The sequence below is a fragment of the Methylosinus sp. PW1 genome (genome assembly GCF_000745215.1).
Lineage (GTDB): Bacteria > Pseudomonadota > Alphaproteobacteria > Rhizobiales > Beijerinckiaceae > Methylosinus.
Genome location: NZ_JQNK01000009.1, coordinates 2253875 through 2481240, shown reverse-complemented (window position 1 = coordinate 2481240; position 227366 = coordinate 2253875). Strand labels below are relative to the sequence as shown.

The 227366-nt window shown below is 66.0% G+C and carries 214 protein-coding genes, 1 tRNA gene, 1 other RNA gene and 1 pseudogene (2 of these 217 running past the window's edge); 117 read left to right on the top strand and 100 right to left on the bottom strand.

The genetic code is table 11. From position 1 onward, the window contains the following. From K369_RS21350 to K369_RS21340, 3 genes are all read right to left on the bottom strand, one after another. On the bottom strand, positions 1–435 hold the beginning of the coding sequence (locus K369_RS21350; protein ID WP_036289774.1) for an IS4 family transposase. 741 nt of this gene lie to the left of the window's left edge; only the first 435 of its 1176 coding nucleotides appear in the window; the start codon lies at positions 433–435; its stop codon lies off the left edge, out of view. Positions 436–565: 130 nt separating this feature from the next. After that, entirely contained in the window at positions 566–1138 is a 573-nt protein-coding gene (locus tag K369_RS21345) for an NUDIX hydrolase (RefSeq protein WP_036294015.1), read from the bottom strand. A 10-nt stretch (positions 1139–1148) separates the two neighbouring features. Then, on the bottom strand, positions 1149–1823 hold the full coding sequence (locus tag K369_RS21340; protein ID WP_036294013.1) for a TlpA disulfide reductase family protein: 675 nt from the start codon (positions 1821–1823) through the stop codon (positions 1149–1151). 23 nt (positions 1824–1846) lie between these two features. Between K369_RS21340 and argH the strand changes: the two genes are divergently transcribed. The 3 genes from argH to lysA all read left to right on the top strand — a co-directional run bounded on the left by argH (position 1847) and on the right by lysA (position 4990). Beyond that, the gene (argH, locus tag K369_RS21335; RefSeq protein WP_036294012.1) at positions 1847–3232 is read left to right on the top strand and encodes an argininosuccinate lyase; all 1386 of its coding nucleotides are present in this window, start codon (positions 1847–1849) and stop codon (positions 3230–3232) included. Between the two features lie 202 nt (positions 3233–3434). Beyond that, complete coding sequence (locus K369_RS21330; protein ID WP_036294010.1) at positions 3435–3704, top strand: lipoprotein; 270 nt, start codon at positions 3435–3437, stop codon at positions 3702–3704. 11 nt (positions 3705–3715) lie between these two features. Then, positions 3716–4990 carry a diaminopimelate decarboxylase gene (gene lysA / locus K369_RS21325; protein WP_036294008.1) on the top strand — a complete coding sequence of 425 codons (1275 nt, stop codon included), beginning with the start codon at positions 3716–3718 and terminating at the stop codon, positions 4988–4990. A 12-nt stretch (positions 4991–5002) separates the two neighbouring features. On the opposite strand, the gene K369_RS21320 is transcribed toward lysA, so the two are convergent. Beyond that, positions 5003–5266 carry a hypothetical protein gene (locus tag K369_RS21320; protein WP_036294006.1) on the bottom strand — a complete coding sequence of 88 codons (264 nt, stop codon included), beginning with the start codon at positions 5264–5266 and terminating at the stop codon, positions 5003–5005. Between the two features lie 67 nt (positions 5267–5333). Between K369_RS21320 and K369_RS25755 the strand changes: the two genes are divergently transcribed. Continuing rightward, a complete protein-coding gene (locus K369_RS25755) occupies positions 5334–5900 on the top strand; it encodes a GNAT family N-acetyltransferase (RefSeq protein ID WP_084570770.1) in 567 nt (188 codons plus the stop codon). 143 nt (positions 5901–6043) lie between these two features. Here the strand turns inward: K369_RS25755 and K369_RS21315 are convergent, their stop codons facing one another. From K369_RS21315 to K369_RS21305, 3 genes are all read right to left on the bottom strand, one after another. Further along, a complete protein-coding gene (locus tag K369_RS21315; RefSeq protein ID WP_036294004.1) occupies positions 6044–8026 on the bottom strand; it encodes a protein meaA in 1983 nt (660 codons plus the stop codon). 67 nt (positions 8027–8093) lie between these two features. Then, the gene (locus tag K369_RS21310; RefSeq protein WP_036294002.1) at positions 8094–8387 is read right to left on the bottom strand and encodes a ribbon-helix-helix domain-containing protein; all 294 of its coding nucleotides are present in this window, start codon (positions 8385–8387) and stop codon (positions 8094–8096) included. A 4-nt stretch (positions 8388–8391) separates the two neighbouring features. Next, positions 8392–10350, bottom strand: a complete 1959-nt coding sequence (locus K369_RS21305; RefSeq protein WP_051949455.1) for a glycosyltransferase family 2 protein — start codon at positions 10348–10350, stop codon at positions 8392–8394. 141 nt (positions 10351–10491) lie between these two features. Between K369_RS21305 and K369_RS21300 the strand changes: the two genes are divergently transcribed. Further along, complete coding sequence (locus K369_RS21300; protein ID WP_245278263.1) at positions 10492–11298, top strand: transporter substrate-binding domain-containing protein; 807 nt, start codon at positions 10492–10494, stop codon at positions 11296–11298. A gap of 12 nt (positions 11299–11310) precedes the next feature. Here K369_RS21300 and K369_RS21295 read toward each other — a convergent pair whose 3' ends face one another. The 3 genes from K369_RS21295 to K369_RS21285 all read right to left on the bottom strand — a co-directional run bounded on the left by K369_RS21295 (position 11311) and on the right by K369_RS21285 (position 16406). Next, positions 11311–13788: a TonB-dependent receptor gene (locus K369_RS21295; RefSeq protein ID WP_036293998.1), complete on the bottom strand. Its 2478-nt coding sequence runs from the start codon at positions 13786–13788 to the stop codon at positions 11311–11313. Positions 13789–13922: 134 nt separating this feature from the next. Then, complete coding sequence (locus K369_RS21290) at positions 13923–14387, bottom strand: host attachment protein (protein WP_036296145.1); 465 nt, start codon at positions 14385–14387, stop codon at positions 13923–13925. 354 nt (positions 14388–14741) lie between these two features. Then, positions 14742–16406 (bottom strand): acyl-CoA dehydrogenase family protein, encoded by a 1665-nt coding sequence (locus tag K369_RS21285; protein WP_036293996.1) that lies wholly within the window; start codon positions 16404–16406, stop codon positions 14742–14744. A gap of 221 nt (positions 16407–16627) precedes the next feature. On the opposite strand from K369_RS21285, the gene K369_RS21280 reads away from it, so the two are divergent. After that, positions 16628–18037, top strand: a complete 1410-nt coding sequence (locus tag K369_RS21280) for a cytochrome P450 (RefSeq protein WP_051949454.1) — start codon at positions 16628–16630, stop codon at positions 18035–18037. A gap of 1 nt (position 18038) precedes the next feature. Here the strand turns inward: K369_RS21280 and K369_RS21275 are convergent, their stop codons facing one another. Further along, entirely contained in the window at positions 18039–19334 is a 1296-nt protein-coding gene (locus tag K369_RS21275) for an O-acetylhomoserine aminocarboxypropyltransferase/cysteine synthase family protein (RefSeq protein WP_036293994.1), read from the bottom strand. Positions 19335–19571: 237 nt separating this feature from the next. On the opposite strand from K369_RS21275, the gene K369_RS21270 reads away from it, so the two are divergent. After that, the gene (locus tag K369_RS21270) at positions 19572–19760 is read left to right on the top strand and encodes a 4Fe-4S dicluster domain-containing protein (protein ID WP_018267040.1); all 189 of its coding nucleotides are present in this window, start codon (positions 19572–19574) and stop codon (positions 19758–19760) included. 250 nt (positions 19761–20010) lie between these two features. Here the strand turns inward: K369_RS21270 and K369_RS25750 are convergent, their stop codons facing one another. Next, positions 20011–20751 (bottom strand): class I SAM-dependent methyltransferase, encoded by a 741-nt coding sequence (locus K369_RS25750; RefSeq protein WP_084570769.1) that lies wholly within the window; start codon positions 20749–20751, stop codon positions 20011–20013. A 650-nt stretch (positions 20752–21401) separates the two neighbouring features. On the opposite strand from K369_RS25750, the gene K369_RS21265 reads away from it, so the two are divergent. From K369_RS21265 to phoB, 10 genes are all read left to right on the top strand, one after another. Further along, a complete protein-coding gene (locus tag K369_RS21265) occupies positions 21402–22190 on the top strand; it encodes a hypothetical protein (RefSeq protein WP_245278262.1) in 789 nt (262 codons plus the stop codon). Continuing rightward, the gene (locus K369_RS21260; RefSeq protein WP_051949560.1) at positions 22117–23706 is read left to right on the top strand and encodes a DNA polymerase Y family protein; all 1590 of its coding nucleotides are present in this window, start codon (positions 22117–22119) and stop codon (positions 23704–23706) included. The genes K369_RS21265 and K369_RS21260 overlap by 74 nt, the downstream gene beginning before the upstream one ends. 183 nt (positions 23707–23889) lie before the next feature. Further along, on the top strand, positions 23890–25083 hold the full coding sequence (locus K369_RS21255) for a lysylphosphatidylglycerol synthase domain-containing protein (protein WP_036293990.1): 1194 nt from the start codon (positions 23890–23892) through the stop codon (positions 25081–25083). Between the two features lie 77 nt (positions 25084–25160). Further along, complete coding sequence (locus tag K369_RS21250) at positions 25161–26219, top strand: ATP-binding protein (RefSeq protein WP_018267044.1); 1059 nt, start codon at positions 25161–25163, stop codon at positions 26217–26219. Between the two features lie 158 nt (positions 26220–26377). Next, positions 26378–27427: a phosphate ABC transporter substrate-binding protein PstS gene (gene pstS, locus K369_RS21245; protein WP_036293988.1), complete on the top strand. Its 1050-nt coding sequence runs from the start codon at positions 26378–26380 to the stop codon at positions 27425–27427. A 228-nt stretch (positions 27428–27655) separates the two neighbouring features. Beyond that, positions 27656–28687, top strand: a complete 1032-nt coding sequence (pstC, locus tag K369_RS21235) for a phosphate ABC transporter permease subunit PstC (protein ID WP_051949453.1) — start codon at positions 27656–27658, stop codon at positions 28685–28687. Positions 28688–28690: 3 nt separating this feature from the next. Further along, positions 28691–29530: a phosphate ABC transporter permease PstA gene (gene pstA / locus K369_RS21230; protein WP_036293984.1), complete on the top strand. Its 840-nt coding sequence runs from the start codon at positions 28691–28693 to the stop codon at positions 29528–29530. Next, the gene (gene pstB, locus K369_RS21225; RefSeq protein WP_018267049.1) at positions 29527–30312 is read left to right on the top strand and encodes a phosphate ABC transporter ATP-binding protein PstB; all 786 of its coding nucleotides are present in this window, start codon (positions 29527–29529) and stop codon (positions 30310–30312) included. The genes pstA and pstB overlap by 4 nt, the downstream gene beginning before the upstream one ends. A 30-nt stretch (positions 30313–30342) precedes the next feature. Beyond that, positions 30343–31068, top strand: a complete 726-nt coding sequence (gene phoU, locus K369_RS21220) for a phosphate signaling complex protein PhoU (RefSeq protein ID WP_036293981.1) — start codon at positions 30343–30345, stop codon at positions 31066–31068. Next, positions 31065–31808: a phosphate regulon transcriptional regulator PhoB gene (phoB, locus tag K369_RS21215; protein WP_036293979.1), complete on the top strand. Its 744-nt coding sequence runs from the start codon at positions 31065–31067 to the stop codon at positions 31806–31808. Before phoU ends, phoB begins: the two co-directional genes overlap by 4 nt. Positions 31809–31969: 161 nt before the next feature. Here the strand turns inward: phoB and hpnE are convergent, their stop codons facing one another. The 4 genes from hpnE to K369_RS21195 are packed head-to-tail and all read right to left on the bottom strand — an operon-like array spanning position 31970 to position 36118. After that, the gene (hpnE, locus tag K369_RS21210; RefSeq protein WP_036293977.1) at positions 31970–33214 is read right to left on the bottom strand and encodes a hydroxysqualene dehydroxylase HpnE; all 1245 of its coding nucleotides are present in this window, start codon (positions 33212–33214) and stop codon (positions 31970–31972) included. Next, positions 33211–34074, bottom strand: coding sequence for a presqualene diphosphate synthase HpnD (hpnD, locus tag K369_RS21205; protein ID WP_051949452.1), 864 nt, complete (start codon positions 34072–34074; stop codon positions 33211–33213). Before hpnD ends, hpnE begins: the two co-directional genes overlap by 4 nt. Then, positions 34071–34949: a squalene synthase HpnC gene (hpnC, locus tag K369_RS21200; RefSeq protein ID WP_036296141.1), complete on the bottom strand. Its 879-nt coding sequence runs from the start codon at positions 34947–34949 to the stop codon at positions 34071–34073. The genes hpnD and hpnC overlap by 4 nt, the downstream gene beginning before the upstream one ends. A 17-nt stretch (positions 34950–34966) precedes the next feature. Beyond that, positions 34967–36118: a glycosyltransferase gene (locus K369_RS21195; protein WP_036296139.1), complete on the bottom strand. Its 1152-nt coding sequence runs from the start codon at positions 36116–36118 to the stop codon at positions 34967–34969. Positions 36119–36395: 277 nt separating this feature from the next. Between K369_RS21195 and K369_RS21190 the strand changes: the two genes are divergently transcribed. The 6 genes from K369_RS21190 (at position 36396) to recR (ending at position 41946) form a co-directional block, all read left to right on the top strand. Continuing rightward, complete coding sequence (locus K369_RS21190) at positions 36396–38348, top strand: potassium transporter Kup (RefSeq protein ID WP_245278261.1); 1953 nt, start codon at positions 36396–36398, stop codon at positions 38346–38348. 144 nt (positions 38349–38492) lie between these two features. Next, entirely contained in the window at positions 38493–38924 is a 432-nt protein-coding gene (locus K369_RS21185) for a phasin family protein (RefSeq protein WP_036293971.1), read from the top strand. Positions 38925–38970: 46 nt separating this feature from the next. Beyond that, an RNA gene (gene ffs / locus K369_RS25745) (signal recognition particle sRNA small type) lies at positions 38971–39068 on the top strand. Positions 39069–39124: 56 nt separating this feature from the next. Next, on the top strand, positions 39125–40972 hold the full coding sequence (locus tag K369_RS21180; protein ID WP_036293969.1) for a DNA polymerase III subunit gamma/tau: 1848 nt from the start codon (positions 39125–39127) through the stop codon (positions 40970–40972). A 25-nt stretch (positions 40973–40997) separates the two neighbouring features. Beyond that, positions 40998–41321: a YbaB/EbfC family nucleoid-associated protein gene (locus K369_RS21175; protein WP_018267059.1), complete on the top strand. Its 324-nt coding sequence runs from the start codon at positions 40998–41000 to the stop codon at positions 41319–41321. Between the two features lie 19 nt (positions 41322–41340). Further along, entirely contained in the window at positions 41341–41946 is a 606-nt protein-coding gene (gene recR / locus K369_RS21170; RefSeq protein ID WP_018267060.1) for a recombination mediator RecR, read from the top strand. A gap of 312 nt (positions 41947–42258) precedes the next feature. Here recR and K369_RS21165 read toward each other — a convergent pair whose 3' ends face one another. The 4 genes from K369_RS21165 to K369_RS21150 form a co-directional block, all read right to left on the bottom strand. Continuing rightward, entirely contained in the window at positions 42259–42708 is a 450-nt protein-coding gene (locus K369_RS21165) for a biopolymer transporter ExbD (RefSeq protein WP_036293967.1), read from the bottom strand. Then, a complete protein-coding gene (locus tag K369_RS21160; protein WP_036293965.1) occupies positions 42689–43432 on the bottom strand; it encodes a MotA/TolQ/ExbB proton channel family protein in 744 nt (247 codons plus the stop codon). Before K369_RS21160 ends, K369_RS21165 begins: the two co-directional genes overlap by 20 nt. 74 nt (positions 43433–43506) lie before the next feature. Beyond that, on the bottom strand, positions 43507–44232 hold the full coding sequence (locus K369_RS21155) for an energy transducer TonB (RefSeq protein ID WP_051949451.1): 726 nt from the start codon (positions 44230–44232) through the stop codon (positions 43507–43509). A 160-nt stretch (positions 44233–44392) separates the two neighbouring features. Then, positions 44393–45625 carry a TIGR03862 family flavoprotein gene (locus K369_RS21150; RefSeq protein ID WP_036293962.1) on the bottom strand — a complete coding sequence of 411 codons (1233 nt, stop codon included), beginning with the start codon at positions 45623–45625 and terminating at the stop codon, positions 44393–44395. A gap of 70 nt (positions 45626–45695) precedes the next feature. On the opposite strand from K369_RS21150, the gene K369_RS21145 reads away from it, so the two are divergent. Then, positions 45696–46727 (top strand): RluA family pseudouridine synthase, encoded by a 1032-nt coding sequence (locus K369_RS21145; RefSeq protein ID WP_051949450.1) that lies wholly within the window; start codon positions 45696–45698, stop codon positions 46725–46727. Between the two features lie 21 nt (positions 46728–46748). Continuing rightward, a complete protein-coding gene (locus K369_RS21140; RefSeq protein WP_036293960.1) occupies positions 46749–47192 on the top strand; it encodes a DUF2267 domain-containing protein in 444 nt (147 codons plus the stop codon). A 7-nt stretch (positions 47193–47199) separates the two neighbouring features. On the opposite strand, the gene K369_RS21135 is transcribed toward K369_RS21140, so the two are convergent. Both K369_RS21135 and K369_RS21130 read right to left on the bottom strand, forming a co-directional pair. After that, positions 47200–47520 carry a type II toxin-antitoxin system PemK/MazF family toxin gene (locus tag K369_RS21135; protein WP_036293957.1) on the bottom strand — a complete coding sequence of 107 codons (321 nt, stop codon included), beginning with the start codon at positions 47518–47520 and terminating at the stop codon, positions 47200–47202. After that, positions 47507–47737: a hypothetical protein gene (locus K369_RS21130; RefSeq protein ID WP_036293955.1), complete on the bottom strand. Its 231-nt coding sequence runs from the start codon at positions 47735–47737 to the stop codon at positions 47507–47509. The genes K369_RS21135 and K369_RS21130 overlap by 14 nt, the downstream gene beginning before the upstream one ends. A 331-nt stretch (positions 47738–48068) precedes the next feature. On the opposite strand from K369_RS21130, the gene rpoH reads away from it, so the two are divergent. The 3 genes from rpoH to msrQ all read left to right on the top strand — a co-directional run bounded on the left by rpoH (position 48069) and on the right by msrQ (position 50601). After that, the gene (rpoH, locus tag K369_RS21125; RefSeq protein WP_036293953.1) at positions 48069–48959 is read left to right on the top strand and encodes an RNA polymerase sigma factor RpoH; all 891 of its coding nucleotides are present in this window, start codon (positions 48069–48071) and stop codon (positions 48957–48959) included. A gap of 101 nt (positions 48960–49060) precedes the next feature. Then, on the top strand, positions 49061–49996 hold the full coding sequence (msrP, locus tag K369_RS21120; RefSeq protein ID WP_036293951.1) for a protein-methionine-sulfoxide reductase catalytic subunit MsrP: 936 nt from the start codon (positions 49061–49063) through the stop codon (positions 49994–49996). Beyond that, positions 49996–50601 carry a protein-methionine-sulfoxide reductase heme-binding subunit MsrQ gene (msrQ, locus tag K369_RS21115; protein ID WP_036293949.1) on the top strand — a complete coding sequence of 202 codons (606 nt, stop codon included), beginning with the start codon at positions 49996–49998 and terminating at the stop codon, positions 50599–50601. Before msrP ends, msrQ begins: the two co-directional genes overlap by 1 nt. Positions 50602–50713: 112 nt before the next feature. Here msrQ and K369_RS21110 read toward each other — a convergent pair whose 3' ends face one another. From K369_RS21110 to ileS, 7 genes are all read right to left on the bottom strand, one after another. Then, a complete protein-coding gene (locus tag K369_RS21110; protein WP_036293947.1) occupies positions 50714–51595 on the bottom strand; it encodes a 3-hydroxybutyryl-CoA dehydrogenase in 882 nt (293 codons plus the stop codon). 249 nt (positions 51596–51844) lie between these two features. Beyond that, complete coding sequence (locus K369_RS21105; protein WP_036293945.1) at positions 51845–52789, bottom strand: electron transfer flavoprotein subunit alpha/FixB family protein; 945 nt, start codon at positions 52787–52789, stop codon at positions 51845–51847. Continuing rightward, positions 52790–53536, bottom strand: coding sequence for an electron transfer flavoprotein subunit beta/FixA family protein (locus K369_RS21100; protein ID WP_036293943.1), 747 nt, complete (start codon positions 53534–53536; stop codon positions 52790–52792). It lies immediately after the preceding gene. 270 nt (positions 53537–53806) lie between these two features. Continuing rightward, a complete protein-coding gene (locus tag K369_RS26710) occupies positions 53807–54577 on the bottom strand; it encodes a hypothetical protein (RefSeq protein WP_210165058.1) in 771 nt (256 codons plus the stop codon). Positions 54578–54591: 14 nt separating this feature from the next. Further along, positions 54592–55296 carry a rhomboid family intramembrane serine protease gene (locus K369_RS21090; RefSeq protein ID WP_036293939.1) on the bottom strand — a complete coding sequence of 235 codons (705 nt, stop codon included), beginning with the start codon at positions 55294–55296 and terminating at the stop codon, positions 54592–54594. A gap of 68 nt (positions 55297–55364) precedes the next feature. Continuing rightward, positions 55365–56804: a lipopolysaccharide biosynthesis protein gene (locus tag K369_RS21085; protein ID WP_036293937.1), complete on the bottom strand. Its 1440-nt coding sequence runs from the start codon at positions 56802–56804 to the stop codon at positions 55365–55367. Between the two features lie 226 nt (positions 56805–57030). Then, the gene (ileS, locus tag K369_RS21080; RefSeq protein WP_036296130.1) at positions 57031–60165 is read right to left on the bottom strand and encodes an isoleucine--tRNA ligase; all 3135 of its coding nucleotides are present in this window, start codon (positions 60163–60165) and stop codon (positions 57031–57033) included. A gap of 276 nt (positions 60166–60441) precedes the next feature. Here ileS and K369_RS21075 point away from each other — a divergent pair, with 276 nt between their 5' ends. Then, positions 60442–60894 carry an antitoxin Xre/MbcA/ParS toxin-binding domain-containing protein gene (locus tag K369_RS21075; RefSeq protein WP_084570830.1) on the top strand — a complete coding sequence of 151 codons (453 nt, stop codon included), beginning with the start codon at positions 60442–60444 and terminating at the stop codon, positions 60892–60894. Positions 60895–60900: 6 nt separating this feature from the next. After that, entirely contained in the window at positions 60901–61341 is a 441-nt protein-coding gene (locus tag K369_RS21070) for an RES family NAD+ phosphorylase (protein WP_036293935.1), read from the top strand. 3 nt (positions 61342–61344) lie between these two features. Here K369_RS21070 and K369_RS21065 read toward each other — a convergent pair whose 3' ends face one another. Both K369_RS21065 and K369_RS21060 read right to left on the bottom strand, forming a co-directional pair. After that, a complete protein-coding gene (locus K369_RS21065) occupies positions 61345–61647 on the bottom strand; it encodes a hypothetical protein (protein ID WP_036293933.1) in 303 nt (100 codons plus the stop codon). Between the two features lie 184 nt (positions 61648–61831). Beyond that, complete coding sequence (locus K369_RS21060) at positions 61832–64099, bottom strand: lytic transglycosylase domain-containing protein (RefSeq protein WP_036293931.1); 2268 nt, start codon at positions 64097–64099, stop codon at positions 61832–61834. 312 nt (positions 64100–64411) lie between these two features. On the opposite strand from K369_RS21060, the gene dapA reads away from it, so the two are divergent. Together dapA and smpB are read left to right on the top strand one after the other, a co-directional pair. Further along, a complete protein-coding gene (gene dapA / locus K369_RS21055) occupies positions 64412–65305 on the top strand; it encodes a 4-hydroxy-tetrahydrodipicolinate synthase (RefSeq protein ID WP_036293929.1) in 894 nt (297 codons plus the stop codon). 25 nt (positions 65306–65330) lie between these two features. Then, the gene (smpB, locus tag K369_RS21050; RefSeq protein WP_024878353.1) at positions 65331–65807 is read left to right on the top strand and encodes an SsrA-binding protein SmpB; all 477 of its coding nucleotides are present in this window, start codon (positions 65331–65333) and stop codon (positions 65805–65807) included. 15 nt (positions 65808–65822) lie between these two features. Here smpB and K369_RS21045 read toward each other — a convergent pair whose 3' ends face one another. Both K369_RS21045 and K369_RS21040 read right to left on the bottom strand, forming a co-directional pair. Then, entirely contained in the window at positions 65823–66431 is a 609-nt protein-coding gene (locus tag K369_RS21045) for a uracil-DNA glycosylase (protein ID WP_156968004.1), read from the bottom strand. 61 nt (positions 66432–66492) lie between these two features. Then, a complete protein-coding gene (locus K369_RS21040; protein WP_036293925.1) occupies positions 66493–67107 on the bottom strand; it encodes an NYN domain-containing protein in 615 nt (204 codons plus the stop codon). 387 nt (positions 67108–67494) lie between these two features. Here K369_RS21040 and rpoZ point away from each other — a divergent pair, with 387 nt between their 5' ends. From rpoZ to era, 7 genes are all read left to right on the top strand, one after another. After that, entirely contained in the window at positions 67495–67878 is a 384-nt protein-coding gene (gene rpoZ, locus K369_RS21035) for a DNA-directed RNA polymerase subunit omega (RefSeq protein ID WP_018267087.1), read from the top strand. Positions 67879–68122: 244 nt separating this feature from the next. Further along, positions 68123–70333 (top strand): bifunctional (p)ppGpp synthetase/guanosine-3',5'-bis(diphosphate) 3'-pyrophosphohydrolase, encoded by a 2211-nt coding sequence (locus K369_RS21030; RefSeq protein WP_036293922.1) that lies wholly within the window; start codon positions 68123–68125, stop codon positions 70331–70333. Between the two features lie 6 nt (positions 70334–70339). After that, positions 70340–71092 carry a pyridoxine 5'-phosphate synthase gene (locus tag K369_RS21025; RefSeq protein ID WP_036293919.1) on the top strand — a complete coding sequence of 251 codons (753 nt, stop codon included), beginning with the start codon at positions 70340–70342 and terminating at the stop codon, positions 71090–71092. Continuing rightward, positions 71089–71484 carry a holo-ACP synthase gene (gene acpS, locus K369_RS21020; protein ID WP_036293917.1) on the top strand — a complete coding sequence of 132 codons (396 nt, stop codon included), beginning with the start codon at positions 71089–71091 and terminating at the stop codon, positions 71482–71484. Before K369_RS21025 ends, acpS begins: the two co-directional genes overlap by 4 nt. A gap of 123 nt (positions 71485–71607) precedes the next feature. Further along, on the top strand, positions 71608–72399 hold the full coding sequence (gene lepB, locus K369_RS21015; RefSeq protein WP_036293915.1) for a signal peptidase I: 792 nt from the start codon (positions 71608–71610) through the stop codon (positions 72397–72399). A 26-nt stretch (positions 72400–72425) separates the two neighbouring features. Further along, positions 72426–73127, top strand: a complete 702-nt coding sequence (gene rnc / locus K369_RS21010) for a ribonuclease III (protein WP_036293913.1) — start codon at positions 72426–72428, stop codon at positions 73125–73127. A 194-nt stretch (positions 73128–73321) separates the two neighbouring features. Continuing rightward, on the top strand, positions 73322–74221 hold the full coding sequence (gene era, locus K369_RS21005; RefSeq protein ID WP_156968003.1) for a GTPase Era: 900 nt from the start codon (positions 73322–73324) through the stop codon (positions 74219–74221). Between the two features lie 24 nt (positions 74222–74245). Here the strand turns inward: era and K369_RS21000 are convergent, their stop codons facing one another. Both K369_RS21000 and K369_RS20995 read right to left on the bottom strand, forming a co-directional pair. Then, complete coding sequence (locus K369_RS21000) at positions 74246–75739, bottom strand: glycine betaine ABC transporter substrate-binding protein (protein ID WP_036293909.1); 1494 nt, start codon at positions 75737–75739, stop codon at positions 74246–74248. Next, positions 75736–76497, bottom strand: coding sequence for an ATP-binding cassette domain-containing protein (locus tag K369_RS20995; RefSeq protein WP_036293907.1), 762 nt, complete (start codon positions 76495–76497; stop codon positions 75736–75738). The genes K369_RS21000 and K369_RS20995 overlap by 4 nt, the downstream gene beginning before the upstream one ends. 173 nt (positions 76498–76670) lie before the next feature. Between K369_RS20995 and dinB the strand changes: the two genes are divergently transcribed. Then, positions 76671–77744, top strand: a complete 1074-nt coding sequence (gene dinB, locus K369_RS20990) for a DNA polymerase IV (RefSeq protein ID WP_036296124.1) — start codon at positions 76671–76673, stop codon at positions 77742–77744. A gap of 12 nt (positions 77745–77756) precedes the next feature. On the opposite strand, the gene K369_RS20985 is transcribed toward dinB, so the two are convergent. Next, a complete protein-coding gene (locus K369_RS20985; protein WP_036293905.1) occupies positions 77757–79319 on the bottom strand; it encodes a glucan biosynthesis protein in 1563 nt (520 codons plus the stop codon). A gap of 784 nt (positions 79320–80103) precedes the next feature. Between K369_RS20985 and K369_RS20980 the strand changes: the two genes are divergently transcribed. Continuing rightward, positions 80104–81246 carry a type III PLP-dependent enzyme gene (locus K369_RS20980; RefSeq protein ID WP_036296120.1) on the top strand — a complete coding sequence of 381 codons (1143 nt, stop codon included), beginning with the start codon at positions 80104–80106 and terminating at the stop codon, positions 81244–81246. Between the two features lie 118 nt (positions 81247–81364). Further along, positions 81365–82006 carry a GNAT family N-acetyltransferase gene (locus K369_RS20975; RefSeq protein WP_084570765.1) on the top strand — a complete coding sequence of 214 codons (642 nt, stop codon included), beginning with the start codon at positions 81365–81367 and terminating at the stop codon, positions 82004–82006. 175 nt (positions 82007–82181) lie between these two features. On the opposite strand, the gene K369_RS20970 is transcribed toward K369_RS20975, so the two are convergent. The 5 genes from K369_RS20970 to K369_RS20950 form a co-directional block, all read right to left on the bottom strand. Further along, positions 82182–82658: an ATP F0F1 synthase subunit B gene (locus K369_RS20970; protein WP_036293903.1), complete on the bottom strand. Its 477-nt coding sequence runs from the start codon at positions 82656–82658 to the stop codon at positions 82182–82184. Positions 82659–82669: 11 nt separating this feature from the next. Next, the gene (locus tag K369_RS20965) at positions 82670–83254 is read right to left on the bottom strand and encodes an ATPase (RefSeq protein ID WP_036293894.1); all 585 of its coding nucleotides are present in this window, start codon (positions 83252–83254) and stop codon (positions 82670–82672) included. Positions 83255–83332: 78 nt separating this feature from the next. Beyond that, positions 83333–83563: a F0F1 ATP synthase subunit C gene (locus K369_RS20960; protein ID WP_018267102.1), complete on the bottom strand. Its 231-nt coding sequence runs from the start codon at positions 83561–83563 to the stop codon at positions 83333–83335. 53 nt (positions 83564–83616) lie between these two features. Then, positions 83617–84357 carry a F0F1 ATP synthase subunit A gene (locus K369_RS20955; RefSeq protein ID WP_018267103.1) on the bottom strand — a complete coding sequence of 247 codons (741 nt, stop codon included), beginning with the start codon at positions 84355–84357 and terminating at the stop codon, positions 83617–83619. Positions 84358–84421: 64 nt separating this feature from the next. Continuing rightward, on the bottom strand, positions 84422–84757 hold the full coding sequence (locus K369_RS20950; protein WP_036293891.1) for an AtpZ/AtpI family protein: 336 nt from the start codon (positions 84755–84757) through the stop codon (positions 84422–84424). A 533-nt stretch (positions 84758–85290) separates the two neighbouring features. Between K369_RS20950 and K369_RS20935 the strand changes: the two genes are divergently transcribed. Continuing rightward, positions 85291–86262 (top strand): LysR family transcriptional regulator, encoded by a 972-nt coding sequence (locus K369_RS20935; RefSeq protein WP_036293885.1) that lies wholly within the window; start codon positions 85291–85293, stop codon positions 86260–86262. 127 nt (positions 86263–86389) lie between these two features. On the opposite strand, the gene ettA is transcribed toward K369_RS20935, so the two are convergent. Beyond that, entirely contained in the window at positions 86390–88042 is a 1653-nt protein-coding gene (gene ettA / locus K369_RS20930; protein WP_036293883.1) for an energy-dependent translational throttle protein EttA, read from the bottom strand. A gap of 180 nt (positions 88043–88222) precedes the next feature. On the opposite strand from ettA, the gene K369_RS20925 reads away from it, so the two are divergent. The 4 genes from K369_RS20925 to ppa all read left to right on the top strand — a co-directional run bounded on the left by K369_RS20925 (position 88223) and on the right by ppa (position 91400). After that, complete coding sequence (locus K369_RS20925; protein ID WP_036293880.1) at positions 88223–89215, top strand: NAD-dependent epimerase/dehydratase family protein; 993 nt, start codon at positions 88223–88225, stop codon at positions 89213–89215. A gap of 113 nt (positions 89216–89328) precedes the next feature. After that, positions 89329–90201 carry an undecaprenyl-diphosphate phosphatase gene (locus K369_RS20920; RefSeq protein WP_036293878.1) on the top strand — a complete coding sequence of 291 codons (873 nt, stop codon included), beginning with the start codon at positions 89329–89331 and terminating at the stop codon, positions 90199–90201. 117 nt (positions 90202–90318) lie between these two features. Further along, positions 90319–90840 carry a GNAT family N-acetyltransferase gene (locus K369_RS20915; RefSeq protein WP_036293876.1) on the top strand — a complete coding sequence of 174 codons (522 nt, stop codon included), beginning with the start codon at positions 90319–90321 and terminating at the stop codon, positions 90838–90840. 26 nt (positions 90841–90866) lie between these two features. Further along, complete coding sequence (gene ppa / locus K369_RS20910; protein WP_018267111.1) at positions 90867–91400, top strand: inorganic diphosphatase; 534 nt, start codon at positions 90867–90869, stop codon at positions 91398–91400. A 68-nt stretch (positions 91401–91468) separates the two neighbouring features. On the opposite strand, the gene K369_RS20905 is transcribed toward ppa, so the two are convergent. From K369_RS20905 to K369_RS20850, 12 genes are all read right to left on the bottom strand, one after another. After that, positions 91469–91855: a DUF1636 domain-containing protein gene (locus K369_RS20905; protein ID WP_036296113.1), complete on the bottom strand. Its 387-nt coding sequence runs from the start codon at positions 91853–91855 to the stop codon at positions 91469–91471. A 17-nt stretch (positions 91856–91872) separates the two neighbouring features. Then, positions 91873–92352 carry a hypothetical protein gene (locus K369_RS20900; protein WP_036293874.1) on the bottom strand — a complete coding sequence of 160 codons (480 nt, stop codon included), beginning with the start codon at positions 92350–92352 and terminating at the stop codon, positions 91873–91875. A gap of 90 nt (positions 92353–92442) precedes the next feature. Then, complete coding sequence (locus tag K369_RS20895) at positions 92443–93144, bottom strand: Crp/Fnr family transcriptional regulator (protein WP_036296110.1); 702 nt, start codon at positions 93142–93144, stop codon at positions 92443–92445. 332 nt (positions 93145–93476) lie between these two features. Continuing rightward, positions 93477–94136: a methionine biosynthesis protein MetW gene (metW, locus tag K369_RS20890; RefSeq protein WP_051949447.1), complete on the bottom strand. Its 660-nt coding sequence runs from the start codon at positions 94134–94136 to the stop codon at positions 93477–93479. A 3-nt stretch (positions 94137–94139) separates the two neighbouring features. Beyond that, positions 94140–95303 carry a homoserine O-acetyltransferase gene (locus K369_RS20885; protein ID WP_245278298.1) on the bottom strand — a complete coding sequence of 388 codons (1164 nt, stop codon included), beginning with the start codon at positions 95301–95303 and terminating at the stop codon, positions 94140–94142. Between the two features lie 126 nt (positions 95304–95429). Next, positions 95430–96413 carry a cellulose biosynthesis protein BcsN gene (gene bcsN, locus K369_RS20880; RefSeq protein WP_036293871.1) on the bottom strand — a complete coding sequence of 328 codons (984 nt, stop codon included), beginning with the start codon at positions 96411–96413 and terminating at the stop codon, positions 95430–95432. Positions 96414–96435: 22 nt separating this feature from the next. Then, the gene (locus K369_RS20875) at positions 96436–98523 is read right to left on the bottom strand and encodes a hypothetical protein (RefSeq protein ID WP_051949446.1); all 2088 of its coding nucleotides are present in this window, start codon (positions 98521–98523) and stop codon (positions 96436–96438) included. Further along, entirely contained in the window at positions 98520–99662 is a 1143-nt protein-coding gene (locus tag K369_RS20870; protein WP_036296101.1) for a glycosyl hydrolase family 8, read from the bottom strand. Before K369_RS20870 ends, K369_RS20875 begins: the two co-directional genes overlap by 4 nt. Next, positions 99659–102325 carry a cellulose biosynthesis cyclic di-GMP-binding regulatory protein BcsB gene (locus K369_RS20865; RefSeq protein WP_036293869.1) on the bottom strand — a complete coding sequence of 889 codons (2667 nt, stop codon included), beginning with the start codon at positions 102323–102325 and terminating at the stop codon, positions 99659–99661. Before K369_RS20865 ends, K369_RS20870 begins: the two co-directional genes overlap by 4 nt. A gap of 43 nt (positions 102326–102368) precedes the next feature. Continuing rightward, positions 102369–104657, bottom strand: coding sequence for a UDP-forming cellulose synthase catalytic subunit (bcsA, locus tag K369_RS20860; RefSeq protein ID WP_245278259.1), 2289 nt, complete (start codon positions 104655–104657; stop codon positions 102369–102371). Positions 104658–104722: 65 nt separating this feature from the next. Further along, positions 104723–105538, bottom strand: a complete 816-nt coding sequence (gene bcsS / locus K369_RS24950; RefSeq protein ID WP_051949445.1) for a cellulose biosynthesis protein BcsS — start codon at positions 105536–105538, stop codon at positions 104723–104725. Between the two features lie 199 nt (positions 105539–105737). After that, complete coding sequence (locus tag K369_RS20850) at positions 105738–106532, bottom strand: carboxylesterase (protein WP_036293861.1); 795 nt, start codon at positions 106530–106532, stop codon at positions 105738–105740. A gap of 177 nt (positions 106533–106709) precedes the next feature. Between K369_RS20850 and K369_RS20845 the strand changes: the two genes are divergently transcribed. Together K369_RS20845 and lpdA are read left to right on the top strand one after the other, a co-directional pair. After that, entirely contained in the window at positions 106710–107927 is a 1218-nt protein-coding gene (locus K369_RS20845) for a glycosyltransferase family 4 protein (protein ID WP_036293859.1), read from the top strand. A 105-nt stretch (positions 107928–108032) separates the two neighbouring features. After that, positions 108033–109445 (top strand): dihydrolipoyl dehydrogenase, encoded by a 1413-nt coding sequence (lpdA, locus tag K369_RS20840; RefSeq protein WP_036293857.1) that lies wholly within the window; start codon positions 108033–108035, stop codon positions 109443–109445. Positions 109446–109549: 104 nt separating this feature from the next. On the opposite strand, the gene K369_RS20835 is transcribed toward lpdA, so the two are convergent. Together K369_RS20835 and K369_RS20830 are read right to left on the bottom strand one after the other, a co-directional pair. Then, the gene (locus K369_RS20835) at positions 109550–109819 is read right to left on the bottom strand and encodes an usg protein (RefSeq protein ID WP_036293855.1); all 270 of its coding nucleotides are present in this window, start codon (positions 109817–109819) and stop codon (positions 109550–109552) included. Between the two features lie 176 nt (positions 109820–109995). Beyond that, positions 109996–110487 carry a heme-binding protein gene (locus K369_RS20830; protein ID WP_084570762.1) on the bottom strand — a complete coding sequence of 164 codons (492 nt, stop codon included), beginning with the start codon at positions 110485–110487 and terminating at the stop codon, positions 109996–109998. 214 nt (positions 110488–110701) lie between these two features. Between K369_RS20830 and K369_RS20825 the strand changes: the two genes are divergently transcribed. Further along, positions 110702–111271 (top strand): hypothetical protein, encoded by a 570-nt coding sequence (locus K369_RS20825; RefSeq protein WP_036293853.1) that lies wholly within the window; start codon positions 110702–110704, stop codon positions 111269–111271. Between the two features lie 21 nt (positions 111272–111292). On the opposite strand, the gene K369_RS28005 is transcribed toward K369_RS20825, so the two are convergent. The 3 genes from K369_RS28005 to K369_RS20815 form a co-directional block, all read right to left on the bottom strand. Next, positions 111293–111427 carry a hypothetical protein gene (locus tag K369_RS28005; RefSeq protein WP_018267130.1) on the bottom strand — a complete coding sequence of 45 codons (135 nt, stop codon included), beginning with the start codon at positions 111425–111427 and terminating at the stop codon, positions 111293–111295. Between the two features lie 213 nt (positions 111428–111640). After that, positions 111641–112633, bottom strand: a complete 993-nt coding sequence (locus K369_RS20820; protein ID WP_036293851.1) for a tyrosine recombinase XerC — start codon at positions 112631–112633, stop codon at positions 111641–111643. A gap of 56 nt (positions 112634–112689) precedes the next feature. Further along, the gene (locus K369_RS20815) at positions 112690–113010 is read right to left on the bottom strand and encodes a DUF1476 domain-containing protein (protein ID WP_036293848.1); all 321 of its coding nucleotides are present in this window, start codon (positions 113008–113010) and stop codon (positions 112690–112692) included. Between the two features lie 302 nt (positions 113011–113312). Here K369_RS20815 and purC point away from each other — a divergent pair, with 302 nt between their 5' ends. Next, positions 113313–114107, top strand: coding sequence for a phosphoribosylaminoimidazolesuccinocarboxamide synthase (gene purC, locus K369_RS20810; protein ID WP_018267133.1), 795 nt, complete (start codon positions 113313–113315; stop codon positions 114105–114107). Positions 114108–114365: 258 nt separating this feature from the next. Here the strand turns inward: purC and hemA are convergent, their stop codons facing one another. Beyond that, a complete protein-coding gene (gene hemA / locus K369_RS20805) occupies positions 114366–115652 on the bottom strand; it encodes a 5-aminolevulinate synthase (RefSeq protein ID WP_018267134.1) in 1287 nt (428 codons plus the stop codon). 266 nt (positions 115653–115918) lie between these two features. Next, positions 115919–117229 carry a histidine kinase gene (locus tag K369_RS20795; protein WP_036293844.1) on the bottom strand — a complete coding sequence of 437 codons (1311 nt, stop codon included), beginning with the start codon at positions 117227–117229 and terminating at the stop codon, positions 115919–115921. Positions 117230–117338: 109 nt separating this feature from the next. On the opposite strand from K369_RS20795, the gene K369_RS20790 reads away from it, so the two are divergent. After that, positions 117339–117959, top strand: a complete 621-nt coding sequence (locus K369_RS20790) for a response regulator transcription factor (protein WP_036293842.1) — start codon at positions 117339–117341, stop codon at positions 117957–117959. A gap of 221 nt (positions 117960–118180) precedes the next feature. On the opposite strand, the gene K369_RS20785 is transcribed toward K369_RS20790, so the two are convergent. Then, positions 118181–118813 (bottom strand): response regulator transcription factor, encoded by a 633-nt coding sequence (locus K369_RS20785; protein ID WP_036293840.1) that lies wholly within the window; start codon positions 118811–118813, stop codon positions 118181–118183. A gap of 103 nt (positions 118814–118916) precedes the next feature. Between K369_RS20785 and K369_RS20780 the strand changes: the two genes are divergently transcribed. The 6 genes from K369_RS20780 to K369_RS20755 all read left to right on the top strand — a co-directional run bounded on the left by K369_RS20780 (position 118917) and on the right by K369_RS20755 (position 124814). Continuing rightward, positions 118917–120311: a histidine kinase gene (locus tag K369_RS20780; RefSeq protein WP_036296092.1), complete on the top strand. Its 1395-nt coding sequence runs from the start codon at positions 118917–118919 to the stop codon at positions 120309–120311. A gap of 93 nt (positions 120312–120404) precedes the next feature. Then, positions 120405–120809 carry a calcium-binding protein gene (locus K369_RS20775; protein WP_036293838.1) on the top strand — a complete coding sequence of 135 codons (405 nt, stop codon included), beginning with the start codon at positions 120405–120407 and terminating at the stop codon, positions 120807–120809. 28 nt (positions 120810–120837) lie between these two features. Next, a complete protein-coding gene (locus K369_RS20770) occupies positions 120838–122022 on the top strand; it encodes an ABC transporter substrate-binding protein (protein WP_036293836.1) in 1185 nt (394 codons plus the stop codon). Positions 122023–122096: 74 nt separating this feature from the next. Continuing rightward, positions 122097–123149, top strand: coding sequence for a YVTN family beta-propeller repeat protein (locus K369_RS20765; RefSeq protein WP_084570829.1), 1053 nt, complete (start codon positions 122097–122099; stop codon positions 123147–123149). Further along, positions 123146–123898: an ABC transporter ATP-binding protein gene (locus K369_RS20760; RefSeq protein ID WP_036293834.1), complete on the top strand. Its 753-nt coding sequence runs from the start codon at positions 123146–123148 to the stop codon at positions 123896–123898. Before K369_RS20765 ends, K369_RS20760 begins: the two co-directional genes overlap by 4 nt. 91 nt (positions 123899–123989) lie before the next feature. Next, complete coding sequence (locus tag K369_RS20755; protein WP_036293832.1) at positions 123990–124814, top strand: ABC transporter permease; 825 nt, start codon at positions 123990–123992, stop codon at positions 124812–124814. An 11-nt stretch (positions 124815–124825) separates the two neighbouring features. Here the strand turns inward: K369_RS20755 and K369_RS20750 are convergent, their stop codons facing one another. From K369_RS20750 to fdhF, 7 genes are all read right to left on the bottom strand, one after another. Further along, positions 124826–125662: a nitroreductase family protein gene (locus K369_RS20750; protein ID WP_036293830.1), complete on the bottom strand. Its 837-nt coding sequence runs from the start codon at positions 125660–125662 to the stop codon at positions 124826–124828. A 50-nt stretch (positions 125663–125712) separates the two neighbouring features. Next, entirely contained in the window at positions 125713–126732 is a 1020-nt protein-coding gene (locus K369_RS20745; RefSeq protein WP_198033172.1) for an enoyl-CoA hydratase/isomerase family protein, read from the bottom strand. Positions 126733–126823: 91 nt separating this feature from the next. After that, positions 126824–127468, bottom strand: a complete 645-nt coding sequence (locus K369_RS20740) for a hypothetical protein (protein WP_156968002.1) — start codon at positions 127466–127468, stop codon at positions 126824–126826. Between the two features lies 1 nt (position 127469). Beyond that, positions 127470–129800 (bottom strand): polysaccharide biosynthesis tyrosine autokinase, encoded by a 2331-nt coding sequence (locus K369_RS20735; protein ID WP_036293825.1) that lies wholly within the window; start codon positions 129798–129800, stop codon positions 127470–127472. 36 nt (positions 129801–129836) lie between these two features. Further along, positions 129837–130544: a polysaccharide biosynthesis/export family protein gene (locus K369_RS20730; RefSeq protein ID WP_036296086.1), complete on the bottom strand. Its 708-nt coding sequence runs from the start codon at positions 130542–130544 to the stop codon at positions 129837–129839. Positions 130545–130647: 103 nt separating this feature from the next. After that, entirely contained in the window at positions 130648–131292 is a 645-nt protein-coding gene (locus K369_RS27790; protein ID WP_245278258.1) for a sugar transferase, read from the bottom strand. A gap of 1321 nt (positions 131293–132613) precedes the next feature. Then, on the bottom strand, positions 132614–135484 hold the full coding sequence (gene fdhF, locus K369_RS20720; protein WP_036293823.1) for a formate dehydrogenase subunit alpha: 2871 nt from the start codon (positions 135482–135484) through the stop codon (positions 132614–132616). 443 nt (positions 135485–135927) lie between these two features. On the opposite strand from fdhF, the gene K369_RS20715 reads away from it, so the two are divergent. From K369_RS20715 to K369_RS24935, 12 genes are all read left to right on the top strand, one after another. Further along, complete coding sequence (locus tag K369_RS20715; protein ID WP_036293821.1) at positions 135928–136974, top strand: ABC transporter substrate-binding protein; 1047 nt, start codon at positions 135928–135930, stop codon at positions 136972–136974. A gap of 12 nt (positions 136975–136986) precedes the next feature. Continuing rightward, positions 136987–137985, top strand: a complete 999-nt coding sequence (locus K369_RS20710; RefSeq protein ID WP_036293819.1) for an iron ABC transporter permease — start codon at positions 136987–136989, stop codon at positions 137983–137985. Positions 137986–138121: 136 nt separating this feature from the next. Continuing rightward, positions 138122–138934, top strand: a complete 813-nt coding sequence (locus K369_RS20705; RefSeq protein ID WP_036293817.1) for an ABC transporter ATP-binding protein — start codon at positions 138122–138124, stop codon at positions 138932–138934. Further along, on the top strand, positions 138931–139662 hold the full coding sequence (locus K369_RS20700) for a hypothetical protein (RefSeq protein ID WP_036293815.1): 732 nt from the start codon (positions 138931–138933) through the stop codon (positions 139660–139662). The genes K369_RS20705 and K369_RS20700 overlap by 4 nt, the downstream gene beginning before the upstream one ends. Continuing rightward, entirely contained in the window at positions 139662–140369 is a 708-nt protein-coding gene (locus K369_RS20695; protein WP_036293813.1) for a hypothetical protein, read from the top strand. The genes K369_RS20700 and K369_RS20695 overlap by 1 nt, the downstream gene beginning before the upstream one ends. Positions 140370–140540: 171 nt before the next feature. After that, the gene (locus tag K369_RS20690) at positions 140541–142862 is read left to right on the top strand and encodes a TonB-dependent receptor (RefSeq protein ID WP_036293811.1); all 2322 of its coding nucleotides are present in this window, start codon (positions 140541–140543) and stop codon (positions 142860–142862) included. 407 nt (positions 142863–143269) lie between these two features. Then, a complete protein-coding gene (locus K369_RS20685) occupies positions 143270–145225 on the top strand; it encodes an autotransporter assembly complex family protein (protein ID WP_245278257.1) in 1956 nt (651 codons plus the stop codon). After that, positions 145225–148983 (top strand): translocation/assembly module TamB domain-containing protein, encoded by a 3759-nt coding sequence (locus tag K369_RS20680; protein WP_036293809.1) that lies wholly within the window; start codon positions 145225–145227, stop codon positions 148981–148983. The genes K369_RS20685 and K369_RS20680 overlap by 1 nt, the downstream gene beginning before the upstream one ends. 119 nt (positions 148984–149102) lie before the next feature. Further along, complete coding sequence (locus tag K369_RS20675) at positions 149103–150479, top strand: TldD/PmbA family protein (protein WP_036296078.1); 1377 nt, start codon at positions 149103–149105, stop codon at positions 150477–150479. Beyond that, complete coding sequence (locus K369_RS20670; RefSeq protein ID WP_036293807.1) at positions 150476–151771, top strand: TldD/PmbA family protein; 1296 nt, start codon at positions 150476–150478, stop codon at positions 151769–151771. The genes K369_RS20675 and K369_RS20670 overlap by 4 nt, the downstream gene beginning before the upstream one ends. Before the next feature lie 11 nt (positions 151772–151782). Next, on the top strand, positions 151783–152307 hold the full coding sequence (lspA, locus tag K369_RS20665; RefSeq protein WP_036293805.1) for a signal peptidase II: 525 nt from the start codon (positions 151783–151785) through the stop codon (positions 152305–152307). 136 nt (positions 152308–152443) lie between these two features. Continuing rightward, positions 152444–153061: a hypothetical protein gene (locus K369_RS24935; RefSeq protein WP_051949438.1), complete on the top strand. Its 618-nt coding sequence runs from the start codon at positions 152444–152446 to the stop codon at positions 153059–153061. Positions 153062–153085: 24 nt separating this feature from the next. On the opposite strand, the gene K369_RS20655 is transcribed toward K369_RS24935, so the two are convergent. Continuing rightward, complete coding sequence (locus tag K369_RS20655) at positions 153086–153349, bottom strand: carbonic anhydrase family protein (RefSeq protein WP_245278256.1); 264 nt, start codon at positions 153347–153349, stop codon at positions 153086–153088. Positions 153350–153641: 292 nt separating this feature from the next. On the opposite strand from K369_RS20655, the gene K369_RS20645 reads away from it, so the two are divergent. Then, positions 153642–155060, top strand: a complete 1419-nt coding sequence (locus K369_RS20645) for a pitrilysin family protein (RefSeq protein WP_036293801.1) — start codon at positions 153642–153644, stop codon at positions 155058–155060. A gap of 17 nt (positions 155061–155077) precedes the next feature. Next, the gene (locus K369_RS20640) at positions 155078–156358 is read left to right on the top strand and encodes a pitrilysin family protein (RefSeq protein ID WP_036293799.1); all 1281 of its coding nucleotides are present in this window, start codon (positions 155078–155080) and stop codon (positions 156356–156358) included. A 706-nt stretch (positions 156359–157064) separates the two neighbouring features. On the opposite strand, the gene K369_RS20635 is transcribed toward K369_RS20640, so the two are convergent. After that, on the bottom strand, positions 157065–158177 hold the full coding sequence (locus K369_RS20635; protein WP_198033171.1) for a PAS domain-containing protein: 1113 nt from the start codon (positions 158175–158177) through the stop codon (positions 157065–157067). Positions 158178–158668: 491 nt separating this feature from the next. Beyond that, positions 158669–159346, bottom strand: coding sequence for a response regulator transcription factor (locus K369_RS20630; RefSeq protein ID WP_036293795.1), 678 nt, complete (start codon positions 159344–159346; stop codon positions 158669–158671). A gap of 651 nt (positions 159347–159997) precedes the next feature. Between K369_RS20630 and K369_RS20625 the strand changes: the two genes are divergently transcribed. Continuing rightward, on the top strand, positions 159998–160288 hold the full coding sequence (locus K369_RS20625; RefSeq protein ID WP_036293793.1) for a hypothetical protein: 291 nt from the start codon (positions 159998–160000) through the stop codon (positions 160286–160288). A gap of 7 nt (positions 160289–160295) precedes the next feature. Here K369_RS20625 and K369_RS20620 read toward each other — a convergent pair whose 3' ends face one another. Further along, positions 160296–161555, bottom strand: a complete 1260-nt coding sequence (locus K369_RS20620) for a NupC/NupG family nucleoside CNT transporter (RefSeq protein ID WP_036296069.1) — start codon at positions 161553–161555, stop codon at positions 160296–160298. A 211-nt stretch (positions 161556–161766) separates the two neighbouring features. Here K369_RS20620 and K369_RS26705 point away from each other — a divergent pair, with 211 nt between their 5' ends. After that, a complete protein-coding gene (locus K369_RS26705; RefSeq protein ID WP_156968000.1) occupies positions 161767–161931 on the top strand; it encodes a hypothetical protein in 165 nt (54 codons plus the stop codon). A gap of 37 nt (positions 161932–161968) precedes the next feature. On the opposite strand, the gene K369_RS20615 is transcribed toward K369_RS26705, so the two are convergent. Continuing rightward, a complete protein-coding gene (locus tag K369_RS20615) occupies positions 161969–163684 on the bottom strand; it encodes an adenylate/guanylate cyclase domain-containing protein (protein ID WP_051949437.1) in 1716 nt (571 codons plus the stop codon). A 50-nt stretch (positions 163685–163734) separates the two neighbouring features. Between K369_RS20615 and K369_RS20610 the strand changes: the two genes are divergently transcribed. The 4 genes from K369_RS20610 to K369_RS20595 all read left to right on the top strand — a co-directional run bounded on the left by K369_RS20610 (position 163735) and on the right by K369_RS20595 (position 168468). Beyond that, on the top strand, positions 163735–164424 hold the full coding sequence (locus tag K369_RS20610) for a Crp/Fnr family transcriptional regulator (protein ID WP_036293791.1): 690 nt from the start codon (positions 163735–163737) through the stop codon (positions 164422–164424). Positions 164425–164482: 58 nt separating this feature from the next. Beyond that, the gene (locus K369_RS20605; RefSeq protein WP_036293789.1) at positions 164483–165634 is read left to right on the top strand and encodes an FIST N-terminal domain-containing protein; all 1152 of its coding nucleotides are present in this window, start codon (positions 164483–164485) and stop codon (positions 165632–165634) included. A 19-nt stretch (positions 165635–165653) separates the two neighbouring features. Next, positions 165654–166532 carry an aldo/keto reductase gene (locus K369_RS20600; protein ID WP_051949436.1) on the top strand — a complete coding sequence of 293 codons (879 nt, stop codon included), beginning with the start codon at positions 165654–165656 and terminating at the stop codon, positions 166530–166532. A 112-nt stretch (positions 166533–166644) separates the two neighbouring features. After that, on the top strand, positions 166645–168468 hold the full coding sequence (locus K369_RS20595; protein ID WP_036296058.1) for a patatin-like phospholipase family protein: 1824 nt from the start codon (positions 166645–166647) through the stop codon (positions 168466–168468). Positions 168469–168661: 193 nt separating this feature from the next. On the opposite strand, the gene K369_RS20590 is transcribed toward K369_RS20595, so the two are convergent. After that, positions 168662–169588: an alpha/beta fold hydrolase gene (locus K369_RS20590; protein WP_084570760.1), complete on the bottom strand. Its 927-nt coding sequence runs from the start codon at positions 169586–169588 to the stop codon at positions 168662–168664. 402 nt (positions 169589–169990) lie between these two features. Here K369_RS20590 and K369_RS20580 point away from each other — a divergent pair, with 402 nt between their 5' ends. From K369_RS20580 to K369_RS20570, 3 genes are read left to right on the top strand one after another with little or no spacing between them, the layout of a single operon-like run. Then, entirely contained in the window at positions 169991–171268 is a 1278-nt protein-coding gene (locus tag K369_RS20580; RefSeq protein WP_198033170.1) for a class I SAM-dependent methyltransferase, read from the top strand. A gap of 30 nt (positions 171269–171298) precedes the next feature. Further along, the gene (locus K369_RS20575) at positions 171299–172459 is read left to right on the top strand and encodes an acyl-CoA desaturase (protein ID WP_036293783.1); all 1161 of its coding nucleotides are present in this window, start codon (positions 171299–171301) and stop codon (positions 172457–172459) included. After that, positions 172456–173310 (top strand): alpha/beta fold hydrolase, encoded by an 855-nt coding sequence (locus K369_RS20570; protein WP_036293781.1) that lies wholly within the window; start codon positions 172456–172458, stop codon positions 173308–173310. Before K369_RS20575 ends, K369_RS20570 begins: the two co-directional genes overlap by 4 nt. A gap of 16 nt (positions 173311–173326) precedes the next feature. Here K369_RS20570 and K369_RS20565 read toward each other — a convergent pair whose 3' ends face one another. Together K369_RS20565 and K369_RS20560 are read right to left on the bottom strand one after the other, a co-directional pair. Continuing rightward, complete coding sequence (locus K369_RS20565; protein WP_036296052.1) at positions 173327–173596, bottom strand: hypothetical protein; 270 nt, start codon at positions 173594–173596, stop codon at positions 173327–173329. A gap of 93 nt (positions 173597–173689) precedes the next feature. Continuing rightward, positions 173690–173766: transfer RNA gene (locus K369_RS20560), tRNA-Asp, on the bottom strand. A 293-nt stretch (positions 173767–174059) separates the two neighbouring features. Between K369_RS20560 and cydP the strand changes: the two genes are divergently transcribed. The 14 genes from cydP (at position 174060) to K369_RS20495 (ending at position 184265) form a co-directional block, all read left to right on the top strand. Next, a complete protein-coding gene (cydP, locus tag K369_RS26700; protein WP_156967998.1) occupies positions 174060–174230 on the top strand; it encodes a cytochrome oxidase putative small subunit CydP in 171 nt (56 codons plus the stop codon). Between the two features lie 22 nt (positions 174231–174252). After that, the gene (locus K369_RS20555) at positions 174253–175815 is read left to right on the top strand and encodes a cytochrome ubiquinol oxidase subunit I (protein ID WP_051949558.1); all 1563 of its coding nucleotides are present in this window, start codon (positions 174253–174255) and stop codon (positions 175813–175815) included. 198 nt (positions 175816–176013) lie between these two features. Continuing rightward, complete coding sequence (gene cydB, locus K369_RS20550) at positions 176014–177153, top strand: cytochrome d ubiquinol oxidase subunit II (RefSeq protein WP_036293776.1); 1140 nt, start codon at positions 176014–176016, stop codon at positions 177151–177153. A gap of 34 nt (positions 177154–177187) precedes the next feature. Continuing rightward, positions 177188–177289: a cytochrome bd-I oxidase subunit CydX gene (cydX, locus tag K369_RS25740; protein ID WP_024878255.1), complete on the top strand. Its 102-nt coding sequence runs from the start codon at positions 177188–177190 to the stop codon at positions 177287–177289. 195 nt (positions 177290–177484) lie between these two features. Further along, positions 177485–177853, top strand: coding sequence for a 30S ribosomal protein S13 (gene rpsM / locus K369_RS20540; protein WP_018267193.1), 369 nt, complete (start codon positions 177485–177487; stop codon positions 177851–177853). Positions 177854–177976: 123 nt separating this feature from the next. Then, positions 177977–178366 (top strand): 30S ribosomal protein S11, encoded by a 390-nt coding sequence (gene rpsK, locus K369_RS20535; protein WP_018267194.1) that lies wholly within the window; start codon positions 177977–177979, stop codon positions 178364–178366. An 89-nt stretch (positions 178367–178455) separates the two neighbouring features. Further along, entirely contained in the window at positions 178456–179475 is a 1020-nt protein-coding gene (locus K369_RS20530) for a DNA-directed RNA polymerase subunit alpha (protein ID WP_024878254.1), read from the top strand. Positions 179476–179649: 174 nt separating this feature from the next. Further along, the gene (gene rplQ, locus K369_RS20525; RefSeq protein WP_036293774.1) at positions 179650–180066 is read left to right on the top strand and encodes a 50S ribosomal protein L17; all 417 of its coding nucleotides are present in this window, start codon (positions 179650–179652) and stop codon (positions 180064–180066) included. A gap of 5 nt (positions 180067–180071) precedes the next feature. Beyond that, positions 180072–180479: a DUF4260 domain-containing protein gene (locus tag K369_RS20520; RefSeq protein ID WP_036293773.1), complete on the top strand. Its 408-nt coding sequence runs from the start codon at positions 180072–180074 to the stop codon at positions 180477–180479. Next, positions 180476–181153: a hypothetical protein gene (locus tag K369_RS20515; protein WP_036293772.1), complete on the top strand. Its 678-nt coding sequence runs from the start codon at positions 180476–180478 to the stop codon at positions 181151–181153. Before K369_RS20520 ends, K369_RS20515 begins: the two co-directional genes overlap by 4 nt. Positions 181154–181258: 105 nt before the next feature. Continuing rightward, the gene (locus K369_RS20510) at positions 181259–182692 is read left to right on the top strand and encodes a Do family serine endopeptidase (protein WP_036293771.1); all 1434 of its coding nucleotides are present in this window, start codon (positions 181259–181261) and stop codon (positions 182690–182692) included. Continuing rightward, entirely contained in the window at positions 182689–183183 is a 495-nt protein-coding gene (locus K369_RS20505; protein WP_036293770.1) for a PDZ domain-containing protein, read from the top strand. Before K369_RS20510 ends, K369_RS20505 begins: the two co-directional genes overlap by 4 nt. A 407-nt stretch (positions 183184–183590) precedes the next feature. Beyond that, positions 183591–183887 carry a hypothetical protein gene (locus K369_RS20500; RefSeq protein WP_036293769.1) on the top strand — a complete coding sequence of 99 codons (297 nt, stop codon included), beginning with the start codon at positions 183591–183593 and terminating at the stop codon, positions 183885–183887. Between the two features lie 114 nt (positions 183888–184001). Further along, positions 184002–184265 carry a hypothetical protein gene (locus tag K369_RS20495; RefSeq protein ID WP_036293768.1) on the top strand — a complete coding sequence of 88 codons (264 nt, stop codon included), beginning with the start codon at positions 184002–184004 and terminating at the stop codon, positions 184263–184265. 4 nt (positions 184266–184269) lie between these two features. Here the strand turns inward: K369_RS20495 and K369_RS20490 are convergent, their stop codons facing one another. After that, a complete protein-coding gene (locus tag K369_RS20490) occupies positions 184270–184956 on the bottom strand; it encodes a response regulator (protein WP_036296049.1) in 687 nt (228 codons plus the stop codon). 280 nt (positions 184957–185236) lie between these two features. Here K369_RS20490 and K369_RS20485 point away from each other — a divergent pair, with 280 nt between their 5' ends. From K369_RS20485 to K369_RS20475, 3 genes are read left to right on the top strand one after another with little or no spacing between them, the layout of a single operon-like run. Next, complete coding sequence (locus K369_RS20485) at positions 185237–185881, top strand: thiamine phosphate synthase (protein WP_036293766.1); 645 nt, start codon at positions 185237–185239, stop codon at positions 185879–185881. Continuing rightward, complete coding sequence (locus K369_RS20480; RefSeq protein ID WP_036293764.1) at positions 185878–186780, top strand: tetratricopeptide repeat protein; 903 nt, start codon at positions 185878–185880, stop codon at positions 186778–186780. The genes K369_RS20485 and K369_RS20480 overlap by 4 nt, the downstream gene beginning before the upstream one ends. 6 nt (positions 186781–186786) lie before the next feature. Next, positions 186787–187656: an alpha/beta hydrolase gene (locus tag K369_RS20475; protein ID WP_036293762.1), complete on the top strand. Its 870-nt coding sequence runs from the start codon at positions 186787–186789 to the stop codon at positions 187654–187656. A 181-nt stretch (positions 187657–187837) separates the two neighbouring features. Here the strand turns inward: K369_RS20475 and K369_RS20470 are convergent, their stop codons facing one another. Further along, positions 187838–188953, bottom strand: coding sequence for a M48 family metallopeptidase (locus K369_RS20470; RefSeq protein ID WP_036293759.1), 1116 nt, complete (start codon positions 188951–188953; stop codon positions 187838–187840). 174 nt (positions 188954–189127) lie between these two features. Here K369_RS20470 and mutS point away from each other — a divergent pair, with 174 nt between their 5' ends. Then, the gene (gene mutS / locus K369_RS20465) at positions 189128–191800 is read left to right on the top strand and encodes a DNA mismatch repair protein MutS (protein ID WP_036293757.1); all 2673 of its coding nucleotides are present in this window, start codon (positions 189128–189130) and stop codon (positions 191798–191800) included. Positions 191801–191809: 9 nt separating this feature from the next. On the opposite strand, the gene K369_RS20460 is transcribed toward mutS, so the two are convergent. Together K369_RS20460 and K369_RS20455 are read right to left on the bottom strand one after the other, a co-directional pair. Then, positions 191810–192103, bottom strand: a complete 294-nt coding sequence (locus K369_RS20460) for a hypothetical protein (protein ID WP_036293755.1) — start codon at positions 192101–192103, stop codon at positions 191810–191812. Between the two features lie 120 nt (positions 192104–192223). Next, the gene (locus K369_RS20455; RefSeq protein WP_036293753.1) at positions 192224–192484 is read right to left on the bottom strand and encodes a TonB-dependent receptor plug domain-containing protein; all 261 of its coding nucleotides are present in this window, start codon (positions 192482–192484) and stop codon (positions 192224–192226) included. A gap of 138 nt (positions 192485–192622) precedes the next feature. Here K369_RS20455 and K369_RS20450 point away from each other — a divergent pair, with 138 nt between their 5' ends. Together K369_RS20450 and K369_RS20445 are read left to right on the top strand one after the other, a co-directional pair. After that, positions 192623–194395 carry an acyl-CoA dehydrogenase gene (locus K369_RS20450; protein WP_036293751.1) on the top strand — a complete coding sequence of 591 codons (1773 nt, stop codon included), beginning with the start codon at positions 192623–192625 and terminating at the stop codon, positions 194393–194395. Positions 194396–194423: 28 nt separating this feature from the next. Continuing rightward, positions 194424–195224 (top strand): enoyl-CoA hydratase-related protein, encoded by an 801-nt coding sequence (locus K369_RS20445; RefSeq protein ID WP_036293749.1) that lies wholly within the window; start codon positions 194424–194426, stop codon positions 195222–195224. Here K369_RS20445 and K369_RS20440 read toward each other — a convergent pair. Continuing rightward, positions 195200–195694, bottom strand: coding sequence for a hypothetical protein (locus K369_RS20440; protein WP_036293747.1), 495 nt, complete (start codon positions 195692–195694; stop codon positions 195200–195202). The two genes, K369_RS20445 and K369_RS20440, sit on opposite strands and share 25 nt — an antisense overlap. A gap of 139 nt (positions 195695–195833) precedes the next feature. Here K369_RS20440 and K369_RS20435 point away from each other — a divergent pair, with 139 nt between their 5' ends. After that, positions 195834–196541: an SOS response-associated peptidase gene (locus tag K369_RS20435; protein ID WP_036293745.1), complete on the top strand. Its 708-nt coding sequence runs from the start codon at positions 195834–195836 to the stop codon at positions 196539–196541. Between the two features lie 114 nt (positions 196542–196655). Next, positions 196656–197600 (top strand): peptidoglycan-binding domain-containing protein, encoded by a 945-nt coding sequence (locus K369_RS20430; protein ID WP_036293743.1) that lies wholly within the window; start codon positions 196656–196658, stop codon positions 197598–197600. 58 nt (positions 197601–197658) lie between these two features. Here K369_RS20430 and K369_RS25735 read toward each other — a convergent pair. Next, positions 197659–198127: pseudogene (locus tag K369_RS25735) on the bottom strand (inorganic phosphate transporter); the annotation flags it as partial. A gap of 144 nt (positions 198128–198271) precedes the next feature. Here K369_RS25735 and K369_RS20425 point away from each other — a divergent pair. Continuing rightward, on the top strand, positions 198272–198505 hold the full coding sequence (locus K369_RS20425) for a hypothetical protein (protein WP_036296046.1): 234 nt from the start codon (positions 198272–198274) through the stop codon (positions 198503–198505). 86 nt (positions 198506–198591) lie between these two features. On the opposite strand, the gene K369_RS20420 is transcribed toward K369_RS20425, so the two are convergent. The 5 genes from K369_RS20420 to K369_RS20400 all read right to left on the bottom strand — a co-directional run bounded on the left by K369_RS20420 (position 198592) and on the right by K369_RS20400 (position 204229). Further along, entirely contained in the window at positions 198592–199896 is a 1305-nt protein-coding gene (locus K369_RS20420; RefSeq protein WP_036293742.1) for a UDP-glucose/GDP-mannose dehydrogenase family protein, read from the bottom strand. A gap of 114 nt (positions 199897–200010) precedes the next feature. After that, complete coding sequence (locus K369_RS20415; RefSeq protein WP_036293740.1) at positions 200011–202290, bottom strand: NADP-dependent malic enzyme; 2280 nt, start codon at positions 202288–202290, stop codon at positions 200011–200013. Positions 202291–202430: 140 nt separating this feature from the next. Next, the gene (locus K369_RS20410; protein ID WP_036293738.1) at positions 202431–202991 is read right to left on the bottom strand and encodes a LemA family protein; all 561 of its coding nucleotides are present in this window, start codon (positions 202989–202991) and stop codon (positions 202431–202433) included. A gap of 129 nt (positions 202992–203120) precedes the next feature. Further along, positions 203121–203540: a hypothetical protein gene (locus K369_RS20405; protein WP_036293736.1), complete on the bottom strand. Its 420-nt coding sequence runs from the start codon at positions 203538–203540 to the stop codon at positions 203121–203123. Then, positions 203537–204229, bottom strand: coding sequence for a hypothetical protein (locus K369_RS20400; RefSeq protein ID WP_245278255.1), 693 nt, complete (start codon positions 204227–204229; stop codon positions 203537–203539). The genes K369_RS20405 and K369_RS20400 overlap by 4 nt, the downstream gene beginning before the upstream one ends. A gap of 210 nt (positions 204230–204439) precedes the next feature. On the opposite strand from K369_RS20400, the gene def reads away from it, so the two are divergent. The 4 genes from def to K369_RS20380 all read left to right on the top strand — a co-directional run bounded on the left by def (position 204440) and on the right by K369_RS20380 (position 208240). Next, entirely contained in the window at positions 204440–204985 is a 546-nt protein-coding gene (def, locus tag K369_RS20395; RefSeq protein WP_018267226.1) for a peptide deformylase, read from the top strand. 7 nt (positions 204986–204992) lie between these two features. Further along, positions 204993–205922, top strand: coding sequence for a methionyl-tRNA formyltransferase (fmt, locus tag K369_RS20390; protein ID WP_036293732.1), 930 nt, complete (start codon positions 204993–204995; stop codon positions 205920–205922). A gap of 206 nt (positions 205923–206128) precedes the next feature. Further along, the gene (truA, locus tag K369_RS20385) at positions 206129–206848 is read left to right on the top strand and encodes a tRNA pseudouridine(38-40) synthase TruA (RefSeq protein WP_036296040.1); all 720 of its coding nucleotides are present in this window, start codon (positions 206129–206131) and stop codon (positions 206846–206848) included. A gap of 216 nt (positions 206849–207064) precedes the next feature. Next, complete coding sequence (locus K369_RS20380; RefSeq protein WP_036289774.1) at positions 207065–208240, top strand: IS4 family transposase; 1176 nt, start codon at positions 207065–207067, stop codon at positions 208238–208240. Positions 208241–208301: 61 nt separating this feature from the next. On the opposite strand, the gene K369_RS20375 is transcribed toward K369_RS20380, so the two are convergent. Beyond that, positions 208302–208616: a hypothetical protein gene (locus K369_RS20375; RefSeq protein WP_018267229.1), complete on the bottom strand. Its 315-nt coding sequence runs from the start codon at positions 208614–208616 to the stop codon at positions 208302–208304. A gap of 282 nt (positions 208617–208898) precedes the next feature. On the opposite strand from K369_RS20375, the gene K369_RS27290 reads away from it, so the two are divergent. Next, the gene (locus K369_RS27290; protein ID WP_198033169.1) at positions 208899–209066 is read left to right on the top strand and encodes a hypothetical protein; all 168 of its coding nucleotides are present in this window, start codon (positions 208899–208901) and stop codon (positions 209064–209066) included. Positions 209067–209076: 10 nt separating this feature from the next. Here K369_RS27290 and K369_RS20370 read toward each other — a convergent pair whose 3' ends face one another. Continuing rightward, positions 209077–210300, bottom strand: a complete 1224-nt coding sequence (locus K369_RS20370; RefSeq protein ID WP_036296038.1) for a GNAT family N-acetyltransferase — start codon at positions 210298–210300, stop codon at positions 209077–209079. Positions 210301–210446: 146 nt separating this feature from the next. Between K369_RS20370 and K369_RS20365 the strand changes: the two genes are divergently transcribed. Then, positions 210447–210686 (top strand): zinc ribbon domain-containing protein, encoded by a 240-nt coding sequence (locus K369_RS20365; protein WP_018267233.1) that lies wholly within the window; start codon positions 210447–210449, stop codon positions 210684–210686. Between the two features lie 28 nt (positions 210687–210714). Here the strand turns inward: K369_RS20365 and K369_RS20360 are convergent, their stop codons facing one another. After that, positions 210715–211059 (bottom strand): glyoxalase/bleomycin resistance/extradiol dioxygenase family protein, encoded by a 345-nt coding sequence (locus tag K369_RS20360; protein WP_036293730.1) that lies wholly within the window; start codon positions 211057–211059, stop codon positions 210715–210717. Next, positions 211040–211237: a ribbon-helix-helix protein, CopG family gene (locus K369_RS20355; protein WP_036296036.1), complete on the bottom strand. Its 198-nt coding sequence runs from the start codon at positions 211235–211237 to the stop codon at positions 211040–211042. The genes K369_RS20360 and K369_RS20355 overlap by 20 nt, the downstream gene beginning before the upstream one ends. 130 nt (positions 211238–211367) lie before the next feature. Between K369_RS20355 and K369_RS20350 the strand changes: the two genes are divergently transcribed. After that, positions 211368–212318, top strand: coding sequence for a 50S ribosomal protein L11 methyltransferase (locus K369_RS20350; protein ID WP_036293728.1), 951 nt, complete (start codon positions 211368–211370; stop codon positions 212316–212318). Positions 212319–212328: 10 nt separating this feature from the next. Here the strand turns inward: K369_RS20350 and K369_RS20345 are convergent, their stop codons facing one another. Next, positions 212329–212616, bottom strand: coding sequence for a type II toxin-antitoxin system RelE/ParE family toxin (locus K369_RS20345; RefSeq protein ID WP_036293726.1), 288 nt, complete (start codon positions 212614–212616; stop codon positions 212329–212331). Further along, the gene (locus tag K369_RS20340) at positions 212613–212840 is read right to left on the bottom strand and encodes a hypothetical protein (protein ID WP_036293724.1); all 228 of its coding nucleotides are present in this window, start codon (positions 212838–212840) and stop codon (positions 212613–212615) included. The genes K369_RS20345 and K369_RS20340 overlap by 4 nt, the downstream gene beginning before the upstream one ends. Positions 212841–212947: 107 nt before the next feature. Between K369_RS20340 and K369_RS20335 the strand changes: the two genes are divergently transcribed. From K369_RS20335 to K369_RS20325, 3 genes are all read left to right on the top strand, one after another. Further along, on the top strand, positions 212948–213445 hold the full coding sequence (locus K369_RS20335; protein WP_036293722.1) for a GNAT family N-acetyltransferase: 498 nt from the start codon (positions 212948–212950) through the stop codon (positions 213443–213445). Between the two features lie 44 nt (positions 213446–213489). Beyond that, positions 213490–215304 carry an aminopeptidase P family protein gene (locus K369_RS20330; RefSeq protein ID WP_036293720.1) on the top strand — a complete coding sequence of 605 codons (1815 nt, stop codon included), beginning with the start codon at positions 213490–213492 and terminating at the stop codon, positions 215302–215304. Between the two features lie 132 nt (positions 215305–215436). Beyond that, positions 215437–216228 carry an NAD kinase gene (locus tag K369_RS20325; RefSeq protein WP_018267239.1) on the top strand — a complete coding sequence of 264 codons (792 nt, stop codon included), beginning with the start codon at positions 215437–215439 and terminating at the stop codon, positions 216226–216228. A gap of 42 nt (positions 216229–216270) precedes the next feature. Here K369_RS20325 and K369_RS20320 read toward each other — a convergent pair whose 3' ends face one another. After that, positions 216271–217467: a DUF2336 domain-containing protein gene (locus K369_RS20320; protein WP_036293718.1), complete on the bottom strand. Its 1197-nt coding sequence runs from the start codon at positions 217465–217467 to the stop codon at positions 216271–216273. Between the two features lie 118 nt (positions 217468–217585). Here K369_RS20320 and K369_RS20315 point away from each other — a divergent pair, with 118 nt between their 5' ends. Continuing rightward, entirely contained in the window at positions 217586–218299 is a 714-nt protein-coding gene (locus K369_RS20315) for an aldolase/citrate lyase family protein (protein ID WP_036296034.1), read from the top strand. A 21-nt stretch (positions 218300–218320) separates the two neighbouring features. On the opposite strand, the gene K369_RS26695 is transcribed toward K369_RS20315, so the two are convergent. Next, positions 218321–218479 (bottom strand): hypothetical protein, encoded by a 159-nt coding sequence (locus K369_RS26695; RefSeq protein WP_156967996.1) that lies wholly within the window; start codon positions 218477–218479, stop codon positions 218321–218323. A gap of 60 nt (positions 218480–218539) precedes the next feature. On the opposite strand from K369_RS26695, the gene K369_RS20310 reads away from it, so the two are divergent. Together K369_RS20310 and K369_RS20305 are read left to right on the top strand one after the other, a co-directional pair. Then, complete coding sequence (locus tag K369_RS20310; RefSeq protein WP_198033168.1) at positions 218540–221005, top strand: YfhO family protein; 2466 nt, start codon at positions 218540–218542, stop codon at positions 221003–221005. A gap of 70 nt (positions 221006–221075) precedes the next feature. Continuing rightward, positions 221076–222044, top strand: coding sequence for a hypothetical protein (locus K369_RS20305; protein ID WP_036293716.1), 969 nt, complete (start codon positions 221076–221078; stop codon positions 222042–222044). A 61-nt stretch (positions 222045–222105) separates the two neighbouring features. Here K369_RS20305 and K369_RS24930 read toward each other — a convergent pair whose 3' ends face one another. The 4 genes from K369_RS24930 to K369_RS20285 form a co-directional block, all read right to left on the bottom strand. Continuing rightward, positions 222106–222297, bottom strand: coding sequence for a hypothetical protein (locus K369_RS24930; RefSeq protein ID WP_198033167.1), 192 nt, complete (start codon positions 222295–222297; stop codon positions 222106–222108). Positions 222298–222751: 454 nt separating this feature from the next. Next, a complete protein-coding gene (locus K369_RS20295) occupies positions 222752–223714 on the bottom strand; it encodes an IS5 family transposase (protein WP_051948759.1) in 963 nt (320 codons plus the stop codon). A gap of 33 nt (positions 223715–223747) precedes the next feature. Further along, positions 223748–224320, bottom strand: a complete 573-nt coding sequence (locus K369_RS20290) for a TorF family putative porin (protein WP_036293714.1) — start codon at positions 224318–224320, stop codon at positions 223748–223750. Positions 224321–224647: 327 nt separating this feature from the next. Continuing rightward, a protein-coding gene (locus tag K369_RS20285; protein WP_036293712.1) for an Apolipoprotein A1/A4/E crosses the window boundary here: on the bottom strand, positions 224648–227366 show its 3' end. 5156 nt of this gene lie beyond the right edge of the window; 2719 of the gene's 7875 nt are visible here — the last part of the coding sequence; the start codon falls outside the window, past its right edge; it ends in the stop codon at positions 224648–224650.

Here is a 227366-nt window from a genome sequence, read left to right as displayed (position 1 = left end):
TTTGAGCCCGTGGATGCGGCCGTTGGAGCGGGCGAACGCATGGAACTTGCTCAAAGGGATGGGGGTCGAGTCGATGAGGCGGAGCATCTCGGCTCCCTCGCGCCGCGTCTTGCGGTCGAGCGTCGCGGCGAGCAGAGCGAAGAGATCGGCGAAGACGGCGACGGGCCGGCGGGCGCTGGCTTCGGCGAGCGTCGAGCGCGCGAAACGCCCGACGCCCAGGTGATAATGCCCATTGGCCTCGGCGTTGAAGGCGGCGACGAGGGCGCGCAGGCTGACGACCGCGCCCAGCTGCGCGAAGATCAGCGCCACCAGATGGCTCCAGCTCCTGAAGGATTTGTCGTAGGCGTCGCCGCCGTGACGATCCACGATCTTCTGGAAGCTGCGACGATCGATCGGTTTGAGAAGCTCGACGAAGACGCTATTCTCGAGGCGCATGTCCGGCTCTTTCTTTCTGAGTCTCGACAACCAGAAAGTACCCCGAAACTCTCGGGAAAGCCGGGCATGCGCCCGCGACCTATCGACTCATTCCCCGGACAGCCGTGCACAAGTGGGAGAAGGGAGAGCCCTAACCGCCGATCTTGACGCCTTTCGTCTGCGCCAAGGCGATGGCCAGCAGCGCGACATGCTGGCTGTTGATGATTTCCCCGCCGAGCGCCAGCGCCAGCGCCTCGCGCCAGGGGACGCGCTCGACGCGAATATCCTCGCCGCTGTCGAGATTCAGAGGCGCCACCTCTTTCGCGCCCTCGCCATAAAGGACGTGAATCCAATTGGCGTGGCTCGCCGGATTGGGCGAAAGACGCGCCAAATGTCGCAATGATGGCGCGGCGTGTCCGGTTTCTTCCAGCAACTCCCGCGCGCCGGTGGCGACGGGATCGCTCTCATGCGCGTCCATTCTGCCGCCCGGCAGCTCCAGCGACGCCACGCCGGCGCCATGGCGATATTGCCGGACCAGCAGCAGACGGTCCTCCTCGTCCAGCGCGACGACATGGACCCAGTCGGAATATTCCAGCACGTAATAGGGATCGAGCGAGACGCCGCGCTGCGTCACGCAATGATCCGCCCGCAGCGTGAGCCATGAATCCTGCACGAGCGTCTGCGAGGAGCGGACCTCCCAGGGCCGCAATATGTCGTCGCTCAAAGCCTCATCCTCAGGGCGTCGGCCGCGAGGAGAGCTCCGCCGTGCGCGTCACCAGAGAGCGGCCCTCTTCCGAATCCCAATTGGCCGGACCCTGCATCAGGCCGATCTGGCAGCCGGAGCCGTCGATCAAAAAGGTCGTCGGCAGGCCCAGCGCCTGCCCGGTCTGGCGCAGCTGGAAGAAAATCTCGGCCTTGGGATCGGCGTAATAGGCGAGATTCTTCGCGCCGATCTCGCCGAGGAAGGCCTTGGGCCGCTCGAGCCTGGACGTGTCGACATTGATCGTCACCACCTCGAACTTGTCCGAGCCGGCCGCCGCCTGCAGCCGATCGAGCGCGGCCATCTCGCCGCGGCAGGGCACGCACCATGTGGCCCAGAGGTTGAGCAGCACGGTCTTGCCCTTGAAGTCCTCGAGCTTGCGCGGCTTTCCGTCCGGCCCGGTGAAGGTCACTTCCGGCATGGGCTCGGGCGCGCTCGCTATGGCCATGGCCGCGACCTCGCCCTTGGCGAGCGCCGACACGCGCTGCGAGGTGTCGCGGGAGGCGGCGCAGGCCTGGCTCACCACGCTCGTCTTGCCGCTAGAGCCGCCGTTCACGTATAGAACGCCGGCGATGGCGGCGACGGCGAGAGTCGCGCCCGCGATTTTCGGCAGATTGCCTCGGCTGGAGCTTTCTATCTGGTCGGTCATCGATCCCTGTTCCGCGAGGAGTTATGACGAGCAAAATATGGGGGGGCCGCTTTCAGAGCGCAACCGACGCAATCCTGGAGGCGATCAACGTCTCCATCGATTTCGACAAGCGCCTCGGCCCACAGGATGTGCGGGGCTCCCTCGCTCATGTCGCCATGCTGGCCGAAACCGGCATAGTTTCGGCCGAGGACGCCGCCGCCATCACGCGTGGTCTAGAACAAATCCGCGGCGAAATCGAGGAGGGGCGCTTCACCTTCTCGCGCGCGCTCGAGGACATTCATATGAATGTCGAGTCCCGCCTCGCCGAGCTCATCGGCCCGGCGGCCGGGCGGCTGCATACGGCGCGCTCGCGCAACGATCAGGTGGCGACCGATTTCCGCCTCTATGTGCGCGACGCGATCGACGACATAGAGGCGCAATTGGCCGATCTCCAGCTCGCCCTCGCCGAAAAGGCGCTGGAGGAGGCCGGCAGCGTTATGCCCGGCTTCACCCATCTGCAATCGGCCCAGCCCGTCACTTTCGGCCATCATCTGCTCGCCTATGTCGAAATGCTGGCGCGCGACCGCGGCCGCTTCGCCGACGCCCGCGCGCGGCTGAACGAATCGCCGCTCGGCGCGGCGGCGCTGGCCGGCACCTCCTTCCCTATCGATCGCGAGAAGACGGCCAAGGCGCTCGGCTTCGCGCGGCCGACGGCCAATTCCTTGGACAGCGTCTCCGATCGCGATTTCGTGCTGGAGACGCTTTCGGCGATGGCGATCTCGGCGACGCATCTCTCGCGTTTCGCGGAGGAGATCGTGCTGTGGACGACCTCGCAATTCGCCTTTGTCGCGCTCTCCGACAAATTCACCACCGGCTCCTCCATCATGCCGCAGAAGCGCAATCCCGACGCCGCCGAGCTGGTGCGCGGCAAGACGGGACGCATCATCGGCGCGCTGCAGGCGATGCTCATCGTGATGAAGGGCCTGCCGCTCGCTTACTCCAAGGATATGCAGGAGGATAAGGAAGGCACATTCGACGCGCTCGACAATTTCGCGCTCTGCGTGGCGGCGATGGCCGGCATGATTCGCGACATGAGCGTCGATCGTCCGCGCATGCGCAAGGCGGCGGGCGCCGGCTACGCCACCGCCACCGACCTCGCCGATTGGCTGGTGCGCGCGCTGAATCTGCCCTTCCGCGAGGCGCATCATGTGACCGGCCGCATCGTCGGCATCGCCGCCGAGCGCAATCTCGGCCTCGAGAAGCTGCCGCTGGCGACGATGCAGGAGGTCGAGCCGCGCATCACCGAGGATGTGTTCAGCGTGCTCGGCGTCGAGAAATCGGTGAAGAGCCGCACGAGCTACGGCGGCACGGCGCCGGAGAATGTGCGCAAGCAGGCGCGCCGCTGGCTGAAGCAATTGGCGAAGAAGTAGAGGCGGTCGCCCCCTCCCTCACCCTCCCCCGCTTTGCGGGAGAGGGAGGCGGCCGGCGCTTCGCGAAATCTCGATGACGCGCGTAACCTGCTCCCTCTCCCGCGAAGCGGGGGAGGGCCGGGGAGGGGGCGAGCAACGAACTCGTCATCCGCGCGCTTTCGTCTATAGTGCCGGCCCGATCCGGCTCCGATGGATGAGACCTATGGCTGATCTGCTCCGGCCGCGTTCGGCGGCGACGCTACTGATTCTCGCGCTCGCGCTTTCCGGCTGCGGGCGGCGCGGCCCGCTCGACTATCCGCCGGAGGTCGCGGCGCGGCCCAAGGCCGTCGTCGTGCAGAAGACGACGCTCACCCCCGTCGGCGGCAAGACGCCGGTCGCCGAGGATGTGCAGGCGGTGGAATATATCCCCGGCACGCCGGGCTACCGGCCGCCCGAGCAATATCCCTTCATCCTCGATCCGCTTCTCGACTAGATAAGAGCGACATGCATCACTTCGACTATCGCGCCGGCGCGCTCTACGCCGACGATGTTCCATTGGCCAAAATCGCCGAGCAGGTCGGAACGCCCTTCTACTGCTATTCGGCGACGACGATCCGCCGGCATTTCCAGGTCTTCTCGGCGGCCTTCGCCGGGCTCGACGCGCTGGTCTGCTATGCGCTGAAGGCCAATTCCAATCAGGCCGTGCTGACGCTGCTGGCCGGCCTCGGCGCGGGAATGGACGTCGTCTCCGGCGGCGAGCTGAAGCGCGCCCGCGCCGCCGGCGTTCCCGCGAGCAAGATCACTTTTTCTGGCGTCGGCAAGACGCAGGCCGAGATCGCGCTCGCGATCGACGAGGGCATTTTCTGCTTCAATGTGGAGTCGGAGCCCGAGCTCGCCGAGATTTCCCGCATCGCCTCCGCTAAGGCCAAGCGCGCGCATATCTCGCTGCGCGTCAATCCCGACGTCGACGCCAAGACCCACGCCAAAATTTCGACCGGCCTCGCCGAGAATAAATTCGGCGTGCCTTTGTCGCGCGCGCGCGAAATCTACGCCCATGCGGCGAAGCTGCCCGGCATAGAGGTCACGGGCGTCGATATGCATATCGGCTCGCAGATCACCGATCTGGCGCCTTTCGACGAGGCTTTCTCGCTGCTCGCCGAGCTGGTCGCGGGGCTGCGCGCCGATGGGCACAACATTTCCCATGTCGATCTCGGCGGCGGGCTCGGCATTCCCTATCACGAGGGCGAGGACCCGGCCTCCTATCACCCGGATCGCTACGCCGAGATCGTGCGCCGCCATATGGCCGAGCTCGGGTGCAAATTGCTGTTCGAGCCGGGGCGGCTCATCGTCGGCAATTCGGGAATATTGGTCACGCGCGTGCTCTATGTGAAGCAGGGCGAGGCCAAGTCTTTCGTCATCGTCGACGCCGGCATGAACGATCTCGTCCGCCCGACGCTCTATGACGCCTGGCACGAGCTGATCCCGGTCGCCGAGGCGGCGCCGTCGCATCCGCGCATTATCGCCGACGTCGTCGGACCGGTGTGCGAGACGGGCGATTATATCGCGCTCGGCCGCTCCATCCCGGAGCCGGCGCAGGGCGATCTATTGGCCATTCTGACGGCCGGCGCCTATGGCGCGGTGCAGGCGGGAACCTACAACAGCCGCCCGCTCGCGCCAGAGGTTCTCGTCGATGGCGACAAATGGGCCGTGGTGCGCGAGCGCCCGAGCGTGGAACAGCTGATCGCGCTGGATTCTGTGCCGGAGTGGCTGCGGAAATAGGCGCGCCGCGGATTAGTGAAGGAGCTTCTGCGCCGCGATCAGGAAGCCGCCGAGCGCAAGCTGCGTGACGACGAGCCAGCGGAGAATGTCCACCTTGAGGTTCGCGGCGGAGGTTTCGATCTTGGCCTCGACCTCGCGAATATCCGATTTGGTCGCGAGAAGACCCGCGTCGATCTCGCGAAACGCCTCGACCACGCCGATGGCCTGCTCTTCCGAGAAGCCTCTCTTGCGTAGAATTTGCGCGATAGCGAGCGTGTCGATCGTCAGAGCCGTCATGGTACACAAGATAGCATGTTCGCAGCCGCATTCAACACGGGCCGAATGCCGCCCTATAGTGTGACGCATGACCGGATCAGTTCACATTAGACAGGCGTTGCCGACGGATGCCGGCGAAATAGCCCGCGTTCACGTAGAATCGGTCCGCGCAGCCTACAAAGGCATTTACTCTGACGAGCACCTTAAGAAGCTGTCCGCTGATCGGATGGCCCTGAATTGGCTTCATGAGGAAAAAGGTCATTTAATAATTTCTGAATATGCCGTCTTTATAGCTGTAATAAATAACAAAATCATTGGATTTTCTGACCTGGGACCCACGACGAGCAAGTCGGTTGCAGAGTTATATGCAATTTATCTCGACCCCGCCTATATTGGAAAAGGCATCGGCAGCTCTCTGTTTCGGAAATGCGTTGCGAATGCGAAGCAGCGTGGCTTTCAAACGATGAAGCTGACTGTTTTGAGCGCGAATTCTCCTGCGCGCATATTTTATGAACACATGCGAGGTCGGGCGCTGCCTGAAACGGAAATCGAGATCAATACGGGCGGAACGCGAGCCAAAGTCATCACCTATGAGTGGCCTGACTTATCCGCCGTCCGCACCGAAGGACGAACGCCGGATTCTCGATTTTCGTAGTCCCTGGAAAAGCCGGCGACGCGGGAGAACAGTCTGCAGCTCTGTCGCCGCCGCAAGGAGCGACGCGCCGAAGCCATCCGTCAGCGGGACGCCCTCGGCTCTGATCGCTCCGCCTCGCTCGCGACGATGACGCGGGAAGCGCCTTACGCGCGCCCCTCCACGCTCTTCTCGATGATCTGCGCGAGATCGGTCATGATCGCGTTGAGATCGTAGTTCTTCGGCGTGTAGACCGCCGCCACGCCATTGTCGCGCAGCAGCTTCTCGTCGGCTGGCGGGATGATGCCGCCGACGACGAGCGGCACTTCGCTCAGGCCCTTCTCCTTCATCAGCCGCAGCACCTCATGCGCCAGCGTCACATGCGAGCCGGAGAGGATCGAAAGGCCGACGCAATGCGCGCCTTCCTTCTGCGCGGTCTCGACCAGCTCGGCCGGGGTCGAGCGAATGCCGGCGTAGATCACGTCGAAGCCGGCGTCGCGGGCGCGCACGGCGATCTGCTCGGCGCCGTTGGAATGGCCGTCGAGGCCCGGCTTGCCGACCAAAAATTTGGCGCGCTGGCCGATCTTGGTGGAGACGCGCTGCACCTCCTCGCGCACCGCGTCGAGCTGGCCGCCGACCTGCCGCGCCGTGGCGGAGACGCCCGTCGGCGCGCGATATTCGCCGAACACGCCGCGCAGCACGGTTCCCCATTCGCCCGTCGTCACGCCGGCCTTGGCGGCGGCGATCGAGGGCTCGACCATATTGCGGCCTTCCTTCGCGGCGCGCACCAGTGCGTCCAGCGCCGCCTGCGCGGCCTTGGCGTCGCGCTGCTCGCGCCAGGCGTTCAAACGCGCGATCTGCTCGGCCTCGACATGCTCCGGCACGACCATGATCTGATTGTCGCCCGCGGTGAGCGGCGAGGGCTCGCCCTCGGTGAATTTATTGACGCCGACGACGATCTGCTCGCCGGCCTCGATCGCCTCGAGCCGCGCGGTGTTGCTCTCGACGAGCTTGGATTTCATATAGCCGGCCTCGACCGCCGCGGCGGCGCCGCCCAGCTCGTCGATCTTCTTCAGCTCGGCGACGGCCTCTTCCTTCAGCGCCGCGACCTTTTTGGCGATCGCCGGATTGCCGTCGAATATGTCGCCATATTCCAGAAGATCGGTCTCATAAGCCATGATCTGCTGCATGCGCAGCGACCATTGCTGATCGAAGGGCCGCGGCAGGCCGAGCGCCTCGTTCCACGCCGGCAGCTGCACGGCGCGGGCGCGCGCGTTCTTCGACAGCACGACGGCCAGCGATTCGATCAATATGCGATAGACGTTGTTCTCCGGCTGCTGCTCGGTGAGGCCGAGAGAATTCACCTGCACGCCATAGCGGAAGCGGCGGGACTTCTCGTCCTGCACGCCATAGCGGTCGCGCGTGATCTCGTCCCACAGCTCGACGAAAGCGCGCATCTTGCACAGCTCGGTGACGAAGCGCATCCCGGCGTTGACGAAGAAGGAGATGCGGCCGACCACCTCGGCGAAATCCTTTTCCGAGAGGCCCGCGCGCTTCACCCCGTCGAGAATGGCGCAAGCCGTGGCGAGCGCATAGGCCAGCTCCTGCGCCGGCGTCGCGCCGGCCTCCTGCAGATGGTAGGAGCAGACATTCATCGGGTTGAACTTCGGACACTCTTTCGTCGTGAAGAGAATGAGGTCCTGCGTCAGCCGCAGCGATTGCGCCGGCGGAAACACATAAGAGCCGCGCGACAGATATTCCTTGATGATGTCGTTCTGCGTCGTGCCTTGCAGCTTTGCGCGCGGCGCGCCCTGCTCGTCGGCCGCCGCAATGTAGAGCGCGAACAGCCAGACGGCGGTGGCGTTGATGGTCATCGACGTGTTCATATCCGCGATCGGAATGCCGTCGAACAAAGTGCGCATGTCGCCGAGATGCGACACCGGAACGCCGACTTTGCCGACCTCTCCGCGCGAGAGAATGTGATCGCTGTCATAGCCGGTCTGGGTCGGCAGATCGAAAGCGATGGAGAGACCCGTCTGGCCCTTGGCGAGGTTGGAGCGATAGAGAAGATTCGACTCCTTGGCCGTGGAATGGCCGGCATAGGTGCGGAACAGCCAGGGCTTGTCGCGACGGGGTGCGGATTCGGTCATGTGTTCGGTCCCTCCGGGACTTGCGATAACATAAGACGCAGGCGGGACGGAAGCGGGCGGACGCCGGTCAGCCGCTCTTGCGGCCGAGCGCGCGCTCCATGGCGAAGACGCGCAAAGCGGAGGAGAGATTGGCGCGGCCGCGGCCGGCGTCTATGCGCGCGACGAGGCCGGCGAGCGAGCAGCCCTCCTCCTCGGACGCCGCCTTCAGCGCCTCCCAGAAAATGCGCTCCAGCGACACGCTGGTGCTGTGGCCGGCGATGACCAGCGAATGCTTGGCGACGGTCGAGGCTTTGTCGTCCTCGGCCGCCGGCTCGGGGGGCGCGGCCCTGCTCGAGGGCGCGCGGGCGCGTCTGCGGGTCATGGTCTCATCGGTTCCGCGCTCCGGCGATCGGAAAATGCTCTGTCTTGTCCCAATAGAATGGCCTGACGCACAGCTCGCGCAAGGCGCGCCAGGAGGCGAGGGAGAGCATCAGGCTCCACAGCGGCCAGCGCAGCAGCGCCGGCCAGAGCCAGACAATATCCGCCTCGCCCATGGCGACCGCGCGCGGCCAGGCGCTGGCCGCGAGGCCGCCGGCGGCGATGAGGCAGAAGAGGAAGCTGGCGAGGCCGTCGCCCAGCGTCCTCGGCGCCAGCAACGCGCCGAAACCCGCGTCATGGACGAGGCAGAAGAGAAAGATCGGCCCATGCAGCGGCGCGATGAAGCCGCCCGCCAATAGGGCCAGCGTCGTGACGCCGCGCAGGGCGCCGAGATCGGCGAAATAGGCGGAAGGATCGCGGCAATGGACCAGCGCCGTCTGCATCCAGCCTTTCATCCAGCGGCTGCGCTGCGCCACCAGCGCGGCGAAGCGCGTCGGCGCCTGCTCCTGCGTGCGCGAGGCGAAGGTGCGGGCCGTATAGCCGCGCCGCGCCAGCCGCAGGCCGAGATCGGCGTCCTCCGTCACATTGAACGCGTCCCAGGCGCCGACGGCGCGCAGCGCGGACACGCGAAAATGATTGGAGGAGCCGCCGAGGAAAAAGGGCAGGCCGGCCGCGGAGGCGCCTTTGTCGATCACATCGAACAGGACGGCGTAATCGATGCAGAACATGGCCGTCATCCAGCTGCGCCGGTGATTGTGGATGAACAGGCTGGCCTGCAGGCAGGCGAGATTTTCATCCGCGGCGGCGAACAGCGCCGCCGCGTCGCGCAGCTGGCCGCGGTCGGGCAGATCTTCCGCGTCGAAGACGGCGACGAGCGAGCCGCGCAGAAAAGGCGTCGCCATATTGAGCGCGCGCGGCTTGGTCCGCGGCGCGCCGGGCGGCGCGACGATGATCTCCCACCCCGGCCGCAGATGCGCGGCGCGCAGCGCGGCTGTGGTCGCAGCGTCGTCGCATTCCACCACGAATTTGACGTCCAGCTTGGCGCGCGGATAATCGATCGCGTCCAGCGCCTCGGTCAATTGCGGAACCACGCCGGCTTCGTCGTAGAGCGCCACGATAATGGAATAGAACGGAAGGTCGCGCTCCTCCAGCGCCGGCGCGGCGCCGCTCGCCGCTTTGCGGATCGCGCAGAAATAGAGGCGCAGGCCGATATTGGCGAGAAACAGCAGAGCGAGCAGCGCCGCGGCGGCGCGCGAGGGCGCCCCGGCCGGCGAGAGCCAGGCCGCGAGCAGAAGGAGATTGCCGAGCGCGAAAGCGATGGGCGCGCGGCCGGCGAGCGCCCGCCGCGCCGCCAGCTCCGGCGCGACGCGCTCCACCGAATAGGCGGCGGCCTCCGCCAGCCGGCGCGACGAGGAGCGGCGCAGCGCCTCCTCGAAATGGGAGGGACGCGTGATGGCGAAGAGCGGCCGCCCGGCGGAAGAGCGCGTCACGCCGACGAGACGGGCGATGTCGTCGCCGCGCGGCGCGAACAGCCAGCGCATCCCCCGCGGCTCCTCGGCGAGGCGGGCGTAGCCGCGCGCGGCGTCCTGCTCCAGGCTCTCGGACGGCTCCAGCGCGGGCGGCGCGTCGAGATAAGGGACGCGCAGCTCGGCCGCCAGAATGCGATAGAAGCGCTCCTCCGGGATCAGCCCTTCGGCGATCAGCGCGGCGTCGGCCTTCACGCCCTGCCGCCGGGCGATGGTCGCGCCATATTGCAGCATGACCAGCGGCGCGCCATGGGCGGCGAGAAAGGCGATCTCGGGGGGAAGCGGCCGGCCGGCGCCGGGCGCGGGCGTCTCCGGCGCCGGGCGGGCGCGCTGGCGGGCGAGCGTAGACTCGGGCTCGCGGCGGCGCGGGAAAACGGCCCCGTCGTCACGATGGGGCGCCGGCGGATACGGCGAAACCCTATCGACCGGATTCACGCTCATACGCTAATCTCCGCGACGCGCGGGCTCCTGCCGCGCCGGGCGGCTGCGAGGCCTCGAATGATGTGCGAGAAAAGAACTGTGGCTGAAGCTTGGCGTAGATGCGGAACTTTGACAAGCTTACGCTGCGCTCTCGTCGCGGGGATGGTTTCCGTCGTGGCGCCGGCCTCCGCCGCGGACAGCGTCGTCGCGGCGGCGCCCTCCTTCTGGGACCCGGCCCGCAAGCTGGAAAAGCCCGACCTCTCGACGATCAAGCAGATTCGCTTTCTCACCGAGGATGATTTTCCGCCCTTCGACTTCGCTCTGCCGGACGGAACCATCGCCGGCTTCAACGTCGATCTGGCGCGCGCCATTTGCGAGGAGCTGGAGATCTCCTGCACCATTCAGCGCCGGCGCTGGGACACGCTGGTCGCCGCTCTGGACGAGAACGCCGGCGACGCCGCCATCGCCTCTTTCGCCATCACGCCCGAGACGCGCAAGAAGGTGGATTTCACCCAGCCCTATTACACGACGCCGGGACGCTTCGTGGCGCGCAAGGATTCGGTGCTGCCCGGCGCGACGCCCGAGGCGCTCGCCGATCGCACCATAGCGGTCGCCGCCGACAGCGCGCATGAGGCCTATCTTCGCAAATTCTTCCCCGCCTCCACGCTCGCGACCTATCCCAGCGCGCAGCAGGCGCGCACGGCGCTGAAGGAGGGCCGCGCCCATGCGATGTTCGGCGACGCCATCTCGCTGGCCTTCTGGCTGAACGGCGCCGACGCCGCCGATTGCTGCATGTTCAAGGACGGGCCTTACGCCGATCCCGCCTTTTTCGGCGATGGCGTCGGCGTGGCGGTGAGAAAGAACAATATCGTGCTGCGCCGCGCGCTGGATTACGCGCTGGCGCGCGTTGCGCAGAAGGGCGTCTACGCCGAGCTCTATCTGAAATATTTTCCCGTGGGGCCTTATTGAATTGCGCGCGCGTCACAAGAGCCTGACGCGCAGCGTGCCGCCGAAGACGCGCGGCTGGCTGGGCAGGCCGATCGTGGTGGGATTGCTGGCGTCGCCCGGCGACCATGAATAGAGCGGCCGCTCGTCGAAGACATTCTTCGCCCAGATCGACAGGCTGTATTGCTCGTCATCGGTCCGCAATCCGAGGCCGGCGTTCACTATGGCGAATGGCGGCTGCCAGTATTGGAGCACAGAGTGCGGATCGGTGAGCTGCGTCTTGTCCTGCCAGGCCAGATTGACATAGCCGAAGCCGGTGACGGGATGGTCCCATTCCGGTCCGAGGCCGCGGAACAGCGGGCCGAGCGGATGGTCGTAGGTCGCGCCGACATTGAACGACCACAGCGGCAGATTCTCCCATCGCGTGTTGGAGCGTGACAGAGTGAGAGGCGCCGAGGGCGAGCCTGCGGTCGCCGGCCAGATCCAATCGGTCGGCGGCGTGGCGTTGGCGTAGTCGATCCAGCGCGCCTCGGTATAGGCGCCGTTGAAGGAGAGCCACAGCCGCTCCGCAGGGCTCCATCGGCCGACGAACTCGAAGCCGCGCAGCCGCAGATGGCCGACATTGCCGAGATAGGAGGTGCGGATCGGCTGCCCCGTGCTGTCCGTGTAGGAGGCGTCGGTGAGGCTCGTCTGGAAATTGTAGATGTCGTTCCAGTAGACATTGAAATTGGCGATGAGGCGGTCGTCCAGCCAGCTGGTGTTGACGCCGAGCTCATAGTCCCAGGAGGTTTCCGGCTTGGTGACGAGCGGCTGCCAGCCTTTGAAATTGAGCGCGCTGTCGAGGATGGGCTGGGCCGAATTGTTGATCGCGCCCGATTTCTCGCCGCGCGCGACGAGCACGTGGAAGAGGAGATGGTCGTCGAATTTATATTGCGGATTGAAGATCCCGGTGACGGAGTTGAAGGTCTTGCTTTGGCCGCCCGTGTCGAACAAGGCCTGGCCGCCGCCGGCGCGAATGGCCGATTCCTGCTGCGCGAAAGAATATTGATTGGCGTAGAGCTGATCCCAGCTGAAGACGGAGCCTTCCTTGATCTCATAGCTGTCGCGCAGGCCGAAGGTGAGCGCCCATGCGTCGTCTATGTGATAGGTTCCCTGCCCATAGCCGGCGATGCTGAAAGTCCGCGATTTGCTGTCGCGATTGTTCTGCAGGCCGCGCAGCAGCGCCGGCCGGCTGTACCAGGCGGCGGCGTCGGCGCCGAAGCGCGTGTAGGTGCGGCTCCAGGCGTTCTCATAGAGCGAGAAGAGTCCGGCGGTCCATTCGAGACGGTCCTCCTTGGGCGAGGAGAGCCGGATCTCCTGGGAGAACTGATCGACATAGGGCGCGAAGACGCCGACGCTGTTCTCGAGCTCCTGATTGCCGAAGGGATTATTGCCGATCACCCGCGAATTGCCGAAGGCGGTGAGCGACGTCAGAGTGTGGCGGCCCAAGGTCCAGCTCAGCTCGTTCGAGACCATGAGGTGGCGCTCGCCGAAACCTCCGGCGTTCGTGGCATAGGGGCGATAGGGATCGAAAGTGAGAATGGGCTTGCCGAGCCGCGCGGCGACATTCCGGGCGTAGCTGCGCGCCGGCAATGTCCCATTGGCGTAGATGAGCGACGTGTCGCCGACGGGTCCCGTCGTATAGGCGCCGATCGCCGTATATTCGTGCTGCGCGCCGGTGCTGAAGATCAAGCGGTCGGTCACGTCGTCGCCGACATAGAGGAGCTGCCCGCGCACGCCCCAGCGATCATTGTTCAGATAGCTCGCGCCGGTGACCTGGTCCCGGATCCAGCCGTCGCCCTTGTCGAAATAGGCGGTCACGCGATAGGCCAGCTTGTCGTCGATGATCGGCCCCGTGACGTTCAGCTTCTCGATGACGCGGCTGTAGCTGGCGAAGCTGGTCTCGATCGTCGCCCGGCGCTCGAAGGAAGGCCGCTGCGTCGAGACGACGACATTGCCGACCGTCGTGTTCTTGCCGCCGGCCGTTCCCTGGGGGCCGAGCGCCAGCTCGAACGACGAGATGTCGACGAGGTCGCCAGCCTGGAAGCCGGCGTATTTCCAGAAAATATTGTCGACGATGTAGCCGGTGTCGAATTCGGCTCCGACAGGGTTGATATTGCCGCGGCCGAGCTGGCCGACAGTGCTGCTGACGCCGCGGATCGCCGGTCGCGAGGCGATAGGGTTGGATTCGTTGGGCCGATAATTCGGCACGAGCTGGGAGAAGTCGGAGAGGCGCTCGAGGTGCTGTTCTTCCGCCTTCTTGGAATCGACGAAGCCGACCGAGCGGGGCGTTTCGCGCAGCGTCGTGTCCTCTCGCCGCGCCGGGCTTTCGGCTCCGACCCGAACGTCCTCGATGCGCGCCTCCTGGGCGCGCGTCGCGATCGTCGAGTCGGCGGCGAAGGCGACGAGAACATATGCGATGAGCGCGCCGCTTGAGGATGACGGGCGATGAGCGAGTTGGTGGAGAAGCCGCATCTGACGCTCCTTTAATATATATAGTCTATCAAATTAGTATTATTAAAGCCGAGGCTGCGTCCAGCTTTTTTTTGCAGCGAATCAAAAGCCCGGCGCAGAGCCGCCCCTGCGCCGGGGTCCGAAAATGCCGCGGCTCACCCTTCCGCGCGGAACTCGCGCGCGAGAGCCTTCTCGATCTCGGGCAGAGGATGGCGGGTCAGATCCTTGTCCAGCTCGCCCTTCACCTTGCTCTTGGCTTTGGGCGACAGCTCCTGGCGCAGCTCGCCGAGCACGCGCGGCGGGGCGATGATGACGACCTCGCTCAATTCGCCGGATTCCGCGGCGGTGTTGATGCGCTCGGCGATCGTTCTCGCGAAATGCTCCTTTTCCAGCTCGTGCCAATCGGCGTTCTCCACGGCGCTGCGCGGCGCTCCCGCCGTGCCATAGGCGCGGCCCGGCGCGTCGCTGCCCTGCTCGCGCGTCGGCGGATTGACGTCGACGCGCGCCTCCACGACGCGCAGATCGAGCAGGTCGGGATCGCCGTGATTTTGCAGAAACAGGGCTCTGCGGCCGTCGCCGACGAGAACCCAGGCCCCATTGTGAACGGCAATATTGGTCATGTTTTTCGTCTTTCGTTGAACGCCCACATGACTCCATTTGGGAAGGGGAAGGGGCGACGGCAACCGTGGTGGATTGCCGCGTTTCAGCCGGGGGAGGGCGCGGGCTCGCGCTCGCGAGGGCGGAAAAAGGCCTCGGCGCGCCAAATGCGGACGGAAAATCGATTATGAGAAATGAGCGGGGCGCATCACGTCCCGACCGCGATCCGTTCGCGCGGCCTTCGCCGCCTTCCTTCTCCCCGCGAGTGGGGAGAAGGTGAGGATGAGGGGCTCGGGGCGTTTTCCGTTTGTGTCTAACGCCCACGCCCCTCACCCCGGCCCTCTCCCCGCTCGCGCGGGGAGAGGGAGAGAAAGCGATCAGCCTTCCAGCAGGCGCCTCGCGATGACCTGCGCCTGAATCTCCGCCGCGCCCTCGAAGATGTTGAGGATGCGCGCGTCGCAAAGGACGCGGGAGACGGGATATTCCAGCGCGAAACCATTGCCGCCGTGAATCTGCAGCGCATTGTCCGCCGCGGCCCAGGCGACGCGCGCGCCCAGCAGCTTGGCCATGCCGGCCTCGAGATCGCAGCGCTTGCCCTCGTCCTTCTCGCGGGCCGCGAAATAGGTGATCTGGCGGGCGACGTGAATCTCGATCGCCATTGTGACGATCTTGTCGAAGACGCGCGGGAAGGCGAACAGCGGCTTGCCGAATTGCACGCGCTCCTTGGCGTAGCGCAGGCCGAGGTCGAGCGCCGCCTGGGCGACGCCGAGCGCGCGCGCCGCCGTCTGAATGCGGGCGGATTCGAAGGTCTCCATCAGCTGCTTGAAGCCCTTGCCCTCCTCGCCGCCGAGAAGATTTTCGGCCGGCACCTCGAAATTGTCGAAGCCGATCTCGAACTCCTTCATGCCGCGATAGCCGAGCACCTCGATCTCGCCGCCGGTCATGCCCTTGGCGGGGAAGGGATTCTCATCGGTGCCGCGCGGCTTTTCGGCGAGCAGCATGGAGAGGCCCTTATAGCCCTTCTCATTCGGATTGGTGCGCACAAGCAGCGTCATCACATCGGCGCGCACCGGATGGGTGATCCAGGTCTTGTTGCCGACCACCTTGTAGACGTCGCCCTCGCGCGTCGCGCGGGTGCGCAGATTCGCGAGGTCGGAGCCATTGTTCGGCTCGGTGAAGACGGCGGTGGGCAGGATTTCGCCGGTGGCGATCTTGGGCAGATATTTCTGCTTCTGCTCCTCCGTGCCGCCGACGAGGATCAGCTCGCCCGCGATCTCCGAGCGCGTGCCGAGCGAGCCGACGCCGATATAGGCGCGCGACAGCTCCTCCGAGACGACGCACATGGCGATCTTGCCGAGGCCGGAGCCGCCATATTCTTCCGGGATGGTGAGGCCGAAGACGCCCAGCTCCGCGAGGCCGGAAATGACCTCGAGCGGAATGTAGTCGTTCTTCAAATGCCATTCATGGGCGTGCGGCGTCACATTGTCGCCGGCGAATTTGCGCATCTCGCTGCGGATGGCCTCCAGCGTCTCGTCGAGGCCGGTGGCGCCGATCGTCTCAGCGGCGCCATTGTGGTCGATCAGCTCGGCGAGGCGGGCGCGATTGGCGCTGGTGAGGCCGGAGGCGATGAGGCTGTCCACCTGCGGAATATGGGCGGCGGCGATATCGGCGGGCGAGAGGCCGAAATCGGAGAGGCGGACGATCTCGCCCTGGCTCATCGGAATGCCGCCGAAGACCTGCGCCAGATATTCGGCGAAGGCGATGCGGGTGAGCAGATTCTCCACCTCGCCATAGGCGCCCTCGCCGGAGAGGCGGTCGGCGTAGGCGAGCAGCTCGCGCAGGCCCTGCACATAGGTGGCGAACCAGGAGAGGCCGTGCGCGGCGTGCTGCTCCACCTCGATCAGCTCATTGGAGAGCTTGCCGTCCTTGGTGACGCGGGCGCGGACGGCGGCGAGCGCGCGGCCGTAAAGCGCCTCCACGGAGGCGAAAGCCGCCTTGGCGTCGGGCAGCCAGGTCGTGGAGGTGGTCTCGGTAGCGCTCATTCTCTCTCGCTCTTTCTGGGACAGGCCCGGCGGGGCCGGGGGTGGTGACAGGATTTTTTCTAAATGCCGCCAATTGCGGGAGGACGCAACCGTTCCGCGTCCGAGCCGGCTCCCGGGGCTGGATCGGGCGGGGCGGAGGGCGCCGCCCTCGAGATCACAGAAAAAGCGAATTTCGCTCCGATAGCATCGGGCTGCCGAACTCGATCATTGCGGAGGCCCTCATGTTTCACGATCCCGATTTCAGCCCCTTCACGCCGCGCGAGAAGCCGTCCTATCTGGCGGTGACGCGCAATTACCTCGAGAATTACGCGCCGGAGGCCTATCGGACCGATTTCTTCACCGCCAAAGGCCTGTGGCCCTTTTTCCCGCGCATGCACTATGTCGTGAAACCGGAGCTGATCGAGGAGCTGCTGGTCACGCGCGCCGAGGCCTTTCGCCGCGACGACATCGCCGCCAAGGCCCTGCGCGGACCTGTCGAGGGCGACACGCTATTCTTCTCGGAAGGCGCCGAATGGAAATGGCAGCGGCGCGCCATCTCGCCCGCCTTTCGTTACGAAAATATTCTGGCGCTCGTGCCCTATTTCGTGCGTTGCGCGCAGGCGCAGGCCGAGGAGTGGCGGCGCCTCGGCGACGGCGCCACGGTGGAGATCACCGAGGCCATGTCGCGCACGACCTTCGCCGTCATCGAAAAGGCCGTGTTCGGCGCCTCGGAGAATTTCGACGGCGAGCGCTTCATCGCGGCGCTGCGGCCGGTGCTCGGCAGCTTCGCCTGGCGCATGCTGGCGGTGATGTTCCGCCTGCCGCCGGATTGGACGCCCTATCCGGGCCTGCTCTCGGCCCGCGCCGGCTCGCGCTTCGTGCATGAGGAGACGGTGAAGCTGCTCGCCGAGCGTCGCGCCCGGCCCGAGCCGACGCGCGATATTCTCGGCCTTCTGCTCTCGGCCAAGGACCCGGAGAGCGGCCGTGTGATGACCGACGCGGAGCTCGTCGCCAATCTGCACGGTTTTCTGCTCGCGGGCCACGAGACCTCCGCCGTCGCGCTGGCCTGGACCTTCTGGCTGCTGGCCAAGGATCAGGCGAGCCAGCAGCGCGCCCGCGAGGAGGCGGAGCGCGTCGCCGGCGACGGCGAGATCACGCCAGAGACGGTGGAGAGCCTCGTTTTCACGCGGCAGGTTTTGCAAGAATCGATGCGGCTCTTCCCGCCCTTCGCCGCGCTCGGCCGCCAGCCGCGCGAGGACACGACGCTCGGCGCTTATCGCGTCGCCGCGAAAGAGCCGATCTATGTGCTCATCTGGTGCCTGCATCGGCACGAGAAGCTGTGGGAGGAGCCGACCGCCTTCGACCCCGACCGCTTCTCGCCGGAGCGGGCGAAGGCGCGCCATCGCTACGCCTATCTGCCCTTCGGCGCCGGGCCGCGCATCTGCGTCGGCATGGGCTTCGCGCTGACGGAGATGGCGACCATCGTCGCGACGCTGCTGCGCGAGTTCCGCTTCGAGACCGTCCCCGGCCATCGGCTGGAGCTGGCGCCGACCTTCGCCTTGCGGCCGAAAGGCGCGCTGCCGCTGCGCCTGACGCCGCTCGCGAAACATGCGCCGACCCGACGGGCGGCGCATGACGCCAGGGTTGCGTGACTCAGGCTGCGGCCTTCAGCGCGGAATCGAGATCGGCGAGAATATCGTCGATATGCTCTATGCCGATGGCGAGACGCACATAGCCGGGCGTGACGCCGGTCGCGAGCTGCGCCTCCGGCGACAGCTGCGAATGCGTCGTCGTCGCCGGATGGATCGCGAGGCTGCGAGCGTCGCCGATATTGGCGACATGATAGAAGAGCTTCAGCGCATCGATGAAGCGCCGGCCGGCCTCGAGGCCGCCGGCGAGCTCGAAGCCGACCAGCGCGCCATATTTTCCCTTCAGATATTTATCGGCGCGCTCGCGCTCCGCGCCGCTCTGGCGCGAGGGATGAATGACCTTCGTCACCTCGGCGCGCTTCGACAGAAAATCCGCGACCGCCTGCGCATTTGAGACATGACGCTCCAAGCGCAGCGGCAGCGTCTCTATGCCCTGCAGAGTGAGAAAGGCGTTGAAGGGCGAGACGGCGGAGCCGAGATCGCGCAGCAATGTCGTGCGCGCCTTGATGATATAGGCGACGGGGCCGAGCGGCTTGACCGCCTCCACCCAGACGGCGCCGTGATAGCTGGCGTCCGGCGTGTTGAGCGCCGGCTGGCGCTCGGGAAATTTCTCCCAATCGAAATTGCCGCCGTCGATGATGGCGCCGCCGATCGACGTGCCATGGCCGCCGATATATTTGGTCGTCGAATAGACGACGATGGCCGCGCCATGCTCGAGCGGCTTCACCAATAGCGGCGCCGCGGTGTTGTCGGCGATGAGCGGAATTCCATACTCGCGGCCGATCGCCGCGACTTCCGCAATGGGGAAGACGGTGAGCTTGGGGTTCGGCAGAGTCTCGGCGTAATAGGCGCGCGTGCGATCGTCGGTCGCGCGGCGGAAATTCTCCGGGTCGCTCGGATCGACGAAGCGCACCTCGAGGCCCTGGTCCTTCAGCGTGTTGGCGAAGAGATTCCAGGTGCCGCCATAAAGATCGGTGGAGGCGACGACATTGTCGCCGGCGCGCGCCAGATTTTGCAGCGCGAAGGCCGAGGCCGCCTGTCCCGAGGCGAGCGCGAGCGCCGCGACGCCGCCCTCGAGCGCGGCGAGACGCTCCTCGAGCACGGAGGTCGTCGGATTGCCGATACGCGTGTAGATATTGCCCAGCTCCTTGAGCGCGAAGAGATTTGCGGCGTGCTCCGTATCGCGGAACTGGTAGGAGGTCGTCTGATAGATGGGCGGCGCGACGGCGCCGGTCGTCGGATCGGAACGCCAGCCGGCGTGGAGGGCCAGTGTCTCGGGATGCTTGCTGTCGATCGGCATTTCCGTCCTCGTTTTTTGGCGCCGCGGCGCGCTCGCTGGCGGATTTAACCGGATTATTAGTCTACGGGCAATGTGGGATTTCGAGGTCGCCACAGGACGCGCCGGCGCGGCGATCCGCCGCGAGCGGAGCCGGCGGATGCAAATTGAAACGATTCTTGCTTGCCCCCTTTTGTCGCGTCGAGACGCGCGGCGCCGTTTCGCGGGCGCCGCGTCCAAGGAACGATCGGGGAGAGTTACATGGCTTTGAAGATTATCGCGTCGCAATGCACCGTCTGCGGCGCCTGCGAGTTCGACTGTCCGACCGCCGCCATTCGCATGAAGGGCGACACCTATATCATCGACCCCAAGAAGTGCACGGAATGCGACGGCGAGTCTCCGCATTGCGCCGAGGTTTGTCCGGTTCCAGACACTTGCGTCCCTGCGTGACGCCAAACGCGACGAGATAGTCGGCGATATGAGCAGCCCTCCCCGGCGGGAATACGCTGGGGAGGGCGGAACCGTGTTTGTTTGCCGCGGCTTGGCGCGTTAGCGCGCCGCCGCTTTTTCCTTGCAGACATCCGTTAGAGCGCTTTTCGACCAGACAGATCATTAGGTCGACGAGAATTTGCTCTAAGCAAGAAGCTTCAGATGAGAAAATGCTCTAGTCTAAGCCGGAGACCCAGCGCGAAGACTGAGATCACGGCAGTATTCTAGCAAGAATATGCCTATTGGTGTCTTCCCAGTCACCGCTCAGATTTTCAGTCTGAAGCGGTCCATTGAGAACAAATTCGGCATATAAATCAAAAATCCATTCCGCGTTGATGTCATCCAGAATCAAATGGGATCTTGCCCCATCGGCGAGCAATAAAACATTGTTCAAGTCATCACGACATATCTCGACGCTGTGGCCACCATCAACATGGAAAAGATCGAATGATCCCCGCGAGGAACTGTTCGAAAGAGCAGGCAACACCTCTCGCGAGTCTCCTTGCAGAAATCGAAAGCGATCAGGAAATTGCTGCATGAGATAATTCGCGCAGCCCGTGACATAGGGGTTCAAACAAATATCTACGCCAGTATACTTTACAAATGGGCTCGACATCAATACAAGCAACGCGGTATGCCCAGCGTTAACGCCTATTTCTAAAACGGATTTCTTGAACCGAGCCGCGCGCCAAATATTGCGTCGCGCGGAAGCCAAAGATTCGTTTGGCAGTAATTCGCCTTCTAATTTAGTTCCGTTACAGTAAAAGTTGCTTCCCTCAAAATGACACTCGTGGGAAATAACAATTTTATTAAGCTCCCTCAAATGCCTGAGGAATTCCTCGGAAAACGATTCTTTACCAGTATTGCGCACTACATCGTAATGATAGCGATTTGTCGCGAAATTTCCCCATTCGTTGTTGGCGCTAGCGTGATCAAAGTGGCGGCCAGACATCGATGTAAGTCCTTGTTTTTGCTCGACACGATCTTGAAGGGCAATTTCGCTTGCCGCTCTAACCTAAAGACCGCGAAAAACCTTCGTAGGAGGCGAGCCTAGGTAACAGTTTCTCGCTCTCGTGACAAGGCGAGGCCCCCCTGTCAATCTGATTGACAGCCGGCCCCAAATCTTTGTCGGCCAAGTCTCGCGCACCCAGGCAGTGAAGGCCGAAGAAAACAGCGCCCGATCGACGCGGTTCATGAGCAAAGAGCCCGCATCCGCCCGGCGCGCCGTGCGCATAGGGCAAATAGCGGCGCATGAAACTGATATTCTCATCGCACAAGGCGGCGATGCCGTCGGAATGGTCGCACGCGCAGACGGAGTAGCACCTCGCGAAGCGGATGCGCGACGCGCAAAGACTCGCGTGGCTCGTCGATGATCAAGGTCGAGAAGCATCAGAGGCGGCTTCTAACTGAACGGGGCGAAGCCAAGACTCATGACGGCAGCTCGCCATTAACCCGAATTCAGAGCCCTGCGTCGAAAAAGGGCCGGAAATCTTCCCCGCTTGACTCTCCCCCTCAGCGGAGTCAGCATGAGAACAAATAGGAAACAATCTGGAGATCGGGGACCCGATGTCGCGCAGCGGCTCATCGGAACGCATTGTTTTTTTGCGTCGTCGGATCGCCGCGCTGGAGGCGGGCGGCGCGCCCGCGCCTGCGGCGGCTCCGCGGGACGAGGGGCTGTCGCGCCTGCTCGATCCCGGCCGCGGCGGCCTGCGCGAGGCGCTGCCGGCGCGGCCGACCGACGCTGCTGCGACGGCGGGCTTCGCCTTCGCCCTGGCGCTGCGCCGGCTGCGCCTGCGCCCGCAGGGCGGGATCGTCTGGATCGCCGAGGATATGGCGGCGCGCGAGCTCGGCCTGCCCTATGGGCGCGGCCTGCAGGCGGCGGGCCTGCCGCCGGAGCTTCTGGTGCTGGCGCGCACGCGCCGCCCGCGCGAGACGCTCTGGGCCATGGAGGAGGCGCTGAAGAGCGGGGCCGCCGTCGTCATCGCCGAGAGCTGGGCCGATGCGAGCGCCTATGACCTCACCGCCTCGCGCCGGCTGGCGCTCGCCGCCCGCCGCGGCGATTGCGCCGGCCTGCTGCTGCTGCCGCGCGCGGCCGGCGCCGCGCAAAGGCTCGCCAGCGCCGCCGAGGCGCGCTTCGAGATCGCCGCCGGCGCGCCGCCGCCACGGGCCGAGGGCGCGCCGCGGCCCCTGCCCGGCCCGCCCGCTTTTCGTCTGCGCGTCGTCAAGGCGCGCGGCCTCGTCGGCGCCTTCGACCCGCAGGCCTGGCGCGACATTGTTTTCGATCATCAGGAGGCCGAGTTCCATGGGGCGCCTTTCCATGCGTTGTCTCGCCGTGCATCTGCCGCGCCTTGCGACCGACCGGCTCGCGCGCAAAAACGCGCCCTCGCCTGAGGCGGAGGCGCCCTTCGCCGTCTGGGCCAAGCTCGGCGGCGCCGAACGGCTGACCGCCGTCGACGCGCGCGCCGAGGCGGCCGGGCTCGTCCCCGGCATGGCGGTCGCCGACGCGCGCGCCATGCGCCCCGCCCTGCGGCTGGCCGAGGCCGACCCGCAGGCCGACGCCGAGCTGCTGGGGCGGATCGCCGATTGGTGCCGTCGCTTCACCCCGCTCGCCGCGGCCGATCCGCCGAATGGGCTGCTCCTGGATATTTCGGGAGCGGCGCATCTCTTCGGCGGCGAGGCGGCGCTGCTGGCGGAGGTCGAGCGCCGCCTCGCCGCCCAGGGCTTTGCGGCGAGAGGAGCGATCGCGCCCGGCCCGGCGCTGGCGCGCGCGTTGGCGCGCTTCTCCCGCCGGCGCCATGTGGCGGAGGGGGCGAGCGGGGAGGAGCTGGAGGCGATCGCCGCCGGCCTTCCCATCGCCGCGCTCGATCTCGATGCGGAAGCCCGGCAGAGGCTGGACCGCGCCGGGCTGCGCAGCCTCGGCGATCTGCTGGCGCGGCCGCGCGCGCCGCTCACGGCAAGGCTGGGGGCGGAGGCCATGATGCGGCTCGACGCCATCGCCTGCCGCCGCCGCGAGCCGATCTCGCCACGCTTCGAGGCCCCGGATTTCATGGCCGAGCGCCGCTTTCCCGAAGGGCTCACGCGGCAGGAGGACATAGAGCGCACGCTTCACGGCCTCGCCCACGAGCTGTGCCTGCTGCTCGAGCGCCATGGCGTCGGCGCGCGGGAGCTGGAGGCGGTTTTCTACCGCGTCGACGGCGCCGTCGCGCATATAGAGACGGGAACCAGCCGGCCGCTGCGCGATCCAGACACGATCGCCCTGCTGCTGCGCGAGCGCCTCGCCGTGCTGGCGGAGGAAGGACTCGACACGGGCTATGGCTATGACGTGCTGCGGCTCGGCGCCGCGCGGGTCGAGCGCTGCGATGCGCCGCAGGAGGACCTCGGCCTCGGAAAAATCGATCTGGCCGGACAGGAAAATGCGCGAGAAAATGCACATGACGCGCGGCTGGACGATCTCGTCGATCGGCTCGGCGCGCGGCTCGGGCCGCGCCGCGTGCTGCGGGCCTATCCGCAGGCCTCGCATATTCCAGAGCTCGCAGTCACGCTGCGGCCCGCCTCCGGCCCCGCCCCCGCGGCGGTGGAAGAAGCCGCGCCGCCTCCCTATCTCCGCGCGGGCGTCCCGGCGCGGCCTCTGCGGCTGTTCGAGCGGCCGGAGCCGATCGAGGCGGTGGCGCTCACGCCCGACGGGCCGCCACTGCGCTTCCGCTGGCGTCGGCTGCTGCACGAGCTCGCGGCCTATGAGGGGCCGGAGCGCATCGCCCCGCAATGGTGGAGCGCGCCGGACAACGCCGCCACTCGCGACTATTTCAATGTGGAGGATCGGGAGGGCGGACGCTTCTGGCTGTTTCGCGAAGGGCTTTTCGGCCGCGAGAGCCGGCCGCCGCGCTGGTTCGTGCATGGCTTGTTCTGACGGCCCCTTCGCATGACGGTCCGGGCCGCCGCGTCATCTTATCGTCACGGTTCGGGGCGAAACCGAACCATGCTCTCCTCGCGACGTTCTCTTGCGACGCGCGGATGAACGATGGGCGGGCTCCGCGCCGGCGTCTCATCCCGCCGCCCGAGGGCGCGCGCAACAGGAACGAACGAGATTCCTATGAACGGACGCCGCGAGGCCCGCCGATCGCCTTTGAACTCCGCCGCCCGACGTCGTATCGAAGAAGCCTATTCCGCGCATATTCGACGACGCATCGAGGAAAGAGCGAAATTGAAGCGGCCAGACAGCGATCTTTCGGAGGCCGGCGTCGAGGCGCCGGCCGAGGCGAAGCACAGCGCGAGCCAAAGCGCGGGCCTCGATCTGCTGGCGACGGCGCGCCGCTATATCGCTCCCAATCTCGGCAAGGCGCTCGGCGGAATCGCCAGCCTCGCCGTTTTCGCGCTCGCCGGCTTCGCTCTCGCCAGCGCGATCTCCAGCGTCAAATTCTCCGACGTCCGCGCCGCCATAGCGGCGATGAGCGCCGAGCAGATTTTCGCCGCTCTGCTGCTCACCGCGCTCTCCTATGTCGCGCTCACCGGCTATGACGCGCTGGCGCTGCGGCAATTGCGGCTGCATGTGCCCTATCGCATCGCCGCGCTCGCCTCCTTCGCGAGCTACGCCTTCTCCTTCAATCTCGGCTTTCCCGTCGTCACCGCGGCGGCGGTCCGCTATTGGATCTATGCGCGCGTCGGCGTCACCGCCGTGCAGGTGGCCAATGTCACCGTCATAGCGGGCGTCACCTTCTGGCTCGGCATGACCTCCGTCGTCGGCGTCGGCCTCATGGCGCGCGCCGGCGAGCTCGGCGCCATAGACAAGCTGCCGGCTTTCCTCAATTTCGGGCTCGGCCTCGCGACCTGCGCCGGCGTCGTCTATTATATCGTCTGGGTGTCGATGCGCCGGCGCCGGGTGCGGCTGCGCGGGCATTTCTTCGAGCTGCCCGGCCTCGCGCCCACCGGCGGCCAGACTCTGCTCGGCGTCGTCGATCTCTGCTGCGCCGCGGCCGCGCTCTATGCGCTGCTGCCGCATGACGTCGATCTCGATTTCGCGACCTTCGTCTCGGTCTATGTCTTCGCCTGTATTCTCGGCGTCATCAGCCATGCGCCGGGCGGCATCGGCGTTTTCGAGGCGACGATGCTGAACGCGCTGCCGTCGCATTCGCAGGAGAGCCTTTTGGCCTCTCTGCTGCTGTTCCGCGTCATCTATTATTTTCTGCCCTTTATTCTCGCGCTCGCGCTTCTGGGCGCAGACGAGGGCTCGCGGCGCTGGAACAGCCTGCGCGAGACCATCGCCCGCATATTGGAGACGCGCGAGTGATCTGCGCCGCGCAGCGGTCGCGGCGCCGCGATTGAGGGGGCTCCCTTTCGGAGCCAGACGAAATGACGAGAGGACCGATGCCGGATCTACGCCGACGCTATCAGGGCGAAGCCCTGCTCGGCCTCGTCATCGACGCGCTGCCGGAGGCGGTCTTCGTCATCGATTCGGAGGCGCGCATCGTCGCCTCCAATCGCGCCGCGCGCTCCGTGCTGCCCTCGCTGCGGCCCAATGATCCGCTGGCGCGCAGCCTGCGCTCGCCCGATGTGCTGGACGCGCTGGACCGCGTGCTGCGCGGCGGCCAGCCGGAGAAGGTCATCTGGCTCGAGCGCCTGCCGGTGGAATGCTGGTTCGAGGTGCATATCGCGCCGCTGCGCCTCGAGGGCTATGAGAACGCCGCCGTGGTGAGCCTGCGCGATCTCACCGAATCGCGCCGCGTCGAACGCATGCGCGTCGATTTCGTCGCCAACGCCAGCCATGAGCTGCGCACGCCGCTCGCCTCGCTGCTCGGCTTCGTGGAGACGCTGCAAGGCCCAGCCCGCGACGACGCCAAGGCGCGCGACCGCTTTCTCTCCATCATGCGCGATCAGGCGCAGCGCATGTCGCGCCTCGTCGACGATCTCCTCTCCCTCTCGCGCATCGAGCAGCATCTGCATCTGCGCCCGGACACGCCAGTCGATCTCGGCATTCTCGTCGCCCATATCGTCGACACTCTGGCGCCCATGGCGGAGGACGGCGGCATAGAGCTGAAGCTCGACATAGAGGGTACGGTGGTCGTGCCGGGCGACCGCGACGAGCTCGCCCGCGTCGCCGAAAATCTCATCGAGAACTCGATCAAATATGGAGCCGGCCCGGTGGAGATCACGCTCTCCCCGCTCGGCGCTTCCGCCGTCTTCTCGGTGCGCGACCACGGTCCGGGCATAGCGCCGGAACATTTGCCGCGCCTCACCGAGCGCTTCTATCGCGTCGACGCCGGCAAGAGCCGCGCGAAGGGCGGCACCGGGCTCGGCCTCGCGATCGTCAAGCATATCGTGGCTCGCCACCGCGGCAGGCTCGCCATAGATTCCGCGCCAGGAAAAGGCGCCACTTTTCGCGTATTTTTGCCATTGATCGACCCGGACAAGCCCGACGGCGCCTGAGCAGTCGCAAATTCAGCAAATAAGTTCCGCTAGATACACTGTCATGTGACAGTCATCCCGTTGTCGTAAAACCCTCGCCGCGCGCCACTAGTGTGCGCCTCGCTGGGGCGCTGGACGCGCGCCGACACAGTGAACCTCGAGCTCGAAAGAGACCGAACATGCTTTCCAAAATTTTCCATCGCGTCGCTCTGGCGACGACCCTGGCCGTGGCGACGGCGGGCGCCGCTTTTGCGATCGACATCTCCGGCGCCGGCGCCACCTTCCCCTATCCGATCTACGCCAAATGGGCGGACAGCTATAAGAAAGAGACCGGCAACGGCCTCAACTACCAGTCGATCGGCTCGGGCGGCGGCATCAAGCAGATCAAGGCGCGCACCGTGACCTTCGGCGCCTCCGACCAGCCGCTGAAGGCCGAGGAGCTGGAGGCCGCCGGCCTCACCCAATGGCCGCAGGTGATCGGCGGCATCGTGCCGGTCGTCAATCTGGACGGCGTCGCCTCCGGCGATCTCGTCCTCGACGGCAAGACGCTCGGCGCCATCTTCCTCGGCGAGATCAAGAGCTGGGACGACGCGGCGATCAAGAAGCTCAACCCGAAGGCGAAGCTCCCCTCGGCCGCGATCGCCGTCGTGCATCGTTCGGACGGATCGGGCACGACCTTCAACTTCACCAATTACCTGTCCAAGGTCAGCGCGGACTGGAAGGCCAAGGTCGGCGAGAACGCCTCGGTCGAATGGCCGGTCGGCATCGGCGCCAAGGGCAATGAGGGCGTCGCCAACAATGTCGCCAACACCAAGGGCGCCATCGGCTATGTCGAATACGCCTACGCCAAGCAGAACAAGCTGACCTACACCAAGCTCGTCAACAAGGACGGCAAGACCGTCGCGCCGACGACGCCGACCTTCCAGGCCGCGGCCTCCAACGCCGATTGGGCCAATGCGCCGGGCTTCTATCAGATCCTCACCGACCAGCCGGGCGCGCAGTCCTGGCCGATCACCGCCGCCACCTTCATTCTGCTGCCCAAGGCGCCGCAGGATGCGGCTGCGGCCGGCGAGGCGCTGAAATTCTTCGGCTGGGCCTTCGCCAAGGGCAATAAGGCGGCCGAGGAGCTGGATTACATCCCGCTGCCGGCCAATGTGGTGGCTCTGATCAAGAAGAGCTGGAACGCCAATGTGAAGGATGCGAGCGGCAAGCCGCTGGCCTCGAACTAAAATATCGTCTGCGCGCCGGCGAGAAGGGATTTTTCGCCGGCGCGGCTCGCGAGACGCGCGAGAGCCGCAGGTGTGGAATATCGCGAAAGGTGTGGAATGTCGCGAAACGACCTGCCCGCGAATGCGCCATGCCCGCTTCTTTTCGACGCGGCGCGGCTCGACGCGGTGAGTTCTCCCGAGACCTGCGCTATGACCTCAAGATGAAAAATCCGCCTTCGGGAGCGCGCGATGGACGTCGGCTTCAACCGCCAAACGAGAGACAATAGCGTGTCGGACCTAGCAATCGTAGAAGCGTCGCCCCGCGCCGCCGAAGTCGACCGCCGGCAAGTTCTCGGCCGCATGGCCTTGTTCGACTTCTTCTTTCATAATTTGACCCGCGCCGCCGCGGTGCTCGTCCTGCTCATTCTCGGCGGCGTGATCTTCTCGCTCGTCTATGGCTCGCTGCCTGCGATCAAAGCCTTCGGCCTCGGCTTTTTGACGACGGAATCGTGGAATCCCGTCACCGAGAAATTCGGCGCCGTCGCGCCCATCTACGGCACTCTGGTGACATCGACCATCGCCATGGCCATCGCCGTGCCGCTGGGCCTCGGCATCGCCATCTTCCTCACCGAGCTCTGCCCCCATGCGCTGCGTCGGCCGATCGGCGTCGCCATAGAGCTGCTCGCGGGCATTCCGTCGATCATCTACGGCATTTGGGGCCTGTTCGTGCTCGCGCCCTTCCTGCAGCAGCATGTGCAGCCGGCGCTGATCTCGCTCACCGGCGACATTCCCGTGCTGTCGAGCCTCTTCGCCGGACCTCCCTATGGCATCGGCATGCTGACGGCGGGCTTCATTCTGGCGATCATGGTGCTGCCCTTCATCACCTCCATCTCGCGCGACGTGTTCGACACGGTTCCGCCGGTGCTGAAGGAGGCGGCCTCGGGCGTCGGCTGCACGACATGGGAAGTGATGCGCCATGTCGTCATTCCCTACACGCGCGTCGGCGTCATCGGCGGCGTGATGCTCGGCCTCGGCCGCGCCCTCGGCGAGACGATGGCCGTCACCTTCGTCATCGGCAACGCCCATAAGGTGTCGAGCTCGCTGCTCGCGCCGGGCACGACCATATCGGCGACCATCGCCAATGAGTTCACCGAGGCTGTCGGCGACCTCTACACTTCCGCGCTGATCGAGCTCGGCCTCATCCTCTTCGTCATCACCTTCTTCGTGCTGGCGGCGGCGCGCTTCATGCTGATGCGCATCGAGCAGAAATCGGGAGCCTGACCCTTGTCCCTCTATTCCTCCCGCCGCCGCATCAATGTCCTCGCCACGACGCTGTGCTGGACCGGCACCATCTTCGGCCTCGCCTGGCTGGTGCTGATCCTCGGCGCGCTGATCTATGAAGGCGCGCGCGGCCTCTCGCCGGCCGTCTTCACCGAGATGACGCCGCCGCCCGGCGCCACCGGCGGCCTGCTCAACGCCATCGCCGGCTCGCTGGTGATGACGACGATCGGCGTGCTGCTCGGCACGCCGCTCGGAATGCTCGCCGGCACCTTCATGGCCGAATATGGCCGCTACTCGAAGCTCAGCACGGTGGTGCGCTTCATCAACGACATTCTGCTCAGCGCGCCCTCCATCGTCATCGGCCTCTTCGTCTATACGGTGGTGGTGGCGCAGGTCGGGCATTTCTCCGGCATAGCGGGCGCTCTGGCGCTGGCGGTGCTGGTGGTGCCGGTCGTCGTCCGCACCACGGAGGACATGCTGCTGCTGGTGCCGCTGCCGCTGCGCGAGGCGGCGACGGCGCTCGGCCTGCCGCGCTCCCATATGCTGATGCGCGTCGCCTATCGCGCGGCGAAATCCGGCATCGTCACCGGCGTGCTGCTGGCCATTGCGCGCGTCTCCGGCGAGACGGCGCCGCTGCTCTTCACCTCGCTCAACAATCAGTTCTGGAGCACGGATCTCAACGCGCCGGTCTCCAGCCTGCCCGTCGTCATCTTCCAATTCGCGCTCTCGCCCTACAAGGACTGGCAGCAGCTCGCCTGGACCGGCGCTCTGCTCGTCACCATCGCCGTCCTTCTGCTCTCCATCACCGCGCGTGCGCTCAGCAGCCAGGGAAAACACAAATGACCGCCATGCCGGTTGTCGAAGCCACCATTCCGACCAAGGTCTCGGTTCGCGATCTGGACTTCTATTACGGATCGACCAAGGCGCTGAAGTCGATCTCGCTGCCGCTCTACACCAATAAGGTGACGGCCTTCATCGGCCCGTCGGGCTGCGGCAAATCGACTCTGCTGCGCATATTGAACCGCATGTACGACCTCTATCCCAAGCAGCGGGCCGAGGGCGAGGTTCTGCTCGACGGCGAGAATATTCTCGACCCGCGCGTCGATCTCAACCTGCTGCGCTCGCGCGTCGGCATGGTGTTCCAGAAGCCGACGCCCTTCCCCATGTCGATCTACGACAATATAGCCTTCGGCATTCGCCTCTATGAGAAGCTCTCGCGCAGCGAGCTGGACGGGCGCGTCGAGGCGGCGCTGCGCGGCGCGGCGCTGTGGGACGAGGTGCGCGACAAGCTGAACTCGAGCGGCCTCGGCCTCTCGGGCGGCCAGCAGCAGCGCCTGTGCATCGCGCGCACCGTCGCCATTCAGCCAGAGGTGATCCTGTTCGACGAGCCCTGCTCGGCGCTGGACCCGATCTCGACCGCGAAGATCGAGGAGCTCATCGACGAAATGTCCGAGCGCTACACGATCGCCATCGTCACCCACAACATGCAGCAGGCGGCGCGCGTCTCCGATTTCACCGCCTTCATGTATCTCGGCGATCTCGTCGAATTCGGCGAGACCAATAATCTCTTCACCGCGCCGCAGAACAAGAAGACGCAGGACTATATCACCGGCCGCTTCGGCTGAGCGCGCATCGCGCACGAGGACATTGAGACCATGAGCGAACATATCGTCAGCTCCTATGACCGCGACCTCGAAGTGCTCGGCCGTCGTATCGCCGAGATGGGAGGCATCGCCGAGAAGATGCTCGCCGAAGCCATGGATGCGCTCGCCAATTTCGACATAGAGCTCGCCCATCGCGTCGTCGCCACCGATCAGCGCCTCGACGCGCTGCAACGGGAGATAGAGGAGAGCGCCATCCTCACCATCGCGCGGCGGCAGCCGCTCGCCATCGATCTGCGCGAATGCATCGCCGCCATGCGCATCGCCGCCGATCTCGAGCGCGTCGGCGATCTCGCCAAGAGCATCGCCAAGCGCACGGTGAAGATCCTCTCAGAGGCGCGCGTGCCGCGCGCCGTCATCGGCCTCAAGACGATGGCGGAAGTCGCCGCCATACAGCTGAAGGACGTGCTCGACGCCTACGCCCAGCGCGACGTCGAGCGCGCCCGCGCCGTGTGGACCAATGACAGCGAGCTCGACGCGCTGGAAGATTCGGTGTTCCGCGATCTCCTCACCTTCATGATGGAGGACCCGCGCAACATCTCCTTCTGCACGCATCTGCTCTTCTGCTCGAAGAACATAGAGCGCATCGGCGATCACACCACCAATGTCGCCGAGACGATCGTCTATCTCGTCACTGGCGAGGCGATGCCGACCGACCGCCCCAAGGGCAGATCGGCGAGCCTCCCCGCCAGCGCGGAACCGGATGAGCCCGCAAAATGAATGAAATCCGCGTCGCCGCTCCCCGCGAGGCGCCGCATGACCGAGCGCCGCGCATTCTCGTCGTCGAGGACGATGCGGCGTTGGCGCTGCTGCTCGGCTATAATCTCGAGGCCGAGGGCTTTCTCGTCGAGCATATTGAGCGCGGCGACGAGGCGGAAATCCGCCTCGCCGAATCGCAGCCCGATCTCGTCATTCTCGATTGGATGCTGCCCGGCGTCTCCGGCCTCGAGATCTGTCGGCGCCTCCGCGCGCGCGACGACACGCGCAGCATGCCGGTCATCATGCTCACTGCGCGCGGCGACGAGAACGAGCGTGTGCGCGGCCTCTCCATCGGCGCCGACGATTATGTGGTGAAGCCCTTCTCGCCGCCGGAGCTGATGGCGCGCGTCCATGCGCTGCTGCGCCGCGCGCGGCCGGAGCGCGTGGCGACGCGCCTCGTCGCCGGCGACATAGACCTCGACCGCGAGACGCGCCGCGTCAAGCGCAGCGGGCGCGAGATTCATCTCGGCCCGACGGAGTTCCGCCTGCTGGAATATCTGATGGAAAAGCCCGGCCGCGTCTTCTCGCGCGCGCAATTGCTGGACAGCGTGTGGGGCCTCTCGGCGGAGATCGACGAGCGCACCGTCGACGTGCATGTCGGCCGTCTGCGCAAGGCGATCATCCGCGGCCGCGAGAAAGACCCGATCCGCACCGTGCGCGGCACCGGCTATTCTTTCGACGAGACTTTCGGGAGGAATTGAGGGGGCATTCTCGGCGTTGTGAGCGACGCCCCCTCCCTCACCCTCCCCCGCTCGCGCGGGAGAGGGAAGGCGGCAGGCGTTACGCGAGCTCTCGATGACGCGCCGAATCTGCTCCCTCTCCCGCAAAGCGGGGGAGGGCTGGGGAGGGGGCCGCCCGGGCGTTACGAACGCCCCGCCAGCTCCGCCGCGCGATAGCCGGACCTTATCGCCCCTTCGATCGTCGCCGGAAGGCCGGTCGCCGTCCAATCGCCGGCGAGGAAGAGATTGCGCCAGCGCGTCGTCGCGTCGGGGCGGCGCTGCTGCTGCGCCGGCGTCGCGGCGAAAGTGGCGCGCTTTTCCTTCACGATCTGCCATGGCGGCAGCTCCGCCGGCAGGCCCGTCGCGGCGGCGACCTCGGCCCATATGCGCTCGGCGAGGCTCTCGCGCGGCTCGTCCATCAGCCGATCGGCGCCGCTGATCGTCACCGAGAGCCGATCCTCGAAGGCGAACAGCCATTCGGTGAGCGAGCCGATCATGCCGAGCAGAGCCGGCTGACCCGGCGGCGGCGCGATCTTGAAATGCGCATTGACGATGCCGCGGAAATCATCCGGCGCGACGAGGCCCGGAACGAGCTCCTGCGCCGCCCAGGGCGGGACGGCGAGAACGATGCGATCATTCGCGCCGATAGCGATTTTATCGTCGCCGAAATCGAGCGCTGTGGCGCGCTCGCCCGCGAACTGGATTCCCTTCAGCCGCGCGGCGAAGCGCGGCGCGGCGCCGCGCGCGGCCAGCGTCGCGAGCGCCGGCTCGATGAAAGCGGTCCCGAGCCCGCGCCGCGCAACCAGCGGACGGCAGGCGGCGCCGCCGGCGGCGAGCGTCTCGCGCAGCACGGCGGCGGCGAGCGCGGCGGAAGAATCGCGCGGCTCCGTGTTGAGCGCGGAGAGCAGCACCGGCCCCCACAGCCGCTCATAGAGCACGCCCGAGCAATTCATCGCCTCGCCGATTGTCGCGCCCTTTTTGGCGAGGAGAATGCCGATCGCGCCGAGATAATCGCCCGGCGCCGTGCCGGGCGCGCGGCGATCACGCACAAAAATCCACCAGGGCAGGCGCGAGGAATTGGGCCGCATGCGCCAGCGCGTTCCGTCACGCGTGTCTAAAAAGTCGAAGGCGCATTCCTTCAGCCCCACCAGCTCCTCCGCCGAGCCGATGCGGCGGGCGTAATCCAGCGCCGTGGAATTGCCGGAGAGCAGCAGATGATTGCCATTGTCGATGACGAGATCGAGGCTGGAATCATAATAGGAGCGGCAGCGCCCGCCCGCCATGCGCGCGGCCTCGTAGAGCGCCACGCTGCGGCCCTCGTCGGTCAGGCGAATGGCGCAGGAAAGGCCGGCGAGGCCGGCGCCGATAATATGGGTCGTTCCGCTCACGTCAGCGCGAATCTCAGCAGCGCCAGCAGGACTTTCGTCCGCGAGGCGGAGACCGGCGCGCGCGGCGGCGCGAAGCCGCGCGCCACCAGACGATCGAGAACCGAGCGATAGGCGGTCGCCATCAAATAGGGCGCCTTCACCGCGCGCTGCGGCGAGACGCGCATCAGCAGCTCCGATTCCGCATAATGCTTGCGCGCGCGCTCGGCCACCGCCGCGCAAACATCCGGCAGGCCAGGATGCGCCAGCACCGCGCCGCGCTCGAAATTCGTGACGCCGGCCGCCTCCAGCGCCTCGCGCGGGAGATAGAGCCGGCCGCGCGCCTCATCCTCGTCGAGATCGCGCAGAATATTGGTGAGCTGCAAGGCGCGGCCCATGTGATAGGCGAGCATTCGCGCCTTGGTCGGCAGCGCGCCGCCGGCGCTCTCCGCCTCATCGGCGAGGCCGAAGACACGCACCGAGAGCCGCCCCACCGCGCTCGCGACATGATCGCAATAGAGATCGAGCCGATCCCATTCCGGCGCGCGAATGTCCTCCACGACATCCATCGCCATCCCGTCTATGACCGCCTCGAAATCGGCGCGCTCGAGGCCGAAGCGGCGCACCGGCCGCGCCAGATCGGCGCAGCGCTTATGTGTGCGGCCGGCGTAGAGCGCATCGAGATCGCGCCGCCAATCGTCGAGCTGGGAGAGGCGCAAAGCGCGATCGCCCTCTTCGTCCGCAATATCGTCGACGGCGCGGCAGAAGCCGTAGATCGCATACATTGCGTCGCGCCGCTCGGGCTCGAGAATGCGCATGGCGAGATAGAAGGAGCTTTTCGCAGCGACCCGCGGCGCCTCGGGAGCGATCGTCTCCATGCTCATCGCGCGACGCTCGCAGCGGAGGCGGCGCGCGGCGATATGAGCCGGCGCAGCAGAGTGGTCCCGGCGCCGGCGAGCGCCGTGAGGAGATATTGCTGCTTGGAGGCGTGAACCTTCTCGCTCAGCGGATCGGCGACGCGCAGCCGCGCGGTGAGCGTCTCGGCGAGGCGCTGGATCGCGCCCACTTCCAAGGCGAGGCGCGTGTCGACAATGAGATCGGCGAAAGGCGCGCTCTCCTTCAGCAGCTCCTGCGTGCGCTCGGCCAGCGCGCGCAGAGTCGCGGCGAGCTGCGGCGAGGCGCGCTCGGCGGAGAGCATCTCGACGCTCGCGCCAGCGGCGGCGAGCGTGTCCTGCGGCAGATAGACGCGATCGAGATTGCGATAATCTTTCGCGCAATCCTGCAGATGATTGATGATCTGCAGCGCCGCGCAGAGGGCGTCATTGGCCGCCCATGTCCGCGCGCGATCCTCGCCATGGACGTCCAGCACGAAGCGGCCCACCGGCATGGCCGAATAGCGGCAGTAATCGATGAGATCGTCCCAGTCTCTATAGCGCAATTGCGTCACGTCGCGGCGGAAGGCGATGAGCAGATCCTGCGCATGGCGGGGCTCGAGGCCGCGCGCGGCCAGCTCGGCGCGCAGCCGCGAGGCGACGGGGATATCCTCGCCGGAGCCGAGCAGCGCCGCCTCCATGCGGTCCAGCATGGCGATCTTCTGATCGCCGGGGAGCGTCGCATGGTCGGAGATATCGTCCGCGGCGCGCACGAAATCGTAGAAGGCCAGCACGGCCGCGCGATGGCGCGGCGCGAACAGAGAGGCGACGGGGAAATTCTCGTCCTTATGGCCTTTCCCCGAAGCGGCGGCGGCGATGTCGCTCATGTGATCGCTCATCCTCCTCAGGGGGCCTGGTAGCGGCCCTTCCACGCGCCGCCGCGCCCGCGTGTGTGCCGCCAGGCGGACAATAGCGTGAACCACGTATAGCAGGCGGCGACCGCCGGCAAGGCGAAGGCGCCGAGCCGATTGCGTCCGTAGAAACGCAGAGACGGCATATAGGACTGCGCCATCAATAGATAGGCGACGAGCGCGAGATAAGCCGCCGGCTCCGGCGCCGCGAAGGCGAGAATGGGCGGCGCGAGATAGACGAGGCCCATGCCGAGAACCGCGCCGAAGAGCCGCCAGGGCGAATAGCCCAATTGCGCATAGGCCGAGCGCGTCACCATCTGCTCGATGTCGCGCAAATGCGGATAGGGCCGCAGGCTCCAGGCGTCGTCGGTGAGGCCGAGCCAGATCGGCCCCTGCTTCTTCATCAGCTTGCCGAGCGCGCAATCGTCGATCAGCGCGCCGCGGATTTGTTGCAGGCCGCCGGCCTCCTCCAGCGCCGCCGGGCGCACCAGCATCACCCCCCCGGCCGCCCCAGCGACCGGGCTTTTCGGATCGTTCACGCGCGGGAAGGGGTAGAGCATCTGGAAGAAGAAGACGAAAGCCGGCACGAACCAGCGCTCGGCGAGGCTCTCGCAGCGCAGCTTGACCATCAGCGAGGAGAGCACCGTCCCCCGCGCCGCCGCGCCGGCGACGAGCCGCTCGACGAGGCCCGGCGCGAAGGCGATGTCGGCGTCGCAGAACAGAATGAAATCGGGCGAGACGCCGGAGCTGAGCACATGAGCGACGCCGCGGTCCATGGCGGCGAGCTTGCCGGTCCAGCCTTGCTCCGGCCGGCCCTGGAGCACGGTGAGCCGATCCTCGGCGCCTTCCTCGTGGGCGCAGGCGCACGCGACCTCGGCCGTGCCGTCGGAGCTCTCGTCATCGACGAGGACGATCTCGAGCCGGCCGGAAAACTCCTGGCGGAACAAGGATCGAAGGCCGATGGCGACGACATCCGCCTCGTCGCGCGCCGGAATGACGGCGACGACGCGCGCGCCCTGGGGGACTTGCGCGCCCTTGGGAACGAAACGGCGGTCGTGCTCGGTGAGGCGCCAGAAGCCGCCATTGCCGAGCAGGAGATAGAGCCAGACGAGGAGGCCGACGCCTCCGAGGACAATCGCGATCATATTCCGAGCGTTCGCGTCGCCGGGGTCGCCGGGGACGATGTGACGAGGGCTCGGCCATAGCACCGCCGCGGCCGCGAGGCCAGCCCGGCCGGCGGCCGGCGCGTCGCAACCGCCGGCGTCTACGGGATTTTCCCGGGAAATGGCCGGCGGCGGCTTCTCTTCTATCTGGAACAGGCGTATATCGCCGCGCCGGCGCAGCCGGGTCCGAGCATGCCGAACAGCATGTCGAGGGACCGGCCGGGCGCCCGCGCATCCTATGTCTTTCGAGGAAAACTCCATGGATCCCAATGTGGCGCGTGACGCGGCGGGCTCTTCCTCTCGATGCGACATGGAGGGCGCGGCGGCGACGCAGCCGGCGCCCGTCGCCGAGGGCCACGGCTCGGCGAACGCCGCCGGCCTCATCGTCGGCTCGATCGGCGTCGTCTATGGCGACATCGGCACCAGCCCGCTCTATGCGCTGCGCGAGTCGCTCGCCCACGCCAAATCCGGCGGACTCGGCGAGGATGTCGTCATCGGCACGATCTCGCTGCTCATTTTCGCGCTGATCTTCACCGTCACCGCGAAATATGTGTTCTTCCTGATGCGCGCCGACAATCGCGGCGAGGGCGGCATTCTCTCGCTGATGGCGCTGGCGCAGATCGCGCTGGGCCGGCGCGCGAGGCCGGTCTTCCTCCTCGGCGTCGCCGGCGCGGCGCTGTTCTCCGGCGACGCCATCATCACCCCGGCCATCTCCGTGCTCTCGGCGGTCGAGGGGCTCGAGATCGTCAATCCGAAATTCGGCGAGTTCGTCTTTCCCATCACAGTGGCGATTCTCGTCTCGCTGTTCTGGGCGCAGAGCCATGGCACGGCGCGTGTCGCCGCGCTGTTCGGCCCGGTAATGGCGGTGTTCTTCATCGTGATGGCGGCGCTCGGCGCCTCCCATATCGGCGACGCCCCGCAAGTGCTGCGCGCCTTCGATCCGCGCCATGGCTTCATGTTTCTGCTCACTCATGGCTGGATCGGCTTCGCCGTGCTGGGCTCGGTCTTCCTCGTCGTCACCGGCGCCGAGGCGCTCTACGCCGATATGGGCCATTTCGGCCGCGCGCCGATCCAGATCGCCTGGATGTTCTTCGTGCTGCCGGCCCTGTTCCTCAATTATCTCGGCCAGGGCGCGCTGATCCTCGCCGACCCCAAGGCGATCGAGAATCCCTTCTTTCTGATGGCGCCGGACTGGGCGCTGCTGCCGCTGGTCATTCTCTCGACGCTCGCCACCGTCATCGCCAGCCAGGCGGTCATCACCGGCGCCTTCTCCATCGTGCGCCAGGCGATACAGCTCGGCCTGCTGCCGCGCCTCGAGATCACCCACACTTCCGCGACGCAGGAGGGGCAGATCTACATCGGCCGCGTCAATCGGCTGCTGCTGATCGGCGTGCTGGTGCTGGTCACGGCCTTCAAGAGCTCGAGCGCGCTCGCCTCCGCCTATGGCATCGCCGTCACCGGCACGATGGTGACGACGACGGCGCTCGCCTTCATCGTGGTGTGGCGCAAATGGCATTGGCCGCTCTGGGCGGCGTCGCTGTTCATCCTCGCCTTCCTCACCGTCGATCTCGCCTTTCTGGCCGCCAATCTCATGAAGGTGGTCGAGGGCGGCTGGGTTCCGCTGCTGCTCGGCGGCGGCTCCATGGTGGTGATGTGGACCTGGGTGCGCGGCACATCCTTGCTCGCCGAGAAGACGCATCGCGATTCGATCCCGATCCGCGATCTCATCGCCATGCTGGAGAAATCCAAGCCGACGCGCGTGCCCGGCACGGCCGTCTTCCTGACCAGCGACCCGGAGGCCGCGCCCACCGCGCTGCTGCACAATCTCAAGCACAATAAGGTGCTGCACGAGCGCGTGCTGGTCATATGCGTGAACACGGAGGACACGCCGCGCGTGCCGCCGGAAAAGCGTTTCGAGATCGAGAAGCTCGCGCCCGACTTCACTCGCGCGACTTTGCACTTCGGCTTCATGGAGAGCCCGCGCGTGCCGGCGGCGCTGGCGGCGATGCGCAAGGCGGGGGTCAAATACGATATTATGACCACCTCCTTCTTCCTCGGCCGGCGCTCGATCAAGGAGAGCCCGGCCTCGGAAATGCCGGTCTGGCAGGACAAGCTCTATGTCGCTCTGACCAAGCAATCGGCCAACGCCACCGACTTCTTCTCCATACCGACCGACCGCGTGGTGGAGCTCGGCGCTCAGCTGACGATTTGACGCCGCGGGCGCGGGCGCGATTACGTGGTTTCCACGATTTGCCCTCGCGCCGCGCATTTCCGAGAATCGGGGCAGCGAGCATTGTCGCGTGCGCGTAGCCTCGGAGGGCCGCCTCCCCCGCGCCGCGACCCGCGGGAGAATCCGATGGCCAATCAGAATTTCGGCGATTTTCGCGATCTCGGAAAATATCAGCTCGACGCCTTCAACACCGCGACCAGCTCCACCGCCAAGAGCCTGCGCGCCATAGCGGAGGAGGCGACCGACTACTCCAAGCAGTCGCTCGACAATAGCCGCAACTATTTCGAGAAGCTGCTGCGCGTGCAGAAGATCGACGACATCGTGCAATTGCAGTCGGAATTCTACCGCAACGCCTATGGCGATTTCTTCGCTCGCGCCTCGCGCGTCGGCGAGCTGTGCTCCAATCTCGCCAAGGAAGCCTTCGTCTCCGCCCAGAGCGCGGGCGAGCAGGCGGCCAAGGCGAACCAGGAGGCGGCCAGCAAGATCATCGCCGACATCAGCGAGCAGACCGAGAAGCTCGCCGCCAAGGCGCGCGAGGCGGGCAAGGGGGAGCATTAGCAAAGGCGCCCTTGCGCCGGCGCGCGAGTTTTGCCACATAGGGCGCGGGAGGTTGGCGGTGGACGCTCCACTCGCCAACCGGGTCAGGTCCGGAAGGAAGCAGCCCTAACGAGTTCCGGGCGGGTCTTCGTCCAGCCTCCCACTTTTTGCGCCGCCGCCCCGGCGCCGACCAAAGGGCGGACCCTCCTCCGGGCGACGAGATGGACGACGAGCATTCTGCGCCATCCGACGCCCTGTTTCCCGCCGAGCCGCAGGCCAAGCGCGAGGGGCAGGCCGCCTATCGCGTGCTGGCGCGCAAATATCGTCCCTCTGGCTTCGCCGATCTCATCGGCCAGGAGCCGATGGTGCGCACGCTCGAGAACGCCTTCGAGCTGAACCGCATCCATCAGGCCTATCTCTTGACCGGCGTGCGCGGCGTCGGCAAGACGACCACCGCGCGCATTCTCGCCCGCGCCTTCAATTATGAGCTGCCCGCGCAGGACGGCCGCCCCGGCGTCGATCGGCCGACGATCCATATGGATGCGCTCGGCGCGCATTGTCAGGCGATCATCGATTCGCGCCATCCCGACGTGCTGGAGATGGACGCCGCCTCGCACACCGGCATCGACGACATTCGCGAGATCATCGAGAACGCGCGCTATCGCCCGGTGATGGCGCGCGTCAAAGTCTACATCATCGACGAAGTGCACATGCTCTCCAAGGCCGCCTTCAACGGCCTCTTGAAGACGCTCGAAGAGCCGCCGGAACATGTGAAATTCATCTTCGCGACGACGGAGATCGACAAGGTTCCCGTCACCGTGCGCTCGCGCTGTCAGCGCTTCGATCTGCGCCGCATAGACGCCGGCCTGCTCGCCGCGCATTTGCGCAAGATCTGCGATCTCGAGAGCGTAACCATAGAGGACGAGGCGCTGGCCATGGTCGCCCGCGCCGCGGAAGGCTCGGCGCGCGACGCGCTGTCGCTGCTCGATCAGGCCATCGCCCATGGCGCGGCCGGCGGCGGCGCGATCGCCGCGCAGGACCTGCGGCTGATGCTGGGCGTCGCCGACAAATCGCGCGTCATCGATCTCTTCGAGGCGGCGATGAAGGGCGAGATCGCCGCCGCCATCGCTCTGCTGCAAGACCAATACGACGGCGGCGCCGATCCGGCGCAAGTGCTGCTGGAGCTGGCCGAATTCACCCATCTGGTGACGCGGCTGAAGCTCGCGCCGGACGCCGCGCAATCCAATGCGCTGACCGAGGAGGAGCGCCGCCGCGGCGGCGATGCGGCGGGAACGCTCTCCATCTCCGTGCTGACGCGCGCGTGGCAGATTTTGATGAAAGGCGTCGACGAGCTGCGCAGCTCGCCGCGTCCTCTCGCCAGCGCCGATATGGTGCTGGTGCGCCTGACCCACGCCGCCGAAATGCCCTCGCCGGAGGAGGCGCTGCGCAAGCTCGGCTTCGGCCAAGGCGGCGCGCCGCGTCCCGCGCCGGGCCCGGCCGCCGCAGCGGCCCCCGGCGGCGAGCGGCCTCCGGTCGCGCTCGCGCCGGCGCCCAAGCCCGCGGCTTTCTCGGCGGCGCCTTCGGCAATCGCGACCAGCGCCGCGCCGGCCCAGCGCCGCGCGGCGGAGCCTTCCCCGGCGACGGGGGTGAAAATCGCCGATTTCCGCGCGCTCGTGGCCCTGGCGGGCGAGAAGCGCGACATACAAATGAAGATCGCGCTCGAGACGGAAGTGCGGCTCGTGCGCTTCGAGCAGGGACGCATCGAGTTCGAGCTGACGCCGGGCGGCTCGGCGCGGCTGCCGCAGCTCTTGATGCAGAAGCTGCAGGACTGGACCGGGACGCGCTGGCTGGTGGCGCTGGCCTCGGGCGGCGCGCCGACGTTGCGCGAGGAGGCCTTGGCCCGCGAGAGCGAGAAGCGCTCCGGGATCGAGGCCGATCCGCTGGTGGCGAGCATTTTGGCGCGGTTTCCCGGCGCGGAGATCGTCGCCGTGCGCGGCAAGGAGACGGAGCAGGCCGCGACGGCCGGCGCCGAATTGGCTTATGACGACGAGGAGCCGGACGACGTCTGAAGCGTCGCCGCGCGGGGAGAGAGACATGCTCGACTTCATGGGACTGATGAAGCAGGCGCAGGCCATGCAATCGAAAATGGCCGAGCTGCAAGGGCAGCTCGACCAGACTCTGGTGGAAGGCGAGGCCGGCGGCGGGCTGGTGCGCGTGACGATGACCGCCAAAGGCGCGCTGCAGCGCCTCGCCATCGATCCGAGCCTGCTGAAGCCGGAAGAGAGCGACATTCTCGAGGATTTGATCGTCACCGCCCATGCGCAGGCGCGCGCCAAGGCGGAGGAGACGCTCGCTGAGAAGATGAAGGAAGTGACCGGCGGGCTGCAATTGCCGCCGGGTCTGAAGCTGCCGTTCTGATCGCTCCGAGCGAAACAAAGTGGCCGAACGCATCGCCGGACCCGAGATCGAGCGCCTCGTGCAATTGCTGGCGCGATTGCCCGGGCTCGGGCCGCGTTCGGCGCGGCGCGCCGTGCTGCATCTCATGCGCAAGCGCGAGGAATTGCTCGGCCCGCTCGGCGAGGCGATGCGCGTCGCGCATGAGCGCATTCTCACCTGCACGACCTGCGGCAATATCGACACCAGCGACCCTTGCGCGATCTGCCGCGACGGGCGGCGCGACGCGGGCATTCTGGTCATTGTCGAGACGGTGGCCGATCTCTGGGCGCTGGAGCGCGCCGGGCTGCTGGCGGCGCGCTATCATGTGCTCGGCGGCGTGCTGTCGCCCCTGGATGGCGTCGGCCCCAATGAGCTGAACATAGCGAGCTTGATGCAGCGCGTGAGCGAAGGCTCCGTGCGCGAGGCGATCATCGCCGTGAACGCCACGGTCGACGGGCAGACGACGGCGCATTATCTCGCCGATCTGCTGGCCCCGCTGGGCGTGAAGACGACGCGCCTCGCCCATGGCGTGCCGGTCGGCGGCGAGCTGGATTATCTCGACGAAGGCACGCTGGCCGCAGCGCTGGAGCGCCGCACGGCGTTTTGAGAGCCCCGAACGAAAAACCGGGTCGCCGGCGCGCCTGGGGAGGGTTTGCGCCGACGACCCGTAGTCGGGCCAAGTCGAGGATGCGTGAAAAGTCGAGGATTTAGAAAAGTCGGGGCGGCTCGAAGACGTCGGCTCAGAAAAAAGCGCGCGGCCTTCGCCGCCTTCCTTCTCCCCGCGTGCGGGGAGAAGGTGAGGATGAGGGGCTCGGGGCGCTTTTCCGTCTGTGGCTAACGCCCCGAGCCCCTCACCCCGACCCTCTCCCCGCCAGCGGAGAGAGGGGGAATGCGCCGAATGATTCAGCCGGACGTCGGATCACGGCGCCGAAGCGGATTTCGCTCCGCCCGTCGGCGCCTCGGAGACCAGCGCCACCTTGGTGTAGCCGGCGGCGTTGATCGCCCCCATGGCCTCGACGACGCGGCCGTAAGGCACGGTCTTGTCGGCGCGCACATGGATGCGGCGATCCTTGCTGTTTTCGCTGCCGTCGCTGAGCGCGGCGAGCAATCCGTCCGCCGGGACCTCGCGCTTGTCGACGAAGAAGCCTCCGCCCGCATCGACGCTGACGACGATCGGCGGCTTCTGATCGTTGAGCTGCTTGGCCTGCACCTTCGGCAGATCGACCGGAATGCCGGAGGTCATCAGCGGCGCGGCGACCATGAAGACGATGAGCAGGACGAGCATAACATCGACGAGCGGCGTGACATTGATATCGGCGATCGGCTGAGAATCGAATTCCGAATCGTGCTTACGCAACGCGAAGGCCATGACGCTCCCCCTTGCGCGACAGATGACGGGACAGCTCGACCTCGAAGACGCCGATGAAGGCGGTCACGCGCTTGCCGTAAGCGCCGATGTCGCCGCTGATGCGATTGTAGAAGACCACCGCCGGAATGGCGGCGACGAGGCCGAGCGCGGTGGCGAACAGCGCCTCGGCGATGCCGGGCGCGACCACGGCGAGGCTGGTGTTGTTGGAGGCGGCGATGCCCTGGAAGGAGTTCATAATGCCCCAAACCGTGCCGAACAGGCCGACGAAAGGCCCGACGGCGCCGATGGTGGCCAGTCCCGGCAGACGCTGCTGGAGCTGATCGAGCGCGGCGGCGCTGGCCAGCACGGAGACGCGATGCACGCGCTCCTGCAGAGCGTCGCGCTGGCCCTCGGAGGCGACGAGATCGGACGAGCGCTGATACTCCTCCACCGCGGCCTTGTAGACCTGCGCCAGAGGATCGCTGGCCGGGGCGGCGAGGAAGGCGGGCGCGACCTCCGTCACCGGAAGATCGTTCTGAACGCTCTCGATGAGCGCGGTGGCGCGGCGATGCAGCAGCGTCAGGCGGATGAGCTTCTCGGCGATCACCGCCCAGCCCCAGGCCGAGGCGAGCAGCAGCAGCACGATGACGGTCTTGACGATCGAATCCGCCTGCAGAAACAGCTCGACCGGTGAGAGGGCGTGGGCGACGGCGGCCGAAGCCGCGCCGATTGCTGGATCACTCATCTTGATTTTCGTCCTTTGTCGGCGAGAGAGAGACGTTTGCGGCGAGCGCGTCCTCGCCGCGGCTTTCGAGCGAATTAGAAAACGACGCCGCCGCTGACGGCGAAGACGCGTCCGATCGCCGGCAGCGAGCCGCAGCGCGAGCCGACGCGCGTCGCTATGGCGTCCAGCGTGGCGTTGCCGGAGGAGGAGACGATGTTGAATCCCGTCATCCCGCCGCTGGCGCTGAATGTCGCGCGATAGGCGACGCGGCCATGCTTGGGAATGGGCGAATCCGGCGCCGCGTTGCGCGCCGAGCGCTGCATGCAGGACAGGAATTGATTGGCGGCGATGGATTGCTGCGCGTTGGCGTTGGCCGTTGCGGCCTGAGACGGCGCGACGTCCTGGCGCGCGGCGGCGGCGGGACGCGGCGTCGGCGGCTTTTTCTCCACCACTTTGGGAACGGGCTTGGGCGCCGGCGGCTTCGGCGGCTCGATCGGCGCGACAGGCTCGATCGCCTCTGGCGGCGGCGGCGTGTCGTCGATCTCCTCGGGCTGCGGAATCTCTTCCGGCGGCGGCTGATCGACCGCAGGGCTCGGCACGACGACGAGCTCGAGCGGCTCTTCTGTCGTCGGCTCCGTATGCGGCAGCGAGAAATTCACCCCCGCCGTCAGGAGCAGCGCATAGGCCAGCACCGCCGCGACGCGCACCGGATAGTTCGGACGGCCGCCATCGGGCAGCAGAAGCGATTGGGTGTTACGAAATTCTCCCGTCGTGATCGTTTCCGGCGCCGCAATGAACGCCTCCGCAGCCGCAGCCGTCATGGAATGATCCCCCTCGTGCGAAACATTACCTGCTATTAAAGATTATAATTCCTATAGACGCAATGGGCTTAATTGCGACTTTTGTCGATTCGGCGAAATTCGCTCGCCGGCCCCGATCCCACAGAAACAATGTGCTACGACGGCCGAAGACGAGAGGTCGTCATTTCGGCTCCGCCAGCCCGAGACGCCGCGCTGCGCCGCGCGCCGCCACGAAAGCGCTCGAAAAGCTCGCTTGAAGCAGATAGCCGCCGGTGGGCGCGTCGAAATCCAGCATCTCGCCGGCGACGAAGACGCCGGGAAGCTTTTTCAGCATCAGATCGTCGTCGAGCGCCACGAAGCGCACGCCGCCGGCGGTGGAGATCGCCCGCTCGAGGCCCGCCGTCGCGACAATGGCGAGCGGCAGATTTTTCACGCGCTCCGCCAGCGCGTCCGACGCCTGCGGCAATGGCTCGCAGAGACGCAGCAGCGCGATCTCCAATTTCGTCAGCCGCAACGTCTTGCGCAGAAAGCTCGCCATCGATTGCTTGTCACGCGGGCGCGCGAGCCTTTGCGCGAGCGCTTCCGTCGTGCTGCTGGGCCGCAGATCGATGTGCAATGCGGCGCCCTCGCCGCGCGCGCGCGCGCGTCCGAGCGCGGAAGCGAGCGCATAGACGGGACCGCCTTCGAGCCCCGTGCGCGTGATCACAATATCGCCGAGACTGCGCGCCTCGCCATGGCGCAAAGCGATCGTCTTCAGCGGCGTCCCCTCGAAAGCCTCTGCGAAACCAGCCGGCCAATCGATGACGACGGCGCAATTGGCGGGAAGGAGCGACGCGATCTCGACGCCCTTCGCCCGCAGCGTCTCGACCCAGCCGCCATCGGCGCCGAGCCGCGGCCATGAGGCGCCGCCGAGCGCCAGAATCGTGGCGTCCGCCGCGATCTCGCGGCGCTCGCCGCTCGCATCCGCGATCAGCAAAGCGCCGCTCTCCGCAAAGCCCTCGAAACTCGCGCGCGTCTCGATGCGCACGCCATTGGCGGCGAGCCGCCCGAGCAGCGCCCGCAACAGAGGCGAGGCCTTGAAGCTCTTAGGGAAGACGCGCCCGCTCGAGCCGATGAAGGTCTCCTCTCCCAGCGCGGCGCAATAATCGCGCAGGCTCTGCGGCGGAAAGGCGCGGATGATCGGGCCGAGCCGATCTGCGGCTTCGCCATAACGGGCGATAAGCCTATCGAGCGACTCGCTATGCGTGATATTGAGGCCGCCGCGCCCGGCCATCAGAAATTTGCGGGCGACGCTCGGCTTGCGCTCATAGACGGTCACGCTCGCGCCCTGCCGCGCGAGCAGATCGGCGGCGAAGAGGCCGGCCGGCCCGCCGCCGACGATGACGCAATTCGGCGTGGGTGGGGCGAGCGGGATGGTCGGGCTCCGGCACGAAAACGAGGACAGGCGCGCTGGTTAGCACGCCGACAGCATGAGAAGGAAATCCATGCGCGAAGGCGTCGCAGAAATCGCTTTGGTCGATGAGGAAGACGATATTCTGTTCTCCTTCGAGGTTCCGCCGGAGGCGGCGGGGGCGCGGCTCGATCGTTTCCTCGCCGAGCGGCCGGAGCTCATCGCCGCGCATCTCTCCCGCACGCGGCTGAAAGCGCTGATCGAGGATGGACGGTTGACGATCGGCGCCGCCGCCGCGCGCGACGCCAGCCGCCGCCTCGCCGCGGGCGATTCCGTCACCCTCGCCGTGCCGCCGCCGGAGCCGGCCGAGCCGCAGCCCGAGAATATCCCGCTGAATGTCGTGTTCGAGGACGCGCATCTTCTGGTCGTCGACAAGCCCGCCGGGCTGGTGGTGCATCCCGCCCACGGCCATGAGACGGGGACGCTGGTCAACGCCTTGCTCGCCCATTGCGGCGCCAGCCTCTCCGGCATAGGCGGCGTCAAAAAGCCCGGCATCGTGCATCGCATCGACAAGGACACCTCCGGCCTGCTGGTCGTCGCCAAGACCGACGCGGCGCATAAGGGCTTGTCGCGCCTCTTCGAGGATCATGGCCGCAAGCTGCATCTGGTGCGCGAATATCTCGCCTTCGTCTGGGGCGCGCCGGAGCGCCGCCATGGCGTCATAGAGGCGCCCATCGGCCGCCACTCGACGCAGCGCGAGAAAATGGCCGTCGTGCCCGAGGAGCGCGGCCGCGAGGCGGTGACGCATTGGGAGCTGGTCGAGAGCTTCGGCCCCGCGTCACTCGTGGCCTGCCAGCTGGAAACCGGCCGCACGCATCAGATTCGCGTGCATATGGCCCATATCGGCCATCCGCTGATCGGCGACGCCACCTATGGCGCCGGCTTCAAGACCAAGACCGCCCTGCTCGCGCCCGCCGCCCGCGCCGCCGTGGAGACGCTCGGCCGCCAGGCGCTGCACGCGGCCTCGCTCGGATTCACCCATCCGGTGACGCGCGAGGAGCTGATGTTCGAGAGCGAATTGCCGGAAGACCTCGTGGCTTTGCAGAAGGCGCTCGCAACGAGCTGACCCGCGACGACGAGACGAGCCATGCCGATTCCGAGGGAGTATCAGCACGCCTCAGAGGAGTTCGAGCGCTTCCTGCGGCTCGTCGTCGAGCGCACGGGGCTGACGACGCGCAATCAGGCCTATACGACGGCGCAGGGCGTCCTGCTGACATTCCGCCGGCGCCTCGACATCTCCGACGCAATTCGCTTCGCCGCCGCGCTTCCTCCGGTGCTACGCGCGATATTCGTCGCCGATTGGGACATTGGGGCGCCGCCGCGTCCATTCCCGTCCCGAGCGGCGCTGACGGAGGAAGTCCGATCCTTGCGGCGCGACCATAATTTTTCGCCCGACAGCGCCATCGTCGATGTCGCCGGCGCTCTGCGCGCCTGCGTGGACGAGGCGGCTTTCGATCGCCTGCTGGCGACGCTCCCACCGGGAGCCGTCGAGTTCTGGCGCGTCGCCCCACCCGGTTCAGGCTTCGCTTGAAAACACTTTAGAGAGCGAGCTGGACTCTAATCGCTCGCTCGACGGCCTCCATATCGTCTCGCGACAGCCTCCCGAGGCGATCTCCGAACCGTTCCTTCGCTGCGGTGGTCAATTGATCCGCCATCGCTTTGCTCTGCTTGGCGCCGATGGAGACCACGGCCTCGCTCGGATAGAGCCTCCCGGTGTTGCTGGTCAGTGGCACGACCTGCAACCGGTTCAATGCGGCGTTGGCGGCGTCGTTGCTGACGATGACGGCTGGCCTGCGCTTGCGTATCTCGCCCCCTCTGGAGGAGTCGAAGTCGATCCACCAAACCTCACCGCGCAGCATTGCGCGCATCCGCGATCAGAGCCTCGCTCCAGTCCAGCGCCTCCTGCTCGCGCGTCGCATCCGCCGCCATCGCGCGATAGGCGTCGGCGAGATCGTCGTTCAGCACATGCGGTCGCGCCAAATCCTCGAGGAAGCGGCTGATCTTCCTTCGTCCAATGACGCGGACCAAGCCGTCATAAACCGCTTCGTCGAGCGTGATCGTCACCTTCTTCGGCATAGCGCAACCTCGGGTCGTTTCGACAGAGCATAGGCGGAGATTAGCATCCGCAAGAGGTAGGCGCATTCGCATTCGCGCACCGTCCGCGCCTGCGCCGCCTCTGCGCGTGACACCGCGCCGCCGTGCGCTAAGTAGCGTTGGCATTCTGCGACGCCCCCTTTGCGACGCCCCTACGCATATTACAGAAATTTAACCCGGCGGCCATTTGGCGCTTAGCGAAGAGCCATCTTTCGGCCATGCTCGGATCGGTCTATATTGAGGCGTTGCGGCCGGCGCTTGCGGTCGCGCATTACGGGCTCGCCGCATAGCGGGGGTCCGTCAGGAGGTGAAAATGGCGAACGCCCTGCCCATCGTCTCCGGTGAAAGCGGCCTCGCGCGGTACCTCGCCGAGATTCGCCGGTTCCCTATGCTGGAGCCGCAGGAAGAATATATGCTCGCAAAGCGCTGGCGCGAGCACGAGGACCCACAGGCCGCGCAGAAGCTCGTCACCTCCCACCTTCGGCTCGTCGCCAAGATCGCCATGGGCTATCGCGGCTATGGTCTTCCGATCGGCGAGATCGTGTCCGAGGGCAATGTCGGCCTGATGCAGGCCGTCAAGCGCTTCGAGCCGGACCGCGGCTTTCGGCTGGCCACCTACGCCATGTGGTGGATCCGCGCCTCGATCCAGGAATATATCCTGCGCTCCTGGTCGCTCGTGAAAATGGGCACCACGGCGAGCCAGAAGAAGCTGTTCTTCAATCTCCGCAAGGCCAAGAGCAAAATCTCGGCCTTTGAGGACGGCGATCTCACGCCCGAGCATGTCGCGACGATCGCCACCCGTCTCGGCGTCTCCAAGCAGGACGTCATCGAGATGAATCGCCGCATGGCCGGCGACGCCTCGCTGAACGCGCCGCTGCGCGAGGAAGGCGAAGGCGAGTGGCAGGACTGGCTGGTCGACGATTCCTCCACCGATCAGGAGCATGTGCTCATGCATCAGGAGGAGAGCGACAATCGGCTGGACGCGCTGCGCGGCGCGCTGACCGTGCTCAACCCGCGCGAGCGCCGCATCTTCGAGGCGCGCCGCCTCTCCGACGATCCGGTGACGCTCGAGGATTTGTCCGAGGAGTTCGGCGTCTCCCGTGAGCGCGTGCGACAGATCGAGGTCCGCGCCTTCGAGAAGGTGCAGTCCGCGGTGCGCGCCGGAATTGCGCGGCTCGAGGCGCTGCCCGCGGCCACGCTCTGACGCTGCGGCCGAGAGCGGCGTAACGCTCTCGCATCGGCTGACGAAATAGGGGCGGCGGACCCACCAGGGCCGGCCGCTCTTTCTTTTTGCCCGAGGCGCAAATGCTGATTCGTCATTCGCCCGATATCGCCCCATCTAAGATCACGCCGCGCTCGCTCTATTTGCGGCGGCGCGAATTTCTCGCTGGCCTCGGCGCAGGCCTCGCCTTCGCGGGCGCGGCCCAGGCGACGCCGCTCGCCGCCACGCGCAGCCCTTTCTCGACCGACGAGCCCAAGACGCCGAAGGTCGACGTGCTGGCCTATAATAATTTCTACGAGTTCGGCGGCCGCAAGAGCGATCCGGCCGACAACGCCCATACGCTCACCACCAAGCCTTGGAAGGTGCGGATCGACGGGCTCGTCGCCAAGCCGGCGGATTTTCTTCTCGAAGACCTCGTCAAGCCGCTCGCGCTGGAGGAGCGCGTCTATCGCATGCGCTGCGTCGAGGGCTGGTCCATGGTCATTCCCTGGATCGGCGTGCAGCTCTCCGAGATTTTGAAGCGCGCCGAGCCTCTGGGCTCCGCCAAATATGTCGCCTTCGAGACTCTGGTGCGGCCGGAGGAGATGCCCGGCCAAAAGGGCCTGCTGCAGCTTCTGCCCTGGCCCTATGTCGAAGGGCTGCGGCTCGACGAGGCGCTTCATCCGCTCACAATTCTCGCCACCGGGCTCTATGGCGAGACGCTGCCCAATCAGAATGGCGCGCCGCTGCGGCTCGTGGTTCCGTGGAAATATGGATTCAAGGGCATCAAATCCATCGTGCGCATCTCGCTGGTGGAGTCGCAGCCCAAAACGTCCTGGAACATTCAAAATCCGCGCGAATACGGCTTCTATTCCAACGTCAATCCGAAGGTCGACCATCCGCGCTGGAGCCAGGCGACGGAGCGGCGCATCGGCGAGGGAGGCCTCTTCGCCAAAAGGCGGCCGACACTGATGTATAATGGCTATGGCGATCAGGTCGCCTCGCTCTATGGCGGCATGGACCTCGAGCGGTATTTCTGATGCGCGCCGCTCTCCGCATTCCGAAGCTCGCCGTCTATGTCGTGGGCCTCATTCCGGCGGCCTGGACCTTTTATCTCGGCCTCGAGGACCGGCTGGGGCCGGAGCCGATCAAGACGCTGGAGCAGGCGCTCGGGCTGTGGTCGCTGCGCTTTCTGCTGCTGTGCCTGCTGATCTCGCCGCTGCGCCGCGCGGCGGGCGTCGATCTCTTGCGCTATCGCCGCGCGCTGGGGCTGCTCGCCTTCTATTATGCGGCGCTGCATCTTTCCGCCTATGTCGCGCTGGATCACGGCTTCGACTGGACCGCTATCGGCCGCGATATTGTGAAACGGCCTTATGTGACGATCGGCATGGCGGCTTTCGTCATCCTCGTCCCTCTGGCCGCGACCTCCAATAACGCCGCGATCCGCCGGCTCGGCGGCAAGGCCTGGGCGCGGCTGCATCGTCTCGCCTATGTCGCCGCAATATTGGCGGCGGCGCATTTTCTGCTGATCGTGAAATCCTGGCCGGCGGAGCCTCTGCTCTACGCGGCCGCGACCGCCGCTCTGCTGGCCGTGCGGGCGTTTCCCGCCGTGCTGCGCCGCGCGAGAACGGCTTTGGCGGCCTGATCGAGAGGTAGCGCCTCGTGGCTCTGGATTGCTTCGCCTCCGGCTCGCAATGTCGGGAGGCCGTCATTGCGAGGAGCGCAGCGACGAAGCAATCGAGAGCCTGGGTGAAACGTCAGCGCGTCGGGACCGGCGTGCCGCTGCGGTAATCGTAGAAGCCGCGCTGCGTCTTGCGGCCGAGCCAGCCGGCCTCGACATATTTCACCAGCAGCGGACAGGGCCGATATTTGGAGTCGGCCAGCCCCTCATGCAGCACCTGCATCACCGAGAGGCAGACGTCGAGGCCGATGAAATCGGCGAGCTGCAGCGGACCCATCGGATGATTGGCGCCGAGCTTCATCGCCGTGTCGATCGCCTCCACCGAGCCGACGCCCTCATAGAGTGTGTAGATCGCCTCGTTTATCATCGGCAGCAGGATGCGATTGACGATGAAGGCCGGAAAATCCTCCGACACCGTCACCGTCTTGCCGAGCTCGCCGATGAACTGCTTGGCCGCCTCGAAGGTCTTGTCCTCGGTGGCGATGCCGCGAATCACCTCGACGAGCTGCATCTTCGGCACCGGATTCATGAAATGAATGCCGATGAACTGCTCCGGCCGTCCCGTCACCGCGGCGAGACGGGTGATGGAGATAGAGGAAGTGTTGGTGCCGATGAAGGCGCCCGGCCGCAGCTTGGGGCCGAGGTCCGAGAGGATGCCGCGCTTGACCTCCTCATTCTCGGTGGCGGCCTCGATCACGAGGTCGCTGTCCGAGAAAGCGGCGTAATCCTTGGCCGGATGGATGCGGGCGACGGCGGCCTTGCGGGCCTCCTCGTCGATCTGGCCGCGCTCCACCGCCTTGGCGAGATACGTCGCTATGTCGTCCAGCCCGGCGGCGATGCGGCTCTCCGAGAGGTCGTTGAGCGCCACGTCGAAACCCGCGACCGCGCAGACCTGAGCAATGCCCTTGCCCATCTGCCCGGCGCCGACAATGCCGATCTTGCGAATTTCAGAGCCCATCTTTCGAACACCACCAGCGAGAAGCGGAGCGCTTCCAAGTCAGTATAGCGCGCGTTCGGCCTTTGTGAAAACCGGCGTTTGCACCGCAGCGAAACAGGCCGCTTCATCACCCTGACCTGGGAGGGCGTCAATCCCGGCGGGCCGCCGGCCCGACCGGGAATCGAGAGCGGCGCCAGATATTTGCGACGTCGCCCCCACCGGCTTCCGCCGCTCGCTGCGCGCGCGAGCGGGAAAAGAGCCTCAAACCCCTCAGCGGCCGGCCTTGGCCAGCTCGGCGTCGAGCTCCTTCAAGGTCGGGAAGAGATCCGCCACGAGGCCGTAGTCGGCCACCTGGAAGATCGGCGCCTCCTCGTCCTTGTTGATCGCCACAATGACCTTGGAGTCCTTCATGCCGGCGAGATGCTGGATCGCGCCGGAAATGCCGCAGGCGACATAGAGGTCCGGCGCCACCACCTTGCCGGTCTGGCCGACCTGCAGATCATTGGGGGCGTAGCCGGCGTCGACGGCCGCGCGCGAGGCGCCGATCGCCGCGCCGAGGCGGGTCGCCACGGGCTCGATATATTCCTTGAAATTCTCCGAGCTCGCCAGGCCGCGGCCGCCCGAGACGATGATCTTGGCCGCCGTCAGCTCCGGCCGCTCGGACTTGGCCAGCGCCTCGCTCTTGAAGCTCGACACCGCCGGATCGGAGCCTGCGCCGATCGCCTCGATCGAAGCGGAGCCGCCCTCGCCCGTCGCCGTGAAGGAGGCGGTGCGCACGGTGATGACCTTTTTGGCGTCCTTGGAGCGCACGGTCTGAATGGCGTTGCCGGCGTAGATCGGCCGCTCGAACGTGTCGGCGGAGACGACTTTGATGATGTCCGACAGCTGCGCCACGTCGAGCAGAGCGGCGACGCGCGGCAGCACATTCTTCGAGCTGGAGGTCGAAGGCGCGAGAATGGCGTCATAACCGCCGGCGAGGCCGACGATCAGCGCCGCCAGCGGCTCGGCCAGGTGATGGCCATAGGCCGCGCTGTCGGCGACGAGCACTTTCTCGACGCCCGAGAGCTTGGCCGCGGCCTCGGCCGCCGGGCCGACATTCTCGCCCGCGACGAGAATATGAACGCCGCCGCCGATCTGCAGCGCCGCCGTCAGCGCCTTGGCGGTGGAGGGGGCGAGCGCGGACTCTGTGACTTCCGCGACGATGAGCGCCGTCATTTACAGAACTCCCGCAGTCTTGAGCTTTTCCAGCAATTCGGGGACGGAGCCGACCTTTATGCCGGCCTTGCGCGCCGGCGGCTCGGCCGTCTTGAGCACCTCGAGGCGCGGCGTGATATCGACGCCGTAATCGGCCGGGGTCTTGGCCGCGACCTCTTTCTTCTTCGCCTTGATGATGTTGGGCAGGCTGGCGTAGCGCGGCTCGTTGAGGCGCAGATCCGTCGTCACCACGGCCGGCAGCTTCAGCGTCACCGTTTGCAGGCCGCCGTCGACCTCGCGCGTCACATCCACGGAGCCCTCAGTGATCTCCACCTTGGAGGCGAAGGTGCCCTGGCCCCAGCCGAGCAGAGCGGCGAGCATCTGGCCGGTCTGATTGCTGTCGTCGTCGATCGCCTGCTTGCCGAGAATGACGAGGCCGGGAGCCTCCTCGGCGACGATCTTGGCGAGAATCTTGGCGACCGCCAGCGGCTCCACCAGCTCGTCGGTCTTGACGTGAATGCCGCGGTCGGCGCCGATGGCCAATCCGGCGCGCAGAGTCTCGTCCGCCTTGGCCGGGCCGATGGTGACGAGCACGACTTCCGTCGCCTTGCCGGCCTCCTTCAGGCGAATGGCCTCCTCGACGGCGATCTCGTCGAAAGGATTCATCGAAAATTTCACATTGGCGACGTCGACGCCCGAACCGTCCGGCTTGACCCTGATCTTCACATTGTAGTCGACGACCCGTTTGACGGGCACGAGAACCTTCATCGCGCAACTCCCGGCGAGATTGACCTTCGTCTCGATTGTTTCGAAAAAATCGCGCTCTGTGGCCGAAAGGCCCCGATCGGCTTTTTCGAGCGCCGCGTCGAGAACGAATTAGCGCCGCGCGGCGCGGGGCGCGCGCGGAAAGCTCGGAAGACGTTCTGGTAGCCTCGGCTCGCCGCCCTGTCAAACCCGCACCGGCCGAAACCTCCGGCGCTGCATGCGATCGGCCGGCGCGAAGCCCGGCCGCAGAGGCGGCAATCGGAAAATCGCCGCTCAAATCCACAGCCAAGGGGCGGCGACGCGCGCCAAGGCGCGCAGGCGGCGCTTGGCGCGAACGGGCGCGGAATTGTAGTCGGAATCGTCCCGCGCGGCGTGGCCGGAGGCCGGGCATTCGATCGGCCAGCGCAGCGTCAGGCAGTCCTCTCCTCGCCGGCCGCGAAGCGGCGCGATCACGCGCGCGACGAATTCTTCTAGCACGAGGGGCGGCGAGATCATCTCGTCGCGCCGCTCGAAGAAATGCTCGAGGTAGAAATCCTTCGCGAAGAGCATCAGTTCCGTGCGCGCCCGCAAAGGCGCCCCGCCTTCCTTGGAATAGGCGCGGCGGAAATCGGCGGCGAAGCGGCGATCCTCCGGCAGATGGTCCATCAGCGCGGAGAGCCGCTCGAAGGTCAGCCTGCCGGTCACTTTGAAGAAGCGCTCGCTCTGCGCGAGCAAGCGGCTATGCCGGCAGGCGTGATCGGCGACGCCGAGCTCCGAATAGCCGTAATGGAGGCCCTCCGGCCGGCGATTGCCATCGAAGCCGATGACCTCGAGCGGCCGCCCGGTCTCGCGGCGAATCGCGTCCGCGTCCAGAAAAGCGAGATCCGCGCCGGAATTCTCGCACAGCACGACGCCCGAAATGCGCGCGTCCGGCAGCCGCATGAAAAACCGCAACGCGTTCCGGTAGTCGCTTTTTCTCACCTCGAGGTCGCGCCGCGCGATCTCGGCGGCGTAATCGCCCGGATCGACGGTCGCGGTCAGCAAGAGGACGGTCGGCCGGGTCATCATCTCCGATCGTCTCAGCCCCAGGGGCCGTGGAATGGGCGTGGGCCGAACCATTGCACGTCGCGCCGCTTGAACAGCGGCGTCAGAATGAGCCCGGCCAATATGCCGCCGATATGCGCCCACCAGCCGACATGGCCCTGATCGTCGGTGAAGGCGTTGAACAGCTGAAAGAGAATCCATGTGCCGACGAAGAGCGAGGCGGGCGCATGGATGGGGATGATGCCGGCGACGAGGCCGAAGATGGTGGAGCGCGGAAAGAGCAGAATAAACGCCGCGCAGACGCCCGAGATAGCCCCGGAGGCGCCGACGAGCGGCATGAGGGTGAGCGGCGCGCCCACAGCGAACAGCATGGCGGCCGAGACGCCGCAGAGCAGATAGAAGACGAGATAGCCGGCGGACCCCATGGCGTCCTCGACATTATCGCCGAAGACATAGAGAAAGATCATGTTTCCCGCGAGATGGCCGAGCCCGGAATGGAAGAAGAGGCTGGTCAGCAGCGTCCATTCGGGGCCGGGCGTGACGATCCAGGGGGCGAGCTCGGCGCGGCCGAACAGCACCGCCGGTATGAGGCCGAAGCCGCGCACCACAGTGAGCGGGTCGCCGAAAGATTCACTGAACACGGCGACGAAGACGAAGATGTTGATCGCCATCAGCGTCCAATTGACGTAAGGCCGCCGCACATAATGCAGCGGCGCGTCGTCATGTAGCGGCAGCACCATCTCGTCGCTTCTCCCCCGGCTGCGCCGCCTTCTCGTCCCAGGCGATGCGCGCCCGGCCTCGCGCCAATTTATAGCGCGGCCCGAGCTCTGGCCAATATGGGGCCGACGCGGGAGAGTGCGAGGCCGCGCAGCCCGGCTATGTCGAGGGCCAGCACGGCGCCGCAATAGACGAAGCCGCCGACCCCGACCTGCAACAGCAGGGTGAGAATGCCGGGCTCGAGGCCGGCGAGCGGATGCAGCGCCGCAATCATCGCCCCCGTCGCCGCCAGCGCGCCCAGCATGTCGCGCATGCGCGGCCATTGCGGCGAGGTGCGCGCCGCGAACAGCACCAGCGCCGCCAGCGCCGCCACATAGGCGAGGCATTGGGCGAGCGCGAGGCTGGAGGCGTCCGCGCCGCGCGGGATGACAAAGGCGAAGCAGAGGCCCGCGACCACCGCGACCGAGGCCGCGCCAATGAGCGGCGCCGTCTTCTTCTCGATCTGGAATACCGGATTGATCGCGAATTGAATCAGCCCCATGGCGAAGAGGCCGGGCAGCAGAAGATCGAGATAATGGCCGAACGGCCCACGAAATTGCGGCGGCACGATCAGCGCCTCGATCGAGGGCATTGTGAGCCATATGCCGGCGCAGGCGGGCAGCAGAAAGGCTGCGACGATCGTCATATTGCGGGCGATCTGCTCCTTGCCCTTCTCCGCCCCGTGCCGCTCATGGGCGGCGACGGCGATCTGGAACAGCAGCACGTCCAGCGCCGAGCCCAGCGCGTAAATGGCGCGTATGCCGAGATCATAGGCGAGCGAGAATTGTCCCGTCTCGGCGAAGCCGTAATAGGCGGTGACGAGCGCCCGCGCCGCCAGCGGCACGGATTGGTAGAGCATGTTCGCCGCGACGATGGGCGCGCTATAGGCGACGAGCGTGCGCGCCGTCGCCATGCGCGCGCCGCGCGGCGAGGCGCCGGGGTCCTTCAGCGAGACGCGCGCGGTGAAGACGGCGCCGAGCAGGCTGGCGAGGCTGCCGGCGATGGCCATTCCGGCCGAATGAAAGAGGAAGGCGCCGCCGCCGGTGAGAGCGAGCGCCAGAATATTCTTGGCGAGAACGACGCGGCTATAGCTCTTGTCCTCGAAGCGCGCGCGCAGCAGCGCCGTGGAATAGTCGAACAGCCCATTGATCGCCGCCGTCGCCAGAGCGAGCGCGATGAGCGTATCGCCGAGCGCGAAGGGCGGCGCGACGAGCAGAAACAGCCCGCCGACGACAATGACCGCCGCCGTGGTCGCGAGATAGGCGAAATCGAGCGTCGAGCGAATGGCGGGCTCCGCCTCGCGCACGCGCGTCGAATAAAAGCGCGTCGCCGAGAGGCGCATCCAATCGAAAGCGCCGGTCTGAATGACGACGCCGATCGCGAAAGCCAGCGCGAAACGGCCATATTCCTCCGGCCCGAGGAATTTCGCCACCAGCAGGCCGATGAGGAAATTGGCGATGGTGTTGGCGAGGAAGGCGGCGAGAACCTTCAATTGACCCTATCTCCCGAAGGCTCGCGTCTCCTTCTCCCGCCTGCGGGAGAAGGTGGCCCGGCGAAGCCGGGTCGGATGAGGGTCCCCGAGGCTTCCTGGAATCTTGCAAATCGCGGGCGGCGGCGCGGACCCTCATCCGTCGCGCATTCGCGCGACACCTTCTCCCACGCGTGGGAGAAGGAGCGAACACGAAGATCGAGGCTAGCGGCCAGGGACGAAGAAACCCTTACGCCGGCCATTTGCCCGCCGCCGTCAGCTCCCGCAGCGCCTGCGCGTCGCGGGGGGTGACGCCGGGATAATCGGCCTGCGCCGTCGCGGCGTCGAAATATTTCCAGGAGCGGGCGCATTTGACGCCCGAAGCCCGCCGCGGAACCACGGCGACGCCGGCGACCTCGGGCAGGCGGAAGGCCTCGGCCGGCCCCTCGCCCGCGTCGATCGCTATATCCGACACGATGCAGATTTCGGCAAAGTCCACGCCCGTGAGCGCCGCGCGCAGATCGGCGTCCGCCACATGGACGAGCGGCGCCGCCTCCAGCGAGGAGCCGATGCGCTTTTGCGCGCGCTCTATCTCCAGCGCGCCCGTCACCACGGAGCGGATGGCGCGCAGCTTCTCCCATTTTTCCGCCAGCGCCTCGTCGCGCCAGGACGCGGGCAGATCGGCGAAAGTCTCGAGATGCACGGACGCCGCATCGGGATAGCGCGACAGCCAAGCCTCCTCCGCCGTGAAGGCGAGGATGGGCGCGAGCCATGTCGTCACCACGCGGAACACCTCCTCCACCACGGTCAGCGCCGCCTTGCGCTTTGCGCTCGACGGCGGATCGCAATAGAGCGCGTCCTTGCGAATGTCGAAATAAAAGGCCGAGAGATCGCTGGTGAGGAAGGGCGTCAGCAGCGCGACGACCTTTTTGTAATCGAACTCCGCATAGGCCGCAGCGACCTCCTCGCCGAGCTCCGACAGACGATGCAGCACCAGCTGCTCGAGCTCCGGCAGATCGGCATGGGCAACCTTCTCGTCGGCGCGATAATGCGCGAGCGTGCCGAGCATCCAGCGGATGGTGTTGCGCAGCTTGCGGTAATTATCGGTGACGCTTTTGAGGATTTCCGGCCCGATGCGCTGATCGTCGCTGTAATCGACGCTCGCCACCCACAGGCGCAGAATATCGGCGCCTGCGTCGGCGATGACCTTTTGCGGCGCGACCACATTGCCTTTCGACTTCGACATTTTATGGCCGTGCTCGTCGAGCGTGAAGCCATGCGTCAGCACGATGTCATAAGGCGCGCGGCCGCGCGTGCCGCAGGATTCCAGCAGCGAGGAATGGAACCAGCCGCGATGCTGATCCGAGCCCTCGAGATAGAGCACCTCATCGGCGCCGCCGTCGCGCTTGCGTTTGATCCCCGCGAGGCCGGGGAAATGAACCGGGTCTTCCAGCGTGAAGGAATGCGTCGAGCCCGAGTCGAACCACACGTCGAGAACATCGTCGATCTTCTCGTAATCTTCGGGGTCGTAGTCGGGCGCAAGGAAGCGCTTCGCCGCGCCCTCCTCGTACCAGGCGTCGGCGCCCTCCTTCTCGAAGGCGTCCACGATGCGGGCGTTCACGCGCGCATCGACGAGAATGTCGTGGCCGCCCTTCTTCACGAAGACCGCGATCGGCACGCCCCAGGCGCGCTGACGCGAGACCACCCAATCGGGACGGTTGGCGATCATGCCGCGAATGCGATTCTCGCCCGCAGCGGGAACCCATTGCGTTCGGGAGATTTCGTCGAGCGCGATGTCGCGCAATGTGGGCGCGTTGCCGCCAACCACCTCATCCTGAGGAGCCGGCGCAGCCGGCGTCTCGAAGGATGGGCCGCGGGGCGAGCCCTCGTCCTTCGAGACGGCGCTTCGCGCCTCCTCAGGATGAGGGCTCGACTGCGCGAATTTCTTGTCGAGCGCGATGAACCATTGCGGCGTGTTGCGGAAGATGACCGGCTTCTTCGACCGCCACGAATGCGGATATTGATGCTTCAGCCGCCCGCGCGCGACGAGATTTCCCGCCGCGATCAGCGCCTGAATCACCGCCTCATTGGCGTCGCCCTTGTCGCCCTTTTCGGTGAGCACGCGCTTGCCCGGAAAGCCCGGCGCTTCATCGGTGTAGAAGCCGTCGGCGTCGACCGTATAGGGGATGCGCGTGTCGATGCCGCGCTTTGTCAGCTGTTGGCCGTTCGCAAGCCAAATGTTGAAGTCGTCGGCGCCATGGCCCGGCGCAGTATGGACGAAGCCCGTTCCGGTGTCGTCGGTGACGTGGTCGCCATCGAGGAGGGGGACAGGAAAGTCATAGCCCAAATGCGCCAAAGGATGCGCGCAAACTAAGCCTTCAAATCCTGTGATGTTTTCGAGAAGCGTCCATTCCGCGATTTTTGCCGCACGGCGAACTTCATCAAGAAGTGATCCCGCTATGACGAAGCGCTGCCCCACTTTGCATCTTGAGCCTTCTTCGATCTCTTTGACCTCAACCTGGGTATAATGGATCTTGTTGGAGAAACTCACTGCCCGGTTTCCGGGAAGCGTCCAAGGAGTCGTCGTCCAGATTACAATCGAGGTGTTCTGCAACTTGTCGCCTAGCGGCAATTTTTGGCCGGCCGACTCCCGATATTTAAGCGGAAACGCCACGAACACCGTGTCGCTGACATGATCCTCGTACTCCACCTCCGCCTCCGCGAGCGCGGTCTTCTCGACCACGCTCCACATCACCGGCTTGGAGCCGCGATAGAGCAATCCATTCTCGGCGAATTTCATCAGCTCGCGGGCGATATGCGCCTCGGCGGGAAAATTCATCGTGGCGTAGGGATTGGCCCAATCGCCCGTCACGCCTAGGCGCTCGAACTCCTCGCGCTGCACGGAGAGCCAATGCGCGGCATAGGCGCGGCACTCCTGGCGGAAGGCGACGATCGCTTTGGGATCGGCGAAATCGGGCTTCTTCTTGCCCTTGGAGCGGTAGTTCTCCTCCTCGATCTTCCATTCGATCGGCAGGCCGTGGCAGTCCCAGCCGGGGACGTAATTGCTGTCCTTGCCGGCCATCTGGCGGCTGCGGGTGACGAGATCCTTGAGGATCTTGTTCAGCGCATGGCCGATATGGATATTGCCATTGGCGTAGGGCGGGCCGTCATGCAGCACGAATTTCGGCCGGCCCTTGGCGCTCTCGCGCAGCTTGGCGTAGAGGCCGATCTTCTCCCAGCGCGCGAGGATTTCCGGCTCGCGCTGCGGCAGGCCGGCGCGCATGGGGAAATCCGTCTGCGGCAGATAGAGGCTCTTGGAGAAATCGGGGCCTTTGTCCTGCTGGGACTTGTCGTCTTGGGACTTGTCTCTGGTCTTCTCGTTCATCTTATCGGAAACCGCTGCGCTCGCGGGCTGCGCCCCGAGCCGGGGCGGCGCGCGAAAGGGAAGGGAAAACAAGCGGAAGGGCGCCTTGATCGGCGCGAGAACCCGGTCGCCGCGCGAGCTTGGATCACGCTCGAGCGCGGGCCGGGCCAATAATTCGTATGCTGCGGCGCAGGACCATGGCGGTTTTCTACCAGCGCAGACGGCCGCCGCAAAGCCGGAATATGGACCTTTCGCCCGTCCGGCGCCATATTGTCTGAAAATGAGGAAAACTGGCGCATGGTCACGCTCCCGCCTCCCGCCGCCGCCCTGCTCGATCCGCAGCGTCCCGATGCGCTGGAGAGCTTCGCGGAGAGAGCTGTCGAGACGTTCAAATCGCTGATCTCGCGCGGCGAGGAGCCTCGCTTCGCCGTCGACGCGATCGAGGGCCTTTCGGGCGGCTTCACGCGCGAGGAGATAGAGGCGATCGTCGTGCCCAAGCGAACGCTGGCGCGCCGGCTCGCCAAAAAGGAGCCGCTGACCGTCGAGGAGACGGACCGCGCCCTGCGCCTTGCCCGGATCGGCGCGCAGGCGGAACGCGTGTTCGGCAATCCAGAGAAAGCCGGGCGCTGGCTGCGCAAGCCTTCGCCCGCGCTCGCCGGGCAGACGCCCATCGCCATGCTGCGCAGCGAGACCGGGGCGCAGCTCGTCGCCGAGCTGCTCGGCCAAATCGCGCATGGCATGTTCGTCTGAACAAAAATGCGGCTCTGGCGCATTTCGAATTTCGCCGATCTCGAGGGCGGCGGCGGACTGCTGTTTCCGGCGCGCTGGCACAATGCCGGGCGGCCGATACTCTATGCGGCGGAGAGCCCGGCCGGGGCTTTGCTGGAGGTGCTCGCCCATCTCGATCGCGAGGATTTTCCAGACGCACTGCGTTTGATCGAGATCGATATCGCCGATCCGCCCTCGCTGGAGACGCTCTCGCCGGAGGCTCTTCCGCCCTTCTGGCGCGAGGACATTTCCGTCACGCGGTCGATCGGAGACGCATGGCTCGCCAGCGGGCGCAGCCTCGCCTTGCGCGTCCCCTCGGTTTTAGCGCCGCGCACATGGAATCAGCTGCTCAATCCGCGACATGCGGACTCCACGACGATGCGGATCGTCGCGACGGAACATTTTCCGCTCGACGAGCGGCTGAAATAGCCTTCAGGGGAGTCGGCGGAAAGGATTGCCGCCGGCGCCGGTGAGATAGGCGATCGCCCCGACGACCAGCGCGATGGGCAGCAGCACCATAAAAGCGCTGGCGAAGAAGATGAGCCCCATGGCGAGGATCACCGCGCTGGCGAGCGTCAGCAGAGCCGCGCCCACCGGCCCGACCTTGATGACCTTCACGCCATCGTTCCCGCCGATCCAAATGCGCGTGCGCGAGCGGAAGCGGGGACGGCTCTCGCTCTCGGGCGGGAGGATCTCGATCTCGGCCGGTCTGTCGATATCGTGCTTTTGCGACACAGGACGCTCCACTCGCGTTTTTCCGGTTCAGATCGAACCGGAAAAATGCTCGATTCCTTTATTCTGTCGTGTTTTCTTCACGCGAAGCAGTTCCCGCTTCGCTCGAAAACACTTTATTCGGCGACCTCGATATAGGGGCTCGCCGCGCCCGCGCCAATGAAAGGAGGAGAGAAATCGGCTCCCCTCAATTCGCCGCCTGCTGTCGCCACAGATCGCCCTGCGGCGCGCGCGTCTCGCGGTCGCCGAAGCGGGCGCGATAGACGGTCAGATTCTCGATCACGCGCTGAACGTAATTGCGCGTCTCGCTGATCGGAATGCGTTCCACCCAATCGATGGGATCGATCTCGCTTTTGCGCGGATCGCCATAGGCGTCGATCCATTCCTTCACCCTCTTGCCGCCGGCGTTATAGGCGGCGAAGGCGAGGATATAGGAGCCCTTGTGCTCGTCGAGCAGCATGCCGAGATGCGCCGCGCCGAGCCGCGCGTTGAAGGCGGGCTCGTCGATCATGCGCTTGAGATCGAAACCGACGCCCGTCTGCTGCGCGGTGTGGCGCGCAGTGGAGGCGATCATCTGCATCAGCCCCATGGCGCCGGCGCTGGAGACGGCTTTGGGATCGAAGGCGCTCTCCTGCCGAGCAATGGCGTAGACGATCGCCCGCGAGGCGGAGCCCGGCAGCGCCGCGAAAGTGGGTATGCCGAAAGAGGGGAAAGCCGCGTCGTCGATCGCTATGCCGCGATAGGAGGCGAGCTTGCCGAGCGTGAGGGAAATTTTGGCCTCGCGGCGGCGCTGGGCCACCTCGGTCAGCGCCGAGAGCTGCGCCTCGCCGACTAGCGTCTTGGCGGCGTCGGCGGCGAGCTGCGCCGCCATCTCCTTCTCGCCGGCGGCGAAGAGCAATTCCACCGCGCGCACCGATTCGTCGCGGGCGTCGCCATGGGCGGGCTCGGGCGTCGGACGCAAGGGCGAATCGAAGGCGCCGAGCCGCGCGCGCGCGAGCTGGCCGTAGAAAGTGGTCGATTGCAGCGCCGCGGCCTCATAGGAGGCGCGCGCCGCCTCGGCCGCGCCGGCGGCCTCACGGGCGCGGGCGAGCCAATAGGCGCCGCGCGATTTTTGAATCGGCGTCTCGGCGATGCGGGCGATCTCCTCGAAATGCCGCTGCGCCTTGGCGGGATCGCTCAGGAATCGCAGCGCGATCCAGCCGGCATGAAACTCCGCTTCGACGCGATAGGAGAGCGAGCGCGCCGAATGCTGCGCGCAGAGGGCATAGGCCTCGCCGAACTGCCCCAGATCCATGAGCTTGCGGGAGATGAGCCGCCGCTCCACCCACCAGGCGTCGCCATCGACGATGAGGCGCGGATCGCGCGGCGCCGTGCGCAGCAGCGCCGCCGCCTCTACGAGCTTCTTTTGATGCCGCAGCATGTGAATCCGCGCGAAGAGGATTCCGGGGTCCTTCTGCGCCTCGGCCGGCAGAGCGGAGAAAGTCTTTTCCGAAACGCTCTCATTGATCGCCAGCGCGCGGGCGCGGGCGAGATCGAGCGCATCCTTGCCGGCATGGGCGGCGATGCGCAGAGCGGGGCCGGTCTTCTCGGCGTAGAGCAGACGATCGGCGCGATATTTGTGATCGGCGACGTCGAGATAATCGCCGAATTCCTTTTTCGCCGCCGCCTCCAGCTGCTCGTTGAAATCATCCTCGCGCCACATGGGCTTGATGAGCGCCGCGACCTCCAGCGGCTCGCCGCGGCGGGCCATGACGCGGGCGAGCGCCAACCGTCCGGCCGGCGTCTTGGGCGGACGCTCGGCGAAATAGTCGACGATCAGCCGATCGGGGTGCTTGTCGCCATAGAGCGCCTCCTCGACGCGCTGGCGCAGCCAGGCCGAGGCCGGCCATTCGGGATGCTCGGCGAGGAATTTCGACAGGCGCACAAAGCCGGCCTCGCGCGGATGCAGCCGCAAGCCGGCCCATTGCGCGGCGGCGCGGGCGAGCGGCGCCTCGACGCCGGCGAGCGCCTGATCGCCGCCGGAAAAATCATTGGCCTTATAGGCGGCGAGCGCGCGGCCGAAAGCGTCGTAATCCGTTCCGAGCAGAACGGCGGCCTCGGGCGGCTGCGCGACGCGCGCCTCGAGATCGAGCCCGCCGTCCGGCGGCGCGTAAGAGAGCAGCTTGGACGCGGCCTCTCCCGCCGGCGGCCGGCGCAGCATGCCGGCGGCGCGCGGATCGGGCGGCGCGGCGGGACCGAGGAAATCATGCAGCGCTTCGCGCGCCGAATCGCGGGGCGCCCAGGGCGCTCGAGGCGAGAAGGGCTCTCGAGGCGAGGTGGCGGCGCCGGCGGGCGGCGGATCGTCGCCGTCGCGATCGAGCGTGCGGCGCTGCGTGGCCGGGTAGAAGGCCGCCGCCAAACCCAAGGCGGCGACGATGAGAACGAGGCGCGCGGCCCCACTGTGGCGATTCGTCATCGGCCCAACGCTCCGAACTCTTAACGTAAGCCAGCCTGCGGCCATTTCGTTGCGGAACTGTCAACCAAATCGCTAAGCAGCGGCATTTTCGAATTTTTCGCTCCGCGTCGACCGGCTGCTCGAGCTGTTCGCCGATTCCGCGCGGAGGGACGCCGCAAACCCTTTTCACCAAAACGCCCAGAGGCTATGACAGTCCCGTCTTCCCAGGGCGGAACGGCCGCCGCGAGGACGGACCGAAATTTCTCCGTACCAATCCCAGTCAGTAAGCGCGGCGATTACGGCGCCCGCGTGGCGCAGCGAAAGCGACGGCAGATGAACGACAAGCCAGTGTTCCGAGGATCCTACACCGCTCTGGTCACGCCTTTCGCCGATGGCGTGGTCGATCACGCCGCTCTGCGCGCGCTCGTCGACTGGCAGATCGACAGTGGGACGCATGGCCTCGTTCCCGTGGGCACGACGGGCGAGAGCCCGACCTTGAGCCATGAGGAGCATCGCGCCGTCGTCGAGACCGTGATCCAGCAGGCGGCCGGCCGTGTTCCGGTGATCGCCGGCGCCGGCTCCAACAACACGCGCGAGGCGGTGGAGCTCGCGCTCCATGCCCAGCAGGCGGGGGCGGATGGCGTTCTCGTGGTCACGCCTTATTACAACAAGCCGAATCAGGAAGGGCTCTACCAGCATTTCGCCGCTGTGGCGGAGGCGGTCTCCATTCCGATCATCGTCTACAACATCCCGCCGCGCTCGGTCGTCGATTTGAGCGTCGCCACTCTGGCGCGCCTCGCGCAGATCGAGTCCATCGTCGGCGTGAAGGACGCGACCGGCAATGTCGGCCGCATCCTCCAGCAGCGCGCCGCCTGCGGGCCGGACTTCGTCCAGTTCTCCGGCGACGACATTCTCGCTCTGGCCAGCGTCGCCGTCGGCGCGATCGGCGTCATCTCGGTCGTCTCCAATGTCGCGCCGCGGCTCTGCGCCGATCTGCAGAACGCCGCTCTGGCCGGGGATTTCAAAGCCGCTCTGGCGTTGCAGGACCGCCTGACCGCGCTGCAGCAGGCGATCTTCCTCGAGGCCGGCGTGACCGGGGCCAAATATGGCCTCGCTCTGCTCGGCCGCGTGCGGGAGGAAGTCCGGCTGCCGCTGGTCGCCTCCGCCGAGCCGACGAAAAAGGCCATTCGCGACGCGATGGTTCTCGCCGGCGTGCTGGACGCCTGAGCGGACAGCAGCAGGACGCGCGCCAGTGGCCGAGAAGGAAAACCCCAATTTCAAGGTCGTCGCCGACAATCGGCGCGCGCGCTATGATTATGAGATCGGCGAGACCTTCGAGGCCGGCCTGTCGCTGACCGGCACAGAGGTGAAGTCGCTGCGCACCGGCAAGGCGACCATCGCCGAGAGCTACGCCCATGTCGACCGCAAGGGCGAGGCTTGGCTCGTCAACGCCACCATTCCCGAATATCTCTCCGGCAATCGCTTCAATCACGAGCCCAAGAGGCTGCGCAAGCTGCTGCTGAAGCAGCGCGAGATCGCCAAGCTGGCGCAGGGCGTCGAGCGCGAGGGCATGACCATCGTGCCGATGAAGCTCTATTTCAACGAGCGCGGCCGCGCCAAGCTGCAGATCGCGCTGGGGCGCGGCAAAAAGCTCCACGACAAGCGCGAGGTGGAGAAGAAGCGCGACTGGGGCCGCGAGAAGAGCCGGCTGCTGCGCGACCGCGGCTGAGGGAAATATTCAGCGTTATTTTTCCAAAATTTCCCGAGCCCGCGCGAAGATTGCGCTGAACATCTGCGGCGTCAGCGCGCCCGTATTCGTGTTGAGGCGCGAGCAATGATAGCTGTCGATAAGAATAATACGCCTATTGCGAGTATTTGCGACGACCTCATGCTCGCGCCCATGGGCGAAGGGGAATCCGCCGGGCTTCAGTGAGAAGGCGCGCAGCACGCCCTCATGGGCGATGCGGCCGAGCGCGACAATTAGTCTCACCCGCTTCAGCCGGCGCAAGCCCGCCTCGAGAAAAGGGCGGCAGGCCGAAAGCTCGGCGGGTAGCGGCTTGTTGCCGGGCGGAACGCAGCGCAGAACATTGGTGATTCGGCAGTCGACGAGCGTGACGCCATCATCGGCGCGGGCGTCATAGACGCCGCGGGAAAAACCGGTTGCGGCGAGAGTGGCGTAGAGGAGGCGGCCGGCGTCGTCACCGGTGAAAGGGCGGCCGGTGCGATTGGCGCCCATGCGCCCCGGGGCGAGGCCGACGATCAGCAGGCGCGCCGCACGCGGGCCGAAATCTGCGACGGGCGCATTATGCCAGTCGGGATGGCGCGCCCTCAGCTCATGCCGGTACGCGACCAAGCGCGGACAGAGTGGGCAATCATGGCCCGGCTCGTCCGCGCAGGATACTGATTTCGAAGGATCAGGCCTCGTGATCGTCGTCGGGGGCGCCGCCCGGCGTCACCGGCTGCGGCCGGCGCTCCTGGAAGCGCTGCATGCGCTCGGCGCGCTCGCCCGGATCGCGGCCGATCTTGCCGACGAGATGGATGAGATCGACGAATTCGTCGGCCTGACGGCGAAGCTCGTCGGCGATCATCGGCGGCTGGGTGGTGATCGTCGAGATCACCGAGACGCGAACGCCCTTGCGCTGCACGGCCTCGACCAGCGAGCGGAAATCGCCGTCGCCCGAGAACAGGACCATATGGTCGATATGCTCGGCCATCTCCATCGCGTCGACGGCGAGCTCTATGTCCATATTGCCCTTGACCTTGCGGCGGCCGAGCGAGTCGACGAATTCCTTGGTCGGCTTGGTCACGACGGCATAGCCATTATAGTCGAGCCAATCGATCAGCGGACGAATCGACGAATATTCCTGATCCTCGATCAGCGCCGTATAGTAGAAGGCGCGAATGAGGCGGCCCTTGCCCTGGAACTCGCGCAGCAGCCGCTTGTAATCGATATCGAATCCGAGCGATTTGGCCGTCGCGTAGAGGTTGGCGCCGTCAATGAATAAGGCAATTCGTTCCGGGTCTGCCATAGTTGTTGGTCTCTTGTCGGGTCCAGTATGGAGGGGGCCGCCGCTTGCCGCACGCGCTGTCGACCCTACTGGCAGCACGCATCTCTACAATGACGCGAATCGACAGTGACGATAATCTCGAACTGCCGTCTCTGACAGGCGAGCCGTCTCCGAACAGCTCTACGTCACATTAAAGTCACGCCCTTCGTTAAAGCCGTAAATCGACCATGTATCGGCGGTCGTCAAGGGGGTACGCGAAAATTCTGCCCAGAAATACTACAGCAATAGACGGCTCCTCAAGCGGCAGCCCCTCCCGGCCGCGGCGGCCGGGCGCTGTCGCGCATTGCCAGCGGCAAAAAATTAGTGTAGCAGCCCGATCGATCGAACGCTAGAGGAGTCCGAGAAGTCATGGCGCGCGTCACCGTCGAAGACTGCATCGACAAAATCGAGAACCGCTTCGATCTGGTCCTGCTCGCGGCCCATCGCGCGCGGCTGATCTCCTCCGGCCAGTCCATTCTGGTCGAGCGCGACAAGGACAAGAATCCCGTCGTCGCGCTGCGCGAAATCGCCGAGACCGCGCTTTCGCCGGACGATCTGAAGGAAGACTTCATCCATTCGCTGCAGCGCCATGTCGAGGTCGACGAGCCCGAGACCGAGACCGTGCCGTCCCTGGCCGCCTCGCCGGATTCCGACGGCGGCGACGCGCAGTTCGACCGCATGACGGAGGAGGATCTTCTCCGCGGCCTCGAGGGTCTCGTGCCTCCCGCCGAGGTCGAGGACGAGGGCGAGTAATTCGCCGACCGAAGGGCGAACGAGAACGCTGCCCCGGACGGCTTTGCCGTCCGGCCGCTCCTCGCTACCTTCGTCCGATCTTCCTTGCTGAAAACGCTAGGGACCGGCGGCGAGCTGTTCTACAATAAATATGAATGCGGCCGTCGGCCGGTTTCGGGCGCTCGCGCCGCTTCCCGTCCGATCTTCCCCGTGAGCTCCGCGACGCCCCCGACGATCCGCGCAACCCGATCGCCGGTCGACGCCTATGATGCGCCAATACGAGCTCGTCGAGCGAGTTCGAAAATATAATCCGCAGGTCGACGAGGACCTGCTCAATCGCGCCTATGTCTACGCCATGAAGGCGCACGGCCAGCAGACGCGCGCCTCCGGCGACCCTTATTTCTCGCATCCGCTCGAAGTGGCGGCCATACTCACCGACCTCAAGCTCGACGACGCCACCATCGTCGCCGCCGTGCTGCACGACACGGTGGAGGACACGAGCTCCACGCTCGACGAGATCAATCGCCTGTTCGGCCCGCAGATCGGCAAGCTGGTCGATGGGCTGACCAAGATCGAGAAGCTCGACCTCGTCTCCAAGAAAGCCGCGCAGGGCGAGAATTTCCGCAAGCTTCTGCTCGCGGTCTCCGAAGATGTGCGCGTGCTGCTGGTCAAGCTCGCGGACCGGCTGCACAATATGCGCACGCTGCATTTCGTGCCGCCGGAAAAGCGCGCCCGCATCGCGCAGGAGACGCTGGACATCTATGCGCCGCTCGCCGGCCGCATGGGCATGCAGCGCCTGCGCGAGGAGCTGGAGGGCCTCGCCTTCCGCCATCTGACGCCGGAGGCCTATCAGGCGATCGAATCGCGCCTGCACGATCTGCGCGCCAAGAATGGCCGCATCATCAAGAAAATCGAGAAGGAGCTGACGCAGGAGTTCGCCGCTCGCGGGATTCATGCGGCCGTCACCGGGCGGCAAAAGACGCCCTATTCCGTCTGGCGCAAGATGGAACGCAAGTCGATCGCCTTCGAGCAGCTCTCCGATATTTTCGGCTTTCGCATCATCGTCGACGATGTGGAGGATTGCTATCGCGCGCTCGGCATAGTGCACACCAAATGGCCGAGCGTGCCGGGGCGGTTCAAGGATTATATCTCGACGCCCAAGCAGAACGACTATCGCTCCATTCACACCACTGTGATCGGCCCCGGCCATCAGCGCGTCGAGCTGCAGATCCGCACCGCGACCATGCATGAGATCGCGCGCTTCGGCATCGCCGCCCATGCGCTCTACAAGGATTCCTCCAGCGACGAGGGCAAGGAGGAGCTGGCCAAGGAGAGCCGCGCCTTCAAATGGCTGCAGGACACGCTGGAATTGCTCGCCCATGGCGACAGCCCGGAAGAATTCCTCGAGCATACGCGGCTCGAATTGTTCCAGGACCAGGTGTTCTGCTTCACGCCCAAGGGCGGGCTGATCGCGCTGCCGCGCGGCGCGACGCCGATCGACTTCGCCTATGCGGTGCATACGCGCGTCGGCGATTCGGCGGTCGGCGCCAAGATCAACGGACGCATCGCGCCGGTTCTGTCGCAATTGCAGAATGGCGACGAGGTGGAGATCGTCCGCGCCGAAAGTCATGTGCCGCCGGCGGCGTGGGAATCGCTCGTCGTCACCGGCAAGGCGCGCTCCGCCATTCGCCGCGCGACGCGCGAGGCGGTGCGGATGCAATATGCCGGGCTCGGCAGGCAGATCGTCACCCGCGCTTTCGAGCGCGCCGGGCGTCCGGTCTCGGACGAGAAGCTGAAGGCCGCGCTGCCGCGCCTCGCCCGCGCCTCGCTGGAGGACGCGTTCGCCGCCGTCGGCCGCGGCGAGATCTATTCGGGCGATGTGGTGAAGGCGGTCTATCCCGATTTCAGCGAGGAGCGAAAGCCCGCCCCGCAGATGCGGCTCGAGCCTGGCGAGCCCGGCTGGTTCGGCATGAAGTCCAACGTCAATGTGGTGTTCAAGGCGCCGGGCGCCGCGGATCAGGCGAGCGCCATTCCGATCCGCGGCCTACGCGGCGACGTGCCGGTGCGCTTCGCGCCGGAGGGCGGCGCCGTGCCGGGCGACCGCATCGTCGGCATACTGACGCCGGGCGAAGGCATCACCATATATCCGATCCAATCGCCGGCGCTGACCGCCTTCGACGATCAGCCCGACCGCTGGCTGGACGTGCGCTGGGACATAGACCCGGAGAGCCGCGAGCTGTTCCCGGCCCGCCTCGTGGTGACGGCGATCAACGAGCCGGGAACGCTCGGCGGTCTGGCGACGCTGATCGGCGAGACGGGGGCCAATATCGACAATGTCGCCTTCGCCATCCATTCTCCCGACTTTCGTGAGATGCGATTCGATCTCGAGGTCGCCGATCTGAAGCATTTGAACGACATCATCGCCCGGCTGCGGGCGAGCGCTCTGGTCAGCAAGGTCGAGCGCGTCATCGGGTGAGGAAACATGACCGCTCGCCGCATACGTCTCGGCGTGAATGTCGATCACGTCGCCACCATTCGCAACGCCCGCGGCGGCCAGGGGCCGGACCCCGTGCGCGCCGCCCTGCTGGCGATAGAGGCCGGCGCGGATGGCGTCACCGCGCATTTGCGCGAGGATCGTCGCCATATTCGCGACGAGGATATGGCGCGCCTCAGAGCCGAGATCTCCAAGCCGCTGAATTTCGAGATGGCCGCGACCGAGCAAATGCTCGATATCGCGCTGAAGACGAAGCCGCACGCCGTCTGCCTCGTGCCCGAGCGCCGCACCGAGCGCACCACGGAGGGCGGGCTCGACGTCATCGGCGGCCATAATCATCTCGTCCCCTTCGTCGATGAGCTCAATCGGGCCGGCATTCGCGTTTCTCTGTTCATCGAGCCGGGCGCCGAGGCGATCGACGCCGCCGACTCTATTCGCGCGCCGGTCGTCGAGTTGCACACCGGCGCCTGGTGCCACGCCGTCGAGGTGGGAGATCACGAGGCCGCCGAGCGCGAGTTCGCCCGCATCGTCACGGCCGCGGCGCATACGGCGGAGCGCGGGCTCGAGTGCCACGCCGGCCATGGGCTGGACTATGCGACGGCGCGGCGCATTGCGGCGCTGCCGCAGATCGTCGAGCTGAACATCGGCCATTTCCTCGTCGGCGAAGCGGTCTTCGTCGGCCTCGCCGAATCGATCCGCGCCATGCGTCGGGCGATCGACGAAGGCGCGGGCGCCGCATGATCATCGGCTTCGGCAACGATCTCTGCGACATTCGCCGCATAGAGCAGGCGCTCGAGCGCTATGGCGAGCGTTTCATCCGCCGCTGCTTCACCGATGTCGAACGCGAGAAATCGGAAGGACGCGCCGCCCGCGCGGCCTCCTACGCCAAGCGCTTCGCCGCCAAGGAGGCCTGCGCCAAGGCGCTCGGCACCGGCATAAGCGACGGAATCACCTGGAAAACCATGGGGGTGGTCAATCTGCCCTCCGGCAAGCCGACGGTGGAGCTGACCGGCGGCGCCGCCGAGCGTCTGGCCGAGATCGCGCCAAAGGGCGCGCGGATCGTCATTCACCTCACCTTGACCGACGAATATCCGCTCGCGCAGGCCCAGGTTCTCATAGAGGCGCTGACGTGATAGACGAGCTTTGCGAGCGAGCCGGAAGGCGCGCGGTCCGAGGCCCGATGGACCGCGCGCCTTCCGGCTCGCTCGCAAACGGACGACCAAGAGCGGCTTTGGCCAACTAAGGAGTGACGTGGTTTGAGCAGGAACGTCTCGGTCGCCGAACGGCGCGACGAAGGTGGTTTGCTCGAGACGATCAAGGTGATCGTCCAGGCGCTGGTCATCGCGCTCGTCATTCGCACGCTGCTGTTTCAGCCCTTCAACATTCCCTCGGGCTCGATGATCCCGACGCTGCTGATCGGCGATTATGTCTTCGTCTCGAAATACGCCTATGGCTATTCGAACTACTCGCTGCCCTCCGTGCCTTATCTCGACTGGCGGCTCGATCTCTTCTCCGGCCGCGTGCTCGGCTCGCAGCCCAAGCGCGGCGATGTGGTGGTGTTCAAGCTGCCGCGCGACAATGAGACCGATTACATCAAGCGCGTCATCGGCCTGCCGGGCGACCGCGTGCAGATGATCGAGGGCCGCCTCTATATCAATGGCGAGATCGTGCCGCGCGAGGCCAAGGCCAAGGAGAAGCACGAGGGCCGCGACGGCCGCGAGGTCGAGGTGCCGACCTACACCGAGACGCTGCCCGGCGGCGTCGCCCATACGATCATCGAGATCGAGGGCGACCACGGCTATAAGGACAACACCGAGCTCTTCGTGGTGCCGCCGAACAATTATTTCATGATGGGCGACAATCGCGACAATTCCACCGATTCGCGCTTCGCGCCGGAAGAAGGCGGAGTCGGCTATGTGCCCTTCGAAAATCTGGTGGGCCGCGCCGAAATCATCTTCTTCTCGGTGCAGAAGGACGAATATGCTCTGGCCTTCTGGCGCTGGCCCTGGACGGTCAGATGGGATCGGCTGTTCAAGCCGGCGCATTGACGCGGCTCGACGCAAAGCAGACGCAAATGGGAGCTCTCGGTCGGGAGGACCTCGCCACGCTCGAGGCGAGCGTCGGTCATGGCTTCGTCAATCGCGGCCTGCTCGAGCATGCGCTGACCCATGTCAGCGCCTCGGCGGCGCGGCCGGAGTCCTATGAGCGGCTGGAGTTTCTCGGCGACCGCGTGCTCGGCGTCGTCGTCGCCCATATGCTCTATGAGAATTTCCCGCAGGAGAGCGAGGGCGAATTATCGCGGCGGCTCGCCGATCTCGTGCGCAAGGAATCCTGCGCCGAGGTCTCCGAGCGCTGGGGCGTCGGCCCCTTCATGCGGCTCGGCGACGGCGAGGCGCAGACGGGCGGACGGAAAAAGCGCGCCATATTGGGCGATATGTGCGAGGCGATCATCGGCGCGGTCTATCTCGACGGCGGCCCGCAGGCGGCCGAGGCCGTGGTGCGCGCCAGCTTCGCCGAGCGCATGCGCGCGCCGGGACGCCGCCTGCGCGACGCCAAGACCGCGCTGCAGGAATGGGCGCAGGCCCGCCGCCTCGCCACGCCGCGCTACCGCCTCGCCGCGCGCAGCGGGCCGGACCATGCGCCCTTCTTCGAGGTGGCGGTGGAGGTGGAGGGTTTCGAGGCCGCGCGCGGCGCCGGCGCCTCCAAGCGCGCCGCGGAGCAATCCGCCGCGCAGGCCTTTCTCGACCGCGAGGGGATAGAGAGGGAGGACGCGTGAGCGACATGCAGCGCCGGCTCGCGCGATATTCGCCGCTTTCCTTCTCCCCGTTCACGGGGAGAAGGTGAGGATGAGGGGCTCGGGGCGTTTTCCCTTGCTGGCTCGCGCCCCGAGCCCCTCACCCCGACCCTCTCCCCGCGAGCGGAGAGAGGGACATATTCCGAAAATCCGATGACATCGAAAGGCGCATTCTCGTGACCGAAACAAGCTGTGGCTTCGTCGCCTTGGTCGGCGCGCCCAACGCTGGCAAATCGACGCTGCTCAATCAGCTCGTCGGCGCGAAAGTCTCCATCGTCTCGCGCAAGGCGCAGACGACGCGCGCGCTCGTGCGCGGCATAGCGCTGGAGGGCGAGGCGCAGATAATCCTCGTCGACACGCCCGGCATTTTCGCGCCCAAGCGAAGGCTGGACCGCGCCATGGTGGCGAGCGCCATCTCCGGCGCCGGCGACGCCGACGCCATCGTGCTGCTGGTCGACGCGCGCCGCGGCCTCGTTCCCGAGGTGGAGGAGATCGTCGCCAAGCTCGCCGCGCTCACCGCGCCCAAGATTCTCGCGCTCAACAAGATCGATCTCGTCCCGCGCGATTCGCTGCTGGCGCTCACCGCCGCGCTCACGCAAAAGGCGAATTTCATCGAGACCTATATGATCTCGGCGCTGAACGGCGACGGCGTCGCCGATCTCAAAGCCAAGCTCGCCGCGCTGATGAAGCCCTCGCCCTGGCTCTATCCCGAAGACCAGCTCTCCGACGCGCCGCTGCGGCTGCTCGCTTCCGAGATCACGCGCGAAAAGATCTTCGAGCGTCTGCACGACGAATTGCCCTATCAATCGACGGTCGAGACCGATTCCTGGCAAAATCAGAAAGACGGCTCGGCGCGCATAGAGCAGACGATCTATGTCACGCGCGACGGGCAGAAGAAGATCGTCATCGGCGAAGGCGGCCGCACCATAAAGGCGATCGGCCAGGCCGCGCGCCGCGAGATCGCGGAAGCCGCCGAGCAGAAGGTGCATCTCTTCCTGTTCGTGAAGGTGCGCGAGAATTGGGCCGACGATCCTGAGCGCTATCGCGAGATGCGGCTCGATTTCCCGAAGGAATGACGCGGTCGACATTGTGCGACGAGATCATCCGCTCGCCTTCAGCCGCAATCCCCGCGAAACGATGCGCGGCTCGATAATATCGAACAGCCCTTGCACGGCGAGCGCCATCAGCGCCGCCGGAATCGCGCCTTCGAGGATCAGCGCGAAATTATCCAGCCGCACGCCGGTGAAGATCGGCTGGCCATAGCCGCCGGCGCCGATCAGCGCGCCGAGCGTCGCAGTGCCGACATTGATGACCGCCGCCGTCTTCAGCCCCGCGAGTATCGCCGGCGACGCCATCGGCAACTCGACGAGCAGCAGACGCCGCCAGGGCGTGAGCCCGATGGCGATCGCCGAATCGCGGATCGCGCGCGGAATGGTCGCAAGGCCGGTCGCGACATTCCGCACGATCGGCAAAAGGCTGTAGAGGAACAGCGCGGCGATGGCCGGCGAGGCGCCTATGCCGAGCAGCGGAATCATGAAGACGAGCAGAGCGAGCGAGGGAATCGTCTGCAGCACGCTGGCGAGGCCGAGAATCGCATGGCCGAGACGCGGACGCTTCGCCGCCGCGACGCCGAGCGGCAGAGCGACGAGGATCGCCGCCGCGAGCGAGACGCCAACGAGAAAGAGATGCTCGCGCGTGCGTCGCCACAGCCGCTCGGCGAGGCTCTGCGAAGGCGCGGGCGCCTCGACGCCGAATTTCGTCGCGACGAAATTCGCCGCCGCCTCGCGCTCTGTGCGAAGGCCCGCCCGCACCGCGACATTCATCGCGATCATCGCCGGCGCGTCTATGCGGCCCTCGAGGCGCAGCATGGACATGACCGCCTGTGGCGCGCGCCGCTCGAGATCGGCGCGATAGAGCAGGACGGCGCGATTCTCGGCAAACAGCTTGCGGTCGTCGACGAGCGCGAGAATGCGCCGGTCGGCGAGCTGCGGATCGGTGGCGTAGAGATCGACGACGTCGATCGCGCCCTCGATGAGGCCCTTATAGGCGATGTCGTGATCGAGCCCGCGCACATCCTCCGTCGTGAATCCATAGGCCGCGCGCAGCGCCGGCCAGCCATCGGCGCGGGCGAGCAATTCCTCGCTCAAGCCGAAGACGAGCGAGGGATGCCGCGCGAGATCGGAGATGGTCTCGACGCCCAGCGCCTCCGCTCTGTCGCGCCGCATGCCGAGCGCATAGCCATTGCCGAAGCCTAGTGGCAGGCTCATGCGCAGCCCCAGCTCGCCGAGGGCGTCGGCGAGCTGGCGATCATTGGCGAGCCGCAGCTCGTCCAGAATCTCCTGCCGCAGCGTGCCCGTATATTCGGGATAGGCGTCGATCTCGCCGGAGAGCAGCGCGTTCCACACGAGCCGCGTGCCGCCGAGCGCCGGACGGCGAATGACGCGCGCGCCCGAGGCGGCGGCGAGATCGGCGACCATGTCCGAGAGAATGACGGATTCGGTGAAGCTCTTGGAGCCGATGCGCACGAGATCGCCCTCACGCGCACAGGCGCCGAGCAGAAGGAGCGCGAGCAAAATTGCAAGAGCGCCCCTCATCGCGCGCCCTCCGGCGGAAGCGGCAGATCGGCGAGACGCCGCGCGCTGGCGCGCACGAAGCGCGTGACGAACTCCTCCGCCGGCCGCTCGACAAAATCGGCGAAACGTCCTTGCTGGACGATGCGTCCGTGATTCATCAGCACGATTCTCTCCGCGAAGAATCCGGCCTCGGCGAGGTCATGCGTGACGATGACGACGGTCTTGCGCAGCCGCGCGAATATGGCGGCGAGATCGTCCTGCAGATCGGCGCGGATCAGCGGATCGAGCGCGCCCAGAGGCTCGTCCATCAGCAAGATTTCGGGATCGAGCATCAGCGCGCGCATCAGCGCCACGCGCTGCCGCTGGCCGCCGGAAAGCTCGGCTGGAAAGCGCTCCAGCGCCTCGGCCGGAAAGCGCGTGAGCCGCAGCAGCTCCTCGAGCCGCGCCGCGCGGCGCTCCGCCGGCCAGCCCATCTCGCGCGCCATCAGCTCTATGTTGCCGCGCGCGGTGAGATGCGGGAAGAGGCCGCCCTCCTGAATCACATAGCCCATGAGGCGCCGGAGCTTCTCCGCCGAGCGCGGCGTCAGCAGATGGCGCGCCACCTCTATCTCGCCGTCGTCCGGCGTCACGAGCCCGACGATCATCGAGAGAAGCGTGGATTTGCCGGAGCCGGAGGGGCCGATCAGCGCCGTCGTGCGCGCGGGCTCTATCGTCAGCGTGACGTCGTCGACGACGCGCGCGCCGCCGAAACATTTACGGACATGCTCCAGTCGGATCATGACTGCGCCGCGGCGTCGGGTGACGTCGCTCAAATGGCGCGCGCGGGCGTGGTTCCAAGGGGTCGGCCGCGGCGAAGATGCGGGACGTCGCATGCGGCCTCGGCTTGAATCCGGCGGAGCGACGTGAGAGCTTCGCGCTTCCGCGGCGTCGCCGCTCGGCGTTTCCTCACCCGATGGCGTCGCAACGCAAGATCATCCATATCGACATGGACGCTTTCTATGCGTCGGTCGAGCAGCGCGACGATCCGCGATTGCGCGGACGCCCCGTCGCCGTCGGCTCGCCGCGCGAGCGCGGAGTGGTGGCGGCGGCGAGCTATGAGGCGCGCGCTTTCGGCGTGCGCTCGGCCATGCCCTCCGTCACCGCGCTCAGGCGCTGCCCCGATCTTCTCTTCGTTCCGCCGCGCTTCGACGTCTATCGCGATGTGTCGCGGCGCATTCGCGCGATCTTCCTCGACTACACGCCGCTGGTCGAGCCGCTCTCGCTCGACGAGGCCTATCTCGACGTCACCGAAAATCGCAAGAAGATCGCCTCCGCCACCCATATCGCCGAGGAGATAAGAGCGCGCATTCGCGAGGAGACGCGGCTGACCGCCTCGGCGGGCGTCTCCTACAATAAATTTCTGGCCAAGCTCGCTTCCGACCAGAACAAGCCGGACGGTCTCTTTGTCATCACGCCGGACAGAGGCGCGGAATTCGTCGCCGCCCTGCCGATCGGCAAGTTTCACGGCGTGGGGCCGGCGACGGCGAAGAAGATGAATGCGCTCGGCATAGAGACGGGGCTCGATCTGCGCGCCAAGCCCCTGCCCTTTCTGCAGCGGCACTTCGGCAAATCGGGCGGCTATTTCTACGGCATTGCGCGCGGCGTCGACGAGCGTCCGGTGCGGCCGGACCGCATTCGCAAATCGATCGGCGCGGAAGTGACCTTCGCGCATGATCTCTTCGCGCTCGAGGAGGCGATCGCCGCTCTTTCGCCCATCGTCGCGCGCGTCGCCGCCCATTGCGAAGGCGCGCGCATCGAAGGACGCACGGTGACGCTGAAAGTCAAATATGCGGATTTTCAGCAGATCACGCGGCGCAGCACCGGCGCTGCGCCGATCGCCTCCCGCGCCGCGCTGGAGGCCTGCGCGCTGGCGCTGCTGCGCCCGCTGTTTCCGTCAGATAAAGGCGTGCGCCTGCTCGGCGTCACGCTCTCCTCGCTCGCGCCCGCGGGCGGAAGCGAGGATCCGCAGATGAGCCTCGCCGTCTGAGACGGCGAAGCCTCACGGCGCCGTCCACGGATAGGTCCACGTCTCCGTCAGCGTCAGCGGGCCGGCCTTGAGGAAGGCGCGAATATCCGCCGTCTGGCCGGATTTCACCGCTATGTCGAACATCACGCGCATTCCGTCTATGTGCGGATTGGCGGCGACGCTCGAGCGGATGACCGTGCCATTCGCCGCCGAGGCGACGACCTCCACCTGCGCGGGATCATTGACGTAATAAGCGAGATCGCCGCCGGCGAAATCGACGATGAAGCGATGCGCACCCAAGGTCGTCGCCTCGCTCGAGCCGAGCGCCCGCGCCGGCGCCTCGAATGTGTTCACCGCGCGGCCATTGGGCGAGAGCCGCGGCAGATCGAGCAGCGAGGTGATGCGATAGGCGTAGGAGAAGGGCTTGCCGATCTCCAGCGGCTGCGCGCCGACAAAGGCCGCGACGATATTGTCATTTGTCTCATCGAGCGTCGGCAGCTCCAAGAGCTCGACGGCGCCCTCGCCCCATGATCCTTGCGGCTCGATGAAATAGCTCGGCCGCCGCTCATAGGCGAGATCGATGTCCTGATAGGTCTCGAAATTGCGGTCGCGCTGCATCAGCCCGAAGCCGCGAATATTCGGGTCCGAGAAAGTGGTGAGCCGCGCGATGGGCGCATTGGCGAGCGGGCGCCAGAGCCATTCCTTCGACTCGCCATGGACGAGCAGCCCGTCCGAATCATGCAGCTCTGTGCGGAAGCCGTCGCGCATGCGGCGGTCGTTCTCGCCGGTGAGATACATTGAGGTGAGCGGCGCGAGGCCGAATTTCGCCTTGCGGCGCGGAAAGATGGTCGCCTGCACGTCGATCGTGCTGTCCTGGCCCGTCGTCAGATCGAAGCGATAGGCTCCGGTCGCCGCCTCGCCGTCGAGCAGCGCATAGAAGGTGATGCGATTGCCGCCCGGCTGCGGCGTCTCGATCCAGAACTCGCGGAAGAAGGGGAAGACTTCCGTATTGTCGCCGCAGTCGACGCAGAGCGCGCGCGCCGAGAGGCCATAGCGCTGGCCGCGGCCGAGAAAGCGGAAATAGCTGGCGCCGAGGAAGGAGATCACCTCGTCGTGCACATGCGGATCATTGAGCGGGAAATGCAGGCGGAAGCCGGCGAAGCCTATGTTGATCGGCAGCGTCCGCTCGAATTTGTTGCGGCCATAGTCGAACAGCGCCGCCGAATAGGGAATGGGCGTCGGAATGCCGTCCCTTATCGTGTTCACCGTCACCGGGCGCTTGTAGAGAAAGCCCAGATGGAAGGTGTGCAGACGGAAAGAGCCCGGAATATTCGAGAACAGCGCCTTTTCCGGACGGAAGCGCAGATCGCGGAAAGAATCGAAGTCGAGCTTCGCCAATTCGTCCGGCAACTGCGGCGGCGCCGCCTCGAAAGGCGCGCCGGCGAGGTCGCGAGCGCGACGCGCCACATCCTCGAGGCCGAAGCGCGGCTGCGTTCCGTTCTGCACGGATTGCGCGACGGCGCGCCCGAGCGGCGCGGCCTGAGCGCCCGCCGCGACCATCGCGCCGAGAAGCCGGCGGCGTGTGATGTCGATCATTTCAGTCGGTTTCCGAGAAAATTGAGCGACGGGCGGAAGCCCGTCTTCTGGTCGCAGACGAATCGGGGTCGCAGACGAATCGGGCGTTCTTGGGGACGCCGCCCCGTCTGCGAGCGCGGCGCGCGTCGCCCGGCCCCGTCCGAGCTTCTGCGTATCCGGCTTTGCGCCGGCCCGCAAGACGGGGGAGCTATCACCCCGGGCGGGGCGCAAAATGGGCGAAAGGGCGACAAATTTCGCCGGGGCGCGAAAAAGCCCTTGCAGAGCGGGCGAAAGCGCGTATTTACGTTCTCGCCCACTTTCGCACGTGCCTGTGGTCGTGTGTCGGTCGATGGGGATCCGGACAAGAGGCCGGTCAACCATCGGAATAAAACCGGCAGCCGGAGGCGAAACCGGCGAACCTCGCCTGAGCGAGGGATCGCGACTTAAAGCAACGACGGACCGGGCTTTTTCGTCTCTGTCGACCCTCCAAAGGTCGGCGTACCGAAGAGGCTTGTCTTTCTTGCCGGGCGTGCGGAAAGGGAAAAATCCCCTTCCAAGCGATGGCTATTCGAATCGGATTCGATGTCCGTCTGGACATTCGCGTCCGTGCTTCGTCTAGCCGACGGCGCATCACCCGACCGTCCTGCGCTTCGCCGCGAGCGAGGCCTTGGCGGTCATGGAACGCAGTCGTCTCGATGTTCAGCGCGCCTCCACAGCGTGCTGCGCAAACGACGTCGTGCATCCGATCGAAGCCCTTGGCCACTCCGCGGCGCTATATGCCGCGACTTCGTTGGGGATGCCGCAAATGACGGATCGTATTCGCGAATTTTTGGAGGCCCGTCGTCGCGCCGGACGCGATGTCGGCCCCTGCCTCGTCGTCGACCTCGAGGTCGTGCGCGACAATTACACGAGCTTCGCCAAGGCGCTGCCGGACACGCGCGTGTTCTACGCGGTGAAGGCCAATCCGGCGCCGGAAGTGCTCTCGCTGCTCGCCTCGCTCGGCTCCTGCTTCGACACGGCCTCCGTCGTCGAGATCGAGCAGGCCATGGCCGCCGGCGCGACGCCGGAGCGCATCAGCTTCGGCAACACGATCAAGAAAGAGCGCGACATCGCCCGCGCCTATGCGCTGGGCGTGCGCCTCTTCGCCGTGGATTGCGAGGCGGAGGTCGAGAAGATCGCCCGCGCGGCCCCGGGCTCCAAGGTTTTCTGCCGCATTCTCTGCGACGGAACCGGCGCCGAATGGCCGCTGTCGCGCAAATTCGGCTGCACGCCGGATATGGCGCCGCGCGTCCTCGAGCACGCGCATCGCCTCGGCCTTGTCGCCTATGGCGTCTCCTTCCATGTCGGCTCGCAGCAGGGCAATCCGAACATGTGGGACGGCGCGCTGAGGTCGGCCTCGTCCATCTTCCGCGATCTCGCCGAGCGCGGCATTCAGCTGCAGATGGTCAATCTCGGCGGCGGATTTCCGACCCGCTACCTCAAGAATGTGCCGGCCGTTAAGGCCTATGGGCAGGCGATCTTCCGGGCGCTGTCGAAGCATTTCGGCAATCGTATTCCCGAGACGATCATCGAGCCGGGCCGCGGCATGGTCGGCAACGCCGGCGTGATCGAGGCCGAGGTCGTGCTCGTGTCGAAGAAGTCGCGCGAGGACGAGGTTCGCTGGGTCTATCTCGACATCGGCAAGTTCAACGGCCTCGCCGAGACGACGGACGAGATGATCCGCTATCCGATCCGCACCGAGGCGGACGGCTCCGCGACCGCGCCTTGCGTCATCGCCGGGCCGAGCTGCGATTCGGTGGACGTGCTGTATGAGAAGGAGCCCTACCTCCTGCCCATCAGCTTGGAGATCGGCTCGAAAGTGCTGATCGAGGGAACCGGCGCCTATACGACGACCTATTCGTCGGTCGGCTTCAACGGCTTCCCGCCGCTCGAATCCTTCGTGATCTGACGCCTCGGCCGCGGGCCTCTCGGCTCGCGGCCTCCCGCCCAAATCTCTGTCCCGTTCGGCGGGCGCGCTGCGATGCGCGCCAGGCGCGAGGGTCGTCCGTCCTCGAAGGGAGGAACCGATGGCCTTTGAATTCTCTTATCATGAGACCGGATCGCTCGGCTTTCCGGGCGTCGGCATGGCGGCGGAAGGGAGCCGCTCGGCTCGCCGTCCCGTTTGCGTGATCTCGGAGGAAGCCCCGGAAGACATTGCCGCGCGCGAGGCGCTGCTCGACGCGGCCTTCGGCCCGGCGCGCTTTCTGAAGACTTGCGAGCGGCTGCGCGAAGGCCGCATGCCGGCGCGCGGTCTCGCGCTGGTCTGCAAGGATGAGGATCGCCTCGTCGCCACAATGCGCATGTGGGCGATCTTCGCCGGTCCGGGACGTCCGGCGCTGCTGCTCGGCCCGCTCGCAGTGGCGCGCGACTATCGGTCTCTCGGCCTCGGCGCCGCCATGATCGAGGCGGGCCTGTCGCGTGCGGCGGTCCGCAATCATCGCGCCGTTCTGCTCGTCGGCGACGCGCCCTATTATGCGCGCTTCGGCTTCGAGACCCGCTTCACCGACGGGCTCACAATGCCCGGTCCGGTCGAGCGCGAGCGCTTCCTCGGCCTCGAGCTGACGAAAGGCGGGCTGACGGGAGCGTCGGGCCGTGTTTCCGCCGCCGGCCTGACCGTCCGGGCGGCCGCCCCGGCCATGATGATCGGCGAGCTGGCGCGCGCGGCGTGACGGTCGAAGGACCGCGAGTCGGAAGGGAAGCCCTTTCGGGCCGCCCGCCTCTGAGCCGACCGGCGCCCGCCCATTCGTGAAAAGCAAAACGCCCGAAGTCTCGCGACTTCGGGCGTTTTGAATTGGTCTCTCTGAGGAAGCGGCGCGGCGGCCGCCTCCCGGAAGCACCCGGCGATCAGTGCGCCAGCGACTTCACATCCGCAATGCCGGCGGAGACGAAATCGGTTCCGGCGACGCCCTTGCGCAGCACGGCCTCGGCGACCTTCACCGCGGCGTCGGCGGCGCTGGCGCGCACCTCGGCGGCGGCCTGAGCCTCGGCCTGAGCGATTTTGTCCTCCACCTGCTTGGTGCGGCGGGTGATATAGTCCTCGAGGCGCTGGCGCGCTTCGGTCGCCAGCAGCTCGGCCTCGCTCTTGGCCTGAGCGACGATCGCCTTGGCCTCTTCCTCGGCCTCCTCGCGCTTCTTCTCGAAGGAGGCGAACAGGCTCTCGGCCTCGCTGCGCAGGCGCTCGGCCTCGGCGAGCTCGCTCTTGATTCGGATCACGCGCGCGTCGAGCGCGGCCGCGAGCTTCCTATGCGCGCCCACATAGAGGAGCAGGAGGACGAAAATGCCGAAGCCGATGGCGACGAAAACTTCTGCGTCGAAATGCATGGCTCGACCTCTCAGCTCGCCTTGATGTTACGATATTCGCCCTGCAGCGTCTCAGCGGCGAAACGGGCGCCCGTCAGCTTCTCGAGGATCGCGCCGGCGGCGTCGGTGGCGATCGCCTCGACATTGGCCAGCGCCTCGGATTTGGCGGCGAGAATCTGCGCTTCGGCGGCGGCGACCTTCTCGGCGAAGGCGGCTTCCTCGCTCGCGCGGCGCGCGGCGGTGTCGGCGGCGGCCTGCTGCTGGGCGGCGCGGCCGATGTCCTGCGCCTGCGCCTTGGTGACGCGCAATTTCTCGTCATGCGCGGCGGCGGCTTCCTGCGCCTTCGCCTGAAGCTCGCGCGAGGCGAAGAGATCGCTCTCGATGCGGCTCTCGCGATCGTGCAGGATGGAGCCGATGCGCGGCAATGCGATGCGCGACATGAGAAGATAGAGAAGCCCGAAGGTCAGCGCCAGCCAGACGAGCTGCGGAACGAAATTCTCCGTCTGGAACGGCGGAAACTCGCCTCCGCCGTGATGCTCGACGCTCGTTTGCGTCGCGCTCGGCTCATGGGCTCCATGCGGCGCCGCCTCTTCGGCGGCGAGAACGATATTCGCCATGACGGCTTCCAGCCTCTTGTCTGCGTGGGAGACGACAAAGGCTCGGGACGCGTCCCGAGCCTTCGTTCATTGAGGCCTTTAGGCCTTGAGATAGAGCAGGATCGCGATCAGGAACGCGAAGATGCCGAGACCTTCGGCCAGCGCCGCGCCGATGATGGCGTTGGTGAACTGGGCGGCCGCGGCCGACGGATTGCGCAGAGCGCCGTTGAGATAGTTGCCGAAGATGATCGCGACGCCGATAGCGGCGGCGCCCGTTCCGATGGCGGCGAGACCAGCGCCGATCGGACCGTAGACGGAAACATCAGCCATTGTTAGCTCCTGCTCTTTTTTAGACGGGCGACCATTTATTGTTCGAATATTTATCAGTGGCCCGGGTGGATCGCGTCATTGAGATAGACGCAGGTGAGGACGGTGAAGACGAAAGCCTGGAGGCAGTTGACCAGCAGCTCCAGAGCGTAGAGCACGACGACGCCGAGGACCGGGACCGGCGCGAGCGCCGCCCAGGAGCCGGCGCCCAGCAGCATCACCGCGAGACCGCCAAAGACGGCGAGCGTGATATGGCCCGCGAGAATATTGGCGAAGAGACGAACGGAGAGCGACACGGGCCGCGACAGGAAGGAGATGATCTCGATCGGGATCAGAATGACCAGCACCGGCGCGGGAACGCCATGCGGCACGAACAGCCGCAGAAAGCCGAAGCCGTGGCGATAGAGCCCGTAGAGGATCACCAGAAGGAGAACGAAAGCCGCGAAGGCGAAGGTGAGGACGATCTGGCTCGACAGCGAATAGGTGTAGGGGACGAGGCCGATCAGATTCGACATCAGAATGAAGGTGAACAGCGTGAAGACGAAGGGGAAGAAGCGCATCCCTTCCTTGCCCGCCGTGGAGCGCACCGTATTGGCGACGAATTCGTAGAGAACCTCGGCGAGCGCCTGTCCGCGGCCCGGCACCAGCGCGCGCTTGGACGTCGCGAATATGGTGAGGATGATGGCCGCCGAGGCGGCGAGCAGCATATAGAGCGAGGCGTTGGTGAAGGAGACGTCGACGCCATTGATGAAGTAAGGCGCAATACGCTGGAGCTCGAACTGCTCGGTAGGATTCATCGCTCGATCCGGACGGCGCCCGGCCCTTCATCTCCGCGGCGCCGAGGGAGTCGGGCCGCCTGTTTCATCCGCCGCCTCGCGCGTCTTTCGGCGCGACGAAGCGAAACACATTGTAGAAGCCTGCAGCGACGCCGAGCCCCAGAAACAGGATCAGCAGCCACGGCCCGGTGCCGAACCAGCGATCCGCCTGCCATCCGATCAGCGTCGCGACGAGAATCGCCGCAACGAATTCGGACAGCACGGTGAAACCCGCGCTCAGCGCCTTTCCGAACGACCCGCCGACCGGCAATCCGCCGCCAGTCTCGGCGCGTCGCTCCTCCTCCTTGCTGCCGAGCTCGGCCTGGAGCCTCTCCAGCCTCGCGCGCAGCTCGCGGTCGCTCACATTCTTGTCCGTGGCCATCGGCTCTCCTCCTCGCGCAAAAGCTTCAGAGCACGCGCGAGCAGCATAGATGATCGCCGAAGAAACGCCCGGACAGGGGCGACGGAAGGGATTTCGACGCGACGCGATATCGGCCGGGCGGCCAAGTCGTTCGAGCCGCGCGCAACATATGGGCAGCGCCATTTCGTGTCAAGCCGCAGCCGCCGCCGCGAATCGCCCGGAAAACCAGGGTTTTTCCGCGATTGTCCATTTCTTGCGCAGACTCCTTTTCGCGGTTGCGAGATGGTTCGCGGCCGCAATGTGACGCCGCATCCCCTCGCCTCGCCCTTCCGACCCTCAGAGAACGCACGAGGAGCCATCGGGGACGATTATGAAGGTGCGAGGCCGCCTGCGCTCTTTCGCGGCGGGGCGAGGAATGGCATGGTTCGTCCCGAGCGCGCGCAAATGCATCGATTTCATCGCGCGATCGAAAATTTTCAGTGGCGTCGAAGGCGCCGTTCTGGCGTCATCTTCCGAACGATCCTCGCGCGCGCGACGATGCGGATGGCGGACCAATGACCGAGCTGCGGAACTTCGATCTCAATCTGCTCGTCGCCTTCAATTTTTTGATGGAGGAGCGCAATGTGTCGCGCGCGGCGCAGAAAATGTTCATCACCCAATCGGCGATGAGCCATGTGCTGCAGCGCTTGCGGCAGCAGCTCGACGATCCGGTGCTGGTGAAGACGCCGCAGGGAATGAAGCCGACGCAGCGCGCGCTCGCCCTGGTCGAGCCCGTCGCCTCCATATTGAACGAGGTCGAGCTCGTGATCCGCGGCTCGAAGGAATTCTCTCCGGCGACGACGCAGCGGCGGTTCACGATCGCGACGAATGATTATGTCGAATTCTGCCTGCTGCCGCCGCTGATGAGATCGGTGAGCCGGCAAGCGCCCAATGTGGAGATCCATCTGGTGCAGACCTCCGGCTCGCTGCGCGAGGCGGCGGACGCCGGCGATGTCGATCTCGTCATCGGCTTCGACGTGATCCTCGATTCGACGCCCTATGTCCGGCGCGAGCGGCTCTACACCGATCGCATCGTCGCGCTGGTGCGGCGCGACCACCCCGATTTTCCGACCGATGAGCCGACGCTCGAGCAATTCGTCGCGGCGCGGCACATGTTGATGTCGCGACGCGAAGCGGGCACCGGAATCATCGACGATTGGCTGGAGCGCCGCGGCCTCGCGCGCAAGGTCTCGCTCGTCGTGCCGAATTTTCTCTCGGCGCCCTGGATCGTGGCGAGCAGCGATCTCGTCTTCTCATTGCCGCTGCGCATCGCCGAGCATTTCGTGCGCCTCGCGCCGCTGCGAATATTGGAGATACCGATCGAGTTCCCGACCTATGATCTGCTGATGGTCTGGCACTCGCTGCAAGACCGCGAGCCGGCGCACGCCTGGCTGCGCCGCGAGATCGTGGAGATTTGCCGCGGCGTCGTGGAGGAGCCGGCGGAGGAAGCGCCGCGGGCGCGTGCGAAAGGGCGAGAGGCTGTGTGAGAAGCCCCCTCCCCGGCCTCCCCCGCTTCGCGGGAGAGGGGGTGGATTCCGCGCTTCATCGAATGTTCGCGCAGCGTTTGCCGCCTTCCCTCTCCCGCGATAGCGGGGGAGGGTGCGGGAGGGGGACTCAGCGCGAGAATTTCTTATATTTCAGCCGATGCGGAATGACGCTGTCGATGCCGAGGCGACGCTTCTTGTCCTCCTCGTAATCGGCGAAATTGCCCTCGAACCATTCCACATGCGAATCGCCCTCGAAGGCGAGCATGTGCGTGGCGATACGATCGAGGAAGAAACGGTCATGCGAGATGATGACGGCGCAGCCGGCGTAATCGACCAGCGCTTCTTCCAGCGCGCGCAGCGTGTCGACGTCGAGATCATTGGTCGGCTCGTCGAGTAGCAGAACATTGGCGCCCTGCTTCAAAATCTTGGCGAGATGCACGCGATTGCGCTCGCCGCCGGAAAGCATGCCGACCTTCTTCTGCTGGTCGCTGCCCTTGAAGTTGAAGGCGCCGCAATAGGCGCGCGAGTTGATCTCGCGCTTGCCGAGATAGATGATGTCATTGCCGCCGGAAATCTCTTCCCACACGGTCTTCTTGTCGTCGAGCGCGTCGCGTGACTGGTCGACATAGCCGAGCTGCACGCTCTCGCCGACAGTGACGGCGCCATTGTCGGGCTTCTCCTGACCGGTGATCATGCGGAACAGCGTCGTCTTGCCGGCGCCGTTGGGGCCGATCACGCCGACGATGCCGCCGGGCGGCAGCTTGAAGGTCAGATCGTCGATGAGCAGGCGATCGCCGAAAGCCTTCGACACATGCTCGACATCGATGACATTGGCGCCGAGACGCTCGGCCACCGGAATGACGATCTGCGCCGTGGTCGGCGCCTTCTCATTCTGCTTGGCGACCAATTCCTCATAGCGCTGGATACGCGCCTTGGACTTGGCCTGCCGCGCCTTGGGCGAGGCGGCGATCCACTCGCTCTCGGCCTCGAGGGCGCGCTGGCGAGCCTTGTCCTCGCTGCTCTCCTGGGCGAGGCGCTTCTGCTTCTGCTTCAGCCAGCTGGTGTAATTCCCCTCATAGGGAATGCCGCGGCCGCGATCGAGCTCGAGAATCCACCCCGTCACATTGTCGAGGAAGTAGCGGTCATGGGTGACGATCAATATCGCGCCCGGATAATTGCGCAAATGGCCCTCGAGCCAATTCACCGTCTCGGCGTCGAGATGGTTCGTCGGCTCGTCGAGCAGCAGCATTTCCGGCTGCTCGAGCAGCAGGCGGCACAGCGCCACGCGGCGCCGCTCGCCGCCGGAGAGCTTTGTGACGTCGGCGTCGTCGGAGGGGCAGCCGAGCGCCTCCATCGCCTGATCCACCTGGCTGTCGAGATCCCACAGGCCCTTGGCCTCGATCTCGTCCTGCAGGCGGGTCATCTCGTCGGCGGTCTCGTCCGAGTAATTCACGGCGAGATCATTGTAGCGGTCGAGAATCGCCTTTTTGTCGGCGACGCCGAGCATGATATTGCCGCGCACGTCGAGCTCTGGATCGAGCTGCGGCTCTTGCGGCAGATAGCCGACGCGCGCGCCCTCCGCGACGAAGCCCTCGCCCGTATATTCCTTGTCCATGCCGCCCATGATGCGCAGCAATGTCGATTTACCGGCGCCGTTGACGCCGAGCACGCCGATCTTCGCGTCCGGGTAGAAGGACAAATGGACATTGTCGAGGACCTTCTTGCCGCCCGGATAGGTCTTGGTGAGACCTTGCATATGATAGATGAACTGCCGCGCCATGGGTGATCGGTCCCGCTAGAGAAAAATGCTCGGCGCGATGTTTAGCGCCTTTTGGGCGGAAGTGAAAACCGGCTTTTTGCGTCGAGGCCGGCGTGGTCGCGGAAGCCCCGTACGTCGCGGCAAGTTGACAGCGGCGGGGCTTTTCCGCAGAGATCGCCCGTCTCCAACGAGAGCGGGCTCATGCGCGTCTTCGTGACCGGCACGGCCGGATTCATCGGCTTCCATCTCGCGCGGCGCCTGCTCGAGCTCGGCCACAGGGTCGACGGCTTCGACGGGCTCACGCCTTATTACGATGTGACGCTGAAAGAGGCGCGCCACGCCCGGCTCGCCAGCTTCGAAGGCTTTCGCCCCCATATCGCCATGCTCGAGGATATGGAGGCGCTGACCCGCGCCGTCACCGCGGCGGAGCCCGAGGTCATCGTCCATCTCGCGGCGCAGGCGGGCGTTCGCTACAGCCTCGAGAATCCGCGCGCCTATGTGGACGCCAATCTCGTCGGCGGCTTCAATATTCTCGAGCTGGCGCGGACGCAGGGCGTTCGCCATCTGCTGATGGCCTCCACCAGCTCCGTCTATGGCGGCAATCAGGACGTGCCCTTCCTCGAGAGCGAGCGCGCCGATTTTCCGCTGACGCTCTACGCGGCGACGAAAAAGGCCAATGAGGCCATGGCGCATTCCTATGCGCATCTGTGGGCCATTCCGACGACAATGTTCCGCTTCTTCACCGTCTACGGCCCCTGGGGCCGGCCGGACATGGCGCTGTTCAAATTCGTCGACGCCATAGAGAATGGCCGGCCGATCGACATCTACAATCACGGCGAGATGCAGCGCGACTTCACCTATGTCGGCGATCTCGTCGAGGCGATCCTGCGCCTCGTCGACCGCGCGCCGCAGATCGGCGCGGACGCCTCGGTCTCGCCGGTCGCCCCGTTCCGCATCGTCAATATCGGGCGCGGCGAGCCGGTGGGCCTGCTCGATTTCATCGAGGCGATCGAGCGAAAATTGGGCAAGACGGCGATCCGCAACTATCTCGAGATGCAGAAGGGCGACGCCCCCCGCACCTTCGCCGATTGCTCGCTGCTCGAGCGGCTGACCGGCTATCGCCCGCAGACCTCGGTGGAGGAAGGCGTCTCGGCCTTCGTCGACTGGTATCGCGCCTATTATGACGGCCGCTGAGGTCCGGCCGTGAGCAATCCTTAACCATCTGTCTGAGACAAGACCGTAACCGCCGCGCGGGGGCGATTCGCGCCCTCCGGCGCGGCCTTGGGCCTCGTTTCGGAGAGCGTTTCATGGCCTTGGCTTGCACTTCAGGTCTCGACACCGGCTTCGTCGAGCTCGGCTATGCGAAAGTGGCGGCGCTCGGCGTCGTGCAGGGCATCACCGAGCTTCTCCCCATCTCCTCCACGGCGCATATGCGCATCGTGCCGGCGCTGCTCGGCTGGAAGGACCCGGGCTCGGCCTTCTCGGCGGCCATGCAGCTCGCCGCTCTGGCCGCCGTGGTCAGCTATTTCTGGAAGGATATTCGCGGAATCGCCGTCGGCTCCATCCAGGCGGCGCTGCGGCGCGATTTCAGCGATTGGAACTTCCGCTTCCTCATCTGGATCGTCCTCGCCACCATCCCCATCGGCCTAGCCGGCATCGCGCTCTCTGGCGTGCTGAACGCCTGCGGCTCGCCGCTGCGCTCGCTGCCGGTCATCGGCATCTCCTGCATCGTCATGGCGGCGCTGCTCGCCATCGCCGAGCTCTATTGCAACCACTCCCGCACGCTGGACCATGTGAGCCTGAAGGATGCGCTGGTCGTCGGCTTCGCCCAGGTGGGGGCGCTGGTGCCGGGCGTCTCGCGCTCCGGCTCCACCTTGACCGCGGCCCTGTTCCTGGACCTCAAGCGCGAGCAGGCGGCGCAATTCTCCTTCCTGCTCGGCCTGCCGGCCATCACCCTCGCCGGCCTCAAGGAGCTCTATGAGCTGCACAAGGCGCATCTCGACGGCCACGGCTGGTCGGTGCTGGCGGTCGGCCTCGTCGTCGCCTCCATTTCGGCCTTCGCGGCCATATGGGGGCTGATGCGCTTTCTGGAGCGCTTCTCCACCTGGCCCTTCGTCGCCTACCGGGCCTTTATCGGCGTGGTCCTGCTCGCCGGCGCCGCCACCGGCCTATTGTCTTGAGCCGCAAGGGAGGCGGCGCCGATTCGGCCATTTCGACGCCGCGATCTTTTATTTTTGTTCGCTTTGTCGGCGCCCGGCTCTTGCCCAAACAGGCCCTCGGGACCTAACATCGGAGCCATGGTCGAGACCGCCACCCTCATTCGCCATGCTGGACCCGGCGACGCCGAGGCGATCACGCATGTGCACGACGCCTCCTGGCGGGACGCCTATCGCGGCGTCATTCCGGGCGGGGAGCTCGAGCGCATGATCGCCCGCCGCGGGCCGCAATGGTGGGCGCGGGCGATCGTGCGGGGCAGCGGCATTCTGGTGCTGGAGTTCGACCAGGACGTCGTCGGCTATGTCACCTATGGGCGCAATCGCGTGCCCTCAATGCCTTACTCGGGCGAGATCTTCGAGATTTATCTGCTGCCCGAATATCAGGGCCTCGGCTTCGGCCGACGCCTGTTCAACGCCGCGCGGCAGGAGCTCGCCGCGCATGGCTATCTCTCCACCATCGTCTGGGCCTTGGCCGATAATGACAAGGCTCTGGCCTTTTATCGGCGGCTCGGCGGCCTCACCGTTCGCCGCGCGGAAGAGCGCTTCGGCGACGACATGCTGGCGCGCGTCGCCTTCGGATTCGTCTCCGCGCCCGTCCGCTGACTTTTCCCACCGTCAGGAGTTACTAGATGCGTCTCGACGCCATTGAAATCGGCGCGAATCCCCCATTCGAGGTCAATGTCGTGATCGAAGTGCCGCTGGGCGGCGAGCCGATCAAATATGAGCTCGACAAAGCCTCTGGAACGCTCGTCGTCGATCGTTTCCTCTACACGTCGATGCGCTATCCCGGCAATTACGGCTTCATCCCGCACACTCTGTCGGAAGACGGCGACCCCTGCGACGTGCTCGTCGCCAACACGCGGCCGATCGCGCCCGGCGCGCTGATCGCCGTGCGCCCGATCGGCGTGCTCTACATGCGCGACGAGGCCGGCGGCGACGAGAAGATCATCGCCGTGCCCGCGCCCAAGCTGACCAAGCGCTACGACAAGGTGCAGAACTACACCGACCTGCCGGAGATCACGACGCGGCAGATCGAGCATTTCTTCGCCCATTACAAGGACCTCGAGCCCGGCAAATGGGTCGAGGCGGCCGGCTGGGGCGACGCCGCGGCGGCGCATAAGATCATCAATGAAGCGATCGCGCGGGCGAAAAAAGCCGAGTAGAGAGCGAATAGAGAGTAGCGAATAGCGAGTAGCAAAAACTATTCGCTACTCGCTATTTCGCTCTTCGCTCACCCCTTGGGCGCCGGCGGCGTGCGCGAGATGATCCCCTTGCGCATCGCGTCCGGCCGATCCTTCTTCGGCACCAGGCCGGTTTCCGACGCCGTATAGCGGCGCGCCGACTCGATGAGATCGTCCACATCGACGACCTTGTCGAAATCGCCCAGCACATAGGTCCACTTGCCCCGCGCGGCCATGGCCACCGTGCAGGGGCGCGAGCACACGCCGAGACATTCTACCGGCTCCGCCGCGATGATCGCGCGGTCCTCCGCGGTGAGGCGCGCGCCGAGCGCCTCGAGCAGCGCATGGCCCGGACGCACCTCCGGATCATCCTTGGCTCGGCACACGGTGCACACATAGACCGTCGTTTCTTGGACCGTCGTTTCCGGCTCGCTCACCTGACCTCCTTCGCCGCTCACTTCGGCGGCTCATATTTGCACTGCGCCCCGCCGCCGGCCTTTTGCGCGACCTCGTCGGGCTCGACCGCGCAGTCGATAGCGGAGGCCGCAGCATAAATCGTTCCGGCTGCGCCGTCCGGCGGCACGCCCACCTCGAGCAGCGTCGCGAATATCTCATGCGCGAGGCGGCCGGCGAGCTGGACCTTCTTCTGGCCGAAGGTCAGCTCGCATGCATGCTGCGTGATGTCCACATTGCTCGCGCGGCAGCTGATCGAATCGACGATCACTTCTATCGTCTTGCCCTTGGGAAAAGCGATTTTCGCATGTCCGTCGGCGAGCTTGCCGAGCGCCGCCTTCGCGGCCGGCTTCACCGCCGGCGAATGCTTGCCGGCGAGGGCGGCGAGCGACAAGGCGCCGGCGCCATCCGTCGTGGAGGCGGCGAGGGCGGCGCCATCGGCCGCGAGAATGAAAAGAGCGGTCACGAAAATCCGTTTCATGCGCAATTCCTTCCGAGCTTCGCGCCTTGCGCGCGAGGGCGGAGAATTGCGGCATGCGGGGCCGAAATCATGGCGCGAAGGCGGCGAAGCTCAGGCGAGCGCGCCGCGGCTCTCGATCAGATCGCGCCGCTCGGAGGGCAGAGTGGGCTCGCGCTCGCCGCCGCAACATTCGATCGACAGACGCGCGACATTCTCGATGGTGACGTCGCGCGTCTCCGTGCGCACGCCGATCTCGCGCAGCTTGGCGAAAGCGCGCGACAATGTCTCCTGCTTGACGCCGAGCCGCGCGGCGATGAGCCGCTTGTCATAGGGCAAGCGCAGGCTGCAGCTTTCGACATTCGGCGGACACAGCGTCAGCAGGAAGCGCGCGAGCCGCTGCTCGGCGGTTTGGCCTTTGAGCGATTCGATCTCGCCGATCAGCCCGCTCAGCTTGCGCGCGGTCTCCTCGATCACCGCCGATGCGAGCGACGGGGATTCGCGCAGCATGAATCGAAATCGCGGCGCGGAGAGCTTCATGAGCTGCGCCGGTCCAACGGCTTCCGCGCCGACGCGATAGCTTTCGCCGTCCGGGCTCAGCGCCTCATAGAGGCTCTCGCCGATATTGCAGATATTGATGAGAGTCTCGTCGCCGCAGGAGGCAGTGCGCGTCAGCTTCACGAATCCGTCGACCACAATGGCCACATGCAGCGCGCGATCGCCTTGACGAAAAATCGTTTGTCCGTCTTCGAACTGTTCTAATTTCGCATCGCGGGTGAGCCGCTGCATCGACTGCGCATCGACAGTCGCAAACATCGGCACGCCTCTAAGAGACGGCGGCTCCAGCATCAGCGCGCTCCCGCGGTCGCCGACTTTATTTGCGCAAATCGGCGCGTTCGTCGGTCATTGCAGGCAATCTACCGCGAAGCTTCCCCCTGGGAAAGCGCTCGCTCTCGGACAGGAGGTCGCACGAAGCACGCGCTCCGGCGCCGCGCGCGCTCGTAAAAAGCCGCGATCCGCCTTTGATTTCTGGACTTTTCGCTATTCGCGCGGCGCTGCATGAAAATGAGAGAGCGCAGCGTCTCGGCAATATTGCGCAAACGCCGAGCCCCGCGAGATTCAATCGCCTAAGTATTTTTCGCAGCTAATCATGATATTTTTTTCGGCGGATCGCGCTCGAGCAGGAAGATCGCCTGCGCGCCGAAGAGATTCCAAACCCACCAGGGCGCGTTCACGCGGATGGGCGCGCCGGCGTGATCCAGCGCCGCGCCGCGCTCTATATGCGCGCCCAGCGCTTCGACGAGATCGACGAAATCCCTGATCGTGCAGAGATGTATGTTGGGCGTGTCGTACCAGGCGTGCGCCAGCGTCGTGGTCTGCGGCATGCGGCCTTTGGCCAGCAGCGACAGCCGCACTTTCCAATGGCCGAAATTGGGGAAGGAGACGATCGCGCGCCGGCCGATGCGCAGCATGTCGACCAGCACTTGTCGTGGATGATGCGTCGCCTGCAGCGTCTGCGAGAGAATCACATAATCGAATCCATCGGTCGGATAGTCGCGCAGATCGGTGTCGGCGTCGCCTTGAATCACCGACAAGCCTTTGGCCACGCAGTCATTGACGCCGCGCTGCGACAATTCCACGCCGCGTCCGTCCACCTGCTTGGTGTCTGCCAGCAATTGCAGCAGCGCGCCGTCGCCGCAGCCGACGTCGAGCACGCGGCTGCCCGGCGCGACCATCGCCGCGACGGCGGCGAGATCGAGACGAACGGGGCGTTCCTGCGCGCTCTGCGGAAAGATAGGAGCGTTCATCGGCTAGGCCTCCCCGGCCCGCGGCAGGCCGCGCGCAGCGGCGGCCGCCTCCAGAAATCCGCGCGTCGTCGCAATGAAATCCGGCTCATAGACGAGAAAAGCGTCATGGCCCTTGTCGCTGTCGATCTCGACGAAGGAGACCGAGGCGCCGCCGGCGTTGAGCGCATGCACGATGGCGCGCGAGGCGGAGGTCGGATAGAGCCAATCGGTGTTGAAGGAGACGACGCAAAAGCGCGTCTTCGTTCCCTTGAACGCCTGCGCCAGCGAGCCGCCGTAATCGGCCGCGAGATCGAAATAATCGCAGGCGCGCGTGACATAGAGATAGGAATTGGCGTCGAAGCGATCGACGAAGGCCATGCCCTGGTGACGCAGATAATTCTCGATCTGAAAATCCGCGTCGAAGGAGAAGGTGGGCGCCTCGCGGTCCTGCAGCTTGCGGCCGAACTTGCGTTGCAGCGCCGGCTCCGAGAGATAGGTGATATGCGCGGCCATGCGCGCGACGGCGAGGCCTTTCTCGGGCCGCACGCCCTGCTCCAGATAGCGCCCGCCGCGCCAATCGGGATCGGCCATCACCGCCTGCCGGCCGACCTCGTGAAAGGCGATATTCTGCGACGAGTGCTTGGGCGCCGTCGCGATCGGCATGGCGGAGAAGACGCGCTCTGGATAGCTCGCCGCCCATTGCAGAACCTGCATGCCGCCCATTGAGCCGCCGGCGACGCAGAAGAGCTGGTCTATCCCGAGATGATCGATCAGCATCGCCTGCGCGCGCACCATGTCGCGAATGGTGACGACCGGAAAATCGAGGCCGTAGGCGTGGCCCGTCGTGGGATCGATCGAGGATGGGCCGGAGGTGCCGAGGCAGCCGCCGACGACATTGGAGCTGACGATGAAATAACGCTCCGTGTCGAAGGGCTTGCCGGGGCCGACCATGACATCCCACCAGCCGGGCTTGCCGGTCAGCGGATGCACATTGGCGGCGTGCTGGTCGCCGGTCAGCGCATGGCACAGCAGAATGGCGTTGGAACGCGCGGCGTTCAGCTCGCCATAGGCCTGGTAAGCGATCGTCAAAGGCGCGACGCAGCCGCCCCCATCGGTGATGAGCGGCTGGTCCAGCGGGAACTCGACGATGCGCCCATTGAGCGGGTCCGAAGAGGACAACGTCTCTATGGCTGGAAGCGCATTGGCCAAATTCTTCTCTCCTGTTCGATATGCCGAACAATTTGTTCGGCAACATCGGCGGCCGAGAGGAGAGTGTCAAGGCCTTGGGCGTTCAGGGCGCATGTCCGCGGCCCCTCACCGCGTCGCGGACTTGGGCGGGCCGGCGAAGGCCTGGGGCGGCAGGCCGGGATCGAAATGGACCGCGGCGGCCCGGGTCTCCACCGGCTTGGTCTCCACCGATCTGGCCGGCTCGCTGTAGCGGCGAACCTCGGTCGTCGTCTCCTCATGGCGATGGAGAGGCCTGACCTTCGCCTTATGGACCGGCGGCCGCTTGGCCGGGGCGGCGATGCTCGCCACCGTCGCCGGGGCCGCGGGCCGCTCGCCGGCGGCGGGCGGGCGCGCAGGCGCATCGACGCCGCTGCGGGCGGCGTCGACGACGCGCTCCACATTGGCGGCCTCGGTGGCGCGCAGCCGCGAGAACCAATCGGCGAATTGCTGCTCGGTGACGCCCTTGCGGCAGAGGCGCATGCGGATCGAGGCGGGAATCTCGTCGCCGCGAACGATGGTCGTGGCGGCGGCGTCCGGCCGGGCGACGGCGCGCAGATCATCGACCCATTGCCAGGCGAAGGCGCAGCGCGTTCCCTCCGGCCCCGGCCCCACGGCGAGGCCGAAGGGTCCGAGCTCATTGCGCAGCGGCTTGGCGACGATGCGCATGCGCGTCGTCGGAAAGCGCAGCGACAGCTCCTGACGCACGCCGACCTCGGTGGGCCTGCCCATGGGGATCTCGCCCTCATGGCCGCTCCCGGCGGCGGCCGCGCGAATGTCGACGGTCAGCTCGTTCCAGCCCTTGCCCATAAGGGCGCGGTCCAGCGCGACGCTTTGACGCCAGCCATTGGCGTAGCGGCGCTCCTCGAGGCCGCCGCGCACGCGCGCTTCCACCGGCAGCGCCAGAATGGCGGCGGCGCCGCTGCGCGCCTCGACGCCCTGCGCCGGCGGCGGCGCCGCTGTGGCGCCCGTCGGCGTCGGATCGACGGCGAGAATGCCGCGCGTCGGGGAGCAGGCGGAAAGGCCGAGCGCCAAGAGCAGCAGCGGCGGCGAATGTCTCGAGAAACGGCTCATGACGAAACTCCGAAAAAGAAATTCAGCGGGACTGGCTCTGCTTGGACGAGGGCAATGAAAGCACCGCGGCGAGATCGGGCGGCGGCGGCGCGGCGCCGTAGCGATTGCGCGGCGCCATGGCGGTGGCGACATGCTCGGCGGCGCTGGCCGTGAGCTGCGTGTCGGCGTCGGCCTTCTGCTGGCCGATCCAGGCCGGATCCGCCTCCTGATTGGCCCATTGCGTGCCGGTCGGCGCGACCTGCTCGGAGGCCGGCGGCCAGCTCGCCAGATCGACGGCGTTCCAGCCGGGCGAGAGGATGAAGCCATAGCGCTCCGAGGGCATCGGTCCGACGCCGGGCACGCGCCGCGCCACCAGCGGCGCCTTGCCGGCGAGCGGCTCCGTCCGCAGGCCGACCGGAACGGCGGCGGCCGCGACCGGCGCCGGCGCCGGCTGAGCGGAGGACGAGCGCGCGGCGACCAGCGGCAGAGGCGCGAAGCGCAGCGGATTTTCCGCCGTCACCGCCAGCGGGAATTTGCCGCGTGCGGCCTTCAGCACGCGCTCGCGCTGCTGCTCCTGCGCCGCCACCTTGGCGGCGTCCGGCGTCGTCGCCTCCTTCTTCTCGGCCTCGACGCGCAGGCGATCGCGCTCGGCGGCGAGCGCCGGCCCCGCCGGCCCCGGCACCACATAGCCGGCCATTTTCACCGCCGGCCCATGCGCCTTGGCGGCGACGCGCGAGTCGCAGGGGAAGGGCGGATGATAATAATCATCCGGGAACAGCAGCTCGACGAGCTTGGGGAACAGCCCGTCGTAGCGGTTGATGAGCTCCAGCGCCTCCTTGTCCTTGCGCAGGCGCTTCAGCGTCAGCACATAGCCGTAGAGCGTCGCCTCCTTCGGGAACCAGGCGACCGCGCGCTCGAACCAGAAACGCGCGACGTCGAATTGGCAGGAATTATAGGCGTACCAGCCGAGGCCCTGCGCGCCTTCGCCGGAGGCCGATTCGATCGTCACCGCCGCATAGCGGGCGAGGCGCGCCGGCTCGACATAGGGCGGCGTCTCCTGCGTGAGATCGCGTTCCAGCAGATCGAGAAAGAGAATGCCATTGTTCACCAGCGGCGCGCGCCAGGCGTAGGAGACCTCCTCCGCCTCGCGGCGCAGATCGAGCGCGCGCAGCGTATGGGCGAGCCCATGCGCGATCATGGCGTCGCCGCCATTCTCGATCGCCGCCTTGAAGGATTCGAGCGCGTAACGAAAATCGCGGCGCTTGTATCGCAGCCAGGCGACGAGGCCGAGCTGCTGCGGCTCGCGCGTGAATTTGGCGAAATTCTCGAAGCGCTGCAGCTCGTCGGCGGAGATATCGTCCTTGCGCTCGTCGCGCAGCACGGCGACGATGCGCGCGCGGGTGATGTCGATCGCCACTTCGGCGAATTCGTCTTCCGACCCTTTCGAGCTCTTGCGCGCCTCGATCAGCAGCGTCTCGACATCGCTCATGCGCAGCGTGGCCATCGCCTTCTGCATGGTGGCGAGACGAATATGCTTGTCCTCATTGGAGGCGAAGATCGCCTTGTAGACCTCGACCGCCTCATTGATCTGGCCGGTGCGCGCAAAGGCCTCGGCGATCGTCCATTGCGCCTCCGCATCGGCGTTGGCGATGAAGAAGCGGCCGTCGCGCGCGAAGGAGGCGATGTCGAGCCAGCGCCCCTCGCGCCAGAAGGCGAAGATCTGATTGCGCTGCTCCTTCTGCTTGAGCTTCTGCATCAGATCGTCGGACGGACGCCAGCCGGGCATGTCCTTGCGGCGCGCGGCAATGTTCTCGCGCAATTCGTCGAGCCTGTCGCTCGAGAACAGCTCCCACAATCCCGCCTCGTCGACATCGCCGCGACGCGGTCCGTAGAGATCGGCCGGCGGCTCGAAATTGGGATAGAGCCGCCGCAGCCGCGAGAATTCGGCGCGCACGCGCGCGCGCTGATCTAGCGATGCGTAATAGCGCAGCGCGAGATCGTCGGGCTTTTCGGACGCCGCGGCGGCGGGCGCCGGCGCGACGAGAATGGATTGGGGCGCGGGGCCTTGAGCGTGCGCGCGCGGAGCCGCCGCAAAGGAAACGGCGCAGGCCGCGAGGAGAAGGGCTCTCATTTGGCGAGACACGACGAATACCTCATTTGCGCGGCGAGCAGCGCCAGCAGATGCAGAGTGGCGGGGTAATAATCTTCATTGGCTTTGGGCGCGGCGAAATCGGCGGGCAGCTTGGCGCCGTCGACGACGCAGGCGACGAGCGCGGCGATCGACGCTATGCCGCTGCCGCCGAATTGGCCGACCTCCTTGCCGGAAGCGACATCGACGATCGGCGGCGCCTCCTTGGCGCGCTGCGCCCAGGCGAGGAAGGGCGCGTAATGCGCGCGCTCGCCGACGCCGGCCCAGGCGAGATAGAGCGGAATGCGCACGGCGTTATAGGCGAACTCCGGCGCGAAGCCTTCGGCCGGCCGCGCGCGCCAGCCCTCGAGCGCGATCCAATCGGCGGGCAGAGCCTGCGGCGTCGGCCGCGCCGCTTCCAAAAGATCGAGACCCGTCTGCGTGAGGCCGGCCCAATCGACTTCCGGCGCGACGCTGTCGAGCCGCGCCAGGGCCGGGAAGACGTAATAGGACAGATTGATCACCGGGCCGTCGGAACGATCCGAGGCGTTGAAGCCCGCGACCGCCGGCAACAGCAGCGCGCCCATCTTGGTCTTGAACAAGACTGCCTTGCGCGACAGCTCGACGGCGATGCGCCGCGACGCCATGCGAAACGGCAGATCGTCCCAATATTCCGCCGCCTCCGCCAGAGCCCAGGCGATGAGGAGATCGCCGTCCGAGGCGTTGTTCATGTCGCCGACGGCGGGACGACGCTGCGGATCGAAGCGCCAAGCGACCAGCTCGTCATTGCGCACCATGAGATTGGCGCGCGTCCAGCCCCACAGGCGATCGAATGTGGCGCGGTCATTGGCGGCCACCGCGAGCAGCATGGCGTAGCCCTGCCCCTCGCTGTGGCTCACCTGGTCGTTGGCCGTGTCGATGACGCGGCCCTGCTCGGCGATGAAGCGCTTCTTATAGGCGCTCCACGCCTCCGGCGCGCGCAGCGCGCCGCCGAGCTTGATCTTATGCGCGTCGAGCGACAGCGGAACGCCGATGATCGCGGCGATCTCCGCTATTGGCTCGGCGCGCGCCGGCGCCGGCGCCAGAGCGACGGCGAGGCCGAGGACCGCGAGAACGGGCGCGGCGAGAGACGCAATTCTCATCTCGAGCTCCTTCCGATATTGCGCGTCAGCCACAGAGTGGAAGCGGCGAAGAGCGCGGCGATGAGAATGGAGAGGCCGACATAGACGCCGGGATGCAGCGACATCCAGCCGGCGGCGATGAGCCTCAGATTGCCGAAGGAGAGCGGCCGCGTGACGATGAAGCGCGCGCTCTCCGCCGGAGTCGCCACCATTTTCGCGTCCTTCATGTCCAGCATGGCGAGCTGGCCCTGCACGCGGCGCGACACGCGCGGATCGACGAGACAGGCGGAGGCTTCCGCCAGAGTCGCGGCGTTGGGCGCTGTGACCACGGTCCAGACATCCTTGGCCGTGTCGCCGAGAATCGATTGGCTCATCGCCAGCGAGGCCTGCTGCGTGGCGACATGATCGGCCGCCTCCGCCTCGAAGCCTGCGCGCAGCCATTGCGCCGCGTCGGCGACGCGCGCCGCGCTCCACACGCCGGCGACGCGCAGACGCTCGACGACGCCATAGCCCCAGCGGCCCTCGCGGCGCAGATCGTCGCGCCAAGCCTCCAGCAGATCCTGCTCGCCCTCGCCGCGCTCCATGCCTCTGCGCACCGAGCCGACGGGCGCGAAATCGACGCGCTCCGGCTCGCCGCCCGGCGCCGGCGCAGCGGCCGCGCCGCCCGCCTGCGCGGTGATCGTCTTGTCCAGCATGTTGCGCGGCGCATAGCAGGCCATGGGAAAATTGCGCTGCAGGACGAAGCGATTGCGCGCGGCGATCTCGAGCGGCGAGAGCCGCTTCTCCGACGCCTTGCGACGATCGGCGGTCAGATTCGGCCCCCAAGCCTCGCGCAGAGTGTCAGCCGGCATGTCGAGACGTTGCAGCAGCGGAGCGTCGAAGGAGTCGAGCGGCGCCACGGCGAGCGTCGGCCCCTGCCCTTCGCCGGGCGGCGCATCGACGATCTCGAAATCGATCGGCCGTCCGGCGGCGACGGCGAAATGCGCGACGATCGTCGCCGCCGCGCCCACCGCATCCGTGTCGAGCGACGGCATGTAGAGCTTGGGCCGCCCCTTGGCGCCGGCGTAAGGAAAGCCGCCGGTCGCCGTCACCGCGAGATCGGGCATTCGCGCGATGCGCGCGATCGGCGGCAGCTCGATCTCCGTCTCGTCGAGGAAGAGAAAGCGCTTGGCCGCGCGCATCGACGCGAGCGGATCGCAATCGGCGTCCTGGCGCGTCGGCACATGCGCCTCGATCTCGATGCGATTGAGGCCGGGCTTGAGAAAGCCGAGCGGCAGCGGCAGCGGATTGTCGCGGAAGACATCGCCCGCGGCCTTCAGAAGATTGAGGCTCACCGCCGTGCGCTCGTCCACCTTGACGACGATCTGCGCATTGGAGTCGAGCCCGGCCGCATAGCCGCCGGCGAGGCGCAGCAGCGCATTGCCGTAATCGGCCGCGTAGAAATCCGGCGGCATGACGATGTTGAAGGCGGCGCGATAGAGATGGCCGGTGAACTCCTCGCTGGCGACGCCGAGATCGCGCAGCTTCACCTTGCGTCCGCCGTCGAGCCGATAGCCGGGAAAAGCGGCCGATGCGCGCAAGCCTTGCGGCGAGCCCTTGGGCGCGGGCGAGACAGAGAGACGGCGGATCGCCTCATCCACTTGCGCGGAAGTCGCGCCGGTCACGACGATGCTGACGCGGCGGCCGGGCGCGGCCGGCAGCACGAAGGCGCGCGGCTCGTCTATGGGGCCGACGCGCGATAGATCGATGCGGCCGACCAGCTCCGACGCAGGACCGACGAAGAGATTGACGCCGTAACGTCCGCTCGCCGCAGGACCGGCGTCGACGACCGGCTGCTCGAAACGGCCGGCGAGCGAGATCGCTTGCGCTGCGCGCAGCATGCGCTCGATCTCGAAAGATTTGGCGTTGACGCCGAGCACGGCGCGGATCGGCAGCGCGCCTTGCTCGTCCGGCGGCAGCGCGCCGAGATCGGAAATGCTGGTGACGCCGGCGTCGTCCTCCGGCAGCACCAGGCCGGTCTCGGTCGGATCGATCTGCGTCCATAATTCGTAAGTGGCCTCGAGCGAGCAATCGACCCGATGGCGCTGGCTCGTCGCTATGCGCACGGAGTTGAAGCCCGGCCGCATCACGCCCGGCGGAATGTCGAAGACGATGGTCTCCACCTCCTGCACCGCGCGAATCTGCGTGTCGCCGATCGCCTGATCATTGATGGTGAGAGTGAGCGCGGAGGCCTCCGGCATCACCGAAACGGCGGCGAGATAGCCGATACGAAATTGCAGACGGCGCGACGCCTGCGCCTCGGTGACATAGATCGGCCATTCCGAGGAGCCGATCTCGCCGGCGAGGCGATAGCCCTGAATATTATTGGTGAGATGCCGCAGCATGGCGCCGGCGACTGTGGGCCGCGAGGCGACCGGCGCGACGGCCGCAGGCTGCGGCGCTTGCGACGGCGCCCGCGTCGACGCGGCGGGCGGCTCCACGGCGGCGATGCGGGCAGTCTCGCGCGCGGCGAAACGCGCGGGGATGATCGGCTGGAGGCCGGAAATCGCCGGCCTCGGCCTGTCGACTTTCAGATGAAACAGCTGCTCTTGCGGCGCTGTCGTGAAGATCGCCTGGGCGCCGACCGCGATCGGCGTCAACGCCGTCGTGGTCGCGAGCAGAAGGGCGAGGACTCGGAACTGCATCTTGGCACTCTTTTTTTGCGAGAATGTTTTGTGAGGAAAAGGATCAGACGTTCTCGTTCTTCGAAGACGGCGCGCGCTCCGCCGCGCGCGGCGCTTTCGCTTCCGCCGGCGGTCGCAGGCGCGGCGGGCGCCGGCCGAGGAGATTGGAGAGATCGGCGAAGGGCGGCGGCTCGCGCAGCGCAGCCTCGCTGGCGCGGGGGCGCAGATAGGCGAAGGCGCGCAGCGGCTCGATCACGCCCCACCAGAGAAACTGCACCGTGCCGGCGACAATGCCCTTGTGCTTGCGGCGCGCAGCCTGGAAACGCTCGAGCGCGGTCGCGTCGCCATACATCAGATCGGCGAGCGCGAGATGATCCTGCGGCTGCGACAGCGCGAAGGCGATGTGACGGCATCCATCCGGCGCGACGCCGATGATGCGCGCGGAAAGGCTGGGACGGCGCGCGGCGTCGGCGATGGAGTCGATATAGAGACGCCCTTCCGTCTCCTTCGCCGCGGCGATCGCCTTGGCGTCGGAATCGGTGGCGGCGCGCAGGCGGCAGCCGCCGGCGGAGACCTCCTCTATGGCGACGCGAACATGCTCCTCGCCGAGCACGAGCGCGCCGCGCCGCTCCACCAAAAGACGCGGGTGCGTCTCGCGGCGACGGCGCTCCGCCACAGCGCCGAGCGCGACGCCGGCGGTGACGAGATTGAAGACGTTCCACAAGCCGACGAAGAACATCAGCTGACGCACGCCGGGCTCCGCCACGCAGCGATAGACGGCGACGCCGGCGCCGAGCGCGAGCAGCCCATAGATGGCGAAGAAGGGCCAGGCGAGCTCGCTGAGACGATCCTGCGTCGGCGCGGAGCCTTTGGCGGTCACGTTGAAGGAAGGGCTGCGCGGCCGCAGAAAGACCGAGACGATGGCCTTGGACAGAAACACGCCCTGGCAATATTCATACAGCTCTGACACCCAGGGCCAGCGCACCTTGCCGAAGAGATAATTCTGCAGCATGGCGTTCACCACGACATAGGTCGCGGTATAGGCGATCGCCTCTTCTATGTTGGAGACGAAGATCTTCACATCGAAGAGAATGAAGGCGAGCGGCGCCAGCATGAAGACGAGGCGCGGGAAAGGAAAGAACCAGAAGCTCATGCTCGACAGATAGCCGAGCCGCTGCAGCGGCTCGAGGCCGCGCTTCAGCAGCGGATTGCGCAGCAGGAAGATTTGCAGCATGCCCTTGCACCAGCGCACGCGCTGGCCGATGAAGGCGGCGAAAGTTTCAGGCTGCAATCCGGCGACGAGCGGCTTGTCGACATAGACGCTGGTCCAGCCTTGCGCATGCAGCTCGAGCGCGGTCTCGCAATCTTCCGTGACGGAGACGCCGGAGAAGCCGCCGGCCTCGTCCAGCGCGGCGCGGCGCAGCAGAGCCGCAGAGCCGCAGAAGAAAGCCGCATTCCATTTGTCCAATCCGCGCTGGGTGACGCCATAGAACATCTCGTTCTCGGACGGCATGCGGCGGAAGGTGCGCAGATTCTGCTCGATCGGATCGGGATTGAGGAAGACATGCGGCGTCTGCACCAGGAAGAGCCGATCATCCTCGAAGAAATAGCCGATCGTCTCGCGCAGGAAGGAGCGGAAGGGCGCGTGATCGGCGTCGAGCACGACGACGATGTCGCCATCGACATGCTCCAGCGCGGCGTTGAGATTGCCGGCCTTGGCGTGCTCATTGCGCTCGCGGGTCAGATAATAGCAGCCGAGCGCGGCGCAGAGCTCCTGCAGAGCGGCGCGGCGGGCGCGGGCGCGCTCCGCGATCGCGGGATCGGGATGCGCGCATTTTTGATCCGTGCCGCCATCGTCGAGCAGATACACATTCAGACGATCGGCCGGATAATCCATGGATTTCGCCGCGGCGAGCGTCGTCGCGAGAATGGAGACGTCCTCGTCATAGCTCGGCGTCAGCACATCGACGATCGGCAGAGCGTCATCCTCTATCTGCGGCGCCGGCTCGCGCTTCAGCGGCTCGGCGTTGACGACGAGGGTGAGAAGCAGCATCGCGACGCAATAGAGCTCGGCGGCGAGCAATATGGAGCCGCAAGTCAGTCCGACCGGATCGGACAGCGGCGGCAGAGTGGAGGTGATGCGCCAATAGACATAGCGCAGCACCACGAAGAGCGCGAGCGCGATGAACAGCTGGCGCGCTTCCGCGCCGCGCGAGAACTTCCACAAGAGGGCGAGGAGGAAGATGACCGAAACGCTGGTCGCCAGCTGCGCCTGCACGCTCACCGGCTGTGTGGCGAGAGCGACGGCGACGCCGCCGAGAAGGAGAAAGGAGAGAAAACGCAAGAGAGACATGACGACGCCCATGAGCAAAGACGAACAACGAAACAGAAGCGGGAAGAAAAATTGCGGCCGTCGATCTAGAAAGCGATATGCGTGTCGAGAATTCCATAGGCGCCGCTGCCGCGCACGCGATCGCGCAGATAGCCGCTGGAGAGGCCGATCTGCAGCGCGCCGAATTTCAGCCCGGTGAGATGCGCGCCGGCGCGCCATTGCGAGAAATAATCATCGCCGAGCGCCAGCGCCTCCGGGCCGACATAGACATAATCGGCGAGCTCCACGCCGAACTTCAGCCGCGTGTAATAGGAATTATGCACGGTGGAATAATAGGCGATGAGCGCGACCATGGTGGAGTCGGTCGGGCGTGCGAAAGCCTCGACGCCGACCTTGGCGCCGGCGGAGACGCCGCGCACCTGATTGCCCGGATCGAAGGGCGACAGGCTGTGATTCATCACATCCGGGCCGACATAGAGAGCGACGCCGCCTTGATTGGTGACGACCTCATAGCCGACCATGAAGGAGCCGTCCTCCAGCGTTCCGTGCACGCGGCCATAGCCGGTATTGCTCGGAATGAAAGCGGCGCCGACGGGGACGTAGACGGGAAGATCGCTGGCGTCATAAGCGTATTTGCCGATGACGGTGGAAACGCGAATGCGCGGTCCGCTCTCCGCCAGCGAGCCGAAGGGCGCGATCTTGCCGATCGCGGCGCCGGCGATGGAGCTGCGCGACGTGCCGTCGACGGAAAGATCGATGGAAACCGTCGGCTGAGGCGTTGCCGGAGGCGGCGGCGCCGACGCCTCCGGCGTGGGGGCGCCCGTATACCAATCGGCGGCGCGCGCCGTCGACCAAATCGCCGCGAAGAACACCAGCGGCAAAGCTGTTCTCGAGAGCATCATGACTCTTCATTCCCAGGCCCGATCGGGCGACGCGCGCGGGAATGTCCGCGAATATTCGCGTCTCTCGATCAAGAGCGCCTGACATGGCGCCTTCCTTAAGAATGGAGGTTAATGGGACAATGTTTATTGAATGCTTTCGCGCTTCGCAAAGAAGCCGTTATGCCTAATGCGCGGTACTGCTCAGCTCACGCGCGCTGCTTCAGAGCGCCTCTATCGTAGTCGTGAGATGCGCGAGATCCTCGCTGCGCGAGAGACGATGATCGCCTTCCATCACCAAGGTCAGCACGACAGGATCGCAGGCGAGACATTCCATCAGCCGCAACGCGTGACGATAGGGCACATCCTCGTCGCGCATTCCCTGCATTATATGCACGGGCGCATTCACGCGAATGACATCCTCGAGCATGAGATGCGCGCGTCCCTCCTCGATGAGCCGACGCGTGATCGGCGTCGGCTCCGGCGAATAGGGCGAGGGACGCATCCATGCGCCCTCCTCGAGAATCGCGCGACGAATAGCGTCGTCGGCGTTCTTCCAGATGAGCTCCTCGGTGAAATCGACGGCGGGCGCGATGAGCACGAGAGCATGCGGACGACGGCCTTGCTCGTCGAGTCGACGCGCCATCAGCAGAGCGAGCCAGCCGCCCATGGAGCTGCCGACGAGAATTTGCGGGCCGCGCGTCGACGCCTCGAGAATGGCGAGGCTCTGCGCCAGCCAATCGCCAATCGTTCCATCCTCGAAACGGCCGCTCGATTCGCCATGGCCGGAATAGTCGAAACGGACGAAAGCGCGCCCCTCGCGCTCCGCCCAGGCGTCGAGATGCGCGGCTTTGGAGCCCTGCATGTCGGATTTGAAGCCGCCCAGCAACATCACGCCGGGACGCTCCGCCCCCGCGCCGCGCGCGGCGCGAATGCGCCGGGCGATGCGCCAGGGCTCCCGCCCGGCGAGGGCAAGATCGACGAAGCTCAGCCCCTCCTCGACGCCGTCCACAGCCATCGTCTCCCCGCCGCGCGGGCGCGCCGACCCGCAAATTAAAGGAATTTCATCGCTTGCTCAGTAACATGGTCCGATCCTGGGACCAAAGGGGCCATATTGCCGGCCCATTTCTGAGGCGAAGAGAGCCCCCGCCTCTCGACCAAGACGACGATCTCGTTTACTGGGCAGCTAGGCTCCATGCTAGAGAATTTCCACGCCTTCCCCTCGACCAGCCGTCCCCTCGCCGGTCGCGCCATTTTGCAGATCGTGCCGGCTCTCCAATCGGGCGGCGCCGAACGCACGACGATCGACATCGCCGAGGCGCTGCATATGGCGGGCGCGCGGTCGCTCGTCGCCTCGGAGGGCGGCCGCATGGTCAGCGAGCTGCAAGCCAAGGGCGGAGTGTGGCTCCCCTTTCCGGCCGCGACGAAAAATCCGCTCGCCATGGCGCTGAACGCCTACCGTCTCGCCCGCATTCTGCGCGAGGAGAACGTCGATATCGTGCATGCGCGCTCGCGGGCCTGCGCCTGGGTCGCGCATCACGCCGCGCGGCGAGCCGGCGCGCGCTTCGTCACCACCTATCACAGCATCTATGGCGGCGCCTCCGCCATCAAGCAGCGCTATAATTCCATCATGGCGGCGGGCGATCTCGTCATCGCCAACTCGCGCTTCACCGCCTGTCATATCGCCGAGCTCTATCCGCAAGCGACGCAGCGCATCGTCGTCATCGCGCGCGGGCTCGATCTGCGCGCCTTCTCGCCTTTCGCCGTCGAGCCCGCCCGCGTGGAGCGCGTGCGCTCCTCCTGGGGCGTGGCGCGTCACGAGCGCGTCGTGCTGCTGCCGGCGCGGCTCTCGGCGCGCAAGGGCCATGGGACGCTGATCGAGGCGGCGAAGCTGCTCGTCGCCGAAGGTTTTGCCGATGTGCGTTTCATTCTGGCGGGAGATGCGCCGAGCGCCGGCTTCCGCGCCGAGCTGGAGGCGCATATCGCGCGCGCCGGCCTCGTTGGAATCGTGCGCGCGACCGGCCATTGCTCCGATATGCCGGCCGCCTATCTCGCCGCCGCCGTCGCCGTCGCGCCCTCGACGACGCCGGAGGCCTTCGGCCGCGTCGCCATAGAGGCGCAGGCCATGGGCGCGCCGATCGTCGTCTCGGATATAGGCGCGGCGGTCGAAACCGTGCTCGCCCCGCCGCAAGTGGACGCGGCCGATTGCACCGGCTGGCGCGCGCCGCCCGGCGATTCCGCCGCGCTGGCGCGCGCGATTCGCGAGGCGCTGGAGCTGCGCCCCTCCGCGCGCGAGGGGCTGACGGCGCGCGCGCGGCTCCATGCGCAGACGCATTTTTCCGTGGAGCGCATGTGCGCCGCAACGCTGGACGCCTATGAGCGGCTGCTGGCGCCGCAATCGGCGGGCGCATGACGCGCGCGCGGAAGAAATGGTTCGACCTCACCCCTGCGAAGCGGATATTCTCCTTGCATAAAAGCTATCTAGCGATCGATCGCAGCGCGACAAAGGAGTTGGCGGATGGCATATGATCTCATCGTCATCGGCACGGGGCCGGGCGGCTATGTCTGCGCGATTCGTGCGGCGCAGCTCGGCCTCAAGACCGCCGTCGTCGAGAAGCGCGCGACCCATGGCGGCACTTGCGGCAATGTCGGCTGCATCCCCTCCAAGGCGCTGCTGCACGCCTCGCATATGTTCGAGGAGGCGGGCCACGGCCTTTCCGACCTCGGCGTGATCGTCGAGCCGCCGCGGCTCGATCTCGAGAAGATGATGAAGCACAAGGCCGACACGGTCGCCGCCAATGTCGGCGGCGTCGCCTTTCTGTTCAAGAAGAACAAGATCGATTCGTATCACGGCGCCGGCCGCATTCTCGGCGCCGGCCGCGTCGAGGTGACGGGCGAGAATGGCGCGACGCAGATTCTCGAATCGCAATATATCGTCATTGCGACGGGCTCCGCCGTGGCGCCGCTGCGCGACGTCGACGGCAAGGAGATCGCCTTCGACGAGAAGACGATTCTCTCCTCCACCGGGGCGCTGGAGCTCGAATCGGTTCCGAGGCATCTCGTCGTCGTCGGCGCCGGCGTCATCGGCCTCGAGCTCGGTTCAGTGTGGCGGCGGCTCGGCGCGCAGGTGACGGTGATCGAATATCTCGACCGCATATTGCCGGGCGCTGACGCCGAGGTCGCGACCCGCTTCCAGAAAATTCTCGAGAAGCAGGGCTTCGCCTTCCATCTCGCCGCCAAGGTCACCAAGATCGACAAGACGCCGGAGGGCGTCTCCGTCTCCTACGCCTCCACCAAGGGCGGCGGCGGCACGCCGATCACCGCGGACGCCGTGCTGATCGCCACTGGGCGCATTCCCTATACGGCGGGCCTCGGCCTCGAGGAGACGGGCATCGCCACCGAGCGCGGGCGCGTCGTCATCGACGAGCATTTCCGCACCAATGTGCCGGGCATTTTCGCGATTGGCGATGTGGTGCGCGGCGCCATGCTCGCCCATAAGGCGGAGGAGGAGGGCGTCGCCGTGGCGGAAATCCTCGCCGGCCAGGCGGGGCATGTGAATTACGGGGTGATTCCGTCTGTGGTCTATACGATGCCGGAGGTCGCCTGGGTGGGCCTGACCGAAGAAGAGGCGAAATCGGCGGGAATCGCCTATAATGTCGGCAAATTCCCCTTCTCCGCAAATGGCCGCGCGCGCGCCAATCGGCAGACGGAGGGATTCGTCAAAGTTCTGGCCGACGCCGCCACCGATCGCGTGATCGGCGTGCATATTCTTGGCTCGGACGCCGGCGAGCTGATCGCCGAAGGCGGCGTGCTGTTGGAATTCTCCGGCGCGGCGGAAGATCTCGCCCGCACCTGCCACGCGCATCCGACTCTGTCGGAGGCGATAAAGGAAGCGGCGCTCGGCGTCGCCAAGCGCTCGATCCATTTGTGACGGGCTCGCGTCTCCTTCTCCCGCCTGCGGGAGAAGGAATTGCGCCGTTCGATTGCGGAAAAGCTTTCCGTCTCCTTCTCCCATTCGAGGAAGGATTCGCGCCCTCAATGCAGACGGAACTCCTTGTCCACCAAGGAGATTTCCGCCGGGCGAATGAGCCCGCTATGCGCCACTTGCACCGAGTGGAGCCGTCCGTCGAGGCTCCTCTGCCAAAAGTCCAGAAACTTCCGCAATTGCGGAAATTCGGGCTGCAGATCGTAGTCCTGCCAGATGTAGGACTGCATGATCGCGGGGTGATCGGGCAGACGGTAGAAAATATTGGCAGTCGTCAGCCCATAGCCTTCGAGCATTCGGCGAAATTCGCGCGACGCCATCAGACGCCTCCTCTTCGATCGCATGAACGATAGGTTCGACTGCGATCATCATGCAAGGCGAATGCCGAATAATCTTTTAAAAACAAATCGCTAGCAGCAGCAGCGAGCGAGTGCTGATGATAAGGGCGTCCGCGCTCCGAAAAATCGGGGAGCGCGGACGTTCTCGCGTGCGAAACTCACTGCGTGAGAGTGTCCGCGCCGATTTTCGCGACTTGCGCATCCTGCTGCGAGGTCGCGCCGGAGACGCCGATCGCGCCGATGATCTCGCCCTTGTAGACGAGCGGAACGCCGCCCTCGAGCGGGGTGACATTGGGCAGGCTCAGCAGAGCGACGCGGCCGCCGGCGACGGCGTCCTCGAGCGCCTTGGTCGGACGCTTGAACAGGGCCGAGGTGCGCGCCTTGCGCGTCGCGGTCTCGGAAGAGGAGGCCTGCGTGCCGTCGAGGCGCTGCAGATAGAGGAGATTGCCGCCGTCGTCGACGATGGCGATCACCACATTCCAGCCGTTCTTGACGGCTTCCGCCTCGGCGGCGGCGGCGGCCTTCTTGGCGCCGTCCAAGGTGAGGGAGAATTTCTGCTTCACGCCCTTGTTGTCGCCCTCTGCGGCGGCGGCGCCGGACAGGGTGAGGAAGAGAGCGCCGAGAGCGGCGGCGGCCGTGAGGAAGCGCATTTGTTGTCTCCAATGTCTATAGAACTACTATAGTAGAATACGCCGAAAGGTTCTCGTCAAGGCGCGGACTGCGCCGAAAGCCGCCCGCGATCGCCGCGAAGTTGTGGCGCGGCCGGGGGAGAGCGCGTATTTCTGTTCACGGCCCAACCCTTTGCGCATCGGCGCCATGATGGAGCGGGACAGGACGAAACGCCCGGGAACAGGACGAAACGCCATGGAATCGATCGGCCGCCGCCTCACGCGCGCATTCTGGTTCAGCCTCGCCGTGCTGTTCCTCGTCGAGAGCTGGCTGTGGGACCATGTGAAGCTGTGGCTGCTGCGCCTCGCCGCCGCGCTGGGCGTGAAGGAGCTGGAGGCGCAGCTGCGCGGCTTCATCGCCGGCCTCACGCCCATTGCGACGCTGGCCGTCTTCGCCCTGCCGGCGATCACGATCCTGCCCTTGAAGCTGCTGGCGGTGGCGGCCATCGCCCATGGCCATGTGCTCGCGGGGCTGGCGGTGATCCTCGCCGCCAAGACGCTGGCGCTCGGCGTCACCTCTTTCCTCTTCGACGCCAGCCGCGAGAAGCTGCTGCAGCTCGCCTGGTTCGCGCGCGTCTATGATCTGACGCTGCGCGTCAGCCGCTGGGCGCATGAGCGGGTGGAGCCGTTCAAGCAGAAAATTCGGGAGGCGAAGGATTATCTGAAGGCGCAGATCGCCCGCGTGCTGGGCGAGGAGGGCCGCTCGCTGTTCTTGCGCAAGCTGGCCCTGTTGCGCGCCCGCGTCCGCCGCCGCGACGCGGCGTGACCGAAAGCTCGGCTCCGCCGCTCAGCGGCAGAGCGCATAGCCGAGACAGGCGTCGGCCGAAGCCGCCTGTCCCGAGGTGACGATGATCCATACGCCATAGGCGAAAGCCATGACGAGCACCACTCCGAGCAGAGACAGTCTCGGCGTCTGACCCATTTTCCCCTCCACCGATCGCCGGCGCCCGTCCCCGTACGGGACGCCGTCAACCTGCCTGAGCCGGAAAATCGCGCGCGTGCGCGAGAGCACGATGCGAAAAACCAGCGGCTTCGCAAGGTAGGAAGGGCGGAGCCAGAAAAAGGCGAGACCTCGCCAGGATTCAAAATTTCAGCGAGGAAGCGCTTGACGAGATCGTTCGGAATGTAAGCGAAATCAATTCGATTTCGAATTGTCGCGGCCGCGGGGATGAGCCGAGCGCCAAGCGTCCAAAAGCCGGCTCTTGTCGACGGCGGCGTAGATCTGCGTCGTCGAGAGCGAGGCGTGGCCGAGCAGCTCCTGAATGCTGCGCAAATCGCCGCCGCGGCCGAGCAGATGCGTCGCGAAGGAATGACGCAGCGCATGCGGCGTGGCGCTCGCCGGCAGGCCCAGCGCGCCGCGCATTCTCTCCACGGCGAGCTGCAATATGCGCGGCGAGAGCGGCCCGCCGCGCGCGCCGACGAAGAGCGGCCCGCCGGCGAGCTGATAGGGGCAGAGCGAAATATATTCCTCTATCGCGCGCCGGACCGGCTCGATGACCGGCACGACGCGCGTCTTGCCGCCCTTGCCGGCGACGGCGATGCGGTCGACGGCGCCGATGGGCGCGCGGTCGCGCTCGATCGACAGCGCCTCGGAAATGCGCAATCCCGCGCCATAGAGCAGCGCCAGAGCCGCGGCGTCGCGGGCCAGGACCCAAGGCTCGCGCGCCTCGCCGGCGCGGGTCTCGGCGCGGGTGAGATCGCGCGCGTCGGCGACGCTCAGCGCCTTGGGCAGGCTGTGCGGCTTTTTGGGCGCATGGACGGCGCCGAAGACATCGGTCTTGGCGAGGCCCTTTTTCTCGAGGAAGCGCATGAGCGAGCGCACCGCCGCCAGCGCGCGCAGCAGCGAGCGATTCTCCAGCCCCTCGGTCCGCCGCCGCGCCATGAAGGCGCGTATGTCGGCTGGAGCGAGCGCGCTCAAAATAGCGGCGTCGGCCGGCGCGCCCTTGTGCTCAGCGAGAAAGGCCAGAAAAAACCGCGCGTCACGCGCATAGGCGTCGAGCGTATGGCGGGAGGCGCGCCTTTCCCCGGAGAGATGCTCCAGCCAGGCGAGCGCCGCCGCGACGATATCGGGCGCCGCCGGAAAGGCGGCGCCCGATCTTTTGGTTGCGGCTCTTGGGGAATCGCGCATGGGATAAGTGGTGGCGCGCGGCGATAAAGGAAGAGTAAAGCCGCGCCGCTTCGCGCTCAGCCCTGTTTCAGCTCGAGCCGAGCCTTCTCCAGCAATTCATCGAGAGTGCGGCGAAGCTGATGGTCGGACTGCTCGACGCCCGCCGCCGCGAAATCCGCCTTCACCGAGGAAAACACCCGCTCATCGGCATTGGCGGAGGCCTCGGCGACGACCAGAGCCTCGGCGTAGCCTTCCGCCTCCGGCCCTGATTTGCCTAGCTTTTCCGCCGCCCACAGGCCGAACAGCCTGTTGCGCCGCGCCTCGGCGCGGAACTGGAGCTCCTGCTCGTGGGCATAGCGTTTCTCGAAAGCCTCTTCCCGGTTGTCGAATATGCTCATGACGACCCTCGGATGTTTCCTTCGGCAAGCGCTCGGATGGCGCAGGATCGAATCTAGGAGATTCGCCCTAGTTTCCAATGACGTTCGCGCAATTAACGAAAAATTCGGTCAAGTTGTGTCCGCCCCTCGATTCGGCTAGTCTCTTCTGGCGGGTTGTAACCGCGGCTGGAACAGGATAGGACCCGGTTCGATCCGCGGCCATGCGAACGCCGCTTCGGACGGGACGTCGCTCTTCCCGAGCCTAGCGCTCTGAGGGAGACGATCGTCACGCTGGAGCCGAACCGAGGAGCCACGGGCCAGTAATGGATTTTCTCAAGCCCCGGTTGATCCCGATGAATCGCCGCCGCCGCATCTACGAAGGCAAGGCCAAGGTCCTCTACGAGGGTCCGGAGCCGGGCACCTTGATTCAGCACTTCAAGGACGACGCCACCGCTTTCAACGCCAAAAAGCACGAGGTCATCGACGGCAAGGGCGTCCTCAACAACCGCATCTCGGAATTCGTCTTCCAGCACCTCAACGACATCGGCGTGCCGACGCATTTCATCCGCCGGCTGAACATGCGCGAGCAGCTGATTCGCGAGGTGGAGATCGTTCCGCTCGAGATCGTGGTGCGCAATGTCGCGGCCGGCTCGCTGTCCAAGCGCCTCGGAATGGAGGAAGGCACGCAGCTGCCGCGCTCCATTATCGAGTTCTATTACAAGAACGACGCGCTCGACGACCCGATGGTCTCCGAGGAGCATATCACCGCCTTCGGCTGGGCGAGCCCGCAGGAGATCGACGACATCATGGCATTGGCCATTCGCGTCAATGATTTCCTCTCCGGACTCTTCCTCGGCGTCGGCATCCGCCTCGTCGACTTCAAGATGGAGTGCGGGCGGCTGTGGGAGGGCGACATGATGCGCATCGTCGTCGCCGACGAGATTTCCCCCGACTCCTGCCGCCTGTGGGACATCAAGTCCAACGACAAGCTGGACAAGGATCGCTTCCGCCGCGACATGGGCGGCCTCGTCGAGGCCTATACGGAAGTGGCCCGCCGTCTCGGCATCCTTCAAGAGAATGAGACGCCCCGCCCGAGCCAGCCCAAGCTGGTGCAGTAAGGCGGAATAAATCGGTGCCGACGCCCGCACACCCACACGTTTTGAGCGCAGATCCTTCTCCCACTCGTGGGAGAAGGTGGCCCCGCGAAGCGGGGTCGGATGAGGGCTCGCGCCGCCGCGGCGACCTTTTCGAAAACCTTCATCGCGCCTGAGAGCCCTCATCCGACCCTCGCTGACGCGAGGGCCACCTTCTCCCGCAGGCGGGAGAAGGATGCGCAAATCTTTCCGATTTTCGCGGCTCCCGAGAGAGCCCGCCGCTCACTGAGCGGCGAGCTTGATCTCGGGATAGGTACAGCGCTCGCGGCTTTCCGCATCGATATGCAGATGCTGCGGCGCTTCGACGAAGGGGATGCCGAGCGTCTGCCACACATCCGCCACCGCCTCCACCAGAGCGACAATATGCTCCGGCGTGTGGCGCGGGGTCGGGGTGATGCGCAGACGCTCCGATCCGCGCGCGACGGTCGGATAATTGATCGGCTGGATGTAGATGTCGTGGCGCTCGAGCAGCATGTCGCTCGCGGCCTTGCACAGCTCGGCGTCGCGCACCATCACCGGCACGATATGCGAGCCATTCTCCAGCACCGGCAGGCCAGCGGCGGCCAGCGCATGCTTGGTGATGTGCGAGGCGCGCTGATGCGCGGCGCGAAGATCGGAACGCGCCTTCAGCAGCCGAACGGCGGCGGTCGCCGCCGCGGCCACGGCGGGCGGCAAGGCGGTGGTGAAAATGAAGGAGGCCGCATAGCTGCGAATGGCGTCGATGACGACACGGTCGCCGGCCACATAGCCGCCGAGCGTGCCGAAACCCTTGGCCAGCGTGCCTTCGATGACGTCGATGCGATGCATCACGCCCTCGCGCTCGCAGATTCCGCCGCCACGCGCGCCATACATGCCGACGGCGTGAACCTCGTCGATATAGGTCATCGCGCCATAACGTTCGGCCAACGCGGCGATTTCGGCGACCGGGGCGATATTGCCGTTCATCGAGTAGAGGCTCTCGAAGACGATGAGCTTGGGCCGCGCGCCGGCCTCGATCAGCAGCTCCTCGAGATGGGCGAGATCATTGTGGCGGAAGATCTTGCGCTCGGCGCGCGAGCGCTTCACGCCCTCGATCATCGAATTGTGATTGGAGGCGTCGGAGAGAATGACGCAGTCCGGCAGCAGATCGGCGATCGTCGAAATGGCCGCGAGATTGGAAATCCAGCCCGAGGTGAAAACGAGCGCGGCCTCCTTGCCATGGAGGTCGGCGAGCTCGCTCTCCAGCTCAACGATCGCATGGCTGGTGCCGGAGATGTTGCGCGTGCCGCCGGAGCCGGCGCCGACGCGCGAAGCGGTCTCCACCATTGCGGCGATCACATCCGGGTGCTGCCCCATGCCGAGATAGTCGTTGGAGCACCAGATCGTCACATCGCGAATCGAGCCGTCGTCGCGATGCCAGACCGCTTGCGGAAAGGTTTCCACACAGCGTTCGAGATGGGCGAAGACCCGATATCGGCGTTCCTCCTGGAGACGAGTGACCGCCGTCTCGAAAAAGCGCCGATAGTCCATGTGACGACCCTTCATACCGCGATAGGAGGCCGATACTCTTGGCCCCGCGCGGGACGCCTGCGCGATGGAACCGCGCTGCTCCCGCTTTGTGCGTTTTGCTACATAAACCATCCGAAGAGGCTTGGCGAGAGGCAGATCGTCGCGCCGAGACGAAGTCACGAAAAGGCCACGAATCCTTTTCTCTGCGCGAGCGTGAGCGTGAAAAAATTTCCCGTTTCGGCGCGCAATTTCATTTTGCGCCGCACAATGGTCGACGGACGATATCTCTAGAGAGGGAGACGCGCCACCAGCAGCGCGCCGCGCGGCTCCGCGGATTCGAACGTCAGCCGTCCGCCGAGCGCGGCGACGCGCTCGGCCATGCCGCGCAGCCCTATGCCTTCGCGCGCGCCCTGCGCCACGCCGGCGCCGTCGTCGCGCACGGCGACGCGCAATTCCGTCTTGCCGCAGGCCTCTATACGCTCCACTGTCACATCGACGCGCGTGGCGCTCGCATGGCGGAACACATTGGTGAGCCCCTCCTGCACGATGCGATAGGCGGTGAGGGCGATCGACTCGTCGAGCGGCTCCCCGGCCTCGTCGATATGGAGGCCGATCGCGACATCGGCGTCGAGATCGCGCCAGCCTTGGGCGAGCGCCTGCAGCGCGCCCTCGAGGCCCATCTCATCCAGCGCCGCCGGCCGCAGCCGGCCGAGAATGCGGCGATTGACCTGCTGCAGCGCGCCGAGCTGCGCATCTATATTCAGGCAATCTTCCCGACCTGCGCCCTCGAGCTTGCGGGCGAGCGCGCCGAGCCCGGCGCGAATGCTGAACAGAAACGGGCCGATCTCGTCATGGAGATCGCGCGCGATCTCGCGCCGCTCCTCGTCCTGCACATGAATGATGCGTTCGACCAAGGCGCGGTTTTCCGCGTCGAAACGCGCGAGCGTCTCCGCCAGCGCATCGACCCGGCCGGCGATGGCGACGAATTCCGGCGCATCGCCGGCGACCATGCGCACGTCGCGATCGCCATGCTCGATGCGCCGCAGCGCCTCGGCGAGAGTGGAGACCGGCGCGAGGGCGCGCGAGACGACGACCGACACCACGCCGAAGCCGGCGAGCGCCAGAGCCGCCGCGCCCAGCGCCAGCGCCCAGACTTCTTCCCAAATCTCATCGATCTCGTCGCCCGGCTCGGCGACCAGGGCCAGCTCGCCGCGCAGCCGGCCGCGCCCGTCCAGAGCGATGCGCGTCTCGCTGGGCGGCCCGGCGACCAGCGCCGCGAACCAGGCCGGCGCGCGCCGCTCCTCGACCGAAGCCCCCCGGGCCTCGCCGGAGCCGACCATGAAGATATGAATGTGCCGCAGCCGATCGACATCGGCGAGACGGCCGCGCAGCGCGGCGAGCGGATCGTCGCTCTCCTCGACGCTGGCCAGCGCCGTCGCCACGAACTCGCGCGCGAGGCGCGCCGTGCTGTCCGATTCGGCGCGCACGCGCGCGGCGGCGTGCAGCGTCAGCAGGCCGACGCCCAGGGCGAGGCCGACCGCGAGCGTCGCGCCGAGCAGCGCCAGCAGCCTGGCGCGCAACGACAATCCTTTCAGCATGGACCCCGCCTTTGCAAAGCGCGGCGACTTTACGTAAGGGTAGCCGCTGGTCAATCCATGCCGGCGCTTCGGAGCGAAGCGTCCCGAAACGAGGCGTCGCGAGCGAAGAATGCGTGTCCTGATCGTCGACGATCATCCGATCATCGTCTCCGGCTGCGCTTCCATGCTCTCCGGCGAAGGCGACATAGAAGCGCGCGACGCCGGCGACGCGGAGACGGCGCTGACGCTCTTCGTCGAATGGCGGCCGGATATTTCCGTCGTCGACATCAACCTCCCGGGCGCCTCCGGCTTCGAGCTGACGCGCCGCATGCTGCGCCACGACGAAGAGGCGCGCATCGTCATCTTTTCCATGAACGACGATCCGATCTTCGCCGCGCGCGCGATAGAGGCCGGCGCCCGCGGCTATGTGACGAAGAACGACGATCCGTTTCTGCTGCTGCGCGCGGTGCGCGAGGTGGCGGCGGGCGGCGTGTTCATGATGCCGCGGCTCGCCAATCGGCTCGCCTTCGACAAGACCGCGGCGCTCGCCAATCCTCTGGCGGAGCTGAGCTCGCGCGAGCTGGAGATTTTACGCCTGCTCGGCAAGGGCTCGAGCATGACCGAGATCGCCGACGCGGTGCATGTGTCCTACAAGACGATCGCCAACACATGCTCGCTGCTGAAGCGCAAGCTCGGCGCGCGCACGCCCATGGATCTCGTGCGCATAGCGATAGAGCAGCGCCTGGCGTGAAGGGCGTTTCTCCCTTCTCCCGCTCGCGGGAGAAGGTGTCGCGCGAATGCGCGACGGATGAGGGCTCGAGAGCGCCTTCTTCCAAAACTTCCCGATAGAAATGTCTAAAAATTCCCGCGCGGATAAATCGGCAATTCTGAACACGATGCGCCCTCATCCGCCCCTCGCCGACGCGAGGGCCGCCTTCTCCCACGAGCGCGAGAAGGCGCGCGCGCCGAGATTCACACCAATTCCTTCGCCAATTTATTCTCGACGGCGATGCGGATGAGATCGGCGCGCGAGCGCGCGGCGAGCTTGCGCTTCAGCAAGGAGCAGCTATTCGCCACCGTCTTGTAGGACACGCGCATGATATGCGCGATCTCCGCCATTCCCTTGCCTTCGGCCAGCAGGCGCAAAATCTCCAGCTCGCGGCCGCTCAGCCCCTCGAGCGGATTGGCGCCGTGCTTCTGATCGAAGAAGGCGAGCTTTTGCGCCACCTGATTGGAGAGATAGCGCTCGCCCGCGGCGACCATGCGCACCGCCTTGACGAATTGCGCCGGATCCTCGCTCTTGGCGAGATAGCCCTTGGCGCCATGCTCGATGGAGCGCGCGGCGAAGACAGGATCGTCATTCATGGTGAAGACGATCGCCTTCGTATCCGGCTTGCGCTTCAGCATGCGCCGCAGCAGCTCGAAGCCCGAGAGCCCCGGAAGATTTATGTCGAGCACAATGACGTCCGGCTGCGCGGAGGCATGCGCCTCGAGCGCGGCGTCGGCGTCACGCGCCTCCAGCACTTCTATGTCCGATTGCCCGGACAACATGCCGCGGCATCCGGCAATCACCATGGGATGGTCGTCGACGATCAGCACGCGCATCGGGCATAGCCATTGTTCTAGAGAAGATTACTATGCGAATGCAAAAGCTTGTTTGTCAATCTTCGGCGCTCGCGCCGACGCGACGCCAAAGTGGGAGCGTTCCATGTCCTTGAAGGCGAGGCTCGGCTGGCTCATCGCCATCGTCCTCACGGCTATGCTCGCGGTCAATGTGGCGATCATGATCGGCCACGCCGGCCCGCGCGTGCGCGCCGAAGCGGAGAGCATAGAGCATTTGTCGCATGAGCTGGTCGAGACCGCGCTCGCCAGCGTGCAGGAGACCAAGGATCCTATCCCCTCGCTGCGCAGGCTGTTCGACAATCTGCGCAATCTGCGCCACATAGAGATAGAGATATTGCCCAATGACGATATCGCCCCGAGCTTCGACTCGAAGTGGCGCAAGGAGATGCAGACGGGCGTGCCGGACTGGTTCGTGCGCCTGTTCGCGCCGACGCCCAAGATCGACATCATTCCGGCACGCATCGGCGACGTTCAATATGGCAATATCGCCATCATTTTCGATCCGGTGGACGAGCTCGCCGAGATCTGGTCCGACCTCTTATGGCTCGGCGCCATCAGCCTCGCCGTCACATTGCTGATGCTGGCGCTGGTGCTGACGCTGCTGAGCCGCACGCTCTCGCCTTTCGATTCGCTGGGGCGCGGCTTGGCGCGGCTCGAGGCGGGCGAGAAGGATGTGCGTCTCGATCTGCGCGGCGCCTCCGAATTCAGGAATATTTCCCAAAAGCTCAATTCGCTCGCCGCGACGCTCGATCGCGTGAAGGAGGAGAATCATTCGCTCATCGATCGGCTGTTCGCCGTGCAGGATTCCGAGCGTCGCGACATCGCCCGCGATCTGCATGACGAAGCCGGCCCTTGTCTCTTCTCCATCCGCGCCGGCGCGGCGACGCTCGTCGCCGCCGCCTCGGGAAATTTTCCCGATCCCGAGCTGCTGCGGCGCACCTGCGCGAATATAGACGCCGCCGGACAGGCGCTGCAGACCTTGCTGCGGCGAATGCTCGAGCGGCTGCGCCCGCCGGCGATGAGCGAGCTCGGCCTCGAGGCCGCGTTGCGCGGGCTCTTCGCCTCCTGGACCGGCAGCCGCGCCGATGTGCGGCTGTCGCTGCGCATCGCTCATGATCTCTCCTGCCTCGACGAGAAGATCGCGCTCACCGCCTATCGCGTGGTGCAGGAATCGCTCACCAATATTTTCCGCCATTCTTCGGCCGCCAACGCCGAGGCGCGGCTCGAATTCGTCGAGGCTCCGCCCGAGCTCGCCGGCGCCGAAGCGCTGCGCGTTCTCGTCGAGGACGATGGCGTCGGCCTGCCGGAGGAGCGCAGATTCGGCCTCGGCCTCATCGGCATGAGCGAGCGCGTTCATACGCTCGGCGGCGTGATGCGCATGGAGCGCCGGCCGGAGGGCGGCACGCGGATAGAGGTGCTGCTGCCGCTGCCCGAGGTGGAGGAGGCCGAGGCGGAAGAGCGCGAGAGCGACGATCTGTAGCGGAGCCATGCGCGAAGGTACGCTTTGTGCGATCGGCCGGCTCCGACTATATTGGGAGAATCTCGCGATATTCGTCGGGAAACGGAGGCAAGTATGACGACCAAATTTCACATTATCGCTCTCGGCGCCGGACTTTGCTTCGCATCGGCCATGGTCGCGCAACCGGTTTTCGCCGCGCCTTCGCCGATCAAGAGCTTCGACACCGATAATGACGGCACGCTCGATCTCGCCGAAGTGAGCAAGGCGGCGGCGGCCGTCTTCGACAAGCTCGAGAAGGACAATGACGGCACGGTCGACCGCAAGGAGGTCGGCGCGCGCATCTCCAAGAAAGATTTCGCCGCCGCCGATCCCGACGATGACAAAACGCTCACGAAAGAGGAATATCTCGCCCTCGTCGCCAAGCTGTTCAAGGCGGCGGACAAGGACGACGAAGGCACGCTCGACGCCAAGGAGCTGAAGTCCAAGGCGGGCCAGGCGCTGCTGAAGCTGATTCGCTGAGCGAAAGAAGGAGCGGCCGACTAGCGTCATGATAAAGCGTTGCGTCATCGGGGCGTCGGTCGCCGCCATTCTCGCCACAACGCCCGCCGCCGCCGAGCCGCTGCGGGTGAAGCTCGGCGTGCTGCGCCAGCAGCACTCCAGCGAAACATTGTCGATCCTCGACCTCCCGGCCGAGGACGACACTCTGGCCGGCGCGCTGATCGGCGTCGCCGACGACAACACCACAGGCCGGTTCACCGGCCAGAGCTATGAGGCCATCGACGAGAAGCTCGCGCCCGGCGACGACGCGGTCGCCGCCGCGCAAAAGCTGCTCGACCAGGGCGCCGTGGCGATACTCGCCGATCTTTCCGCCGACGATCTTCTGCATGTCGCCGACGCGCTGAGGACGCGCGATGCGCTCCTCCTCAATGTGAGCGCGGCGGACGATAGGCTGCGCGAGGAAGACTGCCGCGCCAATGTCATTCATGTCGCGCCGACGCGCTCCATGCTCACAGATGGGCTGGCGCAATATCTCGTCTGGAAGCAATGGCGCCGCTGGCTCGTCATCAAAGGCTCGCACCCGGCGGACGAGCTGCTCGCCGCCGCCTATCGCGCCAGCGCGAAGAAATTCGGCGCCAAGATCGTCGACGAGCGCGTCTATGTCGACACCGAGGGCGGGCGCCGCTCCGATTCCGGCAGCGTGCAGACACAGCGGCTGATTCCGCCGCTGACGCAGGGCGCCAGCTATGATGTGCTGATCGCCGCGGACGAGAGCGAGGTGTTCGGCAATTATCTGCCCTATCGCACTTTCGATCCGCGCCCGGTCGCCGGCGCGGCGGGGCTCGTTCCGACGAGCTGGGACGCCTCGCATGAGCAATGGGGCGCCGTGCAGCTGCAAAACCGCTTCCGCGCACAGTTTCATCGCGGCATGAACGCGCGCGATCATCAGGCCTGGATCGCCGCGCGCATGGTCGGCGAGGCCGTCACGCGCGCCGCCTCGGCTGATCCGAAGGCGCTGCGCGACTATCTTTTGGGTCCTGAATTCACCATTGCGGCCTTCAAAGGCGTGCGCCTGTCGCTGCGGCCCTGGAATCGTCAGCTGCGCCAGCCTATCCTGCTCGGCGACGGCCGCATGATCGTCTCGGTGTCGCCGCAGGACGGCTTCCTGCATCAAACCTCCGAGCTCGACACATTGGGCGTCGACAAGCCCGAAACCAAATGCAGGCTGAAATGAAAACGATCAGAAATCTCGGCGCGCGATTCCTTCTCCCGTTTACGGGAGAAGGTGGCCCGGCGCAGCCGGGTCGGATGAGGGTCCGTTCGAGACAGCTCGGCGGCTCGCCCTCATCCGTCGCGCATTCGCGCGACACCTTCTCCCACAAGTGGGAGAAGGGGAGCGCGCTGGTTCAGCCGCTCGCTATTTTCGCTCTTCTTCTCGCCTCTCCCGCTCAGGCCTTCACCGCCTATGTCAGCAATGAGAAAGGCAATAGCGTCACCATCATCGACACCGACAAGATGGAGGCGATCAAGACCATCAAGGTCGGGCGCAGGCCGCGCGGCATAGAGATCTCCAAGGATAATTCCGAGGTCTATATCTGCGCCGGCGACGACGACACGATTCAGGTGCTCGACACCAAGACGCTCAAGATCACCGGCAATCTGCCCTCCGGCCCCGATCCAGAGCTGATGATATTGAGCCCCGACGGCAAGACGGTCTATGTGTCCAACGAGAACGACAATCTCGTCACCATGATCGACACCAAGACCAAGCGCCAAGTGGGCGACGTGCCTGTCGGCGTCGAGCCGGAAGGCATGGCGGTGAGCCCGGACGGACGCATTCTCGTCAACACGTCCGAGACCACCAATATGGCGCATCTCATCGACACGCAGACGAAGCAGATCATCGCCAATGTGCTCGTCGACGCGCGCCCGCGCTTCGCCGCCTTCAAGCCGGACGCGTCCGAGCTGTGGGTGTCATCGGAGATCGGCGGCACCGTCGCCGTCATCGATCCGCAGAGCCATAAGGTGACGCAGAAAATCCGCTTCGAGATTCCGGGCCTCTCCAAGGAGGCGATCCAGCCGATCGGCATCGCCTTCACCAATGACGGCAAGCGCGCCTTCGTCGCGCTCGGCCCGGCCAATCGCGTCGCCGTCATCGACACAGCGACGAAAAAGATCGAAAAATATCTGCTCGTCGGCCAGCGCGTCTGGCATCTCGCCTTCACGCCGGACGAGAAATATCTCCTGACCGCCAATGGCGTCTCCAATGACATCTCCATCGTCGACGCCGCCAGCCTGAAAGTGCTGAAGTCCATTCCCGTGGGCGCCTTCCCCTGGGGCATTGCGGTCGCCACCAAATGAGCGCGGAACCGTTCGCGCTCGACGTCGCGCATATCGGCCACAGCTATGGCGCGCGGCGCGCGCTGGACGATGTGAGCTTCTCCGTCGCGGCGGGAAGCTTCACCGTGCTGCTCGGCCTCAATGGCGCCGGCAAGAGCACGCTCTTCTCGCTCATCACGCGTCTCTACGCCGCGCGCGAGGGAAAGATCGCGATCTTCGGCCATGACGTCGCGCGCGAGAGCGGCGCGGCGCTGCGCCGGCTCGGCGTCGTCTTCCAGGCGCGCACGCTCGATCTCGAATTGAGCGTGATGCAGAATTTCATCTATCACGCCGCGCTGCACGGCATAGGAGCCGGCGAGGCGAAGCGACGCGGCGCCGCGCTGCTGGAGCGCGCCGGCCTCGCCGATCGCGCCAAGGACAAGGCGCGCGATCTCTCTGGCGGCCAAATGCGCCGCGTCGAAATATTGCGCGCGCTGCTGCACGAGCCGCGCCTGCTGCTGCTCGACGAGCCGACCGTCGGCCTCGACATAAAGGCGCGCGCCGATATTCTCGCGCAAGTGCGCGCGCTCGTCTCCGAGCGCAAGCTCGCCGTGCTGTGGACCACGCATCTCATCGACGAGGTGACGCCGAGCGACGATGTCGTCGTGCTGCATCAGGGCAAGGTGCTGGCCGCCGACACATCGGCCAATATCATGGCGGCGACAAAAACCGACAACATCGGCGCCGCCTTCGAGCGCCTGACCGGCGCGAAGGCGCGGGACGCGGCGTGATGCGGCCCTTGCGATGCGAGCCTGAAGGCTCGCGGTCCGCCTCACGCCATGGACCGCGAGCCTTCAGGCTCGCTCTCAGAATGGAATTTCTATGATGCGCGAAACAAGCGGCTTCACCGCGCGCCAATACGCCATCTGCCTCGCCGGCGTGATCTGGCGCGAAGCTTTGCGTTTCCTACATCAGCGCGAGCGCTTCGTCTCCGCGCTGGTGCGGCCGCTCGTCTGGCTGCTCATCTTCGCCGCCGGCTTTCGCCAAGTGCTCGGCGTCTCCATCATCCCGCCCTATGAAACCTATGTCCTCTATGAGGTCTATATCACGCCGGGATTGATGGCGATGATCCAGCTATTCAACGGCATGCAGTCCTCACTCTCAATGGTCTATGACCGCGAGATGGGCAATATGCGCACGCTACTGGTCTCGCCTTTTCCGCGATGGTATCTGCTCGGCGCCAAGCTTCTCGCCGGCGTCGCCGTGTCGATATTGCAAGTCTACGCCTATCTCTTCATCGCCTATTTCTGGGAGATCGAGCCGCCGACGCCGCTCGGCTATCTCACCGTGCTGCCCGCCCTCGTGCTCGCGGGACTGATGTTCGGCGCGCTCGGCATGCTGCTCTCCTCCGCGATCAAGCAGCTCGAGAATTTCGCGGGCGTGATGAATTTCGTCATCTTCCCGATGTTCTTCGCCTCTTCCGCGCTCTATCCGCTGTGGCGCGTGCAGGAGTCGAGCCCCGTGCTCTATTGGATTTGCCTCGTCAATCCTTTCACCCATGCGGTGGAGCTGATCCGCTTCGCCTTTTATGAGAAAATCTCCTGGGACTCGCTCGCCGCCGTCGCCGGCTACACGACCTTCTTCTCCGCCGGCGCGCTCATCGCCTATGATCCCGCCAAGGGAATGCTGATGCGCAAGGGCGGCTGAGCCGCCCGCGCTCACTGGGCCGCTTCGAAAACCCGCTCGTCGCGACGTGCTGCGACGTTTCCGGGCGTCGTCTCGATCCAATCGACCGCGACGGGCTTGCGCGTTCGGAACATCTCCGGCGCCGGCAGCGCGTCATCGGCCTCATAGCCGATCAATATGGAAGCGACGATGTCGATCTCCGCGCCGAGGCCGAGATAGCGTCGAAGATCGCGCTGCACATTGAGATAATTGGATTGGATGCAGGTGGCGAGGCCACGCGACTGCGCGGCGAGCGTCACCGCATAAGTGAAATTGGCCAATCCGAAAGTGCGCGTCAACGCATTGACGCGCACCAGCACAGGCACATTGCGCAGCGATGTGAAAAAGCAGCGCAGCCCTTGCAGAAGGCCCGGCTCGCCCGCCGCGCGCCGCAGCAACGCGGTGAGCGACAAGCGCACGAGATCGGCATATCTGCGTCGATCCGCGGTGCGATAGACGAGCAGTAGCCGCGGCGCGCCTTTGACCTCGAAAAAGCGCCGATACATGCCGGTCACATAACGCCGCCATTCGTCCGCCGTCGCCGGCCCGCGATCGTCATTGGAAGGAGGCGCCGCGCCGCCATTGCGCAACACCTGCTCGAGCACAGGAAAGACCGACTCCCATCCCGCGAGCTCGAAGCGCGCGATCACATCCTTCGAGGCCTCCTGGCCGAGCGCGATCACCTTCCAGGCTTGCGTGTTGCCCGGCGACGGAGCCCATGACGCGAGCTCGAATATTTCCGCGAGCAATGCGTCATCGACCGGCGCCTCGCTGTAATGCCGAATGGCTCTTCTATCGCGCATTCCTCTTTCGAGACCGATATCGTCCATGCGCTCACTCCTTCAATTCCACCGACGCTGCGCTTCCATCGCGATGAGCCTCAATTCGGCATAGAAACGCGAACGCCCTCCCCGTCGCTCGTTTCCTCGCCAGCGCCGATCGCTTTCGAGAAATGGCGATTGAGACGCTTCGGGCGCTGACGATGCGCCGCGATCGATTCCGCCAGGCGCGCTCCGACGCGTGAGGATGCGCGCACGCGCGGCGCGTCGATGATCTCGTGCAGCGCCGGCGACAAATCGTCCATTTCATCGGCGAAAGCGACATGAGCGAGGATTTGCAGCAGATGTGCTTCCGCGATGTTTCGCGTCTCGCCCGTTCGATCTTCGACAGTGAAGAAGGCGTCGCCGATTCGCGCCGGGCGTCCCTGAAAGACCGCAGCCATCCGGTCGATCGCGATTTTGGCGTCGGCGATTCGCTCGGCCGCGGTCAAGCGCTCTATCCTTTGGCGATCGGCGAGAACCTCGGACAGCAGCACGGGAATCGCATCCGTCACCATGGCGCGCGACATGACATCCCATCCGATGAGCCCGGCCATATGGCAGAGCCCGAGGGTATGATAGGGAACGCCGATCCGCAGATGCGGCATCAAGATCTTGATATCCGATCGCGCGCAGACGACCTCACGGCAGCTTAGCGCCAATTCGACGCCGGCGCCGACGAGATGACCTTCGACACGCGCCATTGTCGGAACATTGCGACCGAGCTCGCGCAGCAGCTGCGTGACGCGAACGAAGTAATTGTTCTCGCCCAGGAGATCTTCGCCTGGACTGACGCGCCGCGCCGCCGCCTCGAAATCATGGAGATTGAGACCGGCGCATGCGACCGAGCCGGAGGCCGTATCGAAGGCGATCTCGAGACGATCGAAGGGCAGCTCATGAAAGCGGCGAAGCGTCTCGTAGAGACTATCCGTCGCGGCCTTCGTCAGCGCATTGTGGTTCGGCGGGTCCGAAACAATGACGTGAAGCACACCGTCGTCGGCCTTGTAGCGCAGGCCCGCGACATCGCCGAGCCCGAGCATGGCGCGCTTCGCCTCTTGCTGAAAATTGACGTCGTGCTGCATTTTGAAACCTCCGATCGGCATGAAATTGGACGCGTCGAAGCGGACGCGTGATAGAGGAGTCGTTCGGCGGCGCCGATGTCGCCTCCCGCGCCTATGATCCGGCGCCCGATTTCGGCGCCTCGACCGCGCGAAGCAGAAATGTCGCGAGCCATGACGTCTCCGCCTCGACGAAGCTGCTCGGAACCAATATTGCGATCACGATGATCGCGACCGCGATGAGGAAAAGCGACGGCATCAACAATCTCGACGGACGCTGCTCGATCGGTCGCGGTACCCATGGGATATGGCGCATCGGCGGCGCCACGCGTCGCGCGCTCGCCTGCGTCTTGCGTCGATCCGGCGATTCTTGCGCCTCCCGCCACGCGGCGATTACTCGACGCGCGAACACGGTCTTCCATTCGGCATGGGCGTGATCGGGATGCAGCCAGATCATCAGCCAACGCATATGCGTTCGCATATCGGCGCGGCTCGCGCCGGGGCGCACGCCGAGAATTCTATGGCTGTCGGCCGTGGGAAAAAACAGGATCTGCTGCACATAGAATTCCGCCGCCGCTTTCACATAGCTCTTGTCCTTGCCGGAGCGACGCGCGGCCTCGTCGAGCGTTTCCTCGCAACCGGCCGCGATGCGAATGACCTCGAGCACGTCGTCGGGCAAAGGCAGCTCGCGCGCGCGCGCCGCCATTGGCGGGATCGACGCGAGATCGAGCGCGCATTGCAATGCCCGGCTTCTCGGCACGTCACTGTTCCAGCGTTGGCGAAATTGCGCGATCCTTTTGGCTCTTCGCTCCATAGCCGAAATATTCGTGGCCATAGGCGGGGCCGTGACCGTAAGCATCGCCATAGGCGTAGCCATAGGAGTGACCAACGTTGGTCGCGTCGAACTTATTCAGCAGGCAGCCGAGAATGCGAGTGCGTGCGAAATCCAGCCGCTTGACCGCCGCATGGACGACGCGCCGGCGCGTGTGCATCGAATCGACCACGAACACAGCGCCATCCACTATGCTGCCGAGCAATGGTGCGTCGGCGAGGCCCACGACCGGCGGACCGTCGATGACGACAATGTCGAATTTCTCTCGCGCCAGCGCGAGCAGCGAGGCGAAGCGCGGTCCAGCCAAAAGCTCCGCGGGATTCGGAGGCACAGGACCGGACGACAGGAAGGTGACGCCATAGATGAGATTTTCGGTGACGGCGGCGGATGCGTCCAATGCGCCGGTCAGCACATTGGCGAGGCCGATGCTGTTGTCGACCGAGAGTATGTCGTGCAACGACGGCTTGCGCATATCGGCGTCGATCAAGAGCACCTGCATTCCGAGCTGCGCGAAATTGGCCGCAATGCAGACCGATGTGGTCGACTTGCCTTCGCCAGGCCGTGAGCTGGTGACGAGGAGCGTCTTGGGCGCGCCCATCGCCGTCGAGAATTGCAACGAGGTCCGCAGCGAGCGATAGGCTTCCGCCATTGACGACAGAGGATCGCCGATGACCTCATTCGCGACGGAATAGGACGGGTCGCGGGCTTTCTCGTCATCCTGCCGCGCGAGCGGAATGACGCCGAGCACTGTGAGACCGAGCGCCTCCTCGATCTCTTCGGGAATCTTGAACGTATCGTCGAGAAATTCGCGCACCGCGATCGTCGCGACCGAGGCGAGCAGCCCGAGGACAAAGGCGAGGCCGAGATTCATCAGCAGCCGCGGACTCGACGGGCTCGTAGGCCGCTCCGCCTTGTCGATGACCGAGACATTGTTGGTCCCGATCGCGCCGGTCACGCCGACCTCCTTATATTGCTGTAGCAAGCCGTCGTACAAGGACCGGTTGGTGTCGGCCTCTCTTTGCAGAATAGTGTATTGAATGCTGCGATCCCGCAGATCGAGCGCATTTACCTTCAGGCTTTCGATGCGCTTGAGGAACGACGATTCCTGATCGCGCGCGGCTTCGTAGCGCGCCTTGATCGCTTGACGAATGAACTCGACGTGCTCCCTGATCTGGCGATCATATTCCGCGATCTGCGCCCGCAGCTGCCTCATCTCTGGAAAATCCGGCTTCATGACGCCGAGCTTGTCCTGATACTCCGCCATCAGCTCGGTGCGGCGCTCGCGGGCTTTTTGAATGCTCTTGTCGTCCAGCACCTGCGGCAATCCCAATCCGCTACCGCTCTGCGCCTGCATCCACAGCTGCTCTTCCTTGATGCGCTGCGCCATGGCGACGCCGAGGGCATCGTTGAGCGATTTGAGATTGGCGCCGGCGATGGAGAGCTTGTCATCGACATTCACAATGCCTTCGCGTTGCGCATAGGCGACGACCTGCTTCTCGGAGTCTTCCAATTTGAGCTTCACCTGCTGCAGCTTCTCCTCGAGGAATGTGCGCGCATAGGCGGAGGCGCTGTAGCGGCGGTCCAGCGTCATCGCCACGAAATTCTCGGCGACCGCTGCGCTGACTTGCTGCGCGAGAAGGGCGCTTTTGCTGCTGAAGCTGACCTTCACGATGCGCGACATCGGAATCGGCTGCACCGTGAGGCCTTTCAGCACGGCGGCGACCGCCGAGCGTCGTCTGCCGACACTTTCGGGCTCCTCCTCATGTCGCTTGAACAGGCCTTGGAGCACGCGCCCGAGGAGAGAGATCTCCACATCGACTAAGCCCTTCTTGTCTGCGAGGGAGAGCGAGGACACGACGCGCTCGGCGAGCGCGTGACTCTTCAAAAGCTCGTATTGAGTCGTGTAGAATTGCGGATCGTCGGTTTTCTCCACCAGCGCGTCTTGAAGGCGCACGACCTTCGCGGCCTCGCGGTCGATCTGTATCGTCGTCGTCGCCGTATAGATTCGCGGCATCAGGAATGTGATGACAAAGGCGCAGAGTATCGCGCCGGCGCAGATAGCGGCCACGAGAATGCGATGCTTGATGAGCAAGCCGACATATTTGAGGAAGCTCGAGGCGCCGCTGTTCTCGTCGAAGCTCGGCTGCCGTTCGTCGCAAGCGGCAGCGTAACGCCTGCCGGCGACGATCGCGCGCTCCGATTGGGCGGCGTCGAGAGCGACGGCCGACGCACCCGTCTCTGGCCTTTGATCCGCGCTCATTCCAAAAACGACCTTTCTAGCGTTGACTTTGGAGCGTCACCAAGGTCTCGCCCCGATGTTGATCATTGCGGGGACGGCCGATTTGATGACTTGCACGCCTGTGCGCGCCAGGGATTCATCGACGACGATCGTGTCTCCGCCATAGACCAGCGGATCGGGCGCCTGGCCGGAACGAATGGCGGCGACGTCGAATTTCGCGCTGACGCGCCTTTGATCGGAAACGCGGATCAGCGTCACCGCAGAGTCGCCGACGTCATTGATCCCTTCCGCCATCGCCAGCGCTTGCAGCAGCGTGTTCTTGCCCTTGAGCGCATAGACGCCCGGCTTTTTGACCGCGCCTTCGACGGTCACGCGGAGCCCGACCGATTCTTTCACGAACACCGACACCTGAGGCGATTGCAGATATTTCGCCGCGAGCTTGCGTGTGAGCTCGGCTTCCAGCTCGCTCACCGTTCGCCCTGCGGCGACGACTCCGCCGATCAAGGGAAAGGAGATGCGGCCATTGCCGTCGACCTGCGCCACGCGGCTGAGATTGGTGAAACCGAATATGTTTATTTCCAGCACGTCCTGCGCGGAGATGCGGTAATCGCTCTGTGTGAAATCCGTATTGGCTCTCGCCGTGTCCGGCTCCGGAAGGCTGGCGGTGTAGGACGGATCGACTCCCACGCCGACCTGCGGAGAGCATCCGGAAAGAGTGGCGCAAAGGGCGGCGAGCGCCGAAAATCGGAACAGACACACAATCATAATCTGGCCTTTGCTTCCGTGGGCGCGCATCCTCTGCTCGACCGAAACTCTTGCTAAAAAAGGCTATCGAACAGCGCGCCGCGAGAAATCTCCGGCGCCGCGGTCAGCTGGGCTCGACCGCGCGATAGGGGTAATCCATCGCCACGGCGTCGAGCGCCGGTAGCCTCTCGGCGCGTTCGGCGACAGCGCGGCGGCGGCGGTCGCGCGGCGTCGCGCGCTCGCATGCCGCATCGCGACGCGATGTGGCATGCGCTGCGAACTCTTGCCGATACCAGCGGATCGCATGCTCGACCGCGCGTCCGTTAAGCTTCTCGCCGGCGAGCGCGACGAGCAGCGTGCCGATGACGATGTCGAGATCGAGCCGGAGGCAGGCGTGCTTTATGTACCAGAGGTCGAGCGCATTTTTTTCTTCCGGCGTGACGATGGTCCCACCATTGATCTGCGCCCAGCCGGTGACGCCCGGACGCACGCTGAGTCGCGGTCCGGGATCGTCGGGCTGATCCTGCGGCAAGAGCGGCCGCGGGCCGATGAGCGACATATGACCCGCGATCACATTATAGAGCTGAGGAATTTCGTCGAGGCGGCTCGCGCGGATCATGCGGCCGATGCGGGATAGACGCTGCTCTTCCAGAGCCGGACGGCCCTTCTCGTCGAAAGGCGCGCGATAGGTGCGGAACTTGTAGAGCAGGAATTTCTGGCCGTTCTTGCCGATTCGCTGCTGCCAAAAAAAATATGGGCGCGCCGACATCGATAAAGACGACATAGGCGACGCAGATCGCGAATGGAAAGGCCGCGACGAGCAGCAGGCTCGCAGCGCAAATGTCGATGATGCGTTTCGCCTTGAAATAGTCGGGCGTCTCGAACGTCTCGATCGCGCCGATCTCCTGCGCCGCGACGGGCGGCGCAGCGATGAAATTCCACGCCTCCGCTATGCAGTGGATCGGCACGCCGCGCGCCGCGCATTGCGCCTCCACCGCAGCGAGAAGATCGGCGGGCAGGAAGGTCGCGTCCTCGGCGAGCCACACCTCGTCGACCTCGACGCCATGGACAGCGTATTCGTCGATGACGGCGCCGATGTCGTTGGGATCGCCGACGATAGAGACGCCGGCGATCTTGCGGCCGAGGAGCTCTGGCCGAGCGTCGAGCGCAGCGACGATCTGGGTCGTGCGCGGCCGCAGATAATCGGTCAATTTTATCGCCGCCGAGGCGAATCGATCGACGCCGACGACGATCACGCGGCGCAGATCGGCCTCGGCCTCCGCGCTGTCGAGCTCGTGCTTGCGCGTGAGGTCCTTGTGAAGCGCGCGCATCATCGATCGCGTGGCGATCATGCCCGCGACGAGCACCAATCCGAAGATCAAGGGCGTCGAACGCGGCACGCCTTCGAAGCGTGTGAGCGCAAGAAGAATGGCCGAGCTGGAAGCGACCGCGCAAGCGGCGGCGCCGGAGAGGGCGAAGGCGTCGCGCAGTGAGAAGAACTGCCCCATGCGATCGCTCAGCCGAAAGGCGAGGATCATGACGATGGCGCAGCCTGCGGAGATGACTGCATATTCATAAGGCGCTGGAAATGCCGCCGGAAAATCGCCGGGGTCGAGCAGCAGAGGATCGCGCAGAGCGAGCGCGATAATCGGCGCGACGACCGCCGACACAAGATCGGCGGGCTCGATTCGAAAACGAATGCGGTCTCTCGATGCTGGCGAAGCCAATCGCATGGCGCAAATTCTCCGATCGCGATCGGAAACTGGCGTGCATTTTTCGAAAAGTCACTCCGGGCTGGCGTCTAAGTCCAATGACGGACACACGTATCTGCGCAAGCGCCCGGACGTGCGCGCGCAATCGCGAAAAGCCAGAAAATCATTGTCGGAAAGTGTGGCGCAATCGCCGCGAAGGACGCGCAGGATGACGCCAGCGGCGGGGCCGGAACCACGGGAAAATTCGACGCGCGGAGGCGCCGCGCGCGAGAGTCGTTGTGGATAATCGAGCCCGATTGTCGCGATGGCCTCGCCGCTGGAGCGCATTTCGAGCGGCGAGGCCGGATGATCGGCAAAGATTGCGCAGCGAGATCAGCGCTACTCGCCGGCGGCGGCGATCTGTCGGCTCTTCTCCGACATTTCGCGATAGCGCTCCTGCCATTCGGTGGGACCGTTGGAGGGCGAGACCTGCACCGCCGTCACTTTATACTCCGGGCAATTGGTCGCCCAATCGGAATTGTCGGTGGTGACGACATTGGTCTGGCACAGAGGATGGTGGAAGGTGGTGTAGACGACGCCGGGCGCGACGCGATCGGTGATCTTGGCGTGGAGCGTCGTCTCGCCGGCGCGGCTCTGCACGCGCACCCAATCCCCCTCGCGCACGCCGCGCACCTCGGCGTCATGCGGATGGATCTCCAGCACATCCTCCGGGTGCCATTGGCTGTTCTCGGTGCGGCGAGTCTGCGCGCCGACATTATACTGCGAGAGAATGCGGCCCGTGGTCAGCAGCAACGGGAAACGCGGCCCGGTGCGCTCCTCCGTTGGCACATATTCGGTGATGACGAACTTGCCCTTGCCGCGCGCGAATTTGTCGATGTGCATGATCGGCATGCCTTCCGGCGACAGATCATTGCAGGGCCATTGCACCGAGCCCACCTCGTCGAGCTTGGCGTAGGAGACATGCGCGAAGGAAGGCGTGAGCTTGGCGATCTCGTCCATGATCTCGCTCGGATGCGTGTAGCTCCAATTGCAGCCGAGCGCATTGGCGAAGAGCTGCGTCGCCTCCCAATCGGCGTAGCGCGCCTTGGGGCTCATCACGCGGCGCACGCGCTGAATGCGGCGCTCGGCGTTGATGAAGACGCCGTCCTTCTCGAGGAAGCTCGCGCCGGGCAAAAAGACATGCGCGTAATTGGCGGTCTCATTGAGGAAGAGATCCTGCACGACGAGACATTCCAGCGCGCCGAGGCCGGCGGAGACATGCTTGATGTCCGGGTCGGACTGCAGAATATCCTCGCCCTGCACATAAAGGCCCTTGAACACGCCATCGACGGCGGCGTCGAACATGTTGGGAATGCGCAGGCCCGGCTCGCCGTCCAGCGGAACGCCCCAGGCCTCCTCGAACAGCTTGCGCACATTGTCGTCGGAGACATGGCGATAGCCGGGGAACTCATGCGGGAAGGAACCCATGTCGCAGGAGCCCTGCACATTATTCTGCCCGCGCAGCGGATTGACGCCGACGCCGGAGCGGCCGAGATTGCCGGTCGCCATTGCGAGATTGGCGATGGCCATCACCGTGGTCGAGCCTTGGCTGTGCTCGGTGACGCCGAGGCCGTAATAGATGGTGGCGTTGCCGCCGGTGGCGTAGAGACGCGCCGCGCCGCGCACCAGATGCGCGGGAACGCCGGTGAACTTCTCCACCGCCTCCGGGCTGTTGCCCTCTTCGCCGACGAAGGCGGCCCATTCCAAATATTCGTCCCAATCGCAACGCTCGCGCACGAAGGCCTCGTTCACCAGCCCCTCTTCGACGATCACATGGGCGAGCGCGGTGACGATGGCGACATTGGTTCCCGGCCGCAGCGGCAGATGGAAGGCCGCGCTGATATGCGGCGAGCGCACCAGCTCGGTGCGGCGCGGATCGACGACGATGAGCTTGGCGCCCTCGCGTATCCGCCGCTTGATCTGCGAGCCGACGACCGGATGCGCGTCGGTCGGATTGCAGCCGATGATGAGAATGACGTCGGCCTCGGAGACCGAGTCGAAATCCTGCGTGCCGGCGGAGGTGCCGAAGGCTTGGCTGAGGCCATAGCCGGTCGGCGAATGGCAGACGCGCGCGCATGTGTCGACATTATTATTGCCGAAGCCACTGCGAATGAGCTTCTGCACCAGAAAGGTCTCCTCGCTGGTGCAGCGCGAGGAGGTGATGCCGCCGACGGCGAGCCGGCCGTATTTCGCCTGAATGCGCTTGAACTCGGAGGCGGCATGAGAGATCGCCTCCTCCCAGGACACTTCGCGCCAGGGGTCGGTGATCTTCTCGCGGATCATCGGGCTGGTCACGCGGTCGCGATGCAGCGCATAGCCATAGGCGAAGCGGCCCTTGATGCAGCTGTGGCCGTGATTGGACTTGCCGTCCTTCCACGGAACCATGCGCACGATCTCCTCGCCGCGCATCTCCGCCTTGAAGGTGCAGCCGACGCCGCAATAGGCGCAAGTGGTGACGGCCGAATGCTCCGGCTGTCCAATGGCGATGACGGAGTTTTCGGTGAGCGTCGCCGTGGGGCAGGCCTGCACGCAGGCGCCGCAGGAGACGCATTCCGATTCCATATAAGCCTCGCCCGCGCCCGGCGAGACGCGGCTGTCGAAGCCACGGCCTTCGATCGTCAGCGCGAATGTGCCCTGCACTTCCTGGCAGGCGCGCACGCAGCGATTGCAGACGATGCATTTGGACGGATCAAAGGTGAAATAGGGATTGGATTTGTCCTTGGGCTTCCAATCCTCATTGCGGCGGCCCTCGCGACGCGCCGTGACATGGTTGCGTCCGCTATAGCCATAGCGCACCTCGCGCAGGCTCACCGCGCCGGCCATGGATTGCAGCTCGCAATCGCCATTTGCGGGGCAGGTGAGGCAGTCGAGCGGATGGTCGGAGATATACAGCTCCATTATGCCGCGGCGGATGGAGTCGAGCCGCGGCGAGAAAGTCTTCACCGCAATGCCGGGCATGACCGGCGTGGTGCAGGAGGCGGAGAGATTGCCGCGTCCCTCTATCTCTATGAGGCAGAGGCGGCAGGAGCCGAAGGAATGAAGATTGTCGGAGGCGCAGAGCTTGGGGATCTCTACGCCGATCTGCATCGCCGCGCGCATGATCGACGTGCCTTCCGGCACAGTGATCTCCGTCCCGTCGATGGTCAGAGTGACTTCCTTCTCAGAGCGGGAAGCCGGCGTTCCATAGTCGATTTCCTTGATGAGGCTCATGATTCTGGTCCCCGCGGGCCGGAAAGATTCGATGTAGTATAATTACATAACGATCGAGAGAGAGGTTTTTGTCAATATCTGCGAATCGTCGCTCGATAGGCGGAGCCTATAAATTCGTCAGTGCGCTGCCGATACGCGGGACTGGCCGCAGCTGTTCAGAAACATATGCGCCGAATATATCGACACGAAAGACAATGTCCCAGGGCGCTCGATGCGAGCCTGAAGGCTCGCGGTCCAATCCCGGCCCAGGACCGCGAGCCTTCAGGCTCGCTCTTTTCCGGCGATTGGCGGAACAGCAGGCCACCGCCTCGAAAAGGACAGCCGAGGCTAGAATTTGGCCTTGCGCGGCGCAGCCTTCGGTCTCTATGGTCGATATATATATAAGACGCATACATATCGGATGCGCCCTCCCGCCACCGCCGAAGGTCGAAAGGCCTCGTCCCATGCCATCGACATCCGGCCTCGCGCCCGTCCGCCTGCTGCTCTGCGCCCTGCTGGCGCTGTTCGCCTGCGCCCCGGCGCATGCGCAAACGCGCGAGGTCACGGACATGGCCGGCCGCAAGGTCGCGATACCGGCCGATCCCAAGCGCATTTTCGGCGCGGCGCCGCCGGTGGCGGTGACGCTCTACGCCATAGCGCCGGAGCGGCTGATCGGCATCAATGTGCCGATGCGCGGCGACGAGAAATCCCTCTATCGCAAGGAGGCGCTCGATCTGCCCGTGCTCGGCAGCAACGCCGGCATGGGCCGGCAGCTCAATCTCGAGGAGATCGCGGCGATGCGGCCCGATCTCATCATCGCCTGGCTCGGCTTCTACCAGGAGAAGGCGAAAGTAGTGGAGAGCTTCGCCAAGATCGGCGTTCCGGTGATCTTTTTGAAGCTCGACACGCTGGACGATTATGCCGACGCTTTCGCCTTTCTCGGACAAGTCGTCGGACGCGAGAGCAAGGCCGCCGAAATGTCGGCCTATATTCGCGACGCGCTGGCCCGCGTGCGCGAGGCGACCGCCGATATTCCGCCGGCCGAGCGGCTGCGCGTCTATTACGCCGAATCCGCCGACGGTCTCGCGACCGATTGCGACAAGAGCTTCCATACGGAGCCGATCGTCATAGCGGCGGGCGACAATATCTATCATTGCGAGCAGAGCTCGCATGTCGGCATGGACAAGATCAGCGTCGAGCAGATCGTCGCGCAGAAGCCGTCGCTGATATTGACGCAGGACAAGAGCTTCCCCGCCCTCGCCAAGAGCAGCGCGCTGTGGCGCAATGTGGAGGCCGTCAAGAGCGGCCGCATCGTGACTGTCCCGCACGCGCCCTTCAACTGGCTCGATCGTCCGCCGAGCTATATGCGCGCGCTCGGAATCCAATGGCTGGCCAATCTCTTCTATCCGTCGCGCTTTCCGCTCGATGTGAAGGCGGAGACGAAGAAATTCTACCGGCTCTTTCTCGGCGTCGATATTTCCGACGCCGATTTCACCCGCATAATGGAATGAGCGAAGGTTCCGATGCGCCTCGCCCTTCTGCCCTTCCTCCTGCTGGCGGTCGTCGTTCTGGCGCTCTCGGTCGGACGCTATCCGCTCGCGCCCGCGGATATTTTCGCCTATCTCGGCGCCGCTCTGGGGCTCGTCGCGCTTCCCCCGGAGCGCTTCGATCTCCTGCATAATCTCATCGTCGAGATTCGCCTGCCGCGCGTGCTGGCGGCGGGACTCATCGGCGCGGCGCTCTCGGCCTCGGGCGCGTCCTTCCAGGCGGTGTTCCGCAATCCGCTGGTGTCGCCGGGCATTCTCGGCGTGCTGGGCGGCGCCGGCTTCGGCGCGGCGCTCGGCATTCTGCTCTCCGGCGATTTTCTCACCATTCAGCTCTCCGCTTTCGCCATGGGGCTGGTCGCGGTCGGCGTCGGCGTCATCGTCGCCAATCTCTTCGGCGCCGCCTCCATGGTGACTCTGGTGCTCGGCGGCATGATTTCCGGCGCTTTGTTCACCTCGGCGCTGTCGCTCGTCAAATATGCCGCCGATCCTTACGATCAGCTGCCCGCGATCGTCTATTGGATGATGGGCAGCCTCGGCGCCGTCGATCTGAAGCAATTGCGCGGCGCCGCTCTGCCGATTCTCGCCGGGGTCGGCGCTCTGGCGCTGGCCGGCCGCGCGCTGGACGCGCTCTCCATGGGCGACGACGAGGCGCGCTCGCTCGGCGTGCCGGTGCATCTGACGCGCTATGGCGTCATCGCCGCAGCGACGCTGGTCTCCTCGCTCTCCGTCTCGCTCGCCGGCATGATCGGCTGGGTGGGGCTGGTCGTGCCGCATGTGGCGCGGCTCGCCATAGGGCCGACCAACAGCCGGCTGCTGCCGGCGAGCGCGCTGCTCGGCGCGATTTTTCTCATCGCCGCCGATTGCGTGGCCCGCAACATCACCCGCGCCGAAATCCCGATCGGCGTCGTCACCGAATTGCTCGGCATTCCGGCCTTCATCCTCGTGCTCGGCCGGGGGCGGAGGGCGTGGGCGTGAGGCGGGGGGCAGTGGAGCGCCCCCTCCTCGACGCTCGCCCGCAGCGCGGGAGAGGGGGCGCCAGCGATAGGCGCGCGCGCCGTCTCGGCGCGGCGCGACGCCTGCCCCCTCTCCCGCATCGCCGCGAGGCCCAGTCGTGAGAGAGCCCCGCGCGACCGCGCAGCTGCAAGGCGTCGATCTGCATTTTTCGCGCGGCAAGCGCAGCGTGCTCAGCGGCGCGACGCTCGGCTTCGGAACCGGGGAGATCGTCGCCCTGCTGGGCGCCAATGGCGTCGGCAAGAGCACATTGTTCCGCCTGCTGCTCGGCTTTCTGACGGCGCAGAGCGGCGAGGTGCGGCTCGACGGCGCGTCGCTCGCCTCGCTGTCGCGACGCGAGATCGCCAAGCGCGTCGCCTATGTGCCGCAAGGCCATGTCACGCCTTTTCCCTATACGGTGCGCGAGGTGGTCACGCTCGGCCGCCTGCCGGAGACCGGGCTTTTGCGCGCCCCCCGCGCCGAGGATCGCGAGATCGTCGAGAGCGTCATCGCCCGGCTCGGCATGGAGCGGCTGATCGACCGGCCCTATACGGAGATTTCCGGCGGCGAACGGCAGCTCACGCTCATCGCCCGGGCGCTGGCGCAAGGCGCGCGCCTTTTGGTGATGGACGAGCCGGCGACAGGGCTCGACTATGGCTATCAGCTGCGGCTGATGCGGCATTTGTCCGATCTTGCCGCCGACGGCCATGGCGTGCTGGTCAGCACCCATCATCCCGAACATGCGATGCAGCTGGCGACGCGCATCGCTATATTGAACGAGGGCCGCATAGAGGCCGATGGCGCGCCGCAGGCGGTGGTGACGGCGGAGCGCATCTCGCGCCTCTATGGAGTCGAGGTGGCGGTGTTCGACGATCCTTTCGGCGCGCGGCGGCTCGCGCCCGTCGCCCGGCGCAATGGAAGGGCCGAAGGATGAAGCTCTATATGGGCTTCGACGACACCGACGTCGCCGGAGCGAAGATCGGCACCGGCCGGCTGGTGCGCATGTTCGAGCGCAAGCTTCCCGAAGGCGCGCGGCTCTGGGGCGCGCTGCGCCATCAATTGCTCATCGATCCGCGCATTCCCTTCACCTCGCACAACAGCCCGGCCTGCGCCATTGTGGAGGTAGAGGACGAGGCGCTGATCCCTTCCCTCACCGCCCGCGCCGTCGCCCATATCGCCGAGTTCGCCAGCGACGGCTCCGACCCTGGCCTCTGCATCGCGCGAGAGACCGACGATCTTTCCGAGATCATCGAATTCGGCCTCTCCTGCACGCATGAGATCGAGACGCAGGATCATGCGCGAGAAGCAGCCGCCCGCGCTGGCGTCGAGCTGCTCGGCCTCGGGGGAACCAATGACGGAATCATCGGCGCGCTGGCCGCCGTCGGCCTCTCCGCCTATGGCTGGTGCGGCCGCTTTCTGGAATATGGACGGCTGCGCCGCCTGCCCGATCCCATCTCCGTCGCGGCGCTGGCCGAGGCCGGCATTGAAGCGACGGCGATCGACAAATATGCGCGCGCGCTCGATCCAGAGGCGATGATTCATACCGGCGGCTGGCTGTCGCCGCGGCTCTGGGGCGGACGCGCCGTCGCGCCGGCGGAGGAGAAGGACGGCCGCCTCATCGCCATTGGCAAGCGCCCGCGTGACGCCGAGGTCGCCGACTGATGCGCCTCCTCATCGGCATCGACGACACGGACGGCGCCGGCTGGGCGGCCAGCACGGCGCGGCTGGCACGCGAATTCGGCGACACGCTCGCGGGTGAAACGCGCTTCATCGGCTCGGTCGGCCATATTCTCTGTTCCGGTGTTCCGGCGACGACCAGCAACAAGGCCTCCTGCCTCGTCGTCGAGAGCGCGCGCGCCGACGCCGCGGATTTTCTGCTCGCCCAGGCCGCCGCCTATGTAGAAGCCAATGCGGCGCCCTCCAGCGCGCCGGGAATTATCGTGGCCGGCGCCGAGGCGGAAGCTCTCATCGACTTCGGCCGCGCCGCCAGCCGGCGCGAGATGAGCGCGGAGGAGCTCGCGCCTTTGCTCGGAGGGCTGCGCATCGCCGGCCTGCGCGGGGGGCGCGGCCTCATCGGCGCGGCGGCGGCGGTGGGGCTGACGGCGCGCGGATGGTCCGGCCGCTGGCTCGAATTCGGCGGGCTGCGCCGGCTCGGCCGCGCCGTGCAGGCGCGCGAGCTGAGAGCGCTCGGCATTTTCCTCGTCTCGCTGGAAACGGACGCAGAGGCCCCCGCGCCCGATGATTGGATCGACACACATGACCGGCTGCGGCCGCAGCTCGCCGCCGGCCGCGCCGTCCTGCCCTTGCGCCGTATCGGCGAAGGAATGTGGGAGGCGGCCGGCGCCGAGCCAATGAAGAAATCTCGATAGCGAGCGAAACTACACGCCTTCTATATCGCGGATGATGACGGAATTTGCGCCGTTTTGCCGTCATAATAGACTTGCTGTCACACCTACGCCTATTTACGTAATTGCGTTACATTACGAATCGAGCGGCGGGCGAGCGGCGCGTCGGCCGGGGGCGGCAAAAGGCTGACAGCAATGACGATGTTCGCGCGCAAGAGACGCGGCTCCTCCCTTCTTCTCGGCGGCGCGTCCTTGGCCGCGCTGCTCGGCGCCGCCCATGGCGCCGGCGCGCAGAGCTTCACCCCGCTGCCGGAAATCTCGATCGGCCCGGCGCCCGCCGCGCCGAAGAAAAAGCCCGAGAGCTCTATTCTCGGCTCGGCCTCCGATAGCTCGACCGCCTATGCCGCGGATGCGCGCGGGCTCGATCTCGCCAGCGGCGGCGGCGGCTCCAACCCGATCCGCGGCATCTCCTGGCTGCCCTCCGTCGATGCGCCGGCCATCGATCCTTACGGCCTCGCCAATCTTCCCGGCGGCAATAAGGGCATTCGCATTCGCGGCGAGGTCAGCCAGCACGGCAACAGCATCGGCACGGTGGAAGGGCTGCCGCTCTCCGGCATCAATCCCGGCCCCGGCGTCGCCTGGCTCATCGATAATGAGAATCTGAGCAAGATCGTGCTGCGGCAGGGTCCCATGCCCTCCGATGTGAATTCCTATTTCACCGCCGGCGGCAATTTCGACAGCCGCCTGCGCTGGCCGGCGGAGAAATTCGGCGGCGAGATTTCGCAGAGCGTCGGCTCCTTCTCCTTTCTGCGCACTTTCGCCCGCATCGACTCGGGCGAGATTTTGAACGGCACGACCAAGGTCTTCGTCTCCGGCTCCTTCACCGACGCCGACAAATGGCGCGGCTCCGGCAAGGACCCACAGGGGAAATCGGGCTTCGCGGTCGGCATAGACACCAAGCCCGTCGATGGGCTGGAGGCGAAATTCTTCGTCGCCAAGAGCAGCTTCGACCAGCACAGCTATCAGGGCCTCAACTATCAGCAGGCGAGCAATCTCGGCGCCTTCCGCCGCTATGATTTCGCCGCCTATCCAGGCCCGACGACGGCCAGCCAGATCAATTACTACGGCTATAATCTCCAGCATTTCGACTCTTGGACCGCATTCGGCGATATCGCCATAGAGGTCGACAAGACGACGCGCTTTGTCTTCAAGCCCTATTATTTCCGCGAGGACGGCTATTATCTCGACGGTCAGGCCAATGGCCGCATCCGCAAATGGATCATCGACCACGACATGTGGGGCGTGGTGAGCGAATTGCAGACGCGCGTGCTGGACACGGACGCCAAGCTCGGCTTCTGGCACGGCGTGCAAAATCCCCCCGGACCGCCGACGGCCTGGGAAGTCTTCGCCCCCAATGCGGGCGGCGGCCTCATCAATCCGAGCTGGGCGATCCTCGGCAAGCAGACCGCGCCGCATGTGTTCGATTCCGCCTATGGAATCGCGAGCCGCGACTTCGGTCCGCTGCATGTGGAAGCCGGCGCGCGCTATGTTTGGGAGCGCATGGCGGGAATAGACGCCTATAATTCGATGGGCATAGGCGATGTGCCCTATGACACGGCGCTGGCGCTCTCCTCCGGCGTCATCGCCAATCGCAGCGTCAAGCCCTTCACCGTCGGCACTTTTCTGCCCTTCGGCGCGCTCACCTATCGGCTGACCGACGACCTATTGCTGAAATTCAGCGGCGGCGGCGGCTATGGCGGACCGGGCTATGACGCCTGGCCAGTGTTCCAGCAGAATTCGGCGACCTTCCTCGCCAAGGGAATCACTGCGGATCAGTTCTGGCATTCGATGAAGCCGGAGACCTCGACGCAGCTCGATCTCGGCCTGCGCTGGTCCTTCGACGGCGCCTATGGCTCGGGCTATGTGGAGCCGACCGTCTACTATTCCCGCAATCACAATAAGCTCGTCTCTTACGATCCCGGCATCGGCACGCAATATGGCGCGAATGTCGGCGAGAGCCAGAATTACGGCGCGCAGGCCGTCGTCCATTATTCGCCGCTCGAAAGCGTCGGCCTTTTCGCCTCGCTCGGCTATCAGCGCGCCGAATTCGTCGAAGATCTGCCGCTGCTGCCCGGCGCCTCCGCAGTCAATTATTGGTCGACCCGGGTGAAGGGCAAGCAATTGCCGGACGTGCCCTATTTCATCTCGACGATCGGCGGCGATCTGCGCATCGAGGAATTCACCATCACGCCGATCCTGCATATCGTCGGCTCGCGCGCCGGCGACACATCCGGCTTCCAGCCGCTCGCCGGCTATTCCACATTCGATCTCACCGTGAAATACGAGCACAAGATCGACTGGGGAACGATCACCGCCAGCATCACCTGCATGAACATGTTCGACACCGCCTATATCGGCCAGATCAGCAGCGGCTATTATCAGCAGACGTCGGCCAACGGCATTTATTACCCGGGCGCGCCGCGCACTGTGCTCGCCAAGGTCGGCTTCAAATTCTGAATCGGATGCACGCCACCGAGGCGACCAGAGCCGGCTTGCGCGCTTCGCCCTCGCCCCCGCGACGTCATGGCCGGGCTTGTCCCGGCCATCCACGCCAGGACGCCGAGGCGTCTTAGAAATTTGATATGACGCCGAAGCTCCCGTGGAGCCAATCGCGAGATCAAATCCGTCGATAGCGGACGCTTTCATTCGGTTTCTCAGTGGCTTGGCGTGGATGGCCGGGACAAGCCCGGCCATGACGGCTGCAGCGTTTCGCAATATGTGAACCCGATAGCGACGCGCGTCGACGGGAGGTAAGGCTTATTTAACCATAGGTTGTATCGTTAAGCTTAACGCGATGGACCGCTTGCAAGGCTGCGCTTATGGTGCGGCAATCCTCGGTTCGGGTCGTTGGCGAAGTGAAATATGTGAAACGTTTTCTGGGCGTGACGGCGCTCTTGGCGTTCGGCGGCCTGGAAGCCGCCTCCTCCGCCCGCGCATTCGATTTTTTCGGCCTCTTCGGCGCCGCCGAGGAGACGCCGGAGCCGAGCCGCGACGCCCTGCCCTATAAAATCGAATTCGCCGGCCTCGACGAGGCCGAGGGCCTCGCGCGCAATCTGCAGGACGTCTCCAGCGCATGGCGGCTGCGGCTGCAGGCTCCGCCCACGGGGGCCGGCGTCGCGCGACGCGTCGTCGCCGATTTCCCGCGCCTCGCCGAGGCGCTATGGGCGAGCGGCTATTATGACGCGGAGATAAAGGCCACGGTCGCCGGCGTTCCGGTGCGGCCGGACGGGCATGGCGCCGACGCCGCAGCAGCGGCGGCCGAGCGGCTGCGCGGCCAGGCGCTGGCGCCCATCCGCATAGAGATCACGCCCGGCCCGCTGTTTCATTTGCGCAAGGTCGTCCTGCTCGACGCGCGCAGCGGCAAGCCGCTGGACGAAGCGCTGCTCACGAAAAAATCGCTGGAGCGCGACAAGGAGGAGCCGGCCCGCGCCGCCGCGCTGCAAGCCATGCAGGCGGCCTGGATCGACGCGCTGCGCGCCAATTCCTATCCGCTCGCCAAAGTGGCGACCGCGAAGCCGACGATCATCCATCCCGAAAAGGCGATGGATGTGGTGGTGACGATCGACCCCGGCCCACGCGCCGGCATAGGCGAGGTGAAGACCAGCGGCTCGCCGGGCATAGATGATGAGGTCATTCGCTCCTACATCTATCTGGAGCAGGGCGAGCCCTATAGTCCGAAGAAGCTCGCCGATCTGCGCAAATCTATCGGCCGTCTCGAGGCGGTCGGCTCGGTGAAGGCGGAAGACGGCGAAAAGCTCGACGCCAATGGCAATCTGCCGATCCTCGTGCAGACCAGCGAGCGCAAGCCCCATGCGGTGGGCGCGGACGCTTTCTTCTCCAATGTCGACGGGCCGGGCCTGCGCGCCTATTGGACCGATCGCAATCTCTTCGGCGGCGCCGAGCGGCTGCGCTTCGATGTCGAGGGCGGCCTCGCGCCCTTCGGCAGCTCGGCGCGCTACAACGGCCTCTCCTCCATTCGCCTCGAGGACGTCATCGGCCGCGCCAAGACGAGCTTCGTGAAGCCGGCGCTGTTCGGCTCCCGCAACGATCTGCTGCTCGACGCCGGCTTCGTGCGCGAGAAGACCGATTATTACCGGGCCAATTACGGCAATGGCTCGGCGGCGATCCGCCATCGCTTCAGCGATACGGCCTCCGTGCAGGCGGGGCTCGAATTCGAGCGCGGGCATACGTTCGACGCTTTCGGCCCGCATGATTATTCGCTGCTCGGCTTTCCGCTCTCGGCCAATTACGACGGAACCGACGATCTGCTCGCGCCCACCAACGGCTTTCGCGCCATCGCCAATGTCACGCCCTATGTGAAGGCCTTCGGCGACAGCGTCGGCATGGTGCAATCCAAGACGCAGATCACCGGCTACAAATCTCTGGACGAGGACGGCTGGTATGTGCTCGCCGGCCGCATGGCGGCGGGCTCCATCGTCGGCGCGAGCATAGAGAATATTCCGGCGAGCCATCGCTTCTTCGCCGGCGGCGGCGGCTCGGTGCGCGGCTATCGCTATCGCTCGCTGAGCCCGGACGCAGGCCTCGGCTTTCCGGTCGGCGGACGCAGCCTGCTCGAAGGCTCGGCCGAGGCGCGCATAAAGGTGACGCGCGACATTGGGATCGTGCCCTTCTACGATGTCGGCTCCGCCTTTTCGTCGCCGTTTCCCGACTTTCAGTCGTCCATGCGTTCGTCTGTCGGCATAGGACTGCGCTATTACACGGGCATAGGCCCCGTGCGCCTCGATGTGGCGACGCCGCTCGGCCGGCGTCCCGGCGAGAATAAATTCGCGATCTTCATCGGCGTCGGGGAGTCGTTCTGATGCGCTTTCGCCGCATTCTCGCCTATGCCTTCGGCGCGCTGACGCTGCTCGCCGTCGCCGGAACGCTCGCGCTGCGCATGCAGACGCGCGAGGGCAAGAGCTTCCTCGCCGATCTCGTCTCGCGCGCCGCCTCCTCCGCCGATATGAAAGTGGAGATCGGCGCCTTCGAGGACCCGTTGTCGGCGCATCCGCTGCTGCGCGACATTTCCATCGCCGATAGGGACGGCCCCTATCTGAAGATCGACGAGATCGCGCTGGACTGGTCGCCTTCCGCGCTGTTCTCGCTGCGCGTCGATATAGAGAAGCTCGCCATTGGCGCGATCGACATCGCCCGCCTCCCGGCGCCCTCGCACGCTGCGGCGACGACGCAAAAGAGCGGCGGCGGCTTCTCGCTCCCCGATCTTCCGGTGCGCATCCGCCTCGGCCGGCTGGCGTTGGACACATTGTCGCTCGGCGCGCCCGTTCTCGGAACCGCGGCGAAATTCGCCGCGACCGGCGAGGCCTCGCTCGACAAGGGCGCGCATCTTACGCTCGACATTCGCCGGCTCGACGCGCCGGGCGCCATTACGGCGAAAGCCGATGTCGCGGCGGACGGCCAGAAGATCGCGCTCGCCCTCGCGGCGCAGGAGCCGGAGGGCGGCGCCATCGCGCGGCTCGCCGCTCTGCCCGGCCTGCCGCCCGTCGATATTTCGCTGACCGGCGAAGGCGCGCTCGACGATTTCGCCGCGCATTTTTCCGCCAAGGCCGGAGAGAAGATCGGCGCCGAAGGCGCGGCGCATGTCATTCGCAAGGATGCGGCGCGGCGGCTCGATTTCGATTTAGGCGTGCGCCTCGCCCCGCTGCTGCCGCCCGCCGCCGTTCCGCTGCTCGACGGCGTGACGCAGCTCGCCGGCGCCGCCACTCTGCGCGACGATGGCGCGCTGGAGGGCGATATCGCCATCCGCAGCCGCTCCGACGCCGCGCCGCGGCCGCTCGATCTTTCGATAGCGCTGAAGGGCGTTCCGAAAGACGAGCGCGTGAGCGCGACTCTGAGCGGAACGCTGGCCGTTCCGTCGCTCGAAGCGCCTGCGCTGGAGAAGCTGCTGGGCGAGCGCGTGACGCTCGGCGGCGCGGTCGCCTCGCTGCCCGGCGGCGGCCTGCGCTTCGACGGGCTCGAATTGCGCGGCGCGCATGTCGCGGCGAAGATCGACGGCGCGGCGATGCGCGAGGCGCTCGACGTCGGCGCGAAGGTCACGATCGCCGATCTGAAGCCCGCCGATCCGCGCCTCTCCGGCCGCGCCGAAATTTCCGTGAAGGCGACCGGCTCCGCGGACAAGCCCAACGCCGATTTCGAGGCGCTGCTCAGCGGCGCGCATCTCGACGGCCATGCGATCCAAAAGCTCGCGCTGCACGGCGCCGCGCGCGATCTCACCGGCGCGCTCGTCGCGACCGCGACGCTGGACGGCGCCATAGACGGCGCCCCGGCGCGCGGCAAATTGAACGTCGCGCATAAGGACGCCGGCTGGACGGCGAACGACCTCGATCTCTCCGTCGGCCGCGCGACTCTCCGCGGCGCGCTCGCGCTCGACGCGCAAAAGCTCGCCAGCGGGCGATTCTCTCTCGCCGCGCCCGATCTCGACGATCTCTCCGCGCTCGCTCTGCGCAAGCTCTCCGGCGCGCTGAAGGCCGACATCATCCTCGACGCTTCGCAGGGCGCGCAGAACATATCGATCGACGCGCAGGGAACGCGCATTCGCGCCGCCGACGCCACGATCGAGAAGCTCGGCGCCAAGCTCTCCGGCCATGATCTGCTGCGCCGACCTTCGCTCGACGGAAACATCGCCGTGGACGCGCTCCATATCGGCGGCAAGACCATCTCCAAAGCGCGCCTCGTCGCGACGCCCGCCGGCGCCGCCACCGCGCTCGATCTCACGGTCGATGCGGAAGGCTTCGCCATTGCGAGTCGCTCCACGCTGACGCCGGGCGAAAAGACGCGGCTCGACATTCAGTCTCTCTCGGCGCAGCGCGCCGGCAAGCGCATCGCCCTCGCGGCGCCGGCGAGCGTCACGCTCGGCGGCGGCGCGGTCGAGCTGAAGGGCGTAGCGCTCGCGCTCGGCGCCGGCCGGCTCGACATTGACGGAACCATCGGCGAGCGGCTCGATCTCACCGCGCGCGCGCGCGCCGTTCCGCTCTCCATCGCTTCCATCGCCGACGCCAGCTTGGCGCTCGAAGGCGCATTGGACGCCGAGGCGCGGATTACCGGCGACAAGAAAGCGCCGAGCGGCGACTGGAAGATCAAGATCGCCAAGCTCTCCGCGCCGCAATTGCGCAGCAATGGCCTGCCGCCGCTGGATATGGACGCGCATGGCGCGCTCGCCGGCGCGCGCACGAGCCTCGACGCCAATATCGCGCTCGGCGCCGGCGGGCGCTTCGCCATCACCGGCTCGGCGCCGATCGACGCGGTGGGCGCGCTGGATTTGAAGGTGAAGGGCGAGGCGGACGCCAAGCTCGCCGACACGGCGCTCTCCGCCAATGGCCAGAGCCTGCGCGGCAAGGCCAATGTCGATTTGCGCATCGCCGGCTCCGTCGCCGCGCCGGCGATCGAAGGCGGCGTGACGCTCGCCAATGGCTCCTTCTCCGATCCGCTGAACGGCGTCTATCTCGACCACATCGACGCCAAGCTCGACGGACATGGCCGCGAGATCGCCATCACGCGCTTGACCGCTCTCACCAAAAATGGCGGCCAGATCGCCGCGACCGGCAAAATCGCCGTCGAGCCGCAGGCGGGAATGCCCGGCGCCATTCGCATCAAGGCCAAGAATGCGCAGCTCGTCAGCAGCGATCTCGTCTCCGCGACCGCCGATCTCGATCTCGACATAGGCGGCCCGCTCGCACGTTCGCCGAAAGTCTCTGGCCGCGTGACGCTGACGACGATGGAGGTCAATGTCCCCGATCGCCTGCCCGCCTCCTTTCAGGCGCCGCGCGGCGCGGTGCATGTTTCGCCGCGCGCTTTCGCCAAGGAGATGCTGGCGCTGGAGGCCAAGGAGAAAGCGCGCGCAGCAAAGCGCTCGCCCTTCGACGCGACGATCGATCTCGCGCTCGCCGCCCCCAATCGCATCTTCGTGCGCGGCCGCGGCATAGACGCCGAATTCGGCGGCGAGCTAAAGCTGAGCGGCACGATCCAAAAGCCGGCCGTCAACGGCGCTTTCGATCTGCGTCGCGGCAAGCTGCAATTGCTGACCCAGCGCATCGATCTCACGCGCGGCAAATTGAGCTTTGCGGGCGGCCTCGTTCCGCAGCTCGATTTTTCCGCCGAGATGGCGGCGGGCGACGTCACCGCCAAGATCGGCGTCTCCGGCCCGGCCTCGCTGCCGAATTTCTCCTTCTCCTCCTCGCCGGAGCTGCCGCAGGACGAGGTGCTCTCGCGCCTGCTCTTCGCCAAGGCGTCGGGCTCGCTCTCCGCCTTTCAGGCGCTGCAGCTGGCAACGGCGCTCGCGCAATTCTCCGGCGCCGGAACCGGCGTCGACGCATTCGAGAAAATGCGCAAGGCGCTCGGCGTCGATTCGCTCGATCTCGAGGCCGGCGGCTCCAGCGGGCCGACGGTCGGCGCCTCGCGCTATATCTCGGACAATATCAGCGTCGGCGTGCGCACGGGCGCCAAGCCGGAGCAGACCGCCGTCAGCGTCGGCGTGGACGTCACCAAGAATGTCCGCGTGAAGGGCGAAACCAAGGTCGACGGCAAATCCTCGCTCGGCGTCGGCGTCGAATGGGAATATTGACGGAGCGCCGTTATTCGCAAATGGTGTTCCGTGACTGCGGCCGATAGGTCCTCATTTCGCTCACTGACTTGTTCCGCTATATTGCCGCCAGAAGCTCATTTACCCGAAAGGCCGCGAACATGCTCGACCGGCTCGTCGCGCGCGCGGCGCAATTGCCCGCCTATGGGGAATTACGCTGGCACGCCAATCATTCCTCCCGCATCATGATGCGCAAAGGCGTGCTGCTCGCCAATGGACGCTCGCGCGACAGCGGCCTCTCGGCGCGTCTCTATCGCAACGGCGCCTTCGGCTTCGCCGCCGCGCCCGGCGATGACGAGGCCAGCCTCGCCGCCGTCATCGCCACGGCGCAAGACAATGCCGAATTCGCCGGCGGCCACGCCGCGACCGGCGCGCTCTCCACTGCGGCGGGAAGCGGAAGCTATGATTATCGCAGCAAGCGCGCGCCGCTCTCGGCGGAAGAGCGCGTCGATATCGTGCGGCGGCTCGACGAGGCGATCCGCGCCCGCTATCCGGGCCTCGTCAATGTCGACATCTCGCTGTCCAGCCATGCGAGCGAGAAGATTCTCGCCAATAGCGACGGGGCCGCGACCTGTTCCTTCGTGCCGCGCGCGGCGCTGGTCGTCTCCATGAGCGTCGCCGCCAATGACGGAATCGTCGAGCTCTATGACATTCTCGGCGGCTTCGGCGAGATAGAAGACCAATCCTTCGACGAGGCGACGCTCGCGCCCTGGCTCGAGGATCTGCACGAGAATTTGCGGCGCAAGGCCGAGGGCGGCCAATGCGAGGCCGGCGATCACGACGTCGTGCTCGATTCCGCGCTCGCCGGAATTCTCGCCCATGAGGCGATCGGCCACACATGCGAGGCCGATCTCGTGCTCGCGGGCTCGGTCGCCGGCGACCATCTCGGCGAGCTGGTGGCGAGCGAGAAGATCACGCTCGGCGATTATGGCGGACGCGGGCCGGACGGCAAATCCTCCTTCGCCATTCATGTCGACGACGAAGGCACGCCCTGCCGCGATGTGGCGATCATAGAGAATGGCGTGCTGAGAAACTTTCTGCACAATAAGCGCACCGCGCAAATGCTGGGCGCGGAGCCCGCCGGCAACGCGCGCGCCTTCTCCTTTCAGGACGAGCCGCTGGTGCGCATGCGCAACACCTGCATCGCCAAGGGAAACGACAAGCTCTCCGACATGATCGGCGCGATCGAGCGCGGCTATTATCTGAAGCGCTCCACCAATGGCCAGGCGGACGCCACCAGCGAGTTCATGTTCGGCGTCAATTGCGGCTATGAGATAAGAGACGGCAAGCTCGGCCGCGCCATTCGCGACACCACCATCTCCGGCGTCGCCTTCGACATGCTGAAGAGCGTCACCCATGTGGGCGATGATTTCCGCTGGGCGGCGGGCGGCGGCTGGTGCGGCAAGAAGCAGCCGATCGCCGTCGGCATGGGCGGCCCGTCGATCAAATGCCGCGTCACTCTGGGAGGACGCGGATGAGCGCGCCGACGGACGACTTCCTCGACCATATTCTCGCGCGAGCGAAAGCGGCCGGCGCCACGGCGGCGCAGGCGCTGAGCATCCGCACGCGCTATTTCGAGATCGAATTCGATCATCGCAGCATCGAACTCGTACGCTCGACGGAAAACGAGACGACGACGATCACGCTCTTCTATGACGGCAAGCGCGGCGGCGCGACGCTGAACGGCCGCCGACCCGAGGAGGTGGAGGCGGCGATCGCCGCCGCAGCCACGGCGGCCGAGGCGGGCGTCGCCGATCCCGCCAATGACATAGCCGACGCGCCTTCGCTGCCGCCGGGCGATCACGGCCCGAGGGAGCCGGACCGCGCCGCCATGCGGCGGCAGATCGACGAATTGCTGGCGAGCCTGCCCGCGCGCCATCCGCTGCTGCGCCTGCGCGACTGTCTCTACGCTTTCACCGATCGGGAGACCGAATTCGCCAATTCGCGCGGCCTGCGCCAACGCGAGCGGCGCAGCGAGCATGGCTTTCGCGCCTTGTTCATGGCCAAGGATGGGCCGCTCACCACCTCTTTCAACTTCGTGGGTGCGAGCGCCTTCTCGCCCTTCCCCTCGCTCTACGAGGCCGCCGGCGTGGACCGGCTGATGGCCGAATGCGAGCGCTCGCTGGAGCGCCGGCCGGTCGCGGGAAAATTCGTCGGCGATGTGATCGTCACGCCGCATTGCCTCACCGGGCTGCTACCCTCCATCGCGGGCGCGCTCTCCGGCCCGGCGCTGCTCGCCGGCTCCTCGCCGTTCAAGGACAAGCGTGGCGAGCGCATCGCCAGCCCATTGTTCTCGCTCGACAACGCCCCGCGCTCCGCGGATTTCTCGGAAGGCTCGGATTTCGACGAATTCGGCGTGCCGACGCGCGATCTGCCGATCATAGAGAATGGCGTGCTGAAGGATTTTTACGTCGGCTATTTCTTCTCGCGCAAGCTCGGTCTGCCGCAGACGGCGGGCGTGCGCAACAGCCGCGTGCGGCCGGGCGAGACCAGCCTTTCCGACATGATCGCCGGGGTGAAGCGCGGAATTCTGTTCTCCCGCTTCTCCGGCGGCGCGCCCAATGACAATCTGGATTTTTCTGGAATCGCCAAAAACTCGTTCTATATCGAGAATGGCGAGCTGCGGCACGCCCTGAACGAGACCATGGTGAGCGGGAATTTCCAACAATTGCTGCAAGATGTTCACGCCGTGTCGAAAGAGGTCGTGAATTTCGGCGATTGCGCCTATCCCTTCATCGCCGCCTCGGGCGTGACCATTTCGTCGAAATGAGAGGAAGCGTCTTGGTCTATCGCCCCTGGTTTTCCGCGCCTCGCGCCTTCGGCCTCGTCGCGGTCGTTCTCGCTCTGGCGCTCGACCAGGCGCATAAATTCTGGATGCTGCACGTCTTCGACATCGGCCTGCGCCAGCCGATCCGGCTCACCTCCTTTCTCGATCTCGTGCTGTCGTGGAATTTCGGCGTCTCCTACTCGCTGCTCTCCTCGCAGACCGGAGCGACGCGCGCGCTGCTTGTCGCCTTTCAATTGTCGATCGTCGGCTGCCTCTCCTATTGGCTGTGGCGGGCGCCGCGGCGACTCACCGCGGCGGCGCTCGGCCTAGTGGTGGGCGGGGCGCTCGGCAATGTCGCGGATCGGCTGACGCGCGGCGCGGTGGCGGATTTCTTTTTCTTCCACACGGCCCTGCCGGTGGGGCCGCTGGCCAATTACGTGTTCAATGTCGCCGACGCGGCGATTTTTCTCGGCGTCGTCCTGCTGCTGCTGGAGAGCTTTCGCACCGGCGCCGCGCGGCCGACCCCGGCCGCCGGATAGCTGACAGCGTCGATTTCGGCTGGCCCGGAGCCTCACACGCCTCTAAAATGCCGTTAAGCTGGCCGTAACAATTCGGCTCGTTTGGAATCGCGCGCGCTCTCGGACGGGGCCGCGCCCATGGGAGGAGATCTGGGCGATGAAACGGGCGACAGCCTCTCTGCGTCTCACGCCGGCATGCGCCGGGCTCGCGCTCGTGTTTCTCGGCGGAACTGGCGTCGTCCCGGCCGCGGCCTATGACGACAAATCGACGCTCACCTCGGTCCTCGGCTTCATCGGCGTCTATTCCGACGAGGACGAGAGCAAGAAGATCGTCTTCCGCGAGCATCCCAAGCTGGTCGTGCCGCCCAATCGCCAAGGGCTCCCCTCGCCGCAGGCGGAGACCGAGCGCCCCGCCTCCTGGCCGGTGGATCAGGAGATCGCGCGCCGCAAAGGAACGCCAGCCCCCGCGCGCCAGCCGGGCCTCAACGAGAATCCCAATGTCGCCGGCTCCAAGAATGGAGAAGGCCCGCGCAAATGCCTCGTCGCCGCCTCGGACGGCCATTGCACCATCACCACGGACGCGGACGAGCCCGGCTCCGCTGCCGGCCCGAAGACGCGCGGCGCCGGCGAGGCCTCGACTCGCTCCTATCTGACCGAGCCGCCGCAGGCCTATCGCCAGAAGGTGGCCGGCGGCAAAGGCGCGAAAGAAGCAGAAGAAAAGCCGGGCTGGACCAATCCGATCGGCATGATCGGCAGCCTTTTCGGCGGCTCCTGAGCCGCCGATCCGGCGCCCCGCCGCTCAGCCGCCGCTCAGCACGATACGGCGATGCGTCGGCTGCAGCGGGCGGGCGTTCATCGGGAACAGCGTCTTGAAGGCGTCTATGTCCGCCTGCGCCACCTTCACCGGCTCGGCGAAGACATTCCAATGCACCACCTCCGAGAAGGGCGGCGTGGTCAGCGAGCCCTCGTAGCGGAAGAGCTTCTTTCCCTTCGGCAGCAGAGCGGAGGCGTCGATCGGCGCCTTCAGCGCGACCTTGCCCTCCTCCTTCGGCGCGGCGGCCATCACCGCGGAAAACGCCTTGTTGGGCGCGCCGGCGACGACGCAACCCGTTTACCATTCGTCGACGAAGCGGCGCGCCCAGGGCCGCTTTCGCCCTGCAGGCCGGGCCGCGGCGCGCGCGGCGCCTGACATGCCTCGCATTCGCGCTTATATAGATCGAATGCTTCCGTCGAAGCGTCCGGGAAAAGCCCGCGGCCGAACTGGCGCCGAATTCTCTTGGCCGAATTCAAAACTGGCCGGATTCTCTCGGCCGGGCCGGCGAGCGCCGGACGCGCTATAGCGAGGAAAGATTATCATGCCGATGACACAGCCGGGGGCCGAGGCGATCGCGGCCGATCACGCCGCCAGCTCCGCCTCCGCCAAGATCGACGCGCGCGCCGGAGCCGCCAAAAGCGAGAGCGCCGCCGCCGGCGTCGTCCATTCGCGCCTCGCCAATGGAATGGAGATCGTCGTCATCGCCGACCGCCGCGCGCCGGTCGTCACCCATATGGTCTGGTATCGCAACGGCTCCGCCGACGATCCGCTCGGCAAGTCGGGAATCGCGCATTTCCTCGAGCATCTGATGTTCAAGGGCACGCACGCCCATCCGCAGGGCGAGTTCTCCAATCTCGTCTCCGAGCTCGGCGGCCAGGAGAACGCCTTCACCAGCTATGACTACACGGCCTATTTCCAGCGCATCGGCAAGGAGCATCTCGGCACGCTGATGGAGTTCGAGGCCGATCGCATGACGAATCTGGTCCTCTCCGACGAGATTGTGGGGCCGGAGCGCGAGGTGGTGCTCGAGGAGCGCCGCATGCGCACCGAGAACGACCCTTCCGCCCAGCTCGACGAGGCGGTGCAGGCGGCGCTGTTCCCGCACCACCCCTATGGCACGCCGATCATCGGCTGGGGCCATGAGATCGAGACGCTCGGCCGCGAGGACGCGCTGCATTATTATCGGCGCTTCTACACGCCGGAGAACGCCATACTCATCGTCGCCGGCGACGTCGATTTCGAGACCGTGCGCGCGCTCGCCGAGAAGAGCTACGGCCGCATTCCCGCGCGCGACGACGCGCCGAGCCGCAAGCGCCCGCGCGAGCCGGAGCCCCGCGCCCATCGTCTGGTGACGCTCGCCGACGAGAAGGTCGAGCAGCCGACGCATGAGCGCGTCTTCCTCGTGCCCTCCTACACGACCGGCGCGCCCGGCGAGGCGGAGACGCTGGAAGTTCTCGGCCATGTGCTGGGCGGCGGGCCGTCGAGCGTGCTGTATGATTCTCTCGTGGTAGAGCAAAAGCTCGCGGTCAACGCCGGGGCCTATTACATGGGCTCGGCGCTGGACGACACGCGTTTTTGGGTCTTCGCCACGCCGGCTCCCGGCGTCTCGCTGCAGCAGCTGGACGACGCCATCGGCGCGGCGATCGACAAATTCGCCGCCGCCGAGATCGCCGAAGCCGATCTGAATCGCGCCAAGAATCGCCTCATCGCCGAGGCGGTCTATGCGCAGGACAGCCAGGTCTCGCTCGCCCGCTGGTATGGCGAATCGCTGGCCACCGGCCTCGCGGTGGAGGATGTCGCCGCCTGGCCGGACCGCATCGACGCCGTCTCCGCAGCCGACCTCGCCGCCGCGGCCCGCAAATGGCTGCAAAAGCGCCGGGCCGTCACCGGCTTCCTCGAATCCGAGGCCGAGGACGAAGCCGAAGACGCCGAAGCCAAAGACGCCGTGCTCGCCGCCTGACATCGGAGCGTAAATCAATGACAGCCCACGCCATCGCGCCTGCGCGCAGCCGCGCCGAGACCATTCAGCGCGTCGTCACGCCCGGCGGGATCGAAGCCTGGCTCGTCGAGAGCTACGCGGTTCCGCTCGTCGCGCTCGAATTCGCCATGCGCGGCGGCGCCTCCCAGGACCCGGCCGGCAAGGCGGGTCTCGCGACGCTGCTCGCCGGCCTGCTCGACGAGGGCGCCGGCCCCTATGACGCCCGCGCCTTCCACCTCGCCATAGAGGATCTGGCGATCCGGCTCGGCTTCGGATGCGACCGCGACGCCATCTCCGGCCATATGCAGACGCTCTCCCGCAACAGCGACGCGGCTTTCGAGCTGCTGCGCGTCGCGCTCTGCGAGCCGCGGCTCGAGCAACAGGCGATCGACCGCGTGCGCGGCCAGATCGCCGCCGGGCTGAAGCGCGACGCCAATGACCCGGACGCGCTGGTCGCCAGGGCCTTCCGCGAGGCGGCCTTCCCCGACCATCCCTATGGGCGGCCGGTGCGCGGCGATCTGGAGAGTCTCGAAAATCTGACGCGCGACGATCTCGACGCGCTGAGGATTCGCCTGCTGACGCGCAGCGATCTGAAAATCGCCGTCGTCGGCGCCATAGACGCGGCGACGCTCGCCGCCAAGCTGGACGCGATCTTCGGCGCCCTGCCGGCGCAGAGCCTTCTCACCCCCGTGCCCGCGATCGACATTCACGCGCTCGGCGAGCGCCGCATCATCGATCTCGACGTGCCACAATCTGCGATCCGCTTCGGCCGTCCCGGCATGCAGCGGCATGATCCCGATTATTTCGGCGCCGTGGTGGTGAACCACATCCTCGGCGGCGGCGTCTTCACGGCGCGGCTGTTCAACGAGGTGCGCGAGAAGCGCGGCCTCGCCTATTCGGTCTATTCGCATCTCAACGAATATGACAAATGCGCCATGCTGGTCGGCGGCGCGGCGACGAAGAACGAGCGCGCCCGTGAATCGCTGGAGGTGATCCAGGCCCAATTCGCCGATCTCGCCAATGAGGGGCCGAGCGCGGACGAGCTCGACAAGGCGAAGAAATATCTGACCGGCTCCTATGCGCTGCGCTTCGACACATCGACGAAGATCGCCGGCCAGCTGGTCAATCTCCAGCTCGACGGATTCGCGCCCTCCTATCTCGACGAGCGCAATGGCCGCATCGACGCGGTGACGCTCGACGACGCCCGCCGCGTGGCCAAGCGCCTGCTCGGCGACGGCGAGCTGCTGGTGTCGATCGCCGGACGTCCGCAGGGCCTCTGATCGGGTTTCGGACCGCCAGGGCTCCTCGATCGCTCATACGGTTTCCGGCTGATCGGCTGGCGTAATCTTCACCGCCTTCCTTCTCCCCGCTCGCGGGGAGAAGGAGAACGCGCGCCGAAGCATTCAGCCGGAAACCGCATCAAAACGCGCATGCAAGGCGAGTATCGAGAGCGCGATCCGGTCCAATGATCGGATCACGCTGTCGAAAACATATGAGCGCAGGGCGAGCCTTCGCGGCGCGCCGCGAGCGATTATCTCCAGATTACACGTTGATCTTCTGCAAAAGAAAACGGGCGCCGCAACCTGCGGCGCCCGACGGATCGTCATGAAAAAGGGGTTCGGCAGACGCCGAACCCCTGCGCCGTTGCAAATTCCGTCGGGTGAATAATTGATTCACTATTGATCGACTACCCTTCTTCTTTAGCGCGCTCCGATCGTAAAGGAAACAACCTAATATAGATCGCAAGCAGAAAGACGACGCCTGTGTCTCGTAGGTAACACTAGTACTTATACCATAGGAAAATTACTTTTAGTGACATTGCTTGGTACTAATACTAAGCACGCAAACGAGCGCTTTTACTTTCAGCGGCTTGCCCTGAGACGAGGATATGCTTCAGCACAGCCGTGAGCTGCCCCATGTTTCGAAGGGCCAAAGATTATGGGCATTTCCCGATGACAGGCGAGCGGCTACAGCCCATCGCCCCCGTTATCCACAGGCCGTGTCGGCCAAAGGGAGAGCGAGCCGAAAGGCGGAGCCGCCCCCATGCGCTTTCTGCGACGAGAATCGCGCGCCATCAGCCTCGACGAGCGCGCCCGATCTCGCCGGCTCTGCGGCGGCGCGCGGATCGCCACACGGCGCGATCGACGCGGCGCCGGCGTCGCTTATCTCGATGGCGATCTCGCCGTCCCGCGCCGATGTGACGATGATCAATTCGCGACGGGACGCGGCGATCGCCGCCTGCGCGGCCGCCCGCAGGAGATCGCTCACCTCCTCCTCGATCTGCGCCCGATCGCCGATCACGAGATCGCGCTCGGCGCGCAGACGCAGCTCGGCGGAAACCCTATCGCCGAGATCGCCGCGCATCGTCTCCCACGCCTCGCGGATCAGCGGATGCAGCGCGATCTCCGTCGGCGCGCATGATTCATGCGTGAAAAGCTCACGCCAATCGCCGACGAGCCGCGCGGCCCGATACAATTGCGCGCCGGCGCGGTCCATGGCCGCGAGCTGCTCCTCCGACTGCGCGCCGCCGCCGAGCGTCGCGCGCCGGCGCGCGGCCTGGAGATAGGCGGCGGCGGCGGTGAGCGGCTGATTGATATCATGGGCGAAGCCGATGGCCCGGAGCTCCAGCCTCCTCAGCCGCTCGGCCTGCCGACGCAACTCCTGCGCTTCGGCCGCGTCCTGCGCGAATCCCACGCCGCGCCCGCGCCGCTCGTCGAGCGCGACGAAGCGGATCCGCAGCCGCGCGCGCGCGCCGTCCTTGCGCACGAATTCCGTCTCGACGCTGTTCTCGGCCGGCGACAGCAGCCGCGTGGCGGCCCGCCAATCGATACGGCCGGCGGCGAGATCGGCGCGCTCATAACCGGTCATGCGGAGAAATTCGTCGTTGGCTTCCGTCACCTCGCCGCCCTCCTCCCAGCAGAAGGCGCCGACCGGACCATTCTCCCAGAGCACGCGCGCGCAAGCGTCGCCCGCGTTGAAATCGGCGTTGCTCTCGGAGCGTGAACGAAGGCGGCCGAGCAGAGCGAGCGCCGCCAAGGCCGCGGCCACCGCCATAGCGGCGGCGAGGCCGCCGATGAGAGCCGAGAATTGCGTAGCCATATCAAAGGATGCGGAACCGACCGGCTCTCCGACCGAGGCCTCCGAGCCGAAACACGCCAGCAAGGCGGCGGCCGCGAGCGCCATGCCGAATCCGCCCGGCCGATGCGCGGCGAATTCGCGGCGCCGAACGAAATGATTCCAGAGAGCGCGAAGCCCGGCCCCGGCAGTTGCGCCCATCCGTCGCGGCGCGCCTGCCGCATCCCGTGAAAACCATATGCTCGGCACAAGCAATTTCCGACAATCACCGAATGCGACGCACGCAAGACTGGCCCAGAAGATTTATTTTGGCAATCCGTCCGATCGATCGGCCGAAGATGAAAATTATCCCATAACGCCATGACATTCCGGCGAAGCAGCGCAAAAAAGCCCGAGCGCAGGCCCATGGAAAAGCGAGAGCGGCAGGAACGCCGTCACCGGCGGAGCGAGATAGACGACGAGCGGGCACAGGATTCAGTAGAAGACGAGCCGCGCCGAGAGCGATTGCGTGAGCTTCATTCCTGGGCGCTCCGAATGAGATAGCCTATGCCGCGCGCGGCGTGAATATCGGCGCGCGCGCCTTGGTTCTTCAGGCGCTGGCGCAGGCGGTGGATCAGCATCTTCAGCGCGTCGACCTGAGCGGCGTCCTGCGCGCCATAGATCTCCTCGAGCAGAGCGGCGCGCGTCACCGCGAGACCGGCGCGGCGCATCAGCGCGCCGAGCAGGACGAGCTCCAGCTTGGGCGCCAGAAACTGCCGGCCATTGACAAAGCCCCTCTGCTCGTCGAGCTCGAAGCTGAGCGCGCCGACCTGCACCGAGGGGACCGCCTGCGGTCCGGGCCGGCGCAGAACGGCGCGAATGCGCGCCATCAGCTCCTCTGGATCGAAGGGCTTGGTCAGGTAATCATCGGCGCCCGCGTCGAGTCCTTCGACCATCTCGTCTATGCCGCGCATGGCGGTGAGCATCAGCACGCGCATGTTGGGCCGATCTTCGCGCACCGAGCGGATGATGGCGACGCCGTCGCCGTCCGGCAGCCGCCGATCCAGCAGCATGACGCCGTAATCGACCGCCTCGATCGCCGCGCGCGCCTCGGCGACGGCGCCGACGATATCCGCGACAAAGCCGGCATGGACGAGCTTTTCTTCCAGCAGAGCGGCGATCTCCGCCTGATCTTCGACGATCAACACACGCATCGGCTGTCCTGTCGCCCTCATGAGCATTGTCGCGGTCTCCCCGGCGGAGCCGCTTCGCCTCTTTGCGCCGTTGGTCGCCGCAGGCCCTGGTCGGCTTCTAAGCCGACGCATCGTATAATGCGTTACTAATATGTAAATATTATATTCGTGGTAGGCGGAGAGAAGGCCATATCTCGTCATTGGCCGCCACATGAGCACTGAAAGCTTGCCAGTGTGGAGATTGCGGCGCCCAGGAGCGGCCCGCATCGCGATTTTGCCGAATATTCGGCCCGCAGGAGCATGCCGCTATATATCGAGGCGATCTCGCCGCCGTCGAGAGAGCGCTCATCGGCGCTGGTCTATTTCTTCTTTGTTTCTTATAACTTTTCCAAATTATCGTCGCGGCGAGCGAATGCGCGACGACGCCGACGAGGAGATTTTTCCTCCGCAGGCGCGATTCACAAAGTAACGTTTCTCAGACTTCGACATGCGGCTGAAGTCATATTGTTCGCCGTCGACGAGCGCCCACCCTGCGGAAATCTGCGCGCGCCGGCCTCGCACCCGTCTTGCGCTATGTCGCCGGCTTGCCCTGGCGCCGGCGGCGTGGCCGTCGCGCTGTTTCAGCGTGAGCGAATCTGCTAGAGCTGCCATCGATAGAAAGGTTCTTCGAAAATGGCGCGCATCTTTCTCCTCTCCCTCATCCTGGCCGGGATCGTCTCGCTGACCGACGGCTTCGCCCCCAGGGCGGCGCTGGCCGGACCGAATGTGCCGCTGTGCCTCGCGATGCAGAATAATTACAATGAATGCGTGCGCCACGAGCGCGCGCGGGAGCGTCGTCGCTACGAGGAATATGAGGACGAGTGGGGCCGTGGCCCGCACGGGCACGGTCACGGGTATGGGCGCCGGCGCCACTCGGATTGCGGCGCCTGGCTCGTGCAGCTGAAGGCGCAAGGCTGCTTCTGAGCGGCCTTCAGCCGCCGATCAGCAATCCGGCGGTCGTGGCGCTCATGCAGGTGGCCAGCGCGCCGGACAGAATGGAGCGCAAGCCGAGACGCGTGATCTCCGCGCGCCGGCCGGGCAGCATCACATTCAGCCCGCCGACGAGTATGCCCATGCTGCCGAAATTGGCGAAGCCGCAGAGCGCATAGGTGAGAATCAGCCGGCTGCGCGGCGACAGCGCCTCCGCGTCGAGCGCGCTCATGTCGCGATAGGCGACGAACTCATTCACCACCGTCTTCGTCGCCATCAGCGCGGCGGCTGCCGGCGTCTCGCTCCAGGGCACGCCGATCAGCCAGACGATGGGGCGGAAGGCATAGGCGAAAGCGAGCTGCAGGCTCGGCGTCTCGCCGCCCAATTGCGGCAGATGCGCGAGCGCCATATTGGCGAGCGTCACCAGCGCGATCGTCGTCAGCAGCATGCTGACGACGCCGACGAGCGGCCCGACGCCCTCGGAGACGCCTTTGACGATAGCGTCGAACGCCCCTGTCGGCGGATTCTCCACGGCGAGCCGCGCTTCGGCATTGTCCTTAAAGATATCCCAGGGCGACATGACCGCGGCGACCGCTATGGCGGCCGGCGTCGCGATCACCGAGGCGATGAGAATATGGCCGAGCGCATCCGGCAGGAAAGGCGCGACGAAGCCGGCGTAGATCACCATGACCGTGCCGGCGACGCCGGCCATTCCACAACTCATCAGCGCGAACAGCTCGCCGCGCTGCATGCGCGCGAGATAGGGGCGGATCAGCAGCGGCGCCTCGATCATGCCCACGAAGATGTGAACGGAAGCGCCTAGCGCCAGCGCGCCCGACAGCCCCATCGAGCGCCGCAGCAGAAAGGCGAAGCCGCCGGCGACGCGCTGCATCACGCCCCAATAGAAGAACAGCGAGGCCAGCGCCGAAATGGTCAGCACCATGGGCAGCGCCTTGAAGGCGAGAATGAAGCCGGCGCCCGGCGTCTTCTCCTCGAAAGGCGCGGGGCCGCCGCCGAGATAGCCGAAGACGAAGCCCGAGCCCGCCTCCGTCGCCTTCTGCAGCGCCTCGGCGGCGTCATTGGCGAGCAGCACGGCCTGCTTCGCCGGCGGGAAATGCACGAGAACCAGCGCCGCCGCGAATTGCAGCGCCAGCCCGCCGAAGACGACGCGCCAGGGTATGCGGCGCCGATCCTCGCTGACGGCGCAGGCGATGAGCAGGAAGCAGAGAAAGGCGAGACAGGAACGAGCGATATCCGCCATGGACTGCGTTTCTCCGATCGGCGCGGGAGGGCCGCCGAAGCGATGCAATTTTCAGGTCCAGACGCGGTCGGGCGCGACAGGCTCGTCCGCTCGGAACATTTTCCGCGCGACCTGTGGCCTTGGCCACATCCCTCAACGGCGAACCGAGCGACATTTCCCGAGCGGACGATGTTTTGCGACCGCGTTCCAACACTCATCCAGGGAGGATGACATGAATCTCGATCTCTCCAATTTCCATTTTCCGGCCGGCGTTCGCGCAAAGGCTCTGACGCTGGTCATCGGCTTCGCGATCGGCGCGATGGCTCTGTCGCTCGGCGGCTGCACTTGCGCCGACGCAGATGGAAACGAGGTGGCCTGCCCCGACGCCTACTACTGAACGAAAGAAGTCTCCCTACGGGGACGGGCGTGGCGGCTCAGACGACCGCCTGCTCGCCGCCGGCGACCCAGCGCTCGAAATCGCCGAGCTTCTTGAACGGAAAGGCGGGGAGCGCGTCGTCGCGGCCGCGGATCGGGGCCTCGACGATAGCACGCGGCGGCCGCAGCCCCGCGGCGTCGCAGGTCTGCGACGAGACGAGCGCGACGCAGTCCATCTCCTTCGTCAGCGATTCGAGCCGCGCGGCGATATTGCCGGTGTCGCCCAGAAACTGCAGCGACTGCCGGTCCGTCGGGCCGACGGCGCCGACGATGGCGAGCCCGCTGTGCAGGCCGACGCCGAAGGCGAGCGGCGCTTCGAGATCATGCGCGAAATCGCGGCTGACGCGGCGAATGGCGCGCCATACCCCGCTTGCCGCGCGCAGCGCCGCGCGGGCGCCCTCGTCGGCGTCGCCGTCCAGCCGAAACAGGCTCATGACGCCGTCGCCGGCGACGCTCGTCACATGGCCGCCCTCCGCCAAGATCGCATTGGTCGTCGCGCGAATGTAGGAGTCGACGATATAGATCGCGTCATAGGGCAGGCGGTTGGCGGCGAGCTTCGTCGAGTCGCGCAGATCGACGAACATGGCCGTCACGAAGAGCTCGCGGCCCTGGTCGAGAAGAACGCAGAGGCCGTCGAGCGGGCTGTCGGCCGGCAGCATGGGATAGACGCCGATATCGCAGCTCGGCCGCGTCTGGCAGGCGAGGCGCACGCCCTCCGGCGCGCCGATCTGCGCCAATGTGGCGCGCTCCGCCGGGCCGGGCGGCGGCAGCTCCGACGCGCCATAGAGCACGCGAATGCGGCAGGTGGAGCAGCGCGCGCGTCCGCCGCAGACGGAGGCGTGCGGAATGCCTTTGAAGCGGCTGGCCTCGAGCACGGAAAAGCCGAAAGGCGCACGAACGCTGCGGCCGTCGCGATAGTCTATGCGCACCGTGTCGAACATGCGCTCGCGCATGTTGCGCAAGGCGCGCAGCAACAGCACGACGGCGAGCAGCGCGAGATAGGAAATCTGCAGACAGAGGATGATCGACGCGAGCATTGCCGGCACATGCGCATGCGGCGATCCTTTCGCCGGCGGGCCATGCGCCTCCATCACCGCCTCGTCCATATAGGCGCGCAAGATCAGCTCCCAGCCGGAGTTGAGCAGGCCCGCTATGGCGAGAACAGGTAGAGCGAGCGCGAGAAGAAGAAACAGAATCGCGCGGCGGCGATACCAATCGCGATAGCGCAGCCACATGTGAATGCCGATGCAGCCATGCGACCAGATGAGGACCATCAGCAGAAATTGCCGCGGCAGGCCGAAGGTCGGATCGCTGATCCAGAAATGATAGAGAATGCGAAAATAGGAATCTTCCAAGCCGAAGGCGAGCACGGCGACGCGCGTGTCGGTGACATGCGGCGCGAGCAGCAGCGGAATGGTGAGGCCGAGGCCGAGCTGCCAGGCCTCTATCGCCGGCATGCGCAAATGCCGCCGACGATAGAGCGCGAAAAGGCCGAGCGACATGTGAAAGGTGAAGCAGAAGAGCAGCAGAGCGACGCCGAAGCTGCTGCGCCAGGGCGCGAGAATGACGCCGTGCCCGATAGCCTGGAGATTGTCGAGGAAGAACAGCCCGGTCGCATGCGAGATGAAATGGCAGGCCGCATAGATGAAGAGCGTGAGCCCCGTGGCGAGGCGCGTGCGGCGCTCCAAATCGAAGTTGACACTCCAAAGCGACATGGACCATCCTTTGAAACGCTGACAAGACGAAATTTTCAGGAACGCGGGGCATGATACGAAAAAGCCAGACGCTTGCACGCGTTAGTTTGTTCCGCTCGCTTTCCAAGGAGGAGATCGCCCAGCTCGACGCACGATGCGTGTGGCGCCGCGCCCAGGAAAAGGAATGCATCCTCAATTATAAGGACGACACCGCGGATATCTACTTCGTCGCCTATGGCGATGTGCGCGTGTCGATCCAGAGCGTCGCCGGCAAGGATCTGATGCTGCGCGTCATCAAGGAGGGCGAGTTTTTCGGCGAGCTCTCCGCGCTCGACGGCAAGCCGCGCTCTGCGGCGATCCATGCGATAACCGACACGGTGATCGCGCGTATGAGCCCTGCGATCTTCCGCGAGGTGATTCATCGCTATCCCAATGTCTGCGATCAAGTGCTCGAGACGCTGACCGGCGAGGTGCGCCGCCTCACCACGCGGGTCAATGAATTCACCAATCTCGACGTGCGCGGGCGCATTCACGCGGAATTGCTGCGGCTGGCGCGCAGCGACAGCGGCGGCGAGAATCGCGGCGTGATCTCGCCCGTTCCCACCCATGCGGAGATCGCCGCCCGCGTCAGCACGCATCGCGAGGCGGTCACGCGCGAGCTGAACCGGCTCGAGCGGGCGGGACTGCTGGAGCGCCGCCGCGGCGCCTTCGTGCTGCTCGATCTCGCCGAGCTCTCGGCCTCCGTCGAGGCGGCGCGGTAGCGAGTCTCTCCCGCGGCACGGTCGTTGCTACCCGCGCAAGGACGCGAGGGAAGAGACCATGAGCAAGTTCATTTACGCCCATGCCGGCGACGCCGACTGGAAGAGCGCCTTGGCCTCCTGCCTGGAGCAGATCGAACGACAACGGGCCGACGCGCCCGCGCCCAATCTCGGCTGGTGCTATCTCACCGACTATTTCACCCAGGCGGCGAGCGACATTTTGGCGGCGCTGCGCGCGCGCCTGCCCGGCGTCCATTTCGTGGGGACGGTGGGGGTCGGCGTCGGCGCCGAGGCGGTCGAATATTTCGACGCGCCGGGCCTCGCGATCATGCTGGCCGATCTTCCCGCCGAGGCTTTTGCGCTGTTCTCCTCGCTCGAGGCGCTGGAGGGGACGCCCAAGGGCTTCGAGCCCTTCACCGCGCTGGTCCACGCCAGCGGCGGCACGCCCGATCTGCAAGCCAAGCTGGAAGCCGCGAGCGCCAAGCTCACCACCGGCTATCAGTTCGGCGGCCTCTCCTCGGCGCGCAACAAGGCGCTGTGCATCGCGGATGAGGTGCTGGCCGGCGGCTTCACCGGCGTCGCCTTCGGGCCGCAGGCGACCGTGTTCTCGCGCGTGACGCAAGGCTGCCAGCCGATCGGCCCGCTGCGGACCGTCACCCGCGCGCAGGGCAATTACCTCGTGACCTTGGACGAGAAGCGCGCGCTCGACTGCGTGCTCGAGGATATGGAGCATACGCTCGACATAGACGACGCCGCGCTACGCCTCGAGCTGGCGCAGACTCTGGCCGGAATCGTCGCCACTGGCGAGGACGCCTCCGCCAAGCCCGGCCAGTTCGGCGCCAATACGGAAGTGCGGCACATTGTCGGCGTCGGCCGCAAGGGCGGGCTGCTGATGATCGCCGAGCAGATAAAGGACGGCATGCGGCTCGCCTTCTGCAAGCGCAACGCCGAGGCGGCCAAGCATGATCTGCTGCGCATCGTCGCGGAGGTGCGCGCCCAGGCGGAGGCCGCCGGCGGCATGAGAGGCGCGCTCTATATCAGCTGCTCGGGGCGCGGCGGCCCGCATTTCGGCGAGCCCAACGCGGAATTCCGCATGGTTCACGAGGCGCTGGGCGGCGAGACGCCCTTGATCGGCTTTTTCGCCGGCGGCGAGATCGCCCGCCATCATCTCTACGGCTATACTGGCGTGCTGACGGTTTTCGCCGGCGCCTGAGAAAGAGGAAGCCCCCAAAATGAGCGCCGAGCCGCGCGGCGAGGATCCGAGCCGGATCGTCTCCGCCTCCGGGGTTTCCATGCCCCGCATCATCTATGGCACGGCCTGGAAAAAGGAGCGCACCGCCGCGCTGGTGGAAGAGGCGCTGCGGACCGGCTTTCGCGGGATCGACACCGCCTGCCAGCCCAAGCATTACAATGAGCCGGGCGTCGGCGAAGGTCTGGCGGCGGCGCTCAGCGCCGGGCTCGCCCGCGCGGATATTTATCTGCAGACCAAATTCACGCCCTTCGGCGGGCAGGACCCGGAAAACATCCCCTATGACGCCGCCGCTCCGATCGGCGAGCAGGTGCGGCAGTCCTTCGAGGCGTCGCTGCGCAATCTGCGCGTGGACCGTCTCGACGGATTGGTGCTGCACTCCCCCTACCCGGACGACAAGGACACTCTCGAGGCCTGGCGCGCGATGGAGAGCCTGGCGGCGCAGGGCGGCGTGCGCCAATTGGGCGTCAGCAATTGCTACGAGCCGGCGCGGCTGAAGATGTTGTGGAAGAAGGCGCGGGTGAAGCCCGCCGTGATTCAGAACCGCTTCTACGCCAAGACCGGCTATGACCGCGAGATTCGCGCTTTCTGCGCAAAGCACAAAATTTTCTACCAGAGCTTTTGGACGCTCACCGCCAATCCCGAAACGCTGGAGAAGCCGGAGCTCGTCGCTCTCGCCGAAAAATATGGGCGCGGCCGGGCGCAGATTTTCTTCCGCTTCCTGACGCAGCAAGGCGTTCTGTGCCTCACCGGCACGACGTCGCAGGAGCATATGCGCGACGATCTGGCGATATTCGACTTTTCCCTGACCGCGAAGGAATGCGCGAGCCTGGACGCTCTGCTGACCAGCGCGCCCGCCTGAGCGGCGTCGAAAGCGCGCGGAAACCGCCCTTGCATTCTCACGCTCGGCCGAAGATCATGCGGCGCGAGCGCGGGGGCGCGCGACGCGAACGCATCGGGGCGACTGTATTTCCATGTCGAAGACGCTCGTTTCGGAAGATCAGAGTTTCTGGCAAGACCTCGACGACGAGGATCGCAATAAGATCAAATCCTGCGTGCAGTTGCGCAGGATTGCGCGCGGCGAGGCGCTGATCGAGCTCGGCGCGCCGTCGGAGACGCTCTATATCGTCAATTTCGGCCAGTTCGGCGTGGTCAACGCCGCCGATGGCGAGATTGTCGCCGAGATCGGCAAGGATCAGCTCATCGGCGAGATGGGATTTTTCACCCGCGACCCGCGCGGCGCCGGCGTCGTCGCCATGCGCGACTCCGAGGTGCTGGAGATCGACCGCGCGCAATTCGACGCGCTGGTCGCGCAATTCCCCGATATGCAGCGCGCAGTGACCCGCTCGCTGGCCCGGCGCCTCGCCCGTCTCGGCGAGATCACGCGGCGCAATTTCCGCCAGAGCAGCCGTGTGCGCGTGATCGCGCTGATCGCCGCGGGCGGGGGATCAATCCCCGAAGGTTTCAGCGCGCGCCTGCTGCAGGCGATCAATGCGCGCGCCCGCGGCTGCGCGCGCGCCTCCGCCGACGCGCGCGCACATTTCGCGGATGGCGCCTTCGACCGCTACGCCGTCGCCGATTGGCTCGGCGCGCTCGAGCAGGAGAACGACTTCGTTCTCTGCGTCGCCGATGGCGAATTGAACGAATGGACCCGCGCCGTTCTCAATTCGGCCGATCTGCTGATCATGGCGGTCGCCGACGGATCGCCGGCGCTCGATCCGGTCGAGGAGTTCGCCTTCACTCTCTTTCCCGCCAATCGCCGGCGCATCGTCAGGCTCTATCCGCATCGGCCGCAGACGCAGGAGCCTTCCGCGCCCTGGCTGCGCGAGCGCGAAGTCTTCATGCTGCATCATGTGGCGATGGATTCGGGCGCGGATTTCGATTGTCTCGCGCGCTTCATCACCGGCCAGGCGATCGGCTTCGTCGCCGGCGCCGGCGGCGCGCTCGGCCTCGCCCATATCGGCATCGTAAAAGCCTTTCAGGAGGCGGGCGTCGTCTTCGATATTTTCGGCGGCAGCAGCATCGGCTCCGGCATGGCGGTGGCCTTCGCGCAATTGAAGACGCCGGAGGAGGTGGAGGCGGCGATTCACGAAATCTTCGTGCAGAACGCCGCGCTGAAGCGCCTCACTCTGCCGAAATTCGGCCTGCTCGACCATACGATTCTCGAGGCGACGCTGGCGCAATCCTACGGCTCCATCGCCTTCGAGGATTTGTGGCGGCCGAGCTTCGCCATAGCGACCGACCTCTCCACCTATACGATGCGCGTGATCCGTTCCGGCCCCACATGGCAGGCGGTGCGCGCGTCCTGCGCCATTCCCGGCGTGCTGCCGCCCTTCTTCGACGAGGACGGCCATATGCTGGTCGACGGCGCCGTCTCCGACAATGCGCCGATCGCGCCCATGCATGGGCTGAAGAACGGCCCCAATGTCGTCGTGGACCTGCGCAATTCCGATCCGCGCCTCTATGATTTCGACTATCGCGCGCTGCCCGGCCGCAACGAGCTGCTCGCCTCCATGCTCAATCCACTGCGCCGCAAGCCATTGCCCGATTGCCCGTCGCTGGCGGCCGTCATTCAGCAGGCGGTGTTCAGCAATATTCGCGAGAAGCCGGCCTTCTCCGGCGCGCTCGATCTCACCGTGCAGCCGCCGGTCTGTCCCGGCGCCAGCTTCATGACCTGGGACAAGCACCGCGAGGTCGCCGAATTCTCCTACAAATGGGGTCTCGAGACGATCGCCCGGCTGGAGGCGGAGGGAAACCCCGCCCTCGCCGAGATGCGCCGCCTATCGCAGCCGAGCTGAACGCGCGAGCCTCGGTCGATCGCTTCGCGCGGCGCCGGCCGCCTTCCTTCTCCCCGCTATGCGCTATCGATCACACACACAGCGAAACACTGCGGCCGTCCTGGCCGGGCTTGTCCCGGCCAGGACGCCGCGGGGGCGAGGAGAATGTGTGCATTCGATAGCCGCTCGCGGGGAGAGGGGCAAAGAAACCGTACTACGCCGCGTCCAGCGCGGCGCGCAGCATGGGCAGATAGCGCTGCGGATTTTCCAGCATGGGAAAATGCCCGCAATTCTCGAAGAGGACGAATTCGGCCTCCGGCAGAAACGCCTTCAGCGAATCGCCGATCGTCGCCACGAGATTATGGGTGGGATCGCTGTCGCCCCAGACGATCGTCACCTTGCGCGGGCTGGCGACATAGGGCTTTTCCGGCGTCGCCATCAAAGCCTGATAGGCGTTGCAGAGGCAAAAGCAGCCGCCGCGATCGAGACCCGCGATCGCCTCTTCCGCGAGCTTCGGCGCGATGGCGGAGGTCGCCGGCGGCATGGCGACCTTATACCAATGTCGCGCCACCACATGATCGAGCGCGCGCATGAAGATCTGCCCGACATAGGGCCGCCGAATGAGATTCATGCGATCGGTTCCCGCCGCCCATTTCTGCGCCTGCGAGATCGAGACCGTCTGCTGCAGCATGAGATGACGCACGCGTTCGGGCCGCGCCGCCGAGAAGGCGACGCCCGCGAAGCCGCCGAGACAGGCCATGTCCAGCACGGCGTCCTTTATCTCCAGCTGCGCGAAGAATTCGTCGAAGACCTCGCAATAGCTCGGCACATCGAAGCGAAATCCCGATTTCACGAAGGATTGGCCAAAGCCCGGCGTTTCCACACAGATGACGCGCGCATGGTTCGACATTTCGTCGATGATCGGCAGATATTGCTCGATGACGTTTGGCGGATCTGGCACGATCACCAAAGTCTTGTCGCCCGCGCCGTTCTTCTGCGGCGTGATCAGCGTCCGCAAGCTCGCCCCGCGCGTCTCGATGAATTGGCCCTTCGCGCCATTCAGCGTCGGCCCCGCCTCGCTGCGAGCGGCGCGCGCGCGCCGATCCGCCCACAACCAGCGCGACATTTCGATTGCGTCCATTTTTCTCGTCTCCGCCGAATATTCATTTGGCGCGGCGCGGATCGCGCTCGCCCATCGATCCTATAGAGCGGACGCGCGCTCGCGCCCTGTGTGACAGCACACACAAATTCCTCGCCGACCCTTTTAACACCTCGGATCAGGCTCGGGCCGCTCGTCATCCCACAAGATGCGACGAGAGGGGACGAGCGCAAGCTGAGCAGCTTGTCATCATGCAGAAATAATGTGACAACTTTCGTCACAATGTCGCCATGCGACGCCACCGCGCAGCACGGCCATCCGCATGAATAACGAGAGGCGCAGCGCGAATAGCGCGGACGTGCGGAAGATTTCGCGCGTCGTTTCCAGCGCGAGCAGCGCGGAAATTCTTTGCCGAAAGCGCGCGATATGAATTGGGAGAGACACATGACAGATACGAGATATATGCCCGAACATGCCGCGCGCGCTTTCGACGCGAAGACGGCGCGCCGACAGCTTTCGCTCGCGCAGCTATTGGGAGCGCGTCAGCCGAAGGACGCTTTCTTCGAGATGCTGTCGCGCCATCTTCATCAAGGAACGCTGATCATTCGTCACAATGGCGTCGATCATCGCTTCGGCGCCGGCGATGACGCGCCGATCGTGCTGCGCGTGCTGCGCGACGATTTCTTCAGCCGCGTGCTCGCCTTCGGCAATCTCGGCATGGGCGAAGCCTTCATGGCGCAGGATTTCGAGGTCGAGGACGGCCGCCTCGTCGATTGCCTCACAATGCTGTGCCGCGCCGGCCTGCACAAGAAGCTGCGCTCCGATTGGAGCTTTCTGCTTCGCTATGCCGGCATGCTGGCGAGCAATCGCCTGCTGAGCCCGGCGACCAATGTGCGCCGTCACTACGACATAGGCGAAGACGTGTTCGACGCCTTTCTACTCGATCGTTTTCAGGTCTATTCCTGCGGCTATGCGCATTCGCAGGACGACGACGCCGATCTCCTGCAGCAGCGCAAGCTCGATCGCATTTGCCAGAAGCTCGAGATCGAGCCCGGCCAGTCGCTTCTCGATATCGGCTGCGGCAAGGGCGGCATGCTGATTCACGCTGCGCTGAATTTCGGCGCGCGCGGCGTCGGCGTCACCAATAGCGTCGCGCATCATGCGCGGGCGCAGGAAAACGCCGGCAAATATGGCGTCTCCGATCGCGTGCGCTTCATCCTCGGCGACTATCGCGAGATCGACGGCTCTTTCGATCGCATCGTCAGCGTCGGCATGCTCGAGCATGTGCGCGCCAAGGATTATCCCGCCTATTTCGGCGCCATAGAGCGCCTGCTCGCGCCGAAGGGCCGCGGCCTCGTGCATGTCATCGGCTGCAACACGGCGATCAATCGCCATGATCCTTTCATTCAAAAATACGTCTTCCCCGGCTCCGACACGCCGAAGCTCTCCGCGATGACGACAGAGCTCGAGAAGAATTGCCTCGCCATTCTCGACGTCGAGAATATGGCGCGCCATTACGCCGTGACTCTGCGTCGCTGGCTGGAGGCCTTCCGCGCCAATAGCGGAACGCTCGATCCTGTGCGCTACGACACGGTCTTCAAGCGCATGTGGGAATACTACCTCAGCTGCGGAATAGCTTCCGCCATGGCCGGGGACCAGGCGCTCTATCAGCTCCTCTTCACCAAGGATTATCACGCGCCGTACCGGCTGCAGCGCGTCTGATGCGCGATTTCATTTTTTACGGGGGTGCATATGTCTAAGGAAGCCAATCAGGATTTCGCGCGGCTGCGGGAGCAGGTCCGCCGCGCAGGATACGCCCGCAAGCTGACCGCCATCGGCATTGCCGAATGGCTGCTGTTCATCGCCCTGACGGCGGCGGGCGTTTCGCTCGTCATCGTCTCGGACATGCTCATCGTCAAGGCGATCGGCATGATCCTCGTCGCCTATGGCTGCATGGGCATGTCGACCAATGGCCACACCGCCTCGCATCATGCGATCAGCAACAAGCCGTGGGTCAATGAGTTCATCATGTATTTCGACTTTCCGTTCTTCCTCGGCGTGTCGGGCAATTATTGGCGCCATAAGCATGTCGTCGTGCATCATCCCAATCCGAACGTCATCGGCGTGGACGACGACGCCGATCTGCTGCCGGTGTTCACGCTCAATGATCGCGACGTGAAGAAGGCCAGCGGACTCGCGCGCTGGTGGTTCGAGCATCAGGGCTATTTCTTCCCCATCGTGCTGCTCGGCAATTCCTTCGGCGTCGCCTTCAAGGGCTGGCGCTTCCTGATCCGCGAGCTGCGCGACGACGAGCGTCGCAACTGGCAGAGCTGGCTCGATCTCGCCTGCATGATCGGACATTGGATCGTGTGGACGATCATTCCGATCTATCTCTTCGGCTTCGCCAATGTCGCAATGTTCTTCGTCGTGCAGATGTTCATGATGTCCTATGTCATGTTCGCGCTCTTTGCTCCGGCGCATTACCCGGAGGAGGCGATCCAGGTGACGAAGGATGCGACGCGCGACAATTATCTGATGCTGCAGACGGCGACGGCGGTGAATTTCGAGACGGGTCCGATCGGCCGGCTGCTGTGCGGCGGCGTCGATTTCCAGATCGAGCATCACCTCTTCCCCTGGATCAGCCCGCGTCACTATCCGCAGCTCGCGCCCATGCTGCGCCAGTTCTGCGAGGAGCACGGCTATCCCTATCGCTCGCAGGGCTGGGGGATCGCGACCTGGAAATCCGTCGTCACCCTCTTCAAGCCGAAGAAGATCGAGGAGGAGTTCCCCGCGGTTGAAAACCTGCCGCTCGCCGCTCACTATCAGCAGCAGAGCCGGCAGCGCCGCGAGGCGGAGGCGCCGCTCGCCAAAGCCGAAGCCGCGAGGCTTCCCGAGGAGAGCGTGACCGCATGACGAGAGCCGGCGACGGCGCAGTCGAAACGATGACCATCGCCGCGAGAGACGGAGCGTCTCTCGCGGCGACGCTGTTCTCGCCCCCGAGCGGGGACGGACCAATGGTCGTCATCGCCGGCGCCATTGCGGTGAAGCAGAAATTCTATGAGCGGCTGGCGCGCTTTCTCGCCGCGCGCGGATGCCGCGTTCTCACCTTCGATTATCGCGGCGTCGGCGCCTCCCGCCGTTTCGCCTCGCCGGGCGGCGGATTGCGCGCCTGGGGCGAGCAGGACCTCGCCGGAATCATCGACCATGCAGCGAGGCTCGCGCCGGCGGAGCCCTTGCGCGTCGTCTCGCACAGCGTCGGCGGGCAAATGGTCGGACTCGCCGACAATAACGACCGCATTCGCGCCATGCTGGCGGTCAGCACGCAGATCGGCGATTGGCGGCTGTGGCCGGCCCCGCGCAAATATGCGCTATGGCTGATGTGGCGCGCGCTGCTGCCGATCCCCGCCGCCGTGCTCGGCTATTTTCCGGCGGCTCGGCTCGGCCTCGGCGAGGATCTGCCCAAGGACGCCGCGCTGGAATGGGCGCGCTGGTGCCGCAGCGAGGCCTATTTCGTCGATGCCGCGGGCCGCCCCTTCCCCGGATGCTTCGACCGGTTCACGGGAGCGATTCGCGCGCTGACCATCGACGATGATTGGATGGCGCCGAAGCCGGCGGTGGAGGCGCTGCTGAAGCGCTACAGCCGCGCCCACATAGAGCCGCTGGCGATTCGCGCCGAGAGGCGGGGCATGGGCCATTTCGGCTTCTTCCGCGACCCCGGCCGCCCCTATTGGGACGATTGCGCGCGCTGGCTGCTGGAGAATTGAGGGGAGGGGCCGCCGCTCACTTCACGAATTTGACGGCGGCGAGGATGACGCCGCCGAGCGCGATCTGCGTGACGACGAGCCAGCGGAGGATATCGACCTTCAGATTGGCCATTTCCGTGCGCAGCTCGCCGGCCAGCTCTTTGAGGTCCGCCTTGGTGGCGACCGAATCGCGCAGCGCCGCGTCCAACGCATCGGCCTGAGCGCGCGCCTGCTTATCGTCGAAGCCGGCCTCTTTCAGCCGGTCGATATAGGCGAGACGATCGAAGGTGATCGCGGGCGAGGTCATGTGCATAGAATAGGCGCAGGCCCGGCCAGAATCAATCGACGCGCTTCGGTCCATGGCCAGGGCCACGACGCGATGAAGGCGACAGATTCGAAATGGCGAGAGAGACGGGGCTCGAACCCGCGACCTCCGGCGTGACAGGCCGGCGCTCTAACCAACTGAGCTACTCCCCCGCGAGCGCGGCGCAACGCATTGCGCTAGCGAGAGGCGCCGAATAAGGCACGCGCCGGCCAAAGTCAAGAAGTCGGCTGCGGGATTTCTCTTCGGGGGCGCCCCTCGCGGGACGGCGACAAAACCGCGCAGCGACATTTCGGGGCTTCTTACGGCAGCCCGCCCTGTGCTTTTTATGGCGAGACCGGAGCCTTCGGAGACCACGTACGGGCTTTAAGGACTTTCGCGGTCATGAAGGCGAGGCCTTTCGAGGATAGTGTCCTCGAGGCCCGGCGCTTCGGGCGGGGAGAAACGCATGTCGGCCCATTCGGCGACGCATCGGCTCGGGCGAGAGATCGCCATCGCCCTCGCTCTCAAGACCGCGGCCCTGGCCCTGCTCTATTTCCTCTGCTTTCCCGCCTCGCAGCGGCCGCATGTCTCGCCGGCGGCTGTGGCGGAAAAGCTCTTCGCTCGCGACCGCGGCTGACAATCCTTTCACGGAGCGCATGATGTTCGAGCTCGACGTGGTGACGCTTTCAAGACTGCAATTCGCGCTGACCGCCCTCTACCATTTCCTCTTCGTGCCGCTGACGCTCGGCCTTTCGATTCTCCTCGCCATAATGGAGAGCGTCTTCGTGATGACCGGCCGCACCATATGGCGCGACGCGGTCAAATTCTGGGGCACGCTGTTCGGAATCAATTTCGCGATGGGCGTCGCCACCGGCATCACCATGGAGTTCCAGTTCGGAACCAACTGGTCCTACTACTCGCATTATGTGGGCGATATTTTCGGCGCGCCGCTGGCGATCGAAGGGCTGATGGCCTTCTTCCTCGAGGCGTCCTTCGTCGGCCTCTTCTTCTTCGGCTGGAACCGGCTGAGCCCGGTGGCGCATCTCGCCGTCACCTGGCTCGTCGCTCTCGGCGCGAATTTCTCGGCGCTGTGGATTCTCATCGCCAATAGCTGGATGCTCAATCCGGTCGGGGCGGCGTTCAATCCGCAGACCTTGCGCATGGAGCTCACCTCCTTCTCGGAAGTGTTCTTCAACCCGGTCGCGCAATCGAAATTCGTGCACACCGTCAGCGCCGGCTATGTGACCGGCGCGATGTTCGTGCTCTCCATCTCGGCCTATTATCTGCTCTACAAGCGCGAGCATCGCGAGATCGCGCGGCGCTCCGCCAATGTGGCGGCGAGCTTCGGCCTCGCCTCGGCGCTCTCTGTCGTCGTGCTCGGCGACGAGAGCGGCTATACGGCGAGCTTCAACCAGAAAATGAAGATCGCCGCGATCGAGGCCATGTGGGAGACGGAGCCGGCGCCGGCCTCCTTCACCCTCTTCGGCATTCCCGATGTGAATCAGCAGACGACGCATTTGAAGATCGAGGTTCCCTATCTCCTCGGCCTCATCGCGACGCGCTCGCTGGACACGCCGGTCGAGGGCATAAAATCTCTGGTCGAGAAATCGGAGACGCGCATTCGCGCCGGAATGCCCGCCTATGAATGGCTGGCCGCGCGTCCCGACGGACCGAACGCCGCCATCCCCGCCGAACTGCTGCCCGCCTTCGAGGACCTCGGCCATTCGCTGCTGCTGAAGCGGTTCCGGCCCGATATCGAGAACGCCACCAATGAGCAGGTCCATGAGGCGGCGCTCACCACCATCCCCAATGTGCCAGTGCTGTTCTGGGCCTTCCGCATCATGGTGGCGCTGGGCTTTTATTTCATCTTCCTGTTCGCGGCGGCCTTCCTCGTGGCGAGCCGCCGGCGCTTGCGTGACAATCCCTGGCTCTTGAAGCTCGCCTTCTACAGCCTTCCGCTGCCATGGATCGCGGCCGAGCTCGGCTGGATCGTCGCCGAATATGGCCGCCAGCCCTGGATCATCGACAGCGTGCTGCCGACCTTCCTCGGCGCGTCCAATGTGCCGGCCTATAATGTTCTGCTGAGCCTCGGCGGCTTCGTGCTGTTCTACAGCGCGCTGGCCATCGTCGAAGTGTGGCTGATGCTGAAATATATCCGCCTCGGCCCGACCATCGAGCCCTTCCCGCGTGAGGCGCCGGAGCGGCCGTTCCAAATCGCGTGAGGCGATCAGCCCCCTCCCCAGCCCTCCCCCGCTCCGCGGGAGAGGGAGCAGATCCAGCGCTTCATCGAAGCTTCGCGATACCTCGTCGCCTCCCTCTCCCGCGAAGCGGGGGAGGGTGAGGGAGGGGGCCTTCGCGAAAGAAGGAGCGCCGGCCACCAATCGTCTCGACAAGAAATCCTCATCGAGGAGATTCCCGACATGATCGATTACGGAATTCTGCGGCTCGTCTGGTGGGCCTTGCTCGGAACGCTGCTCATCGGATTTGCGATCGCCGACGGCTTCGATCTCGGCGTCGCCGTGCTCCATCCCTTCGTCGCCCGCAGAGACGGCGAGCGCCGGCAAACGCTCAACACCATCGGCCCGGTGTGGGAAGGCAATCAGGTCTGGCTGATTCTCGGCGGCGGCGCGATCTTCGCGGCTTTTCCTGCGCTCTACGCCGTCTCCTTCTCGGGCTTCTATCTGGCGATGTTCCTCGTCCTGCTCGGCCTCATTCTGCGGCCGGCGGCGATCGTCTATCGCAGCAAGGTGGAGACGCCCGGCTGGCGGCGCGCCTGGGACTGGATTTTCTTCGCCTCCGGCTTCGCGCCGGCGCTTCTCTTCGGCGTCGCCTTCGGCAATGTGCTGCTCGGCGCGCCCTTCCGCTTCGACGACGAGTTGAACATAATCTATGAGGGCGATCTTTTCGGCCTGCTGACGCCCTTCGCTCTGCTCGCGGGCCTCGTCAGCCTCGCCATGATAACGCTGCAGGGCGCCGCCTGGCTCGCCGCCAAGACGCAAGGCCCGGTGGCCTTTCGCGCCAAGCTGGCCGGCTGGCTCGCGGCGATCGTGCTGCTCGCCGCCTTCACCTACGCCGGCTATTGGGGCGCGCAGAATATCGACGGCTATGTGCTGACGAGCGCCGTCGATCCCTCCGGCCCCTCCAATCCTCTGGCCAAGACCGTCGTGCGCGAGGCCGGCGCCTGGCGAGCCGCCTATGAGGCGCGCCCCTGGACGCTGGCCGCGCCCGCCCTGGCCTATTTCGGCGTCGTCGTCGCCGTGCTGGCGCTCGCCCTTTCGGCGCCGATCGTGGCCTTCATCGGCTCGAGCCTCGCCACCGCCGGCGTCATCGCCACGGCGGGCCTCACCCTCTTTCCCTTTCTGCTGCCCTCATCGCTCGATCCCAATCACAGCCTGACCCTGTGGGACGCCTCCTCGAGCCGCCACACATTGACGCTGATGCTGGGGGCGGTCGTCGTCTTCCTGCCGATCGTGCTCGCCTACACGGCCTGGATCTATCATGCGCTGCGCGGGCAAGTGACCGAGGCCACCGTGGGGGACAAGGACAATTATCCCTACTGACCGCAATTTCCCCTATCGCGCAAAGGAGAGCGCCATGTGGTATTTTTCTTGGATTCTCGGGCTCGGCCTCGCCTGCGCCTTCGGCGTCATCAACGCCATGTGGCTGGAGCTCGAGGAATATAGTGAGGAAAAGTGACGGACCAGCGGGCCGAGCGCCTTGACGGGTCGACGGCTTTCGCCTAGGAACCCCACCTTCACCACTTCGGCCTCGCGCTCCGTTCCTCAGCGGGAACGGAGCCGTCGTCGTATAAAAAGCCCGCAGGGGCCGGCCTCCACCGGACGCGGGTCTAATCGGCGAACAAAGTTCGCCCTCACATGGAGAGACGAGAAAATGGCCCGTATAGCCGGCGTCAACATTCCGACCAACAAGCGCGTCGTCATCGCTCTGCAGTATATCCATGGAATCGGGCCGAAAAAGGCGCAGGAGATCATCGAGAAGGTGAACATCCCCGCCGAGCGTCGCGTCGCTCAGCTGACCGACGCCGAGGTGCTGCAGATCCGCGAGACGATCGACCGCGACTATCTGGTCGAAGGCGACCTTCGCCGCGAGGTGGCGATCAACATCAAGCGCCTGATGGACCTCGGCTGCTATCGCGGCCTGCGCCATCGTCGCCAGCTGCCGGTGCGCGGCCAGCGCACCCACACCAACGCCCGCACCCGCAAGGGCAAGGCGAAGCCGATCGCCGGCAAGAAGAAGTAACCAGCTTACGTGTCGCGGGCTCTCCCGCGACGATCACCTGGGCGCGGAGCGACGAGCGCTTCCGCCCGCATCGAGCCCTAGCGCCCGGCATTACGGGCGCGTTCGAAGGACGAGAAAGAGACTATGGCAAAAGAGACCACCCGCGTTCGCCGCAGGGAGCGCAAGAACATCGTTTCCGGCGTCGCGCATGTGAATTCGACGTTCAACAACACGATGATCACCATCACCGACGCGCAGGGCAACACCGTGTCCTGGTCGTCCGCCGGCACGATGGGCTTCAAGGGCTCGCGCAAATCGACGCCCTACGCCGCGCAGATGGCCGCCGAGGACGCGGCCCGCAAGGCTGGCGAGCATGGCGTCCGCACCCTCGAGGTCGAGGTTTCCGGGCCGGGCTCCGGTCGTGAATCGGCGCTGCGCGCGCTGCAGGCCGCGGGCTTCACCGTGACCTCCATCCGCGACGTGACGCCCATTCCGCACAATGGCTGCCGCCCGCGCAAGCGCCGCCGCGTCTGACGAGACCTGTTTCATCGAGACGAATTGCGACGGGGTCTCGCGCCGCAGGCGCGCGGGACCCGGCCGAGAGCTGAAGGAAAGGCGCCACAGTGAGCATCCAGAAGAACTGGCAGGAACTCATCAAGCCCAGCAAGCTCGAGGTGACGGCGGGCTATGATCCGCGCCGCATCGCGGTGGCCGTCGCTTCGCCGCTCGAGCGCGGCTTCGGCTTGACATTGGGCAATGCGCTGCGTCGCATTCTGCTCTCCTCCCTGCAGGGCGCGGCGATCACCTCCATCCACATCGATGGCGTGCTGCACGAATTCTCGTCGATCCCGGGCGTGCGTGAGGACGTCACCGACATTGTCCTCAACATCAAGGACATCGCCATCAAATACAGCGGCGAGGGCGTGAAGCGCCTGACGCTGAAGAAGCAGGGTCCGGGGCCGGTCACGGCCGGCGACATCCAGGCCACCGGCGATCTGCAGATCCTCAATCCCGATCTCGTCATCTGCACGCTGGACGAGGGCGCCGAGTTCCGCGTCGAATTCACCATCGCGACCGGCAAGGGCTATGTCCCGGCCGACCGCAATCGCGCCGAGGACGCGCCGATCGGCCTCATCCCGATCGACAGCCTCTATTCGCCGGTCAAGAAGGTGAGCTATCGCGTCGAGAACACGCGCGAGGGCCAGGAACTCGACAAGGACAAGCTGACGCTGACGATCGAGACCAATGGCGCCATCTCGCCGGAGGATTCGCTCGCCTATGCGGCGCGCATTCTGCAGGATCAGCTCTCGGTCTTCGTGAACTTCGAGGAGCCGCGCCGCGAGGAGGCCGCTCCGTCCATCCCGCAGCTCGCCTTCAACCCGGCGCTGCTGAAGAAGGTGGACGAGCTGGAGCTCTCGGTGCGCTCGGCCAACTGCCTGAAGAACGACAATATCGTCTATATCGGCGACCTCATCCAGAAGTCGGAGGCGGAAATGCTCCGCACCCCGAACTTCGGCCGCAAGTCCTTGAACGAGATCAAGGAAGTGCTGGCGCAGATGGGCCTGCACCTCGGCATGGAAGTGCCCGGCTGGCCGCCGGAGAACATCGACGATCTCGCCAAGAGATTCGAAGAGCATTATTGATCCGCCCTCTCCCTTCTCCCGCGTGCGGGAGAAGGCGCCGCGCGAATGCGCGACGGATGAGGGTCCTCACCCGACCCCGCTTCGCGGGGCCACCCTCTCCCGCAAAGCGGGAGAGGGAATAATGGAACGGCCGTTCCTTGGCACGGCGGCCGCTAAAATAACGGAGACGCCACAATGTATCATCGTAACAAGAAGCGCCGCTTCGGCCGCACCCACGAGCATCGTCAGGCGATGTTCGTCAATCTCGCCCAGGCGCTCATCAAGCATGAGCAGATCGTCACGACTCTGCCCAAGGCCAAGGATCTTCGCCCCATCGTCGAGAAGCTGGTGACGCTCGGCAAGCGCGGCGACCTCCACGCCCGCCGTCAGGCTATCTCCCGCCTGCGCGACGTCGATCTGGTCAGAAAACTCTTCGACGTGCTCGGCCCGCGCTACAAGGAGCGCAATGGCGGCTACACGCGCGTGCTGAAGGCGGGCTTCCGCTATGGCGACAACGCCCCGCTCGCCGTGATCGAGTTCGTCGACCGCGACGTGGACGCCAAGGGCCAGGATTCCGGCCCCGTCCAGACGGCGACGGAAGAGGCGGCGTAACGCCGATGCTCTCCGGCCCCGCGAGCGGAAGCGTTCTCGGCTGGCCGAAAATTCTGTTGAGATTAGAAGGGGCGGCGCTGATGGCGGCCGCCCTTTTCGCTTATTTCGGCCTCGGGGCCGATTGGCGCCTGCTGGCTTGGCTGTTCCTCTTCCCCGATCTGTCGATGGCTTTCTATCTCGCCGGCCCCCGCATCGGCGCCATCGCCTATAATACCGCGCACACGACCATCATCCCCTTCGCCGTGCTCGGCGCCGGCGTCTCTCTCGGCCAGGGATTGATGATCTCGATCGCGCTGATTCACCTCGCGCATATCGGCTTCGACCGAATGCTCGGCTTCGGCCTGAAATATGGAACCGCCTTCGGCGACACCCATCTCGACCGCGTCGGCCGCCCGCCGGACCCGGAAGCTTGATTCTCGAACCCTGGGAAGAGCTCTCCCGCGCCCGCACCGCCGCGGGCGACGAGCTGCTGCTGCGCCAACGCGGCGGCGTCTATGAAATTCGCTGCAACGGCTATGACCTCATGTCCAACCGCGCCCATCGCTCGGAGGAGGCTCTGGCCCGGCTCGCCCTCGCCGAGATCAGCGCCGCCGCGCCGCGCATTCTGGTCGGCGGACTCGGCATGGGCTTCACCCTGCGCGCCGCGCTCGACGCCGCCCCGCAAGACGCGCGGATCATCGTCGCCGAGCTGCTCCCCGAGATCATCGCCTGGAATCGCGGCCTCCTCGCGCCGCTGGCCGGCCGCCCGCTCGAGGACGCCCGCGTGGAAGCGCGGGAGGGCGACGTCGCCGCGCTGATGGAGGCGGAAGCCGGCGCCTATGACGCCATCCTCCTCGACATAGACAATGGCCCGGAGGCGGTGCTCTGCGACATTAATTCCGCGCTCTTCTCCGCGCGCGGCCTGCGCAAGATGCGCCGCGCCCTCGCCCCTGCGGGCGTGCTCGCCGTCTGGTCCGCCGATCCCTCGCCCGGCTTCGAGCAGCGCCTCGAGGAGACGCGCTTCTCCTTCCGCGCCGAGGAGATCGCCGCGCGCGGCGCCGAGGGCGATCCCCGCCACACGATTTATCTCGCGCGCGCCATCAACTGAGCCCCGCCCCTACGCGCTCATGCGAATTCCACGAGTCTGACGCTTTTCGGGCTAATATGCGGGACCGAATCTCGCTCCACGAATCGCACCCCGAGAGGACGATCGATGATTTTTCTTCGGCGCCAATTCATTGCGGCTCTCGCTCTGCTCACGCTCGCCGCGCCGGCGGCGCTGGCGGAGACGCTGCTCGCGCCCCAGCAGGAGCGCGCCCTGCCGCAGTCGCGCGCCGATGTGATCTTGTCCTTCGCGCCCATCGTGAAACGGGCGACGCCTGCCGTCGTCAATGTCTTCGCGACGCGCATCGAGCAGCGGCCGGCCAATCCCTTCTTCGACGATCCGATTTTCCGCCGCTTCTTCGGCGAGGGCGGCGGCGGGGGCGGCCAGCGCGGGCCGACGGCGCAATCGCTCGGATCCGGTGTCATCGTCGACGCCTCCGGCCTCGTCGTCACCAATAATCACGTCATCGAGGGCATGACCGATGTGAAGGTCTCGCTCTCCGACAAGCGCGAGATAGCGGCGAAAATCCTGCTGCGCGATCCGCGCACCGATCTCGCCGTGCTGAAGCTGACCGAGGCCGCTACCTATCCCACCATGGAGCTCGGCGATTCGGACGCGCTCGAGGTCGGCGATCTCGTGCTCGCCATCGGCAATCCTTTCGGCGTCGGGCAGACGGTGACGCAGGGCATCGTCTCGGCGCTGGCGCGCACGCAGGTCGGCATTTCCGATTACGGCTTCTTCATCCAGACCGACGCCTCCATCAATCCCGGCAATTCCGGCGGCCCGCTCGTCGACATGGCCGGACGCGTCATCGGCATAAATTCGGCGATCTTCTCCAAATCGGGCGGCTCCGTCGGCATCGGCTTCGCGATTCCCGTCAATATGGTCAAGATCGTCGTGGCGGCGGCCAAGGGCGGCGGCAAGCAGGTGAAACGCCCGTGGCTCGGCGCGACGCTGCAAAATCTCTCCAAGGAGATTTCCGACAGCCTCGGCCTCGAGCGCCCCGCCGGCGCGCTGGTCGCCGATCTCTACCCCAAAGGCCCGGCGCTCGACGCTGGGCTGAAGCGCGGCGACGTCATCGTCGCCGTGGACGGCCAATCGGCCGACGATCCAGAGGCGCTCGGCTATCGCCTCGCCACCAAGCCGCTCGGCGGACAGGCGACGCTGGGCGTGCTGCGCGGCGGCAAGACCATCGCCGTGCCTCTGAAGCTCTCAGCCGCGCCCGAAGTCCCGGCGCGCGATGCGGTGAAGGTGAAAGGCCCCTCGCCCTTCGCCGGCGCGACGGTCGTCAATATCTCTCCCGCCGTGCTGGAGGAATTCTCCGTGCAGGGCGCAATCAATGGCGTCGTCGTCGCGGAGATCGACCCGCAATCGGTCGCCGCGCAGCTCAATCTGCAGAAGGGCGACGTGATCCTCGTCGTCAATGACGAGAAGATCGCCACCACCCGCGACCTCGAGCGGGCGACGATCAACCGCCATTATTATTGGAAGATCACGCTGGCCCGCGAGGGACAGGTGATAACGACGGTGGTGGGCGGGTGAGCGGCGCCCTCTACCGCGCAACAGCTATCGAATGCGCACATCCTCCATCGGCCGACGATCCAGAGGCGCTCGGCTATCGCCTCGCCACCAAGCCGCTCGGCGGACAGGCGACGCTGGGCGTGCTGCGCGGAGGCAAGACCATCGCCGTGCCTCTGAAGCTCTCCGCCGCGCCCGAAGTCCCGGCGCGCGATGCGGTGAAGGTGAAAGGCCCCTCGCCCTTTGCCGGCGCGACGGTCGTCAACATCTCCCCCGCCGTGCTGGAGGAATTCTCCGTGCAGGGCGCAATCAATGGCGTCGTCGTCGCGGAGATCGACCCGCAATCGGTCGCCGCGCAGCTCAATCTGCAGAAGGGCGACGTGATCCTCGTCGTCAATGACGAGAAGATCGCCACCACCCGCGACCTCGAGCGGGCGACGATCAACCGCCATTATTATTGGAAGATCACGCTGGCCCGCGAGGGACAGGTGATAACGACGGTGGTGGGCGGGTGAGCGGCGCCCTCTACCGCGCAGCAGCTATCGAATGCGCACATCCTCCGCGCCCCCGCGGCGTCCTGGCCGGGCTTGTCCCGGCCATCCACGCCAACACGCCGAGGCGTCTTTAGAAGCTTGGCGCGCCCCGAAGCCCCGGCGGCGCCCGACGTGGGATGAAATCCGTCGATAGCGGGCGCTTTCCTTCAGTTTCTCAGCTGCTTGGCGTGGATGGCCAGGACAAGCCCGGCCATGACGGCCGCAGCGTCGCGCAATGTGTGAATCCGATAGCCGGGAGATGGAGAAGCCTTCGCCGCTCCAACCTCTCATCCCATGTGCGCCTAAGCACAAACACGCGGGCGCAGCTCTCCTAAAACAGCATCGTTCGCCGGACATGACGCCGACGACGCGCTGGTGGAGAGAATACAATGACTTTCGCCGTTACCGAATTCGCTTCGCGCCCTATCCGCACCGACGCCGCCATGCGCATGGCTTTCGTGATCCTCGGCGCGACCGTCGCGCTGGCCGGCGCCAAGGCCTTTCTGGCGCAGAGCGTCGCCGCCCCCGTGCCGCCGACCGCGCCGGTCGCCTCCATCGCCGAGCCGGCGAGCTTCGCCGCCGCCGACGCCGCGCAGAGCGTCTGCCGTCCCGTCGTCGTCGAGATCGACGAAGGCTATGGCGTGCGCGGCCAGGTCACGCGCTGGGTCTGCCGCAAGGCCTACTGATCTGTGCCCTCGCGCACAAACGCCGAGGACGCCTCCCCTTACGACTCGCTTCATGCGCAGGGCGCGCGCCGCCCACGACACGAACCGAGCACGACACGAACCGAGGATGAGACAATGACCTTCGCCGTTTCCGAATTCGCCTCGCGCCCCGTCGAGACTGGCTCCGCGATCAAAATCGCTTTCGTCATTCTGGGCGCGACCATCGCCCTCGCCGGCGCCAAGGCCTTCCTCTCGCGCAGCGCCGCGCCCATCGCCGAGCCGGCCGCCTTCGCCGTCGCCGAGCATGCGCAGGACCGCTGCCGCTTCGTTCCGGTCGAGTCCGAGACCGGCCTCGCCAAGGGCCAGGCGCTCCGCATCGTCTGCCGCAAGGCGCGCTGAACGATCAGAGCTTCACGAAACGATAGCCGACCCCCGGCTCCGTCAGAAGGATCGCCGGCGCGGCGGCGTCCTCCTCGATCTTGGCGCGCAGCTGGCCGATGAAGACGCGCAAATATTGCGTGTCCTCGCCATGCGCCGGACCCCATACGGCCGTCAGAATCTGGCGATGCGTCAGCAGCCGGTCCGCGTGACGCGCGAGCGTCGCCAATAGCTCATATTCCTTGGGCGTCAGCTTCACGGCGACGCTATTCTTCGTCACCCGCCGCCGCGCGAGATCGATGCGCAGCCCGCCGCTCTCTATCTCGGCGGCATCGGCCACGGTCCTCGCGCCATGGCGGAGCGCCGCGCGCAGCCGCGCCAGCAATTCGCCGATCGAGAAGGGCTTTTCCACATAATCGTCGGCGCCGGCGTCGAGCGCGGCGATCTTCTCCGCCTCGCGGTCGCGCGCCGAGAGAATGAGGATCGGCACTTGCGAGAAGGCGCGCGCCTGCCGCAGCGCCTCCTTGCCGTCCATGTCCGGCAGGCCGAGATCGAGCAGCACGGCGTCCGGCGCGCTGGCGGCGATCGCCTTCAGCGCCTCGCGTCCGGTTGCGGCCTCCAGCGTCTCATAGCCGCTCGCCGCGAGCGCCGGCCGCAGCACGCGCAGCATTTGCGGCTCATCGTCGACGATCAATATGCGCGGGCCGCTCATGCCGTCTCGTCGCTCATGCGTTTCGCCGTTCATGCGATTCTTGCGCCCCAGTCGCATAATCCGCTTCGCGGCGCCATACAACGGCGCCGATTCGCGCCGATTTGAGTCGGCCGCCGCCCGGCTCTAGAGTGTTTTCGAGCGCGGCGATTGGTTCGCGCGGGATATGCCGCCTTCCTTCTCCCCGCATTGCGGGGAGAGGGGGAACGCGCCGAACCATTCAGCCGGAAGTCGTATCGATTCCCGTTCGCTCCGAGCCGTAATGACTCTTTAAAGAGAAGCGATGCCGCAAGATCAGTCCGAAGATTTCGCCCGCCTCTATCTAGCGACGCCCCGCCTCGCCGAGGTCGAGCCCTTTCTCCTGCGCCTTTCCGCCGCGCTGGCGGCCGCCGAGGTCGCGAGCCTGCTGCTGCGCCTCGAGACCATGCCCCCTGCGGCGGCCGAGCGCGCGATAAGCGCGGTCGCGGCCATAGCGCAGCCGGCAGGCGTCGCGCTCATCATCGAGGGCGAGCCGGATTTGGTCTCGCGCTACGGCGCCGATGGGCTGCATCTTCCCTTTGACGAAAAGCGCCTCGCCGCGGCGATCAAACGCCTCTCGCCCGATTTCATCGTCGGCGTCGGCGCTCTCGCCTCGCGCGACGAGGCCATGCGCGCCGGCGAGGCGGGCGCCGATTATCTTCTCTTCGGCGATATAGGGGAGGACGGCGCGCCGCCTTCTCTCCAATGGACCGCCGAGCGCGTCGCCTGGTGGACGGAGATTTTCAACACGCCTTGCGTGGCGCTGGCGCATAGCCTCGCCGAGGTCGGCCCGCTCTCCGCCGCAGGCGCGGAATTCGTGAGCCTGGACGCCGCAGTGTGGGACGATCCCCGCGGCGCGGCCGAGGCCATGCGCGAGGCGGCGCGGCTCCTCCGAGAGGCGGCGAAATGAGCAAGCGCCTCGCTTTCGCCCTGCTCCTGCTCGCCGCCCCGGCCCTCGCGGCCGAGCCAGCGCCCCCGGCCGCCGATCTCGCCTTCGGCGCCTATCAACGCGGGGACTATATCGCCGCCAGGGGCGAAGCGGAAAAGCGCCTCGCCGCAAATCCCAGGGACGCCGCCGCCCTCACGCTGATCGGCCGGCTCTATCTCGACGGGCAGGGCGTCGCGCGCGACCGCGCCAAGGCGATGCAATGGTTCCGCCGCGCCGCCGACGCCGGCGGCAAGGACGCCGCCTATTTCTTCGGCGCGGCGGCGCTCACCGGCCGCGACATACCCAAGGACCGCGCGCTGGCCCAAACCTATCTCGAGAAGGCGGAGAGACATGCGGCGGCGCTGGAGCTATTGGGCGAACTATGGCTCGAGAATGACGGCAAGGAGCCGGACTTCGCCAAGGCGCAGGCCTATTTCCGCCGCGCCGCCGAGCTGGACAATTCCGACGCCGCTTATGCGCTGGCGCTGCTCTACAAGAACGGCCGCGGCGTTCTCGCCGATCCGGCCGAGGCCGCCAATTGGCTGCGCAAGGCCTCCGAGGCCGGCCATACCGCGGCCATGGTGGAATTCGCGATCATGGAGTTCAACGGCGCCGGCGTCGCGCGCGACCGCGCCCATGCGGTGAAGCTGCTGCGGCAGGCGGCCGCCGCCGGCAACATCGTGGCGCAGAATCGCCTGGCGCGGCTGCTGGCCGAAGGGCTGGGCGTCGAGAAGAATCATTCCGAGGCCATGCTGTGGAACAGCCGCGCCAAGGCCGCCGGCCTCGTGGACGAGAAGCTCGACGCGCTGCTGGAGACGACCATTCCTCCGGCCGAAAAGCCCGCCGCCCCGCCGCCGGCGCCGGCGCCGGCCGCGAAATAGCCCGGCATGGCGAGCCTTTCGGCGCATCTTTCGCGCGCCTTTCTGCGCCGCTTCCTGCGCCCGCGCATCTGCGGCGAGGGCGGATCGGATGCCGCGGCTCAGGCGCTGAATCTGCGCTTTCCCTGGCCGCCCGCCGGCGCCGCCGAAGCCGACCCGGACATCCCCGGCGAATGGATCAGAGCGCGCGCGCCGAAGGCGACGCTGCTCTATCTGCATGGCGGCGCCTATATGGCCGGCGCGCCGCGCCTCTATCGCTCGACCGCGCGCTTTTTCGCTAAGGCCGGATTCGATGTCTTCACCCCCGCCTATCGGCTGGCGCCCGAGCATCGCTTCCCCGCCGCGCTCGACGATGTGAGCGCCGCCTATGAGCGCCTCGCGGCGCGCGGACCTTTGGCGCTCGCCGGCGATTCGGCCGGCGGCGGATTGGCGCTCGCCTTGATGCTGCGGCTGCGCGCGCGCGGCCTGCCGCTCCCCCGCGCGGCGGCGCTGTTCTCGCCCTGGACCGATCTTTCGACGAGCGGCGCCTCGACGCGCGACAATGAGGGAAAGGACCCGATCTTCACGCGGCGCGCGCTGCGGCTCGCCGCGCGGCAATATCTCGGCGAAGCGAGCGCGAAGGACCCGGAGGCGTCGCCGCTGCTCGGCGATCTCTCCGGCCTGCCGCCGCTCCTGCTGCATGTGGGCGAGGACGAGCTGCTGCTCGACGATTCGCGACGCCTCGCCGAACGCGCCGCGGCGGCGGGAACCTCAGTGGAGCTGACGGTATTCCCGTTGGTTCCGCATGGCTGGCAATTGGGCGCCGCCTTCATGCCGGAAGCGCGCGCGTCGCTGCGCGAGGCGGCGGCGTTTCTGGCGCGGGACGCTCCTTCGGACTGATCCGCGCGGATGAAACATCCGTCCCTCGCCCTGAGGAGCCCGCGAAGCGGGCGTCTCGAAGGGTCTAGCCACTGCGTGTCGCTGGAACGTCCTTCGAGGCTTTTTGCGTGCCGCAAAAAGCGCCTCAGGACGAGGGGGTTGTATTTGCCGAGCCGAAGCGACTCGAGCGGCTCTCCCACCGTCACCCCCACGGCCCATGCGGCGCCGGCGGATCGAGCGGGCTGCGGCCGTCCTGCGGCAGAAAGCCGGGCGCGCCAGGGATGGGCGCCGGCTGCGCCTCCCAGGGGCCGTGATCCTCGATCGGCGGCGGCGGCTCCAGCTTCGGCATGTCGCGCCCGCCGGCGTAGCGCACCAGAGCGGCGACGCGATCGTCGACGGACGGATGCGTCGAGAACAGCGCGCGCGCCTTGCGCGTCGGGCTCTCGATGAAAAACGCCCCCATGCGCGAGGGCATGGCGGGAATGATCGCGTTCGACTCGATCTTGCGCAGCGCCGAGATCATCGCATCCGGGTTTTTGGTGAGCTCCACCGAGCCGGCGTCGGCGAGAAACTCGCGCGAGCGCGAGATGGCGAAGCGGATCAGCACCGACAGCCCCCAGCTCAGCGCGATAATGGCGAGCGCGATGATGATGGCGAGGCCGGCGCCGCTCGCCCCGCCGCGGTCGCGCCCCTCCTCCGCCGTGCGCTTGGGCGAGAAGCGAAAGCCCCAATTGCGGAAGAGAAGATCGCCGACGAAGGCGAAAATTCCCGCGAAAATCGCGGCGACCACCATTAGCTGCACGTCGCGATTGCGAATATGCGTCAGCTCATGGCCGATCACCGCCTCGATCTCGGCGTCGTCCAATGTCTCCAGCAGGCCGCGGGTGACGGTGACGGCGTAATGGCCCTCTCTGACGCCGGAGGCGTAGGCGTTGAGCGCCCCATCCTCGATGATTTTCAGCGCCGGCATGGGAATGCCGCGCGAGACGCAGAGATTCTCGAGCAGATTATAGAGCCGCGGCGCGTCTTCACGCGAGACGTCGGCGGCGCCGGTGGCGGCGTCGATCAGCCTTTGGTGGAAGGCGTAGGCGATGGCGAACCAGAGCCCGGCGGCGACAAAAGCAATGGGCCAGCCATGCTCGAGATCGCGCAGCGCGCGCGCCATGATCTGCGGCAGCGTGCCGTCCTGCGACGCCTCGAAGAGAAGCGCCACGGCGAACAGCAGCGCCAGCAGCAGCACGACGAATCCCGCCAGCAGCAGCAGCGAGCGCAGCCGGTTCGCCTGAATATGGGTGTAGAGGCCGTAAGCGTGAAACATGGCGCTATTCTCGCCGCCCCGGCGAGCGCCGCCAAGTGATGAATCGCACATTCCGATCTTCGCGAGCGGAAGAGGCCGGGAGAGGCCTGGGGAGGGGGCCGACCGGCTCCCTTTGAACTCGATGCGCTTTGTGTCTTAGTGCGCCTCGAACCGAGGAAGAGCACGAAGCGTCTCATGGACGAGAAACCGCGATCCGACGACAAGGCCGCCCGGCCGACGCCGATGATGGCGCAATATATAGAAATCAAATCGGCCAATCCCGATTGCCTGCTCTTCTATCGCATGGGCGATTTCTACGAGCTGTTCTTCGAGGACGCCGAGACCGCCTCGCGCGCGCTCGGCATCATGCTGACGAAGCGCGGCAAGCATCAGGGCGCCGATATTCCGATGTGCGGCGTGCCGGTGGAGCGCGCCGACGATTATCTGCAAAAGCTCATCGCGCTCGGCCATCGCGTCGCCGTCTGCGAGCAGATGGAAGACCCCGCCGAAGCGCGCAAGCGCGGCAATAAATCCGTCGTCAGACGCGACGTCGTGCGGCTGGTCACGCCCGGCACCATCACCGAGGAGCAGCTGCTCGATCCCGCGCGTCCCAATGCTTTCGCCTCGCTCGCGCGGCTGCGCGCGGCGGACGGTCAATGGCGCTACGGCCTCGCCTGCGTCGATATCTCCACCGGCGCCTTCGATGTCGCGGAGGTCGGCGAGGCGGAGCTGGCCGGCGAATTGGCGCGGCTGGAGCCGCGCGAGATCGTCGCGGCGGAAGCGATCTGCGCCGACGCGCGGCTCACTGCGCAGCTCGCGCATCTCGACGCGCCGCTGACTGCGCTGGGACGCGATGTCGGCGGCGAGAGCGCCGCGCGTCGATTGCTCGATTTCTTCGGCGTCGCGACGCTCGAGGGTTTCGGCGCGCTGGGCGAGGCGGAGATCGCGGCGGCGGCCGCCGCCATTCTCTATGTCGAGCGTACGCAAAAGGGAAAGCGCCCCGCCCTGCGCCGGCCCTCGAGCCTGCGGCGCAGCGCCGCTTTGGAGATAGACGCGGCGACGCGCGTCAATCTCGAGCTGACGCGCACGCTGAAGGGCGAGCGCGACGGCTCGCTGCTGGCGACGATCGACATGACGGCGACGCCCGCCGGCGCGCGTCTGCTCGCCGAGCGCATCGCCGCGCCCTCCACCGAGCCGGAATTGATCGCGCGGCGGCTCGACTCCGTCTCCTTCTTCGTCACCGCGCCAGAGCTGCGCGCGCGCTTGCGCGCCATTCTCGCCCGCGCGCCGGATGTAGCGCGAGCGCTCTCGCGATTGTCGTTGCAGCGCGGCGGCCCGCGCGATCTCGGCAATATTCGCGCCGCGCTCATTGCGGCGCGCGAGATCGTCGCGCTCTTTTCCGCGCAGGAGGCGGCGCCGCTGGTCGCGCAGGAAATCGCCGAGCTTGCTGCTTGCGACAATGAATTGGAGCGCGCCATTGCGACGCGCCTCGCCGACGATCCGCCGCTCGACAAGCGCGCGGGAAATTTCATCGCGCAAGGCTTCGACGCCGAGCTGGATGAAGCGCGCGCTTTGCGCGACGAGAGCCGCCGCGTCATCGCCTCGCTGCAGCAGCGCTATGTCGAGCTGGCCGAAACGAAACAGCTCAAGATCAAGCACAACAACTTTCTCGGCTTCTTCATCGAGGTTCCGCAGGCGCAGGGCGAGAGGCTGCTGCGCGCGCCTTTCGACACTGTGTTCACCCATCGCCAGACGATGCAGGACGCCATGCGCTTCTCGACGCGCGAGCTCGCCGAGCTGGAGGCGAAGATCGCCTCCGCCGCCGATCGCGCGCAGGAGCGCGAGCTGGCGCTGTTCGAGGAATTGGCGGGCGCCGTTCTCGCGCGCGCGCAAGAGCTGCAACGTCTCGCGCAAGGCTTCGCCGCGCTCGATGTTTTCGCGGCGCTCGGCGAGCTGGCGGTGAAGCGCGATTGGACGCGCCCGCAGGTCGACAGCTCGCTCGATTTCGAGATTGTCGGCGGGCGTCATCCCGTCGTCGAAGCCTCGCTCGAGGCGCAAGGAAAAATCTTCGCCGCCAATGATTGCGATCTCGGCGACGCGCGCGCGGGCAAGATCGCCGTCGTCACCGGGCCGAACATGGCCGGCAAATCCACCTATCTGCGCCAAAACGCGCTCATCGCCATTCTCGCGCAGGCGGGCTCCTTCGTTCCCGCCAAGAACGCGCGGTTAGGGGCGGTCGATCGCTTGTTCTCGCGCGTCGGCGCGGCGGATGATCTCGCGCGCGGGCGCTCCACCTTCATGGTCGAGATGGTGGAGACGGCGGCCATATTGAATTGCGCCGGTCCGCGCTCGCTGGTCATTCTCGACGAGATCGGCCGCGGCACGGCGACATTCGACGGCCTCTCCATCGCCTGGGCGACGATCGAGCATCTGCATGAGGTCAATCGCGCGCGCGCGCTGTTCGCGACGCATTTCCACGAGCTGACGCAATTGACGAAGCGCCTTCCGCGGCTCGTCAATCTCACCATGAAGGTGAAGGATCACGCCGGCGAGGTGGTGTTTCTGCACGAGGTCGCGAAAGGCGCCGCCGATCGCTCCTATGGCGTGCATGTGGCCGAGCTGGCCGGCCTGCCGGCGAGCGTGGTGGCGCGGGCGCATGCGATTCTCGCCGAGCTCGAGGCCGCGGATCGGCGCGCGCCGGTGACGAAGCTCATCGACGATCTGCCGCTCTTCGCGCATGTCGCGACGAGCGCGCCCGCGAAGGACGAATTGCGCGAGGCGCTGGGGGCGATCGATCCCGACGCGCTGACGCCGCGCGAGGCGCTCGCCGCGCTCTACGAGCTGAAGGCGAAAGCAGGCGGCCGTTGAGCCGCCGCGTCAACCCATCGCATAGGCGGAATAGGCCGCATTGGCTTGCGAGGTCGTCGAGCCGCTGTCGAGCTTGGCGCCGCCGACCGTGAGAGCGCGCAGGCCGGCGAGCAGCGAGTCGATCTGCGCATAGGGATCATGCCCGCCGTCGGCCTCGGCGGAATCGCCGCCCGCGGGAGTCGACGCCGATTGCGCGGATTGCGCGCGCTGCGTCTCGCTCGCGGGCGCCGCCGTCGGCGGCTGATATGACGTCCCATAGGCCGAGCGGCCATAGAGCGACAGATCGGAAAGTGTGAGCGACACAACCAAGCTCCTTTGTTTCTCGCTTCGACAAAGGTTCTACGAGCGGGAGCTTAACGCCGGCGGCGAAAGACATGCGCAATTTTACGTAATTGCCGACACAGGCGCCGATGGCGCGGCGCGTCAGCGGCCCATGACCTGCACGCCCGGCGCATAGCGCAACGCGTCATAGATCGACCGCACTTGAATATCGTCCATGAATTTTCGCGATATCACGGTCACGCCGCCGGGCGTGTCCATCACGGACCGCTTCTCGCCGCCGGGGCCGACGACAAAGGGAATGTGATAACCATCTTGCACGGGCGCCTTGCGCGTCGCCTCGGCGCGAGCGCTCGTCGCGATCAGCGCCGCTACGACGCCGGCCAGAATGCGAAAATGAGGCATGACGATTTCTCCACGCCGCCAGTCGCCTTTCTATCACGGAGGCGGCGCCGCCGCGAGCGCGGCTTCCCCGGCGCGAATGGTGGATTAGCCCTGCGGCGGCGCTAGAATGAGAAAGCGATTCTCTCCTGGAGCCCGTCCATGTCCTACCGCGCGCCTCTCGACGAACTGCTCTTCGCCATGCGGCGGGCGGCGGGCGAGACGGCCTTCGGTCCGAGCGGGCTCTATGGCGAGCTGGACGCGGCGACCGCCGCCGCGACGCTGGAGGAGGCCGCCAAATTCGCTGAGACGGCGCTGCTGCCGCTCGATCGCGTCGGCGACCGCGACGGGGTGAGGCTCACGGGCGGCGAGGTGGCGACCGCGCCCGGCTGGCGCGAGGCCTATGCGCTATGGGTGGAGGGCGGCTGGAACGCGCTTTCCGCGCCGCCCGGCCATGGCGGCATGGGCCTGCCGCTGCTGCTCGGCGCCGCCTGCACGGAGATTTGGAACGCCGCCAACATCTCCTTCGCGCTCTGCCCGCTGCTCGGCCAGGGCGCGATAGAGGCGATGGAGATCCATGCGAGCGAGGCGCTGAAATCCGCCTATCTGCCGAAGATGATCTCCGGCGAATGGACGGCGACGATGAATCTCACGGAGCCGCAGGCGGGCTCCGATCTCGCCCATTTGCGCACGCGCGCCGAGCGCGCCGAGGACGGCTCCTACCGCCTGTTCGGCCAGAAGATTTTCATCACCTATGGCGAGCACGACCTTTCCGAGAATATCGTTCATCTCGTGCTGGCGCGCCTGCCCGACGCGCCCGCCGGCACGCGCGGGATTTCCTTGTTTCTGGCGCCCAAATTCCTGCCCGGGCCGGACGGGCGCCCCGGCGCGCGCAACGACCTGCGCTGCGTCGGGATAGAGCACAAGCTCGGCATCCACGGCTCGCCGACCTGCACAATGTCCTATGGCGACAATGGCGGCGCGGTCGCCTTTCTCGTCGGTCGCGAGAATGAGGGCCTCGCCTGCATGTTCACCATGATGAACAATGCGCGGCTCTCTGTCGGGCTGCAGGGCGTCGGCCTCGCCGAGCGGGCGACGCAGACCGCGCTGGCCTATGCGCGCGAACGCCGCCAGGGCCGCGGCGTCGCGGCCGATCCGGCGCCGATCGTCGAGCATCCCGACGTCGCGCGCATGCTGATGACGATGAAGGCGAAGACCGCCGCGGCGCGGGCGATCTGCTATCTCACCGCCGCCGCGCTGGACCGCGCCCGCCTGCTGGAGGGCGAGGAGGCGCAGACGGCGCAGGAGCGCGCCGGCCTGCTGACGCCGCTCGCCAAGGCCTATTCCACCGACATCGGCTGCGAGGTCGCTTCGCTCGGCGTTCAGGTCCATGGCGGCATGGGCTTCATCGAGGAGACCGGCGCCGCGCAATTGCTGCGCGACGCGCGCATCACGCCCATCTATGAGGGAACAAACGGCGTTCAGGCGATCGATCTCGTCACCCGCAAGCTGCGCCTCTCCAAAGGCGCGGCCGTGTGGCGGGAGATCGACGACATGCGCGGCGACATAGACGCGCTGACAGCGAGCAATGACGCAATCTTCGTCAATATCGCCCGTCGCGCCGCGGCGGCCGTCGAAGCCTTCGAGCGCGCGACCGATTTTCTCTCCGCGACCTCCGATCCGCGCGGCTTCGAGGCGCTCGCCGGCGCGACGCCCTATCTGCGGCTGTTCGCGCTGGCGCGCGGCGTCACTCTGCTCGGGGCCGGGGCGCTCGCCTCGCATCGCGCCGGCGACGCCGCAACTCGGAAGAGAATCGTCACGGCGCGATTCTTCGCCGATAATCTCGCCGTCGCGGCGGAGGGGCTGGAACGCGCCACCGTCGAGGGCGGCGACTCCCTCATCGCCGGGCAGGCGCTGCTGACGGCCGGAGATTGAGCCGGGCCGAGAGACGAGAAAGACGCTCATGAAAAATCGCGAGCTCGATCGGGAGATCCGCATCCATCGCGACGGCCCGCTGCTGCGGATCGTCCTCGACCGGCCGGCCAAGCGCAACGCGCTCGACAAGTCCATGTACGAGGCGATGATCTCCGCTTTCGCCAAGGCCGACGCCGAGGAGGAGATTCGCGCCATCGTGCTGTCGAGCGCCGGCGACGATTTCACCGCCGGCAACGACCTCGAGGATTTCCGCCGCCCGCTGGACAATCCGCATGATTTCCCCGCTCTGCGCTTCGTCCGCGCGCTGGCGGCGTTGCAGACGCCGCTCGTCGCCGCCGTGGCGGGCGACGCCATCGGCGTCGGCGTGACAATGCTGTTCCATTGCGATCTCGTCTACGCCTCGCATGGCGCGCGCTTCAAAATGCCTTTCGTCGATCTCGGCGTCATCCCGGAGGCGGCCTCGACGCTGCTGGTCCCGCAGCGCATCGGCCTCGTCAAGGCGACGGAGTTCCTGCTGCTCTGCGACAGCTTCGGGGCGAGCGAGGCGCTGCGCCTCGGCGTCGTCAATGCGGTCGCCGGCTTCGACGAGGTGGAGGAGATGGCGGTGGGCGCGGCGCGCCGGCTGGCGGCCAAGCCGCGCGCGGCGCTGGCGGCGACGCGGCGCCTGCTGCGGGGCGATACGGCGGCCGTGGCCGCCCGGATCGAGGAGGAGGCCGCCCTATTCGCGGCGGCGCTGACGATGCGGGAGACGCGCGCGCGGCTCGAAGCGTTTTTCGCCGGCGCCCCGGCCAGCGATCCGCTCGGTCAGTCGTCGGACAATCTGGCGTAGTTCACCAGCCGCGACGCCTTGTAGAGAATGGCGCGCATCTTCTCGCCCGCGCGCGCGCAGGTTCCGGCGAGGCGGTCGATATTCTGCGGCGAGCCGGTGCGATATTGCAGGCGCACGGAGGCGACGGCGGCGACGGCGATGGTGTCGAGCTCGGCCACATAGGCCTCGAAGCGGCGCTTGAAATCCGGGCTCACCCTGTCATAGGCGGCGAGCGCCGAGTGACGTCCAGGAAGCTGCGAGCGCTCGAAATACTCCTTATAAGTCACCGGCCGCCAAGCCAGCAGATCGTCGATCAGCTCCGGCATGTGCGGCAGCTGCTCGAGCATCATGACGAGCTCGTTGAACAGGTTGAGATAGTCGTTGGCCAGACCGGACACCGGGCTGATCAGCGGCTTGGTGGATGAAAAAGGATTCGGCGCCCGACTGCCGTCGACTTGATCGAGCGTTGCGAATTGCGCGTCAGCGGTCATAGGAAATCCCGATATGCTGGGATCCAATATGGGCTCCAATTGATAAGAATCTCTTTCCGCCTTCCCGCTGCGATTCCGGGAAGACGCGGGATTTCCGGCATTTCGCAGCGCAGCGAGAGTGGGAGAATCGAGGAGAGCCATGTGCGGCCGCTACGCCATCACTCTGCCGCCGCAGGCGGTGCGCGACTATTTCGGCTATGTCGATCAGCCGAATTTTCCGCCGCGCTACAATATCGCGCCGACGCAGCCCGTCCCCATCGTGCGGCAGGAGCGCGATCCGCGCGGCGGCGAGGCGCGGCGCTTTCAGCTGGTGCGCTGGGGCTTTCTGCCGGGCTTCGTGAAGGATCCGGCGAGCTTCCCGCTCATCTTCAACGCCCGCGCCGAGAGCGCGCCGGAGAAGCCCAGCTTTCGCGCCGCGATGCGGCGGCGGCGCTGCCTCTTCATCGCCGACGCCTATTACGAATGGCGCCGCGATGGCGCGAAGAGCCGGGCGCGGGCGAGCCGGCCCTATCTCTTCCGCCACGCCGATGGGACGCCGCTGGCGCTCGCCGGCCTCTATGAGACATGGATCGGCAGCGACGGCAGCGAGATCGACACCGCCTGCATCCTCACCGTCTCCGCCAATGGCGCGACGGTCGCCATTCACGATCGCATGCCGGCGATATTGACGCCGAAGGATTTCGATCTCTGGCTCGGCCTCGACGAATATGCGGCCGAGGCGGCCTGGCGCCTGCTGGCGCCCGCGCCGGTGGATGCGCTCGAATTCTTCGAGATCGGCCCGGAGGTCAATAAAGCCTCCAATGACGCGCCCTCGATTCAATATAGGCGCGCCGATCTCCTCTCCTGAGCGAGGCGGGGATGCGGCGCGGGGAAGAAAAACGCCTTGGCGGCTCTGCGGCCGGTGATATGAATCCCGGTCGTCGCCTGTTTCGACATGAGAATTTCTCGAAGGGAGTTTGGTATGCGCATAGGCATGCGCGCCGCATTCGCGGCGCTCGGAATCATTCTGGCCTCATCTGTCGGCTCGGCCAGCCTCGCCGGCCCCTATAATCCGGTCGCGCAGGCCGCGCAGTCGAAGCTCGCCGCGCAAGGCTATGATCCGGGCGTGCTGGATGGCGTCGCCGGGACGAAGACGGCCGCCGCAATCTCCGCCTTCCAGCAGAAGTCCGGCCTGCCGCAGAGCGGCGCGCTCGACGCCGCGACGCTCGACAAGCTCGGGATCGGCGTCTCGACGACCAAGGCGGTCGCCGATTGGATCGCCGTTCCGACGCAGGAGGAGATCGACAAGCTCGTTTCGGCCAAGAATGATCCGGCCCAGCCCTACAGCAATTATCTGCCCAACGCCCCGGCGGCCGGCCTGTCGCTGCCCGGCGCGGCCATTCTCGCGGCGATGAACCAGAGCGCCGATGTCTATGGCAGCCGCCGCGCGGGCGAGCCCAAGCATACGGATCAGGGCTATCAATATACGGCCGATTGCCTGAAGACGAATTACGCGCCGACCAATTGGTCGGACATAACCATCCACTATTATTGCCAAATGTCGAAGCCGCGCGCCTGCTATACTTATGCGCTCTCCGGCAAATCCACGCCCGCGGGGGTCAAATATCAGCGTCCGGCGGCTTATCGCGGCTGCGCGGCGGGCAAATTGAAAGAGGCCGCCGATTTCGTCGCCTTCGTGCCGAAGACGCAGCCTCTGGTCTTTCAATATGTGATGTTCGGCCAGACGCACGCTTTCGATCACGAGCAGGAGCAGGCGATCATCAACGCCTTCTACGGCGTGAAAAATCCCGCCGACAAGGCCGAATGCGCCGCCAAGCGCCCGCGCCGCACCGAGGACCCGACCGACGGCACGCATTGCCTCGTGAGCAAGATCATGTCGCCGCGCCTCGCCGGCAAGGGCGATTGAGCAGGAAGCAAAAATTAAGAGAGAGGGGCCGCGAAGACCCCTCTCTTTTTTTGCCGCGTCACATCACCTGACGCAGCACGAAGTAGCGCGAAGCCGACAGCACTATGGCCGCGGGAAGCGTGAGCGCCCAGGCCATCAGCAGCTTCTGGATCGTCGCCTCTGCACGCCGGCGCCATTGGCGGCCATCGTGCCGGCGACGCCGGAGGACAGCACATGCGTCGTCGAGACCGGCAGGCCATACATGTCGGCGGCGGCGACCAGCTCGGCCGAGACGCCCTGGCCATAGGTCAGATGCTGCTTGCCGATCTTCTCGCCGACGGTGCGACGATGCGCTTCCAGCCGATCATCGCGCCGAGCCCGAGCGCGATGGCGACGGCGATCTTCACCCAGAGCGGGATGAATTTCGTCGCCTTATCGATCTGATCCTTATACTCCTTCAACACTTTCTTGTCGGAGCCGATCAGTTCCGCGGCCTTGTCCTTGGCGAGGAAGCGCAGCAGAAATTCTTCGCCGCGGGCCGATCCGACGATGCGTTCGTTCTCTCGCGGCGGTTCTGTTAAAAGAACATTCTATTTGACATAACGAACAAATCGCAAGAGCCTATAGGCTCACGAAGCGATGCGATGCGCGCCCGGAAGGGGCCGCTCGCCGCGGAGAAGGAGGCCGAAAATATGTCCGACGCCTATATCATCGAGCTCGGCGAGGAAGCTGTCGGCGTGATCGCCCGCGACGCCAAGGGCTATCGCTTCTATGCGGCGAAACAGTCGTTCCGCCCGTTGGAGGGGCGTCTGTTCCAATCGGCGGAAAATGCGCGCAGCGCGGCGCTGGAGCTGCGGCGCGAGGCGCCGCCGCGTTTCTCCGCGCTCACCTCGCTCGGCCTCGTCGCGGAGCAGGGGCGCGGCTGAGCGGCCCTTCGGATCGTTTTACGCGGCGGCCCCGCATTCCCGGCCGGGCTCATGCCCGCCGGGAATGACGGCGCTTCTTTTATTCCCTACGCCCGACCGACGCTCAGATAGGTGAATCCGCGTTTGCGAATGTCGGCGGCCCGGTAGATGTTGCGCAGATCGACGATCACCGGCGTCTTCAGCAGCGTCTTGACGCGATCGAGATCGAGCGCGCGGAATGCGTCCCATTCGGTGACGATGACCAGCGCATCGGCGCCTTCCGCCGTCTGATAGGGATCCTCGCAGAAGGTCACTTCCGGCATCAGCGGCTTCGCCTGGCTCATGCTCTCGGGATCGTAGGCATAGACCTTGGCGCCGTCGCCGGCGAGCGAGGCCACTATGGCGAGCGAAGGCGCGTCGCGCATATCGTCGGTGTTGGGCTTGAAGGCGAGGCCGAGCAGGCCGATCTTCTTGCCGCGCACCGAGCCGCCGAGCGCCGAGATCACCTTGCGGGCCATGGCGCGCTTGCGCGAATCATTGACCGCCACCACCGTCTCGACGATGCGCAGCGGCGCGGCGTAATCCTGCCCCGTCTTCAGCAGGGCGAGCGTGTCCTTGGGGAAGCAGGAGCCGCCATAGCCCGGCCCGGCGTGCAGGAACTTCGAGCCGATGCGATTGTCGAGGCCGATGCCGCGCGCCACCTCCTGCACATCCGCGCCCACGCGCTCGCAGAGATCGGCGATCTCGTTGATGAAGGTGATCTTGGTCGCGAGAAAGGCGTTGGCCGCATATTTTGTGAGCTCGGAGGTGCGGCGGCCGACGAAGACCAGCGGCGGCTGGTTGAGGCTCAGCGGCCGGTAGATTTCCGACATCACCTCGCGGGCGCGCTCGTCCTCGACGCCGATGACGACGCGGTCCGGGCGCTTGAAATCCTCGATCGCCGCGCCCTCGCGCAGAAACTCTGGATTGGAGACGACCGCGAAATCTGCCCTGGGATTGACCTCGCGGATAAGGCGCTCGACCTCGTCGCCCGTGCCGACCGGGACGGTCGATTTGTTGACGATGACGGTGAATTTGTCGAGCGCGCGGCCGATGGTCTCGGCGGCGGCGTAGACATAGGAGAGGTCCGCGTGGCCGTCGCCGCGGCGCGAGGGCGTGCCGACGGCGATGAAGACCGCGTCCGCGCCGCGCACGGCCGGGGTGAGATCGGTGGTGAAGAACAGGCGATTCTGCTTCACATTATTGGCGACGAGCTCGTCGAGGCCGGGCTCGTAGATCGGAATCTCGCCGCGCAGCAGCCGCTCGATCTTCGAGGCGTCGCTGTCGACGCAGGTCACGACATGGCCGAAATCGGCGAAGCAGGCGCCGGAAACGAGGCCGACATAGCCCGATCCGATCATTGTGATGTTCATCGTCTCTCGTCTTTCGCTCGGTCCAAAGGACTGTCACTGCAACGCAATTATTTCGTCGCCATGACAAAAACGTTTTTTGGCGCGGCCGCCGCGCCCGGTCGGGGAGGCGCCGCCCTAACCCCCGACCCCGAAAGCCGCCAGAGCGGCCATATTGACGATATCGGCGTCGGTCGCGCCCAATTGAACGATTTGGATCGGCTTGTCGAGCCCGACGATCAGCGGACCCAGCACTGTCGCCCCGCCCAGCTCCTGCAGCATTTTGGTGGAGATGGAGGCGGAGTGAAAGGCCGGCATTATCAATACATTGGCGGTGTCGCTGAGACGCGAGAACGGGTAGGCCGCCATGGCGTGACGGCTGAGGGCGACATCGGCCGCCATCTCGCCCTCATATTCGAAGTCCACCCGCCGCGAGTCGAGCACGCGCACCGACTCGTGCATGCGGGCCGTGCGCTCGCCCGGCGGATAGCCGAAAGTGGAGAAGGCGAGCATGGCGACGCGCGGCTCGAGGCCAATGCGCCGCGCCACCCCCGCCGCCTCTATCGCTATATCGGCGAGATCGGCGGCCTCCGGCATTTCGGTGATCGCCGTGTCGGCGACGACGACGATGCGCCCATGCGCCAGCACCAGAGAGGCGCCGATGAGCCTGTGCCCCGGCTTCTGATCGACGACATGGCGCACATCCTCCAGCGCATTGGAGAAATTGCGGGTGACGCCCGTCACCATGGCGTCGGCGTCGCCCTGCGCCACCATGGCCGCGGCGAAATGATTGCGGTCGGTGTTGATGAGCCGCTGACAGTCGCGGAACAGAAAACCCTTGCGCTGCAGGCGCTCGAACAGAAATTGCGCATAGACGCCATTGCGCGAGGAGAGCTTGGCGTTATGCACCTCTATGTGATCGCCGAGCTCGAGACCGGCGTTGCGCGCGGTCTGCGCGACGCGATCCTCGCGGCCGACGAGTATGGCGCGCCCCAATCCCTGCGTGACGAAGGAGAGCGCCGCGCGAATGACCTGCTCCTCCTCGCCCTCGGCGAAGACGACGCGCTTGGGATCGCGCCGCACGCGATCATAGATCGTGTGCATCAGCCCGGCGATCGGATCGCGCCGCGCGGAGAGCTCGGCGCGATAGGCGTTCATATCGACGATCGGATGGCGCGCGACGCCCGAATCCATCGCCGCTTTGGCGACGGCCGGCGACACGATGGAGATGAGGCGCGGATCGAATGGCGCGGGGATGAGATAGTCGCGGCCGAAGCGCGGCCGCGCGCCCTGATAGGCGTTGGCCACCTCGTCCGGCACATCCTCGCGCGCCAGCTCGGCGAGCGCCTTCGCCGCGGCGATCTTCATCTCCATGTTGATCGTCTTGGCGCGCACGTCGAGCGCGCCGCGGAAAATGTAGGGAAAGCCCAGAACATTGTTGATCTGGTTCGGATAGTCGGAGCGTCCCGTGGCGACGATGGCGTCCGGCCGCGCGGCCAGCGCCTCCTCCGGCGTGATCTCGGGATCGGGATTGGCCATGGCGAAGATGACCGGATCAGCGGCCATGCTCTTCAGCATGTCGGGCGTCAGCGCGCCTTTCACCGAAAGGCCGAGGAAAATGTCGGCGCCATCCAGCGCCTCGGCCAGCGTGCGCGCGTCAGTGTCCACCGCATGCGCACTCTTCCATTGATTCATGCCTTCGGAGCGGCCGCGATAGACGACGCCCTTGGTGTCGCAGAGCGTGACATTCTGCGGCGCGAATCCTATCGCCTTGGCGAGATCGAGACAGGCGATGCCCGCGGCGCCCGCGCCATTGCAGACGAGACGCGTGTTCTTGATGTCGCGGCCGGTGAGATGCAGCGCGTTCAAGAGGCCCGCGCTGGAGATGATCGCGGTGCCGTGCTGATCGTCGTGAAAGACGGGAATGTCCATCAATTCGCGCAGGCGCTCCTCGATGATGAAGCATTCCGGCGCCTTGATGTCCTCGAGATTTATGCCGCCGAAGGAGGGGCCGAGATAGCGCACGGCGGCGATGAAGGCCTCCACCTCCTGCGTGTCGATCTCGAGGTCGATGGAGTCGATATCGGCGAAACGCTTGAACAGCGTCGCCTTGCCTTCCATCACCGGCTTGGCCGCCAGCGCGCCGAGATTGCCGAGGCCGAGGATGGCCGTGCCATTGGTGATGACGGCGACCAGATTGCCCTTGACGGTATAGTCATAGGCGAGGGAGGGATTTTCCGCGATGGCCAGCACGGGCGCGGCGACGCCCGGCGAATAGGCGAGCGAGAGATCGCGCTGCGTCGCCATGGGCTTGGTGGGCACGACGGCGATTTTGCCGGGCCGCCCGCGGGAATGGTAGAGCAGGGCCTCCTTGTCGGTGAAGACCGGACGTTCGCGCTTCGGAGGCTTATCCGCCATTTTTCCCCCTCTCGTTCCGAATCATCGGACTGCCGGCGGCAGTTAGCAAGAGGTTTGCGACGACAATATGCCGAAGCTCCGGGCGGCGGCCCGAGGCCCCTCGCCCGGCGGGGCGGAACCGCCGGGCGAGGAGGCGCGCCCTAGAACTGCACCTTGGGGGTTTCCTGGACGGCCTTGCGCTCGCCCTCCTCCAGATTGAAGAACTCCTGCGGGACAAAGCCGAAAGACGCCGCATACAAGGCCGCGGGAACGCTCTCGCGTGCGGCGTTGTATTCGGCCGCGGCGTTGTTGAAGAAGCGCCGCGACGCCGCGATCTTGTTCTCGACGTCCGACAGCTCGCTCTGCAGCTGCTGGAAATTCTGATTGGCCTTCAGATCGGGATAATTCTCGGCCAAGGCGAACAGCCGGCCGAGCACGCCATTGAGCGCGCTCTCGGCGGCGGCCTGCGCCTGCGGGCCATTGGCGGCCACCGCCTTGTTGCGGGCCGCGACGACCTCCTCGAGCGTGCCGCGCTCATGGGCGGCGTAGCCCTTCACCGTCTCCACCAGATTGGGGATGAGATCGTGCCGCTGCTTCAGCTGCACATCTATGTCCGAGAAAGCCTGGCGGCAGCGCTGGCGCAGCGTCACCAGGCCGTTATAGGAGCCGATGAGCCAGAGGCCGGCGAGAACCAATACGCCGAGAAGAACGAGAGCGGTCATTTGGGGCTCCTTGGATCTTCCTGCCGCACGCCAGCGGCGGAATGCGCCGAGTCGTATCCGGCTTTCGCGACCCGCGAAAGTGCGCGGGCGCACAATGGAGCGAGACCGGGCGCCGATCTGCCGGAAGCCTCATAGAGGCAAAGATCGAAGCCTGACGTTCTTGCCGATCGGAATCTCATGCATCGAAGGCGGCGCGATCAATTTTGTGACCGCCTCGATTTCAGGCCATTTCCAGACGATCGTGGCCGCCACCTGATGGAGCGGCGTCTTCTGATATGCGGGCGCGAGAACGAAGCCGTGAAGACCGGCCGAGCGAAGGGCCGCACGTTCGGCGGCGTTTTTCAGGATGCGGCCGTCTCCCGAAACGAACATCCATGCGTCGGGACTTTTCCGCAGATACTCGATCCATTCGCAATCGGAAGCGTGACGGCCATTGGGTAGTCCCGGCGCGTCTTTGATATGGAATGCGCGATGTCCGAATGACGAAACAAAGCCGTCCAAAGTCGAGGCGATGACCGGCGCTGTGCAATTGTCGAACAGCGCCTTCACGCGGCGAGCCGCCGCTCTAGCTCGGCCTCGAACTCGACGGCGCGTCTGATCGATGTCTGGGGAACTTCATACGCCGAGGCGACCGTCTCGACCCCCTCTCGTTTCGCCGCCGCAGCCAAGACTGCAGTCGGCACGCTCGTCGAAGCGTCGATCGGCTGGCCGAAGGACCTTCCCGGATCGACGACGATGCTCGTACGACGCCCGGCCGGCCACCATTGGAAAGGCGCCCCTTTGTCATCGAAATCGACCGACTTCAGCAATGGCTCGATGATCTGCTCGAACTCGTATTGACGTCGGAAAAGGTTCAGCAGACCTTCGCGCTCTTCGCCATGCTCACCTGTTTCGGCGACGCGCAGAAAAATGTCTCGACCGTCGGTCCGAAATCGATCGGTCGACAGCGGCCGCTCATCGCCGATGATCTCGCGCGCGATCTGGATCGCCGCGCGCACGCGTCGGGACGAGACTCCGCAACGGATGAACTTGTCGGCGATTCGCGCTTCCATGAGATCGCGAAATCCCAAATAGACATGGCCATTGTCGAGGTCGATTTGCGATTTCCAAAGCGGAGCATATTCATGCTCGCCGACGTGATGGCCGCGCAGCCACCGCGCCAGCTTTCCGGGAGCGATCGCGAGGAGCCTGCCCGCCTCCGCCGGGGTGTACAACCCCACGCCTATGAGATTTTCCATGAGCGCCTCCTGCGCCGTCATAGATTCAGCGCGATGGCGCGCTGTCAACAAAATCCTCGGCCAGTGCGCCGCCCGATCGCGCTTACATTGCGGAGCGAAGCGGAATATAATCTGCGACAAAGCCGCGCCGGCGTCCATTTGACGGAGACGGGGCGCATCCCTATTTCGAGCGAGAAACCCTCGACCGCGAGACCCTCAGGCGCGACAGCAATGGCCATTCGTCCCATCATCACCCTGCCCGATCCGCGGCTGCGGCTCGTCTCCGAGCCGGTCGCGACCTTCGACGGCGAGCTTCAGCAGCTTCTCGACGATATGCTCGAGACCATGTACGAGGCCCCCGGCGTGGGCTTGGCGGCGATCCAGATCGCCGTGCCCAAGCGCATCGTGGTCGCCGACGCGACGCGCGGCGACGAGCCGAAGAATCCGATGTTCTTCATCAATCCCGAGATCGTCTGGGTCTCCGAGGAGCTGTTCGTCTATCAGGAGGGCTGCCTCTCGGTCCCCGATTATTTCGAGGATGTGCAGCGCCCGGCGCGCGTGCGCGTGCGCTATCTCGACCGCACCGGCGCGACGCAGGAGATCGAGGCCGACGGACTGCTCGCCACCGTGCTCCAGCACGAGATCGACCATCTCGAGGGCGGGCTGTTCATCGACCATCTCTCCCGGCTGAAGCGCGAGCGCGTGGTGAAGAAATTCGCCAAGGCAGCCGCGCGCGCCGCTCCGCCCGCTCCCGTCGCCGACAAGGTCGAGGCGTAACGCCCCAATGCGCGTCGTCTTCATGGGCACGCCCGATTTCGCCGCGCCTCTGCTCCAGAAAATCGTCGCCGACGGCCATGAGGTCGCGGCCGTCTACACGCGCGCGCCGGCCCCGGCCGGCCGCGGCATGGAGCTGAAGCTCTCGCCCGTCCATCGTCTGGCCGAGACGCTCTCCATCCCCGTCTTCACGCCCAAGAGCTTCAAGAACGCCGAGACGATCGGCGCCTTCGCCGATCTCGACGCAGATGTCGCCGTGGTCGCCGCCTATGGGCTCATTCTGCCGCAGGCGGCGCTGGACGCGCCGCGTTTCGGCTGCCTCAATCTGCATGGCTCGCTGCTGCCGCGCTGGCGCGGCGCGGCGCCGATCCAGCGCGCGGTAATGGCCGGCGACGCCGAGACGGGCGTGATGGTGATGAAGATGGAGGCCGGGCTCGACACCGGCCCGGTCGCCGCGACGGCGCGCGTCACAATCGGCGAGGATATGACGACGGGCGAGCTGCACGACGCCCTCGCCGCCGCCGGCGCCGAGCTGATGGTCAAATCGCTACGCGATCTCTCCCAGGGCGGCCTCTCCTTCACGCCGCAGGCGCAAGGCGGCGTGACTTACGCGCAAAAGATCGACAAGAGCGAGAGCCGCATCGATTGGCGGCGCCCCGCGCAGGAGATTCACAATCTCGTGCGCGGGCTCTCGCCCTTTCCCGGCGCCTTCTTCGAGAGCGATCTCGGCCATGGCGTCGAGCGCGTGAAAGTGCTGCGCACAAAGCTGGAGACGGGCGCGGGCGCGCCCGGCGCGGCGCTCGACGACAAGGGCCTCATCGCCTGCGGCGAGGGCGCCGTTCGGCTGATCGAGGCGCAGCGCGGCGGCAAGGCGCCCATGGCCATTGCGGAATTTCTGCGCGGCCGCCCGCTCGCGCCGGGCATGACTCTGGCGACGTAACCGCGATGGCGACTTCTCAGAAGGCGGCCGCCCCACCCCCTGGAGGCGATAGCCCTGCCCCTGGAGGGGGGAGGTCGATCGCCGCAGGCGAGCGGGAGGGGGTGACGCCCCGGGACTTGGGCGCGACCCCACCCCGGACGGCTGCGCCGTCCGACCCTCCCCCTGAAGGGGAGGGTGGGCGCGCCGCCTTCCGCTACGCTCTCACCATCGAATATGACGGCTCGCCCTTCGTCGGCTGGCAGCGGCAGGAGAATGGCGTCTCCGTGCAGCAGCGGCTCGAGGAGGCGGTTTCGGCGCTGGAAGCAGGCAAGCGGCGCGTGCTGCATGGCGCCGGGCGCACCGACGCCGGCGTGCACGCGCTGGGGCAGGTCGGCCATGTCGATCTCTCGCGCGAGTGGCGCGAGGATCGCCTGCGCGACGCGCTCAACGCGCATTTGCGGCCGTCGCCCATCGCCGTGCTGGAGACGCGCCGCGTCGCGCCGACATTCGAGGCGCGCTTCTCGGCCATTCAGCGGCATTATCGCTATGTGATCGACAATCGCCGCGCGCCGCTGACGCTGCAGCTCGGCCGCGCCTGGCATGTGAAGCGCCCGCTGAACGCGCAGGCCATGCATGAGGCCGCGCAGGCGCTGGTCGGCCGGCATGATTTCACGACATTTCGCTCGACCGAGTGTCAGGCCAACTCGCCGGTGCGGACGCTGGAGAAGCTCGACGTGCGGCGCATGGGCGACGTCATAGAGATCGGCGCCTCGGCGAGGTCGTTCCTGCACAATCAGGTGCGCTCGCTGGCCGGCTCGCTGGAGCATGTCGGCTCCGGCAGATGGAGCGCCGACGATCTGCGCGCGGCGCTCGAGGCGAAGGATAGGACCCGCTGCGGTCAGGTCGCCCCGCCGCATGGGCTCTATCTCGTCGCCGTCGATTATTGAGGCTGCGACGCCCCCTCCCTCACCCTCCCCCGCTTCGCGGGAGAGGAGATGGCGGGCGTTACGCGAACTCTCGATGACACGCGGAAACTGCTCCCTCTCCCGCAAAGCGCACGGCTGTCCGGGGAATGAGTCGATAGGTCGCGGGCGCATGCCCGGCTTTCCCGAGAGTTTCGGGGTACTTTCTGGTTGTCGAGACTCAGAAAGAAAGAGCCGGACATGCGCCTCGAGAATAGCGTCTTCGTCGAGCTTCTCAAACCGATCGATCGTCGCAGCTTCCAGAAGATCGTGGATCGTCACGGCGGCGACGCCTACGACAAATCCTTCAGGAGCTGGAGCCATCTGGTGGCGCTGATCTTCGCGCAGCTGGGCGCGGTCGTCAGCCTGCGCGCCCTCGTCGCCGCCTTCAACGCCGAGGCCAATGGGCATTATCACCTGGGCGTCGGGCGTTTCGCGCGCTCGACGCTCGCCGAAGCCAGCGCCCGCCGGCCCGTCGCCGTCTTCGCCGATCTCTTCGCTCTGCTCGCCGCGACGCTCGACCGCAAGACGCGGCGCGAGGGAGCCGAGATGCTCCGCCTCATCGACTCGACCCCCATCCCTTTGAGCAAGTTCCATGCGTTCGCCCGCTCCAACGGCCGCATCCACGGGCTCAAAATGCATGTCGCCTATGATCGCGGGGCCGACCGTCCCTATCGCGTCGAGGTGACGCTCGCCAATGTCAATGATGTCACCATCGGCAAGAAGACGCCGATCGAGGCGGGCGCCACCTATGTCTTCGACAAGGGCTATTATGATTTCAAATGGTGGAAGGGCATTCACGACGCCGGGGCGCTCTTCGTCACGCGGCCAAAGACCAACACGCGCTTGAAGGTCGTCGCCGAACGGCCGCTCGATAAGACCCGCGGCGACGGCTTCACCGTGCTCGCGGACAGCGAGGTCGCGCTGGCCAGCAAGGGCGATTCCAAGCTGCGGATGCGCCTGCGCCGCATCCGCATCGAGCGCGACGCGGCGAGCCGGACGAAATCGCCGATCATCGAGGTGATCACCAACGACATGACCCGCGATGCGGTGGAGATCGCCGCGCTCTACAAGGCGCGCTGGGCGATCGAGCTGCTGTTCCGCTGGCTGAAGCAGCATCTCTCGATCCGCAAGTTCTTGGGCAAGAACGAGAACGCCATCAAGCTTCAGCTGCTGGCGGCGATGATCGCCTTCCTGCTGCTGCGCATCGCCGCGCACAGCCACGGCGTCACTCTGCCGCCGCTGCGCTTCGCCGAGCTGGCTGGCCGCTTCCTGTTCGCGCGCCGGCCCGTCGCATCGATCGACGAGCCGCCGCCCAAATATCGCGTGCCGAGCCGGTGGAAGTCCGACTGCCAGATCGAGATGATCTATGCCTGAGTTTCCCCGGACAGCCGTGCGCAAAGCGGGGGAGGGTCGGGGAGGGGGCCGCCTCTCCGGCTTACTCGATACCCGCCTCGCGATTGCGCATGTTGATGGCGTTGCGGAGTTGCTCGTTGATCGCGACCGGATCGGTCGGCGAGGGCTTGGCCTGCAGCAGCGCGCCGCGCACCAGGGACGCCTCCTCGGCCGTCAGCACCACAGGGCCGGCCATGAAGGCGGCGTTGGGCAGCGTGTGCAGGATCCTCAAGCGATTGGGATGGTCCTTGACCTCGACGACGCGATCGGCGACCGGCTTGCCGTCCACACAGACATAAGGACCGATGACTTCGACTTTGTGGCCATCGTCGGTATTTCTGATGAAAGTCGTTTGCATTGTCGTCGCCACTCGTGCTGGATTGAACTCGCGCAAAATGGCAGCAAGTTTCGTGCCGGCTAACGCCTGCGCCGGGTCAGCCGCGCCAACGCCGCGCTGACCAGCCCTCCGAAACAAAGGGCTGCCGCGAGCTCCGCCAAAAGCATGCCGAATCCAAAGGCGAGCGGCATTTCTCCGCTGTCCGGCGCGGGCGGCGGGAAGTAGAACCAAAGACAGAGCCATTCCCGACGAGCGCGAGGAAGAGGCAGAAACCGACATAGAGCCGCAAGAGCGAGCCCCGCTATGACCGAGGAAGGAAAGAAGCGCCGCCAGCCGCCACCGCCGCCCAAGAAGAACGCCGCGGCGCTGGCCGCCGCGCTGAGGGCCAATCTGCGCCGACGCAAGGCGGCCGCGCAATCGCCGAGCGAAGGGGAAAAGGGAGAAACGGCGAAAACCCCGCCCGCGGACTGATCAGACGACTTCAGGCTTCGGAGCCGCCCTCTTCCTCGCGGCGGAAGGGCAGGCTCGCCTCATAATCGGCGATCGCCTCGTCCACGGCCACTTTCTCGCGCGAGAGAAACTCGACCACCGCGGTCCGCAGCCGCGCGTCGGCGAAATCATGCGCCGAATGGGTGGCGACGGGCCGATAGCCGCGCGCCAGCTTGTGCTCGCCCTGGGCGCCGGCCTCCACGCGCTTATAGCCGTGGCGAATGGCGTATTCGATCGCCTGATAATAGCAGACCTCGAAATGCAGAAAGGGCCGCTCCTCCAGCGCGCCCCAATTACGGCCGTAAATGGCGTCGTCGCCGAGAAAATTGATCGCCCCCGCGATGTAATGCCCCTCGCGCCGCGCCATCACCAGGAGGATGCGGTCCGCCATGGTCTCGCCGATGCGATCGAAGAAATCGCGCGTCAGATAGGGCCGTCCCCATTTGCGCGCGCCCGTGTCCATATAGAAGGCGTAGAATTTCTCCCAATGCGCGGGCTCTATGTCCGCGCCGGTCAGAAGATCGATCGAGACGTCGTCGCCCAGCGCGTCGCGGCGCTCGCGCTTGATCGTCTTGCGCTTGCGCGAGGAGAGCGCGGCGAGGAAATCGTCGAACTCCCGGTAGCCTTCGTTGAAGAAATGGAACTGCTCGCCGGCGCGCGGCGCGAAGCCCTCGGCCGCCAGCGCGCCGACCTCGCCCTCTGTCGCGAAGGTGACATGGATGGAGGAGGCCTCCGCCGCCTGGCGCAGCGCGCGCAGCGCATGGATCAGGCCCGGCAGCGCGCCCTCCGGCGCATCGCGGGCGATGAGCAGCCGCCGCCCCGTCGCCGGGGTGAAGGGAACCGCGACCTGCACCTTGGGATAATAATGTCCGCCGGCGTTCTCATAGGCCTGAGCCCAGCCGAAATCGAAGACATATTCCCCCATGCTGTGCATCTTCACATAGGAGGGCGCGGCCGCGACGAGGCGGCCCTCGGCGTCTTCCAATATCGTGTAGAGCGGCGTCCAGCCGCTGCGTCCGCCGACCGATTTGGAGCGCTCCAGCGCCAGCAGAAAGGCGCTGGAGATAAAAGGATTGTGCCGCTCGCCGCCGGCCTCCTCGGCGGTGAGGCCGGGCGGATTGGCGAGCGCGTCCCAGGCCGCGGCGTCGATCTGCTCGAGCGTTGGGATGAAACGGGCCGTCAGACGAGCCGAGGACGTCCTTTGATCTGAGCACATGGCGCCCGCGGTTTTGAAAGAGAGCTGCACACTCTACGCAAAGCGAAAGACGTTCCAATCGGCTTTTTGCTCGCGCGGCGCCGGCACGGTTATTGCTTCAAAATTAGGCGCCTGTGTGCCGACGAGAGGAATGGACGAGGAAACGAATGCCGCTCTACTCCTATGAATGCCAAGATTGCCATGCGGAGTTCGAACTGCTGGTCAGCGCTTCGGACACGCCCGTCTGCCCGTCCTGCGGAAGCGAGAAATTGCAGCAGCAGGTCGCCAAAATCTGCGTCGAGATCAAATATCCCGCCATCGCCAAATCCTGGCGCAAGGCGGCCGCCGCCGAGGGCGAGCTGTCCAATTTCAGCAAGAAGGAAATTCAAGCGAAGCCGAAGAGCTGACGCGCCTTCGGCTCTTTCGCTCGCGGCGTCAGCGTTTGGCTGGCGCCTGCAGGCTCCATATCCGCCCGTCGGGATCGCGGATGGTCATTTCCCGCGTTCCCCAATGCGTATCCGCAAAGGGCGAGACGATGTCGATCGACGGGTCGAGGCGAAACGCCGCCTCGTCGGCGACATTCAGGACCAGACGCGTCTGCGGCGTCTCGCTCTCGGGAACTTCCGCAATGAAGAGATAAGGTCCGGCGCCGTTGCGGAGCTGGCCGGAGTTGTGATCCGTCTCGAACTCCAGCGCGTAGCCGAGAGACTGGAAGAATTTCGCCGCTTTGCCCCAATTGTGGGTGGTCAGGAAAATGGCTTCAACGCCCTTTGTCGTCATCTCGGCTCTCCTCCTTTGGTGATTGGGCGGGTTGCTCGCACGCGTCGAGATAGGCGCGCAGCGCGGCGGCGACCAAGGCCGAGAGGGATTGCTCCGTCTCGATGGCATGGTGCTTGACCCGCCGGATCAACCCCAGCGGCAAATACACGTTGAACTGCTTGACCTCGTCATCCGCCATGATTGCTAGCATACTAGCATTCTAGCGAATGTCGAGCCCTGATCGCAGCGCTCGCCGACTTCTCGCACCTTGGCGGACCTAGGCGGACAGAGCCGGATGACGCCGCGGCGTGGGCGTGCTAAGCGCGCGCATGCTCGAAGGACTTCCCCCCAATGGCGCCAGCCACGGCCTGCGCCTCGTCTGCGACCAAACATCCGCGCGCGCCATCGCCGATCTCGTGGTCGAGACTTTCGACCCGGCCGAGACCGCGGCCACGGCTTTCGAGGAGCCGGATGAAAAAAGCTGGGCCGTCGAAGTCTATTTCGGCGATCCGCCCGACGAAGCGCAGATTCGCGCGCTGATCGAGGTGGCCGCCGGCGCGGAGGCCGCCGCCGCCGCGCAATTTTTCGAGATTTCGCAGAAGGATTGGGTGGGCGCTTCGCTCGAAGGGCTGCGGCCGGTGCGCGCCGGACGATTCCTGGTCCATGGCTCGCATGATCGCGGCCGCGTCGGCGCGAGCGACATCGGCATTGAGATAGAGGCGGCGCTGGCCTTCGGCACCGGCCATCACGGCACCACGCTCGGCTGCCTGCTGACGCTGGCGGAAATCTGCAAGCAGCGACGCCCGCAGAATGTGCTGGATGTCGGGACCGGCACCGGCGTGCTCGCCATCGCCGCCGCGCGCCTGCTGCGACAGCCCATCGCCTGCGGCGATATCGATCCTGTGGCGGTGGAGACGGCGGGCGTCAACGCGCGCTTCAACGGCGTCGGCGATCTGGTGCGGCCGGTCGTCGCCGTGGGCGTGCGCCATCCAGCGCTGGCGCCGGACCGTTATGACCTGATCTTCGCCAATATTCTCGCCAAGCCGCTGCGCCTGCTCGCGCCCAAGATCGCCGCCGTCGCCGCGCCGGGGGCCGAGCTCGTGCTCTCCGGCCTGCTGGCGCGCGATGTGCCGGGCGTGCTCTCCGCCTATCGCGCGCAGGGCTTTTCGCTGGCGAAGCGCCGCGACATAGACGGCTGGGCGACCCTGCTGCTGCGCAGCGGCGGCGCCGCGCCCCGGCCCGATTGGCGACTGCCCGACGACGAAGACGACGAGGACTGAAGGAAGGGCGTCATTTCGGCATGGAGCGTGGATCGCGCGCGCCATGCCGAACGCCATGGACAATGATTTCTGTCGCGGTCACCTGATAGAAAATCAAATAAGGATAAGGATATACGACGATACGCCTGAGGCCGAGTCGGCTGGTGGCCACTCCGACATTCGGATGACTTACGACTGCCTCGAGCACGTTATGAATGCGGCGCTTGACGCGATGCGCGCCTTCCGGCGAACGCCCGTCGATATAGGCGAGAACGCGCTCGAGCTCGGCTGCGGCGCGAAGCGTGAAACGCAGCTTCACAGCCCGTGCTTCGCCCAAATGGCCCGGATTTGCTCCTCAGTGGCGAATTCGCCGCGCTCCGCCTCGGCGAAAGATTCGTCGAAGGAGGCCTCTTCTTCCGCGGTCAGTCGAATGAGACCGGGCTCGCCCCCGGTGAGCGCCATGATGACGCGCGCGAGATCGTCCTGCATCGCCGCCGGCAGAGTGCGCGCCGCCGCGACGGCCTCGTCGAGAAGTTTGGTCATAAAAGTTATTCTAGCGCGAGGCGTGAGGCGCAGGAAGCGGCTTCGATTCCCAAATCGGCGCGCGCCTTGCTACGCGACACGGAACGAAAGAGGATGCGACCGCGATCATGGCGCTGACGATCCGACGGCTCACGACCGCCGACGCCGCCGAGTTCCATGCTCTGCGGCAGGAGGGGTTTCGCCTGCACGAGCGGGAGTTTCGCTTCGCGCCGGAGGATGAGGCGCATCTCACGCTCGAGAATGTCGCGGCGCGGCTGGCGCATGATTTCGTCGTCGGCGCTTTCGAGGGCGAAACGCTGCAAGGCGTCGCCGGTCTCGCGGGCTTCGCCGGCGCCAAGACGAAGCACAAGGCGCTGCTCTGGGGCATGTATCTGCGCGAGCGCCACAGAGGCGCGGGCGGCGCCGACGCGCTGATGGCCGCGCTGCTGGAACATGCGCGCGCGACATATGAGATCGTCACGCTGACCGTGATGCGCAACAATGAAAGAGCGCTGCGTTTCTACGCGCGTTGGGGATTTACGATCTATGGCGTCGAGCCGGCGTCCGTGAAGACGGCGAATGGCGCCTATCTCGATGAAGCGCTGATGGCGTTGCGGCTCGCATGAGATGCGATATTGCCGCAGAGCGGGGAAGGGCATAGGTTCGAGACATGTTCGAGAGCAGATTCCAGAGCTTTGCCGACGACGCCTGCGGGCAGGACAGCGCGGAGCGCCTCGCGGCCCTGCGCGCCGAGCTCGCGCGCCTAGAGATCGACGGCTTCATCGCCCCGCGCGCCGATGAGCATCAGAACGAATATGTGCCGAAATCGGCGGAGCGCCTCGCCTGGCTCACCGGCTTCACCGGCTCGGCCGGCGTCGTCGTCGTGCTCGCCGACAAAGCCGCGCTGTTCGTCGACGGACGCTACACGCTGCAGGCGCCCGAGCAGGTGGATACGAAACGCGTCGCCGTTCTCGACATCGCCAAGACGGCGCCTTCGCGCTGGCTCGCCGAGACGGCGAAGAAGGGCGCGCGCATCGGCTATGATCCTTGGGTGCATACGCCCGCGCAGATCGAGCGCTACGCCAAGGCGCTGGAGAGCAAGGGCGTCACGCTGGTCCCGCTCGAGCGCAACCCGATCGACGCTGTTTGGACCGACCGGCCGGAGCCGCCGCAAGGCGCGATCTCGCTCTATCCGCCGCGGCTCGCCGGCGTCGCCGCCAAGACGAAGATCGCGCGCGTGCGCAAGGCGCTGGGCGAAGCGGATGCGCTGCTCGTCTCCGATCCGCATGCGCTCGCCTGGCTGTTCAATCTGCGCGGCGCCGATGTCGCCTATACGCCGATCGCGCTGGCCTTCGCCGTCCTTCCCAAGGAAGGCAAGCCGCTGCTCTATGTCGATCCCGCCAAGCTCTCGGCCAAGACGAGAAGCAGCCTCGAAGGACTCGTCGATATCTATGAGGCGGCGGAGATCGTCGAGGATCTCGCCGACGCCGGCGCGCGCGGCTTGACGATCTTGTTCGACGGGGCGACCGCGCCGGCGAAGCTCGTCGAGCTCTTCCGCGCCAAGGGCGGCGAGCCCAAGCTCGGCGACGATCCGATCGCGCTGCTCAAAGCGATCAAGAACGACATAGAGCTCGAGGGCGCGCGCGCCGCGCATTTGCGCGACGGCGTGGCGCTGACGCGCTTTCTCGCCTGGTTCGCGGAGACGGCGCCCAAAGGCAAGCTCACGGAAATCTCCGCCGCTCAGGCGCTCGAGACCTTCCGTCGCGAGAGCGGCGAGCTGCGCGATCTCTCCTTCCCCACCATCTCCGCCTTCGGCCCGCACGCCGCCATTCCGCATTATCGCGTGACTGAGGCGAGCGATCTGCGCATCTCGCGCGGCTGCTATCTTGTCGATTCCGGCGCGCAATATCTCGACGGCACCACGGATGTGACGCGCACCATCGGCGTCGGCCGGCCATCGCGGCAATTGCGCGAGCATTTCACCCGCGTGCTGCAGGGCCATATCGGCGTCGCCCGCGCGGTGTTTCCCGCGGGCGTCAGCGGCGCGCAGCTCGACGCTTTCGCGCGCCGCAGCCTGTGGGAGGCGGGGCTCGATTTCGACCATGGCACGGGCCATGGCGTCGGCGCCTATCTCTCCGTCCACGAGGGGCCGCAACGTATCTCCAAGCTCGGGACGACGCCCTTGCAGCCGGGCATGATCCTCTCCGACGAGCCGGGCTATTATCGCGCCGGCGAATATGGCATTCGCCTCGAGAATCTGATCGTCGTCGAGACGCGAGAGATCGAAGGCGCCGAGCGCGAGATGCTCGGCTTCGAGACGCTCACCCTCGCGCCTTTCGATCTCGCCCTCGTCGATCCGAAGCTTTTGAGCGTCGAGGAGACGCGCTGGCTCAACGCCTATCATGCCCGCGTGCGCGCAGAATTGTCGCCGCATCTCGACGCCAAGACGCGCAAATGGCTGACGCAAGCGACGCGCAAGCTCTGACGCGAAGGTCGCGCCGCGCGTTCACGCGAGCCTGCGGCGCGGCGTCGCCTCCCGTTTCCTTCCGTCTTCGCCGGGTGTATGGAGTTCGGCCTTCGCCGCCGCCAGCGCGGCCCCGCCGAGCCAGGTCCACCCATGTCCGAGTCCGGCGAAACGCCGAACAATCACAAGCATCTCGCCTTTCTCTCCTCCGGCACGCCGGAGGCCGATGAGGCGCGGGCGCGGCTCGTCGCCAAATATGGCGAGGTTCCGCCGGAGGAGGCCGATTGCATCGTCGCGCTCGGCGGCGACGGCTTGATGCTGCGCACGCTGCATCGCTTCATGGGCGCCGGCAAGCCGATCTACGGAATGAACCGCGGCTCCGTCGGCTTTCTGATGAATGAATATCGCGAGAGCGGGCTGCGCAAGCGCATCGCCGAATCCAAGCCCTCCATCATCCATCCGCTGCTGATGCGCGCCACCAACACGCATGGCGACGAATTCGCGGCCCATGCGATCAACGAGGTCTCGCTGCTGCGCCAGAGCTCGCAGATCGCCAAGCTGCGCATATTGGTGAATGGCAAGGAGCGCCTGCCCGAGCTCATCACCGACGGCGTGCTGGTGGCGACGCCGGCCGGCTCCACCGCCTACAACCTTTCCGCCAACGGTCCCATATTGCCGCTGGACGCGCCTTTGATGGCGCTGACGCCGATCTCCGCCTTTCGCCCGCGGCGCTGGCGCGGCGCGCTGCTGCCGGACGCCGCCAAGGTGCGGCTCGAGGTGCTGGAGGCGGAGAAGCGCCCGGTCTCCGTCGTCGCCGATCACGACGAGTTCCGCGACGCGCTGCAGGTCGACATCGAGATGGATCACGGCGCCGATCTCATCCTCCTGCACGACGCCGGCCATTCGCTGGAAGAGCGAATATTGCGCGAGCAGTTCGGCTATTGAGACGCAGCGGCGCGTTTTAGAAAAAGCGTCGCCCCGCCGCCCTCACGCCGCGACGAGCAGCTGCGCCGCCAGCGCCGCCATGTCGACGAGCGGCGGCGTCGTCAGAGCGGCGGCCGCCTCGCGCGCGTCCTCGCGCAGCGCCTCGGCCTCGAAACGGCGCAGCAGCGCCATCAGCCGATCCAGCTCGCCGGAATTGACGTGATCGCAAGATGTCAGCACGCGCTGCACCATCGCCAACGACAGACGCGCGCCGGAAGGAGCGCCCGCGTAACCAAAGGCGCGCTGCGCCTCCAGCGCGGCGCGATAGGCCGGCAGGAGATTGGCCGGCATTCCGGCCCGCGCATAGAGCGCCGCGAAGCCGGCGCCGTCGTAATCGCGCGTCAGTCCGGCGACCTTCTCCTCGTCCACGCCGGACAATTCGGCGAGCGTCGCCTCGAACAGCGCGCGATTGCCGGAGAGCAGCGCGCGCAGAGCGAGGCTCGGCGTCAGCCGCGCCTTGCGGCGCAAATGGCCGACCAGCATGCGCACGCCTCTGCGGCCCTCGCCCTCGCCCACCGTGGCGGCGATGACGACATTGGCCTTGTCGCGCGCCTCCTGCATGATGCGGCGGGTGCGCTCGGGCGACAGCCAATCGCGATCCAGCACGAAGGAGGCGAGGCTCGCCGCCGTCGCCTCGACGAGATCGACGCGCACCGCCGGCGGCAGAAAGGGCCGGCCGAGCAGCGCCTCGCGCAGCTGCGCGTCATCGCCGAAACGCTCGATCATGCGGCGCATGGCGAATGCGGGCAGCTCGGCGCCGGGATTGACCGCGAGCGAGATCAACGCCTCGCAAGCGCCGATCTCGGCGATGGCCGAGGCGAGGCCGGTGGGCACATGGGCGCGCAGAGCGATGGCGCTCTGCGAGAAGACGTCGCCGATCGCGGCGCAATCGATGAGCTCGCTCTCCGTCAGCAGCGGCGAGCGCGACAGCACCATGGCGGCGATGTCCGATTGATCATTGGCGAGCGCGGAAATGATGGAATGCGGAGCATTGGGCGCGCTGGCGAAGGCCTTGGCCAGCGCCCGGCGCACCAGCGGAGAGGGATCGTCCAGCAGAGCGGCGAGCGCCGTCTCCGCCTCGCGCTTCATCGCGGCGTCGAGATCGCTCACCAGATAGGCGCGCGCCAGGGCGGCAGCGCCTTCCACTCTGAGGGCGGTCGGCGCGGTTTGCGCCCATTGCAGAAAATTTCTTACGATCATCGGCGCTCTGGGCTCCGCCCTATGTGCTCGACCGGACTTGACGCGATCATGGGCAGAATCGCGACTTATGGTAAATGCCCGCTTAAGATCACGGCGGCGAATGGCGGAAGCAGCGAAGATGCGGTCCTTTCTTCTCATCGCCCCACGCGAGGAGGCCTTTTCCGCCGCTCTCGCCAGCGGCGCGGATGCGCTGGCGTTCGATCTCGGCGATTCCGCGGACCCTGCCCGTGAGTCGATGCGGCGGCGGGCGGCCGCGCTCATCGCGCATCCGCGCCCGCCGGGGCTGCGCGTCTATGCGTTGATCGCGCCACTCGCCGGAGCCGCCATAGACGCCGATCTCGCGGCGATCGTCGCAGCGGGGGCGGACGGCGTCTTTCTTCCGCAGGCCTGCGGCGGAGCGAGCGTGCAGCATCTTTCCGCCAAGCTCGCCGTGGCGGAGGCCGAATGCGGCCGGGCCGACGGCGCCACGCGCATCATCGCCCTCGCGACGCAGACGCCCGCCGCCCTATTCGCGCTTTCGCGCTATGGCGGCGCCTCCTCCCGCCTCGAGGCGCTGGCCTTCGATACGGAGCCGCTGCGTCGCGCGCTCGGAGCTACGTCCGACGGCGCCGCCGGACCCTCGGCCATCGCCCGCTCTCTGCTGCTGCTGGGCGCCGCCGCAGCCGGCGTCGCGGCGATCGATGCGCCTTTCGCCGATCTTGCCGATGCGGCCGGCCTCGCCGCCGAATGCCGCGCCGCCCGGCGAGACGGATTCGCCGCGAAGCTCGCCCTCGATCTCACACAAATCCCACCGATAAACCAGACTTTCGCCGAGGCCGCGCCTGCGCTATAGAAGGCGGCGCCCGAACGTTCATCACGAGTTCATGAAGGTGAAATCAATCTGAGCCAATTCGGAAAGGGCGGGAACCGGCTTTTCAGCAAATCCTGCTTTTTTCATCAGAGCCCGGGCATTCTCCGTCGCCGCGGCGACGCGCGCCTTGCCCGGACGTTCCCGCGTGAGGCGAGCCGCCATCGCGCGACGCCGCCCGCCGGCGCCGCCAGAGCGCTCGCGATAGTCGAGACAGGTTCGAACATGTCGATCAGCGACCGCCCGCTCGGCGCATTGACCGCCGAGGACACCCCGCTCGCGCTCAGAGAGACGCGCCGGGCGCTCGCCGGACCCGATTCCGCCCACGCCCATATATGGACGCGCCGAGACGCCCTCCTCGCCTTTGCGGGCGTCGCCCTGTTCATGGCGCTGGCCGCCGGCCTATGGGCGGCGAGCGGCGCGGTGGTGCCTTGGGACTCGAAGAACCACTTCTATCCCATGTTCCGCTTTCTCGGCGAGGCGTTGCGCCGGGGCGAGGCGCCGCTCTGGAATCCCTATCATTTCGCTGGACATCCCGCCGTCGCCGATCCGCAATCGCTGATCTTCGCGCCGACCTTCTTCCTCCTCGCGCTGCTGCGTCCCGCCGCGACGATGCAGGAGTTCGATCTCTTCGTGCTGGCGCATCTGCTGATGGGCGGCGCTGGAATATTGGCGCTCTGCGCGCGCCGCGGCTTCATCCCCTCGGCCTCGGTGCTGGCGGGAATGATCTTCATGCTGGGCGGGGTCGCCGCCTCGCGGCTCCAGCATACGGGGATGATCATCTCCTACAGCTTCTTCCCGCTCGCGCTGCTGATGCTGGAAGTGATGCTGGAGCGCCCGCGCCTGCTCCATGGCGTCGGCTTTGGAATTCTCGCCAGCCTCATGGCGCTGGGACGCGATCAGGTCGCCTATCTCTTCTGCCTGGTGCTGATCGCCCGCCTGCTCTACGCCGCCGCGGTCTCCCGCCGGCCGCTGGACTATCTGCTCGGCCGCTGGCCGGCGCTGCTGGCCGCGGGCGCGACGGGGGGCGCCATTCTCGCCGTTCCCGTGCTGCTGACGCTGCAATTTCTGGCGGCCTCCAATCGGCCGGGCATCGCCTTCGGCGTGGCGGCGGCCGGCTCGCTGGCGCCCGTCAATCTCGCCACTCTGCTCGCGCCCGATATTTTCGGCTCGCTGAACAAGAGCTATGATTATTGGGGTCCGAGCTATGACACAATGGCCGCGCCGGACTGGACCGATCGCGCGATCGACTATCTCTTCATCGGCGCCGCCCCGGTCGTTCTCGGCTTTTGGCACGGGCTCGCGGGCGGGCGCATCTTCGCCAAGGAGATGCGCTTTTTCCATTACATGCTCGCCGCCGCGCTGATCTACACGCTCGGCCGCTGGACGCCCGTCTTCTCCGCCATCTATGATTTCTTCCCCGGCGTGTCGCTGTATCGCCGGCCGGCGGACGCGGCCTTTCTGCTCAACGCCGGCTTCGCGCTCAGCGCCGCCTATCTTCTGCATCGCTATGTCGCCCATGGCGCGCCGCGCCCCTTTCAGAAAATGCCGCCCGCTCTCGCCCATGGGCTCGCCGCCGCGGCGGTGGGCGTCACCCTCGCGCTGATCCTCGGCGGACTGGCCTTCTCCTTCGCCCATGGCCATGGCGTCGAGTCGCTCATCGCCGTGGCGGCGTCGCTGGGCGCCGCCGGCGCTGTGGCGGCGGCTCTCCGGCTCGGCGATAAATTCGGCAAGCGCGGCCTCGTCGCCATTCTTCTCGTCGCCGCCACCGGAGGCGAGCTGCTGTGGCGCAACGCCGCCGATCCGCTGAACGCAGAGCCGGCGACACGCTACTCCATTCTCAACGAGGCCTCTCCCGCCGAGCGCGGCGCCATAGCCGCGCTGCGCAAGGATATTTCCGAGCGCGCCGCCAAGGGCGAGCGCCCGCGCGTCGAAATCCTCGGCCTGCCGGGCGGCTGGCAGAACGCCTCGATGATTCTCGGCCTCGAGGACACGCTCGGCTATAATCCGCTGCGCATCGCCGATTATGAGCGCGCCGTCGGGCCGGGCGACAACGCCGTCGATCCCAATCTGCGGCATTATCCCGGCACGTTCCGAGGCTATCGATGCAAGCTGGCGCGGCTGCTCGGCCTCGATTATCTAGTGCTCGGCCGCCCGCTGGCGCGCATGCCGCGGCATATGCCGCGACCCAACGCCCTGCCGATCTTCGTCTCCGACCAGATCTATGTCTACAAGCTCGGCCGCGCCGCGCCACGCGCCTATTTCGCGACCCATGTCGCGGGCGTCGACTCGGACGCGGCGATCGCCGATGACAATATTCCCGATTTCGACGGCGCCCGTGAGGCGCTGGTCGATCAGACGGACATTCCGAGGCTCGACGCCGCCCTCGCCGATCCGGCGACGGCCGGAGGGCCGGAGGGAAAAGCGACCATCGTCTCCTATGAGAATGAGCGCATTCTCATCGACGTCGAATCGGACAAGGACGGATTGCTCGTCCTCCACGATCTCTATTATCCGGGCTGGGAGGCGCGGATCGACGGCGCGCCGGCGCCGATCGTGAAGGCGAATATTCTGTTCCGCGGCGTGCCGACGGCCAAGGGACGGCATCGGGTGGAATTCCTATTTCGGCCGTTTTCCGTCGCCAATCTCGCCTCCGCCGCCTCCACCCTGCTCGCTCATCACGAGGAGTGACAGGGCGGACGACGGGCGTCACAATAGGCTGTCGAATCCGGGCGTCTCGCCCCCCTCCAATTTGCGGCGCATGAAGCTTCTCATCCTCCACACCTCGCGGCTGCTGCTCGCCTCGACGATGCTCGTCGCCGGCGTCGGCTGCTCGGCCGCCCAGACCGCCGCTCCGCCCGCCCAGCAGAAGGGTCGCTCGGCCAAGCCCGCCGCGCCTGCACCTGCACCCTCATCCGCCCCGGCGGAGGAGGAGAAGCCCGCTGCTGGCGCGACGCTGCGCCTCTCCGCCGTGCTGACGCAGAGCGATATGACCGCGCTGCGCAGCGGACTGGTTTGGCGGATTTTCGAGGACGCCGCGCAGCCGGACGGCTCCCGCAAGCTGGTCGCGGAATCGCGCGAGGCGAGCTTTTCCGAGCAATTGCCGGACGGCGCCTATATCGTCCATGTCGCCTTCGGCCTCGCCGGCGCGACGCGCCGCGTGGTCATGGAAGGCCGCAATGTCAGCGAGCGGCTGACGCTCAACGCCGGCGGCCTGAAGCTCATCGACACTCTGGGAGACAATCAGCTGCCCGCGCAACGGCTCGCCATTTCCATCTATGTGCCGGAAAGAGGAAACTCCGAGGCCAAGCTGGTGCTGGCCAATGCGCGCTCCGGCGAGGTGCTGTGCCTGCCGGAGGGCGCCTATCACATCGTCTCGACGCTGCTCGATATGAGCCAGGGCTCGCAGGGCGACACGACCAATTCTGTCGTCACCGCCGATTTGCGCGTGCCGGCCGGCAAGGTGACGGAGGCGACGCTGCGCCATCGCGCCGCGACCATGACGCTGAAGCTGGTGAAGGCGCCGGGCGGCGAGGCGCTGGCCAACACCTCCTTCTCCGTGCTGACGCCGGGCGGTGACGTGATCCGCGAATTAATCGGCGCCTTTCCGTCGCTGGCGCTGGCGGAGGGCGAATATGTCGCCATCGCCCGCCGCGAAGGCAAGACCTTTCAGACGACGTTCAAAGTGACCTCGACGCAGGATCGCGACGTCGAAATCCTCACGCAGTGACGGACAAAAAAACGGACCCGTGTGGCCTCGGGTCCGTTTCGTCAGGCGAGCCGGCGAAAGCTTACTTGAAGGTCGCCGAGCTGAAGTCGATCGACAGCGAGGCGACGAAGCGCGCGCCGCACCAGCTCGACGAGCTCTGGCCGGTGATGGTGTTCACCGAGGCCACGTAATTGCCCGCCGGGTCGGACGTGTTCAGGAAGCAGCCCGCGCGGGTCAGATTGGAGTCGTAGTAGCGCAGGTCGAGCGTCACCACGTTCCAATTATAGGACGCGCCGACGTTCCAGGTGTTGTAGCTGGCGAATTTGAAGCCCTTGGTGCCGAGAATGCCGGTCGCCAGGAAGGCATAGTCCGGATCGATATAGCTGCCGCCATAGGCCGGGCTCGAATTGCCGATGTAATAGTGGCCGAAGGCGCCCGAGAGCGACAGCCCCGAATAATCGGTGTTGGCGAAGGGGACGACCTTGGCGTTGATCTCCGAATACAGCGCGTGGGCGCTATAGTTGTTCCAGTTCGGAGCATAGGCGATCTGGCCACCGAGCGTCAGGAGCGCTTCGCAGAATAGCCGAGGTCTCGGCGTTTACGGTTTTTCGGCCGCAATCGACGGGCTTTGATGCGCCCGCGCGCCATCTGGCGCAATGCTCTGCGCCGTCAGCCGGTCATTTTTCGCATCCCTATCCGGTTCGAGACACACCTCTCCCCTCGCGGCGTCATGCCGCCGCTTCGAGAACCCGCGCCCGCTTCATGTTCATCGCCATGACGACGAACTGAAGATGACAATTGTTGCGCGCGAGGCTGCGGTAGCGTACTCGCGCCATCCCATACCAGTTCTTCATCGTCGCGTTGGCGCGCTCGACGCCGACGCGAACGCTCGACGCCGTCTTGTTGAACCATCTCTGCCAGTCCGGCTGTCGCGCTCCGCGCTTCGCCTTATAGGCGATCTTGTCGTCGATCTTCTTGTCGTTCAACGCCTTGCGTAGCGCTGCGCTATCATATGCCTTGTCGCCGTAATAGGCCTCTTCATCGCCCTGGATCATCGCCTCGCCGCGCTGGCTGTCGTGCAGATCGGCGCTCGTCATCTCCGCTTGGCGCACGATGCCGCTTTCTTCGTCGACCGCCAGATGCGCCTTGTAGCCGAAGTAGGTCTCGCCGTTCTTCTTGGTGAAGCTCGCGTCCGGGTCGCGCGGATTGACCTGCCCCTCGTCGTGGGGCGGCGGCTTCACGGCGGCCGCGATGATAGTGGCGTCGACCAGCGTGCCGCGCTTCACGATCAGCCCGCGCGCGTCGAGTTGTCGATTGACCTCGGCAAGTAGTTTCTCGTCGAGGCCGAGCTTGGCGAGCCGCTGACGAAACCGCCAGATCGATGAATGGTCCGGCGTCTCCTCGTCCAGCGGAACCCCGCAAAAGCGCCGAAACGACAGGCGATCGCGCACAGCCTCCTCGGCGGCGGGGTCGGACAGCCCATACCACTGCTGCAACAGCACGATCTTGAACATGGTCAGTGGCGGATAGGCCGGCGCGCCGTCGCTCGAAGAATGCAGCGGACGCAAAATAACGTCGAACGCGCTCCACTCGAACGTCTTGGCGATATCTTCCAGAAACCCACCAGGACGAGAATAGGCTTTCACGAATGCGTCGGCGAGCGAAGGTTGGCTGAAGTTGCGGCGTGACATCGGTGACTCACATCCCTCGGACGCCCCAGAGAATCACGGGTTCGCCGGTTTTGCAAAGCGCTCCGTCAGATAGTCGTTCACCGCCCAGCTCGGCTTGAAGTAGATCTCGACATAGCTCGGGTCGAAAGCCGTGGTGGGGAGGGCGGTGTAGGAGTTCTTGAACGTCGTGACCGGGATCGCGCCGCCGATGAACCACTGCTGATGGTTGCTCGGATAGGCGTAGTAGATCGCGCCGAAGTCCAGCGTCAGCGGACCCCAGGTGGGGCGGATGCCGGCGGTGATGTCGATCTCGGCGAGCGGGCTCGTGGCCAGCGTCACATTGGTGGCGGCGAGGCCCGTGTAGAACCAGCCGTAGCGCAGCTCCTCATAGACGCTGCCGGCCGGGCGGTGGGCGCTGTTGGAAATGCCGCGGACAATATAGTCCGACATGAATTTCGCGCCATAGGCGTAGTCGAAGCCGGCGTCGAATACGTCGAGATTCGGCTCCGGCCAAGCGACCAGCGGCTTGGCGGGCTCGGGCTTGGCGGTCTTCGCATCATCGGCGGCATAGGCGCCATTCGCAAAGAGCGCGAGCGCGGCGACGCCGGCAAACAGGACGGATTTCATAGTCTTAGGCTCCCCGATACTGGAATCGTTCTCGTCGCGATTGTTGCGATAAAGCGCGTAGGCACTCAAGCGGAACAGGGAAGCAATTGCCTAGATCTCGAGCAGAATCCGGGTTTCGGCGCTTTTTCTCTTTCGAGAGTGGCGAAAATGTCACAATCGAGTACGCAAACCGACAAGTTTTGTCGATTTGGAACAAAAAAAGGCGCGTCTTGTCCGGCCACGAGGCGACCCGGCAGAAAGCGGACACGGATTACAGGTTACGGGATACCGATCACGACGCCATGGCCCGCCCCGGCGCCTGCTTTTGCGGCGCCGGGGCGGGGAGCGTCACTCGAAACGGCCCGCCGCATGGCCGAGCATGGTGTAGACCTTGCCGGCGTCGGAGGTGAGATAGCCGCGCGTCAGCGCGCCGTCGCGATCATTGCGGCTGGTCTCGGCGACGAGCCGCTCGAACTCCTGAACATAATGATCGACGGTGGCGTGGAAATCGGGATCGACGCGGTAGCGGCGACGAATCTCCTCGAAGGTCTGCTGACCCTGGGCGCTATAGAGCCGGCGGGTGAACAAGCCTTTCTCGCCGCGCTGGAAGCGATCCCAGAACTCGCCGACTGCGGCATGATCGACCATGCGGGCGATGTCGAGCGTGAGATTGTCCAGAGCGCCGGCGGCCTTGGCCCGGCCTGCCGCCGTGTTGGCGCGCGGCGGCGCGGCGGCGGGAGCCTCGTCGCGGGAGGCCCGCGCCAATAGATCGGAGAGCCAGCCGTCCTCGGTCGCCGAGGCCACGGGCCGCGCCTGAGGAGCCGGCGGGGGCGGGGGCGGCGCCTGAATCGCTCGCGCGTTGCGCTGCGGCTCCTCGCGCGGGGCGCGGCTGGCCCAGCTCGGCTCTTGCGCGCGCGAGGCGGGCGGAGCGACCGGCTGCGGAGGGGGCGGCGCCGGCGTGATCGGAGCAGGCGCGGGCTGCGGCTGGGCTTCGAAGCCGCGACGCGCGGGAGCGGCGGGGGCCGCCGCCGGAACCGGCTCTGCTATGTCATAGGCGCGGCCCGAGCGCGCGACGATATCGGTCAGCTCGTTGAGCGCCTTCACCTGCTCGCCGACGACGCGGCGCAGCGCAGCGGCCTGCTCGGCCGTCTCGCGCGGCAATTCCTGCGCGCCGCGACGCAGCTCGGCGCGGGTCTGCTCCAGCTCGCTCTGAATCTCCGCCGACATGCCGCGAATCTCGGTCGCGGCGGCGGCGAATTTCTCGGTCGCCCGGCCGAAGATCTCGGCCAGCTCGTCATTGGCCTGATCATAGGCCGCGCGCAGCGCCGCGGCGGTCTCCTCACGCTCGCGCGAGGCGGCGTCGCGCACGGCGGAAAAGCGCTCGTCGACCAGCTCCGCCGTCTCCTGCGTCGATTGGGCGATGAAGCCGCCGACGTCGCGCGCGCGCTCCTCGACCCGGCGGAAGTTCTCCTCGACGAGGCCGGAGAAATTGGCGACCGTGTCCTCGAAATCCCGGCGCTTGTCCTCGACCAGCAGCACGAGATTTTCCAGCGAGCGGCGGCGCGCGTCGAGCGCCGCGTCCAGCTCGGACTGGCTCTGCGCCAGCCGCTCGGCGCTCTGAGTCAGGCTCTGCTGATGCGTCTCCATCGCGCCGACCACGGAGCCGGCGTCGCGCATCACGCCGCTCGAGACCTCGCCCACCGTCGCGATATGTTGCGCGACCGTCTCGATCGCGCCCTGGAACTCGCGCAGCTTGCCGCCGAGCTCCTTGTCGAGATTGGCGAGATTGCCGCCCGCCGTCGAGATGATGGTCTGCAGCGAGGAATTGGTCTCGCCGAGACGGTCGAGCACCTCGGGCAGCTCGGCGCGGAGCTTGTCATTGACGTCGAGCAGCGCCCGCACGGAACCTTCCGCGCCCTCGGTGAGCGCTTTCTTCAGCTCCTCCGCCGATTGGTCGATCGCCGCCGCCAGCTCGACGCGCTTCTCGCCGAGATGCTGCACGATGGTGGAGCCGCGGCTCTCGATCGCATGGGCGACCAGCTCGCCGACATTGGCGAGCTCGCGCGTCACCTCGCCGCCGCGATCGCCGAGCGTCGTCTGGATCTGCGTGAGGCGCTGCTCCAGCGTTGTGCTGATCTCGCCGACGCGCTCGGTGAGCGCCTGGCCGAGATCGCCGGTGCGGGCGTGCAGAGTGGTGTCGAGATCGCGCCGCGCCGAGGCGAGCGTCGCGTTGATCTCCTCTATGCGGGCGTTGATCGTCTCGACGACGACGCGGCTGCGCTCGCCGATCTCGCCGGAGACCGCATCGAGGCGGCCGACGACATTGTTCTCGAAGACGCCGATGCGTCCGTCCAGCGTGCCGGCGATCTCTTCCGCGCGGCCGCCGAGCGTGGAATTGATCTCCTCCGCCTTGGAGGAGAGCGTCTCGGTGAGCTGGGTCGAGCGGGCGAGCAGCACCGCATCGATATCCTTGACCTTCTCGTCCAGCGAGCGAATGACCTCGCGGCCGCCCTCGCCCATGGCGCGCGCGACCTCCACCGCATGGCGGGCAAGCGTGTCCTGAAAGGCCTTGCCGGCCGAATCGAGCCCGGAGTCGACCCGCCCGACCAGCGCGTCTATGCGGTCCGCCGCCTGACGCGTGCGCGCGTTGGAGACGGTCTCGAAGCTCTCGATCTTCGACGACATGACCGCGGCGATCTCCTCGGCGCGGGCGCCGAGCAGCTCGACCAGCGCCGTGCCGTCGCCGGAAATCGTCTTGTCTATGGCCGCCAGCCGCTGGCCGACATCCTCCGACAGGCGCTGCGACTGATCGCCGATGCGCGCCGCGATCTCGTCGGCGCGCTCCGCCAGACGATCGGCCAGCGCCCCGCCCTGCTGGACGATGGCCGCGTCCACCGCCGCCAGACGCTCGGCCAAACTCGCCGCGAGCTGCTGCGAATGCTCGCCGATCTGCGCCGCGATCTGGCCGCCCTGATGGCGCAGGCGCTCGTCGAAAGCGACCAGCTGCTGCTCCACGCCGCGCGTGACCCCCTCGCCGCTCGCCGCCAGCGCCGCGATCAGCGCGCCG

What these genes read in the sequence shown, in the direction of transcription:
- K369_RS21340 (WP_036294013.1), bottom strand. Translation starts at nt 1,823, where the DNA reads ATGACCGACCAGATAGAAAGCTCCAGCCGAGGCAATCTGCCGAAAATC.
- argH (WP_036294012.1), top strand. Translation starts at nt 1,847, where the DNA reads ATGACGAGCAAAATATGGGGGGGCCGCTTTCAGAGCGCAACCGACGCA.
- K369_RS21330 (WP_036294010.1), top strand. Translation starts at nt 3,435, where the DNA reads ATGGCTGATCTGCTCCGGCCGCGTTCGGCGGCGACGCTACTGATTCTC.
- lysA (WP_036294008.1), top strand. Translation starts at nt 3,716, where the DNA reads ATGCATCACTTCGACTATCGCGCCGGCGCGCTCTACGCCGACGATGTT.
- K369_RS21320 (WP_036294006.1), bottom strand. Translation starts at nt 5,266, where the DNA reads ATGACGGCTCTGACGATCGACACGCTCGCTATCGCGCAAATTCTACGC.
- K369_RS25755 (WP_084570770.1), top strand. Translation starts at nt 5,334, where the DNA reads ATGACCGGATCAGTTCACATTAGACAGGCGTTGCCGACGGATGCCGGC.
- K369_RS21315 (WP_036294004.1), bottom strand. Translation starts at nt 8,026, where the DNA reads ATGACCGAATCCGCACCCCGTCGCGACAAGCCCTGGCTGTTCCGCACC.
- K369_RS21310 (WP_036294002.1), bottom strand. Translation starts at nt 8,387, where the DNA reads ATGACCCGCAGACGCGCCCGCGCGCCCTCGAGCAGGGCCGCGCCCCCC.
- K369_RS21305 (WP_051949455.1), bottom strand. Translation starts at nt 10,350, where the DNA reads ATGAGCGTGAATCCGGTCGATAGGGTTTCGCCGTATCCGCCGGCGCCC.
- K369_RS21300 (WP_245278263.1), top strand. Translation starts at nt 10,492, where the DNA reads ATGGTTTCCGTCGTGGCGCCGGCCTCCGCCGCGGACAGCGTCGTCGCG.
- K369_RS21295 (WP_036293998.1), bottom strand. Translation starts at nt 13,788, where the DNA reads ATGCGGCTTCTCCACCAACTCGCTCATCGCCCGTCATCCTCAAGCGGC.
- K369_RS21290 (WP_036296145.1), bottom strand. Translation starts at nt 14,387, where the DNA reads ATGACCAATATTGCCGTTCACAATGGGGCCTGGGTTCTCGTCGGCGAC.
- K369_RS21285 (WP_036293996.1), bottom strand. Translation starts at nt 16,406, where the DNA reads ATGAGCGCTACCGAGACCACCTCCACGACCTGGCTGCCCGACGCCAAG.
- K369_RS21280 (WP_051949454.1), top strand. Translation starts at nt 16,628, where the DNA reads ATGTTTCACGATCCCGATTTCAGCCCCTTCACGCCGCGCGAGAAGCCG.
- K369_RS21275 (WP_036293994.1), bottom strand. Translation starts at nt 19,334, where the DNA reads ATGCCGATCGACAGCAAGCATCCCGAGACACTGGCCCTCCACGCCGGC.
- K369_RS21270 (WP_018267040.1), top strand. Translation starts at nt 19,572, where the DNA reads ATGGCTTTGAAGATTATCGCGTCGCAATGCACCGTCTGCGGCGCCTGC.
- K369_RS25750 (WP_084570769.1), bottom strand. Translation starts at nt 20,751, where the DNA reads ATGTCTGGCCGCCACTTTGATCACGCTAGCGCCAACAACGAATGGGGA.
- K369_RS21260 (WP_051949560.1), top strand. Translation starts at nt 22,117, where the DNA reads ATGCGTTGTCTCGCCGTGCATCTGCCGCGCCTTGCGACCGACCGGCTC.
- K369_RS21255 (WP_036293990.1), top strand. Translation starts at nt 23,890, where the DNA reads ATGAACGGACGCCGCGAGGCCCGCCGATCGCCTTTGAACTCCGCCGCC.
- K369_RS21250 (WP_018267044.1), top strand. Translation starts at nt 25,161, where the DNA reads ATGCCGGATCTACGCCGACGCTATCAGGGCGAAGCCCTGCTCGGCCTC.
- pstS (WP_036293988.1), top strand. Translation starts at nt 26,378, where the DNA reads ATGCTTTCCAAAATTTTCCATCGCGTCGCTCTGGCGACGACCCTGGCC.
- pstC (WP_051949453.1), top strand. Translation starts at nt 27,656, where the DNA reads ATGGACGTCGGCTTCAACCGCCAAACGAGAGACAATAGCGTGTCGGAC.
- pstB (WP_018267049.1), top strand. Translation starts at nt 29,527, where the DNA reads ATGACCGCCATGCCGGTTGTCGAAGCCACCATTCCGACCAAGGTCTCG.
- phoU (WP_036293981.1), top strand. Translation starts at nt 30,343, where the DNA reads ATGAGCGAACATATCGTCAGCTCCTATGACCGCGACCTCGAAGTGCTC.
- phoB (WP_036293979.1), top strand. Translation starts at nt 31,065, where the DNA reads ATGAATGAAATCCGCGTCGCCGCTCCCCGCGAGGCGCCGCATGACCGA.
- hpnD (WP_051949452.1), bottom strand. Translation starts at nt 34,074, where the DNA reads ATGAGCATGGAGACGATCGCTCCCGAGGCGCCGCGGGTCGCTGCGAAA.
- hpnC (WP_036296141.1), bottom strand. Translation starts at nt 34,949, where the DNA reads ATGAGCGACATCGCCGCCGCCGCTTCGGGGAAAGGCCATAAGGACGAG.
- K369_RS21195 (WP_036296139.1), bottom strand. Translation starts at nt 36,118, where the DNA reads ATGATCGCGATTGTCCTCGGAGGCGTCGGCCTCCTCGTCTGGCTCTAT.
- K369_RS21190 (WP_245278261.1), top strand. Translation starts at nt 36,396, where the DNA reads ATGGATCCCAATGTGGCGCGTGACGCGGCGGGCTCTTCCTCTCGATGC.
- K369_RS21185 (WP_036293971.1), top strand. Translation starts at nt 38,493, where the DNA reads ATGGCCAATCAGAATTTCGGCGATTTTCGCGATCTCGGAAAATATCAG.
- K369_RS21180 (WP_036293969.1), top strand. Translation starts at nt 39,125, where the DNA reads ATGGACGACGAGCATTCTGCGCCATCCGACGCCCTGTTTCCCGCCGAG.
- K369_RS21175 (WP_018267059.1), top strand. Translation starts at nt 40,998, where the DNA reads ATGCTCGACTTCATGGGACTGATGAAGCAGGCGCAGGCCATGCAATCG.
- K369_RS21165 (WP_036293967.1), bottom strand. Translation starts at nt 42,708, where the DNA reads ATGGCCTTCGCGTTGCGTAAGCACGATTCGGAATTCGATTCTCAGCCG.
- K369_RS21160 (WP_036293965.1), bottom strand. Translation starts at nt 43,432, where the DNA reads ATGAGTGATCCAGCAATCGGCGCGGCTTCGGCCGCCGTCGCCCACGCC.
- K369_RS21155 (WP_051949451.1), bottom strand. Translation starts at nt 44,232, where the DNA reads ATGACGGCTGCGGCTGCGGAGGCGTTCATTGCGGCGCCGGAAACGATC.
- K369_RS21145 (WP_051949450.1), top strand. Translation starts at nt 45,696, where the DNA reads ATGCGCGAAGGCGTCGCAGAAATCGCTTTGGTCGATGAGGAAGACGAT.
- K369_RS21140 (WP_036293960.1), top strand. Translation starts at nt 46,749, where the DNA reads ATGCCGATTCCGAGGGAGTATCAGCACGCCTCAGAGGAGTTCGAGCGC.
- K369_RS21135 (WP_036293957.1), bottom strand. Translation starts at nt 47,520, where the DNA reads ATGCTGCGCGGTGAGGTTTGGTGGATCGACTTCGACTCCTCCAGAGGG.
- K369_RS21130 (WP_036293955.1), bottom strand. Translation starts at nt 47,737, where the DNA reads ATGCCGAAGAAGGTGACGATCACGCTCGACGAAGCGGTTTATGACGGC.
- rpoH (WP_036293953.1), top strand. Translation starts at nt 48,069, where the DNA reads ATGGCGAACGCCCTGCCCATCGTCTCCGGTGAAAGCGGCCTCGCGCGG.
- msrP (WP_036293951.1), top strand. Translation starts at nt 49,061, where the DNA reads ATGCTGATTCGTCATTCGCCCGATATCGCCCCATCTAAGATCACGCCG.
- msrQ (WP_036293949.1), top strand. Translation starts at nt 49,996, where the DNA reads ATGCGCGCCGCTCTCCGCATTCCGAAGCTCGCCGTCTATGTCGTGGGC.
- K369_RS21110 (WP_036293947.1), bottom strand. Translation starts at nt 51,595, where the DNA reads ATGGGCTCTGAAATTCGCAAGATCGGCATTGTCGGCGCCGGGCAGATG.
- K369_RS21105 (WP_036293945.1), bottom strand. Translation starts at nt 52,789, where the DNA reads ATGACGGCGCTCATCGTCGCGGAAGTCACAGAGTCCGCGCTCGCCCCC.
- K369_RS21100 (WP_036293943.1), bottom strand. Translation starts at nt 53,536, where the DNA reads ATGAAGGTTCTCGTGCCCGTCAAACGGGTCGTCGACTACAATGTGAAG.
- K369_RS26710 (WP_210165058.1), bottom strand. Translation starts at nt 54,577, where the DNA reads ATGACCCGGCCGACCGTCCTCTTGCTGACCGCGACCGTCGATCCGGGC.
- K369_RS21090 (WP_036293939.1), bottom strand. Translation starts at nt 55,296, where the DNA reads ATGGTGCTGCCGCTACATGACGACGCGCCGCTGCATTATGTGCGGCGG.
- ileS (WP_036296130.1), bottom strand. Translation starts at nt 60,165, where the DNA reads ATGAACGAGAAGACCAGAGACAAGTCCCAAGACGACAAGTCCCAGCAG.
- K369_RS21075 (WP_084570830.1), top strand. Translation starts at nt 60,442, where the DNA reads ATGGTCACGCTCCCGCCTCCCGCCGCCGCCCTGCTCGATCCGCAGCGT.
- K369_RS21070 (WP_036293935.1), top strand. Translation starts at nt 60,901, where the DNA reads ATGCGGCTCTGGCGCATTTCGAATTTCGCCGATCTCGAGGGCGGCGGC.
- K369_RS21060 (WP_036293931.1), bottom strand. Translation starts at nt 64,099, where the DNA reads ATGACGAATCGCCACAGTGGGGCCGCGCGCCTCGTTCTCATCGTCGCC.
- dapA (WP_036293929.1), top strand. Translation starts at nt 64,412, where the DNA reads ATGAACGACAAGCCAGTGTTCCGAGGATCCTACACCGCTCTGGTCACG.
- K369_RS21040 (WP_036293925.1), bottom strand. Translation starts at nt 67,107, where the DNA reads ATGGCAGACCCGGAACGAATTGCCTTATTCATTGACGGCGCCAACCTC.
- rpoZ (WP_018267087.1), top strand. Translation starts at nt 67,495, where the DNA reads ATGGCGCGCGTCACCGTCGAAGACTGCATCGACAAAATCGAGAACCGC.
- K369_RS21030 (WP_036293922.1), top strand. Translation starts at nt 68,123, where the DNA reads ATGATGCGCCAATACGAGCTCGTCGAGCGAGTTCGAAAATATAATCCG.
- K369_RS21025 (WP_036293919.1), top strand. Translation starts at nt 70,340, where the DNA reads ATGACCGCTCGCCGCATACGTCTCGGCGTGAATGTCGATCACGTCGCC.
- acpS (WP_036293917.1), top strand. Translation starts at nt 71,089, where the DNA reads ATGATCATCGGCTTCGGCAACGATCTCTGCGACATTCGCCGCATAGAG.
- rnc (WP_036293913.1), top strand. Translation starts at nt 72,426, where the DNA reads ATGGGAGCTCTCGGTCGGGAGGACCTCGCCACGCTCGAGGCGAGCGTC.
- K369_RS21000 (WP_036293909.1), bottom strand. Translation starts at nt 75,739, where the DNA reads ATGAGGGGCGCTCTTGCAATTTTGCTCGCGCTCCTTCTGCTCGGCGCC.
- K369_RS20995 (WP_036293907.1), bottom strand. Translation starts at nt 76,497, where the DNA reads ATGATCCGACTGGAGCATGTCCGTAAATGTTTCGGCGGCGCGCGCGTC.
- dinB (WP_036296124.1), top strand. Translation starts at nt 76,671, where the DNA reads ATGGCGTCGCAACGCAAGATCATCCATATCGACATGGACGCTTTCTAT.
- K369_RS20985 (WP_036293905.1), bottom strand. Translation starts at nt 79,319, where the DNA reads ATGATCGACATCACACGCCGCCGGCTTCTCGGCGCGATGGTCGCGGCG.
- K369_RS20980 (WP_036296120.1), top strand. Translation starts at nt 80,104, where the DNA reads ATGACGGATCGTATTCGCGAATTTTTGGAGGCCCGTCGTCGCGCCGGA.
- K369_RS20975 (WP_084570765.1), top strand. Translation starts at nt 81,365, where the DNA reads ATGGCCTTTGAATTCTCTTATCATGAGACCGGATCGCTCGGCTTTCCG.
- K369_RS20970 (WP_036293903.1), bottom strand. Translation starts at nt 82,658, where the DNA reads ATGCATTTCGACGCAGAAGTTTTCGTCGCCATCGGCTTCGGCATTTTC.
- K369_RS20965 (WP_036293894.1), bottom strand. Translation starts at nt 83,254, where the DNA reads ATGGCGAATATCGTTCTCGCCGCCGAAGAGGCGGCGCCGCATGGAGCC.
- K369_RS20960 (WP_018267102.1), bottom strand. Translation starts at nt 83,563, where the DNA reads ATGGCTGATGTTTCCGTCTACGGTCCGATCGGCGCTGGTCTCGCCGCC.
- K369_RS20955 (WP_018267103.1), bottom strand. Translation starts at nt 84,357, where the DNA reads ATGAATCCTACCGAGCAGTTCGAGCTCCAGCGTATTGCGCCTTACTTC.
- K369_RS20950 (WP_036293891.1), bottom strand. Translation starts at nt 84,757, where the DNA reads ATGGCCACGGACAAGAATGTGAGCGACCGCGAGCTGCGCGCGAGGCTG.
- K369_RS20935 (WP_036293885.1), top strand. Translation starts at nt 85,291, where the DNA reads ATGACCGAGCTGCGGAACTTCGATCTCAATCTGCTCGTCGCCTTCAAT.
- ettA (WP_036293883.1), bottom strand. Translation starts at nt 88,042, where the DNA reads ATGGCGCGGCAGTTCATCTATCATATGCAAGGTCTCACCAAGACCTAT.
- K369_RS20925 (WP_036293880.1), top strand. Translation starts at nt 88,223, where the DNA reads ATGCGCGTCTTCGTGACCGGCACGGCCGGATTCATCGGCTTCCATCTC.
- K369_RS20920 (WP_036293878.1), top strand. Translation starts at nt 89,329, where the DNA reads ATGGCCTTGGCTTGCACTTCAGGTCTCGACACCGGCTTCGTCGAGCTC.
- K369_RS20915 (WP_036293876.1), top strand. Translation starts at nt 90,319, where the DNA reads ATGGTCGAGACCGCCACCCTCATTCGCCATGCTGGACCCGGCGACGCC.
- ppa (WP_018267111.1), top strand. Translation starts at nt 90,867, where the DNA reads ATGCGTCTCGACGCCATTGAAATCGGCGCGAATCCCCCATTCGAGGTC.
- K369_RS20900 (WP_036293874.1), bottom strand. Translation starts at nt 92,352, where the DNA reads ATGAAACGGATTTTCGTGACCGCTCTTTTCATTCTCGCGGCCGATGGC.
- K369_RS20895 (WP_036296110.1), bottom strand. Translation starts at nt 93,144, where the DNA reads ATGTTTGCGACTGTCGATGCGCAGTCGATGCAGCGGCTCACCCGCGAT.
- metW (WP_051949447.1), bottom strand. Translation starts at nt 94,136, where the DNA reads ATGAACGCTCCTATCTTTCCGCAGAGCGCGCAGGAACGCCCCGTTCGT.
- bcsN (WP_036293871.1), bottom strand. Translation starts at nt 96,413, where the DNA reads ATGAGCCGTTTCTCGAGACATTCGCCGCCGCTGCTGCTCTTGGCGCTC.
- K369_RS20875 (WP_051949446.1), bottom strand. Translation starts at nt 98,523, where the DNA reads ATGAGAGCCCTTCTCCTCGCGGCCTGCGCCGTTTCCTTTGCGGCGGCT.
- K369_RS20870 (WP_036296101.1), bottom strand. Translation starts at nt 99,662, where the DNA reads ATGAGAATTGCGTCTCTCGCCGCGCCCGTTCTCGCGGTCCTCGGCCTC.
- K369_RS20865 (WP_036293869.1), bottom strand. Translation starts at nt 102,325, where the DNA reads ATGCAGTTCCGAGTCCTCGCCCTTCTGCTCGCGACCACGACGGCGTTG.
- bcsA (WP_245278259.1), bottom strand. Translation starts at nt 104,657, where the DNA reads ATGTCTCTCTTGCGTTTTCTCTCCTTTCTCCTTCTCGGCGGCGTCGCC.
- bcsS (WP_051949445.1), bottom strand. Translation starts at nt 105,538, where the DNA reads ATGATGCTCTCGAGAACAGCTTTGCCGCTGGTGTTCTTCGCGGCGATT.
- K369_RS20850 (WP_036293861.1), bottom strand. Translation starts at nt 106,532, where the DNA reads ATGGCTGTGGACGGCGTCGAGGAGGGGCTGAGCTTCGTCGATCTTGCC.
- K369_RS20845 (WP_036293859.1), top strand. Translation starts at nt 106,710, where the DNA reads ATGCTAGAGAATTTCCACGCCTTCCCCTCGACCAGCCGTCCCCTCGCC.
- lpdA (WP_036293857.1), top strand. Translation starts at nt 108,033, where the DNA reads ATGGCATATGATCTCATCGTCATCGGCACGGGGCCGGGCGGCTATGTC.
- K369_RS20835 (WP_036293855.1), bottom strand. Translation starts at nt 109,819, where the DNA reads ATGGCGTCGCGCGAATTTCGCCGAATGCTCGAAGGCTATGGGCTGACG.
- K369_RS20830 (WP_084570762.1), bottom strand. Translation starts at nt 110,487, where the DNA reads ATGCGCTTCCTCACGGCCGCCGCCGCTCTCGGCGCTCTCTTCCTCACC.
- K369_RS20825 (WP_036293853.1), top strand. Translation starts at nt 110,702, where the DNA reads ATGGAATCGATCGGCCGCCGCCTCACGCGCGCATTCTGGTTCAGCCTC.
- K369_RS28005 (WP_018267130.1), bottom strand. Translation starts at nt 111,427, where the DNA reads ATGGGTCAGACGCCGAGACTGTCTCTGCTCGGAGTGGTGCTCGTCATG.
- K369_RS20820 (WP_036293851.1), bottom strand. Translation starts at nt 112,633, where the DNA reads ATGCGCGATTCCCCAAGAGCCGCAACCAAAAGATCGGGCGCCGCCTTT.
- K369_RS20815 (WP_036293848.1), bottom strand. Translation starts at nt 113,010, where the DNA reads ATGAGCATATTCGACAACCGGGAAGAGGCTTTCGAGAAACGCTATGCC.
- purC (WP_018267133.1), top strand. Translation starts at nt 113,313, where the DNA reads ATGGATTTTCTCAAGCCCCGGTTGATCCCGATGAATCGCCGCCGCCGC.
- hemA (WP_018267134.1), bottom strand. Translation starts at nt 115,652, where the DNA reads ATGGACTATCGGCGCTTTTTCGAGACGGCGGTCACTCGTCTCCAGGAG.
- K369_RS20795 (WP_036293844.1), bottom strand. Translation starts at nt 117,229, where the DNA reads ATGCTGAAAGGATTGTCGTTGCGCGCCAGGCTGCTGGCGCTGCTCGGC.
- K369_RS20790 (WP_036293842.1), top strand. Translation starts at nt 117,339, where the DNA reads ATGCGTGTCCTGATCGTCGACGATCATCCGATCATCGTCTCCGGCTGC.
- K369_RS20785 (WP_036293840.1), bottom strand. Translation starts at nt 118,813, where the DNA reads ATGCGCGTGCTGATCGTCGACGACCATCCCATGGTGATTGCCGGATGC.
- K369_RS20780 (WP_036296092.1), top strand. Translation starts at nt 118,917, where the DNA reads ATGTCCTTGAAGGCGAGGCTCGGCTGGCTCATCGCCATCGTCCTCACG.
- K369_RS20775 (WP_036293838.1), top strand. Translation starts at nt 120,405, where the DNA reads ATGACGACCAAATTTCACATTATCGCTCTCGGCGCCGGACTTTGCTTC.
- K369_RS20770 (WP_036293836.1), top strand. Translation starts at nt 120,838, where the DNA reads ATGATAAAGCGTTGCGTCATCGGGGCGTCGGTCGCCGCCATTCTCGCC.
- K369_RS20765 (WP_084570829.1), top strand. Translation starts at nt 122,097, where the DNA reads ATGAGGGTCCGTTCGAGACAGCTCGGCGGCTCGCCCTCATCCGTCGCG.
- K369_RS20760 (WP_036293834.1), top strand. Translation starts at nt 123,146, where the DNA reads ATGAGCGCGGAACCGTTCGCGCTCGACGTCGCGCATATCGGCCACAGC.
- K369_RS20755 (WP_036293832.1), top strand. Translation starts at nt 123,990, where the DNA reads ATGATGCGCGAAACAAGCGGCTTCACCGCGCGCCAATACGCCATCTGC.
- K369_RS20750 (WP_036293830.1), bottom strand. Translation starts at nt 125,662, where the DNA reads ATGGACGATATCGGTCTCGAAAGAGGAATGCGCGATAGAAGAGCCATT.
- K369_RS20745 (WP_198033172.1), bottom strand. Translation starts at nt 126,732, where the DNA reads ATGCAGCACGACGTCAATTTTCAGCAAGAGGCGAAGCGCGCCATGCTC.
- K369_RS20735 (WP_036293825.1), bottom strand. Translation starts at nt 129,800, where the DNA reads ATGAGCGCGGATCAAAGGCCAGAGACGGGTGCGTCGGCCGTCGCTCTC.
- K369_RS20730 (WP_036296086.1), bottom strand. Translation starts at nt 130,544, where the DNA reads ATGATTGTGTGTCTGTTCCGATTTTCGGCGCTCGCCGCCCTTTGCGCC.
- K369_RS27790 (WP_245278258.1), bottom strand. Translation starts at nt 131,292, where the DNA reads ATGTCGGCGCGCCCATATTTTTTTTGGCAGCAGCGAATCGGCAAGAAC.
- fdhF (WP_036293823.1), bottom strand. Translation starts at nt 135,484, where the DNA reads ATGAGCCTCATCAAGGAAATCGACTATGGAACGCCGGCTTCCCGCTCT.
- K369_RS20715 (WP_036293821.1), top strand. Translation starts at nt 135,928, where the DNA reads ATGCCATCGACATCCGGCCTCGCGCCCGTCCGCCTGCTGCTCTGCGCC.
- K369_RS20710 (WP_036293819.1), top strand. Translation starts at nt 136,987, where the DNA reads ATGCGCCTCGCCCTTCTGCCCTTCCTCCTGCTGGCGGTCGTCGTTCTG.
- K369_RS20700 (WP_036293815.1), top strand. Translation starts at nt 138,931, where the DNA reads ATGAAGCTCTATATGGGCTTCGACGACACCGACGTCGCCGGAGCGAAG.
- K369_RS20695 (WP_036293813.1), top strand. Translation starts at nt 139,662, where the DNA reads ATGCGCCTCCTCATCGGCATCGACGACACGGACGGCGCCGGCTGGGCG.
- K369_RS20690 (WP_036293811.1), top strand. Translation starts at nt 140,541, where the DNA reads ATGACGATGTTCGCGCGCAAGAGACGCGGCTCCTCCCTTCTTCTCGGC.
- K369_RS20680 (WP_036293809.1), top strand. Translation starts at nt 145,225, where the DNA reads ATGCGCTTTCGCCGCATTCTCGCCTATGCCTTCGGCGCGCTGACGCTG.
- K369_RS20675 (WP_036296078.1), top strand. Translation starts at nt 149,103, where the DNA reads ATGCTCGACCGGCTCGTCGCGCGCGCGGCGCAATTGCCCGCCTATGGG.
- K369_RS20670 (WP_036293807.1), top strand. Translation starts at nt 150,476, where the DNA reads ATGAGCGCGCCGACGGACGACTTCCTCGACCATATTCTCGCGCGAGCG.
- K369_RS24935 (WP_051949438.1), top strand. Translation starts at nt 152,444, where the DNA reads ATGAAACGGGCGACAGCCTCTCTGCGTCTCACGCCGGCATGCGCCGGG.
- K369_RS20655 (WP_245278256.1), bottom strand. Translation starts at nt 153,349, where the DNA reads ATGGCCGCCGCGCCGAAGGAGGAGGGCAAGGTCGCGCTGAAGGCGCCG.
- K369_RS20645 (WP_036293801.1), top strand. Translation starts at nt 153,642, where the DNA reads ATGCCGATGACACAGCCGGGGGCCGAGGCGATCGCGGCCGATCACGCC.
- K369_RS20640 (WP_036293799.1), top strand. Translation starts at nt 155,078, where the DNA reads ATGACAGCCCACGCCATCGCGCCTGCGCGCAGCCGCGCCGAGACCATT.
- K369_RS20635 (WP_198033171.1), bottom strand. Translation starts at nt 158,177, where the DNA reads ATGGCTACGCAATTCTCGGCTCTCATCGGCGGCCTCGCCGCCGCTATG.
- K369_RS20630 (WP_036293795.1), bottom strand. Translation starts at nt 159,346, where the DNA reads ATGCGTGTGTTGATCGTCGAAGATCAGGCGGAGATCGCCGCTCTGCTG.
- K369_RS20625 (WP_036293793.1), top strand. Translation starts at nt 159,998, where the DNA reads ATGGCGCGCATCTTTCTCCTCTCCCTCATCCTGGCCGGGATCGTCTCG.
- K369_RS20620 (WP_036296069.1), bottom strand. Translation starts at nt 161,555, where the DNA reads ATGGCGGATATCGCTCGTTCCTGTCTCGCCTTTCTCTGCTTCCTGCTC.
- K369_RS26705 (WP_156968000.1), top strand. Translation starts at nt 161,767, where the DNA reads ATGAATCTCGATCTCTCCAATTTCCATTTTCCGGCCGGCGTTCGCGCA.
- K369_RS20615 (WP_051949437.1), bottom strand. Translation starts at nt 163,684, where the DNA reads ATGTCGCTTTGGAGTGTCAACTTCGATTTGGAGCGCCGCACGCGCCTC.
- K369_RS20610 (WP_036293791.1), top strand. Translation starts at nt 163,735, where the DNA reads ATGATACGAAAAAGCCAGACGCTTGCACGCGTTAGTTTGTTCCGCTCG.
- K369_RS20605 (WP_036293789.1), top strand. Translation starts at nt 164,483, where the DNA reads ATGAGCAAGTTCATTTACGCCCATGCCGGCGACGCCGACTGGAAGAGC.
- K369_RS20600 (WP_051949436.1), top strand. Translation starts at nt 165,654, where the DNA reads ATGAGCGCCGAGCCGCGCGGCGAGGATCCGAGCCGGATCGTCTCCGCC.
- K369_RS20595 (WP_036296058.1), top strand. Translation starts at nt 166,645, where the DNA reads ATGTCGAAGACGCTCGTTTCGGAAGATCAGAGTTTCTGGCAAGACCTC.
- K369_RS20590 (WP_084570760.1), bottom strand. Translation starts at nt 169,588, where the DNA reads ATGGACGCAATCGAAATGTCGCGCTGGTTGTGGGCGGATCGGCGCGCG.
- K369_RS20580 (WP_198033170.1), top strand. Translation starts at nt 169,991, where the DNA reads ATGACAGATACGAGATATATGCCCGAACATGCCGCGCGCGCTTTCGAC.
- K369_RS20575 (WP_036293783.1), top strand. Translation starts at nt 171,299, where the DNA reads ATGTCTAAGGAAGCCAATCAGGATTTCGCGCGGCTGCGGGAGCAGGTC.
- K369_RS20570 (WP_036293781.1), top strand. Translation starts at nt 172,456, where the DNA reads ATGACGAGAGCCGGCGACGGCGCAGTCGAAACGATGACCATCGCCGCG.
- K369_RS20565 (WP_036296052.1), bottom strand. Translation starts at nt 173,596, where the DNA reads ATGACCTCGCCCGCGATCACCTTCGATCGTCTCGCCTATATCGACCGG.
- cydP (WP_156967998.1), top strand. Translation starts at nt 174,060, where the DNA reads ATGTCGGCCCATTCGGCGACGCATCGGCTCGGGCGAGAGATCGCCATC.
- K369_RS20555 (WP_051949558.1), top strand. Translation starts at nt 174,253, where the DNA reads ATGTTCGAGCTCGACGTGGTGACGCTTTCAAGACTGCAATTCGCGCTG.
- cydB (WP_036293776.1), top strand. Translation starts at nt 176,014, where the DNA reads ATGATCGATTACGGAATTCTGCGGCTCGTCTGGTGGGCCTTGCTCGGA.
- cydX (WP_024878255.1), top strand. Translation starts at nt 177,188, where the DNA reads ATGTGGTATTTTTCTTGGATTCTCGGGCTCGGCCTCGCCTGCGCCTTC.
- rpsM (WP_018267193.1), top strand. Translation starts at nt 177,485, where the DNA reads ATGGCCCGTATAGCCGGCGTCAACATTCCGACCAACAAGCGCGTCGTC.
- rpsK (WP_018267194.1), top strand. Translation starts at nt 177,977, where the DNA reads ATGGCAAAAGAGACCACCCGCGTTCGCCGCAGGGAGCGCAAGAACATC.
- rplQ (WP_036293774.1), top strand. Translation starts at nt 179,650, where the DNA reads ATGTATCATCGTAACAAGAAGCGCCGCTTCGGCCGCACCCACGAGCAT.
- K369_RS20520 (WP_036293773.1), top strand. Translation starts at nt 180,072, where the DNA reads ATGCTCTCCGGCCCCGCGAGCGGAAGCGTTCTCGGCTGGCCGAAAATT.
- K369_RS20510 (WP_036293771.1), top strand. Translation starts at nt 181,259, where the DNA reads ATGATTTTTCTTCGGCGCCAATTCATTGCGGCTCTCGCTCTGCTCACG.
- K369_RS20500 (WP_036293769.1), top strand. Translation starts at nt 183,591, where the DNA reads ATGACTTTCGCCGTTACCGAATTCGCTTCGCGCCCTATCCGCACCGAC.
- K369_RS20495 (WP_036293768.1), top strand. Translation starts at nt 184,002, where the DNA reads ATGACCTTCGCCGTTTCCGAATTCGCCTCGCGCCCCGTCGAGACTGGC.
- K369_RS20490 (WP_036296049.1), bottom strand. Translation starts at nt 184,956, where the DNA reads ATGAGCGGCCCGCGCATATTGATCGTCGACGATGAGCCGCAAATGCTG.
- K369_RS20485 (WP_036293766.1), top strand. Translation starts at nt 185,237, where the DNA reads ATGCCGCAAGATCAGTCCGAAGATTTCGCCCGCCTCTATCTAGCGACG.
- K369_RS20480 (WP_036293764.1), top strand. Translation starts at nt 185,878, where the DNA reads ATGAGCAAGCGCCTCGCTTTCGCCCTGCTCCTGCTCGCCGCCCCGGCC.
- K369_RS20475 (WP_036293762.1), top strand. Translation starts at nt 186,787, where the DNA reads ATGGCGAGCCTTTCGGCGCATCTTTCGCGCGCCTTTCTGCGCCGCTTC.
- K369_RS20470 (WP_036293759.1), bottom strand. Translation starts at nt 188,953, where the DNA reads ATGTTTCACGCTTACGGCCTCTACACCCATATTCAGGCGAACCGGCTG.
- mutS (WP_036293757.1), top strand. Translation starts at nt 189,128, where the DNA reads ATGGACGAGAAACCGCGATCCGACGACAAGGCCGCCCGGCCGACGCCG.
- K369_RS20455 (WP_036293753.1), bottom strand. Translation starts at nt 192,484, where the DNA reads ATGCCTCATTTTCGCATTCTGGCCGGCGTCGTAGCGGCGCTGATCGCG.
- K369_RS20450 (WP_036293751.1), top strand. Translation starts at nt 192,623, where the DNA reads ATGTCCTACCGCGCGCCTCTCGACGAACTGCTCTTCGCCATGCGGCGG.
- K369_RS20445 (WP_036293749.1), top strand. Translation starts at nt 194,424, where the DNA reads ATGAAAAATCGCGAGCTCGATCGGGAGATCCGCATCCATCGCGACGGC.
- K369_RS20440 (WP_036293747.1), bottom strand. Translation starts at nt 195,694, where the DNA reads ATGACCGCTGACGCGCAATTCGCAACGCTCGATCAAGTCGACGGCAGT.
- K369_RS20435 (WP_036293745.1), top strand. Translation starts at nt 195,834, where the DNA reads ATGTGCGGCCGCTACGCCATCACTCTGCCGCCGCAGGCGGTGCGCGAC.
- K369_RS20430 (WP_036293743.1), top strand. Translation starts at nt 196,656, where the DNA reads ATGCGCATAGGCATGCGCGCCGCATTCGCGGCGCTCGGAATCATTCTG.
- K369_RS20425 (WP_036296046.1), top strand. Translation starts at nt 198,272, where the DNA reads ATGTCCGACGCCTATATCATCGAGCTCGGCGAGGAAGCTGTCGGCGTG.
- K369_RS20420 (WP_036293742.1), bottom strand. Translation starts at nt 199,896, where the DNA reads ATGAACATCACAATGATCGGATCGGGCTATGTCGGCCTCGTTTCCGGC.
- K369_RS20415 (WP_036293740.1), bottom strand. Translation starts at nt 202,290, where the DNA reads ATGGCGGATAAGCCTCCGAAGCGCGAACGTCCGGTCTTCACCGACAAG.
- K369_RS20410 (WP_036293738.1), bottom strand. Translation starts at nt 202,991, where the DNA reads ATGACCGCTCTCGTTCTTCTCGGCGTATTGGTTCTCGCCGGCCTCTGG.
- K369_RS20400 (WP_245278255.1), bottom strand. Translation starts at nt 204,229, where the DNA reads ATGGAAAATCTCATAGGCGTGGGGTTGTACACCCCGGCGGAGGCGGGC.
- def (WP_018267226.1), top strand. Translation starts at nt 204,440, where the DNA reads ATGGCCATTCGTCCCATCATCACCCTGCCCGATCCGCGGCTGCGGCTC.
- fmt (WP_036293732.1), top strand. Translation starts at nt 204,993, where the DNA reads ATGCGCGTCGTCTTCATGGGCACGCCCGATTTCGCCGCGCCTCTGCTC.
- K369_RS20380 (WP_036289774.1), top strand. Translation starts at nt 207,065, where the DNA reads ATGCGCCTCGAGAATAGCGTCTTCGTCGAGCTTCTCAAACCGATCGAT.
- K369_RS20375 (WP_018267229.1), bottom strand. Translation starts at nt 208,616, where the DNA reads ATGCAAACGACTTTCATCAGAAATACCGACGATGGCCACAAAGTCGAA.
- K369_RS27290 (WP_198033169.1), top strand. Translation starts at nt 208,899, where the DNA reads ATGACCGAGGAAGGAAAGAAGCGCCGCCAGCCGCCACCGCCGCCCAAG.
- K369_RS20370 (WP_036296038.1), bottom strand. Translation starts at nt 210,300, where the DNA reads ATGTGCTCAGATCAAAGGACGTCCTCGGCTCGTCTGACGGCCCGTTTC.
- K369_RS20365 (WP_018267233.1), top strand. Translation starts at nt 210,447, where the DNA reads ATGCCGCTCTACTCCTATGAATGCCAAGATTGCCATGCGGAGTTCGAA.
- K369_RS20360 (WP_036293730.1), bottom strand. Translation starts at nt 211,059, where the DNA reads ATGACGACAAAGGGCGTTGAAGCCATTTTCCTGACCACCCACAATTGG.
- K369_RS20355 (WP_036296036.1), bottom strand. Translation starts at nt 211,237, where the DNA reads ATGGCGGATGACGAGGTCAAGCAGTTCAACGTGTATTTGCCGCTGGGG.
- K369_RS20350 (WP_036293728.1), top strand. Translation starts at nt 211,368, where the DNA reads ATGCTCGAAGGACTTCCCCCCAATGGCGCCAGCCACGGCCTGCGCCTC.
- K369_RS20340 (WP_036293724.1), bottom strand. Translation starts at nt 212,840, where the DNA reads ATGACCAAACTTCTCGACGAGGCCGTCGCGGCGGCGCGCACTCTGCCG.
- K369_RS20335 (WP_036293722.1), top strand. Translation starts at nt 212,948, where the DNA reads ATGGCGCTGACGATCCGACGGCTCACGACCGCCGACGCCGCCGAGTTC.
- K369_RS20330 (WP_036293720.1), top strand. Translation starts at nt 213,490, where the DNA reads ATGTTCGAGAGCAGATTCCAGAGCTTTGCCGACGACGCCTGCGGGCAG.
- K369_RS20325 (WP_018267239.1), top strand. Translation starts at nt 215,437, where the DNA reads ATGTCCGAGTCCGGCGAAACGCCGAACAATCACAAGCATCTCGCCTTT.
- K369_RS20320 (WP_036293718.1), bottom strand. Translation starts at nt 217,467, where the DNA reads ATGATCGTAAGAAATTTTCTGCAATGGGCGCAAACCGCGCCGACCGCC.
- K369_RS20315 (WP_036296034.1), top strand. Translation starts at nt 217,586, where the DNA reads ATGCGGTCCTTTCTTCTCATCGCCCCACGCGAGGAGGCCTTTTCCGCC.
- K369_RS26695 (WP_156967996.1), bottom strand. Translation starts at nt 218,479, where the DNA reads ATGGCGGCTCGCCTCACGCGGGAACGTCCGGGCAAGGCGCGCGTCGCC.
- K369_RS20310 (WP_198033168.1), top strand. Translation starts at nt 218,540, where the DNA reads ATGTCGATCAGCGACCGCCCGCTCGGCGCATTGACCGCCGAGGACACC.
- K369_RS20305 (WP_036293716.1), top strand. Translation starts at nt 221,076, where the DNA reads ATGAAGCTTCTCATCCTCCACACCTCGCGGCTGCTGCTCGCCTCGACG.
- K369_RS20295 (WP_051948759.1), bottom strand. Translation starts at nt 223,714, where the DNA reads ATGTCACGCCGCAACTTCAGCCAACCTTCGCTCGCCGACGCATTCGTG.
- K369_RS20290 (WP_036293714.1), bottom strand. Translation starts at nt 224,320, where the DNA reads ATGAAATCCGTCCTGTTTGCCGGCGTCGCCGCGCTCGCGCTCTTTGCG.